The following is a 227050-nucleotide window of genomic DNA, read 5'->3' on the forward strand; positions in this document are numbered from 1 at the left end:
GAGGGCGCGCGTGAGGCCGAGCGTGCCGGCCGCGGCGGGACGGAGGCGGATCAGCGCGTCGTGGAGCCCGACCTCGACCTCGCCCACCCTCCGTCGGACGCGGCGGACGACCTCGCCGTCCGTCTCGACGCCGTCGAGGTCCCGCCCGATCTCCCCGATCCCCCGGACCGGCCCGCGGTGGAGGTCGTCGGCGACATCCTGCTGGCGGCGGCGGTAGTCCCGAGCCGCGAGGTGCATCACCCCGAGAACGCCGACCAGTCCGAGCCCGGCGAGAAGGAGCAGTGCCACGGCCCGCGCCGGGATCCCCTGCCACCAGGCTGGTTCTACGACGATCGTGAGCCGCGCCGGCTCGTCGTTCCACACGCCGTCGGCGTTGGACCCGAGCACGAGAAGCGTGTACGTCCCCGGTTCGAGGGCCGTGTAGGTCGCCAGCGGCCGCTCCCCCGTCGTCTCCCGCCAGTCGGCGTCGACCCCCAGCAACCGGTAGAGGTAGCGGAGCTGGCGTGGCGCGGTGTAGTCGAGCGCGGCGAACTGGACCGTCAGGAAGTTCTCGTCGTGGGCTACGCGGATCGTGTCGCCGTCGAGCGGGCGCCCGGCGCGTCGCCGGTCGAACACCTCGACGCCCGTGAACGCCACGGGCGGGTGGTACGTCGCGAGCCCGACGCCATCGGGATCGACGCGAACGAGTCCGTTCGGCCCGCCGAACCAGAGCTCGCCGGTCGTCGGGCTCCGGTCGAAGGCCATCAGGTCGAAGGCGTCGTCGCGGAGCCCGTTGCCGGCGTCATAGACCGAGAGGCAGTCCGAGGTCGGGTCGTAGCGCGCGAGGCCGCGGTTCGTGCTCGCCCAGACCTGGCCGGTCTCGTCCGTCAGGACGCCGTACACGAGGTCGCTCGGAAACTCGTCGCCCCCCACCCGGACCGCCCGTCCGGATTCGGGGTCGAACGCGAGCAGGCCGTTGCCCACGGTCCCCACCCACAGCTTGCCCGGCGTTGCGGGGCTCTCCGCGACGGCCCAGACCGGCGCACTCTCGCCGAGGTCGACCGGCTCGAACGTCATCTCCCTCCCGGCTCCCGGGTCGACGACGCGCGCGAGCCCGGCGTCCGTGCCGACCCAGAGCGTGCCGTCCTCCGCCTCGTGGACCCGGTTGACGTTCGGGTGCGGCAGGCTGCCCGCCCCGCTCGCTGGGAAGACGCCGACCCAGCGCCCGTCCGCCTGCCGGAGCGCGAGCCCCTCCCCCGTCGTGCCGACCCAGAGCCGCCCGGCCTCGTCCTCGTAGATGTGGCGCACCCCGAAGCCTCGAGGCGTCGTCCCGTCCGCCTCGGTGAGGCCGAGGGCACGGCTGGCCTCCGCCTCGCGACGGAACCGGCCGGTGCGGCGGTCGAGGCGGAAGAGGCCGGCCCGCTTGCCCCCCACCCACAGCGTCCCGTCGGCGCCTTCGAAGACCTGCCACCACGCGTCGCGGAAGGGGTCGTCGCGGTCGGGCACCCAGGCGGGCGGGCCGGCGCCCTGGACCTCCGGGATCCGGAACGTCTCGAACCGGTCGGTCTCCGGGTCGAGCCGGTTGAGGCCGTCGTTCGTCGCCACCCAGAGCGCGCCGCCCCGCGCCTCGGTCATCCCGTTCACGCGGTCGTCGGAGATCTCGCCGGGTTCGCCCGTGAACCGGCGGTACACGCGGAATGGCTGCGCCGGAGCCCGCCACGCGGCCACGCCGCGGGACGTCCCGACCCACGCCCCGCCCTGGCGGTCCACCAGCAGGGCGCGGACGCGGGGGGCCGGGAGCGACGTCGGGTCGCCGGGACGCGGCCCCAGCCAGCGCCAGTCGCTCGTTTCCAGGCCGACGGCCAGCAGGCCGTCGGTCGCCGTCCCCAGCCAGGCCTCGCGCCCGACGACGACGAGGTCGGCGCTCTCGGTCCACCCCACCTCGGGGAGGTCCCGGACGACCGGGACGAACCGGCCGCGGCTCCAGCGGCGGAGCTCGTGGGGGCCGCCGTCGAGGGGGCGACCGTACGCCAGCAGCCGCCCCTCAGCATCGAGCCCGAGCACGCGTGGGCCGAACCCACTGAGGTCGATCGACCGGCACCGCGCGTCCGGCCCGGGGTCGACGCGGCACGCGTCCTCGGGCCGCGGGCCGAGGACCCACGCGGCGCCGCTGGCGACAGTCTGGACTTCCCAGGCGCGGCCGTCCGCCCCGCCCCACGGGACGCGGATCCGCTGCCGCTCGCCGGACGCGGCGTCGAGGCGGCAGAGGCCGGCGCGGCGCGACCCGTACAGGATCTGGCCGGGGCCCGTCTCCGCGAGCCACGTCGCCGCGCCCCCACAGGTCCCCTCCGCCGGCGTGACACGGGTGAACCGGTCGGTCCGCGGGTCGAGGCGGGCGACCCCGCGTTGGGTCCCGACCCAGAGCCGGCCCGCGCCGTCGACCAGCAGGGCCTCCACGTCGTTCGAGGGGAGCGAACGGGCGTCGCCGACGTCGCGCCGAAGCAGCGTCGGGCCGAGGCCGTCGTAGCGGAGGAGCCCGTCCCGCGTGCCGATCCAGATCAAGCCGTCGGCGTCCTGCGCGAGCGCCTGAACCTCGGGGTGCGGCAGGTCCAGCCCCAGCCGGTCGAACCGGACGTCGGGCGCCGGGTCGGTGGTCTGGGACCGCGCCGCACCCGTGGCGAGGACGGCGAGCAGGAGGACGAGGCGGACGGGCACGGGGAAGACGACGGAGCGCGGAACGTACGCCGGGCTAGGCCCCGCCGGATCCTCCGTCGGCCCGGTCGAGGTCCAGGGCGGCCGAGTTGATGCAGTAGCGAAGCCCCCCGCGCTCGCGCGGCCCGTCGTCGAACAGGTGACCGAGATGACCGCCACACGACGCGCACACGGCCTCGATCCGAACCATCCCGTGTGACCGGTCATCGCGCAAGTGGACGCTCTCGCCGAGGGCCTCCGTGAAGCTCGGCCACCCGCTGCCGCTGTCGAACTTGTCGTCGCTCGCGAAGAGCGGGGCGCCGCAGCCCGCGCAGCGGTAGACGCCCGCCGCGGCCTCGTCGTGGTACGCGCCCGTGAACGCCCGCTCGGTGTGGCCCTCGCGGAGCACGCGGTACTGCATCGGGGTAAGACGGGCCTTCCAGTCCGTAGGCATCAGGGGAGAAGCGGCCGGGTAATGGACGCGTGGGACGCCGGAAGAACGGGCGTGCCGCGGGCGCCGCGCCCACTCACCCGATCTCCCGATCACGCCATCCTCAATAGCGCAGCAGCGCAGCGATCCCGCCCACCTCGGTCAGGGCGTCGAACGGGTCGGCGAAGTCGACCTCGGCGCCGGTGCGGGCGGCCTGCTCCGTGACGGTCTCGACGAGGTCGACGCGAAAGACGTCCTTGGACCCGCATGCGCCACACGTCTGGGGCGTCCCGTGGACGACGTGCTCGCAGGCCCGACACTTCGTCCCGGCCAGGTCGGCCTCACGGTCGACGAGGACGGACTCGGCGCGGGCCGCCCGCAGCGCGTTCCACACCGACGTGGCGCCAAACGCCGCGAGGCCGGGCCCGACGCCCTGCTCGCGGATGGCGTGCCACAGCTCCTGTTCTGACTGGCGCTCGCCCGCTTCCGCGAGGTCGGCCGCGGCCTCCAGCGCGTCGGCGTCCGAGGCGTTCCCGTCGACCGACGTCGTGCCGACGAGCTTGTCCTTGAGGTCCGTCCGCAGCGCCGCCGTCAGGGCCTGGACGGGTTCGTTGGAGCCGACGAGGACGAGGCGCGCGAACGGTCGCTCGGCATGGAGCGCCGCCAGTCCATCTGCGAGCTCCGTCGCGTACGTTTCGATCTGCTTCTCGCGGCGCCGCGCGTACCGCTTCTGGCTCCACCCCCCCTTCTTGACCCGGTTCTTGACGTCGCCTCGCACGCGCCCCTCTTCGTCGACCTCGTCGGCGGAGACGAGATAGATCCGGGCCTTCTCGTTGTCGAGGACGACCACCGCGTACGTCTCGTGCTCGTCGAGGAGCTCGAACGCCGGACGGAGGAACGGGGCGTCGCCCATCCACACCTTCGTGCCGACGGGCTCGGGGAGCGCGTAGGCCAAGCGGAGGTCGGCCGCCCACGACGCGTAGACCGCCAACGCACCGCCCTCTGGCGCGTCATGCGTGTCGATCATCTCGCGGGCCAGGGCGAGGCTCTCCTCGAAGTGCTCCAGTTCCTCGGGCTCGTCGGCCAGGAGCGTGCGGATCCGCGTGAACCGGGCGTCGAGGACGGACGGGTCGTCGGCCGCGTCGAGGTACACCGTGAGGAAGGCCCGCTCGGGACCGGCGAGGTCGGCGAGTTCGCGGAGGGTGGTGGCGTCGAGCATGTGCGGGGTGTGAGGGGTCGCCTCCAACGACGCGCGCCCGGCGCGGCTCCCGGCTCCTCCCACGGCCCTACCGAGGCGGGCGAACAAAAAACGGGCGGCGGCCTCCGAAGAAGCCGCCGCCCGCGGTGTCTCAGCGGAGCGCGGACTACGAGTTGTCGACCTCGTCGTCCACGTCGGCCTCGGCCTTGCCGAGCTCGGTGTCGGCGGACGGGCCGTCGTCCTCGGACCCGAGGGCCTCGTCGACGACCTCGCCGGCCGGCTTCGCCAGGACCTCCGGGACCTCGACGTCGTCGGTCGAGTCGACGCCCGGGCCCTGGTAGTCCGGCTCCGTGGAGCCGGTCGAGGCCGTGGTCGGGGTCTCCTCGCCGATGGCCGTCTCGGTCGCCGAGGCGAGCGAGCCCTCCTCCGCCGGCGTGCCGGACTTGAGGGTGGCCTGCGCGTTCTCGGACGACGGCGTGAGGCCGGTGTCCTCGACGCGCTGCCGAGTCTCCTCGTCGGAGCCGCGCGGGACCTCGTCGGTCTCGACGCGGTTGCCCTCGCCGACCTGGCCTTCGAGGTCCGTCGTGCCCTTGCCCTGCGTCACCGGGGGCTCGTTGGTGTCCTCGTCGGAGGTGGCGTTGGCCTCGGCCTGCGCCATCTGCTGGCGCAGGGCGGCCAGGCCGGAGAGCTCGCCGAGGGTGGCGGGGCCCGACTGGGTGGAGCCGTAGCTCTCGACCTGCCGGCGCTCCTCGCGCTCCTGGTTCCGCTTCTCGCGGTACTCGGCGTCGCGGGAGGCGCGCTCCTCGGCCCGCTGCTTGGCCGTCTCGGACATGACCAGCTCGCGGTCCTCGCGGTCCATCCGGATCACCTGGAGCTCGAGCTCGTCGCCGATCTGGTAGGCATCGGCCGGGCGGCCGCCGCGGAGGAGGTGGCTCGCCGGGACGAACGCCTCGACGTCCATCGCGAGGTCGACGACGACGCCGCCGTCGTTGATCTCGGCGACGGTCCCGGTGGCCTCCGAGCCCTCGGTGTAGACCTCCGAGACCTTCTGCCACGGGTCGGTCGAGACCTGCTTGTGGCCGAGGGAGATCCGCCGCTGGGCGATGTCGATGTCGAGGACGATCACGTCGAGGTCCATCCCCTTCTTGACCACCTCGGACGGGTGCTTCACGCGCCGCGTCCAGGAGAGGTCGGAGACGTGGACGAGCCCGTCGATCCCCTGCTCGATCTCGACGAAGGCGCCGAAGGTCGTGATGTTCCGGACCTTGCCGCGGGTGACCGTGCCGACCGGGAACCGGTCGAGCAGGCCCTCCCACGGGTCGGGCTCGAGCTGCTTCATGCCGAGCGAGATCTTCTTCGTGTCCTCGTCGACCTTGAGCACCTTCACGTTGACCGTCTGGCCCAGCTGGACCTTCTGGGTGGGGTGCTTCACGTGCTCCGTCCACGACATCTCGGAGATGTGGACGAGGCCCTCGATGCCCGGCTCGATCTCGACGAACGCGCCGTAGTCGGTGATCGAGACCACGCGGCCCTCGATCTGCATGCCCTCCACGATCCGCTCCGCGAGGTTCTCCCACGGGTGCTCCTGGAGCTGCTTGTAGCCGAGCGAGATCCGCTGGCGCTCCTTGTCGTAGTCGAGGACGACGACGTTGAGCTTCTGGTCGAGCTCCAGCACCTCGCTCGGGTGGCCGACCCGGCCCCACGAGATGTCGGTGATGTGGAGGAGCCCGTCGACGCCGCCGAGGTCGACGAAGGCGCCGAAGTTGACGATGTTCTTGACCTGGCCCTCGAGGACCTGGCCCACCTCGAGCGAGTCGAGGATGTGCTTCCGCTGCTCCTGGAGGTCCTTCTCGATGAGCGCCTTGTGGGAGATCACGACGTTCCCGTTCTGGGGGTTCGTCTTGACCACCTTGAACTCCATCGTCTTGCCGATGTAGACGTCGAAGTCCCGGACGGGCCGGACGTCGACCTGGGAGCCCGGGAGGAAGGCCTCCGAGCCGAGCAGGTTGACGATCATGCCGCCCTTGATCCGCTTGACGATCTCGCCCTCGATGACGGCGCCCGAGTCGAGCGCGCCCTCGAAGATGTTCCAGCGGAGCTTGTGGTTCGCCTTCGTGTAGCTCAGCGTGAGCTGGCCGCGGCGGTCCTCCAGGCGCTCGACGTACACGTCGATCTCGTCGCCGAGCTCCGGGACCTCGCCGAACTCGTTCTTGGCGACGACGCCGTCGGACTTGAAGCCGATGTCGACGACGACCTCCTTCTCGGTCAGGCCGACGACCTTGCCGGTCACGATCTGGTCCGCCTCGACGGCGGAGAGGGAGCGGCCGTAGAGGTCGGCCATCTCGTCGGGCGCGGCGCCCTCGTCCATGACCGCGGCGTGCGCGCCGATGCCGAGCTTGCCGGCGTTCCGCTCGTCGCGCTCCTCGAGCTCGTCGATGGAGATGGTCCGGCCGAGGTTCTTGCCGGTGTAGCCGAGGTCGGCGGCGCTGTCCGCGCCGTCGCCGGAGACGACGTGGGCCACGGCGCTCGCGGCGGACTTGGCCGCGCTGGCGACCGCGCCAGCGGCGTCGCTCACGGCGTGGGCGACGGTGTCGAGAACACCGCCGTCGCCGGACTCATCGGTGTCGTCCGAGTCGTCGTCGGACCCGTCGCCGGTGGGGTCGGGCGTGGGGCTGCTGTCGCCGTTGCCGCTGGCGTCGCTGGTCTCCTCGTCGTCGCCCTCGCCGGCCTCGGCCTCAGGGGTGTCGTCGGAGGTGGGGGTGTCGGCGGCGGCGGGCGTCGCCTCGTCCGTCGTCTCGGGGGAATCGACCTCGAGGGTCGTCGTCTGAGCGCCCTCCTCGGGCGTCTCGGGGGTCTGCTGGTTGTCAGCCATAGGAAAGTGTCGGGGCCGGCCGCCCGGGTGGGCAGGAGGCATGGCAGGCGCCGAAGGGGTTTAAGCGGTGAAAAGGCGCGTCGCGCGGTGCCTCCGCCGGCCGGGGCCGGGGCGCGCGAAGCGAAACACGAGTGCGCCGGGTGGCGCGGTCAGGGGGTCGAGGGCTCCCGGACGCGGCGGACCGCGTCGAGGACCGACTCGACCTGCTGGTCGATGGTGAGGGCCGTCGTGTCGAGCGTGACGGCGTCGGGGGCCGCCTTCAGAGGGGCGACGTCGCGACTCTCGTCGCGCCGGTCCCGCTCGGCGAGCTCGGCCCGGACCTGATCCAACGCCGCTGCGACAGCGTCGGGTCCATCGGGGCTCGCCGGTCCGACCGCGTCGTCCGCCAGGCGGCGGCGGGCGCGGGCGTCGAGGTCGGCCACGAGAAAGAACTTGACGTCGGCCCCGGGGAACACCACGGTGCCGATGTCGCGCCCCTCCACGACGACGCCTCCGTCGGGGTGCGCCGCCACGTAGTCGTGGGCGGCGCGCCGCTGGAGGGCCACCATGGCCGCACGGACCGGCGCGAGCGCCGACACGCGCGAGGCGTCCCGGGACGCCTCCGGCGTGCGGATCCGGTCGGTCACGTCGTCGCCGTCGAGGGCGACGCGGGTACCGCCCGGTCCGGGCTCGAGGCGGACGTCGAGGCCGGGGACGAGGCCAGACGCGGCCGCCTCGGTCACCGGGAGGCCCTGCTCGCGGAAGGCGAGCCCGACGGCCCGGTACATGGCACCGGTGTCGAGGTAGAGCCACCCGAGTCGCTCGGCGACGCGCCGTGCCGTCGTGCTCTTCCCGGACCCGGCGGGCCCGTCAATCGCGACGATCACTGTGCATGCTCAGGGGAGCCTATGAGTATAGGCCCCCTGCACCCACACGTCGATGCGGGCGGTGTGAGGAAGCGGTGAGGGAATGAGGGGACGGCGGGTCGCTCCGTCCCCTCCTCGCCCTACCGGATCGCCATCAGTTCCATGCCGGCCAGGTGCTCGGCGACGTACTCGGTCAGCATCGTGTAGAGGTGCCGCCGCGTGTTGCCGCCGTAGATCCCGTGGTTCCGGCCCGGGTAGATCATCAGGTCGAACTGCTTGTTCGCCGCCTGGAGCGCGTCGACCATCGCCATCGTGTTCTGGACGTGGACGTTGTCGTCAGCGCCGCCGTGGACGATGAGGAGGTCCTGCTCGTCCGTCAGGTTCCCGGCGTAGGTCGTCGGGCTGCCGAGGTCGTAGCCCTCGGCGTTCTTCTGCGGCGTCGAGAGGTAGCGCTCGGTGTAGATCGTGTCGTACTGGCGCCAGCTCGTCACGGGCGCGACGGCGATCCCGGCCGCGAACGTCTCGGGGCCGTCGCCGTAGGTCATGGCGAGGAGCGTGAGGTAGCCGCCGTAGCTCCAGCCCCAGATCCCCATCCGGTCCTCGTCGACGTAGCCCTGCTCGCCGAACCACTGCGCGGCGGCGATCTGGTCCTCGGCCTCCAGGATGCCGAGCCGGTTCTGCGTCACGGTCTTGAACGCCTTGCCGCGGCCGCCCGTCCCCCGGTTGTCGACGCCGGCCACCAGCACGCCGTAGGTCTCGGCGAGGTAGTGGTGCCAGAGGCGCTCCTGCCCGCCCCAGCTGTTCCGGACCTCCTGGCTGCCCGGGCCGCCGTAGGTGTGGATGAGGAGCGGGTGCGCCCGGTTCGGATCGAAGTCGCGCGGCTTGACGAGGTACGCGTTGAGCGGCGTCCCGTCGGCGCCCGGGACCGTCATGAACTCGGGCGCCGGGAGGTCGTAGCCCGCCAGCCGCTCGATGAGCGCCGCGTTGTCGACAAGCACGCGGATCTCGTCGCCGGACGTCCGGTAGAGCGTCGTCGTGGCCGGCGTCGTGGCCGTCGAGTAGGTGTCGACGAAGTAGTCGAAGTCGCGGCTGAGATCGACGCCGTGCCAGCCGGCGCCGGTCGTGACCTTCTCGGGCGCGCCGCCGTCGAGCGGGACGCGGTAGAGGTGGCGCTCGAGCGGGCTCTCGGCCGTCGTCGTGACGTAGGCCACGCCGGCCTCCTCGTCGACGCCGTGGAAGTCGGTCACGTCCCACTCGCCGGTGGTCACCTGTCGGACAAAGTCGCCGTCGTTCTCGTAGAGGTAGAGGTGGCCGTAGCCGTCGCGGTCGCTCCGCCAGACGAAGTGGTCGCCGTCGCCGAGGTACGTGATCGTGCCCGTCGAGAGGTCCGAGAAGCCGGTCTCGACCTCGATGTAGGAGTCGTTCTCCTCCTCGAGGATCTGCGTGACCGTGCCCGCCTCCGGGTCGCCGTAGAGGAGGTCGGCGTGGTTCTGGTCGCGGTTGAGGCGGAGCATCCAGACGTCCGAGGCGCCGTCCTCCAGGGCCGGCGTCCAGCCCATCGAGGCGATGTACTCGGTCTCGTCGCCGCCCTCGAACCACGTGTCGGTGTCGAAGAACGTCGTGTCGCCCGTCGCCACCTCTATCACGCCGACGCGGACCTCCGAGTTGGCCTCGCCGGCCTTCGGGTAGCGGAACGTCGTGGTCTCGGGGTAGAGCGTCCGGTAGTCGACCATCGAGAAGTCACGGGTGCCCGTCTCGTCGAGCTGGAAGAAGGCGATGTAGCGGCCGTCGGGGCTCCAGCGGAACCCGTCGCGGAGGCCGAACTCCTCCTCATAGACCCAGTCGAACGTCCCGTTGATCACGCCGCCGTCGGCCCCGTTCGTCGTGAGCGCGCGCTCCTGGCCGGTCGCGAGGTCGACCACGAACAGGTTCCGGTCGCGGACGAAGGCGACGTGCTCGGCCGCGGGGTCGAACTTAGCGAACATCTGGAAGCCCGCCGCACGGCTGGCGACCGGTGTGACCCTGCCCGTCTCGTTGTCGAGGACGTAGTAGTAGCCCTTCGTGTTGAGCCGCCAGACCTGCTCGGAGTCGGTGTAGAGCAGCGTCTTGGTGCCGTCCGCGGACGACGCGTAGTCCTCGATCTCGATCAGGCCGTCACCGTCGGGCTTCTCGAGGTCCGACCCGTCAATGATCGTCCGCTCCTGGTTCGTGGTCAGGTCGAGTTCGACGAGGCTGGAGGCCCCGGCGTCGTCGGTGTCGACGTAGAGGAGCTTCGCGCCGGACTCGGCCCAGCGGCCGCCCTGGAACCCGTCGCCGTAGAACTCGGGGCTGGCGAAGAGGGTCTCCAGCGTGAGCCGCTTCGGCCCGTCGGCCGTCTGCGCCTGGGCGAGCGGCGCCAACAGAAGAACGAGGACGAGGAGTGGCGAGAACCGGTGGCGCATGGATGATCGGTGCGGTGGGCAGGCGGAACGGAGGCGGACACGCGGAAAGTACACGCTCGCTGTAGGCTCCCTGCAGGTCCCGCCGTTGGGCCTTTCGGAAGCCTCGGCCGATTTCCCAGCTTGGGATCACCGCCGCCTCCCCCATGCGCACGCTCCTCCTGGCCGCCCTCGTCTCTCTCGCCGCCTGCGACACGAGCGAGTCGCTCTACCCCGGCCCCGGCGACCACCCCGAGGTCGACCTCGTCCAGCTTCTCGCCGCCGACCCCGGGCGCTACAACCTTCGCGCGGCCATCGCCGACGTCCAGCCGTGCCCCGAGGACCAGCTCATCCTGTGCGCGGCCGAGGCGACGCTCGTGCTCGTCGACCCCACCCCTGCCCCCTCCGACCCGGCCCAACGGGCCGCCTTGGTCCCGGTCGACGCGCCCGACCAGTTCCGCCTCGGGAGGCGCGGGACGTTCTCCCTCGAACTCCAGCGCTCGCCGTCCGGCACGGAGCCGACGTTCACGCTCCTGGGCTACGCGCTGGACTGATCGGGAGCGACAGCCGGAACGTCGCGCCCTCGCCGGGCACGCTCTCGACCGCTAGTGTCCCACCGTGTGCCTCCGCAACGGCGCGGGCGATCGCGAGCCCGAGGCCAGTGCCGGTGCCGCGCGTGCGCGGGCCCTCGCCGCGGTAGTACCGCTCGAACACGTGCTCCAGCACGTCGGGCGCGATCCCCTCGCCCGTGTCGGCGACCGCCAGCACGACCCGGCCCGCCTCGGCGCCGGCCCCGAGACGGACGGAGCCACCGGACGGCGTGTGACGCCGCGCGTTGTCGAGGAGGTTCGAGAGGGCGCGGACGAGCCGGGCGCCGTCGGCCTCGACCGTCGGGAGCCCGGCGGGCGCATCGACCTCGAACGAGACGCCGTCGGCCTCGAACGCCCGCGCGTGCTGGCGCCCCACGTCGCGGACGAGCTCGCCGACGGGGACCAGGCCGAGTCGGAGCGCCTGGTCGGGCCGGTCGAGGACCGAGAGCTCGAACAGGTCGGCCACGAGCGCGGCGGCGCCCTCCGCCTGACGACGCGCGGCGGCGACGGCGTCGGCCACGTCGTCCCTCCGGTCCTCGCCGGCGAACCGCTCGGCCTCGTCGAGCGTGACGCGGAGGGCGGCGAGCGGCGTCCGGAGGTCGTGCCCGACGTTGGCGACGAGCTCGCGGCGGAGCCGGTCGGTGTCGCGGAGCGACTGGATCGAGACCTCGACGCGCGCCGCCATCTCGTTGACGGCGCGGGCCAGCCTCCCCAACTCGTCGTCGCCCGCCTCGGGCAGCCGGTCGGCATAGTCGCCTTCGCCGAGCCGCTCGACGCGGCGCGTGACGTCGCGGACGGGCCGGAGCAGGCGGGACGCGAAGAGGGCGCCCAGCAACAGCGCCAGCGCGACGGCCACGAGGACCGTCACGAGCGTGGCCTGCCAGAACGCCCGCATCGTCCCGGCCCGCTCTTCGGCGACGGTTTGGCGGAGCGGCCGAACGAGGAGCGCGCCGGCGGGCAGGCCGTCGGGCGCGAGGATCGGCGCGAGGCCCCACCCGCCGCCGGGCGCGTCGAGGTCGACGGCGACGCGGCCGGCGTCGAGCGCGTCGAGCGCGTCGAGCGGCACGTCGGGTGCCGGCGACTCGCCGAACGTCTCGACGAGCGCGCCGGACTCGTCGAGCAGCGCGAGCGGATCGGGGAAGCGCGTGCCGAGGTCCGACCGCAGCCGGCTGCCGATCTCGACGGATCCGAACGGGCCGATGTCGGCCCGCGTCTCGACCTCCTCGGCCACGGCGTCGAGGCGGAGGCGGAGCGTGCCGGCCAGGAGCTCCGCGCTCCGGTCCTGCGCAAACACGCCGCTCAGCCCGACCGCCAGCAGCGCTGTCGCCACCTGCGCCCCCACGAGCACGCCGGCGACGCGCCAAAAAAGCGTACGGGACGACGGGCCGCGTCCCGCAGGCGACGGGCCAGCCGCGCCCTCGTGTGGTCCCTCCGCAGTCAGTGGTCGTCCCCGCGGAACTTGTACCCCACGCCCCACACGGTCCGGACGTGCTGCGGGTCGCCCGGGTCGGCCTCGATCTTCGCGCGGAGCCGCTGGACGTGGCTGTCGATGGTCCGATCGTACCCCTCGTACGAGATGTCCCAGATCTTCTGGAGCAGCTGGCTCCGTGTGAACGGCCGGTCCGGGTGCTGGGCGAGGAACAGCAGCAGGTCGAACTCGCGGACCGTCAGGTGGACCGGCTCGCCAGCGACGGTCACCTCGCGGCGGACCGGGTCGATGGCGAGGTCGCCGGCCGTGATCGGCTCGTCGGCATCGCTGGAGGGGCCGCTTGCCATCTGCTCGCGGACGGTCCGCACGCGGCGGAGCGCGGCCCGGATGCGGGCGACGACCTCCTGCAGGCTGAACGGCTTCGTGACGTAGTCGTCCGCCCCGACCTCCAGCCCGACGACGCGGTCGAGCTCGTCGGCGCGGGCCGTCAGCATGAGGATGTAGAGGAGCGGGTGGTCGGCGCGGAGGCGTCGGCAGACCTCGATCCCGTCGAGGCCCGGGAGCATCACGTCGAGCACCACGAGGTCGGGGACCGCCTTGGCGACCGCGTCGAGAGCGTCGGGGCCGGTGGCGGCCGTCGCGACCTCGTAGCCGGCGTCGGAGAGGCGACGGGCGAGCGTCTGGCGGAGGTCGTCGTCGTCCTCGACGACGAGGAGGGAAGCGGGAGACATCATGGTCCGGGTGACGCCGGAAGCTAGGCTCGGGTCCCCGACCGCAGGCGGCAGCGCACAAGCGGGACGGAGTCGCCACGGTTCTGTGACACGGCCGGCGGGGCGGGTGCGTTCTTGAGCGTACCTCCCCCCTCCCCATGCGGATCGCCCTCGTCCTGCTCGTCCTCGCTGCGGCCCCCGCCGTCGCCCAGCCCTCCGCGACATCGGTCGTCGAGGCGTGGCGGACCGACTGGCGGCGATCCGCACAGGGCCTGGCCGGAATCGACGTGCGCGAGGAGGCCGAATGGACGATCGACGGGCCGAGGGGCCGGACGGTCGTCGAAGCCGACGGGCGGATCCGCTACTCCCGAGGGATACCCGAGCGCGACCTCGACCGGGTCCTCGTGAATGGGCGCGAGGTGCCGGCGGACCGCGGCCGCGGCCAGGGGCAGCGCTGGCAACGCGCGTTCGGTCCCGCCGGGCGCGAGGTCCACGCCCCACCGCTCCTCCCCCTCGCCCTGCTCGGCACGGCGGAGCCCGACCGGATCGAGGCCGACCGCGAGGCCGGCGTCGCCGCGTGGCGCGTCGGGTTCGACTCGCCGGCCGGCCGCGCCGAGGCGTGGTTCACGCGGTCCGGCGCCCCCCACCTGCTCCGTGTTCGGACGGAGGGCGAGCGTCCCCGTGGCGGGCGGTTCATGCGCGACGTGCGGTACGCCCGCGTCCGCGGTCTCGACCTACCCGTTCGAGCCGAGGCCACGTTCACCGTCCGCCAGCGGCGCCGGCTCCGGGACTACCTCGTGACCCTCCGCGCCGACGCGACCTACACCGGCCACACCCTCCGCTAGCCCATGCGCCGCGCGCCCGCCCCGCTTCCGTACGCCGAGGCCGGCCTCCCCGACGAGGCCGCCGCCGCGCACGCGCTGAACCGGCTCGCGTTCGGACCGCGGCCCGGTGAGGCCGCCGAGGTCGCCCGCCGCGGCGTCGGGGCGTGGATCGACGAGCAGTTGACCCCGCCCGCCTCGGATCCCGACTCGGACCCGCGGCTCGCCGACCTCGACCAGCTCGGGTGGACGACCGAGGAGATCACGTCGCGCTACCTCACGCCGGCGTTCGCGCTCCGCCAGGCCGTCGCCGAGGGCGCCGTCCCGGACGGCTTCGGCCCGCGCGACCCCGAGATCCGCGACCGGCTGCAGGGGTGGATGGAGCGGAACGACATCCGGAGCGTCGCCGACCTTCGGCGCGACCTGCTCCGGGCCAAGCTCACGCGCGCCGTCCACGCGCGCGCGCAGCTCCGTGAGGTCCTCACCGACTTCTGGTACAACCACTTCAACGTCGACGGCCGGGGCGGGCAGATCCTCTACGTCCCGACCTACGAGCGCGACGCGATCCGGGCGCACGTCTTCGGCCGGTTCCGCGAGCTCCTCGGGGCCACGGCCCGCCACCCGGCGATGCTGACGTACCTCGACAACTGGCAGTCGCGCGCGCCGTCGGGTACGGCCGTCACGTTCGGCCGACCGCCCGGGCGGGGCGGGATCAACGAGAACTACGGCCGCGAACTCCTCGAGCTCCACACCCTGGGCGTCGACGGCGGCTACTCGCAGGACGACGTGATCGCCACGGCGCGCGCGTTCACGGGGTGGTCCGTCGTCCCGAATCGCAACGAGGCCTCGACCGAGCGAGTGGAGGCCGGGCTCGACCGGCTCGCGTCACGCGGGGCGCCGGTCGTCCGCGACGGCCTGTTCGTGTTCCGGCCGAACTGGCACGACGCCGAGCCCAAGACGGTCCTCGGGCGGTCCCTCCCGGGCGGGCGTGGGATCGAGGACGGCGAGGACGTGCTCGACCTGCTCGCGGCGCACGAGGCGACCGCCCGGCACGTCGCCCGCAAGCTGGCCATCCGGTTCGTCGACGACGACCCCGACGAGGGGCTCGTCGGCCGGCTGGCGGCGGTCTTCCGCCGGACCGACGGCGACCTCACTGCCGTCTTGCGGGCGCTGGTAGAAGACCGCGCCTTCTGGGACGCCGCGCGCTCCGGCCCCGACGGCGCGCCGTCGAAGGTCAAGACGCCGTTCGAGTTCGTCGCCAGCGCCGCGCGGGCAACGGCTACGCCGATCGAGGACGTCCGCGGGGTCCTCGGCCCGCTTCGCGACATGGGCGAGCCGCCCTACCACGCCGAGCCGCCGACCGGTTTCCCGGACCACGCCGCCGCGTGGGTCAACGCCGGCCTGCTCCTGACCCGGATGAACCTCGGCCTCCGACTCGCCGACGGCCGCGTCCGCGGGGCCCGACCTGACCTGGCCGTGCTGACGGCCGGCCGCGAGCCCGAGTCCATCGACGCCGCGCTCCAGACCTACGTCGGCGCCCTCCTCCCCGGGCGCGACCCGACCCCGACGGTCACGCTGCTCCAGCCGATCGTCCGCGAACCTGCCTTCGCCCGGCGCGTCGCCGAGGCGGCCACCCAGGCCGAGGCCGAGACGCCGGTCGCCCTTGACGACGACGGCGTGTTCGGCGAGACCCCCGAGCCACCGTTCGACCCCGACGACACGGCGGCCTTCGTCGTCGGGGTCGTCCTCGGCTCGCCCGCCTTCCAGCGGCAGTAGCCCCACCACCCCGTCGCCATGACCTCCCGTCGCGCCTTCCTCTCCTCGGGCGGCCTCGCCCTGCTCGCTGCCGGCGTCGGCGGCGTCCCCTCGTTCCTGACCCGGGCCGCCTCGGCGACGCCGTCCGGGTCCTTCCGCCGACGGAAGGTGCTGGTGACCGTCTTCCAGCGCGGGGCGATGGACGGCCTCGCGGCGGTCCAGCCGCTGTCGGACCCGATGCTGGCCCGGCTCCGCCCGACGCTGGCCCTCGACGCCCGCCGCCAGCTCGTCGACCTCGACGGCCGGTTCGGCCTTCACCCCTCGCTGAGACCGTTCGGAGACTATTTCCGGGAGGGGACGCTCGGCATCGTCCACGGCGTCGGCTCGCCGGTCGCGACGCGGTCGCACTTTGATGCGCAGGACTTTATGGAGACCGGCCGCCCCGGCGACAAGCGTGCCGACTCCGGCTGGCTCAACCGCGCGACGGGCCTTCTCGGCCATGAGCCGTCGACGCCGTTCCAGGCCGTCGCCCTGACGCCCGCGCTCCCGCTCTCCCTGCGGGGCGAGGCGCCGGCGCTTGCGATCGCCAACCTCGAGGACTTTGGGGTGATGGCGCCCGGCGCGATGGCGGCGACGGGCGAGAGCCTGGAGGCGCTCTACGCCCAAACCGCCGGCGACCTGCTTAGCAGCGCGGGACGAGAAGGACTCGAGGCCGCGAACGTGCTCGACCAGGCCCGGCTCGACCAATACCGCCCCGAGAACGGCGCCGACTACCCCCGCTCGGAGCTCGGCGAGAGCCTCCGCCAGATCGCCCAGCTCATCAAGGCCGACGTCGGGCTCCAGGTCGCGTTCGCCGAGGCCGGCGGGTGGGACACGCACGCGCGCCAGGGCGCCGCGGACGGCTCGTTCGCTCGCCGCGCCGCCGACCTCGCCCAGAGCGTCGCCGCCTTCTGGACCGACCTCGAACGCTACCAGGACGACGTCGTGGTCCTGACGATGACCGAGTTCGGCCGGACCGTCGCCGAGAACGGGACGGGCGGGACCGACCACGGCCGGGCCTCCGCCATGTTCGTCCTCGGCAACGCCGTCCGTGGCGGCGAGGTGCACGGCGCGCCCCTCGTGCTCGATCCCGACGCTCTAGAGGACGGCCGCGACCTGCCCGTCACGACCGACTTCCGGGCGCTCTTCGCCGGCGTCGCCGGCCCGCACCTCGGGATCGCGACCGGCGACGGGCTGTTCCCGGGCTGGGCCGGCCGGCCGCTCGACGTCCTGCGCAGCTAGGCGCGCCTCGGCGCCGAGGCGGGACCGGACGGCTCCCTCTGGAGGGCGCCGGCTACTTGTAGACCGAGTCGGCGTCGAAGACCGGCTCGCCGACCGTTTCGAGCTCGCCGTCCTCGACCTTCCGGTAGAAGCAGCTCCGGTGGCCCGTGTGGCACGCCGCCCCGCCGACCTGCTCGATCCGGAACAGGAGCGCGTCGCCGTCGCAATCCACGTAGGCCGACTTGACGCGCTGGACGTTCCCGCTCGTCTCGCCCTTGACCCAGACCTTCTGGCGCGACCGGCTCCAGTACGTCATGACGCCGGTCTCGAGCGTCTGCTGAAGCGTCTCGCGGTTCATGTAGGCGAGCATGAGCACGTCGCCGGTGGCGTCGTCCTGGGCGATGGCGGCGACGAGGCCGTCGTCGTTGAAGGTGGCGGCGTCGAGGAGCGGCTGGAGGTCCATCGGAAGAGAGCGGGAGCGAATGGTGGACCCGAAGGTGCGCCGTGCGCGCCCGTTCCGGGGAGGAAAACGCGGGAAGGTCCCGTCTGGCGGCGTTCTTTCCGGGCGCCCCTGAGCTCTCCCCCACCCCATGCGCGCTTCGTTCGTCTCGCTTCTCCTCGCCCTCACGGCCTGCCAATCGGACCCCGAGGTCGAGGCGCTGCCGTCCACCCCCGAGATCCCGGCCTACGCGGGCGACCTCTCTCCGATCGACGAAGGGACCGCCGTCCCGGGCTTCGCTGCGTTCCGCGACACGCTCCGCGGAGTCGTCGCCCGCCGTGACACGGCCGCGCTGCTCGGCCTCGTCGCGACCGACGCTCGGCTCTCGTTCGGCGACGGTGCGGGCGGCCCCGACGAGTTCGACCAGACGTGGTTCGCGTCGACTCCGGAGGAGCCCGTGTGGTCGGTCCTCGAGCACGTCCTCGACCACGGGAGCGTCGAGGAGGACGGCGCGGTCGTCGTCCCCTACGTCGCGGGGTTCTGGCCGGACACGCTCGACCCCTACACCACCGTCGTCGTCCCCGGCCGCGACGTCCCGGCCTACGACCGGCCCGACGGCACGGAGGTCGCCCGGCTCACGGAGATCGCCCTCCCGACGATGGCGCCCGACGACGACGGCTGGCGGCCCGTCACCCTGCCCGACGGGACCGGCGCGGTCGTCGAGGCGGACGCGGCCCTCAGCCCGGTCGGCTACCGCGCCACGTTCTGGGACGACGGCGACGGCTGGCGACTCCGCTCGTTCCTCGCTGGCGACTGACCCCGGCCGCCTCGACGCCGAGGCGGGCACGGCGGCATGGGGTCGGAGGCCTGTGGGCCCGGCCGCTCCGACGAGCGCGACGACCCGCTCGAGACCTAGACTTCCGCCTCGACCGTGTCACCCATCGTCCCGGTCTGGAGTGTTATCACTCGTCCCGGCCGCTACACGACGACAACGGGTGCGGCGGCTGCGGCCGTGCCCGTCTCTCTGTCGATGTCGTGCCCGAGCCGGCGGAGGTCGTCGAACACCCGTTCGATGTCTTCCAGCCTCGTTCGGTGGGAGCAGATGGAGAGTCGAAGGACGGTGCGGCCGCGGAGCTGCGAGGTCATCACGAAGGCCAACCCGCTGGCCCGGATCGCGTCGGTGATCGCCTGGTTGAGGCGGTCGAGGTACTCGCTGTGCGCGTCGACGTCGTCGCGGAGCCGGGCCGGGACGAACCGGAAGCAGTAGAGGTTGAGGACCGGCGCGTGGAGCGGCTCGAAGTCGGGGTCGGCGCGGACGAGGGCGTCGAGGTGCTCGGCGCAGCGGACGTTCTGACGGAGGAGCGCCCGGTACCCCTCGGCCCCGTAGTGCTTCAGCGTCATCCACACCTTGAGCGCCCGGAACCCCCGCGACATCTGGGGGCCGAGCTCGTAGAAGTCGTGCCCGTGGTAGCCGTCGGGGAGGATCCCCTGGAGGTACGACGCCTCCATCGTGAACGCGCGCCGCTGCGTCACGGGGTCGCGGAAGAGGACGCACCCGCACTCGTACGGGACGTAGAGCCATTTATGCGGGTCGAGCGAGACGGAGTCCGCCCGATCCAGCCCGGCGTAGAGCAGCCGTTTCTCGGGGAGCATGGCCCCGACGGCCCCGCAGGCCCCGTCGCCGTGTAACCACAGCCCGTACTCCCGGCACACGTCGGCGATCTCGTCGAGGGGGTCGATGGCGCCGACGTTGACGGAGCCGACCTGGGCGACGACGCAGAACGGGAGGTCGCCACGAGCACGGTCCTCCTCGATCATCCCTCGGAGCGCGCCCACATCCATCGTAAAGTCGCCCCGGCTGGGGACGCGGCGGAGCGCCTCACGGCCGAGGTTCAGCATGTCCACGGCCCGGACGAGCGAGACGTGGCCCTCGTGGTCGGAGGCGTAAACGAGGAAGCGGCCGGTGCGGGCCTCGTCCTGGAGCCCGCGCGGGGTGGTGTCGTAGGGGGCCGCGTTACGGAGGGCCGTGTGGAGCGCGGTGACGTTGGCCATCGTGCCGCCGCTGACGAGGACGCCGCCGCACGCGGGGTCGAACCCGATCAACTCAGCGAGCCACGCGAGCGTGCGCCGCTCGACCTCGGTGGCGGACGGGGCCGGCTTCCAGCCCCCGGCGTTCATGTTGACCGACGCCGCGAGGGCCTCGGCGAGGATGCCCATCGGGGTTCCGGACCCCATGACGTACCCGAAGTAGCGCGGGGAGGTGTTGTGGGTGGCGTTCGGGAGGACCTTCTCGTCCCAGTCGTCGAGGATGCGCGCGGGTTCCTGGCCGTGTTTGGGAAGAGGTTCGTCGAAGGTGCGCGCTACTTCTTCCGGTGTTCGTCCCGCGAAGACAGGCAGGTCAGGGACGTCGCGGAGGTGGTTGGCGATGGCGTCGATGACTCGGTAACCGAGCGCGCGGAAGTCTTCGGGGGCGAGGTCGCCGTCGAACCACGCTTCGGCGACGGGCTCATCTAAGGGAGGAGGCTCAGGCATGTTCATGGAAGCAACAGAGAGCTTGGCCGCCTAGACGCTTGGCGATTCAGCCGCCGCGAGTGATGGCACGACGGTCAGACGAAGCTATGACGGCTGTGCCGCACGGACGAGCCGAGGACGCTGGCACTCGCGGTCGGCCTGCAAACGCTAGTTATGTGGCCCCCTCAATCGGAGGGCCGCGACCGTACGCGGTCGTTCATCGAGTCGAAGTGGGAGTCCACACCGACGGCGAGTAGGCTGTCGTTGCGGAGCCAGAAGGCGATCCGCCCCCCTCCGGTCGTGTCGTCGACGAACACCTCCGTGTCGTACGGCAGGTAGGAGAGGTTGGCCGCGAGCGGCCAGTTCCGGCACCGCCACGACTCCGGGAAGGCCCGCTCGACTTTGGAAGCCGGGTCCCCGGCCTCGAACACCTGAGGACCGGCCGCCAGCGGCCCGAGGCGGAGCGGGTACCAACCGGGGTAGGCGAGCGAGTCGCGGACCGTGGTGAACCCGAGCGTGTCGGCCTCGACGGCGAAGACCATGACGCCGAACACGTCGGTCCAGACCAACTCTTGATACGACGTGTCCGGCGCTCCAAACTGAGCCCGGAGCTGCTCCGGAGTAGACCAGAGCGGCAAGTCGCCGACCGTCCACCCGTCGGTCTCCACAACGCTGTAGAAGTCCCCTCCGCTGTCGTAGACATCAGAGCAGGCGGCTCGGCGCTCGGCTTCCGACATCCCGCCGCAGCCCACGATGAGGAGGAATGGGAGGGTCAGAAGCTGCCTCATCGCAGGGGACACATAACGATTTGCGATTCAGCCGCCGCACGCGGCGCGGCGACGGGACGGAGCGGAGGATACGTCGACGCTCACGCGAGGCGAGAGCGCTGGCGCGTGGGGTCGGCCTGCAAGCGCTGGTTAGCTGCCCGTGCTGTATGGACCGGGACGAGTGGTAACAGAATAGACCGGGACGATGGGTGACAGATCCGTTCACCCCGGCATGGCCCTCCCCGCGCTCTCGCGCTCACGCCGTGCCCTGGACCGTCACCGCCCCCATGCTCCAACGAGCCCACCTCGTCGCCCTCCACGCCGAGGGCCTCCACTCCGTCGCCGACCTCGCCGCCCGGTTCGGCGTCTCCCGCAAGACGGCCTACAAGTGGATCGACCGGCACGCCGAGGGCGGCACCGACGCGCTGGGAGACCGGTCCACGTCGCACGGGGCCACCCGCACACGACCCCGCCAGAGGTCGAGGCCCTCGTCGTGGCGGCGCGGGAGAAGCACCCGACGTGGGGGGCGCGGAAGCTCATCCCCTGGATCGCTAAACGACACCCGGACGCGCCTTTGCCTGCGGCCTCGACGGTCGGCACCATCCTCAAGCGACACGGGCTCGTCGAGCCGCGACGCCGTCGGCGCGTGGCGGCCCACCCGGGGAGCCGCCCGCTCGTCGCCGACGCGCCATGTGACGTGTGGACGGCCGACTACAAGGGGCAGTTCAGGACCGGCGACGGCGAGGTGTGCTACCCGCTCACCGTCTGCGACGCGCACAGCCGGGCCATCCTCTGCTGCGAAGGCCACTCCTCCGTCGAGCAGTACGGGGCGCTCCGGGCGTTCGACCGCCTCTTCCGCGAGCACGGGCTGCCGACGGCGATCCGGACCGACAACGGGACCCCGTTCGCGACGCAGGCGATCTGTGGCCTGTCACGACTCAGCGTGTGGTGGATCAAGCTCGGGATCACGCCCGACCGGATCGAGCCCGGGCGCCCCCAGCAGAACGGACAACACGAGCGGATGCACCGGACCCTGAAAGCGGAGACGGCACGCCCACCGGAGGCCGACATGGCCGCGCAGCAACGACGCTTCGACGCGTGGCGGGCCGAGTTCAACGACGAGCGGCCCCACGACGGCCTCGGCGGTGAGACCCCCGCCTCCCGCTACGCCCCGTCGCCGCGCCCGATGCCCGAGCGTCCGCCCGAGCCGGAGTACCCGGGGCACTTCGAGGTCCGGCGCGTCTCGCGGTGTGGGACGTTCAAGATGAAGGGCCGCCAGCGTTTCCTGAGCCAGGCCCTGTCCGACGAGACGATCGGGTTCGAGGAAGTGGCCGACGGGGTCTGGGCCGTGCTCTTCTACGAGACCGAGCTCGGCCGCTTCGACGAGCGGGACTACCAGCTCAAGACCTAGACTGCGACCTCGACCGGGTCACCCATCGTCCCGGTCTAAAGTGTTACCCATCGTCCCGGCCGCTACATGCTAGGGTCCGAGTCCTCGAACCACACGTTCCGCAGGCGCCGGGTGTACACCTCCGGCTCGTCCTCGAACAGATGCTCGCGGCCCTCGTCCGCCAACACTCCTGTCTCGAGGAGGGACTCGACGACGACGTCGGTCATGTCCGTGTATGTCGCCAACTCGTCCCGCGACCCCGAGGGGAACGGCCAGTCGTCGTACGTGTCGCTGACGAACGCGACGGCGTCGCCCGCGTGGTCCTGGAGGTAGCGCGTCGTGATCGCCGCGGCGACCGGGTTGCCGGCCAACTCGTTCCGGGTCCCAGCGCCGATGTGGGCGAACGAGACGACCTCGCGCTTCGAGTGGTTGACGAGTCGGTAGAGGGCGCCCATGGGTAGGCACGGAGGGCAGCTAACCAGGAGTTATGAGGCCGGGAAGATGCGGCCGTCGGCCGGATAGTACGCAGACGTGAGGAGACACGACCGGGCCGTAACCCCCTCCTTCAACGCGTTCCGCCCGACAACGAAGACCACACCTCATCGCAAATGCGGCGGCCCTTCGCATAGTACCAGTCCGAGCGCCCCGCTCAGGCCGGCGCCGCGACGTGCGACAGGGTCCGGTGCAGCAGGTCCGTCCGAGAGCATATCGAGGGGGCCACCACCACGATCCTGGCCCCGGACGCCTTGTTCTGCAAGAGCGCCGCGCAGGGATACCGCTCCCGCCTCGGGCCCCTCACGAGTTGGTGCTCGCGCTCGGTGAACGCCAGCGGCGTGAACGTCCACGGCTTCCGGACCGTCCAGTCGGTGTAGACGACCTCGACGCGCTGGTCGGGGTCCACGACGCCGCCGTCGACGTCGAACACGCCGCGGCAGTCGGTCTCGAACCCGAACAGGCCGAGGCCGTGCTCCCACGCGGCGAATAGCGGGCCGTCGCCCCAGTAGACGGTCCCCTCGGGCTCCGGGTGGTCGAGGAGGTCGCCGTCACGGGGGTCGTAGTCACGCCAGTGACCGTCGGACCACACCTTCCACCAGAACAGGCCCGCGTGGCCGCCCATCTGCGCGCCGCCATGGTAGTGGTTCTCGTAGTCGATCCGGGGGAAGCGCGGGCCGAGGAGCAGCAACGAGCCGCAGTGGTCGAGGTAGTCCTCGATCATGTCCGTCACCGACCTCCCCGGCTTCGTCCGGTACGGCAGCTCATTGCCGACGATCACGAGGAGGTCGCCCTCCCCGTCGAGGTCGCCGATCTCGCGGGCCGCCACGTGGCGGAGCCGGCCGAAGTAGCTCTCGGCTGAGCGGGCGACGCTCTGGAGGCTGTCGGCGAACAGCCGCGGCTCGTCCAGGAGGAGCGGACGAGCGACGCGGGCCGGCGGCGGAAGCGGCGGCATCGCCAACTCGCCGCTCAACACCCGCTGCGGCGCGTAGGCCACTTCCAACACGTGGCGCTTGCCCGGTGTCAGGCGGATGCGGAGGGTTGCGCTCGCGCCGTCCTCCTCCGCCTCGGGCTCGATCTCGGCCCCGTCGAGCGTCACCATCTCAACTGCCTCGCGCGGCGGCACCCGGAGCTCCAGCACCTCGACGGCACACCGGTCGAGCACGATCCGGACGCCGTCGGCCGTCTCCGCAAAACGGAGTCGGCCCGCGGCGAGATCGAGGTCGACGGACCACGTGTCCCACGAGCGCGGGACGGCCGGGGCCAGTCGGATCCGCCGCTCGCCGGGCTCGCGGATGCTGAGGCCTACCAACCCGTACTGGACCGCGTCGAGGAGCGCGCCGGAGCCGGTGATGAACGCGTGCCCGGCCACGTCGTCCTGGGCACCGTCCTCCGGTTCGAGATACTCCTCACAGAGCCCGGGGAGCGTCGGCCGGTGGAACGTGTCGACGATCTTCGAGAGGACGTGGAGGCCGCCGTCGGCGTCGAAATTCAGGAACCGGGCCTTCGCCTCGTGAGCCATCCACCACGGCCAGACACGCCCGTTGTGGTCGTTGTCGGCCGGGACGTACCTCATCGGAAGGTCGGTGGTCACCGTCCCGAAGGGCCGCCAGGACCGCTCGCGGATCGTATCGAGGGTCCGGAACCGCTCGTTCCGGCCCGCCACCCGCTCGACGACGGCGATCGCGTTGTCGGCCAGCATGAGCGTCGTGTCGGGGACGCCCCACTGGACGGCGTTGTTGAAGTACCCGGCGTCGTTCCAGAACGCGTCGTGGATCGACCGGCGAGACCGCGCGGCGAGATCGCGGTATCGCCCCGCGTCGTCGTCGCGGCCCAAGGCCTCGCAGATGAACGCCATGCGCCGGAGGGCGGCGAAGTACAGGACGTTCGAGTACAGCGTCCGCTGGCCCTCGACGAGGCGGAGGAACCGGCTGTGGTCCATCCACTCCGTCACGTCGACGATGAGCCCGTCTTCGTCGGCGTCGCGGGCCACCCAGACCTCGATCCACGGCTCGAAGGCGGCCACCATCCGTTCGAGCCAGTCACGGTCGCCGGTGTGCTCGTAGACGCGCCAGACCAGCGTGAGGAGCCAGCCGAGCCCCTCCGCGGAGCCTCCCTGACTCGTGTCGTCGGAGACCTTCAGGCCCGTCGGGTCGTGGGCCGTGTGGCGCGCCGCCTCGTAGTCGAGCGTGGCGAGGACGGCGTCGAGGAGGCCCGCCGCGACGCCACCGGGGCCGAAGCCGGACCCGAAGTCGCGGCTCCAGACGTCTCGCCAGCGGAAGATGTCGCAGACCATTTTCGAGCCGTCGCCGCCGGGCCGGCCGGCGCCGTCGGGCTCCCAGGCGTAGCCGAGCCGGAGGTGCGCCTTGGCGAACTCGACGGCGCGGTCGAGCTCGGGGTACGGGGTCCGAAGGCGGAGACCACGCTCGGCCGTTTCGTCCGCCCACGCCTCGACCGCCTCGAACGGGTCATCGAGACGGGCCGCCGCGGCCCCGTCGCCGAGGAGGAACGCCGCGCGCGCGTCGGCCGCCAGCGACACGCGGAGCGTCCCCCGCGCCGCGCCCTCGTCGTCCGACGAGACGGGCTGTGGCTCAGGGGTCCAGACGGAGGCCTCCCCCCTGCTGAGGTCGACCTCGTCCGCCTCGACGTCACCGTCAGGGTCGGCGTCGGCGAATTCGAGGGCCCACTCGGCGTCTGCTTCGGACTCGACGAGCAGGACCATGAGGGCGGCATCGGGCTGGGCGGCAGCCGTGAGCGCGCCCCGCCCCGCGACCTCATAGCGCACGCGCCTGGGGAGCACGACCGTCCGCACCTCACCGTCCGAGAGGGGCCGGCCGTCGATGAGGACGCGGTAGCCGGCCGCCGGGCCGGCGAACACGAACTCGGCAGACCCGGCGCGGACGCGGGCGATCAGCCGGCCGTTGCCGACGACGGTTTCGACGTCGTGGTCGAAGACGAGGGGGGCCATGCGAGGGGATCCGTCGAGAGGGGCCAAAAAGCTACGCGCCCCGACCGGCGGCGGCCGGTCGGGGCGCGGGCCCACACGTGGGCGACTCCCTCCACCTCGGCGCCGAGGCGGAGGGGGCGGGGCTAGCCCATCTGTGCCTTGGCCTCGCGGTACCGGCGGTCCACCTCGTCCCAGTTGACGACGTTCCACCACGCCTCGACGTAGTCGGGCCGCTTGTTCTGGTACTTGAGGTAGTAGGCGTGCTCCCAGACGTCGACGCCGAGGAGGCCGACGTGGCCGTGCATCGCCGGGCTGTCCTGGTTCGGGAGCGCGTGGATGTGGAGGCCCTGCTCGGGGCCGAAGCCGAGCCACGCCCAGCCGGAGCCGAACTGCGTCTTGGCGGCTTCGCTGAACTGCTCCTTGAAGCTCTCGAAGGAGCCGAACGCCTCGTCGATCGCGCTCGCCAGCTCGCCGGTCGGCTCGCCGCCACCGCTCGGGCTCATGACGGTCCAGAAGATGCCGTGGTTGAGGAAGCCGCCGCCGTTGTTCCGCACGGCCGTCCGCTTGTCCTCGGGCAGCGCGTCGAGGTCGGCGAGCGTCTCCTCGATCGGCTGGTCTTCCCACTGCGTGCCCTCGAGGGCCGCGTTGAGCTTGGTGGTGTAGCCGGCGTGGTGCTTGCCGTGGTGGATCCGCATCGTCTGCTCGTCGATGTGCGGCTCCAGGGCGTCGTAGTCGTAGGGGAGCGGGGGAAGCTCGAAGGCCATGGGGATGGGGGTTGGGAGAGAAGGTGCCTGTTCAACCCGTCGCCGCGGGCGCCGTTTCGAGGTCCACGCGCGATTCGTACCGGCGCCCCTCCCCTGCCGCCGTTACCCGTCGCCGAGCGCGTCGAGCATTCGCTGGCGGTCGGCCTCGGCGAGCCGGCCGAGCGCGACGAGCCGGTCGAGCGCCTCTGCCACAGCGAGGTGATCCGTGCCACCGTCCGCCGTCGGATCCGGCGCCGGGGCCTCGGGCCGTACACCCACCGCCAACACCTGCTGGAGGAACCTTTCGACGTACTCGGCCGCGCCCGGCTGGCCCGAGAAGTCGAGCGTCTCCGTGACCGTCGCCCGCGCCCGGTTCAGGTCGATCTGGACCTCCCGCCCGCCGAGCAGCTTCCGCTTCGCCCGCACGCCCACGATGTCCTCGTAGCGGATCGTCCGGGCCGGCTGGAGGTCGTTGTTTTGGAAGACGAGCCGGTCGTCGAGAAACACGGCGCCGTCCTTGGCCGAGCCGAGGCGGGTCGCGTCGTAGAGCGCGACGACCGCGTCCGGGTCCACCTCGGGCGCGTAGTCGGCGAGGGCGGCGCGGAGCTTCGCCGCCGGGAGGTCGGGCGCGACGTAGAGCCCGAGGTCGGGGGCCGTCGGGAGGTACTCGCGGAGGAGGTCGGTCATGCGCGTGGGACGAGCGACGCCCCCCGCCGGGTCCCCGAGGCGGGCCGGGCTAGGGCGCGACCGTCGCGACCGCGTCGACGCCGAACGCCGCCGCGGTCACGTCGATGACGCCGGCCGGGAGGACGCCGAGGGCGAGGAGCGCGACGGCGCAGACGGTCACGACGACGGCCGTCGCGCGGGCGACCGGGAACTCGAGCCGGGCGTTGTCCGGCGCCTCGTCCGGCGACGTCATCCACATCACGACGAGCACGCGGAGGTAGTAGTAGCCCGAGACGACCGAGGCGAGGACGCCCAGGATGGCCAGCCACACGAGCCCGGCGTCGACGGCGGCGGCGAACACGAGGTACTTCCCGATAAAGCCGGCGAGGGGCGGGAAGCCCGTGAGCGCGAACATGAACACGCCCATCGCCACGCCGAGGAACGGCTTGCGGTAGCCGATGCCCGCGAGGCTGTCGAGGTCCTGGCCCGCCCCCTGCTCGTCGTCCCACTCGAGCGCGCCCATCACGCCGAAGGCGCCGACGTTCATGAGCGTGTACGCAAGGAGGTAGAACAGCGCGGCGCCGTAGCCCCCGGCCGTCCCCGCGGCGAGGCCCGCGAGGATGTAGCCCGCGTGGGCCACCGACGAGTAGGCCAGCATCCGCTTCACGTTCGACTGCACGAGCGCGACGACGTTGCCGACGACCATCGTGATCGCGGCCACGGCGGCGAGCGTGAGCTGGACCGTCCCGTCGACGAGGTCCGGCGGGAGGGCGCGCGCGAGGACGACGGCGAGCGCGGCGAACGTGGCCGCCTTCGAGGCCGTCGACATGAACGCCGTCAGCGAGGTCGGGGCGCCCTGGTACACGTCGGGCGTCCACATGTGGAACGGGACGGCGGACACCTTGAAGAAAAACCCGACGAGGAGGAGGCCGACGCCGGCGAGGAACAGGCCGGTACGCCCGGTCGCCTCCACGCCGGCCGCGAGCTCGGCGAGCTGCATCGTGCCGGTCGCGCCGTAGAGGAGCGCGAGGCCGTAGAGGAAGAAGCCCGTCGAGAACGCGCCCAGGAGGAAGTACTTCAGCGCGCTCTCGTTCGCCGTCGACTCCTCGCGGACAAGGCCCGTCAGGACGTAGAGGCACACCGACATCGTCTCGAGGCCGACGAAGAGCGTCACGAGGCTGCCCGCCGACGCGAGCGTCATCATGCCGGCCGTGGCGAAGAGGATCAGCCCGTGGACCTCGCCGTAGTTCCGCCCGATCCGCGAGAGGTACGGGACCGTCAGGGCCACGCTCAGGATCGCGCCGATGAGCACGATGATGTTCGCCAGCGCCGCGGCGCCGCCGACGTAGACCTGCCCCTCGAAGGCCGTCCCGACGTGGTCGACCCCGAACGCCTGCCACACGGCCGCCAGCGCCATGCCGACGCCCGCGATCCACGGGATGGACGCGTCGTCGTTCCGGAACGCGTCGAGGACGACGACGAGCACGCCGAGGCCGGCCACCAGGAGGATCGGGCCGGTCGAGGCGAGGTCAGCGAGGAAGAAGTCGTACATCAGAGGGGATAGCGGCGGGCGGGCCCGACGGGAAGCGGGGTTACGCGGCGTCGGCGCCCGGCAGCGCGTCGACTCGGGCGGCGAAGGCGAGGTCGGTCTCGGTCACGCGGTTCCCGGCGTCGTGGGTCGAGAGACCGAGCGAGACGCGGTCGTAGACGTTCGAGATCTCGGGGTGGTGGTCCATGTCCTCCGCCACGAACGCGACGCGCACGAGGAAGGCGAAGGCCTCCTGGAAGTCGGCGAAGGCGAAGTCGCGGGCGATCCAGGTGCCGTCGTCGTCCGCCTCGGCGCGCCACCCGTCGAGGTCGGCGAGGGCGGCGGCGATCTGGTCGTCGGAGAGGGGGTCGCGGGCAGGCATGGGCTAGAAGCGGAGCAGGAGGCCGGGCGTCCGGACCAATGCCTCGGCCGCGGCCGCGGCCGTCTCGGCGTCGGGCGGGTGCGGGAGGACGTAGCCGCTGAAGAACACGAACCAGACCACGATGTAGATCGGGATCAGGATCGGGAGCGAGTACTTGACCATGTAGGCCACGAACGACGGCGTCTGGACGCCCGAGCTCTCGGCGATGGCCTTGACCATGAAGTTCGGCCCGTTCCCGATGTACGTCAGCGCGCCGAAGAACACGGCCGCCACCGAGATCGCCTGGAGGTAGAACGTCGTCGCGAGGGGCGTCCCGGCACCGACCACGGCGAAGTCGCTCACCATCGACGGCACGTTGACGTCCATCCCGAACTTGCCCATCGCGGCCGAGAGGAAGGACACGTACGTCGGGGCGTTGTCGAGCACGCCCGAGAGCATGCCGGTGCCGAAGTAGAACGTCGTCACGCCGATGGAGTCGGCGTTGACCTGGGCCCACTGGCCGATGAGCGTGAGCGCCGGCTGCATCGTGAGGAAGATCCCGATGAACAAGAAGCCGACCTCCTTGATGGGCTCGAAGTTGAAGTCGTTGCCCCGGAGCGCGGCGGGCTTGGCCGTCTTGTAGGCCGCCACGCACACGCCGAACATGATGATCTCCCGGATCCCGAACGGGACGTGGGCGATCTCGTGGAGGTCGGGCACCCATGAGAACACGTTCGGGTCGAGGAACACGCTCGCGATCACGACGCCGAGCCAGAGGAACCCGGCCTTCCCTTCGATCTCGAACTCGCGCTTGACCGGGGCCCGGTTCGGGTGGGCCACGGCGGGGTCCGCCGCGTGGTGGTCCGAGACGTCCTCGACGCCCGGCGCCTCCGGCACGACCGGCCCGCCCGGGACCTCGCCCGGCTCGAGGTCCACCCCGTGCTCTTCGGCGTCCTCGCGGAGGCTCTCGGCCTTGTTCCGCTTGTCGATGACGTAGAAGACGGCCGTGATCGCGAGGATCGTCGGGAGCCAGATGTACCAGATGTGGGTGACCGTCCAGAAGAACGGGACGCCGCGAAGGAAACCGAGGAACAGCGGCGGGTCGCCGATGGGCGTGAGCGCGCCGCCGACGTTCGAGACGATGAAGATGAAGAAGACGATGTGGTACGCCTTCAGCCGCCCCGCGTTGAGCCGCATGAACGGCCGGATGAGGAGCATCGAGGCGCCGGTCGTCCCGATGAAGTTGCTCAGGACGGCCCCGCCGAGCAGGAGGACCGAGTTGTTCTTCGGGGTCCCCGGGTAGTCGGTCTTGATCAGGATCGTCCCGGAGCAGACGAAGAGCGCGCCGAGGAGCGCGATAAAGGCGAAGTACTCCTCGGCCGCATGCATGATGGGCAGCGTGTCGTGGAGCCCCAGCCAGTAGTACAGCGCGAACGCAGCGCCGAGCGCGATGGCGACGTGCGGGTAGTAGTGGTGCCAGAAGTGGGGGTAGAACAGCGGCCCCGTCGCGATCATCAGCAGCAAGACCACGAACGGGATCGTGAGCCACACCGGCGGGGGCGGGTGCTCGGCGCCGTGGCCCTCGTCGCCGGCGTGCTCCGTCGGCTCGCCGTGGACGCCCTGGCCCTCGTCGAGGGCGACCTCCCCGCTCTTGAGCGCCGTCTCCCCCTCGGGTCCGTCGCCAGGCATGGTCTCGGTCGCCTCCGGTTGCTGGATCGGGACGGCGTTCGTCTCGACCGCGTAGCCGACGGCAGGGCCATCGGCAGGGTCCGCGTCCTGACCGCTGGCGGGCAGCGCCAGCAAGACGAGAGCGAACGCGAGAAGCGAGGCGAGCCGGGACATGGGCGGGAGGGCTGGGGGGATCACCGAGGCGGGCTTAGTGCGCGGGCGCGGCGGGGGCAGGCGGCGGCGTCAGCGCCACGTCGTCGGGCCACGCGACGGGCACCACGACGACTTCGTCGGGAGCGGCGTCGGCCACGGCAGCGGCCTTGAGCTCCGACGTCTCGAGGAGCGACCGGACGGCCCGCTCGCTCTGGGCGAGGAACGGCGACGGCCAGAACCCGAGGATCAGCATGAGCGCGGCGAGCGGCACGAGGAGCCCGATCTCGCGGCCGTTGAGGTCCTTCATCGTCGTGTTGGCCTCGTTCGTGACCTCCCCGAAGAACGTCCGGTACACCATCCACAGGAGGTAGACGGCGGCGAAGATGACGCCCGTCGTCGCCACGGCGATGAGGACGGGGTTCCCGACCGTCGGCGAGTTCCACGACCCGAGGAGGATCATGAACTCGCCCACGAACCCGTTGAGGCCCGGCAGGCCGGCCGAGGCGAACACGCTGAACAGCATGAAGAAGGTCAGGATCGGGACGGTCTGGGCGATCCCGCCGTAGTCGGCCATGGCCCGCGTGTGCCGCCGCTCGTACATCATGCCGATGATGAGGAACAGCGCGCCCGTCGAGATGCCGTGGTTGACCATCTGGATGAGCGAGCCCTGCACGGCGATCGTGTCGAAGGCGAACACGCCGAGGACCACGAATCCGAGGTGGCTCACCGACGAGTAGGCCACCAGCTTCTTGACGTCGGTCTGGGCGAACGCGACGAGCGCGCCGTACACGATGCCGATGACGGCGAGGATCGCGATCGGCATCGCCATGCGTTCGGAGGCGTTCGGGAAGAACGGGATGACGAACCGGAGCAGGCCGTACGTCCCCATCTTCAGGAGCACGCCGGCGAGCGCCACGGAGCCGCCCGTCGGGGCCTGCGTGTGCGCGTCGGGCAGCCAGGTGTGGAGCGGGAACAGCGGGACCTTGATCGCGAACGCCAGCGCGAACAGGCCGAACATGGCGTACTGCAGGCCCAGCGGCATCCCGAACTGAACCAGCTTGTACCAGTCGGTCGTGAACACGCCGCCGTTGACGGCGTCACCGGCCTCGAACCCGATCCACAGCACGCCCACGAGCATCAGCAACGAGCCCACCAGCGTGTAGATGACGAACTTGATGGCCGCGTAGACCCGCTCCTCCCCGCCCCAGATCCCGATGATGAACACCATCGGGATCAGGGTGATCTCGAAGAAGATGTAGAACAGGAAGACGTCGAAGGCCGCGAACACGCCGAGCACGCCGGTCTCGAGAAGCAGCATGAGCGCGTAGTACCCCTTGTGCGCCTTGCCGATGTAGGTCCACGACGAGAGGACGATGATCGGCCCGAGGAGCGTCGTGAGCAGGATCAGCAGCAGGTTCAGCCCGTCGATCCCCACGAAGTACGAGATGTCGACGGTGCCGAACCACGGGAGCCGCGTCGCGAGTTGAGGCGCTTCGGCGGTCGAGACGGCCGGGTCGAAGCCGAGCCACAGCCCGAGCGACAGGACGAACGTGACGCCGGTCGTCGCGAGGGCCGCCCACCGGATCGACGACACCGACGGCAGCGCCAGGAGCGCCAGCGCGCCGAGCGCGGGCAGGAAGATGACGAGCGAGAGGAGCCCGGGGATGTCAGCCATGGAGTCGAGAGGGTCGGCCTCGGCGCCGAGATGCGGGGAGCGGGCTTAGACGAACAGGACGAGCGCGACGACGGCCACCACGCCCACCACGATGGCGAGCGCGTAGGTCTGGACCACACCGGTCTGCACGCCGCGGAGCCGCCCGGCCGCATCGCGCACGAGCCCGGCGAGCCCCATCACGCCGCCGTCGACGACGTTCTTGTCGAACGGCGCGAGCACCTTCCGGGCGCCCTCCACGGTGCCCTTGACGAACGTCGCGTTGTAGAACTGGTCCCAGCCCCAGACGTGGCTGGCGGGCGTGTAGAACAGGCCGAACACCTTCCGCGCCTTCCGGTCCGCCTCGGGACCCCGCGTGCCGAAGCGGAAGAAGTACACGGCCGCGCCGATGCCGAGGAGGGAGATGGCGGCGCCAAGCCCCAGGAGCGCCCACTCGACCGCGTGGGACGGCTTGTGCAGCTCGTACGGCGAGACGCCCGCCCAGAGCGGGTCGAGGCTGTCCGCGACCGGCCCGAGGTGGTCGCCGTGACCGACGAGCCAACCGTGGATCCAGCTGCCCGGCAGGCCGATGTCCTCGAACACGGGCGGCAGCCCGAGGAAGCCGCCGACGACCGCGAGGGCCGCGAGCACGACGAGCGGGACGGTCATCGTCCACGGGCTCTCGTGCGGGTGCGTGTCCATCGAATCCGGCCAGCGCGGCGTGCCCTCGAACGTGAGGAGGTAGGCCCGCATCATGTAGATCGCGGTCAGCACCGCCGTCACGAGGCCCACGATCCAGAGGACCCCGTAGCCGATGTGGGCTGACTGGCCGAACTCGAACGCCCGGAAGAGGATCTCGTCCTTCGAGAAGAAGCCGGCCAGCGGGGGGAGCCCGGCGATGGCGAGCGTCGAGATGAGAAACGTCCAGCGCGTGAGCGGCATGAACCGCTTGAGGCCGCCCATCGTCCGCATGTCCTGCGCATCGAACGGGCCGTCGTACGGCAGCGGGCTGTGGCGGAGCGGGTCCTGCGTCGCCTCCGAGTCGAGCGGCGTGTCGTGGCTGCCCGGACCGTGGTGGCTCGGGATCAGCCCCTTGTGCTCCAGCTCGTGCTCGACGTGGTGCATCGAGTGGATGACCGAGCCGGACCCGAGGAACAGGCACGCCTTGAAGAAGGCGTGGGTCATCACGTGGAAGATGGCCACGAAGAACGCCCCGACGCCGGCCGCCAGGAACATGTAGCCCAGTTGGCTCACCGTCGAGTAGGCCAGCACCTTCTTGATGTCGTTCTGCGTGATGGCGACCGTCGCCGCCATGATGGCCGTCACGGCGCCGACGGTCGCGATGATCCAGAGCGCGCCCGAGGTGAGGACGAGCGGCGAGAGCCGGGCCAAGAGGTACAGGCCCGACGTCACCATCGTCGCAGCATGGATAAGCGCCGAGACCGGCGTCGGGCCAGCCATGGCGTCGGGGAGCCACACGAAGAGCGGGATCTGCGCGCTCTTACCGGTCGCCCCGATCAGCAGGAGGACCGTCACCCAGAACCCGGTGCCGCCGGCGAAGAGCGCGAGCGTCTCGGGCTGGAGCAGCGTCGCGAAGTCGAGCCCGAACGGCCCCTGCGTCGCGTCCGTGACCGTCTTGAAGATGATGAACATCGCCAGGAGGAAGGCGAAGTCGCCCACGCGGTTGACGATGAACGCCTTGTTGGCCGCCGCCGAGTTCTTGAGGTCGGTGTACCAGAACCCGATGAGGAGGTAGCTGCACAGCCCGACGCCCTCCCACCCGAGGAACAGGACCGGCAGGCTCTCCGCGAGCACCAGGTTGAGCATCGCGAAGATGAACAGGTTCAGGTACGCGAAGAACCGCCAGTACCCGGAGTCCCCGTGCATGTACCCGATCGAGTACAGGTGGATGAGCGAGCCGACCCCCGTGACGATCATCGTCATGAGCAGCGAGAGCTCGTCGATCCGGTAGGCGAAGTCGACCCGGAGGTCGCCGGCCGTCATCCACGTGAAGTAGCGGACGACCTCGGCCCCCTCGAAGCCGAAGAACAGCATGCAGGTCACCGCGAACGGGACGGCGACGGCGGCCAGCGCCAGCCCGCCGAGCAGCCACTCCTGCTTCCGGTAGGCGGGCGAGAACAGGCCCATCATCCCGTTGAACGCCGCCACCAGGATCGGCGGGAGGAGGATGAGCCGGACGAGGAGTTCCATCGGAGGGACGCGGGACTGGGGACTAGGGACTGGTGGGGATGCGGCGGCCGGGGTCCCTAGTCCCCAGCCGCCAGTCCCGGGGCGCTAGCCCCTAAACAGTCGGAGCTCGTCGACGTTGATCGTGAGCTTGTTGCGGAACATGGCGATCACGATGGCGAGGCCGACGGCGGCCTCGGCCGCGGCGACACTCATCACGAAGAAGACCAGGATCTGGCCGTCGACGTCGCCGAACGCCTGGCTGAAGGCGACGAGCGTGAGGTTCACCGCGTTCAGCATGAGCTCGATGCTCAGGAACACGACGATCACGTTCCGCCGGAGGAGCACGCCGAGCACGCCGATCGTGAAGAGCACGGCGCTCAGCGAGAGGTACCAGGTGAGATCCATGGGGAGCGGTCGGGGTGGCCAACGACCGCCCGAGGCGGCCGGGGCAGCGCGTCAGACGAAGCGCTTCTTGGCGAGGAGGACGGCGCCGATGGTCGCCGCCAGCAGGAGGGCACCGACGATCTCGAGCGTGAAGGCGTGCCGCGTCAGGAGCGCGACGCCGATCTGCTCGACCGACGTCGGGTCGAGGGGCACGACGGCGACCTCGCCCTCGTCGATCACGGCGGCGTCGCCCTCCGGCCCGACGACGACGGCCTCATCCACGGGGTCGACGACGGCCACGGGCACGTCGGTGGGCGTCGGGAAGACGTCGATCTGCTCGGCGACGGCCGTCAGCAGGAGGGCCAGGACGGCGACGCCCCCCACAAACGCCACGGCCCGCTGCCACGTGAAGGCGCTCAGCCGCGGCGTCTCCTCCAGGTTGAGGAGCATGATCACGAACAGGAACAGGACCATGATGGCCCCGGCGTAGACCAGGATCTGGACGACCCCGATGAACGTCGCGTTCAGCGTGAGGTAGAGGCACGCGATGGCGAGCATCGTCTGGACCATCCAGAGCGCGCTGGCGACCGGGCTCCGCGAGATGAGCATGCCGAGCGAGCCGGCCACCGCGAACACGGCGAACACGAAGAAGAGGAACGTCTCCACGGGTCGGGGTGAGAGGGAGCCTGGGTCCGGGCAGAGGGCGCCCGGTGAGGGGCCGCCAAGATACCGGCCCTCCTCCGACGCGGACAACCGAGCGGCGATCCCCGCGGGATCTCTCGGTGAAGAGCCGCGCCGGCCGGCCCACGCCCCCCCTTGAGGCCGCCCCGGGCGCGCCGACGCAACCGGACGCGCCTCCGCCCCGTCTATCTTCGCCACGCATGGACGCCCCGGCTCCCCCCTCCTCTCCGACTCGCGGGCGGCGCGTCCGCAAGCGCGACCTCGTGATCCCGGTCGCGCTGAGCCTCACGGCCGTCGGCATCATCCTGTGGGCCACGTGGGAGCCCGGGGCCTTCGCGCTCGTCCGGTCCTCGTTCAACCCGTGGATCTTCCTGGGCGCGATCGGCGCGCTCGGCCTGCAGATCACGGCGGGCGGGCTCCGGCTCCGGCACGTCTCTCGCGGGGCCCTCACGGTGAAGGGCGGGCTCCGGGCCCAGCTCACGTGGGACTTCATGTCGGCCGTGACGCCGTCGGCGATGGGGGGCGCCCCGTTCGCGGCGTTCTTCATCGCCAAGGAGAACGGCGCGGCCTACGGCCAGGTCACGGCGCTCATGCTGTTCACGATGCTCATGGACCAGCTCTGGTTCGCGACGCTCATCGTGATCCTGTACGTGTCGGCGATCTGGCTGCCGGTCTTCCCGACGGCCCTCGGCGCGGCCGGCATCGGGACCGTGGCGGCCTACCTCGGCGGGATGCTCATCTACATCGCGTTCTTCGCCTACGCCACGCTCGTCAAGCCCGAGATCCTGGAGCGGTTTGCCAACTGGGTCGTCAGGTTCAAGTGGCTCCGGCGCTTCGAGCCGACCGTCCGGCGCGAGACGAAGAAGCTCCGCCACCAGGCGAGGGTCCTCCGCGGGCAGCCCCTGTCGTTCTACCTCAAGGGCGCCGGCTACACGCTGATGTACTGGCTCGGGCGATACGGCATCGTGTTCCTGGTCGCCCTCAGCTTCTGGCGCGAGTTCCGGCACGTGCTGTTCGTGATGCGGACGGCCGGCCTGTGGCTCGCCGGCCTCGCCATGCCGACGCCCGGAGGCTCGGGTGGAATCGAGGCGCTCTACGTCCTGTACCTCGCCCCCCTCCTCCCGCCCGGGTACGGCGGACCGGCGCTGCTGGCGTGGCGGGCGGTCGCCTACTACGGGGTCCTCGCCATCGGCCTCGTCGTCGCGGGCAGTGCCGTCCGCGCCCTGCTCGCCGGCGAGACGCCGCCCGAGCAGCCGGTGCCCGACCTCGGGGAGGCCTCGGACGCGCCGCCCCGGCCCACCTCGGTGACCGCGTGAGCGTCCCCCGCCCCGTTCCCGACCGCCGCGCCGAGGCCGACCGGTTCGACCTCCGCAAGGTCCACCCGGTCCTCCGGTTCGGCTCCGCCTCGGACCGCTACGCGGCGTGGATCGACCAGGTCTACCCTCGCGACGTGTGGGCCGGCGAGGTCACGACGCGCAAGAAGTCGGTCGGCGGGCAGGCCTTCGAAGAGCGGCTCCTGCCCGTGGCGTCGGTCGAGGACTACTTCCTGCACTTCGGCGTCCTCGAGATCGACTTCACGTACTACCGGCCGCTGGTCGAGGCGACCGGCAAGCCGTCGCCCCAGCTCTTCACGCTGGAGCACTACTCGGACGCCGCGCCGCCCAACGCGCGGTTCTTGCTGAAGGCGCCGCAGCAATACGTCGCCCGCCGGCTCCGGCGGAAGGTCGACGGGCGCTGGGCCTACGTGGAGAATCCCGACTACCTCGATCCGAAGGGGTTCACGGACCAGTTCCTCGTGCCGGCGCAGAAGAAGCTGGGCGTGAAGCTCGCCGGTGTCATCCTCGAACAATCCTACGAGCGGGCGGCCGAGAGCCCGGACCCCGACGAGTTCGTGGCGGAGTGGGACCGCTTTATCGCCGAGGTGCCCAACGACGCGGCGTACCACCTCGAGGTCCGCTCGTCGCACCTCCTGTCGCCCGCCTACCTCGAGTGGCTCGCGAACCGCGACCTCGGGTTCTGCTTCTCACACTGGCAGTGGCTCCCTCCGATCATCGACCAGTGGCGGCTCGTGAATGAGCGGTTCACCTCAGGCTCGGGCGAGGCCGTGCTCCGGCTCGTCCAGCCGCGCGACATGGACTACGCCGAGTCCTGGCGGCGGGCCTACCCGTTCGACGGTCCGGCCGCTGGTCTCAGCGATACGCGCGACGCGAACCGGATGATCGACGAGGCGACGGCGCTGATGTACCAGGCCGTCGAGGCCGGCGTCGTGCTCAACGTCGTCGGCAACAACCGGGCGTGGGGCAACACGCCCGACCTCTGCCGGACGCTCGCCCACCGGTTCCTGGACTTCGCAGAGCGGAAGGGGGCGTAGGGCTCGCCTGCGGTTCGCGGGGGCGACGAGGGGGAATATGGAACGGGCAGCGAGTGCCCGACAGATACCGGTCCGGCCGCCTCGGGCGCGGGGGCGCCGAGGCAGGCGGAGTCGGGACCCGGGGTCCGACCGCTAGGCGGCGGCGGGCGGGAAGAGCGAGTAGATCGTCGCGACGGGCCGCTCCTCAGGCGCGTCCGGCGTCGGCTCCGCGGCCTCGGCCTGCGCCTCCGTGGCCTGCTCGGCGGCGACCTCGGCGCGGCGCTGGACGGCGGCGAGCTGAGCGACCTGCCGACGGAGCCGGCGCGCACGGCGGCGGGCCGAGCGGTTCAGGATCGAGTTGAGCTGGAGCCGGATGGCCTCGGTCGTCCGTGGGCCGATGCCCTCCAGGTCTTGGAGACGGCCATCGTGGGCTGCCCGCTCAAGTTCGGCGAGCGACTCGATACCGAGCTCATCGACGAGCCGCCGCGCGAGCCGCTCGCTCACGCCCGGAAGCGTGGCGAGGAGCGTGGCCGGGTCGTCGGCACGGAGGAGGCGGTCACGGAGGCCGATCCGTCCGGTCTCGACGTACTGGGCGATGTGGTGGGCAAGGCTCACGCCGATGCCGGGCAGCGACATGAGCGCGTCACGCCCGCCCTCGCCGTACAACCGCGCGACGGGCTCCTCGAGGTCGCGCACCATGGCCGCGGCCTGGAGGTAGGCCTGCACGCGGTACGGGTTCGGCTCGCCCTGGCGGACGAGGACCTCGGCCATCTGGTCGAGCGCCTCGGCGAGTTCGATGTTGGTCGGTCCGATCGGAGACATGGCTCTGGAGTCAATGTGGTCCAAGATCGGGAGCCCGAGTGCCACCGGTTTGTCACACGATTGACCCCGTGCGAGTGGGGCGATCCCTGGGGTCCCCGAGGTCGATCCGACCGCCATCGGAGCGCACCCGGCGGGGCCCCGCGGACGGCTCGGCGGAGCGCGAGTCGACCTCGCCCGCCTCGGCGCCGAGGCGAGACGGGTACACCACTCGATGTCCGGTTCACGCGGTTGGGGAAAGCGGGCGGGGCGGCATGGGACGCCGACGCCGGCGGTCCACCGTCGTCCCAGCGGCCTACTCGAACTGCTCGCGGAACGAGTCCATCTCAGCGCGCAGACGCTCGACTTCGGCTTCCAGCACCTCGACACGCTCTGCCAACGTCAGCCCGCCCGCGACCGGAACCGCCTCCTCTTCGGCCTCAGTGCTCGTGGCCGCGGCCTCGACCTCACCGGAGAGCGTGTGCGCGTAGCGATCCGTCGACTGGCCCGGCTCCCGCGGCAGACGCACGACGAGCGGGTCGTCGCGGTCGGACAGCATCCACAGCGCCTCTTCGGCGTCCTCCACGCTGGCGAAGTCGACGAGGCGGCTCGTCCGCGTGCGGATCTCGCCGGACGTCTGCGGCCCGCGGAGCATCAGCACGGCCAGAGCCGCCAGTTCGCGGCGCGACAAGTCGAGCGAGCGGTCGAGGTTGTGCCGGAACTTCGCGACCCGGTGCCCCGCCCCAGCCGACGTTCCCGCCAACCCGCGGCGCATGAGCCGCTCGGCGGCCTCCTTCACCTCGCGCTCCCCGTAGTCCGTCACCGGCTCACGCGACGATCTCTGGTTGCACGCGGCGACGAGCGCGTTCAGCGTGAGCGGGTACGCGTCAGGCGTGGCGAGGGCCTTCTCGACGAGCGCGCCGGCCACGCGCGTTTCGATCGGGTCGAGGGTGGGACGGGACATGCAGGGGTACGGGGTACGGGGTACGGGGTACGGGGTACGGAAAGTGCTCCTCCCCATCGCGGGATGCAACCGAGGCGCCAGACCGAGCGCGGCGTCCCGGTCGGCCCCGCTCAGGGCTCGGCGGACCCGGCCGTCTCGGCCACGGCGTCGGGGAACAGGCCGGCCCACGCCTCTGGCGGAGGGGCGACGACCGTGACGGGCTCCCGCTTCGTCGGGTGCTCGACGACCAGCCGGTAGGCGTGGAGCGCGACACCGCGGCCGTCAGCGAACGGAGTCTGGTTGCCATAACGGAAATCACCGAGAATCGGAGCGCCCAGCTCCGCCAGTTGGGCGCGGATCTGGTGCTTCCGGCCGGTGAGGAGCTCCACCTCGACGAGGCTCCGAGCGGAGTCGCGGGCGAGCGTTCGGTATCGGAGCGCCGCGCGCTGGCCCTCCCCCACCGGCACCACGTCGACGCTCCCCCCGCCGCCCTTGTCGATCGCGTCGACCCGCTCGGTCCACGCCCCGCCGTCGCCAGGGTCCCCCTCGACCACGGCGAGGTACCGCTTTTGCGGGACGCGGCGGCGGAACTGGTCGCTGAGGCGCGACGCCGCCTTCGACGTCCGCGCGAGCATCATGACGCCGCTCGCCGGCCGATCGAGGCGGTGGACGAGGCCGACGAACACGTTGCCGGGCTTGTCGAACCGCTCCTTGAGGTACGCCTTGGCGAGCGAGACGAGGTCCGGGTCGCCGGTCCGGTCGGCCTGCGTGAGGAGGCCGGGCGGCTTCGAGACGGCGAGGAGGTGATTGTCGAGGTAGAGCGGGTTCACGCCCCGGCGACGGCGCCCCACGCCGTGCGGTTCCGCTAGCTCCTGCGCCACTGGCGCATGCCGAGCACGGCCAACCCGACGACGCCCGTCACGACGCACGCGAGGTGGAGCAGGTCGAGGTCGACCGCTCCGAGCAGCGGGTTCGCCGCCGACACGGGCAGGAACGGCCGGAGATCCGAGTGCATGATCGCGTCGAGCCCGGTCTGCCCGAGCCCGCCGAGCACGCCCCCCACCAGTGCCGGCCCTGCCCGCCACTCCGCCGAGGCGGCCCCCCTCCTCCTCCCCACCCAGGCCACGAGCGCTCCGCACGCCGCGCCCGCGATCGTCGCCCCCGCCAGCGTGTGAAACGTCGCGTGGACCGGCGACCGGCCGGCGAGCAGGTTCACGACCGACTCCGCGTCGATCACGACGTTGGCCAGCACGAACGCCGCCAGCGACACCCGGCTCGGGGCGAGGCCCTTCAGCAACAGCCCCGGACCGAAGTGGAACGGCGTGACGGGCACTACGCCTCGTCTACCTCGACCTCCTCAGTGTGCCCCGGGATGGGCTTGCCGAAGAACCAGAGGACCGCCAGCAGGACGCCCGCCCCGAGCAGGAGTGAGAGCCACCACGGGAAGCCGAAGCCCGTCGGGATCGTCCCCAGCCCGATCGCCACGAGGCCCACGAGGAGCGCGTACGGCAACTGGGTCCGGACGTGCTCGATGTGGTCGCAGCCCGAGGCCATCGACGACAGAATCGTCGTGTCCGAGATCGGCGAGCAGTGGTCGCCCCAGACGGCGCCGGCGAGAACGCACGACACGGCCGAGTAGAGGAGGTAGAAGTGCTCCGGATCGGCGAGGCCGTTGGCGTCCATGACGCCCCACATTAGCTGGACCACGAGCGGCATGAGGATGCCCATGGTGCCCCACGACGTGCCGGTCGCGAACGCCGTGAGCGCGGCGAGGACGAAGATGAGGGCCGGGACGATGCCGGGCGGCAGCGCCGCGCTCAACGCCGTGCCGAGGTAGTCGCCCGTGTGGAGCACGTCGGTCGTCGCCGAGAGCGACCACGCGAGGACGAGGATGATCATGGCGAAGAGCATCGACTTGAGCCCTTCGTACCAGGAGTCGAGCGTCTCGTCGAGCGTCAGGATCCGCTGCCCGACCGACAGGAGCACGGCCGTGAGCACGCCTGCCAGCGACGACCACATCAGCGCCTTGTACGAGTCGGCGCTCCCGATGACCTCGCGGATTGTGTCGCCCTCCCCTGTGACCCACAGCCCGACGATCACCCCGAACACGAGGACGAGGACGGGCAGGATCGCGTTGAACCCGCGGTGCGGCTTGTCGGGCGGCGGCGCGAACAGCTCGCTGTCTTCCGCGGCCGCGTCGACCTTGGCGCCGGGGCCGAGGACGGCGCCGGTCGTCCGCGCGCGGTGCTCGGCGTCGTACATCGGCCCGAACTCACGGTCCGTGAACGCGATGACGAACACGAAGAAGAGGGCCAGGATCGGGTAGAACCGGTAGAGGATCGACTCGAGGAAGATGCCGTAGCCGTCGAGCGTGAGCCCCGGGATGCCGGCCACGGCCTCGTTGATGAGCCCGACCTCGAACCCGATCCACGTCGTCACGAGGGCGAGCGAGGCGACCGGCGCGCTCGTCGAGTCGACGATGTAGGCCAGCTTCTCGCGGCTGATCCGGAGCCGGTCGGTCACCGGCCGCATCGTGTTGCCGATGATGAGCGAGTTGGCGTAGTCGTCGAAGAAGATGGTGAGCCCGAGGAGGCCCGTCGCCGTCTGCCCGCGCTTCGGCGTGCTCGCCCAGCGGACGATGGCGTTCACGACGCCCTGCGTCCCGCCGTTCTTCTGGATGATCCCCACCATCCCGCCGATCATGAGCGTGAAGATGACGATCGAGGCGTGCCCCTCGTCGGCGAGCGCGTCCAGGATGTAGACCTGGATCGTGGCGAAGAGCCCGCCGACGATCCCGCCCGGCGTGACGCCCGCGACGAGGACGGCGCCGCTCCAGATGCCGAGGAACAGGGCGGGGATCACGCGGCGCCACACGAGCGCGACCGCGATCGCGAGGAGCGGCGGGACGATGGAGAGCCAGCCGGGCAGCGTCCGCGGCGTGGCCGTCGCCACCGCCCCGCCGCGCCACAGGACCTCCACGGTCGTCGGGCCCGAGTCGGGCGCGGTGAGGCCCGAGGCGGAAAGGGTCCCGTCGTCGGCCACCTCGACCGGCACGGTCCGCCCGCCGGCCCGCACGAGCGCGCCGTCAGCCGTGTCGAGCCCCGTCAGCGTGACGCCGAACGGGACGCCGCGCAGCACGACGTCCGGGACCGTGACCTGGACGGCCGAGCTCTCGGCCGGCCGCGTCGCGAGGCTGTCGCGCACGAGCGACGGCGCGGTCGGCGTCTGCGCCGCCGTGTCCGCGGGCGGCTCCTGCAGCGTGACCGGCGCCTCGAGCGGGTTGCCGATGGACGCCGTGTCCGCCCCAGGCACCGCGTCGGCCCCCTGGGCCTGCGCCCCCCCAACGGTCGCGAGCACGATCAGCAGCGCGAGCAGCCATCCACCCCGCCGAGCCCGACCGTCTCGGCCCGAGCTCCCCGTTCTCCCGGCCCTGGTCCCCAGTACCGTCATCATGTCGTCCCGAAGATGCGGTCGCCGGCGTCCCCGAGGCCGGGCCGGATGAACGCGTTCTCGTCGAGCTGGCGGTCGAGCGCCGCCGCCACGATGGGGACGTCCGGATGGTAGTCCTCGAGCCGCGCGACGCCCTCCGGCGCCGCCACGAGGCAGACGAACACGAGGTCCTTCGCGCCCCGCCGCTTGAGGTGGTTGATGGCCCCGGCCGCGCTTCCCCCCGTCGCCAGCATCGGGTCGACGACGAACACGCGGGCGTCGCGCACCTGCGGCGGCACGTTCGAGTAGTAGTCGACCGGCTCGTGCGACTGCTCGTCGCGGTACATCCCGAGGTGCCCGACGCGCGCCTCGGGCACGTAGCGGACGAACCCGTCGACGAGCCCGAGGCCGGCGCGGAGCACGGGCACCACGACGACCTCCCGGGCCAGCAGGTAGCCCTCCGTCTCCTCGAGCGGCGTCTGGACCGGGCAGGTCGTGACGGGCAGGTCGCGGAGGGCCTCGTAGGCCAGGATCGACGAGACATCCGACAGCGTCCGCCGGAACTCCCCGTAGGGCGTGGCGGCGTCGCGGAGCGTGGTCAGCGCGCGCTTCAGGAGCGGGTGGTCGACGACGGTCAGCATGGGGGGAGGGATGGGGGAGGCGGGACGGAGGGGTCCGGGTGGAGGACGAACGACGCGGTCATCCCTCCATCCCCGGCCCCTCGCTCATCCCTCTTACCGCTTCAGCCGGCCCTCCTGGACGGCCCGCTTGTGGTCGACCTCGTTCTGCTCCCACGGCCGGCGCTCGAAGTAGCTGTCGGTCAGCTTCTTGAGGACCGGCGACAGCAGGAGGAGCGCCAGGACGTTGGGCAGCGTGACGAGCGACAGGGCCACGTCGCCGAGGTCCCAGATCGTCGTGACCGCGAGGACGGCGCCGACGAAGTGCATGATCACGAAGACCCCCTTGAACGGGAGGATGGCCCTCGGGCCGAACAGGTAGTTCGCGCACCGATCGCCGTAGTAGCTCCACGAGATCGAGGTCGAGACGGCGAACAGGACCACCGAGAGCAGCACGATAAACCGCCCGAGGCCGCCCAACCCGATCTGACCGAGCCCGCGCTCGAAGGCCAGCGTCGTGAGCGGGGCGCTCGTCCGGACCGTGTTGCCGTAGAGCGTCGTGAGCACGGTCCCGTCGGCGTCGAGGACCGTGCGGGTCGCGGGGTCGACGGTGCCGGTGAAGACCTGCGTCTGGGCCTCGTCGACGTAGAGCGTGTCGACGCCCACGCTGAACCGGCCGATGCGCGGGCCGTCGAGGATCTGTGGGATGCCCTCCTCATACGAGATCGGGTCCTGGCCCTGGTAGACGGTGAACCCCGACTCGCGGTCGCCCTCGACGATCGACACGTTGGAGGCGCTGAGGTCGATGGGCGCCGGCGCCGTGGCCTCGAAGGCGCCCGTCGTGACGAGGACGAGGCCGGTCATCGTGCAGATGATGATCGTGTCGATGAACGGCTCGAGGAGCGCGACGACGCCCTCCGAGACGGGCTCGTCGGTCTTGGCCGCCGAGTGAGCGATGGGGGCCGAGCCCTGGCCGGCCTCGTTCGAGAAGAGCCCCCGCTGGACGCCGTAGAGCATCGTCAGGAGGAACACGCCGGCGCCGGTGCCCGCCACGCCCGAGGTCGGGTTGAACGCCTCGCTGAAGATGCGCCCGAACGCCGCCGGGACGTCGCCGATGTTCAGGACGAGGATGGTCAACGCCCCCAGCACGTAGATCGCCGCCATCACCGGCGCGATGATGCTGGTCACCTTCCCGATCCGGCTGATCCCACCCAAGATCACGACGCCGACGATGCTGGCCGTGATGAGCCCCGTGATCCACGGGTCGACGCCGAACGAGTCGAAGACCTGGGTCGCGACCGTGTTGGCCTGGACCGCGTTGCCGGTCATGAACGACGTGATCATGAGGGCGAACGCGAAGAACATGGCCACCGGCTTCCAGTTCTTCCCGAGCCCGCGCTCGATGTAGTACATAGGGCCGCCCGAGACGGAGCCCTCCCAGGCCTTCCCGTCCTCGTCCACGTGGACGTCGCGGTACTGCTGGGCGAGCGTGACCTCGGAGTACTTCGTCGCCATGCCGAGGAGGGCCGTGACCCACATCCAGAACAGCGCGCCGGGCCCGCCGATGTGGATCGCCAGGGCCACGCCCGCGATGTTGCCGACGCCGACCGTCGCCGAGAGAGCCGTCGTGAGCGCTTGGAAGTGCGAGACGTCGCCGGGCTCGTCGGGGTCGTCGTAGCGGCCGGTGGCGACGGCGAACCCGTGCCCGAGGCGGCGGAACTGGACGAACCCGAGCTTGATCGTCAGGAAGAGGCCGGTCCCAAGCAGGCCGATGACCAGGGGCCACCGGAGCACGTTGTTGATGGCATCGATGACGGCGGAGAGGAGCTCCATGTGGCGATGAGCGCGGAGTGGATGGGGAAGCCGCGAAGATAGGGCCGATCCCCAGCCCTGGGAGGTCACCTCCCCCACCCGCCTCGTGCGCGCCCGCGCGTACGGCCGCGCCTGCGCCCCGGAGTTCACGCGGTCGTCCCGGAGTCCTCGCGAGGGCTCACCGAGGCCGCCGGCCTCGACGCGTCAGGGGACCGGGTCTGAATCTCCGTCGAGGTCTGCGAGGAGCGACTCGACCACCGACCGTTGGGCGGAGCTCGGGGGCTCCCGGTCCCGGGCCTCGGCCGAGTCGGCGAGGGCGAGGTACTGGCGGAGATCGCGGCGCGCGGCGACGCTGTCGCCGGCGTAGGAGTGGACGACGCCCCGGTCGAGGACGTGGCGCGGCTCCTCGGGCGCGAGCGCGACGGCCCGGTCCAGGTCTTCGAGGGTCCGCACCCAGCCGTCGTCGAGGGCCTGGGCCACGAACGCCCGGTGGCTGTAGATGTCGGCGAGGGGCGTCCCGCGCGCCTCGCCCCCCCGCTCGACGGCCTCAATGGCCGCCGTGAGGTCGGTGTAGGCAGCGCGGACCTGCTCGGGATCCCCACCGTCGTCGTCCCACCCGGCCCAGCGGCAGAGCCCACGGGCCACGAGCGCGTCCGGCGCCCCGGGCGACGCGGCGAGGACGGAGTCGAGCCGGGCGACGCCGTCGGTCACGTCGCCCGCGAGGCACTGGTCGAACGACGCCTGCACTGCCCCCAGGTCCACCGAGGCGGGCGGACCCGGCGGGGCGACCGGGGCCGGGGTGGGCGCGTCGTCGCCGCACGCGCCGAGCGCGAGCGCGGCCAGGAGGACCGGCAACCGGCGGCGCACTAGAGCGAGGCCGGGTCGACCTCGATGAGCCGCCCGCGCACGAGCGCGAGCGTCCGCGCCGGGAAGGCCTTGACGAGCCGGTAGTCATGCGTCGCCATGAGGAGCGCGGTCCCCTGGCGGTTGACCTTGACCAGCAGCTTCTGGATCTCGTCGGCCACACGCGGGTCGAGGTTGCCCGTCGGCTCGTCGGCCAGGAGCAGGCGGGGGTGGTTGACGAGCGCGCGCGCGATGCACGCCCGCTGCTGCTCGCCGCCCGACAGTTCGCTCGGCCGGGCCTTCGCCCGGTGTCCCAATCCGACCTGAGCGAGCGCGCTGAGTGCCCGCTCCTTTACCTCCTTCCCCCGCACGCCGGTCGCGTAGAGCGCGAACGCCACGTTGTCGTAGGCGCTCCGGTCGGGGAGCAGCTGGAAGTCCTGGAACACGATGCCGAGCATCCGCCGGAGAAGTGGGATGTCCTTCGGCTTCGTCGAGTCCGACTGGTACGGCCCCACACGGACGAGCCCGTACTCGGGCTGGACGTCCATGTAGAGCAGCTTCATGATGGTCGACTTGCCGCTCCCGGTCGGGCCGATGAGGTAGACCATCTCGCCCGGCCGCATGGTCAGGTTGAGGTCCGAGGCGACGTCGACGCGGGCACCCGATGGGTCGACGTAGCTCGCAGCGACGTTGCGGAGCTCGACGAGCGGGCGCTCTCGGGGCGCGCCCGCCGAGGGCGGCGCGGCGTAGTCAGAAACGCGGTCGACGGCGGGGTCCACAGGCGGCATCGGGGGGGTCCCCAAGCTACGCCGGCCGGCCGTGGGGCGTCGCCCGACGCAGGACCCAGTGGACCCGCTCGGAGTCGTCGGTCGCGGGCTCGCCCTCGAACCCGTCGTAGGCCGCGATCGCGACGAGGCCGGCCGCCTCGATGGCCTCGGCGACCTCCTCGCGGGTGTAGGCGCGCTGGACGTGGCGCTCCACGACCGTCCTCCCGTCGGGCAGCGTGAGGTCGAACGTCGTCGTGTGGAGGCGGCGGTCGGGGTCGTACTCGCTCGTGCGGAGGTACGAGAACGCGTCGGTCTCGCCCGCGTCGTCGAACCCGCCGGCCGCGTGCGTCTCCGAGTTCACCGGCGTCGACTGGTCGATGACGGCGATCCCCCCCGGCGCGAGGGCGTCGCGGATCGTGCGGAGGAGGTCGGTGACGGCGCCGAGGTCGAGGAGGTAGTTCAGGCCGTCGTACAGGAGCACAACGACGTCGGCCGGGTCGCCGGGCACGGGCTCGCCGAACGGCAGCACGTCGAACGCGATCGGCCGGCCGGCGCGGCGCGCGGTCTCGCGGGCGACCTCGACCATCGCCTCGGAGCCGTCATAGGCGCGGTACCCGTAGCCCCCGGGCGGCGGGCCGAACGGCTGGAGCGCGACGGCGAACGTGCCGGTCCCACAGCCGAGTTCGACCACCGAACGAGCGCCGGGGCGGTGCTTTCGAATGAGGCCTTGGGCGTAGGCGGCCCACACCGGGTAGTCGACGTGGGCCATCACGGCGTCGTAGCCGGCGGCGAGGGCGGAGTACGGGTCGGTCACGGGCGGGAGGTCACGCACGACGGAAAGGTCGGGCCGCGGGTCCGGGGCCGCCACCCGAAGACGGCGTGATCCTCGGTCGGCGCGATCGACGGGATGGCTCCCTCCACCTCGGCACCGAGGGGACGGAGTCAGCGGGCGCGGCGGGCGGCCATGGCGGCGGCCATCCGGATCGCCGCGCGTATCGACGACGGGTCGGCCACACCCTGCCCCGCCACGTCGAACGCCGTCCCGTGGTCCGGGCTCGTGCGGACGATGGGGAGCCCGAGCGTGACGTTCACGCCGGCCCCCTGCGCGAGCGCCTTGAACGGGGCTAGTCCCTGGTCGTGGTACATCGCGACGACGGCGTCGGCGTGTCGCCATGCGCCGCGCCCGAAAAACGCGTCGGCCGGGTGCGGGCCGGTCACGTCGAGCCCGTCGGCCCGGAGCGCGTCGAGGGCCGGGCGGATCGTGTCGATCTCCTCGGTCCCGATCACGCCGCCGTCGCCCGCGTGCGGGTTGAGGCCGAGGACGGCCAGGCGCGGCGCGTCGATGCCGAGGTCGCGGCGGAGCGCCGCGGCGAGGGTCCGGCACGTGTCGCCGATCCGCTCCTCGGAGATCAGATCCGGCACGGCCGCGACGGGCACGTGGATCGTGACGAGCGCCACGCGGAGCGGCCCGGCGTCGAGGTCGGCCGCGAGGACCATCACGACGGTCGGGGCGCCGCACCGCTGCTGCAAGAACTCGGTGTGGCCGGGGACGGTGTAGCCGGCCTTCTGGATGGCCTCCTTCGAGATCGGCGCCGTGACGATGCCGTCCACGTCGCCCGCCAGCGCGAGGTCGACGGCGCAGGCGACGGCCTCCATCGCCCGCCGCCCGCCGGTGGCGGTCGTCTGTCCCCAGTCGATGTGTGTCTCCGTCCCCGGGTCCGGGTCGAGGACCGCGAGCCCCTCCCCTGCCCGCTCCGCCGCGCCGGCCACCTCGACGACCGGCCCGAGGCCGAGGCGCTCGGCGTGCTGGCGGAGCGCCTCGGCGCTGCCGACGGCGAGGAGGTCGGCCTCGGCCGCGTCGGCGGCCTTCAGCACGACCTCGGGCCCGATCCCGTTCGGGTCGCCGATGGAGACGGCGAGGCGCGGGCGGCTCATTCGGCCTCGGACAGGGTGTCGGCCGGGGCGTCTTGGCCGAGGGACGGCGGGACCTCGGCGGGCGTCGTGACCTCGGGGTTGGAGGTCCCGGCGGCGTCCTCGTCGGTCGCGCACGCGGCGAGCGGGAGCGTCAGCAGGAGCAGCAGGAGGAGTCGCATGGGGCGCCAATCGGGTGGGCGGGTTGTACCTCCACCCCGCCTCCGTGGTCCGCCCCCCTCCGCCTGACTGCGCGACCTCCGGTTCAGCGCCGAGGCGGGCAGGGTCGGCTTATCCGTCGGCGTCCTCCCCCAGCAGGTCGAGCAGCAGACGGACGCCGAACCCGCTCGCCCCCTTCGGCCGGTAGCCGTACGCGCTATCCAAAAATGCCGGACGCGCGAGGTCGACGTGTGCCCACGGGTAGGCCGGCTCCCCGTCGTCGTCGCGCGTGAAGTGCTCCAGGAAGGCGCCGGCCGTGATCGTCCCGGCCATCCGGCCCCCGATGTTGGAGAGGTCGGCGACGTCGCTCTCGAGCTGGTCGGCGTAATGAGGGTAGAGCGGGAGCGGCCAGCAGAGGTCGCCCGTCCGCTCGCCCGCCCGGCGGACGCGCCCGGCGAACGCCTCCTCGTCGGGCCGCGCGATGACGGCCGCGACGCGCTCGCCGAGGGCGATGCCCTGCGCGCCCGTGAGCGTCGCGGCGTCGAGGACCCAGCGGGGGCCGAGGCTTCGGGCATGGCTGAGCGCGTCGGCGAGGAGCAGGCGCCCCTCGGCGTCCGTGTTCATCACCTCGACCGTCGTTCCCGAGTGCATCGTGAGCACGTCGCCCGGGGCGAAGGCCCGGCCGCCGGGCCGGTTGTCCGACATCGGCAGGAGGCCGACCACCCGCACCGGCAGCCCGAGGCGGGCGGCGCCGACGAGGGCCCCGGCCACGGCCGCCCCTCCCGCCATGTCGGCCTTCATCTTGTCCATCGAGTCCTTCGTCGGCTTGAGCGACAGCCCGCCCGTGTCGTACGTGACGGTCTTCCCGACGAGGACCACGGGTGCGTCCGCCTCGGTGCCCTCCGGCGCCCACTCGAGCGTCACGAACCGCGGCGGGTCGAGGCTGCCCCGGTTCACGCCGAGCAGCCCGCCCATCCCCTCCGCCTCGATCCGGCCCTCGTCCCAGACCTCAACGCGGAGCCCGGCGGCCTCGGCCGCCTCGGCGATCCGGTCGGCGAGAGCAGCCGGCATCTTCGCGTCCGGCGGCGTGTTGACGAGGTCCCGGGTCCAGTTCGTCACGTCGGCCCGGACGTCGGCGGCCTCGATGGCACCGCGAAGCGAATCGGTCGCGTCGGGATCGGAAACGAAGAGCCGGATCTCCGCCGCGTCGGCGCCGGATTTGTAGTCGAGGTAGCGGTAGGCGCCGAGGCGGAAGCCCTCGACCAACGCGGCGGCGACCTCGGGCGGGGCCTCCTCGGGGAGACGGAGCGTGGCCTCCTCCGCCTCCAGCGACGCGACCAGGCCGGCAGCGGACGCCGCGGCCCACCGCCAGCGCTCCAGGCCCGGCTCGTCCCCGAGGCGGACGAAGACGATCGGCGACCGCCCGGCGGCCGGGCTGATCACCGGCGCCTTCGTCTTCTCCGCGATGGCGAGTGCCGACGCGGCCTCCGGGACGTCCGGCAGCGGCCCCTCGTCAGCGAGGACCACCACCTCGACGCCGCGCACGTCCGAGTCGAGAAACGACGTGGATGTCATCTAGCGCGAGCCGCCGAATTGGGCGAGGAGGGCGAGGTCGGAGTCCGAGAGCTCGCGGTCGCCGTCCTCCTCGTTCGCCAGCACGTGCGGGTCGACGGCCACGTGCCGCGGCGCGGCGTCGATGACCTGCTTCATCGTCCGCGCGAGTTGACCGTCCTTGACGAAGGCGCCCGACGCGTTCGGGTGGCCTCCGCCGCCAAACTTGGTCGCCCAGCCGTTGATCGGGCAGTCGCCCTTGGAGCGGAACGAGAGCTTGACGCCCGACGGGAGTTCGAGGAAGATGACCGCCGCGAGGACGCCGTCGAGCGCGAGGCCGTAGTTGATCAGGCCCTCCGTCTCGTCGAAGAAGGCGCCGGAGCTCCGGATCATGTCCTGCGTCACGAAGAGCGTCGCCAGTCGGCCGTCGTAGTGCGTCGTGATCGTGCCGAGCGCGGACGACAGCAGCGCGAGCCCCTCGCGGCTCCGGCCGTCGAAGATCGAGACGTGAATCGGCTCCGGCCGGAGGTCGCCGCGGTCCAGGATGTCGGCGACGACGGCGTGCGTGCGCGGCGTCGTGGCGCTGTAGCGGAACGAGCCCGTGTCGGTCATGATGCCGACGTAGAGCGCCGTCGCCACGGCCCGGCCGATGAGCTCGGGGTCGATGCCCGCGATGAGGTCGTAGGCGATCTCCGCCGCCGCCGCCGCGTCGGTCCGCACGCAGGCCGCGTCGAACCACGTCTCGGGGTCGGGGTGGTGGTCGAGCAGGAGGACGGGCTTCCCGGACTTCCGGAACACCCCCCCCACGTCGCCGAGACGGTGCTGGGCGTTGGCGTCGACCACAAGGAGCGCGTCGGCGCGGGCGACGGCCTCGGCCTGGGTGAGGTCGCCGGACTCGTAGACGTGGAGGAACCCGTCGGGCTGCTCCTCGGCCAGCCAGTCCTGGTTGCGCGGGACGCGGTCGGCGTTGAGGATCATCACCGACTTGCCGAGCGCCCTGAGGGCACGCCCGATCGCGATCTCAGTGCCGAGGGCGTCGCCGTCGGGCCGGAGGTGCGTCGTGATCACGACGCGGTCGGCGGCGACGAGGGCGTCGCGGACGGCGGCGAGGTCGGGCGAGTCGCGGACGGGGATCATGGGAGGCGGGCAGGCAGCGGGGCAAGCTACGGGTGACTCGGCGCGGGCTCCGGCCTCTCCGCCTCGGTAGGCTCCTCGGCACAATCGGAGGCGTCGTCGGCCGGGCCCGGCGTGTCGTCGAGGCGGGGGTCGTGGGACCCACCGCCGCGGCCGTGCTCGGTCGGCGCCGTCGCGAGGAGCGGCTGGCGGACACGCTCGCCGCGGTCGGTCGTCAGGATGATCCGCGGGCCGCGGTCGTACGTCACGTAGTTGTAGAGCCAGTTGACGAAGACCGAGATCCGGTTCCGGAAGCCGACGAGCTTGACGAGGTGGACGAGCAGCCAGCCCATCCACGCGAGGAAGCCGGTCAGTTTGAGCCCGCCCGGCGTCTGGAGCACGGCCGCATTCCGCCCGATCGTCGCCATCATCCCGAGGTCGTGGTACACGAAGGGCTCGTCGGCGGTCTGCCCGGAGGTCATCCGTTCGATCAGCCGGGCGGCGTGGCGGCCCTGCTGGATCGCGACCTGGGCCACCTGAGGGTAGAGCTCGCCGTCGGGGTCGCTCGCACCGGACGCGTCGCCGACGACGAACACGCGGTCCTGACCCGGCACCCGAAGCGTGGCGTCGACCACGACGCGCCCGCCCTTCGTCTGCTCCAACCCAAGCGCGTCCGCCAGCGGGTTGGCCTGGACGCCGGCGGCCCAGACGACCGTCGCGGCATCGATCCGGCTCCCGTCGGTCAGTTCCACGCCGTCGGCGTCGACGCGGGCCACGTTCTCGCCGAATCGCAACTCGGCGCCCTTCTTCTCGAGCGCCTCGCGCGTGTACTGGCGGAGGTCGGCGTCGTACCCGGCGAGCGGCTGGCGGAGGCCGTCGACCAGCACGACGCGCGCCCGCTCCACGTCGACCGTCGGGAAGTCCTCGGCGAGCACGTGGAAGAGCTCGCGGAGCGCGCCGGCCATCTCGACGCCCGTCGGCCCGCCCCCGACCACGACCGTCGTCAACGCGCCCTCGTCGATCCGCCCCGGGTCGCGGGCGACGGCCTCGAACTGGCTAAGCACGTGACCCCGGAGGGCGATCGCGTCCGGCACGTTCTTAATCGGGAAGGCGTGCTCGAACGCGCCCTCGACGCCGTAGAACGCCGTCGACGCGCCGGGCGCGAGGACGAGCACGTCGTAGGGGACGGCCTCGCCGGTGTCGAGGTGGAGCGTCCGGGCCTCGAGGTCCGCGCCCGTCACGAGCCCGAGGCGGACGTCGGCGTTCCGCTGGTCGCGGACGATGTGCCGGATCGGCTGCGTGATGTCCGACGTGTCGAGGCCGGCCGTCGCGACCTGGTACAGCAGCGGCTGGAACTTGTGGTAGTTGTTCCGATCCACGAGGAGCACGTCGACGGCCGCCGTCTTGAGGGCGAGGACGCATTCGAGCCCGCCGTGCCCGGCGCCGACGACGACGACGCGGGGGCGGGTGCCCGGGGGGAGGTCGAGGGCCATGGTCGCATCGGGGGTGTCCGGTGCGTACGGTCGGGAGGCGCCGGGGTTGGCCCCCCGGAGTGAAGGCTCGGGGGACATCCCGGTAGCGCTTCGGGCATCGCCGGAACCGCCGAATTGCACTGGCGGAATTCTCTTGGATCCCTCACCTTGCGGTCCTCACACGATTGGTCGCATGTCCCCCCGTTTCTGGATCCCCGCCGCCGTGTCGGCGGCCACCGTCCCCCTCACCCTCGGCGCCCTCCTGTGGCGCGGGCGCGTCCTCGCCCGCCGCTTCCGGACGGCCGACCCGTTCACGCCAGGCCGCTAGGGCTCAGAAGCCCTGCGCGTCGGTGAGCAGCACCCGCCACCGCCCCGCGTCGTCGCGGCGGACGGTCACGACGCTGAGCACCGACATCCCGCCGACTGGGGCCGCCCCACGCAGCACGACGTGCGTGAGTTCGCCATCGTCGACGCGCCCGACGACGGTCCGCTCGGAGTCCGGCGGCCCCCACACGCCGAGCGCGTCGAGGCCCGCGAAGTGGAGCGACGCGAGGTCCGGCGGTGCGAGCCCCTCGAGATCGTCCGGGACACGCCCGAGCACGTCAGCCGCGGTGAACGACGCCTCTTGGATCCCGTCCCGCACCCACACCGTGGGGCCGTCGAGGCGGAGGATCCCGAGGGCGTCCGGCCGGAGGGCGTCGAGCGCGTCAGGGTGCAGCGCCTCGACCGCGGCGCCCCACTGGCGGGCCGCGACGGCGCGGACGAACGCGAGGGCGGCCGCCTGTGCGGTGCCGTCGGCGGAGAGCGGCGTGACGGTCGGTGACGGCACCGCCGGCTCCATCGGCAAGCGCTCCGCGGGGGGCAGGGTCGACGTCCGGCCGCCCCCGGTCCCTGTCTGGATCGGCGGGGACGCGAGGCCGGTGGACTCGCCCCGGAGGTCGGCGGCGAGGCGGGCGGCCTCGGCCGCGGCGAGGCCCGGCAGAAGAATGAGGCCGTTCGCCACGGCGCCTTCCACCCTGGGGACCCCGACCACTCGCCCCTCATGCACCACGGCGAGCGCCTGTCCTCTCGCGTCCTCGGTGGTGCGTGCGAGCTCAAGCGCCGCGACCGGATCGAGCCACACGGACACGACGGCGGTCCCGTCTTCGTCCTCCTCGAGCCCCACCGTCTGGATCGCGTCGAGGGGCACCTCCAGCACGGGCGCCCCGAGATGGACCACCCCGCCGGCGGCGGTCGCCAGCGGAGCACGGTGGACGCCCGTCGTGTCCCCCGACGCGGTCGAAGACACAACGGCGTGGAGGCGGAGACCCGCCTGAGCGTGGAGTGGGAACGCCCACAGAGCGAGGCCGAGAGCGAGGAGCGGACGGGTCATGGGCGAGCAAAGGCCATGCTCCCAACGGCCGCGCCGCTCGCTTCGCACGTCACTCCTCGGGATCCGCCCGCGGCGGTGCGGCGCGCTCGCCCGTGTCCTTCGGCCCCTCGATGGGGTGGTGGCCGTGGTGGTCGCCGTGCTGCTTGACGTAGCGCCGGTTGTACTCGCGCTCGTACTCCTCGTCAACGTCCTTCCCCTCCTGCACGCGGTCGAACGCCGGGTGGTCGGGGTCGAGGCGGACGTCGGCCTCGTCGGGCTCGTTGAAGAGCCGCATGGCCTGAGGCTGCTCGCCGTCAGAGACCTCGGGGTCGCGGTCCTCCTCCGGGTCGAGGGGCGTGTCGGGCTCGGTGCTCATGGGGGTCCGGGAGTGGCGGGCGTCTGCTACGCCCGGCCCCCGCCAACGTTCGCCCGAGGCGGGAGGCCCGGGATCGTCCGCCTCGGCGCGCTATCCGAAGATGCGGACGGCGTCGTTGAAGATCACGAACACCATGAGCGCCAGGATCAGCGCGACACCCAACTGCTGGACCACCATCCGCACCTTCAGCGACGGCTCGCGGCGGACGATGCCCTCGTAGGCGAGGAACACCAGGTGGCCGCCGTCAAGGGCCGGGATCGGGAGGATGTTGAACACGGCGAGTGCGATCGAGAGGTACGCCACGAACCGCCAGAAGGCGCGGAGCCCCAGGTCGGCGGCCTCCTTGGACTGCTTGGCGATCATGATCGGCCCGCCGACGTTGTCGCGGACGCTCTCGCGACCCGTGACCAGCTTGCCGATGAACGCGAACGTGGCCGTCACGTTGCCGACGGTCTGGTCGACGCCCGCCGCCACCGACTCGCCGAGGCCGAGCCGCTCGATCCGCTGGCCCACCGCCGTCTGGTCGACGCCGACCCCGAGCAGGTAGCCGTCGCCGGCCGCCCGGGGCGCGACCTCGGCGCGGTAGATGGCCGCCGCGCCGCGCTGCTCGACGAGCGTGGCGCCCTCGCCGGCCGGGCCGAGCGAGTCGGGGCGGGCCCACGTGATCTCGACGGTCCGGCCCTCGCTCGCCGCGACCTGCTCCGTGAGCCGGTTCCACGACGGCGTCGGCTCGCCGCCGATCGAGAGGACCCGGTCGCCCTTGCGGATGCCCGCGCCGTCGGCCGGGGAGCCCGGGGCGACGGACGCGAGGACGGGGGGGAACCGGGGCCCCGCGCCGAACAGGGCCTCGAACGAGGGCTCCGCGCCCGCCCGCTCCATCTCCGTCGCCCGGCGGGACAGCCGCGAGGCGAGGCCGTCCGGCCCCGTGAGTTCCACCTCGCCCCCCTCACGGCGGACCGTGAGCGAGAACGGGTCGCCCGAGAGGGTCTCCGGCGTGAAGACGGCCTCGAACCGCTCGATCGGCTCGCCGTTGACGCCGACGATCCGGTCGCCCGTCCGCAGGCCCATCTCGGAGGCGATCGTCCCGTCCGTCACCTCGACCGGCACGTTCTCGGCTGGGGTGTACGACTGGCCGTACACGAACGCGAGCGCCCCGAACAGGACCACCGCGAACACGAGGTTGAAGATGACGCCAGCCGAGATCACGATGCTCCGCTGCCAGACCGGCTTCGACCGGAACTCGTCGGGCTGGGGCTCGCTCTCGAGGCCCTCGGCGTCGAGGCTCTCGTCGACCATCCCCGCGATCTTGACGTAGCCGCCGAGCGGGACGGCGCCGACCCGGTACTCCGTGTCGCCCACCTTCTTGTAGAACAGGTTCGGCGGGAAGCCGAGCGAGAACGCGTCGACGCGCATCCCGAAAAGGCGGGCGGCCAGGAAGTGGCCGAGTTCGTGGACGAACACGAGCACCCCCAGGGCCAGCGCGACCCAGAGGAAGTACGAGAACGAGTTGAGCAGGGCCTCCATGAGATCGGGGTGACGGAGGGTCCGTCAGGCGGTGGTGAGCGCGCGGGCGTCGGCGGCGGCGCGGCGGGCGGCAGCGTCAACGGCGAGGAGGCCGTCGAGCGTGCCCGCGGGCCGGGCCGTCGCGAGGCCGACCTCGACGAGGCGGGGGACGTCGGTAAAACGTACGTCGCCGGTCAAGAATCGCGCCACGGCGACCTCGTTGGCGGCGTTGAGCGCGGCCGGGGCAGAGCCCCCCGCACGGAGCGCGTCGTAGGCGAGGCCGAGGCAGGGGAATCGGTCGGCGTCGACGGGTTCAAACGTCAGCGGGCCCGTCCGGGTCCAGTCGAGGCGAGGGTGCGGCGCGGCCCAGCGGTCGGGGAAGGCGAGGGCCACCTGGATCGGGACCCTCATGTCGGGCGGCCCGACCTGCGCCTTGGACGACCCGTCCACGAACTCGACGACCGAGTGGACGACCGATTGGGGGTGGACCACGACCTCGATCTGGTCGGCGTGGACCCCGAACAGCCAGCGGGCCTCGATCACCTCGAGGCCCTTGTTCATCATCGTCGCCGAGTCGACCGAGATCTTGGCGCCCATCGACCAGTTCGGGTGGGCGACGGCCTCCTCCGGCGAGATCGCGTCGAACGTCTCCGCCGGACGCAGGCGGAACGGGCCGCCGGAGGCCGTGAGGATCAGCCGCTCGACCGAGCCGGCCGGCTCGCCGACGAGGCACTGGAAGAGCGCGGAGTGCTCCGAATCGACCGGGACGACCACGGCGCCGGACCGCGCCGCGGCGGCCTCGACGAGCGCGCCGGCCACGACGAGCGACTCCTTGTTGGCGAGCGCGACCGTCTTGCCGGCCTCGACGGCCGCGAGCGTCGGCCGGAGCCCCGCGGCCCCAACGATGGCGGCGACCACGACGTCAACCTCGGCCTCCTCGGCGAGCTCGCGGACGGCGTCGGTGCCGGCGGCGACCTCGACGCCGGTGCCGGCGAGGGCGTCGCGGAGGGCGCCGAGGTGGGCCTCATCGGCGATCACGACGTGATCGGGGCGGACACGGCGGGCCTGCTCGGCGAGCTCCTGCCAGCGCGTCCCAGCCGCGAGTGCGGTGATCCGAAGCCGGTCTGGAAAGAGCGCGGCGACCTCGAGCGTCTGGACGCCGATCGAGCCCGTCGAGCCGAGCACGGCCACGGAGCGGGGGGCGTCCCCGCGTGGCGCGGGCGGTCGGAGGTCGGGGAGCATAGGCGACGCCGCACGAACGGCGCGTCCGGGTCGTTGACGGCGAGCCCCCCAAGATAGCGGCTGCCGTCGCCTACCTTGGCCCTGCCTGCCCCCGCCTGCCCGTGCCACGCCTCCTCCCCGTCCTGCTGGTCTGCCTCGTGGGATCCGCCCCGCTCGCGCAGACGCCGTCGGAACAGGGAGTTCCGCGCATCCAACGCGACACGATCGACGGGCAGGAAGTCCTCCGCATCACCGGACCCGTGCGGATCGGCAGCGGCGGCCAGGTCGTGGTCGAGAGCGAGTCGGGCTCCCAGAGCTACCGGCTCGCCTCGACGCTCCTCGACAACGGCCGGGTCGACGAGGCGACGGCCCTGCTCGAGGACATTGTCGCTGAGGACCCGACGGACCTCGCGGCGTGGATCAAGCTGGAGGAGGCCTACGAGACGGCCCGCCGGTTCGACGACCTCGTGGCGCTCGTCGATCGGCGGATCGCACGCGAGGGGCGGACCGTCGCCCTGCTCGCCAGCCGCGGCGCCGCGCTCTGGCGCGCCGAGCGGCCCGACGAGGCCCGCCGCGCCTGGACCGAGGCCGCCGACCTCGCCCCCGACGACGCGCAGACGTACCGGATCGTCGCCAACGAGATCGGTGCGCTCCGGCTGTTCGACGAGGCCGCCGCCGTGCTCGCCCAGGGCCGCGAGCGCCTCGGCACGGGCATCTCGCCGCTCGAGCTGGCCCACCTTTACGGCCTCTCGCTCGACTATGAGCGGGCCGTTGTCCTCTATCTCGAGGCCCTCGCCGGCGACCCCGCGCTCCTCGGGACGGTCCAGGCCCGGCTCGCGCGGCTCATCGAGGGCCAGGGCGCGCCCGAGACGTTTGCCGCCGCCCTCCAACGAGCGGCCGCGCTCGACCCGCTCGACCGTAGCGTCCGCGAGCTCCAGGGATGGCTGGCGCTGGAACGGGGCGACTTTGACGGGGCGCTCGACGCGGTCCGCGCGCTCGACCGGCTGGAAGGAGAGCGGGGCCAGTCGCTGCTCGCGTTCGCCGAGCGGGCCTGGGCCGCCGGGGCGCCCGAGGCTGCCGCCGCCGCGCTCGACGAGGTCCTCCAGCGCCACGCCGACGGCCCGGCCGCGCCGGCGGCCCGCCTCGGGCGCGCCCGCCTCTGGGACGCCCAGGCCCGCGACGCCCACGAACGCGCCGGCCTCGGCCCGACGCCCGCTGCCGATTCGGCCCGCGCCGGCTATGTCGCCTTCCTCGAGCAGAACCCGACGAGCGACCAGCGCCCCCGAACCACGCTCGCGCTCGCCGACCTGCTCCGCGATGTCTACCGCGACTACGAGGCCTCCGAGGCCCGGCTCCGCGAGGCCGCGAACGGCCGCGACGTGGGGATCGCCTCACGGGCCCGCCTCACGCTGGGCGAGGTCGCCCTCCGCCGCGGTGACCTCGACGCCGCCCGCCAGCGGTTCCAGGACGTCGACGAGTCGATCCGGATCGGGCCGCTCGCCGAGCAGGCCCGCTACGAGCTCGCGCTCATCGACTTCTACGAGGGCTTCATGTACTCGGCCCTCGCCCGCGCCGAAGCGCTCGACGAGAACACGGCCGCCGACGCGGCCAACGACGCCATCGCCCTCCGCGTGACGCTGGGCGACGCGCTCGACCCCGACGTCCTCCCCGGCCCGGATGTGGACCTCACGAACGACCCGCTCCACATCTACGGCCGCGCCGCGCTCCGCCACCGCCGGGGGCTCACCGAGGCGGCCCTGGCCACGCTCGACTCCCTCGACGCCGCCCTCGGCGCCCAGCCGGCCCTGGCCGACGAGTCGCTCTACCTCCGTGCCTCCGTGCTCCTCGATGCGGGCCAGCCGGCCGAGGCCGTTGCCGCGCTCGACGGCCTCATCGAGCGGTTCCCGACGTCGTACTTCGTCGACCGCGCGCTCCGCCTCCAGGCACGGACGTACGAGGGCGAGCTCGACGACCCGGCGTCCGCCGCCGAGCGGTACGACCGTTTGCTGGAGGGATTTCCCGGGTCCCCGCTGGCGCCTGAGGCCCGGCAGGAGCTTCGCCGCCTCCGGACCGTGCTTCAATCTTCCTGACGGCATGTTCGCCTCCCTGTCCCACTGAGCGAGCGTAGCGAGTCGACGGACCTCCGGCGAGAGACGTCGCTCGGTCGAACCCCGCGACGCCGTGCCGTACGGACCTCCTTCGACTCCGCGGCTCCGCGGCTCCACTCAGGATGACATCGCGATGCGCTCTTCCCATCCCCCACGGCTCCTCATGAGACTCCTCCTCGCCCTGCTCACGCTCGCGCTGGCGACGCCCGCCGGCGCGCAGGACCTCCTGATCCCGATGGACGAGTCTCAGAGCGACCACCTCCGGGCCTACGGTGCCGTCTACGTGGCGCTCGACCGAGGGTACGACGTCGACTGGCTCCTCAACGTCCGCGGCGGCTCGTTCGTCGTCCCGTCCGACGCCGACCTCGAGACGGAGCTCCGAGCGCGCGGCGTGTCGTTCGAGCCCACGAACGGTGCCCAGGCCGTCGCCGACGCGGAGTCGCCCGCGGCCAACACGTCGGTCGTCCGGCTGGAGAAGGCGCCGACCATCGCCGTGTACGCCCCGCAGCAAACGCTGCCGTGGGACGACGCCGTCCTCCTCGCGTTGACCTACGCCGAAGTCCCCTACGAGCAGATCTACGACGAGGACGTGCTCGCTGGGCGGCTCTCCGAGTTCGACTGGGTCCACCTCCACCACGAGGACTTCTCGGGCCAGTACGGCAAGTTCTACGCGGCCTACCACGGGCAGGCGTGGTACCAGCAGCAGCAACAAGAGGCCGAGGCCTCAGCCCGGGCCTTCGGCTACAGCAAGGTGAGCGCGCTCAAGCTGGACATCGCCCGGACCATCCGCGAGTACGTCGTCGAGGGCGGATTCCTGTTCGCCATGTGCTCCGGGGCCGACACGTTCGACCTCGCGCTCGCCGCCGGGGCCGCCGGCCTCGACATCGTCCCGGCAGAGATCGACGGCGACGGGCAGACGCCGGGCGCCCGCGACGGGCTCGACTTCGCCGGCACGCTGGCCTTCGAGGACTTCCACCCGGAGCTCAACGTGATGGAGTACGAGCACGCCGACATCGACGCCCCGCCGCCGCCGTCGCTCCGCAACCCGCTCACGGACTACTTCACGCTGTTCGAGTTCTCGGCCCGCTGGGACCCCGTCCCGACGATGCTCACGCAGAACCACGTCGCCAGCGTCCGCGGGTTTATGGGGCAGACGACGGCGTTCCGCGAGGACGCCATCAAGCCAGGTGTCGTGATCCTGGCCAAGAGCCCGACGACGGGATCGGTCCGCTACCTCTACGGCCCGGCCGGGCAGGGCTTCTTCGCGTTCTACGGCGGCCACGACCCCGAGGACTACCAGCACTTCGTGGGCGACCCGCCGACGGACCTCTCGCTCCACCGGAACTCGCCGGGCTACCGGCTGATCCTCAACAACGTCCTGTTCCCGGCGGCCAAGAAGCAGCCGCAGAAGACCTGAGCGCGATGCGTGGCCTCGCGGTTCGACTCCTCGCCGTGTCCGCCTCGGTCGCGTCCGCGCAAGGGCCGTGCGCCGCCGCTGAGATCATGGTCTACGCCACGTCTCCGCTACCGCGGCGTCGCTGACGAGCGGGGCCTCTACCGCGCTCCCACGCCCGACGTCGGGGCGTACGTCGTCCGGGCGGCAGACGCTGCCGGGAAGCAGGCCGAGGCACGGGTTTTCTGCCCCTCGGCAGCGGTCAACCGGATCCACCTTCTGCTGCGCGGTCCCGAGGGGGCCGACGACCTACGCAGCCTCTAGCCGACCCGCCACGGGCGACGGCCCCGCCGAGGCGGGCGAGGTCGCGGCGGCCGGGGCATCGGTGAACTCCCTCCACAACGTCCATGCCCAGGGCTCGGCGCGGATCTGGCGGTCGATCCGGTCGAGGAGCGCCTGCTCGTCATCATCGTGCGGACCGTCGAGGTCGGCCCAGAGCTCGCCGTCGCGGAACGACACGGACAGCGTGTAGAGGGGGACGCGGGCGGCGCGCGCCAGCCGGACGGCGCCGACAGGGAGCGACCGCTCGACGCCCGCGAGCGTCCGCCTCGGCGCCTCGCCCGACAGGTCCGGCACGTCCTGGAGGACGATGAGGCTCTTGCCGCTCCGGAGCGCGCGGAGGTAGGCGATCGGGCGCTCGCTCGGGAGGATCTGGTACGGCCCGATAAGGCGGTGCCGCACCGACGCCTGGTGGGCCTCCCACCGACGCCACGGCTCGGCGACGTCCTCGGGCTCAGGCCCGCCCTCGCCCCCGTAGGGGAGCCGGATCACGCGGTCGTCCCGCTCGCCCGCCAGCTTCGACGCGCCGACGACGCCGAACGCGCTCCACCCGACGATCACGGCCGCCTCGCCGCACGCCTCGAACCGCTCGACGCCCGGCCCTTTGCGGACGGGCGCGTCGGGACGCAGGTAGACGTACTCGCCGCGGATCCGCGCGAGGGCCTTGCGATAGGCGTACCGAAGACGACCCCGGAGTCCGGACGGGTGGCCGAGTTGGCGGAGGTAGGCCTGCGTCTGCCCCGGCGACGTCGCGAGCGCGAACAGGGTGGCGGGGACCGCGGCGAGCCGCGCCAGCCGGTCGAGCGTCCGCGGGCTCACCCGCGCCGCGAGCGGACGGACCCGTTCGTACATGATCCGGTCCGCCCAGCGGGCGATGAGGGGAGGCGGCGCGTCGGTCGACATGCGATGGGGGCGGGATCCGGACCGGAGAGGCCCCGTCCAGAGTCGGTCCGCGACGGACCTCCGCGCGACAAGCGCCTAGCTTGTCGCCCTCCTGTTCCCCCCGCCCCGCCGAATCCCGTGACACCCAAGCCGCCCTCCGCCAGCACCTGCCGCATGAACGAGCTCGTGCTCCCCAACGACACGAACACGCTGGGCAATCTCATGGGCGGGCGGCTCCTCCACTTCATGGACATTTGTGCTGCCATCGCCGCGCAGCGACACTCGCACCGGACCGTCGTGACGGCGAGCGTCGACTCGGTCGACTTCCGGGCGGCCGTCCGCCTGGGCGAGGTCGTCGTGCTGGAGGCGACGGTCACGCGGGCGTTCACGACGTCCATGGAGGTGTGGATCGAGGTGTGGGCCGAGGACAACGCGACGGGCGAGCGGCGCCACTGCAACCGGGCGTACTACACGTTCGTGGCCGTCGACCAGAGCGGCCGGCCGATCCCGGTGCCCCCCCTCGAGCCGGAGACCGAGGCGGAGCGGGAGCGGTTCGAGGCCGCGGCCCGCCGCCGCGAACTCCGCCTCGTCCTCGCCGGCCGGCTCCGGCTGGAGGACGCCGCCGACCTCAGGCAGCACCTCGACGCCCTCGCGCTGGCCCCGCCTCGGGAGGACGGCGGAAGGGGCTGAGGGAGCCCCACGCGTCGCCGCGCGTTGACGCCTCCCCCACCACCCCTCTCCCCCATGCGCCCCCTCTTCTGCGCCCTCCTCGTCCTCGTGTGTGCCGCGCCCGCGTCGGCCCAGTTCGCCATCGGCGGGCAGGTCGGCGACCCGACCGGCCTCTCGCTCAAGTTCGGCGACGGCAGCGGCTCGGCGATCCTCGCCATCGGCTGGGACCTCGACGAGTCGGTCTCGGCGGAGGGCCACTACCTCCTCCGCCAGCGCCGTCTCCAGGGCTCCCGCACCGCCTCGCTGTTCTACGGACCCGGCCTGTTCGTCCGCACCGGCGGCCCGCGCGACGACTTCGGCGTGAGCCTCGGCGTCGGGCTCGAGGCCGACATCGCGCCCGAGATCGAGATCTACGGGCTCGTCTCCCCGCGCCTCCAGATCGTCGAGGAGACCGACTTCGACCTGGGCGCCGGGCTCGGCCTCCGGCTGAAGCTGTAGCTTGGGGCATGCCCGAGACGCTCTCCCGCCCGATCCGCGTGCTCATCGCGAAGGTCGGCCTCGACGGTCACGACCGCGGGGCCAAGGTCGTCGCGGCCGCCCTCCGCGACGCCGGCATGGAGGTCGTCTACACGGGCCTCCGCAAGACGCCCGAGGTGGTCGTCCGCGCCGCCGAGGAGGAGGACGTCGACGTCGTCGGCGTGTCGATCCTCTCGGGCGCGCACGGGACCGTCCTCCCCCGCCTCCGGTCGCTCCTCGACGACGCCGGCCTCGGCGACGTGCTCCTCGTCGCCGGCGGGACGATCCCGGCCGACGACGCCGCCGACCTCCGCGAGCGCGGCGTCGTGAGCCACGTGTTCACGCCCGGCGCCCCGCTCGCCGACATCACCGGCGCGCTCGAAGCGGCCGTCCGGGCCCGGAGGGGCGAATAGGATGCTGCCGCCCCGCATCCTGGTGACGGGGGCGAACGGGCTGGTCGGGCAGGCGCTGACGCGCGCCGCCGCCCGCTGGCCCGGCGCCGACGTCCTCGCGACGGGCCGCGGCCCGGCCGCCGCCCACGACCGCGGCGGCTACGCTCGCCTCGACGTGCTCGACGGGGACGCGGTGGACCGCGCGTTCCAGGACTTCGCGCCCGACGTCGTGCTCCACGCCGCCGGCCTGGCCCAAGTCGAGCCCTGCGAGGCCGACCGCGAGGCCTGCTGGGCCCTCAACGTCGACGCCGTCGGCACGATGGCCAGCGCCTGCCACCGCCACGGCGCCCGCCTCGTCCTGCCGTCGACGGACTTCGTGTTCGACGGCAAGGGCGGGCCGTATGCCGAGGACGACCGCCCCGCGCCGATCAACGCCTACGGCCGGTCGAAGCTGGCGGCCGAGAACGCGATGAAGGCCTCGCGCCTTCTCGACTGGGCCGTCGCCCGGACCACGATGGTGTTCGGCGCGCCGGCCGGCCCCGAGCCCCGGCTCGACTTCGTCCGGTGGCTCGTCCGCGAGCTGTCCGCCGGCCGGCCCGTCCGCGTCCCCGCCGACCAGCTCCGCACGCCGACCTACGACGACGACCTCGCCGACGGCATCCTCCGGATCGTCCGCTTCAAGCGCACGGGCGTGTTCCACGTCTCGGGCCGGGAGCAGCTGTCGGTCCTCGACTTCGCCCGCCGCGTCGCCGAGGCGTTCGACCTCGACATAGGGCTGATCTCGCCCGCGACGACAGAAGACCTCCACCCGGGCGCCCCACGACCGCTCCACGCCGGCCTGCTGATCCTCCGGGCCGAGAGTGAACTCGGCTACCACCCGCGCCCGCTCGACGTGGCGCTGGGCGCCGTCCGCGACCGCCTCGGGCTGGGGGTGAGCGAGGCGTAGGGACTGGTGACGGACTGCGTGCGGAACCGGGCCCACTGACTCTGCCCGCCTCGACGCCGAGTCAGAAAGACCTGCGCAGCGCCTCAGAGTGTCGCCCTGAGCGAGCGAAGCGAGTCGGAGATCTCTGGGGCGACGAGACGCTGGCGCCGGGAGCGTCGGACGGAACGCGGTGCTCGCCAGAGATCCTTCGACTCCGCCGCTACGCAGCTCCGCTCAGGATGACACGAGGAGACGCCCAAACGCTTTCTGCCGACCTCCAGGCTCCCGCCTCCGCCTTCGTCCCTACGGCTCGGCCGGGACGAACAGGATCTGCTCCGCGAGGCTGTCCGGCTCGATGATGAGGTAGGCGCCGTCGCGGCGGAGGGTCGACGTGCCGTCGAGGTGCCGCTCCAGCTCGACCGTGCCGGGCGTGCAGGCACGGCGCGTGCAGGCGAGCGGCCCGTTGATGGTCAGGACGCTGTCGTCGAGCGCGTAGCGGCCGGAGCAGAGGTTGCACGACGCGATCGAGAGCGAGCCCTCGGGGCCGAACGAGACCTGCTCGCCCTGGCCGCGGCGGACCTCGCCGTCATCCAAGACGATCCGTTCGAGGGACCATGTGCTCCCGGGCACGTCGGACTCGACCCCGACGGCAGGAGCCGGCTGGCAGGCGGCGAGGGCGAGGAGGGCGGCGAACGAGGCGAGGGCAGCGCGCACGGCGGACTCTGGGGGGACGCTCCAAGCTACGCGATCCCCCGCCTGCCTCGGCGCTTCCGTGGGGACGGGCGGAAACCGCGCGAAGGACGGCGGGCGGCCCCAGAGGCTGCGCCGGCCGGACTAGCTTCTCCACGCCCCGTGTCACGCCCTCTCCCCTCTCGATGATCGACCTCGACCTGCTCCGCGACGACCCCGACCGCGTCCGCGCCTCGATGGAGGCCAAGCGGATCGGCGACCCGTCCGCCGTCGACCGCGCGCTCGACGCGGACCGGCGGCGTCGCGAGGCCGTGACGGAGCTCAACGGGCTCCAGCAGCGGCAGGGCGAGCTGGGCCGCGAGATCGGCCCGCTCATGAAAGCCGGCAAGCGCGACGAGGCGGCGCCGCTCCTCGACGAGTCGAACCGTGTCAAGGCCCAGGTCAAGGAGCTGGAGGAGTCGGTGCGCGAGCTCGACTCCACCCTGCGCGACGCGATGCTCGCCATCCCCAATCCGATCCACGAGAGCGTGCCGGTCGGCGGCGAGGACGCGAACCAGCTCGACGCCGAGTGGGGCGTGAAGCCTTCTTTCGACTTCGAGCCGCTCCCCCACTGGGAGCTGGCCGAGAAGCACGGCCTCGTCGACTTCGAGCGCGGGGCGAAGGTGACCGGCGCCGGCTTCCCGTTCTACGTTGGGAAGGGCGCGCGCCTCCAGCGGGCGCTCGTCACGCTCTTCCTCGACCTCGCCACCGAGGCGGGCTACACCGAGGTCCAGGCACCGATTCTGGTGAACGAGGACTCGGGCATCGGGACGGGCCAACTCCCCGACAAGGAGGGCCAGATGTACCACGTCGCCGGCGACGACCTCTACCTCGTCCCGACCGCCGAGGTCCCGCTCACCAACTACCTCCGCGACGAGATCCTCGCACCCGACGCCCTCCCGATCCGGTTCTGCGGCTACACGCCGTGCTTCCGCCGCGAGGCCGGGAGCTACGGGAAGGACGTCCGCGGCCTCAACCGGCTCCACCAGTTCGACAAGGTCGAGCTCGTCCGCTTCGTCCGACCAGAGGAGAGCTACGACCACCTCGAGGAGCTCCGCGAGGACGCCGAGCGGGCCGTTCAGGCCCTCGGTCTCCCCTACCGCCGGCTCACGCTGGCCTCGGGCGACCTCGGCGTGACGCAGGCCAAGACGTACGACCTCGAGGTCTGGAGCGCCGGCCAGGGCCGCTGGCTCGAGGTCTCGTCGGTCTCGAACTTCGAGGCGTATCAGGCGCGGCGCGCGAACGTCCGCTACCGGCCGGCGGAGGGCGAGAAGCCGCAGTTCGTCCACACCCTCAACGGGTCGGGGCTGGCGCTCCCGCGGATCGTGTCGGCGCTCCTAGAGAACGGCCAGCAGGCCGACGGGACGGTCGTCCTGCCGGAGCGCCTCGCCGCCGTCGCCGGGTTCGATCGGATCGGATAGAGCGGGATCGAGTCCGCCCGCCTCGACGCCGAGGCGGGCGGGGTTGCGCAGCAGCCCCAGCGCTTCTTCGGCGGCAACGGGGGGTACAAATCGCAGCGGCGCTTGCGTCGGGGCTACACTGGCCGATGCCCTGGCCGACCGCCCCGACCCCGATGGACCGCCGCGCCTTCTTTCGACCGAGCCGCCGCTCCGGCGCGCCTCCCCTTTTCGAGGTCCTCCCCGGCGTGTTCGCCGACGGGTCCCGCGTCCGGTGGGACTACGCCGCCGCGCGACCGGCCCCGTTGGCCTCGGCACGGACCGCGAGCCGGTCGCCCCTCCCTGCCGCGGCCGACCTCTCGCCGTACGCCCCGTCCGACGCCGCGCCGTGGGACGCGCGGCGCGCACGGCACCTCCTCCGGCGCACCGGCGTCGCCGCGATGCCCGTGAGCGTCGAGTGGGCGCTGTCGGGCTCCCCCACTGAGACCGTCGACGCCATCCTCGACGGGGCCCTCGCGCTCGGCCCGACGCCCAGGCCCCTGTGGTACAACCGCGTTCCGCCGCACTGGTCGGAACCCAGCCCCATCCAGGACGCCTTCTGGGACGAGAACTGGCAGTGGCACGACGTGTGGCGCGATGACGTCCTGCGCGACCTCATGGGCGTCGATGACCCGGAGCCGGGGGCCGAGGCCGCGCGGGCGTTCCGCCACCGGCTCACGGTCATGTGGCACAACCACTTCGTCACCCACTTCGAGAGCTACAATCTCGCGCCGTGGCTCGCCCGCTACTGGCGCACGCTTGAGCGCCACGCCCTCGGTGACATCCGGGCGTTCGTCCACGAAGTTGGACTGAGCCCGGCCATGCTCGTCTACCTCAACGGGGCCGACAACCGCGCCGAGGCGCCCAACGAGAACTACGCACGGGAGCTCCTGGAGCTGTTCACGACGGGAATCACGGGCCCCGACGGCGCGCCGAACTACACGCAGGCTGACATCACCGAGATCTCCCGCGCGCTCACCGGCTACGGCGTCGACTTCTACGGCCAGACGCCTACGCCACTCGAAGCCGTCTTCGTCCCGGACTGGCACGACGACGGCGAGAAGACGATCCTCGGCCAGACCGGGCCGTGGGGCTACGACGACGTGGTCCGCATCGTGTTCGAGGAGCGGGCGCCGCAGATCGCCCACCGCGTCGCCGCGCTCCTGTACCGCGAGTTCGTCTACGACGTGCCGCACCCCGAGGTCGTGAGCGCCCTCGCCGGGACGATCCTGGCCGACGACTTCGTGGTCGAGGGGGCCGTCCGCCAGCTGCTCCGGAGCGCCCACTTCTTCGACGCCGCCACGCTCGGCGCACGCGTCCGGAGCCCCCTCGAGCACAACGTGGGCGCCTACCGCGAGGTCGGCGCGCGGCCGTCGCCGGACGACGACTTCCTCGGGGCGGTGTGGTGGATGATGCACCTCGAAGGCCAGTCCCTCTTCAAGCCGCCGACGGTCGCGGGCTGGCCCGGCGGGCGCGACTGGCTCGACACGGGCCGCCTCGCCACGCGCTGGGAGTACACGTCGTGGGTCCAATGGTGGAACGTCGACTACCGCGCCCTCGCCCTCACCATGCCTGAGCCCTGGAACGCCGCCGCGCTCGCGGCGGACCTTGCCGACGCGCTCCTCGGCGTCCCGCTCCCCCAGGACGAGAAAGCGGCGCTCACCGAACTGCTCCTCAACGGGCTGCCGCCCTACGAGTGGAGCCCGATCACGCCGGGCGCCGAGAGCCGGATCCGCGGGCTCGTCGCCCACCTCTTCCGTCTTCCTGAGTTCCAGCTGAGCTAGCGATGTGCCACCACCCGACCGGCCGCGCCATCGCGCTCCAGCACGGCGCCGCGCACGACCACGACCACGCCGCCTGGACCCGGCGCGACTTCCTCGTCCGCTCCGGGCTCGCGGCGGTCGGCAGCGCCGTCGCCGTCGGGGGTGCCCCGGCCCGTGCCCTCGCGCCGACGTCACTGGTGTCCGCGCTCGGACGCGTCGAGACCGACCGGGTGCTCGTCCTGATCCAGCTCCAGGGCGGCAACGACGGGCTCAACACCATCGTGCCGTACCGGAACGACCTCTACGGTGCCGCCCGCCCGACGCTCCGGCTCCGCGCCGCCGACGTGCTCGACCTCGACGGCGACCACGGGCTCCACGCGTCGCTCGCCCCGCTCCGCCGGTTCTGGGACGAGGGCCACCTCGGCATCGTCCGGAGCGTGGGCTACCCCGACCAGGACCTCTCGCACTTCCGAGGGACCGACGTCTGGCTCTCCGGCTCCCCCGCCGACGAGGTCTGGCAGACGGGCTGGGCCGGCCGGACGCTCGCGCCCTCGTTCCCCGACTTCGCCACGGACCCGCCCGAGGCGCCCCCGGCCGTCCAGATCGGGGCGTCGGCGCCGCTGCTGTTCGAGGACGACGGCCTCGGCTACGGGATGGCCATCCGCGACATCGAGGCCTTCCTCCGGCTGGCGGACGGCGGCGAGGCGTACCCGACCGGCGGCCTTCCCGACACCCCGGCCGGTGCCGAGCTCGCCTTCGCCCGCCGGATCGCCAACGACGCGTTCCGCTACCGCGACGCGCTCTACGCCGCCACGCAGGCCGCCGCCAATCAGACCGACTACCCGGACACGACGTTCGCGGCCGAGCTGGCTGCCGTCGCCCAGCTGGTCAAGGGCCGGCTCGGCGCGCGGATGTACCTCGTCTCGCTCGGCGGCTTCGACACGCACGCGGCCCAGTCCGGCGAGCATGCCGCGCTCCTCCGCACGCTCGCCGAGGCGCTCGACGCCTTCTTCCGTGACCTCGCCCTCTCCGGCGACGACCAGCGGACGCTCGCCGTCACGTTCTCCGAGTTCGGCCGGCGCGTCGAGGAGAACGGATCGGCCGGCACCGACCACGGCACCTCGGCCCCGCTGTTCCTCGCCGGTCCGGCTGTCGAGGGCGGATTCTACGGCGCCGCCCCTGACCTCGCCGACCTCGACGCGTCGGGCAACCTCCGCCACGACGTCGACTTCCGGCAGGTCTACGCGACCGTCATGCGGCGCTGGCTCGGCCTCGACGACGCGACGGCGACGGGCGTGCTCGGCGGCGCCTTCGACCCGCTCCCGCTCATTCAGGCCGGCGTAGGCACGGCGATCCCGGCCGGCGCGCCCGACGCGCTCCGGCTCCACCCCCCGGCTCCGAACCCGACCCGCACCCACACGACGCTCCGGTTCGCTCTCGGGGCCCCCGCTCACGTCCGGCTCGCGGTCTACGACGTCCGCGGCCGGCGCGTGGCCGTCCTCGCCGACGGCGTCCGCGCGGCGGGCGAGCACGCGGTCCCGTTCGACGCGAGCGGACTCGCCGCGGGCACGTACGTCGTCCGTCTCGACGCGGGCCGCCAGTCGCAGACGGCGCGCCTGACGGTCACGCGGTAGCGACTTACAGCGGCCGGGACTTCAGCAGGTCGCGGATCTCCGTCAGCAGCTCCTGGTCGGCCGTGAGCGCGGGCTCTGGCGCCGGCTCGTCCGCGACTTCGCCCTCGACCGTCCGCCGGAGGTTGTTCACCCACTTGACGAACAGGAACACGGCGAACGCCACGATCAGGAACGAGATGATCGTGTTGACGAACACGCCCCACTGCAGAACCACCGCTCCCGCCTCGGTCGCCGCCTCGAGCGTGTCGTAGGGCCCGGCCGGCGTGCCCTCGCGGAGCACGCTGAAGATGTTGGTGAAGTCGACCCCGCCCACGAGGAGGCCGATCGCGGGCATCAGGATGCCGTCGACGAACGCGGTCACGATCGTGCCGAACGCCGCGCCGATGATGATGCCGACGGCCATGTCGACCACGTTGCCCTTGACGGCGAACTCCTTGAACTCCTTCCACATGTGACGGGGGGCTGGGTGGGATGCTGAAAGGTCGGGCGAGGGCATTCCCCGAGCAAACGGGCTCGTCGGCCTCATCCCCCGAGGGCCCCGGACAAAACAGACCGCCCGCCTCGGCGCGGTGCCGAGGCGGGCGGTCTCGTCTAGCGACTGGCGGCGGTCGCCGCCAGCGGGGAGCGGGCGCTAGTTGCGCCGGCCACGGCCGCGGCCGCGACCACCGCCGCCGCCATTGCCACCGCCGTTGCTGCTCCGGTTGGAGGACCGCTTGCGCATCTCCTCCTTCTCCTCCTCGGTGGGCTCCGGGAGGAACGGCTTGCGGCTCACGCGGAGCTTTCCGCCGTCGCGGATCTCGATGAGCTGGACCTCCAGCTTGTCGCCGACCTGCATCTCGTCGGCCGGGTCGTCGACGTAGCCGTGCGAGATCTCGGAGACGTGGAGCATGGCCTCCTTGCCCGGCATGATCTCGAGGATCGCGCCGAAGGGCAGCAGGTTCTTGACCGTGCCGGTGTAGTTCTCCCCGACCTCCGGCTGCGTCACGATGCCCCGGATGATGTCGACGGCCGCGTAGGCCGAGTCCATGTTCGGGGCGGCGACCGTCACGTAGCCCTTCCCGTCGCGCTCGTCGATGTCGATCGAGGCGCCGGTGTCGGCCTGGATCCCCTTGATGATCTTGCCGCCGGGCCCGATGATGGCGCCGATGAAGTCCTGGTCGATGACGACCTGGATGAGGCGCGGGGCGTTCGGCGAGATGTCCTCGCGGGGCTCGGAGATCGTCTCGGCCATCCGGTCGAGGATGTGCTCGCGGCCCTGCTTGGCCTGCTCGAGCGCCTCGCGCATCGTCGACATCTGGAGGCCGTCGATCTTGATGTCCATCTGGCAGGCGGTGATGCCGTCCCGCGTGCCGCAGAGCTTGAAGTCCATGTCGCCGAGGTGGTCCTCGGTCCCCAGGATGTCGCTCAGGACCGCGATCCGGTCGCCGTCGGCGATGAGGCCCATCGCGATGCCCGCGACCGGCTTCTCGACCGGGACGCCGGCCGCCATGAGGGCCATCGAGCCGCCGCAGACCGTCGCCATCGACGACGACCCGTTCGACTCGAGGACGTCGGAGATGATGCGGACGGTGTAGGGGAACTCCTGCTCGCCCGGCATCATCTTGGCCAGCGCGCGTTCGGCCAGCATGCCGTGGCCGATCTCCCGCCGCGAGGGGCCGCGGAGGAACCGCGTCTCGCCGACCGAGAACGGCGGGAAGTTGTAGTGGAGGTAGAACCGCTTGTCGACCTGGTCGAAGAGCTGGTCGACCGCCTGGACGTCGCGGCCGGTGCCGAGCGTGACCATGACGAGCGCCTGCGTCTCGCCCCGCGTGAACACGGCCGAGCCGTGGACCTTCGGGAGGTAGTCGACCTCGGTCCAGATGTCGCGGACGTCCTCCTTGCCGCGGCCGTCGAGACGGCGGCCCTCCTCGAGGATCATCTCGCGCATGACCTTGCTCTCGGCGGCCTTGAACGCCTCCTTGACGTCGGAGATGGTGTAGCCGTCGTCGGTCGTCTCGCGGAGCGCGCGCGGGGCGAACTCGCCGCCGCCGGCCTCCGTGTCCTCGACGTCCTCGCCGCCGCCCGACTCGACGTCGTAGCCGAACATCTCGTCGATGAGCTTGTCGCGGACGTCGGCGACGCCGCCGTAGAACGTGGCCTTGTCGTACTCCTCGGCGCGGAGGATCGTGTCGACGTCGCCCTTGATCTTCTCGTAGACCTGGGCGACGAGGTCGTCGGCCGGGGCCACCGTCTTGTACTCGAGCGGCTCGGGCGCCCCGTGGGCGTCGTTCCGCTTGCCGACGAACTCGTTGATCCCGGCGACGATCGTCTTGATGGCGTCGAACCCGAACTCGAGCGCGGCGACCATGTCGTCCTCCGAGACCTCGTCCATCTCGCCCTCGACCATCGCGATCGCGTCGGCCTTGCCGGCGACGATCAGGTCGAAGTCGGACTCGGCGCGCTCGGCGACGGTCGGGAACAGGACGAACTCGCCGTTCACGCGGCCGACGCGGACGTGCGCGGTGGGGCCGTCGAAGGGCGAGCCGGAGAGGCTGAGCGCGGCCGACGAGCCGATGCCCGCGACGACGTCGCCGTCGACCTCCTCGTCGGCGGAGAGGACGTAGTTGAGGACCTGGACCTCGTTCCGGAACCCGTCCGGGAAGAGCGGGCGGATGGTCCGGTCGATGAGGCGGGACGTCAGCGTCTCCTTGTCGGTCGGCCGGCCCTCGCGCTTGAAGAAGCCGCCGGGGAAGGCGCCCTTGGCGGAGAACCGCTCGCGGTAGTCGACGGTCAGCGGGAAGAAGTGCTGGCCGTCCTTGGCCTTCTTGTCGGTGACGGCCGTCGAGAGCGTGACGGTCTCGCCGAGCGTCGTGACGACGGCGCCGTCGGCCTGCTTGGCCAGCTTGCCGGTCTCGAGCGTCAGGGTCTTGCCGCCGACCTCGATGGTCTGGGTGATGGCTTGGGGTGCTGCCATGAGAGGGGGGTGGGTTGTGCGGGCCGGTCTCGTTCGGGCCCTAGTGATGCGATGCGCTCCGGCCCCGGGTCCGGGAATCCGTTCTCGGGGGCGCCGGGCCGGCGGCTCATCAAGAGCCTTGGCGGGCGCCGCGGAGAACCGATTGCCGGGGCGGGCCGTCGCGCGCGAAGCCTCCGCCCGGGTCCGCCCGCGGCGCTGCCGAGGCGGGGGCGAAGAAAAACGGCGGCGCCCCGCGTTGGGACGCCGCCGAGACGGTTAGCGCCGGAGGCCGAGTTCCGCGACGATGGCGCGGTAGCGCTCGATGTCTGTGTCGCGGAGGTAGGCGAGCAGCCGGCGCCGCTTGCCGACCATCTTGAGCAGGCCCAGCCGGGACGCGTGGTCCTTCGTGTGGCTCTTGAGGTGCTCCGTCAGGTCGTTGATGCGGGCGGTGAAGATGGCGATCTGGACCTCCGGCTTGCCGGTGTCCTGGGCGCCGGCACCGTGGGTCTCCACGATGCTCTGCTTCTGGTCTTTCGTGATCATGTCGATCCTCTGCCGATCTGCGATGCGGGAGAAGACCGTCGCCCCGGTCGATCGGGAGTGGGGCGGACAGTCGTGTGAGCGCTCAAACTAGGGGGCTCAGGGGGGATTCGGCCTCTGCGGGAGCTTCACGAGGCCGGCCCATCCAGGCCCGATCCCGCCCCGCCGAGCACGTCTCGCGCGGCCTCGGCGTCCCGCCCGAGTTGGGCCGCCAGCGCGTCGATCCCGTCGAACCGCTGCTCGTCCCGGAGCCGGGCGAGCACGTCGACCGCGAGGCGCTGGCCGTAGAGGTCCAGGTCGGTGTCGAACAGGTGGACCTCGATCGTCCGCGCGCCGTCCGTTTCGAAGGTCGGGCGCCGTCCGACGTTCATCATCCCGCCCGCCTCGGTGCCGTCGGCGAGGGTGGCGCGGACGGCGTAGACGCCGAGGGCCGGGACGAGCTTGCGCGGCTCGGCCGGCTGGACGTTCGCCGTGGGGTACCCGATCTGGCGCCCCCGCTGGTCTCCACGGACGACGGCCCCGACGACCCGGTACGGCCGGCCCAGCAGGTGCGACGCCCGCTCGGCGTCTCCGACCTCCGCTAGCAGGCGCCGGATCTCGGTCGAGGAGACGGTCACGTCGTCCTCGATCTGCTCCGGGATCACGTCGACGGTGAAGCCGAGGTCGTCCGCCAGCCGCTCCAGCAGCGCCCGGTCGCCCCGCGCCTTCCGCCCGAACCGGTGGTCGTAGCCGATCACGATCTCTCGCATCCCGACCCCGTTCACCAGCACGTCGGCGACGTAGTCCTCGGGCTCGAGGAGCGAGAGGTCGCGCGAGAACGGGACCACCACGAACCGCTCCACGCCGAGCGCCTCGAGGGCGTCGGCCCGCTCGTCGAGCGTCGTCAGGAGCGGGATGTGGTGGCCGGTCAGAACCTCGCGGGGGTGCGGGTCGAACGTGACGACCGTAGGCACGCCGCCGACCTCGCGGGCGCGCTGGACGAGGTAGCGGACGATGGCCTGGTGCCCGAGGTGGACCCCGTCGAACGTGCCGGTCGTGACGACCGAGCCGGGGTTCGGCGTGAGCGCGTCGCCGTGCTCGCGCGTCATGCGTCGCGGAGAGCTTCCGGGCCGCGCGCCGCTTCGACGAGGGCGTCGAGGCCGAACGCCTCGCGCGCCTCGAACGGCCCGATCGCCTCGCGCCGGAGCGCCACGAGGTGCCCGCCGACGCCGAGCGCCTGCCCGAGGTCGTGCGCCAGCGAGCGGACGTACGTCCCCTTCGAGCACTCGACGCGGACGTCGAGGTCGTCGCCCCGGCGATCGAGCACGTCGAACGCGTAGACCGTCGTCGGGCGCGGCTCGATCTCGACCTCCTCGCCACGACGGGCCTTTTTGTAGAGCCGCTCGCCGCCCTTCTTGATGGCCGAGTAGATCGGTGGGCGCTGGAGGATGTCGCCCCGGAAGTCGCCGAGCGCCGTCTCGATCTGGCCGTCCGTGACGCGCGACGCGTCGGTCTCAGTCTCCACCTCGGAGTCCGCGTCGTACGTCGCCGTCGTCTGCCCGAGGCGGACGGTCGCGGTGTAGGCCTTGGGCAGGCCCATGAACCGGTCCTGCTGGCGCGTCGCCTCGCGCCCGACGAGGACGATGAGGAGGCCGGTCGCCATCGGGTCGAGCGTGCCCGCGTGGCCCACTTTCTTGACGCCGAGCGCCCAGCGGACCTTCTTGACGACGCCGAACGACGTCAGCCCCTGCGGCTTGTCGACGAGGATCGCGGCCGGCTCGACGGGGTCGCCGAGGCCGGCCGCCTCGGTCACGATGCGGAGGTCGTCCGCCACGCCTAGTACTCGCCGCGGGACGGCGCCTCGTCGTCGGCCCCGGCGGCCTCCGAGCCGGACTCGTCGCGGTCGGCGGCGATCTGGGCGAACAGCTCGTCCATACGCGCGCGGCGCTGCGGGCCGTCGTCGAGGAAGAATCGGAGCTCGGGCATCCGCTTGAGCTGGTGGCGGATCCGGGCCGAGAGCGCGTGGCGGATCTCGGACGACTGGGCGTCGAGCCGGGCGATGGCCGCCTTCCGCTGGCGGTCGTCGGCGCCGAGGACCGAGACGTCGACGTAGGCCGTCCCCAGGTCGTCCGTCATGCGGACGCCGGTCACGGTCACGAGCGACTGGCTGGTCTCGCCGAAGTCCTGCTGGAGGAGGTCGGCCACCTCGCGCTGGATCATGCGGCCGACGCGGTCGGTGCGAATGGACATGGGAAAGGGGGGACTGGGGGACCCGGGACTACGGGGACTGAAGACCCGAGTCCCCCAGTCCCCTCAGCCCACGGCTCCTCTAAACGGCGAGCTTCCGCTTCTCCTCGGTGACGACGAACGTCTCGAACTGGTCGCCGACCTTGATGTCGTTGTAGTTCTTGACCGTGATGCCGCACTCGTAGCCAGCGGCGACCTCCTTGACGTCGTCCTTGAACCGGCGGAGCGTGTCGATCACGCCCTGGTAGATGACCACGCCGTCGCGGACGATCCGGAGCTTGTCGTCCCGCCCGACCTTGCCTTCGACGACGTACGAGCCGGCGATCGTGCCCACCTTCGGGGCCTTGAACGTCTCGCGGACCTCGACGGTCGACGTGACGGTCTCCTTCTCCTCCGGCTCCAAGAGCCCCTCGAGCGCGTCGCGGACGTCCTCGATGGCGTCGTAGATGACGGAGTAGAGCTGGATGTCGATCTCCTCGCGCTCGGCGATGGCGCGGACGCCGGCCACCGGGCGGACCTGGAAGCCGATGATGACGGCGTCGGAGGCGACCGCCAGCATCACGTCGGACTCGGTGATCGCGCCGACGCCCGAGTGGACGATCTGCACGGCGACCTCCTCGTTCGACAGCTTGAGGAGCGCGTCCGAGAGAGCCTCGACCGAACCGCCCACGTCGCCCTTGACGACGATGTTGAGGTTCGTGATGCCCTCCAGCTTGATCTTCCGGCTGAGGTCGGCCAGCGTCACGTGGCGGCGCTGGTGGAGCGTCTGCTCGCGGATGAGCTGCTGGCGCTTCGAGGCGATCTCGCGCGCCTCGCGCTCCTCCTCCATCACGATGAGCCGGTCGCCCACGTCGGGCGCCGAGCTGAGGCCGAGGACCTGGACCGGCGTCGACGGGCCGGCCACCTTCACGCGCTCGTCGCGCTCGTTGAACATCGCCCGGACGCGGCCGGACGTGAGGCCGACGACGTAGGCGTCGCCCTCTTCGAGCGTGCCGTTCTGGACGAGGACGGTCGCGACGACGCCGCGGCCCTTGTCCAGGCGGGACTCGACGACCGTGCCGATGCCGTAGCGGTCGGGGTTGGCCGTGAGCTCGAGGAGGTCGGCTTCGAGCTGGACCTTCTCGAGGAGCGAGTCGACGTTCGTCCCGTTGAGGGCCGAGATCAGCTCGCACTGGACCTTGCCCCCGTACTGCTCGACCTGAACGCCCTGCTCGGCGAGCTGGGCCATGATCTTGTCCGGGTTGGCCGTCGGCCGGTCGATCTTGTTGATCGCGACGACCATCGGCACCTCGGCGGCGCGGCTGTGGTTGATGGCCTCGATCGTCTGCGGCATCACCTCGTCGTCGGCGGCAACGACGACGATGACGAGGTCGGTGACCTGGGCGCCACGGGCGCGCATCGCGGTGAACGCCTCGTGGCCCGGCGTGTCGAGGAACGTGATCTGCTTGTCCTCGTCGGTCGTGATCTGGTAGGCGCCGATGTGCTGCGTGATGCCGCCGGCCTCGCCCGCGACCACGTTGGCCTGCCGGATGTAGTCGAGGAGCGACGTCTTGCCGTGGTCGACGTGGCCCATGATGGTCACGATCGGCGGGCGGGAGACGAGGTCCTCCTCGGCGTCCTCCTCGCCCAGGTCGAGCTCTTCCTCCACGTCCTCCATGAACTCGACCTCGTAGTCGAACTCGTCGGCGAGGAGCGTGATGGAGTCGGCGTCGAGGCGCTGGTTGATGGAGACCATCATGCCGAGCCCGAAGCCCTTCGAGATGACCTCGTTGACGGGCACGTTCATGGCCTCGGCGAGGTCGCCCGTCGAGATGAACTCCATGACCCGGAGGACCTGGGCCTGCTCGAGCAGCTCCTGCTGGCGGGCCTCGCGGATCGCGGCGCGCTCGTCGCGGCGGGCGCGGCGGCGCTTCTGGCGGGTCCGCTTGGAGCCGCCGCCGGACGCCTTCTGGAGCGTCTCCTGGACGTTCTTCTGGACCTCGTCCTGGCTGACGCCCTTGCGCCCCTTCTTGCCCTTCTTGGTGCGCGTCGGCTTGCCGCCGTCCTTGGCGCCCGGCGCCGGAGGGGCGGTCTCGGCCGCGTCGTTGTTCCGCTTGCGCTTGCGCCGGCGGCCGGTCTCGAGGCCGGAGATGTCGATCTTGCCGAGCACCTTGGTGCCCGTCAGGCCGTAGCGGTTGGCGCGGACGACGCCGCCCTGGTCGGCCTCGGGCGAGGGCTCGGAGGCGTCGAGCTCGCCGACTTTCTTCGCCTCGGCGGTCGGCTCGGCCGTCTCGGTGCCCGAGGCGGGCTCCGTCGCCTCGGCCGTCGGCTCGCTGGGCTCAGGCGTCGACGCGTCAACCGTAGCGGCCTCGGCCTTCGGGGCCTCGGCCGCCTTGGTCTCGGCAGACGTCGCCCCCTCGGCCTCGGCGACCGGCTCGGCGGTCTTCGGCGGCTCCGCCTCGGCCTTCGTCGCTGTGGGCTCGGCCTCCGCTTCGGCGGCCGGCTCGGGCGCCGTGGTCTCGGCGACCGGCTCGGGCGCCCGCTCCGGGGCCGGCTCGGGCGCCGGGGCCGTCTCGACGACGGGCTCGGCGGGCGCGACCGGCTCCGGCTTCGGCGGCGGCTGGATGACGGGCTCGGCCGGGGCGACCGGCTCCGGCTTCGCCTCGGCGACCGGCGCGGGCGTCGGCTCCGGCGTCTCGTCGGCTTCCTCCGCCGCGATCTGCTGGCGGCGCTCACGGACGCGGGCCTTGGCGTCGGCGTCGTCGGAGTACGCCTCGATGAGGGCGTCGTGCATCTCCGGGTCGAGCCGGGCGTTCGGGTCGCCGGCCGCCAACTTGTCGTCGAGCTCGAACCCACGGTCCTTCAGCGCCGACACGATGGTGTCGGTCGCGATGTTGAGCTCGCGGGAGGCCTTGAAGAGCTGGACGCGCTTCGGCTGATCGGAACGGCGTCTACGGGCGGGCATTCGGTGGGCGTTGGGGGGGGACGGCAGAGCCGTCGGAAATCTAGGGTGCCCGACGCGAGTCGGGCGGCGCGGTTAGGCGGAGGGGGGGTCGGTGACTGGCTCGTCGGCGTCCTCGGAGGCCTCCGCCTCGGAAGGCTCGTCCTCCTGTCCGTCCGCCTCGGTAAACGTCTCGGCGTCGTCGGCCGCGTCGTCGGGGTCCGCGGCGCTGGACGAGGCATCGCCCTCGGCGACGATCTCGTCGTCGGTCACCTCGTCGGCGTCGGCGCCGAGGTCGTCGGAGGTGGCCTCCAGGTCGGCGTCGACCGTCGCGTCGTCCGTGGCGAGGTCGGCGAGGGTCTCGGCCCGGGCGCCGGCGGCGTCGACCTCCGCCTCGGGGTCGCGCTCGAACTCGGCCTCCATGAGCCAGGTGATCTTCTGGGCCTGCTCCTCGGTGAGCTCGGTCCGGCGCGCGAGCTCCGAGGGCTGGAGCTCGAGCACGGCCTTGGCCGTGTCGCAGCCGATGTCCTTGAGGCGCTGGATGATCTCCGGCGGGATGGCGTCCGAGAACTCGTCGATGTCGACGTCCTCCTCGTCCGACTTGATGTCGCGATAGACGTCGAGCTCGTAGCCGGTGAGCATCGAGGCGAGCCGGATGTTCTGGCCGCCACGGCCGATGGCCATTGAGACCTCGTCGGCCGGGACCGTCACGCGAGCGCGCGGCGGATCGAGGTCGTCGTTGAGCTCCACGGCGATCGGCTTGGCCGGGGCGAGCGAGCGCTTGATGAACTCGATCGTGTCGTTCGTCCACGGCACGACGTCGATGTTCTCGCCGCCCAGCTCGCGCACGACGGCGTGGATGCGGCTGCCCTTGACGCCGACGCAGGCCCCGACGGGGTCGACGCGGTCGTCGTGGGAGATCACGGCCATCTTGGCGCGCTCGCCGGGGAGCCGGACGATCTTCTTGATCTCGATGATGCCGTCGTAGATCTCGGGCACCTCGAGCTCGAAGAGGCGCTCGATGAACACGGGCGCCACGCGGCTGATGATGACCTGCGGCGACGAGCCCGCGTCGCGGTCGACGTCGAGGACGACGGCGCGGAGCATGTCGCCCTTCCGGTAGCGGTCCTTCTGGATCTGCTCCGGCCGGGGCAGCACGAGCTCCGTCTTGTTGTGGAGCACGAGCACCTCGCGGCGGCGCGTCTGGTAGATCTCGCCGACGACGATCTCGTCGATGAGCTCGGAGTACTCGCGGTAGATGTTCTCCTTCTCGATGTCGCGGATCCGCTGGCGGAACGTCTGGAGCGCGGCCTGGACGGCCCGGCGCCCGAAGTCCTCGATCTGGATCTGGACGGCGACCTCGTCCTCGATGTCGTACTCCTCGTCGATCGCGACGGCGTCGGCCCACTCGATCTGGGTGACCGGGTCCTCGAGGTCGTAGTCCTCGACCACCTCGCGGACGTGGAGGATCTGGTAGTCGCCGTTGTCGGGGTTGAAGATGATCTGGAACGCCTCGGGGTCGTCGGCCCCGTAGCGCTTCTTGATCATCGCGCGGAACACGTCCTCGATGATGACCTGGAGCGTGTCGCGGTCGATGTCCTTCTCGCGCGCGATCTCGGCGAAGGAGGAGACGAGGACGGTGCTTTGCATAGGTCGGAGTTGATCGGGAGACGCGGCGCTACCAGGGTAGCGTCACGCGGGCCTCGCGGATGGAGTCGAAGGGGATGGGGGCCGTGTGGCCGTCGAGCTCGAGGGCGTCGGCGTCGACCGAGAGCAGTTCGCCCTGGGCGGTCAGGAGCTGGTCCTCCCCGTCCTCGAACGTGACCGCCAGCGTCCGCCCGACGTGCTTCGCGTACTGGCGACGGTCGGCGAGAGGCCGGTCGGCGCCGGGCGTCGAGACGTCGAGGCGGTACCGGCCCTTGACGAGGTCCTCGGTGTCAAGGAGGAACGACAGCGAGCGGCTCAGCGACGCGAGGTCGTCGGACCCGGCCCCGTCCTCGCTGTCGGCGAAGACCTCGACCACCCGGCTGCCCTGGAAGCCCCGAACCTCGACGCCGACCACGAACAGGTCGGTGTCGGCGGCGGCCTCCTCGGCGAGCGCGCGGACGCGGTCGGCCAGGGCGTCGGTGGCGGGGGGCGGGGCGGGCACGGTCAGGAGCGGAACGGGGGGAGACGGAAAACGCCCGTTCGGCGGAACGGGCGTCGCTCGGGCGGCCGGCCGGGGCTGAGACCCGGGCGAGGCGCCAAAAACAACGGGAGGCAGGAATCCCACCTCCCCTCGCACGCTCCGCGAAGGAGCACCGGAAAGGTACGGCCGGGGCTCGGGCGTCGCAATCCCGTCAACGCCTCCACCCCCCCTCAGATCCGGCGTTTCGTGTGCATAATGCGTTATGTCGCGGCCCGATCGCGCACGACGGCCACCCGCCGGACGCTCCCGCCGGCCGAGACGACGACCACGCCGGAGCCCAGCCGCCGCGCGACGTCGCCCCAGGTCCCACGCGCGAGCGCACCGCCCGAGGTGGAGTAGACGACGACCGACGCGTTTGGTTCGAGCGGGGCCGAGGCCGGCCAGCCGAACGCCTTCTGTGCCGTCCACAACGGCTCGACCTCGCCCGCCTCGACGCGCACGCCGGACGACACGACCGCGGCCAGCTCGGGGTCAAGGCGGACGGCCTCGCGCCACGCGTCTGTGCCCTCCCCCCCGTCGGCCGCCTCCGCGATTCCCAGGAGAAGGTGCGCCTCGGCGTCCCACGGGTCGAGGCGGACGGCTTCGCGGAGGGCCGCCCGGCCCGCCTCGGCGCGGTTCTGGGCCAGCTCGAACCGGCCGAGTTCGCGGTGCGTCTCGGGTCGCCGCGGCTGCGCGTCGACGGCCTGACGAAAGATGGCCTCGGCCTGCTGAGAGCGCCCGGCGTCGGCGAGGGCGCGGGCGAGTGTCTCCAGCCGCTGCGGGCGCGTGGCCGGCGTCGCCGCCTCGGCCGCGGCGCGGAGTGGGCCGACGGCCTCGTCTGCCCGCCCGGCCTGCAACAGCGCGACGCCCAGCAAAAAGCGCGCGTCGGGCCATGCCTCGGCATCGAGTCGGTCGAGGGCGATCCGGATAAACTGCGCGCCAGTGGCGACCGGGTCCTGACGCTGCTGGCGCACGCCGAGCGCGACGGCGGCCATCCCTTCCGTGAGGGCCCCCTCGTCGCCCTCGCGATCCCGGGCCGCCAGCGGCGCCACGACGCCGGAGCGCCCGACCTCCGGCTCGACGCCACGGACCGGCCCGCGGACGACGCGGATCCAGTGATCCGTAAACGACGAGTGAGGCGCGTCGTCGGCCTCGACGCGAGGCATGTGGCAGGTGACACAGCCCATCGTCTTGGCGTGCTCGCGGCGGAGCGCAACCGGGACCGCCTCGGCGAGCCCGTCGGCGTGGCACGTGAGGCAGGCGGCGCTTCGAGAGCCGGCCGGGCGCGACTCGAAGCCTTCGTGCGGATCGTGGCACGTCACGCACTCGAGCGGAGCCGCGGTCGCGATCGACCCCTGGTAGCACGCGCTCGCCTGCATCCGCGCGGCGTGCGACACGACGGCGACCCCCTCCCCGCCTTCGTCGATGCCCGGGACGGCGAACAGCGCCTCGTGCGCCGAGAGAGGCCGGCCGGGGCGGTACGAGAACGCGTCCTCGCCCTGGCGGAGCACGTCGACCGTCGCGTGGAGGTGGCACTGGCTGCAGACGTCGAGCCGGAGGTCGATCGGCAGCCACCTCGGGTTGACGATCGTCGAGTCCGGCCCCTCCGCCGGCCCGTCGCTGGCGAGCCGGGCCTCGACGTGGACCGAGCCCGGCCCATGGCACCGCTCGCACCCGATGCCCTCCGGGATCTCGACGAAGGCGTCCTCGACGCCCTCGACTCGCTCCGGCACGGCGTTGTGGCACGACATGCACCCGTCCGGCATCGTCCGCCCGAAGCGGGGGTTCGACGCGCGGTAGCCCGGCGAGAAGTCCCACCGCCCGCCGTCCTGGGTGTACCACGTGAGGGGGAGCTCGACGAGGCGGTCGCCGCGCCGGGCGAAGTAGGTCCGCGCCGCGTCGCCGGAGCCGACGACCCACTCCATCGGGCGCACGAGGCGGGCGACCTCGGTGCCGTCGCCGGCCACCTGGCGCTCTTCCTGGGCGAGGCCATCGGGCGTTTCGATCACCCGGTACTCGAACCCGGTGTGGGGATCGACGATCGCCGAGTCCAGTGCCGGCTCGACTCGCGTCGCGGCCGTCAACCTGTACATCGAGTTCGCCATCCCGTGCGAGGCGTACGTCGCCGCGATGTCCTCGTGGCACGTCGCGCAGGTCGCCGCGCCGACGTACTCGGCGTCGGCCCCGAGGTTGGCGAAGGCGGGCGCCTCGGCGCCGCCGCCGGCGCACCCGGCGAGGGCGAGCCCCAGCAACGCCCCCCACCGCGCGACCGAGGCCACCGACTCGGGGCGCCCCCTCACGCGGAGACGTCGACCGAGACGGCCGGCGCGTTGACGAGCGTGTCGTGCCGCTGGGCCGGGTCGGTCTCGGGGAAGTCGGCCATCGTGTGGAGCCCGCGGCTCTCGTGCCGGCTCTGGGCGCACGAGATGATGAGGTGCGCGATGGCCGCGAGGTTGCGGAGCTCGCAGAGCTCGGCCGAGATCCGCGTCCGCTGGTAGAAGTCCTCGGTCTCGCGGTAGATCAGGTCGATCCGCCGGGCCGCCCGCGCGAGCCGGTGCTCGCTCCGCACGATGCCGACGTAGCTCTGCATCACGCGCCGGAGCTCCTCGCGGTTGTGCGACACGAGGATCCACTCGCTCGGGTTCTCCGTGTTCGACTCGTCCCAGTCCGGGATCCGGTCCTCGTGCGCGGCCGCCTCGGCGTAGGCGCGGGCCGGGCCGACGGCGCGATGGGCGTAGACGAGCGCCTCGAGGATGGAGTTCGACGCGAGCCGGTTGGCCCCGTGGAGGCCCGAGCACGTGACCTCGCCGCACCCGAAGAGCCCGCCGATCGACGTCCGCCCCTCCTTGTCGACCACGACACCGCCGCACGTGTAGTGCGCGGCCGGGACGACGGGGATCGGGCCGGCCGTCATGTCGAGGCCGTGCTCCAGCAGCGTCTCCTGGATGTTCGGGAAGTGGGCGAGGATCGCGTCCGAGTCCTTGTGCGAGATGTCGAGCCAGACGTGGTCGTCGCCGCGCTTCTTCATCTGGTCGTCGATGGCGCGGGCGACGACGTCGCGGGGCGCGAGCTCCTCGCGCTCGTCGTAGGCCGGCATGAACCGCTCGCCGGCCAGGTTCGTCAGGAGCCCGCCGTCGCCGCGGACGGCCTCGGTGATGAGGAAGCTCCGCCCGTCGAAGTCGGCGCCGGGCAGGTAGAGGCTCGTCGGGTGGAACTGGATGAACTCCATGTTCGCGACGACGGCCCGCGCCCGGTACGCCATCGCGATCCCGTCGCCGGTCGCGACGGTCGGGTTCGTCGTGTGTTGGTAGACCTGCCCCGCCCCGCCGGCCGCCAGGAGCGTCGCCTTCGCCAGGACCGTGTGGACGACGCCCGTCTGGCTGTCGAGCACGTACGCGCCGAAGCAGTGGAGGTCGTCGCCCGGCGCCGTCTCTTCGCCGAGCTGGTGCTCGGTGAGGAGGTTGACGGCGTAGTGGTACTCGAGGACCGTGATGTTCGCGCTCCGACGCACGGCCGTGAGGAGGGCCCGCTCGACCTCGCGGCCCGTCATGTCCTCCGCGTGGACGATCCGATCCGCAGAGTGCCCTCCCTCCCGTCCCAGATGAAGGTCGCCGTCGGGGTCCCGGTCGAACTGGGCACCGAGGTCGATGAGGTCGCGGATCCGCTCCGGCCCTTCTTCGACCACCATCCGCACGACGTCCTCGTGGCAGAGCCCGGCGCCGGCGACGAGCGTGTCCTGGACGTGGTCCTCGACGTCGTCGTCGGGGTCCATGACGGCCGCGATGCCGCCCTGGGCGTAGTTCGTGTTGCTCTCGGCCGACTCCTTCTTCGTCACCACGCACACCGTTCCGTGGGCGGCGGCGCGGAGGGCGAACGAGAGCCCGGCGACGCCGGAGCCGATGACGAGGAAGTCGTAGCGATCCCGCATGGGTCAGGGGGGGGGTACCCCGAGGTTAACCCCAAGCGGTGGACGGCGATCCGGCTATTGATCTGCGACGCACCGGCCGCCCCGAAGCACGGGCTCCGGCGGAATGTAGGCCATGCACGTCGAGGCGTACTCGAACTGGCGGTTCGCCACCTTGTCGAGCTCGACGAGCCGGGCCGCGAGGCGCTCGACCTCGGCCGCGTCGGAGGCCTCGGCCGAGTACACGGCGAACGTCGTCGGCCCGCCGCAGGCCTGCTCGCTCGTCGGCACGACGCGGCACGCCGTGACCTCGGTCGCTTCGGCGTCGCCGATGGCCGCATCGAGGGCGGCTGCGGTCTCGGCCCGCTGGCGCTGGTAGTCGGCCTCGTCCTCGAACTGGTCGGGGACCGGGTCCAGCATCGCGTCCGGCGGGCCGCCCGGCGACCCGGTGGCGCAGCCGGCGCCGAGCGTGGCGAGCGGGGTCAGGAGGAGGGCGAAGAGGAGGACGGCGCGGGACATGGGCGTGGGAGCGGCGGGCTTCGTCCTACGCGAGTGCGACCCGTTCGCTCCGCCGTTTCTCCGCTCTACGCAGATTTGGGTTCGGTCCGGCGGCAGCCCGAGGCGGCCCGCCTCGGCGAGGCTCCGGCCCCTGTCGTGGACCGGCCCGGTGTCGCCTTACCCGCCCACCTCCCGGCCGGTCTCCTGCAGGAGGTACGCCTTGATGAACGCGTCGAGGTCGCCGTCCATGACGCCCTGCACGTCGCCGACCTTGACCTCCGTCCGGTGGTCGTTGACCATCGTGTAGGGCTGGAAGACGTACGAGCGGATCTGGGAGCCCCACTCGATCTTTTTCTTCCCGGCCTCCTCGGCGTCCTTGGCCGCCTCACGGATGGCCTGCTCGAGCGCGTAGATCCGCGACTTCAGCATCTGCATGGCCCGGTCGCGGTTCTGGAGCTGGCTCCGCTGCTCCGTCGACTCGGCGACGACCCGCTCCTCCTGGCCGTTCGAGAGCGTGCCCGTCCAGACGTAGCGGGCGCCGGTCTCGACCTTGTTCACGTTCTGGCCGCCCTTCCCGCCCGAGCGGAACGTCTGGAGCTCGAGGTCGGCCGGGTTGATGTCGACCTCGATGGCGTCGTCGATCTCGGGGTAGACGAAGACCGACGCGAACGACGTCTGCCGCTTGTCGGCCGAGCCGAACGGGCTGATCCGGACGAGGCGGTGGACGCCGCTCTCGGCGCGGAGGTAGCCGTAGGCGAACCGGCCGTCGACGCGGAGCGAGGCGCTCTTGATGCCGGCCTCCTCGCCCTCCTGGTACTCGAGAAGCGTCGGGCTGTAGCCGTGGCGCTCGGCGTAGCGGGTGTACATGCGGAGGAGCATGTCGGCCCAGTCCTGGGCGTCGGTCCCGCCGGCCCCACTGTTGATGGTGAGGATGGCCGTCCGGTGGTCGTCGGGACCGGCGAGCATGCCGCGGAGCTCGAGCGCGTCGAGCGCCTTCTCCAGCGCGGCCTCCTCCCGCTCGATCTCGGCGCCGAGGTCGGCGTCGTCGACCTCGGCCTGCATCTCCTTGAGGGTCTCGACGTCGTCGCGCTTCTCGGCCACGGCGTCGAAGGCGTCGACCCAGTCGGTCTCGGCGGAGATCTCCTGCTCGACGCCGGCGGCGGCCTCGGGGTCGTCCCAGAAGCCGGGCTCGAGGCGGCGGGCCTTGAGCCCGTCGAGCCGCTGGCGGCGGCCGGCGATGTTGAGGAGCCGGCCGAGGGCGTCGACGCGGGCGGAGAGGTCGGGCATGGGTGCGCGTGGGGGGAGCGAAAGCTACCGACGCCTGGCCCCCGGCTCCGCCGCCCTCGGTCGCGCCGCGGAGGCCCCGAGGCGGACCGACTCGCCAGGCGGCAGACGCTACAGGTACACCGAGACGAGGATCCGGGCGTCGCGGACCGTGTGCCACGTCGCCCGCTCCGAGCGCTCCGGGTCCCGGTCCTCCCAACGTTCGACGAGGCGGGCGGACGTCCTCGCCACCCCGACCTCGGACATGACGCCGAGCGTGAGCCCGCCGTAGACCCGGAGCTCGTACCCGAGGAGCGCCGAGAGGCCACCCGTTACGGCCTCCTCCCGCGCCGACGTCGAGAACCCGACGAGCCGGCACGGATCGCCGCTGCAGTCGTAGGCCATGAGGTAGCGCGAGGCATCGCGGCTCTGGAGCCCACCGTAGGCCCGGAGGCCGGCCAACAGCGACACGGGGCGCAGAGGCGTGTCGATGTGGCGCTCGGCCCACAGGCTCGGGCTCTGCGTGAGCGTCGCGGTCATGTACGAGGGGAACCGCTGGGTGTCGGCCTCCGAGTCGCCGACGTCGAGCGTGGCCTCCCCCACCTCGGCGCCCAGGGCGACCCGGTCGGAGGCCCAGTACCGTGCGCCGACGTGGCTGATGCCGCCGCCGCCCGCCCCGAAGACACCGGCCGAGATCGCGACGTCGCCGCGGCGTGCGAAGAACCCGTCGTCTGGGGTCTGGGCCATCGCAGCGCCCGCGAGAACGACGCCGACGGCAGGCAGGAGGAGGCAGCGCATAAGCGTGTGCGATCTGTGTCCCCGTGGAGTCTAGCCACGGCACGTCCCCGCACACAGGGCATCTCGCAAGGGGTCACACACTCCGCACACCTGACGCCGGAGGTGTCAGCCTCCGTGCCGCAGCTTCGGGCCCCGTCTCCCCTCTCCTCCCCATGACCACGACCGCGCCGCTGCCGCTCCTCCCCGGCCCCGACGTCCGGTTCCCCCTCTTCCGCGACGGCTGCGAGGCCGGCTTCCCCTCGCCCGCCTCGGACTACGTCGAGGCCGAGCTGAGCCTGAACGAGCTCGTCGGGGCCGGCCAGCCGCAGACGTACTTCGTGCGAGCGACGGGCCGCTCGGAGGTCGGCGCGGGGATCTGGCCGGGCGACCTCCTCGTGATCGACGCCGCGCGCGAGCCGGCCCCCGGCGACCTCGTCGTGGCGTTCGTCGGGGGCGAGCACACGGTCAAGCGGTTCTGCCGAGACCGCGGGGGTGCCTACCTCGCCCCGGACCCGCTGCCAGACGAGGCCCACGCGTTTCACGAGATCCGGCCCGGAGACGGTGAGGAGTTCGTGGTCTGCGGCGTCGTGACGCACACGGTCCGAAACCTCCTCCGACGCTGGTGAGCGCCCTCCCTCCACCCGGCCCGCCTCGGGATCGAGGCGGAGCGAGTCCCGAGACCCGCCGCCTCGTCGCGTTCGTCGACGCGAGCGCGTTCTACTGCTCGTGCGAGCGGGTCTTCCGACCGGACCTCCGAGACGAGCCCGTCGTCGTCCTCTCGAACAACGACGGGTGCGTGATCGCGCGGAGCGCCGAGGCGAAGGCGCTCGGCGTGCCGATGGGCGCGCCGTACTTCCAGATCCGCGAGCGGCTGGCGGCCCGCGACGTGGCCGTGTTCAGCTCGAACTACGCGCTCTACCACGACCTGTCGGACCGCCTGCTCCGCGTGCTGGAGCGGTTCTCGCCCGACGTCGAGCGGTACTCGATCGACGAGGCCTTCCTCGGCCTCCGCGCCGACCCGAGGGACCCGGACGAGCCCACGCGTCTGGAGGCCCTCGCCCGCGAGATCCGCGACGCCGTGTGGCGGGCGACGCGCATCCCCGTCCGCGTCGCCATCGCCGAGACGAAGACGCTGGCGAAGGTCGGGAGCGAGTTCGCCCGGCACGCGCCGGTCCCGTGCGTCTGCTTCTGGCGGCACCCCGACCGCGACGACGTCCTCGGCGCGCTGCCGGTCGAGGACGTCTGGGGCGTCGGGCGGCGGTGGGCGAAGCGGCTGGCGCTCGGCGGGACGCAGTCGGCGGCCGACCTCGCGGCGATGGACGACGGGGACATTCGTCGGTGCTACAACGTGGTCCTGCTGCGGACGGCGCTCGAGCTCCGGGGCGTCTCGTGCCTCCCGCTCGGCGAGGCGCCACCGCCGCGCCGGTCGCTCGTGCGGAGCCGGATGTTCGGCACGCCGCTCACGGATCCCGGGCTCATTGCGAAGGCCGTGGCGATGCACGCGGCGGCGGCGGCCCGGATGCTCCGACGCGAGGGGCTGGCGGCGTCGGCCGTCGAGACGTTCGTGACGACGGGGCCCCACGCGCGCCCCGTCCATCACGGGCGGGCCATGACCGAGCTGCCGTCGGCGACGAACGACACGCTGGCGATCGTCCGGGCCGCGCGGTCGCTCGTCGGGCCGGCGCTCGCGACCTCCCGCGTGGGCTCCCCGCGGTACAAAAAAGCCGGCGTGATGCTCACAGGGCTCGGCCCAGCGGGCCAGTCGCAGGGCTCGCTGTTCGAGGCGCCCGTCCGCGAGCGGCCCGAGCTGATGGAGGCGATGGACCGGATCGCGCGGCGGTTCGGGCGGGCGGCCGTCGTGCCGGCCGCGCAGGGGACGCCCGACGAGCTCCGCGCCGTCCACGCCGGCCGGAGCCCGGCCTGGGGCATGCGCCGCGACTTCCTCTCGCCGCGCTACACGACGGTGTGGGACGAGATCCCGACCGCCCGCCTCGACGTCATCGACCCCGCCCGCCTCGGCGCCGAGGCCGAGGGGGCCGGAGGTGGACTCGGTCGGCCGTAGGCCTCAGTGCCTCTGCCGGCGGGGTCGGGCGAGGCTCAGCCTCCCGAGGTGGCGTCGAGGAAGTCGTTGACTTCCAGCCAGTACATAAAGGCGTCGAACCACCGGTTGCTCGTCCGGTCCGGGTTCCCGAGGCCGAACCCGTGGCCGCCGTTCTGGTAGAGGTGGAGCTCGACCGGCACGCCCGCGGCGTACCACGACTCGACCACGCCGAACTGTCCGCCGAAGAGGAAGTCGTCGGTGGCGATCGCGGTGAACATCGGCGGCGCGTCCTCGGGCACGTCGACCGGGCCCATGCCGCCGTAGATCGGCCCGATGAACGCCAGGTCCATCGTCTCGGAGTGGAGCGTCGCGTGCATCGTGAGGCCGGCGCCCGCCGAGAAGCCGATCATGCCCACGCGGTCCATGTCGACGCCCCACTCGTCGGCTCGGTCGGCGATCATGGCGTAGGCGGCCTCGGCGTCTTCGAGTTGGTTGGAGAGGTCCCGCTGCGGCGGGCGCGGCGCGGCGCCCTGCGCGGTGTCGGACGGGGCCGGGCGGGGCCGGTTCATCCAGTCGCGGAAGTCGTCGAGCGACTCCGGCGTCGGGTGGAGCCGGTACTTGAGCACGAAGGCGGCGACGCCCTGCTCGGCGAGGGCCTCCGCGACCTCCCACCCCTCGTTGCCCAGCGACAGCCACCGGAACCCGCCGCCGGGCGCCACGATGACGGCCGCGCCGTTCGCCTTGTCCGGGTCGGGCAGGAAGGGCGTGAGGGTGGCCGTCGTGATGTTCCGCGCCATCGGGTCGCCCCACTGGCGAAACCAGGACTCGGACGCGGGCTGGTCCTCGACGCCGCCGGTGCCGAGGAGGATGGCGTTCGGCTCGGCGGGGGCGTCGAGGGGGTAGATCGTCCCGTCTTGGGCGATGGCCGGCGCAGTGAGGGCGAGCGAGAGAGCCAGACTGGCCGTTCTGGTCAGGTTCATGAGTGACTGCGGCAGAGGAGAAAAGCGGGCAAGGACGCTCGGCGTACGGAGGGGATGGCCGCGCGCCCGCCCGACGTGGCGTCTCTCTAGCAGCGCGGCTGTGAGACGAGGGGCCGGGAGCTCTGAATCTAATTGAAACGTTTTACTTGGCAAACAAGCATCCCTCCGATTCCCGTCGTGCCCGACGTCCCGCCCGCTTCCCCCGGATGTATCACACGCGGTCCTCCGCCTACTCTCCGCTCAGGAGGATCCTGCGATGCCAGCTTGCGCGTCCCGCGTCACACGAGCGGCTCGGCCTCGCGAAACGCCGAGCCAGAACCATGACGTACCGAGAGTGGCCGGGAGCGCGAGCAGAGTGGTCCCGACGGCCACGCCCCAGACGGCCCGACACTCCCGATGCCGCATCTGTAGAAGACGATCCGGGACTGAACGGACGGAGACGGCGCCAGATCGAGCGGGTCCCCCCGCCTCGGCGCCGAGGCGGGCCTAGTCAGCCCTCGTTCCGGACCTTGTCAGCGAACCGCGTGATGCGGCGGACGGCCTCCTCGATCTGCGGGAGCGCCGTCGCGTACGAGCACCGGAGGTAGCCCTCCCCGCTCGGCCCGAACGCCGAGCCCGGCACGCACGCCACGTGCTCCTCCTGGAGCAGCCGCTGCGCGACCTCCTCCGACGACAGCCCGAGCGACGTGATGTCGGGGAAGCAGTAGAACGCGCCCTCGGGCTCGAACGTGGGGAGCCCGGCCGCGTTGAGCCCGTCGACGATCGTCCGACGGCGGGCGTCGTAGGCCTGGCGCATCTCCTCGACCGCGCCCTGCGCCTCACGGATGCCGGCCAGCGCGCCGATCTGGGCCATCGTCGGGGCGCTCATCACGACGTACTGGTGCGCCTTGTAGAGTTGGTCCATGATCGGCTTCGGCGCCGCCGCGTAGCCGATCCGCCAGCCCGTCATGGCGTAGCCCTTCGAGAAGCCCCCCACGAGGACCGTCCGCTCCTGCATGCCGGGCAGCGACGGGACCGAGACGTGGCCGCGCTCGAACGCCTCGCCGTAGACGAGCCGGTCGTAGATCTCGTCCGACAGCACGAACAGGTCGTGCTCGACGACGACCTCGGCGATCTCCTCGAGCGTGTCGCGCCGGAGGACGGCGCCGGTCGGGTTGTTGGGGTAGCCCAGGAAGAGCAGCTTCGTCTTGTCGGTGATGCGCGAGCGGATGTCGTCGGCCGTGACCTGGAAGTCGTTCTCGGCGCGCGTCGGGACCCAGACCACCTTCCCGCCGGCGAACTGGGCGAGCGGCCCGTAGCACACGAAGCACGGCTCGGGGATGAGGACCTCGTCGTCGGGGTCGAGCATCGCCAGGAGCGCGATCGTGAGCGCCTCGCTGGCGCCGACGGTCACGATGATCTCGTTCTGCGGGGCGTACTGGAGGTCGTAGAGCCGGTCGAGCTCGCCGGCGATGGCCTCGCGGAGCTCCATGAGCCCGAGGTTGGCCGTGTAGCTCGTCTTGCCCGCCTCAAGCCCGGCCTGCGCCGCCTCGATGATGGGCGCGGGCGAGACGAAGTCGGGCTCGCCGATGCCCAGCGAGATCACGTCGTCCATGGTCGCCGCGATCTCGAAGAAGCGGCGGATGCCGGACGGCGGGACGGAGCGGATCCGCTCGGAGAGGCGGCCGGCGAGGCGCTCGGCGGTGTCGAGGGTCGTGGCTTCCATGGCGACGGGTGGAGGCGAGGGGGCCCGCAAGCTACCGCCGCGGCGCGCTGACTTGGCCGACCTCGGCGCCGAGGCGGAGGGCGACGGCGCGACGTCTGCCGCCTCAGGATCTCCCCCGGGGAAGGCCTCGGTCAAGAAATGACGCCCCGGGCATCCTCGGGGGGCGGCGGTCGTACATCCGCGCTTCCGCCCCCCCGACTGCCGATGTCGGTCGCCCACCGGTTCCCGGCCCGCCGTCTCCTCCGCGCCGCCGCCTGGCTGATCCCGCTCGGCGTCGCCCTCAACGTCGGGGTCGCGCTCCTCACTACGGACGGCGACGCGTTCCGCGAGGTCGGGCCCGTCTCGCCGGCCGCGGTCGTGCTGTGCGTCGGGGTTGCGCTTCTGCCGTGGGCCACGCAGAGCCTGCGGATCGGGATCTGGACGCGGTTCGCGGGGCACCCCATCGGGTTCCTCAGCGGCCTGCGGATCGCGGCCGGCGGCGTGCTCGGCTCGGCCGTGACGCCGACGGCGGTCGGCGGCGGGACGATCCGTTGGGCGCTCGCCACGCGCCGCGGGCTCCCGCCTGGCCACGCCGCGTCGTTCCTGGCCGTCGAGGCCGTCGAGGACCTCGTGTTCTTCGCCATCGCCCTGCCGCTCGCCCTCATGCTCTCGACTGGCGACGAGGCCTCGTCCCTCCGCGCGGCGTTGCGGTCCCCCGCCCCGGCCCTCGACGACCCCGTGTTCACCGCGCTCCTCGGCGCCGCGGCGGTCGGCGGAGCGCTCGCGGTCGGCGCCCGGCTCGCCCTCTCGGGCCATCTCGGCGCCCGCGCGCGTCACCGCGCCCGACGGATCGCCGCCCGCGTCCGGCGCCCGCTCCGGCAGACGGCCCGCGACGTCCGCTACGTCCTCGCGCTCGTCGCCCGCGACGGGAAGCGGTGGTTCGCGCTTTCGCTGTCGCTCACGGCCGTCCAGTGGATCGCGCGGTACTCGATTGCAACGTTCGTCATCGCGCTCCTGGGCGGCCCGCTCCGGCCGTTCCTCTTCTGGATCCTGAGCTGGATGACGTACGCCGTCTCGTCCGCCGTGCCGACCCCGGGCGCCGCGGGCGCGGCTGAGGCCACGTTCTACGTGCTCCACCTCCCGTTCGTGGGCCCCGAGCGGCTCGTCGTGGCGACGGCCGCGTGGCGGCTGCTGATGTTCTACGTGCCGGCGCTCGTGGCGTCGGTGGCCTACCCCGCGCTGGGCCTCGCCGAGCGCGAACCGGCCGAGACGGCGCCTGAGGCAGAGGACGACGAGGCCGCGCCCCCCCTCCCTGCCCACCGCGAGGTGGCGTCGACGCCCTGGCTCCGCGAGCGGTACGCGTAGGCGCGGGCTCGGCGCGGCGCGGCCCGGCCGCTCCGGGATCCCCCGCCTCGGGCGCTGGTCCACCGAGGCGGGCGGGGCCGTCGGTGAACGCCGGGGGGAGAACGCGCGGAGAGGGCCGGGGCCGGAAGGGCTCCCGGTACCTTCGGGCATCCCTCTTCAGCATCCCCTCCGCACGACATGGCCGACGCGCCCTTCCTCAACTTCATCGGCGGCGAGTGGGTCGCCGCCGCCTCCGGCGACACCTTCGAGAGCCGCAACCCCGCCGACACGACCGACGTGATCGGCAGCTTCCCGTCGAGCACCGCCGACGACGTGGCCCGCGCCGTCGAGGCCGCCAAGGAGGCGTTCAAGACGTGGCGTCTGGTCCCGGCGCCCAAGCGCGGCGAGATCCTCAAGCGCGTCGGCGACCTCATGACCGAGCGGAAGTCCGAGATCGCCCGCGCCATGACGCGCGAGATGGGCAAGCCGTTCTTCGAGACCAAGGGCGACGTCCAGGAGGCCATCGACACGGCCTACTATGCCATGACGATGGGCCGCCAGCTCTTCGGCCACACGGTCCCGTCGGAGATGAACAACAAGTTCAACATGACGGTCCGCCGACCGATCGGCGTGTGCGGCCTCATCACGGCCTGGAACTTCCCGGTGGCCGTTCCGACGTGGAAGATGTTCCCCGCCATCCTGAGCGGCAACACGGTCGTGTTCAAGCCCTCCGAGGACGCCCCGCACTCGGGCGCCCTCCTCGTCCAGGTGCTGGAGGACGCCGGCGTGCCCGCGGGCGTCGTCAACCTCGTCCAGGGCGCCGGCGAGACGGGCCAGGCCATCGTCGACCACGAGGACGTCGCGGCCATCTCGTTCACGGGCTCCTCGGAGACCGGCGCGGGGATCGCCTCCAGCGCCGCCAAGCGGCACGCCCGCGTGTCCCTCGAGATGGGCGGAAAGAACCCGGCCATCGTGATGGAGGACGCCGACCTCGACCTCGCCATGGAGGGGATGATCTGGGGCGCCTACGGCACGACGGGCCAGCGCTGCACCGCGACGAGCCGCCTGATCGTCCACGAGGACGTCCACGACGAGCTCGTGGAGCGCGTCAAGGCGAAAGCCTCCGAGCTCCGGCTCGGGTACGGCAACGACGACGACACGGACATGGGCCCGCTCATCAACCAGAAGGCCCTCGACAAGGTCACGAGCTACATGGACGTGGCCCGCGAGGACGGCGCGACGATCGCCATGGGCGGCGAGCGCGCGACCGGCGACGGCCTCGACGACGGCTTCTTCTTCCAGCCGACGCTCTTCACCGGCGTGACGCGCGACATGCGCGTGGCCCGCGAGGAGATCTTCGGGCCGGTCCTCTCGGTCATCAAGGTCACGTCGTTCGACGAGGCCATCGAGGTCGCCAACGACGTGGCCTACGGGCTCTCGTCGGCCGTCTACACGAGCGACATCGCGCGGGCCTTCCGCGCGCTCCGCGACATCGACGCCGGCATCACCTACATCAACGGGCCGACGATCGGGGCCGAGGCGCACATGAGCTTCGGCGGCGTCAAGGCGACGGGCAACGGCCACCGCGAGGGCGGCTGGGAGGTCTACGACTTCTACACGGAGACGAAGACCTGCTACATCGACTTCTCGGGCGGCCTCCAGCGCGCCCAGATCGACAACTACGACGACTAGCCGCCCCGGCTCGTCGGCTCGCCCCGCCCGCCTCGGTGACCGCGCCGAGGCGGGCGGTGTCATATCTAGCAGTTGGTATAGACGGACTAGGTACCGGCGGCCCGGCCGCCCGACGTTCGCCCTCTCCTGCCCGACTGCCATGCCGCGTCTCGCCGCCCTTCTCCTCGTCCTCGCGCATGGGGGCTGCCTGTTCTACCGGGCCGACGTCGACCCCATCGCGCCTGGGCAAGCGCGACTTGTGACGTCACCGCTCCGCGTCCACCTCGACGACGGGGCCGTCGCGCTCTTCCCCGACGGCGCGTCCTTTGGGGCCGACAGCGTCCGCGGGCCGAACGCGCTCCTCGTCACGTTCCCAGACAACACGACGGAGGCGATCCGCGCGGTCGACGCCCGTCGCGTGCTCGGGGCCGAGGTCTACTCGACCGACATCGCCGCCGGGAAGTCGGTCCTCGTGTCGGTCGGCGCGGCGGCGGTCGCGGCGGTCGCGATCCCGGTCGCGGCCGTCGCCATCTTCGGATCGTGCCCGACGGTCTACGTCGACTCGGCCGGGACGGGGACGCCCACGCTCCAGGCGGAGCTGTTCTCGAACTCCATCGCGCCCCTCTTCGAGATGCGCGACCGCGACGTGCTCTCGGATGCCGTGCTCGCGCCCGACGGCACGCTCCGGCTGGAGGTCCGCAACGAGGCCCTCGAGACGCACTACCTCGACGACCTCGCCGTCGAGGCCGTCGCGCACGGGCCGGACGAGCGGGCCGTCCCGGGCGAGGTCGGCACGGCGCTCGTGCTGAGCGACGAGCGCGCGCCCCTCGCGGCGGTCGACCGGACCGGCCGCGACGTCCTCGCGACGCTCCGCGCATCCGACGCCGAGGCCTACGAGACGGCCGACGCCGTGACCGAGGCGGTCACGGAGGACGACCTCACCGACACGGTCACGCTGGTCTTCCCCCGCCCCGCCGCCGACTCGGTCGCCGTCGCGCTCCGGTTTCGGAGCAGCCTCCTCACGACGGTCCTCCTCTACGAGCACATGCTCGGCGGCCAGGGCGCGCGCGCGCTCGACTGGATCGGGCAGGACATGGCGTCGATCGGGGCCGTGGCCGAGTTCGGCGACTACTACCTCCGCCGCCTCGGGCTCCGCGTCGAGGTGGAGGAGGCCGAAGGGTTCCGCGAGGTCGGCCGCGTGGCCGAGGCGGGCCCCGTCGCGTGGGCCGAGCGGGCCATCGTGGTGCCGGTCCCCGAGGGCGACGGCCCCTTCCGCGTGCGGCTCCGGTTCGTCGCTGGGGGCTGGCGGCTCGACCGCGCCTCGCTGGCCGACGTCCGCACCGCCACGCCGACGCGGGTCCCGCTCGACTCCGTGACGGACGACGCCGGGCAGGACTGGCCGGAGGTCACCGCGCCGCTCGCAGCGACCGACCTCGACTACGCGACCCGCGGGCCGGGCTCCGTGTTCCACGCCATGTTCCGCCCGCCCGCCGCGGCGCCGGGACGGGGCCAGACGTTCTTCGTCTCGTCCCAGGGCCACTACATCGAGTGGATGCGACCCGACTGGCTCCGCCGGCCCGACCGCGGCCGGTTCGTCCCCAACGACTCGACGCTCGTCGCCGCGATTGGCACGTGGCGCCGCCTCCGCCACGACTACGAGGCCCGATTCGAGTCGTCCAAGCTCCCGGTCCGATGAGACGCCTCCCCGTTGTCGGCCTGCTCTTGCTCGCCGGCTGCACCTTCGGCCGGTCGAGCACGGTCGAGCACTACCAGGCGGAGGGCGTCACGCTCGTCCTCGCCGTTCAGTCGAGCGAGGCGTCGGGAATCATCGCGGGCGAGCTCCTCACGGTCGAGCCCGACGCGTACCTCCTCGACGCCGTGAACCAGATCGGCGACCCCGTCCGCGTCGTCCGGGTGCCGATGCGCGACATAACGCGAGGGGCTGCCTACTCCGGCCGTTCGCCCCGGGGCGAGGTCCGGAGCGTGGTCGACACGCCGCCGGGGATGCGACGGGTTGCGCGGTTGGGCGAGGCCGGCCGGGCGCGGGGGATGGATCTCCAACGCCTCAGTCGGTTTCCCTTTGGCATCCCCGACGCGGCCCTGAGTCGGCTCCTCGACGCCCGCGTGCAGACCGAGGTGGCCGGCCTCGGCTTCGCCCCGATCCGATCCACCTACTGATGCGCACCGCCCTCCTCCTGCTCCTCGCCGCGCCCCTCGCCGCTCAGCACACGCACGACCACGGGCATCCCCCGACGGCGCTCGACTCGGCGCAGGTCGCGTTCCTGGACACCGCCGAGCGCGCCCTCGACGCCTTCGCCGAGCCGGCCGACGCGCTCGCCGCCGGGTTCCGCCCGCTCGGCCCCGACATGCCGCACATGGGCCAGCACTGGGTCCACCCCGGCCGCGCCGTCAGCCGCACGTTCGCCCCCGCCGAGCCGTCGATGCTGACCTACCTCCCGGTTGACGGCAAGCCCATGTTGACCGGCGCGGCCTGGACGATCCCCGTCGGGCCGGGCGAGGCGCCGCCGGACTTCCCGTGGCCCGGCGCGTGGCACGCCCACGCGGGCCGGCTCATGGACGAGGCGTTCGGGCTCGTGCCCCACGGCGTCCGCGACGCCGACCGGCCGCGGCTGGCGATGCTCCACGCCTGGACCGGCGTCCCGAACCCCGAGGGCCCATTCACGGCCGACAACTGGGCGCTCCCGTTCGTCCGTGCCGGCGTGCCCGTCCCGCACCACGTCCCGCCCGACGCCGGCCGGGCCGTCGCCCTGGCGGCGGGCTACGCACCGTTCTTCCGCGAGGCCGTCGTCCGCACCGCCGTGCCGCCGCCCGAGACGCTGACCCGAATCGAGGCCGCGCTCGACGCCTGTGCCGCCGCCGTCCGCACGCTCCTCGCCGAACGGCCGGCCGAGGCGTCCGACGTCGCCGCGCTCGAGGCCGAGTGGGCCCGCCTCGGGGACGCGATCCGGGAGGCCGCGCCAGACCTCTGGCCCCGTCTGACGTCGATCTTCAGTGAGGACGTGCACACCGGAACGCACGCGATCGCGTCCGACGACTGAGCGGGTCCACTGCGGCACCGAGGCGACGTAGGTGACCCTCGGGCGACGCCGAGGAACTCCGCGGCGTCCGCATCCTGCGGGCGATCTACGCGGCGGCCGACACCGGGCGGGCCGTACGCCTGTCAGCGAGAGCCATCATTCCCAACGTTAGGGACGGCCCGCCGCCCGCCTCGGGGGCGCCGTTCGACAGCCGGTGAGGGCACGGCCGGATTCACCGCAGGCATGCGCCGCGGGATTGGACCCGGGGGTCTACCCTGAACGTCGTCTCCATCCCTGGCCGCCATGCCCGTCTCCATCGAGAAGGCCGTCGGTGCCGGTGCCCCCAACCGGAGCGCCGACGTCGAGGCCGTCCAGCGCGCGCTCCAGCGCGCCTCCGACCTCACGCTCGACCCGCGCGTCCACCCCGGCCCGGCCGACGGGCTCTGCGGCGACGGGACCGAGGGCGCCCTCGAGCGCTTCCAGCGCCGCCTCGGCTTCGGCCGGCCCGACGCCAGGATCGACCCCGGGGGCGTGACGCTGGCCCACCTCAACGCGCTCCTCGCCATCGGCGAGGTCGAGATGTCGTTCCCCTTCACTCGCCCCTCGACGCACCCGTTCGAGGGCCCCGGCGCGGGGATGCGCGCGTTCGGGGCGCGGCGGTCGAGCGGCACCCGCGCCCACGCCGGCGTCGACCTCTATTTCCCCGACTTCACCGAGGTCCTCGCGATCGCCGACGGCGTCGTGACGCGCGGGCCGGAGGACTTCTACCTCCGGACGTTCGCCATCGAGGTCGACCACGGCCCGTTCGTCGCCCGCTACGGCGAGCTCGCGCCGGACGCCACGCCACCCGTCAAGAAAGGGGACGAGATCACGCGTGGGCAAGTCGTCGGCCGGGTCGGTATCCTCAAGCACGCCAACGGCAAGCGGCTCAACGTGCCCTCGATGATGCTGCACTTCGAGATGTACGACAAGACGCAGACGGGCGGGCTCACCCAGAACAGCACGTCCCGGTCAGCGCGGTGGACGAATGGGGTCCCGTTTTTCCGCCGAAAGGACCTCATCGACCCGACGGGATTCATGCACCGCGCGCCGCTCCCGGGCTGAGCGGGCCGGGTCCCGGCCCGGGCGTCGGGCGTGCGCGTAGCTTGCCGGCCCTCCTCCCCTGGCCATGGGACTCTTCTCGAAGGACCCCGCGACGCACTTCCCCCTTGTCAAGGGCCGTCGGCTCGACGGCACGGACGTCCAGTTCCCCCAGGACCTCCCGGCCGACGCGACGCTCGTCGTCGTCCTGTTCCAGGACGCGCTCGACCCGCTGGCCGACCAGTGGGCCCGCCTCGGCGACCGGCTCCGCGAGGCTCACGGTGAGCGGTTCGCCGTGATCGAGGCGCCGGTCTCGAGCAAGAAGATGAAGTTGCTCGGCGACCTCGGCACGCTCGGCATCCGCGGGCAGATCGAGTCCGAGGAGGAGCGCGCGCGGACGGTCCCGCTCTACGCCGACGTCAAGAAGCTCCGCAAGCGGCTCAAGCTCAAGTCCGGCGACGTCTACGCCTTCCTCCTCCGCCGCGACGGCGGCATCGCGTGGCGCGGCGAGGGCGACATCGACATGGACGAGGTCCAGGACCTGGAGGCCGCCGTCGCGGAGGTGCTGTCTCGCCCCGTGCCGGACCCGACCGACCACCCGGACCTGGAATCGGACGGAGAGCCAGAAGTTGAGGGCTCGGCGGATGACGAACCGGGGGAGCCGAGCGCCGACTCCGTCGACGCGGTCGCCGAGGCGGAGGAGGCCGACGCCCCCGAGCGACCGTCAGCGGCACAGTGACCGGCCCCGGTCCTCAGTAGGCTCCGGAGCCCTGGGCCACGACGCGGACGGTCCGCACGAGGATCACGGCGTCGAGCCACGGCGACCAGTTCCGGACGTAGTACGGGTCCCACCGCTCCATCCCGAGGTTGCCGGCGTCGCTCCGGCCGGACACCTGCCACAGGCCGGTGATCCCGGGCCGGACGCGCTCGCGGAGCGACCGGACACGCTCGCTCAGTTCCTCGTGGTGGTATCGCGGGAGGGGCCGGGGCCCGACGAGGCTCATCTCACCGCGGAGCACGTTGACGATCTGCGGAATCTCGTCGAGGCTCGTCCGGCGGAGGAACCGGCCGGGCGCGGTGATGCGCGGGTCCCGCTCCAGCTTGAAGTGCTCCTCCCACTCGGCGCGGAGCACGGGGTCGGCGTCGAGGGCGTCTCGAAGGACTCGTTCGGCGTTCGGGACCATCGTGCGGAGCTTCCAGGCTTTAAAGAGGGCGCCGTCGGCACCGACACGCTCCTGGGCATAGAACGGGTTGTGGCGGTCGGCGAGCCACACCCACAGGGCGAGGAGGCCGACGAGCGGAGCCCACAGCGGCGCGAGGCCGATGGCCACCAGGAGGTCGGCCGTTCGCTTGACGAAGCGGGGCGCGGTCCGCGTGAGCGTCGAGGTCAGTTCGAGGCCGAGGACGCCGGCGATGTCGCGGGGCGTGACCCAGAGGCTCGGCGCCTCGAACAGGTCGGGCACGACGACGACGGTGGCGTAGCACGAGAGCGGCCCTTCGAGGAGGTCGATCTGGTGGTCGCGGTCGGCTTCGGGGAGCGCGAGGAAGGCGACGGCCGCCTCGGGCGCCACCTGCGACGTGTCGCCCACGATCGGGATGGCGTCGAGGAATCCGCCCCAGGCGTCGATGTCGTCGGAGAACACGGCGACGGGCGTGTACCCGATGCCGCGCTCCTCCTGAAGCTGGCGCACGACGCGGGCGCCCGCGAGGCCCGCCCCATAGACGACGGCCGGCACGCCCCACGCGTCGCGCCGCACGAGCGCCGACTTCACGCTCCACCGCGCGAGCGGCACGAGCCCGAGCGCCAGAACGCCGGCCGCGCCGATCGCCAGCCGGCTCGACGCGTCGCCGCCCGGGCCGTTCACGTTCGCCAGCCACAGACCGACGACGGTCGTGGCGAACACGCCCCCGATCACCATCACGACGCGCCGGAGCTCCTCAGCTGCGCCCAGCCCCCAGCCCGGCAGCAGGCCGGACATCAGGGACACGCCGAGGTAGAGCGGCACCACGCCCCATCCCCAGCCGATCTGGGACCCGGCCTCCCCCATGAGAAGCTGGCGGACGAACCCGGCCACGAACAGCGCGACGGCCAGGGCCACCCCCTCGGCCGCCGCCACCGACGACGCGTTGCCGAGCCGCCGCTTCGTGTGGCACGCCGTGTGGGACCGGGCGAGCTCGCGGCGGCGTGAGAACGAGCGGTCCGGCGAGAGGAGAACGGTTTCCATCAGACTCGGGAGGGGCGAGCCGGGTCGTCCAAGCTTCGAGCCGTCGCGGGGCCTCCCCGCTTTTGATCGGCCCGGAACCGATTCCTGCGTTCCATCTGACGGACCTCAACGCGGCCAAACGGGCCGGGGCGGCGCGCCCCGCCAGTCGCCGCCGGCGCGAACACGGGCCGGATCGGCCCCGGCCCATGCGTAGGGCGTCACGGCCGTGCCGGGTGCCCCCGCATCGACCGAGGCGGGCGAAGCCACACGGAGCCGTTCGCCCGGCGCGACCAGCCGTGCCTCGCGGTCACCGCCGACGAGCCGCTGCCACGTCGCGAGGTCGTCGCCGCGGAAGCCGGCCTCCGACGGCGGGGCCGGGTAGGCGTAGAACGTTGAGCGGAACAGGTCGCGGCCGAGGCGGCCGTAGGCGTTCCCCTCGAACCGCGTCGTCCGGACGTCGGCGGGGCTGAGGCCCTCGACCGACATCTCGCGGGCCTCCTCGCCGGCCGTCGCGTTGCCCACGACCCAGTTGCCGAAGACGGCGTTGTGGCCGTCGGGCGCGCGCCGGTCGGGGTCGAGACGGAGCCAGATCCCGCTCCCGCCATTCTCGACGACCGTGTTGTGGACGAGCGCGTTGCGGCTCGCGGCCTGCGAGAGGATCCCCGTCCCGCTCCAGTCGCGCCACTGGGTCTCCGCGATCACGTTGTGTTGCGCGAGCGTCTCGGTCGTGTGGAGCTCCAGCATCAGCCCCGCCATGTCGTTGCCGACCAGCAGGCTGCCCTCGACCGTGTTGCGGTGGTTGTCGCCGTCGAGCCAGATGCCGGGCCCGCCGTTGTGGGCGGCGTAGTGGCGCCGGATGACCGTGTCCGTGGTGCGGACCCACTTCCCGCCGCCGGCCTCCCAGAACGGGTCGTGTCCCTTCCAGTTGTTGCCGACGGCCGCGCTCTCCTCGATGAGGCAGCCGCGGCAGCCGCCGCCCCACCCCATCTGCCCGTTGAGGTCGGCCCGGGAGCGGCGGAACGTGTGCCGCGCGCCCGAGACGTCGACCCCGAGCCCGTTCGTCCACTCGACGCGGACGTCCTCGACGAGCCCGCCGACGCTGCCTGCGCAGAGCGCGCCCCACTGCGCCCGGTTCGTCGCGTGGCGGAAGGTGATCCCCACGACGCGAATCCATCCTGGCGTCCCCACGCTCCCGCACTCGGCGTACGGGTCGGCGCCGAGCGGCGCGAACAGCACGGTCCGGGTCCCGACCTCGACGGGTCCGGCCGCCTCGGGCGACCGGTCGCCGGGGAAGCGGGCGACGAGCGCGCGCGGTGCCTCGTCCGAGCCCTCGCGCCAGAACCGGCCCGGCATCAACTCCGCGCGGCTCCCGACGGGACGGAGGACGACGCCTCCGGCGACAAGCACCTCGCGACGGAACGTCGGGTCGTCGGTGTAGGTGAGGAGCGCGTCGCCCGTCCACGGCCGGCGCCAGCTGCCGTCGCTCTGACGGACCCAGCCGTCGTCCGCACGGTCGGCGCCGGTGACGACGACGCGCTCGCCGGGCACGGCTGCGTAGGTCACGCGGGCGTCGGGGCCGGTGCCGCCGGACTGCGGGCGGATCGACTCGCGGTACACGCCGCCGCGGATGAGGACGACGTCGCCCGGACGGAGCGCGCCGGCGCGGGCCGCGCGCGAGATCGTCCGCCACGGTCTCTCGGCCGTACCCGGGTTGCGGTCGTCGGCGTGCGAGTTGGAGCCGTCGACGTGGTACGTCGTGCCGCCCGGCGCTGCGAACGCCGTCTCGGCGGGCTGGCAGCCCCCCTCGACCGGCCACTCGCCGGCGTCGCATGTGGCCGCCCGGACGTCGTCCCAGTCGGCCCGGACGGCGGCCGAGGCGGGCTCGGGCTCGCAGCCGGCGACGGCCAGCGCGAGCCACGACGCGCCCATGACGAGGACGGAGACCGCGAGCGCGGCCCCCGAGGCGGCAAGGGCGGCCGAGGCGCCGGGGTCGTCGGCCGTCACCAGACGAGCTTGGCGCAGTGGAACGCCTCGGCGTACCGCACGCCGGCCTCAACGCCCCGGATGCGCGCGAGCCCCTGGAACGTCTCGGCGTCGTACCAGCCCTTCGCCTGCTGGCTCGGAAAATGCTGTTCGAGGATCGACAGCTTCCGCATCATCACGTCGTCGTCGAGGGCGACGTAGGCGTTGGGCCGGTCGAGGTCGCCGTCCCACTTCGGGATCTCGTACTGGGCGATGGCGGCTCCGCGGAACGTCTGCCACGCGAGGTCCGCGATCACGCGGTGGTCCTGGTGCGCGTCGTCGCGGCGGTGCGTAAGCACGAGGTGCGGGCGGACGCCTTCGAGCGTCGCCTGAGCGAACCCCTTGATGTCAGCGGCCTCGAACGGGAAGTAGCCGTCCCGATAGGCGAGCACGTGAACGTCGGCGCGGGCGGCGCCGGCCAGGAGCGCGGCGGCCGCGGCGCGGGTCTCGGCGGCGCGGTCCGCACGTCCCGAAAACACGACGTACGTCACCTCGGTCTGCGGCCGCTCATCCAACAGGCGGAGGACGGTCCCCCCCGCCCCGATCTCGACGTCGTCGGCGTGGGCGCCGAGGAGGAGGAGGCGGAGCGGCTCGTCGCGGCCGAGAGCGGGGTCGAGGCCGAACACTAGCGGCCGGCGAGGACCGGCGGCTCGAGCGCGCCGTCGCCGAGGCCGGCGGGGTCCGCCTCGGCGTGGGGCCGGGCCGGGCCGGCGACGCCGTCGCCCGTCGCGCGGCGGTCGCCCCAGACCTCCCAGGGCGCCTGGCCGGCGTTGTAGATGTCCTCGAGGAGCTTCTTCTCCTTGAACGTGTCCATGCACGCCCAGAACCCGTCGTAGTCGTACGAGCCGAGCTGGCCGGCAGCGGCCATCCGGTGCGACGGCGCACCGAGGATGTCCTCGCCCGGCTGGATGTAGTCGAAGAACCGCCGGTTCATGACGAAGAAGCCGCCGTTGATGCGGAGGCCGATCTCCGTCACGTGGCGGACCTCCGTGACGGCGCCCGTCGGGTCGGTCTGGATGACGTGGCTCGTGTAGTTCGGCCGGCAGCCGAGGAACGTCGCCGCACGCCCGCTCTCCTGCGCGAAGTCGATCATCTGGTCGAGCGGCGCGTCGCTCACGCCGTCGGCGTAGTTGGCGAGGAACCACTCGTCGTCGCCAAGGAACTCGCGGACGGCCAGGAGCCGCTCGCCCACGCACGCCGTCAGGCCCGTGTCGACGAACGTGATCCGCCAGTCGTGGATGTCGGACCGCATGAGCTCGACGTTCGTCCCGCCGGTCAGCACGAAGTCATTCGAGACGGTCTCGTCGTAGTCGACGAAGTAGCGCTTGATGTGGTCGGCGCCGTGGCCGAGGCAGAGGATGAAGTCCTTGTGCCCGTAGTGGGCGTAGTACTTCATGAGGTGCCAGAGGATCGGCCGGTAGCCGACGCAGACCATGGGCTTCGGGATCGGGCCCGAGTGCTCCTTGATCCGCATCCCTTCGCCGCCGCAGAACAGGACGACTTTCATCACGCGTGGGGGGTCGTTCGGATCCGGGGCGCTTCAGAAACGGCGCCGTCGCCGCTCGGACGCGAGACAGACGTCCAGACCGTCCCGGCTTTTTTCCGGAAGACGGGCTGAACCGGCCGGCCGAGCAGGAATCCGTCGACCGACCCCGCGTCGAGCGCGCGGCCGTAGACCTCCAGCGCGCCGGCCACCGCCTCGGCCGTCTGGTCGATCACGTCGTCGGTATGGGCCGTCGTGATGACGAACGACGGGGCGAGGACGCCGCGCCGCGTGAGCTCCTGGAGGAACAGCGTCCGGAAGAGCTGCGAGGCGTGCCCGTCGAGGTCGCGGGTGGAAAAGACGAGGTTGCAGTCGCGCCCGGCCGTCCCGACGAACGCCCCGAGGCCGGCCGCCTCGGTGACCTCGCGGACTGCCTCGCGCAGCCGCGCGCCCTGGCGCATGAGTTGGCCGGCCACGTCTTCGTCGCGCGCGATCCGCATCGCCTCAATGGCCGCTGCGAGCGCGTGCGTCTCGGCGCCGTGCGTGGCCGAGAGGAGAAAGAGCCTGTCCCTGTCGGTGTCGAGCCCGCCGGCCTCCAGCAGGTCACGCCGCCCCGCCAGCGCGGAAACGGAGAACCCGTTGGCGAGCGCCTTGCCGAACGTGCTGAGGTCCGGGTCGAGCTCGAACAGCCCCTGCACGCCGCGCTCTGACCAGCGGAAGCCGGTGATCATCTCGTCGAGCACGAACACGACGCCGCGCTCCCGGCACGCCGCGATGCAGGCCCGGATGTACTCGCCAGGGTCGCTCTCGTCGCGGACAGCCTCCATCACGACGCACGCCGGCCGGTGTGTGTCGAGAACCTCCACGAGCGCGCCGAGGTCGCCGTACGGGAAGCCGACCGTCAGCCGCTTGACGGCGTCCGGGATGCCGGCGTCCATCGGCGTCGTGCCGATGAACCAGTCGTCCTGCGACAGGAACGGGTGATCCTCACAGATGGCGACGACGTCGCGCCCGGTCGCCGCGCGCGCCACCTTGACCGCCGCCGTCGTCGCCGACGAGCCGTCCTTGGTGAACTTGACGCAGTCGGCGCCGACGAGGTCGAGAAACGCCTCGGCGGCCTCCAGTTCGACGCGGGCGGGCCGGGTAAAGTTGGCCCCGCGCGCGATCCACTCCGTGGCGGCGCGGTTGACGCGCGGCTCGGCGTGGCCGAGCGTGACGGCCCGGAGCCCCTGCCCGTACTCGATAAAGCGGTTGCCATCGATGTCCCAGACGTGGGAGCCCTTGCCGCGGTCGATCACGACCGGCATCCACTCGGGCATCTGGTCGTCGCCCTTGGCGTAGGTGTGGGCGCCGCCCGGAATCAGGCAGTGCGCGTGCCGCTGGTGGTCGCGGCTCTGGGCGAAGCGGCCGAAGTCGGGGTCCGTCATGGGCTCCGAAAATCCGTGACGAGGTCGTCGGCTGAGAGCGTCGCGCCGTCGCCGACGGGTGCGGTCGGGCGGGGCGTCTCGTCCGTGAGGAGGTCCGCCTCGGCGAGGCGGTCGGCGGCGGCGCGGACGGCGGCGAACGGGAGCCCGCTCCGCTCGGCGACGTCGAGGAGCGAGTGCTGGCCATCCGAAAGATTGAGGACCCAGAGCGCGGCCTGCTGCGCCTCGGGACCGTTGGGGAGCCCGCCGAGGCTGGCGTAGAGCCCGCGCCGGCCGAGCTGCGGCTCGCCGTACGGCTGCGCGTTGCGGTACACGCCGTCGCCGTCGAGCGTCCGGACGATCGTCTCCAGCGCCTCCAGCGACGCCGCCAGCGCCTCGGGACGGACGAGGCTCAGGTCGTCGCCGGACGTGTGGTACTCGGGGTACTCCCCGTGCGGCGTCCGCGTAAGGCGGCCGACGGGCAGGTCGAAGCCCGGGCTCCCGAACTGGCGCTCGTCGTAGCCCGTCGGCGTGAACGGGCGGACCTCGAGGCCGTGGCCGAGGTCGCGGAGGGCGACCTCGACGGCGCGGTCGACCGGCAGCAGCTGGTCCAGCGTCCCGCGCCGCGAGCGCTTGTAGGTGAAGCCGCCGGTGTCGCCGAGGTTCGCGAGGACGAGGCCGTGCCGGATCTGCCCGAGGTGGGCGTGGGCGCGGTCGAGCCACGCGAGCGCTCCGACGGTCCCCGGCGCGAACAGGAAACGAACGGTGTGACGGAGCGTCGGTCCGTCGATCAGGCGCCGCGCGAGGGCCGTCGCGACGGCCAGCGACGACGCGTTGTCGTTGGCGAGGGCCGGGTGGCAGGCGTGCGCCGAGAGCAGGATCTCCTCTTCCGTCTGCCCTGGGACGAGCACCTCGCCGTACGTCAAGCTCCCGTCGACCTGCTCGGCATCGACGACGACCTCGACCTCACCGCCTTCGCCGATCTCCTCCGCGAGCCGGTCGAGCGAGCGTTGCGACAGACAGAAGCCCCACGTCGGCGCGTAGTACGACGTGCGGTACGGGACGAGGTCGGGGTGGTCGGGCAGCGTGTGGAGGTGCGCCCGGAGCGCCCACAGCGGCATCCGATCGCGCGCGGCCACGCTGTACTGGACGAGGTGGAGCGGGCTGTCGGCCCAGTCCACGATGCGCGTCCCGTCCTCCCGGGCGAGGTAGGCCTCGCGGACGCGCCACTCCTTGGGGATCGTCCAGTCGAGGACGCGCGTGCCCGACGGGACCTCGGAGATCCGGAGCGGGACGCGCTGTCCGAGTGCGAGGAGCGTCTGGCGGAGCCCGTCGCCTGTGATGCACCGACGATGGGGCAGGATCTCGGCGACGAGCCCATGCAGTCGAGCACCGAGGGCATCGACCTCGACCGGATCTGGAGACGATGTTTGGGGGGCGACGATGGGCAATCCAACAACCAGTGGTTCTAGGCCGGTATCGGCGGCCGCGAGCCCTCACTGAACCCCCACACCGCCTTCGCTGAGGCCACGCGGAGCCTTTGCCGAGCCTCCGCTGAAGCCTCGGGCCACCCGGCCGCTTCCTCCGTACCCTCCTGGCCATTTGTCCGACAACCAGACCCGAGAGACATGATCAAGGGTACGATCACGCAGTTCGACGCCCGCCGCGGCACCGGCTTCGTCCGGCACCACCGCGGCGACCACGGCATCCCGTTCTCGCTCCGCCACGCGGCCGACCACGACCTCGCCCACGGCGACGCGGTCGAGTTCACCGTCCGCGGCGGCAAGGCCGGCGTGGCCGCCCACGGCGTCCGTCGCGTCCGCGCCACATCATAGACGGCGCCTCACTCCAAGTCGAGAGCGCCCGGGGGATTCGTCCTCCGGGCGCTCTTCACATTTGGGCGCATCCCGCGGGCAGCGGCCCCGTATGGCGGGTCTCCACTCTCACCCCAGACCCATGACCCGCGGCACCGTTCACCAGTACGACCCCGAGCGCGGCACCGGCGTGCTGTGCTGCATCGCCGGGACCCACGTCCCCTTTTCCTCTCGCAACCCGAACCTGCGGCCCGGCGACACGATCTCGGTCAACCTCGTCGGCGGCCTCGCTGGGCTCTACGCGACCGACGTCGCGCCGCCCCGGACGCCTCAGCGCCAGACGGCGACCTCGCTCATGGGCTTCCTCTTCAGGTCGGGCACCCTCGCTCCCTCCGCCGGGTAGCCGACCGGGAACAGGATGAACGGCGCCTCCCCGTCGGGGCGCTCCAGGATCTCGCCCAGGAAGCGCATCGGCGACGGCGTGTGCGTGAGCGTCGCCAGCCCGACGTGGTGGAGCGCGGCGATGAACAGCCCCGCGGCGATGCCGCAGCTCTCCTGCACGTAGTAGTGCTTCCGCTTCGCGCCGTCGGGGCGGCGGCCCCACCGCTGGGCGAACAGGACGACCAGCCACGGCGCCGTCTCGAGGAACGGCTTGCGCCAATCGGTCCCGAGCGGCGCCAGCGCCTCGAGCCACTCGTCCGACATCCGGCCGCCGTAGCTCTCGCGCTCTTCCGCCTCGGCCGCCTCGCGGATGCGGCCCTTCGTCTCGGCGTCGGAGACGGCCACGAAGGTCCACGGCTGCATGTGCGCCCCGCTCGGCGCCGTGCTGGCCGTTGCGATGGCCCGCTCGACGAGCGCGCGCGGGACCGGGCGGTCCGAGAAGTCGCGGACGGAGCGGCGGGCGTCCATCGTGTCGAAGAACGCCTCCGCCCGCTCGATCGACTCCGCCTCGGTGAGCGGCTCGACGGAGTACGGGACGGTCGGGGATGCCCTGTCCACTAGTACGTCGTCCCGCCGCGCTCCACGAACGCATCGAACACGGCGACGGCCTCGTCGCGGAGGTGCGGGCCGTCGACCTCGACCGGCGCGCCGCCGAGGCGCTTCATGTCACGGTTCGAGATCGGCAACTCGCGGAACCCACAGCGGTCGGCGTCGGCGATCGTGGCGCCGTAGACGATCCGGTCAACGTTGGCCCAGTGGATCGCGCTGAAGCACATCGGGCACGGCTCGCACGACGAGTACAGCGTGCACCCGCCGAGGTCGATGGTGCCGAGCGCGCGGCACGCCTCGCGGAGCGCGTGGACCTCCGCGTGCGCCGTGATGTCGGTCGTCTGGAGCACCACGTTGTGGACCGCGACGACGCGCTCGGGCTCCGCCAGCGGCTCGCCGTCGGCGTCGTGCGTCCGGACGATGACGGCGCCGAACGCGCTGCCCCCGGCGTCCACGCCCTTCTGGGCCCACGCGATGGCTTCACGGAGGTAGGCGGCGTCTGTCGAGGAGAGGTCGGCCATGCCCAAGGTTACGGCCGGAGCGCGAAGCGGACGACGACCGTCGCCCGGACCTGGCTCGACCCGGCCGAGTACGCCGCCGGGTTCGCCGCGGCCTCCTCGACCACCACCTCGTCATAGCCGCCCATCCCACGATAGTAGGGCTGCACCATGGGGGCCCCTTGCTCGACGATGGCCTGGACGTCGCCGAGCGTCCGGCCGGCGGCCGTGGCCAGTCGCTGGGCCTTGGTACGGGCCCGCGCCATCGCCTCGTCGAGCGCGCGGTCCTGATACGGCCCGGACTCGCGGATCGTGTAGATCAGTCCGTCGAGCCGGTTCGCGCCGACCTCGACGACCGACGCGACCAGCTCCGGGACGACCGCGAGGCTGTCGGTCTCGACCGCCACGATCCGGAAGGCCTGGTAGCCGTCGGGGCCGTTCGGCCCGTAGTTCTCGCCGAGGTTGAGGCCCTCGATCGTGATCTGTCGGTCCGCGATGCCGAACGAGCGGACCTGCGTGAGCACGCGGGCCATGTCGTCCTCGTGCTGGCGGAGCGCCCCGGCAGCCGTCTCCGCTCGGGTCTGAACGCCGAGGCGGATGACGGCGCGATCGGGCGGCGCCGTCACGGTCGCCGACCCGACGACGGTGACGGTGTTCGCGTCGAGGTCGAACTCGACGGTCTGGGCGGAGGCGGCGGAAGCCGCGAGGAGGACGAGGGCGGCGAAGAGAGCGCGCATGGGAGCGAGAAGTGGGTGCCTCTCAAACGCCCCCCCGCCCCGTCTCGTCTACGGGTGGAGCCGGCCGAGGAGGCGCGGGAACGGCCCGGTCTCGCGGACGTGGGGGAGCCCGCACACGTAGGCGACAGTCCGCTCCAGCCCGAGGCCGAAGCCGGCGTGCGGCACGCTCCCGTACTTCCGGAGGTCGAAGTACCAGTCGAAGGCGCTCTCAGGCAGCCCGTGCGCCTCGACCTGGTCGCGGAGGAACTGGAGGTCCGTCGCCCGCTCGCCGCCGCCGACGATCTCGCCGTAGCCCTCGGGCGCGAGGACGTCCATGCCGAGCGCGAGGCGGTCGTCCTCGGGGTCGCGCTTCATGTAGAACGCCTTGACGGCCGCCGGGTAGCGGTGGACGATGACCGGGGTTTGGAAGTGGCGCGTGAGGACCGTCTCGTCGGAGGCGCCGAAGTCGCTCCCCCACTCGAAGTCGCGGGCGCTGGCCTTCCACGTCGGGATGTTGCGGAGGCCCTCGGCGATCTCGTCGAGGCGGACATTGATCTCGATCTCGCGCGCGTCGATCCGCCGCTTCTCGCCCTTCTTGGCCTGCCCGTAGGCCGCGCGGTTCCGGTCGCGCTCTTCCTCGAGCGCGTGCTTCTCGTCCTCCAGACCCTCCTGCTCCGCGTCGAGCATGGTCTGCGTCGCGTCGCCGGTGAGGAGGTCGACGGCCTCGGAGTAGCTGAGGCGCGGGAACGGCGTCTGCATCGCGGCCTCCAGCTTGCCGACGTCGCGGCCGAGCGTCTCGAGCTCGTCGCGGCAGTCGGCGGTCACGGCCCGGAGGATGGCGACGAGCAGCTCTTCGGCGACCTCCATGTTCATGGCGAGGTCGTAGAACGCCATCTCGGGCTCGATCATCCAGAACTCCGTGAGGTGCCGCCGCGTGCGGGACTTCTCGGCGCGGAACGTCGGCCCGAAGGTGTAGATCTTGCCGTGGGCCATCGCCATGGCCTCGCCGTGGAGCTGGCCCGACTGCGTGAGGTAGGCCGGCTCGCCGAAGTAGTCGAGCTCGAACAGCGTCGACGTGCCCTCGACGGCGTTGCCCGTCAGGATCGGGGCGTCCATCTGGATGAACCCCTCGCCCTGGAAATAGGCGTGGATGGCCGTGATGATCCGGTTGCGGACGCGCATGGCGGCCCACTGGCGCTGGCTGCGGAGCCAGAGGTGCCGACGGTCCATCAGGAACTCGACGCCGTGGTCCTTCGGCGTGATCGGGTACGGCTCGGCGAGCGCGATCACCTCGACGGACGCGGCCTGGACCTCGACGCCGCCCCGCTGGCGGTCGTCGGCCTTCACCTCGCCGACGACGCGGAACGCGCTTTCCTGCGTCAGCGACGACGCGGCCTCGAACGCCTCCGCTCCGACCTGCTCCTCGTTGACGACGACCTGCACGATGCCAGACCCGTCGCGGAGCTCGAGGAACCGCAGCCCCTTCGAGCCGCGCGCGTTGTACAGCCACCCGTTGACGGTGACGGTCTCCCCGACGTGGTCGGGCAGGGCTTCGACGCGGACGAACGGCTCGGTCATGAGGGCAAGGCGGGGGTTCCGGGGAGAGAAACGGGAAGCTACGGGCGGCGCCCGACGGGAACTGGGAACGGGGAGATGGGGAATGGCAGATCTCCACCCCTTCCCGCCTCGGTGGGTGTGTGGCCGAGGCCGACAGAGGGGCTCCCTGCACCTGGCGAGGGCGCTCCGGCTGGAGCGCCCTCTCCCCGTTGCCCTGTTCCTCGTCCCCTTCTCCCTACCGGATCAGCTGCGCCTCCCAGTTGGGGATCGACACCTCGCCGGTCACGTCCGAGTGGATGAGCTCGTAGCGGTCCGACGAGTAGCGGTCGACGAACACGAAGAAGGCCTGCCCCTCTCCCGGAATGTTGTCGTAGCGCCAGATCTCGTGCTGGAGCATGCCTGCTTCGAACGGCCGACGGTCGATCTCCGTCGGCGGGCCGTACGTGAGGAAGATCCGTCCGCGGTCGGTCTGGTACGGCTCCTGCCCGAACTCGCTGAACCGCTGGGTCACGACCCGGAGGCGGTTGTAGAAGTTCTGGCGGGCCTCGTTGACGGACGGGACGCCGTCCTCGTCGCGCGTGGCCCAGAAGGCGGCGAGGAAGGCGCGGCGCTCCTCGTCCGTCGTGAGCGCGGCCATCTGCGCCTCCTCCCGCCCGGTCGCGATCACGCGGGCGTGGGCGAGGTTCTGAAGGAGCTCCTCCTCCCCCATCGCCCCGTACAGGGTCTCCTCGAACGACATCGCGTCGCCCGTCGCGACCGGCGCCACGTCCGGGTTGATGACGAAGAACCGCTTGCTCTGCTCGGCGACCGCCTCGTTGGCCTCGTTCAACGCCACGAGGCGCAGGTAGTAGATCCCGCTCGGCAGCGTGCTCACGTCGATCTGCCCCGCGATGACGTCGACCGGCTTGACGGACCGGTCGAGCCGATCCTCGTGGTCGGGCAGCGCAGCGCCCGTCGCGCTCTCGGCGACGAACGAGACGAGCGTGTAGTCCTCGGTCGCGTCCGGCGGCCCGTAGACCTCGGCGTAGTAGCGGACGGCCGCGCCGTCGCCGCCATAGAAGGCGTCGGGGTTGGGGCGGATCGAGAGGCCGCTTTTGGAGAGCGGATCGGTGGGGTCGGTGGTCGGCCGGATCCGCGTCGCCAGCTGCACGGCCGAGATCGCGGTCCCCCGGGCCTCAGCGTAATTGGGGACGGTGAGGTTGAGGAGCGCGCGGACCTCCTGCTCGCCCTCCGGCATCAGCGTCACGTCGACCTCGTACTCGCCCGGAGCCACCGCGAGGCGGACCTGCTCGACGAACACCTGGGTCGACGTCAGCGCCGTCGTATCGTCGACGGCGTACGCGAACGGGAGGGTCCGGTCGTACGCCGGCGCGGCCTCGGCGCCCGACGGCGCCGCCTGCGCGACGGGCCGCACGACGATGTGGGTCGGGACGACGGCCTCGAAGCCGGACGCCGCTGGCTCAAACGGGAGCGTCGCCGCGCGGAACGACAGGTAGAGTTCGACGAGCGACTGGTCCTCCGAATACTGGAACGTCGCGGCGTCGGGGCGGAACACGATGGGCTCCTGCGCAGACGGCGCGACAGCAGACAGAGCGAGCGCAGTGAGCGCCAGGGCGCGTAGAGATCGGGTCATTCGGAGCAAAAAAAGCGGTGTGTGGACCCGTAACGGGCAGGGCGAAGATAACGTGCGTTGCCCCCGGTCCCCGGACCGCCGCCGGGAGTGGGACCGTAGGTTTGTGCCTCTCGCCTCATTTCGTCCTCCATTCTCGGAAGCGCTTCCAGCGCGCCGCCCCCTCCGTATGAACGCCCCGGAACCGGTCCTCCGCCATCTCGCCGAGCTCGGTCTCGACCGCACGCAGACCGTCTACTACAACCTCCCCCCCGCCCGCCTCGTCGAGCTCTCCGTCCGCCGGGGCGAGGGCCGGCTGACGGCCGGCGGCCCGCTCGCGACGCGGACGGACCCGCACACCGGCCGCTCCCCCAACGACCGGTTCATCGTCCGCGAGGAGACCAGTGAGGACGCCGTCGCCTGGGGCGCGACCAACCGGCCGATCTCCGAGGACGCCTTCGACCGGCTCCACGGCGCGATGAAGCGCTACGCGACCGGCCGCGACCTCTTCGTCCGCGACTGCTACGCCGGCGCCGACCCGCGCTACCGCGTCAGGGTCCGCGTGATCACGGAGAAGGCGTGGCACTCGATCTTTGCCCACAACATGTTCCTCCGACCGGCCACCGAGGAGGAGTTGGAGGAGTTCGAGCCGGACTACACCGTCCTTGACCTCTGCGACTTCAAGGCGACCGAGAAGGTCAACGCGGAGCTCAACTCGTCGACGTTCGTCCTCCTCCACCTCGGGCGCGGGCTCGTCCTCATCGGCGGGACGAACTACGCCGGCGAGATCAAGAAGTCGATCTTCTCGGCGCTCAACTTCGTGCTCCCGGACAAGGGCGTCCTCCCCATGCACTGCTCGGCCAGCGAGGCCGTCGGCGGGGGCAACACGGCCGTGTTCTTCGGGCTCAGCGGCACGGGCAAGACGACCCTCTCGGCCGACGCCCGCCGCGTCCTCATCGGCGACGACGAGCACGGGTGGAGCGAGGAGGGCGTGTTCAACTTCGAGGGCGGGTGCTACGCCAAGGCGATTCGCCTGAGCCCCGAGGGCGAGCCCGAGATCTACGACACGACGCGCGAGTTCGGCACGCTCGCCGAGAACGTCGCGCTCCTCCCCGACCGGTCGATCGACTTCGACGACGCGACGATCACGGAGAACACGCGCCTCTCGTACCCGATCTCCTTCATCCCGAACGCCAGCGAAGACGGGATGGGCGGCGTCCCCGAGACCGTCCTCTTCCTCACGGCCGACGCGTTCGGCGTGCTCCCGCCGATCGCGAAGCTCACGCCGGAGCAGGCGCAGTACCACTTCCTCAGCGGCTACACGGCCAAGGTGGCCGGGACCGAGCGGGGCGTGACCGAGCCCAAGGCGACGTTCTCGGCCTGCTTCGGCGAGCCGTTCATGGTCCTCCCGCCGAGCCGCTACGCCGAGATGCTCGGCGAGCGGATCGAACGAACGGGCGCCCGCGTGTTCCTCGTCAACACGGGGTGGACCGGCGGGCCGTACGGGACGGGCGAGCGGATGAAGCTGGCCTGGACGCGCCGGATGGTCGACGCCGCGCTGGCGGGCGAACTCGACAGCGTCGAGACGGAGACGGAGCCCGTCTTCGGCCTTGAGGTGCCCGTCGCCATCGACGGCGTCCCGGATTCGGTCCTCCACCCCCGCCAGACGTGGGCCGACACCGACGCCTACGACGCGAAGGCCAGCCAGCTCGCGGAGATGTTCGCGGACAACTTCGAGAAGTACCGCGAGAACGTGTCGGAGGAGGTCCGGCAGGCCGGCCCGGCCCGCGCGATGGCATGAGAGAAGTGGGACGTGGAGGCGCCCCGAGTGACGGTCCGTCTGGCGGATTCTCGTCTCCCGGGGTGACCCTCCACGTTCCCCCATGCCCACGCTCCCCGCCCTCCGCCTGCTCCTCGCCGGGCTCCTCCTCGTCGGCCTCGCCGGCTGCGACGCCTTCGGCGGCGGCGATCCCTCGCTCGCCGACGTCCTCACCGCTGTGACGGTCGGGACCACCGAGGCCGACCTCGTCTCGGACGACGTTCCAACTGACGGGTCCGGCACCGCTCCCGCACTAGACGGCGGCGGCCAGATCGTCCGCGGCGGCTCCGCGATCTTCAGCCTCACCCCGAACGGCGCCGACCGGATCTACGTCGGCGTCGAGGGCGAGGATGGGCGCTACGAGGCCCCCATCACGGGCGCCGGCGCGACGACGCTCGTCATCACGACGAACGGCGAGGATACGGCCACGAGCTACGTCCTCCTCGTCGCGACCGAGGCCGACGGCACCGTGAGTGCGGTCGTGCGCCGGACGCTGACCGTCAACGCAGAGGCCAACGCCTCCGGGCAGATCCAGGTCAGCCTGAACTGGAACGCCCCGGTCGATCTCGACCTCCACCTCGAGACGCCCGAGGAGGAGGATATCTACTACGGCAACGACGTCGGCAGCACCGGAGGCGAGCTCGACCTCGATTCGAACGCCGGGTGCGGCCTCGACCGCGTCGACAACGAGAACATCGCGTGGCCCGAGGGCACCACGCCCTCGTCCGGCACGTACGTCGTTCGCGTCGACTACTGGTCGGCCTGCTCCGTGACGACCCCGGTCCCGTTCGTCGTGACGGTCAACGTCCGCGGGTCCGTCCGCACGTTCCAAGGGGTCTTCCAGCCCGGCGACGCTGACCGTGGCGGCGCCTTCGACGGCCGGGAGATCCACACGTTCACGTTCTAAGCGACGACCGCGGCGGGCCCGTCGGACGGTCCTCGGCCCCTTCCCCTGCCGTGTCCTCACACGACGCCCCGCGCGCGGTCCTCGACACGAATGTGCTGGTGGCCGCCGGCTTCCGCCCGCGCTCCGCGTCGGGCCGGCTGGCGGCCGCCGTGCGCGACGGGCGTCTCCTCGCCCTCTGGACCGAGGCGACGCGCGCCGAAGCCGTCTCCGTCCTCGGCCGGATCCCTCCGCTGCGGCCCGCCGACCTCGGCGCCCTCTTCCCCGAGGCGGGGCAGGTCCAGCTCCTGCTCGACTCAGACCGCTTCGACCGCGTGCCGGGCCCCGCCGATCGCACGTTCGCGGCGCTGGCGAGCGCCGCCGGTGCCCCGCTCGTCACGGCCGACGCACCGTTGGCCGAGGGCGCCCGCGCCCACGGCGTCGACGTCCGGGCACCCAGCGAGGCCGCCCGGTCGCTCCTCTAGCTGCTGAGTGCCGCGGCGAGCACGATGACGCCGACCAGTCCCCAGAACAGGACGATCGAATAGGCCCACCCGAGCACGAGCGCTTTCGCGACCGTCTTGGTCCAGCCCTGCCCGTAGACTCGCTTCTGCGCGAGAAGGAAGTAGAGCGGGATCCCACCCCAGAACAGGACGAGGGACAGCGTGCGAGCCCACTCGGCCGTCGTGATCGCCAGCAGGCAGGCAATGACGGTGAACACGAGGAACGCGAAGGCGTGGGTGTGGAGTCCGAAGACGAGGTGCTCGGCGTAATACCAGTCTCGGCGGACGTAGAGAACCTTGAGGAGGAGAGCGAAGACGGGCAGGATGAGGAACAGCGCCGTGGGCACCCGCCCGATGGCCTCGCGCGCGAACGCCGCGCCCGCCTCGGCGATCTCCCCCCGGCTCCGGGCCGCGTTGATCCGACGGATCGCCCCGGACCGAGCCAGGCCCTCGGGAAGGTTGATGTTCGCGTTCGTCTCGGGGTAGATCCGCGCCCGCGCCTCGTGGATGTCGGCCAAGCGGACGGTGCTGTCTGGTGGCAGCGCGCTGAGAAGGGCTGCCTCCAGGCGCCACCTTCGAAGCCGGTCGGCGGCGTCGCCCCGCGTGTCGTCGAGGGTGTCCTGAACGTCTTCCAGATCGTCGAGGAGGTCGTCGTCCGCGTCGGAGGCGATTCCGGCCGAGTCGGCTTGGACAGCCGCCGAGTCAGCGGCGGGCACCTGGAGCCGGTCGACGATGGCCTGCAACGAGTCGACTTCGGCCCGCTCCTCGGCCGCCTCAATCGGTGCGGCGGCGATGTTGGCCTCGACCTCCGCGAGATGGTCGGCGACGACCACGGTCGAATCGGGGTCGGCGCCCCCCGTCGAGATCGTCTCGCGGAGTCGCTCGGCCGGGTCTAGCAGTGTGAGGAGGACGAAGAAGAGGAGCGTCGACGTCAGGTACACCCGGAGCGGCCGGAGGTACCGCCGCCGCCGCCCCTCGACGTAGGCGACCGTCAGCGCGCCGGGCCGGAACAGCAGGTCGCGGAGCGTGACCCACACGCGCCCATCGACTCCGAAGAACTCCGACGCCGACCGGGCGAGGAACCGGTGGACGGGCTGGCGGAGCGGCTGGTCGCGCTGTCCGCACGCGGCGCAGTAGGCCCCAGCGATCGGTTCTCCGCAGTTCGCACACGTCCCCCGACCGGAGGGCGGCGCGGGGTCGCCGGGGTGCGGCTCCTCCTCGTCGGCGAGCGCGGAATAGAGGGTCGGGTCGATGTCGGACACGGCAGGGAGCGCGGACGCTCCAACCTACGCGGAGCGCCTTCGTGAACGTGTCGCAAACTGCACGCCCTCCGCTCCACGGCCCTCCGCCGGACCCGAATCCGAACGCATGGGTGAGCCCCTCCCCCTGTCCATGCGGCGTGTCCTCCTCGCCTGGGCCCTCCTCCCCGCCTCCGCTCACGCGCAGCGCTCGGTCGAGTAATGGTCCGGGACCGACCTCGGCAGTGGCCGGATCGTCGACAGCCCCCGCGTCAGCCACCCACGGTTGAACTCGCTCGACGTCGAGATCGTCACGCACAGACGCGGTGCGGATCCGGTGATCGTCGCGAGCGACAGGTACGTGCTCGTCGCCACCGTGGCCGACGACGAGACGCTGGCAGACTGCACCGCGCCCCGCGTGGGATGCGCCAACGTCGAGGCCGGCCCGGGTGGGCGCGGGATCCTCATCGGCGACGGATCAGGCCGGCGCGTCGGAGCGCGCGAACGTGGTCGTCCGCGCCGTGTCGAAGAGCCCGGAGTCGGGATCGAACTGGCGCTCGCAGACCGAGAACTCGCCGGGCCCGATCTCGACCCAGTTGTAGAAGTTGACGCCGCGGTCCGTGCCACGCCCCCGGTTCGAAGTCGCCGTGCCGGCGCTCGCGATCACGAGGCGGTGGCCCGCGTCGGCGTCGCCGGCCGGCGCCAGCTCGACCGGCGCGACGTGGCTGGTGTGGAGGTGGCCGCACAGCACGAGGTCGACGCGGGCGCGGCGGGCGGCCTCGAGCGCGAGCCGGGCGCCGTGCGAGATGTCGTGGTTGCCGAGCCCGTCGAGCAGGAGGAGGTGGTGATGGACCGTCAGCACGCGGAAGACGTCGGCGGGTTGGCGATCGAAGAACGCCTCCATCTCGTCGACATGCTCCGGACGGATCCGCCCGCCCTTGATCGTCCAGCCGTGGGCCGAGTTGAGCCCGAACGCGGCCAGGCCCTCCACCGCGAACTGGGGCGTCACGTCCTCCGCGATGTACTTCCGGTAGCGCTTGGACGAGCGCCAGAGCCGGTCGAACGGGTTGTGCCACCACGCGCGCACGTCGTGGTTGCCCGGGACGACGATCACGGGCGCCTCGAACGAATCGAGCATGGCCCGCGCGGCCTTGAACTCCTTGGTCCGCGCCCGCTGCGTCAGATCGCCCGAGACGACGACCAAGTCGAGGTCGGCGTCGTTGACCTCGGCGACGAGCGCGTCGACGACCCTCTCGTCCGAGATCCGCCCGAAGTGGACGTCGCTGAGATGGGCGAGGGTCAGGTCTGCCGAGGGAGCGGGCGGTTCCATGGTGAGGTCCGTACTCGCTCCCTCCGGATCGCGTTCGTCCACCGGCTCAGACGAGCATCAGGGACGGGTTCTCCAGCATGGCCTGGACGTCGCCGAGGAACTGGGCCCCGGTCGCGCCGTCGACGACGCGGTGGTCGCACGAGAGCGTGAGCGTCATCTGCTTGCCCGGGACCACCTCCCCACCGTCAACGACCGGCACGTCGCGGATCGCGCCAATCGCGAGGATGCAGGCGTTCGGCGGGTTGATGATGGCCGTGAACTCGGCGATCCCGAACATGCCGAGGTTCGACGTGGTGAACGTCGAGCCGGCGTACTCGCTCGGGTCGAGCTTGCCGTCGCGCGCGCGGCCCGCCAGTTCGCGCGTCTCGGCGGCGATCTGGGCGAGCCCCTTCCGGTCGGCGTCGCGGACGACCGGCGTGATGAGGCCCTCGGGCATCGCGACGGCGACGGCGACGTGGGCCGCGTCGTGCTGGCGGATGACGCCCTCGTCCTCGAGGTAGCTCGCGTTGACCATCGGGTGCCGGCGGAGCGCCGCGGCGCACGCCTTCGTGACGAGGTCGTTGTAGGAAACCTTCGCGAGCCCCTGCTTCTCGGTCAGCCCATTGATCTCCTCGCGGAAGCCGATGGCCGTCCGCATGTCGACGTCGACGGTGAGGTAGAAGTGAGGGGCCGTGAACTTGCTCTGGGCGAGCCGCTTGGCGATCGTCTTCCGCATCTGCGTGATGCGGACGTCCTGGCCGCCGGCCTCGACCGGCGAGGTCGCTGGCTTCGGCGCGGGGGCCGGAGCCTTCGCCGGGGCCGCGGCAGGCGCGGGGGCCTGGGCCGGCGCCCCCTTCCCCATCGCCCCCTCCACGTCGCGCTTGACGACGCGGCCGTCGGGGCCGGAGCCCGGAATCTGGCCGAGGTCGAGCCCGGCCTCCTCGGCCATCCGCCGCGCGAGGGGCGACGCCTTGACCCGGCCCGCCTCGGCGCCCGAGGCGGACGGGGTCACCTCCTGCGTCGCGCCATCGCCGCCGACGGGCTGGACGCTCGGTGCGGGCGTGTCGATGGCGTCGGCCGTCCCGGCCTTGCCCTCGGTCGTGGCCGGGGCCGGCTCGTTTTCCTGTGTGGCCGGCGGCGCGGGCTGGACCTCCGCGTCGTCGGCCGAGCCGCTCGCGCCGTCGCCGGCGTACTTCGAGAGCACGTCGTCCGGGCTCTCGCCCTCCTTGCCGAGCACGGCGATGAGCGCGCCGATCGGGACCGAGTCGCCCTCGCCGACGACGCGCTTGAGGAGGACGCCGTCGTCGTAAACCTCGAGGTCCATCGTGGCCTTGTCGGTCTCGACCTGGGCGATCACGTCGCCGGCCGACACCGACGCGCCCTCTTCGGCGAGCCACGCGACGAGGACACCTTCCTCCATCGTGTCGCTCATCTTGGGCATTTCGACGGCGATAGCCATGGGGACTTGGGATTGGGGGCTGGGGAAACGGAGAGGGGGATCGAGCGACCGATGACCCGGCTGGGATCCCCCAGTCCCGAGTCGCCGGTTGCCAGTCCCTACATGTAGAGCGTCTTCTTGACAGCCGCGATGGTCTCGTCCACTGACGGCATCCAGGCCTCGATGAGGTTCTTGGCGTACGGCGCCGGGACGTCCTCCGCCGTGACCCGCTCGATGGGGGCGTCGAGGTAGTCGAAGCACTCGCGCTGGATCTGGAACCCGACCTCCGAGGCGATGCCGCCGAACGGCTGGCTCTCGTCCACGACCACGAGCCGGTTCGTCTTCTTGACCGACTCGATGACGGCGTCGATGGGGTACGGGCGGATCGTGCGCGGGTCGATGACCGTCGCCTCAATGCCCTGCTTGGCCAGCTCCTCGGCGGCCTCCATGGCCAGCCAGTAGCTCTTCGAGTGGGCCACGATCGTCACGTCGTCGCCCTCGCGCGCGACGCGGGCCTCGCCGATCGGGATCGTGTAGTCCTCCGCCTCGGAGACCTCACCGCGGAGGCCGAACATCAGCTCCGACTCGAGGAACAGGACCGGGTTGTCGTCGCGGATGGCGCTCTTGAGGAGGCCCTTGGCGTCGTCGGGGTTCGACGGCGCGATGATCTTGAGGCCCGGGACGTTCGAGTACAGGGCCTCGAACGAGTTCGAGTGGGTCGCGCCGAGCTGGCCGGCCGCGCCGTTGCCGCCGCGGAACACGATCGGGATCGAGGCCTGCCCGCCCGACATGTAGCGGACCTTCGCGGCGTTCGACACGATCTGGTCGAAGGCCACGAACGTGAAGTTCCACGTCATGAACTCGACGATCGGCCTCAGCCCCATCATGGCCGCGCCGATCGAGAGCCCGGCGAAGCCCGACTCCGAGATCGGCGTGTCGATGATCCGCTTGGGCCCGAACTGGTCGAGCATCCCCTGCGACACCTTGTAGGCGCCGTCGTACTCGGCGACTTCCTCGCCGATGAGGTAGACGTTCTCGTCGCGCTCCATCTCCTCCGTCATCGCGGCGCGGAGGGCCTCGCGGAATTGCAGCTCTGCCATTCTAGGGTTCGGTGGGGTCGTCGGCCTCGGGCGACGCGCGGCCGAGGCGGGGTCGGTCGAAGGGGAGCGGTTACTTGACGTGCGGGACGTCGCCGACGAACACGTCCTCGTACATGGTCGAGACGTCGGGGAGCGGGCTGTTCTCGGCGAACTCGACGGAGGCCATCACGTCGGCCTTGACGGCCTCGTCGATCTGGTCGAGCGCCTCGTCGGTCGCGAGGTCGTTCTCGAGGACGTAGAGCCGGGTCCGGACGATGGGGTCCTCGTTCTTCTTGGCCTCCATCTCCTCCTTCGTCCGGTACTTCTGCGGGTCGGACATGGAGTGGCCGCGGTACCGGTACGTCTGGACCTCGACGAAGTACGGCTTCGTCTGGCCGTCCGTCTCGCCCCGGGCGTCGTCGGCGATCTGCTGGAAGGCGCCATAGACCTCGAACAGGTCCATCCCGTCGATCACGGCCGTCTTCATGCCGTACGGGTAGCCCTGCTTGTAGAGCTGGGCGTCGCCGCGCGAGCGCTCGACGGAGGTGCCCATCGCGTACGCGTTGTTCTCGACGATGATGAGCGCCGGGACGTCGTAGAGCGCCGCGAGGTTGGCCGCTTCGTGGAACGCCCCCTGGTTGATGGCGCCGTCTCCGAAGAACGTGAGCGAGCATCCGCCGTCCTCCTTGTACTTCGAGGCGAAGCCCATCCCGACGCCCACCGGGATCTGCCCGCCGACGATGCCGTGGCCGCCGTAGAAGTGGCGCGAGACGTCGAAGAAGTGCATCGAGCCGCCTTTGCCGCGGCTGCACCCGTCGATTTTGCCGAACAGCTCAGCCATGCCCTCGTTGGCCCCCATGCCGCGCGCGAGCGCCAGCCCGTGGTCGCGGTACGCCGTGATGATGGGGTCCGTGTCGCGGATGGCCCAGATGGCGCCCGTGGACACGGCCTCCTGCCCGATGTAGAGGTGGAGGAAGCCGGCGATCTTCTGCCGCCCGTACATCTGCGCGGCCCGCTCCTCGAAGCGGCGCTGCAGCAGCATGTTGCGGTACATGTCGAGGACCGTCTCGGGGCTCAGCCCCAGCGACTCGTGCGTGTGGCCCGACTGGCGGAAGACCTGGACGTCGGGGACGTCGGGCGTGAACGCGGCCTTGCCGTTGGCTTTGGAGGCGGCCCGCTTCCGGGCGGGGGCCTTCTTCGCGGGGGCCTTCTTCTTCGTGGGCGTGCCGGCCATGGGAGGGTGTCGGACAGGGGGGCGAGGACGAACCGGCGGCGGACACGAGGGATCCGCCGCGAGCGAAAAGCTACCGCCGGGAAGGCGCCGGGCGCACGCCGGGGGCACGACCGGTGCCCTCTCCGTCGTCTCTCAACGGAACGCCCGTCCCGCGCAGCTTGCGAGCGTCCTATCCTCCCCCCGTGCCCGACGTCTTCCTCTCCCCTCCCGCGCCCGGCGGCGCCGTCGTCGTCGTCCCGACCTACAACGAGTCCGGGACGGTCGTCGCCATCGTCGAGGCCGTGCTCGGGCTCGACGGCGACTTCGCCATCCTCGTCGTCGACGACGGCTCGCCCGACGGGACCGGCGACCTCGTCGACGGGCTCCGCCAGCAGCACCCCGACCGCGTCGGGCTCCTCCGGCGCACCGGCAAGCTCGGCCTCGGGACGGCCTACCTCGACGGGTTCCGCCACGCGCGCGACGCCGGCTTCGCCTACTTCTGCGAGATGGACGCCGACTTCTCGCACAACCCGGACGACCTCCCGAAGCTCGTCCAGGCCTGCCGCCCCCCCGAGGCGGGCGGCCTCGGGGCCGACGTCGCCATCGGGAGCCGCTATGTCGACGGGCTCCGCGTGCTGAACTGGCCGCTCAGCCGGCTCGTGCTCAGCGTCGGCGCCGGCGTCTACACGCGAGCCATCACGCGGCTGCCGGTCCGCGACGTCACGGCGGGGTTCAAGTGCTTCCGCCGCGAGGTCCTGGAGGCCATCGACTTCGACCGCGTCAAGTCGAACGGCTACTCGTTCCAGATCGAGATGAACTACCGCGCGTGGAAGGCGGGCTTCCGGATCGTCGAGGTGCCGATCGTGTTTACGGAGCGGAGCGAGGGCGAGTCGAAGATGTCGAGCGCCATCGTCCGCGAGGCCATGCGGAAGGTGTGGGAGCTGCGGGCGCGCGCGCTGTTCGGGCGGCTGTGACGGCATAGGCGTGGGGTGGTCCGCCGATCCTCCCCACTCACTCGATCGCCTTCCACTGCTCGGTCTGCCTCGGGAGCACGTCGGCGGGGTCGAGGTCGGGGGCGAGCAGGGCTTCGGAGACGCGCTCCATGCGGGCGCCCTGCGAGCCCTTCACCAGCACGACGTCGTCCGGGCCGAAGTCGAACGGACCGCCGGCCCGGATCGCACCGGCCACGGCGCGGGACGACTCGGCCGTCTCGACCCGGTCCGCCTTGGCGGCGTCGAGCGCCCCGACGGCCCGGCGCATGATGTCGCCGACGGCGATGACGCGATCGGCCCGGTCGAGGGCCGCGCGGAGCACGCGGACGTGCGCCTCGACCTCGCCGGCGCCGAGCTCCAACATGTCACCGAGGATCGCCGTCGTCCGCTCGCCGCCGAGGCCCGCCAGCACGTCGAGCGCCGAGATCGTGGCCTCCGGCGAGGCGTTGTAGGTGTCGTCGATGAGTGTGCTTCCCTCGATCCCGTCGAGGCGACGGAGGCGGCCCTTCTCGGGCTCCATCGCTTCCAAGCCTCGAGTGATGGCGTCGGCGTCCATGCCGAGCGCGCGGCCGACGGCCGTGGCGGCCATCGCCGTGTAGATGGCGTGGTCGCCGAGGATCGGGAGCGTGGCCGTCACGTCGGCCGGCGTCACGTCGCAGCCGTCGGAGGTGCCGAACAACAGCACCTGCCCGTCGGTCACGTCGGCCATCCGCCGCGTCCGCTCGTTGTCGCCGTTGAGCACGGCCGTGCCCGCCTCGGTGAGCGCGCGGACGATCTCAGACTTCTCGCGCTCGATCCCGTCGAGGCTCCCGAACGTCTCGAGGTGAACACCCAGCACGGTCGTCACGACGCCGACGGTCGGCGGGAACGCCTCGCAGAGCTCGCGGATGTCCCCCTTCAGCCGGGCACCCATCTCCAACACGAGGACCGTTTCGGGCGTCAGGTCGGCGTTGAGGAGCGTGAGCGAGAGGCCGAGCGGCGTGTTCTTGTTGCCCTCCGAGCCTTTGACCGTGAAGGCCTGCTCCAGCACGGACACGATCGCCGTCCGCGCCGTCGTCTTGCCGACCGAGCCGGTGATCGCGACCACGTCGCACCCGAGCTTCCGCACGCGCGCCGAGGCGAGCGACACGAGGTGGTCGATGGAGCTCTCCACCACCGTCCGCTCGACGCCGTCGGGCACGGGGATCGGCTCCTCAACGATCACGCCGGCCGCCCCCTTCTCGATCGCCTGCGGCACGAACCGGTGGCCGTCGTGGGTCTCGCCTCGGATCGCGACGTAGACGTCGCCGGGCTGGAGGGTGCGGGTGTCGGTCGAGTACGGCATCGGCAGCGGGGATGGGCCGGACGTACTCCCGATTCGCGCGGAGGTGCCGACCGCCCCGCCTCGGCGCCGAGGCGGGCCGACTCAGCGCGTCGTCTTCCGCTGGCGGTCGCGCTCGTGGCGGGCGAGCGCCAGCCGGATCAGCTCGTCGACGACGTCCGGGAACGGCCGGCCGGTCTGCTCCCACATCACCGGGTACATGCTCCGCGCCGTGAACCCCGGGATCGTGTTGATCTCGTTGACGAGCACGTCGCCGCCGCCCGTCACGAAGAAGTCGACCCGCGACAGGCCCTCGCAGCCGAGCGCGGCGTACGCCTCGACGGCGACCTCGCGGATCCGCTCGGCGACGTCGTCGTGCAGGTCGGCGGGGACCTCCATCCGGCTCGCGTCGGGGTCCTCGTACTTCGAGTCGTAGTCGTAGTACTCGGACGTCAGGACGATCTCGCCCGGGACCGACGCCTCGGGCCGCTCGTTGCCCAGGACCGCGACCTCGATCTCGCGCCCGCTGACGCCCTGCTCCACGAGCACGGTCTTGTCGTAGCGGAACGCCACGTCGAACGCCTCCGACAGCGCGCCGGCCTCCGTCACCCGCGTGATGCCGACCGACGACCCCGAGTTGGCCGGCTTCACGAACAGCGGTGGCGTCAAACGCTGGGTGAGCGTCTCGAACGACGGCCGCTCGCCGTGGGCGTGGACGACGGCGTACGGTGTGCCGGGGATGCCTGCGGCCTCGAGGATCCGCTTGGCGACGACTTTGTCCATGCACGCCGCCGAGGCGAGCACGTCGGGCCCGACGAACGGAATCCCGAGCGTATGCAGGAACCCCTGGATCGTGCCGTCCTCGCCGTTGTGGCCGTGGAGGACGGGAAACACGACGTCGAGCCCGAGCGCGCCGAGGCCGCTCGCCGAGACGGTCGAGGCGCCGCCCTCCGGCGTGAACGTCGCGGCCGTTCCCGCCTCGGTGTCCGCCCCGAGGCGGGCCGAGTCGCCGACGAGCCAGCGGCCGTCGCGCGTGATGTAGATCGCCGTAACGCGGTGCCGGTCGCCGAGCGCGGCGCGGACGTTCTTGGCGGAGAGGATCGAGACGTCGTGCTCGGCCGACTGGCCGCCGTAGAGGAGGCCGACGTGGAGGTCCGGCATGGGCTGAGAGGGGCTGTCCGAGGGGACCCCCAAGCTACGGGGCCGCGCGCCGGGGATCGCTCCGCGCCTGGGTCCGTAGCTTCCCCGCCCTCTCTTCCCGATCCCCGCCCACTGATGGCCGAGTACCAGCACCTGACCACCCCCACCGACGGCGAGTCGATCCAGATGACCGCCGACGGGCTCCACGTCCCCGACCGCCCCATCGTCCCGTTCATCGAGGGCGACGGGATCGGGCCCGACATCTGGGCCGCCGCCTCGCGCGTGCTCGACGCCGCCGTCGAGAAGGCCTACGGCGACGACCGCCAGATCGAGTGGTTTGAGGTCTTCGCCGGCGAGAAGGCGCACGACCAGTTCGGCGAGTGGCTCCCGCAGGACACGCTCGACGCCATCGACGCGCACCTCGTCGCGATCAAGGGCCCGCTCACGACGCCCGTCGGCGGCGGCATCCGGAGCCTCAACGTGGCGCTCCGCCAGAAGCTCGACCTCTACGCCTGCGTCCGCCCCGTCCGGTACTTCACCGGCGTCCCGTCGCCGGTCAAGGAGCCGGAGAAGGTCGACATGGTCATCTTCCGCGAGAACACGGAGGACATCTACGCCGGCATCGAGTTCGAGAACGGGACCGACGCCGCCGAGACGTTCAAGGCGCTTCTGAAGGAGCACTTCCCCGACCGGTTCCAGAACGTCCGCTTCCCCGACACGGCCGGCTTCGGCATCAAGCCCGTCTCCAAGGAGGGCACGGAGCGGCTCGTGAAGGCGGCCATGGACTACGCCATCGCCGACGGCCGCGACTCCGTCACGCTCGTCCACAAGGGGAACATCATGAAGTTCACCGAGGGCGCCTTCCGCGACTGGGGCTACGAGCTCGCCGACCGCGAGTACGGCGCCCAGAAGCTCGACGGCGGCCCGTGGCGGACGTTCGAGCGGGACGGCCGGACGATCACCGTCAAGGACGTCATCGCCGACGCGTTCCTCCAGCAGATCCTCACCCGGCCCGACGAGTACGGCGTGATCGCGACCCTGAACCTCAACGGCGACTACGTGAGCGACGCGCTCGCGGCCGAGGTCGGCGGGATCGGCATCGCGCCGGGCGCCAACATCAACTACCAGACGGGCAAGGCCATCTTCGAGGCCACCCACGGGACGGCGCCGAAGTACGCCGGCCAGGACAAGGTCAACCCGTCGTCGGTGATCCTCTCGGGCGAGATGATGCTCCGCTACATGGGCTGGACCGAGGCCGCCGACAAGATCATCGACGCCATGGAGACGACGATCCAGCAGAAGCGCGTGACGTACGACTTCCACCGCCAGATGGAGGGCGCTACGAAGCTCAAGTGCTCGGAGTTCGGCGATGCCCTGATCGAAAACATGTAGAGAAGGCGCAGCCAACGTGCAGGTTCGTCGGCCTCGACCCTGTCCGCCTCGGCGTCGAGGCGGACCCATCCGCGCCCCGCTTTGGTCTCCCCAGGCGGGGCGATCTTCTCCCCCGCCCCATGGCCGACTTCCAGACCGACCGCGAGCTCGCCGAACTTCACCAGCGCGTCGCCGACCTCGAAGCGCAGATCGGGATCGCCGACCAGCTCGGCATGCACCGCGACGCGCTCCCCGACTCGATGTTGTTCAGCGACAGCTTCCTCAAGCGGGCCTTCGCCGTGCTGGGCCATTACTTCGTGGCCTCGCTCATCATCATGGTGCCAGTCTACGTGTTCCTATTCCTGATCATGGCGCTCGTCGGCGTCGCGGCGTTCTAGCGGCACCCGGGGGCCTCCGCCTCGGCGCTGGGATGGGGCGCCGCCGTTACCTCAAGAGGAGGCGCGGCGTCTACGAGGTGTCTCCCCCCGCGCTCATGCTTCGCCTCACCCTCGCCCTCCTTCTGGCCGCCCCCTTCGCCACGTCCCAGACGACCTCGTCGCTCCACATCGGCGGCGTCGACTTCGACCTCTCGGGGGTCGGTCAGGCGACCGTCATCGACGCTCGGGTCGGGCACGCGCTGAATCGGTATGTCGCCGTGGAGGGCGGCCTCGGCTACTCGGACACGCCCCAGCAGTTCGGCGATGTCCGGTACGTCCTCCCGAGCGCCGAAGTCCAGCTCGGCGTGCCCGTCGGACCCGTCCGCCCATTCGTCGGGTTGGGGCTCGGCGTGTTCGTCCCGCTTGAAGAGGCTGGGGAGCGGACGATCCAACGCGGCGAGACGACCCTCACTGTAGACGTCTATCCCTCGACCTACACGGCAGCGACGGTCGCGCTCGGGGCCGACGTCGCCGTCGTGGGCCCCTGGATCGCGCGGGCAACCGGCCGGCTACGGGCCACCGGCGACGACCCGTTCGAATTTTCGGGGACGTTCGCCGAGCTGACTGGGGGCGTCGGGTATCGATTCTAGCCGACCAGCTTCCGCAGCCCCAGGATCGCGCCGAGGTGAATCCCCTCGTGGTACAGGTTGAACAGGACGGCGTCGTCGACCGACGTCAGCACGACGCCGGGCGTCGTCCGGTACTCGCGGTAGGTCTCGAACCGGCCGGCGCGGTAGTCGGCCTCGGTCCGGTCGGGGAGCGACAAGAGAAGGTCGCGGACCTCGGCCCAGGTCCAGTCGCGGTCCCAGTCGCGCGGTGACGTGCCCTTCCGGAAGCTCGAGACGAACCCGTCCGGCAGGTCGACGGGCAGGCCGGAGAGGCCGTAGATCAGGCCCTGCTCGGTGGCCGCGAGGTGACCGGCGTTCCACAGGACGTGGTTGTTGAACCCGTCCGGGATCGTGGTCCGTGCGGCATCGGGGAGCGCGTCGACGATGGCGACGAGCGACTGGCGGGTCTGGCGGAGTGTGTCGAACGCGGCGAGCGTGTCGGGGCGGAGGTCGCTCATGCCGTCCGCACCCAGGCGTTGTCGACGGACTCGAACCCGAGCCGCTCGTAGAAGCCGGCCGAGAGGTTCGAGTCGCGGAGGACGAGTTCGACGCCGGGCAGCCGGCCCAGGATCTCGTCGACCATCCGCTTGCCGACGCCCGCGCCCTGGACGTCGGGCTCGACGGCGAGGTCGCAGAGGTAGGCCGTCTGGACGCCGTCGGTCAGCACGCGCGCGAGGCCCACGACGCGGTCGCTCTCCCACAACGTGAGAACCAGCGACGACGCCTCGAACGCCTTCCACAGCCGCTCGGGGTTGTCGGTCTTGCGGAGGAGCGGGGCGCGGCGGTAGAGCGTGGCGATCCGCGCGGGCGTGAGGCCGTCGAGCGTGTCGCGGAGGGTGAGCGCGTCGGGGTCGGTCATGGGGTGATGCGTGAGGAGGGAGGCGTGCGGGGCGTCGCGCCCCAGGGCCCACGGATCGGCTCCGAAGATCTACCCGGCGTCTTCGGCGAGGTTCGCGTCGTCCTCGACCCAGCGCCAGCGGGCGGCGCGGAGGGCGAGCGCCTCGGGGACCGGGCAGGCCGGGTCGGTCCAGAGACGGAGGCGGTGGCCGTCGGCCTCGACGTCCCACTCGGCGGTGAGGCCGAGAAACAGGCGGCCGAGCATCCGGGCGGGCACGGCTCGCCCGGCCTCGGCGCCGAGGTCGGAGGAGTCGACCGGCTCGAGGGCCTCGGGGCGGACCGCCAGCGCGCGGCCCGCCGGCATCGGCTCGCCGGCCAGCCGCTCGGCGAGCGCCCGGTCGCGGATCACGTTGGCCCCGCCGAGGAACGACGCGGCGTAGGCCGTCGGCGGCTCGGCGTAGAGCCCCTCCGGCGTGCCCTCGGCCACGATCCGGCCGGCCCGCATGAGCGCGACGCGGTCGCTGAGGGCGAGCGCCTCGGCCTGGTCGTGCGTGACGTAGAGGCTCGTGATGCCGAGGTCGCGCTGGAGCGCCTTGAGCTCCGCCCGCGTCGCCTCCCGGAGCGCCACGTCGAGGTTCGACAGCGGCTCGTCGAACAGGAGCACGTCGGGCTCGACGGCGATGGCCCGCGCGAGGGCCACGCGCTGCTGCTGGCCGCCCGAGAGCGCCGCCACGGGCCGGTCCGCCAGCCCGCCGAGGTCGACCCGGCCGAGGGCGGTCTCGGCCCGCGTCCGCGCCTCGCCCTTGGCCACGCCGCGCGTGCGAAGTCCGTAGGCCACGTTCTCGCCGACCGTCATCGTCGGGAAGAGCGCGTAGCTCTGGAACACCATGGCCGTCGGCCGCTTCTGGGGCGGCCGGCGCGTCACGTCGGCCCCGCCGATGCGGACGGCCCCGGCGTCCGGCGTCTCGAACCCGCCGACGAGCCGGAGCAGCGTCGTCTTTCCGCACCCGGACGGCCCGAGGAGCGACACGAACGCGCCGGCCGGGACGCCGAGCGAGACGCCGCCGACGGCCGTCACGTCGCCGTAGCGCTTCGTGACGGCGTCGACCTGGATGGCGGCGGGCTGGCGGTCCATCTCGAAATGGGTAGGGGCACACCGACGGCGTGCCCCTACGGGTGTGTCCGCCTCGGCGGCTCCCCTGAGCGAAGCCGAAGGGCCGAGGTGGGCGGGGTCGGCTACGCGTTGAGCGCGGCCGTCACCTTGTCGGCGGCCTCCTGGAGCAGGATCGCGCTCTCGATCGGGAGCCCCGAGTTCTTGAGCAGCGCCATGCCCTCCTCAGCGTTCGTGCCCTGGAGCCGGACGATGAGCGGCACCGACAGGTCGATGTTCTGCGCCGCCTCGATCACGCCCTGCGCGACGACGTCGCACCGGACGATCCCGCCGAAGATGTTGACGAGGATCGCCTTCACGTTCGGGTCCGACAGGATTATCCGGAAGCCGGCCTCGACCGTCTCCGCCGACGCCGTCCCGCCGACGTCGAGGAAGTTGGCCGGCTCGCCGCCCGCCAGCTTGATGAGGTCCATCGTCCCCATCGCCAGCCCGGCGCCGTTGACCATGCAGCCGACGTTCCCGTCGAGCTTGATGTAGTTGAGGTGATGCTTGCCGGCCTCGACCTCGAGCGGGTCCTCCTCGGCCTCGTCGCGCATGTCGGCGAGGTCCTTGTGCCGGTAGAGCGCGTTGTCGTCGAGGTTGATCTTGGCGTCGAGCGCGACCACGCGGCCGTCGTCGGTGCGGACGAGCGGGTTGATCTCGGCGATCGTGGCGTCGGCGGCGCGGTACGCCTTGTAGAGCGCGGCGACGAACGTCTTGGCCTCCTTCAGCGCGGAGCCCTCGAACCCGAGCTTCGACGCGATCTCGTTGACCTGGTACGGCCGGAGGCCGATCGACGGGTCGACCCACACCTTGACGATCTTGTCGGGGTTCTCCTCGGCGACCTCCTCGATCTCGACGCCGCCCTCGGTCGAGGCCATGATGACGTCCATCCCCTTGGCGCGGTCGAGCGTCACGCCGACGTAGTACTCGTGGGCGATGTCCTCGGCCGCCGTCACGAGGATCTTCTTGACCTCCTGGCCCTCGGGCCCGGTCTGCGGCGTCTTCAGATGCATGCCGAGGATCTTCTCGGCGTTGCTCCGCACGTCGTCCACGGTCGGCGAGAACTTGACGCCGCCGCCCTTGCCGCGCCCGCCGGCGTGGATCTGGGCCTTGACGACGAATTGGTCGACGCCGTCCTTCGCCATCGTCTCGGCCGCCTCGACGGCCTCCTCGACCGTGTTGGCGACGATGCCGCGCTGGACGGCGACGCCGTGCTCGGCGAGGATTTCTTTCGCTTGGTACTCGTGGACCTTCATCGGGTGAGGTGTGATCGGGTGAGGTCAGATTGGGGAGGCCGCCCGCCGCGCCGCCGCCAGAAGGGCACGCCAAGCTAGCCCCAGCCGTTCCGTGGACATCGGGTGATCTTGCGAAGTCCCGACGGCCCCGGGGGCCCCCCTCGCCCGTCGCCCGATTCCCCGTTCACCCGATCGCACCTCACCCGATCCCTTGACCCGGTTCGACTGGCACGTCCTCCGCCGCTTCCTCTCCGGCACCGCGCTCCTGCTCGTGCTGCTGGTGGCGACGTTCGTCGTCCTCGACCTCGCGGAGCGGATCGACGACTTCCTCGACCGCGGCGCGACGCCCGCCCAGATCTTCGGCGAGTACTACCTCTACTACGCCCCCGACATCCTCCGGCTGACCAGCCCGCTCGCGCTCTTCCTCGCGGCGGTCTACGTGACGGCCCGGCTCGCGCAGTCGATGCAGCTCACGGCGGTCCACATGGCGGGCGTCTCGACGTGGCGGTTCTTGCGGCCGTTCCTGCTCGCGGGGCTCGTGTTCACCGGAGGCATGCTCCTGTTCAACGGGTTCGTGGTGCCGCGGGCGAACGCCGTCGTCCACGCCTTCCAGAACCAGTACTACCGCGACGCCCCGGAGAGCGGCGGCGGATCCGAGATCGTCCGCCAGACGGCGCCCGGCGAGATCCTCACGGCCCGCTACTTCGACCGCGAGCGGGGCCAGGCCTTCCGCGTCAGCGTGGTCTCCCTCGCCGACTCCGCCGCGGGCGGCGTGTCGCGCCGCCTCGACGCCTCGCAGATGACGTGGAACGACTCGCTCGCGATCTGGCAGGCCGCCGACGTCGCCATCCGCACGTTCGCCCCGACCGGGGCGGAGACGTACGCCTACCACGCCGTGCTCGACACGGCCCTCGCCGTGCTCCCGCGCGACCTCGCCCAGTCGGAGCGCGACGCGGAGCGGCTGACGCTTCCGGAAGCTTACGCCTACGTGCGGTCGCTGGAGCGGGCCGGCGTAACGGAGCGCGGTCGGCCACTCGTGGCGTACCACGCCAAGATCGCCTACCCCTTCGCCAACCTCATCCTGGTGCTCCTGGCAGTCCCGCTCGCCGCACGGCGCCGCCGAGGCGGGCAGGCCGCCCAACTCGCCCTCGGCCTCGGCGTGGCGTTCCTCTACCTCGCGCTCCAAAAGACGATCGAGCCGCTCGGGTACGTCCAGACGATCCCGCCCGCCGTCGCGGCGTGGCTCCCGCACGCCGTGTTCGGAGGCGTGGCGCTCCTCCTCCTCGTCCGCGCCAACCGGTAGTCGCAGCGGGCCGCCTGGGACTCGCTCCCCCCGGCGCTAGTGCGCCGCTCCTATCGGAAGGGAGGCGTCGGCGTATACCGTGAAGTCTCACAACGATAAGTCGTCTCCGCAACGGGCTGATTCCGGGCGACTTGGCGTCGAGTCCACCTTTGAGACGCGATTTTCTCATGTTCTCAGACCGCATTCGGAGCTTTCTTAGGGCATCCCCCGGCTGACCTGCTTCATGACGACCCCACCACGTCATTCGGATCGCGTTCTCTCCTACCGCGATCTCGTCCGCATCCGAACGCAGATGGACCTGCCGGGACGGACCTCCGAGTTCACGGGACGGATCCGCGGCGAACGCGAGAACGCGATCGACGGGCTCCACTTCCGTGAAGTGCTGACCGCCGCCGAGCGCGAGGTCGTCGTCCGCGACCACCGTGGCGAGACGCGCCCGATGCTCATGTTCGGGTCGAACAACTACCTCGGGCTCGCCACGCACCCCCGCGTGATCGAAGCCGTCCGGGATGCCGTCGCCCAGTACGGCGTGGGCGCAGGGGGCCCGCCGATCCTCAATGGGCACGGTCCCCTTCACCGGGAACTGGAGGACCGACTCGCGGCGCACGAGGGGCAGGAGGCCGCGCTCGTGTTCTCGAGCGGCTACTCGGCCAACGTCGGGATGATGAGCGCCCTCCCCGGGCCGCGTGACCTCGTCCTCTATGACGACGAGATCCATGCGTCGATGCTCGACGGACTCAAGATGGGCCGGATCGAGGCCCGCCCGTTCCCGCACAACGACCACCGCGCGCTCGACGCGCTCATCACCAAGCACGGTGGGGGGTTCCAGGACCTGTTCGTCGCCGTCGAAGGCGTGTATTCGATGTCGGGCAGCGTCGCCCGCCTCGACCGGATCGGCGAGGTCTGCCGGAAGCACGGGGCCACGCTCATCATCGACGAGGCGCACGGGACGGGCGTGACCGGCCCGAACGGGGCCGGGACCGTCGCCATGTTCGACGCGGCGGACACCGTCGACATCGTCATGGGCACGTTCTCGAAGACGTTCGGCGTGTCGGGCGGCTTCGTCGCCGCCGGCGGCGACGTCATCGACTACCTCCGCTACTTCGCCCGGTCGTACGTCTTCTCGACGGCCCCGTCGACGGCCATCTGCGCGGCCGTCCTCGCCGGCCTCGACGTGCTGGAGGAGGAGCCCGAGATCCACGGGCGGCTCATGGAGAACACGGGGTACCTCGCGCAGGAGCTCAAAAAGCGCGGCTTCGCCGACGCCTCGGGCGTCACGGCGGTGTTCTCGCTCCCGGTCCCGGCCGGCACGGACGTCCGGGCCGCGGCCCACGACTTCCACCAGCGCGGGCTCTTCCTCAACCACATCGAGGCGCCCGCCGTCCCGACGTCGCAGCAGCGGTTCCGCGTCAGCCTCACGTCCGACCACACGCGGGAGGACATCGACCGGCTCCTCGAGGCGGTCGACGCCGTGTGGGCCGTCCACGTCCTCCCCGTCGGCGACGGGACGGTGGGGTCGGAGCCGCGGCTCAGGAAGTAGCCTCGCCCGCTACGCCTCGCCCTCGGGGCCCGTGAACTGGACCTGCGTCTGGGGCGGCATCTCGCCGATCTCCCCGTGCTGCGTCTCGTAGCGCTGGATGTTCTCCGCGAGCGCCGCCAGGAGCCGCTTCGCGTGGCCCGGCGTCACCACGATCCGGCTCTTGACGCGCGCCTTCGGCACGCCCGGCATCACCCGGATAAAGTCGAGGATGAACTCCTCCGGGCTGTGGGCGATCATGACGAGGTTCGAGTAGACGCCCTCCGCGATCTCCTCGGCGAGTTCGATGGAGAGGGATGGGGTCTGCGGGCCGGACGGGGGTTCCATGGGTCGGGAGTCGGAAAGAGGTGGGATCTCGGCAGGCCTGTTCGGTTCCCGCCGCGTGGGGGAGGGCTAGCGGGGGCGGCCGTTGCGCGCGAGCGCGGCGATGAGGTCGCTCCGCGTGAGGATGTCGAACCCGCCCGCCTCGGCGCGGACGAGGACGGCCCCGGCCTCGCCGTCGAGCGTGGCCGTGAGGTCGTCGAGGTGGACCGAGGCGGGGACGACCGGCAGCGGCGCGCCCATCACGGCGCGGACGGGCTCGTCGCGCGCCTCGGGCTCGGCGATCAGCCGGTGGAGCACGCCGCGTTCGTTGAGGCTCCCCACGACCTCGTCGCCGTCGAGAACCGGGACCTGGCTGATTCCGTGCTGGGTCATGGCCTCGATGGCCGAGGCGAGCGTGTCGTCAGGCGCGACGCCGATCACGGCCTCGGCCCGTGGGCGGACCGCAAGCACGTCTTCGAGCGTGAGCGTATCGGGCTCTTCGAGGAACCCGTTCCGGCGCATCCACTCGTCGTCGTAGGTCTTCGAGAGGTAGCGGAAGCCGCTGTCGGGCAACAGGATGACCACGACGTCCTCCTCCGTCAGCTCACCCTCGTGCGCTCGCAGCCAGTCGAGCGCGCCGGCGACGGCCATCCCGCAGCTCTGTCCCACGAACAGGCCCTCCTCGCGCGCGAGCCGCCGCGTCATCCGCATCGACGTCTTGTCGTCGACCTGGACGTAGTCGTCGACGAGCGAGAAGTCCATGTTGCCCGCCAGGATGTCCTCGCCAACGCCCTCGGTGAGGTACGGGTAGATCTCAGACTCCTTGAACTCGCCCGTTCGCCAGTACTCGGCGTACACGCTCCCGTAGGGGTCGACGCCGATCGCCTTGACGCTCGGCTTCTGCTCCTTGAGGTACTTCGTGGTGCCGGAGATCGTGCCGCCCGTTCCGGCCCCGGCGATGAAGTGGGTGATCCGGCCGTCGGTCTGGTCCCAGAGCTCCGGGCCCGTCGTCCGGTAGTGGGCCTCGGTGTTGGCGGGGTGGTCGTACTGGTTCGGGTAGAACGAGTTGGGGATCTCGGTCGAAAGCCGTTTGGCGACGGAGTAGTAGCTCCTGGGGTCGTCCGGCGCCACGTTCGTCGGGCAGACGATGACCTCAGCGCCGAGGGCGCGGAGGACGTCGACCTTCTCGGGGCTCTGCTTGTCGGTCGTCGTGAAGATGCACTGGTAGCCCTTGGCGATGGCGGCGATGGCGAGGCCGGCCCCCGTGTTGCCCGACGTCCCCTCGATGATGGTCCCGCCCGGCTTGAGCTCGCCCTTGGCCTCGGCGTCCTCGATCATCGCCATGCCGATCCGGTCCTTGACCGACCCGCCGGGGTTGAAGAACTCGACCTTCGCGAGGACGGTGCACGGGAGGTCCCGCCCCAGCGTCTGGAGACGGACGAGCGGCGTGTTGCCGATGGTGTCGAGGATTGAGTCGGACCACATGGAGGGCGCGGAGACGGTCGGGCCGAAAGCTACTCGGCCGGGCGTGCGGTCCCCGTGAGGATCGATGCGTCGCGCATGCTGCCGGCCCTCCGCCGGCCCTCCGCCTGCCACGCGCCCGGCTGGTCCCGCCTCGGCGCCGAGGCGGGACCAGCCGGGCGCGGACGGCCACGTCGGGCGCACCTTGGCGTGGGGCGTAGGCCATTCCCCGGCGCCCCGTGAACCCCGCCGCGGCGCGGCCGTTGATGAGGCGGCCTGTCCCCCACCCCATGCCTGCCCCCGTCCCGGGCGACGTCCTCGTCGCCGAGCCTCCAATGGCGGACCCCAACTTCCGCCGGACCGTCGTGCTCCTCTGCGAGCACACCACCGACGGCTCGTTCGGCCTCGTGCTCAATCGGCCGACGGGGCTCGCGCTATCGCAGGCCACCGACGAGGCGTTCTCGTTCGACGCCGAGCTCTGGATGGGGGGGCCCGTCCAATCCGACACGCTCCACTACCTCCACCCCTACGGAGACCTCGACGGCACGCTCCCCGTGCTCGACGACGTGTTCTGGGGCGGCGACTTCGACTCGCTCCGGAGCGCCATCGCCGCCGGCTGGGTCGACCCCGAGCGCGTCCGGTTCTTCGTCGGCTACTCGGGCTGGGGCTCGGGCCAGCTCGACGCCGAGGTCGACGAGAACGCATGGATCGTGCTCCCCGGTTCGGCCGACCTCGTCTTCGCCGACGGCGACGACGCGCTCTGGAGACAGGTCCTCCGCCAGCTCGGCGGCGAGTACGCCCTCCTCTCGACGTTCCCCGACGACCCGCGCCTGAACTGACGTGGCGACGCTGACGCACCGGATCGCGCGACCCGACGACCTCGCGGTGCTCCGGCCCCTCGCCGACGCGGCCATCGCCGAGCTCCAGCGCCCGTTCCTCACGCCCGAGCAGGTCGCCGCGAGCCGTGCGCTCATGGGCATCGACACGCTCCTCATCGACGACGGAACGTATTACGTCGTCGAGGCCGATGGCGAGATCGCGGGGTGCGGTGGGTGGAGCCGACGGGCCACGCTCTACGGCGGCGATGCCTCCCCAGGCCGCGACCCGGCCCTCCTCGACCCCGCCCGTGACGCGGCCCGCGTCCGGGCCATGTACACCCACCCCGACCACGTGCGGAAGGGCGTCGGGCGCCGGATCCTCTCGGTCTGCGAGGCGGCGGCGGCCTCCGAGGGGTTCCGGACGGCCGAGTTGATGGCGACGAAGGCCGGGGAGCCGCTCTATCGGGCCTGCGGATACGAGCCTGTGGAGGACGTCGTCGACGACCGCGGCGGGGCGCCGGTGCCGCTCGTCCTCATGCGCAAGGCGCTGGCCGCACCCGGCCCGTAGGGCGCCCCGCTTACGCCTCGCCCTGGGTCATCTGTCGGAGAACCTCGAGGACACGGTCGATCCCAGCCGACTTGTCGAAAAAGTGGTTCGCCCCGGCCTCGAGGCACGCGCTGCGGTAGACGGCGTCGGCGTGGTTCGTGAGGACGATGACGTGGGACCCTAGGCCGTTCGCGCGGAGGCGCTGGAGCGCCTGCAGGCCGCCCATCACCGGCATCTGGAGGTCGAGCACCACGACGCCCGGCTCGTGGGCACGGACGCCGTCGATGGCCTCCGCACCGTCAGCGGCCTCGGCGACGACCTCGACGCCGTCGACCTCCCGAATCGCATCGCAGAGGAGACGGCGAAGGAGAGACGAGTCGTCGGCGACGAGGACACGGATGGGGCGGGGCATCGAGTGAAGGCGAGTCCGGGGGATGGAGCATCCTACGGATTCGACCGCCCGCACGCCCGGGGCCGGGGCGCCCGAGACGCCGCAGCGACGTGCCGGAGCCCGGCCCGTCGGAGCGTCCGCGTCCGTCCTACTCGACGAGGCCGTTCTCGAGCGCGTAGCGGGTGATCTCCGAGTTGTTCGACATCCCCATCTTCTGGAGGAGCCGGCTCCGGTACGTCGAGACCGTCTTGACGCTCAGCGAGAGATGCTCCGCGATGCCGCCGACGGTCATGCCCGAGGCGATGAGCCGGAGCACCTGGTACTCGCGGTCGGACAGCGCGGCGTGCGGGTCCTCGTCGGGGTCGGCGTCGAGCGCGTCGAGGAGCGAGGCCGCCAGCGTCTGCGTGAGGTAGCGCTTGCCCGAGGCCACACGGCGGACGGCGTCGACGAGGTCGGCCTCGGCGCTCTCCTTGGTGAGGTAGCCCATCGCCCCGGCGCGGACGACGCGGACGGCGTACTGGTCCTCAGGGTGGGCCGAGAGCACGAGGAGGGGGAGCTTCGGGAACTCGGCCTTGATCGACTTGACGAGGTCGAGCCCGCTCGGGCCCGGCATGCTCATGTCCATCACGACGACGTCGACGTGCTCATCGCGGACGAGGCGGAGCAGTTCATCACCCGAGGACGCCTCCCCGACCACGCGGAAGTCGTCCATCTCGCGGAGCAGCTCGGCCAGCCCGCGGCGGACGAGAACGTGGTCGTCGGCGATTACAATCCGGGTCATGACGCTGGGGGAGAGCCGTCAGGCGATGCGTGGTGGTGCGGCAACGTACACTCTACGACGGTCCCCTGGCCACGGACCCCGCGGACGTCGAGCGTCCCGCCCTGAGCCCCCGCCCGCTCGCGCATCCCGACGAGGCCGAGCGACCGGCGCCCGACCCGCTCGGGGTCGAATCCGCGGCCGTCGTCGGCGACGACGAGGCGGACGGTCTCAGCCCCGAGCACGAGCGTGACGGCGACGGAGCCGGCGTGGGCGTGGCGCGCGACGTTCGTGAGGGCCTCCTGCAAGACGCGGAAGGCCGCCGTGGCGACCTCCGTCGGCGGCTCGGTCCCGCCCTGCACGTCGACGCGGCAGCCCGTCCCCGTCCGCTCCTCGAAGCGCTTGCCCTGCCACTCGACGGCGCTGGCGAGCCCGAAGTCGTCGAGGACGCCCGGGCGGAGGTCGGAGGCGATCTCGCGGACGTGGCGGATCGTCTCGTCGATCGTCTCGCGGACGTCGCCGAGGCGGGCCTGGGCGGCCTCGTCCTCCGAGAAGTGCCGCCCGAACCAGCCGATGCCGAGGCGGATGGCCGTGAGTTGCTGGCCGAGCACGTCGTGAACGTCACGCGAGAGCCGCGTCCGTTCCTCTTCTCGCACGTCCTGGAGGTGGGTCGCGAGCGCGCGGAGCTCGGCCTTCGACCGCTCCAGCGCCGCCTCGTTCTCACGGAGCGCCGTCACGTCGCGGAGCATCGAGAGGATCTCGCCGCCCTCGATCGGCGCCATCCGGACCTCCCGGTAGTACGTCCGCCCGCCGAACTGGACATCGTAGTCGTAGGAAACGACTTCGCCTGTCGCTAGAAGCCGGTCCCGCGCGTCGAGGAACTTCGCCGCCAGCGGGTCGGGGATGATGTCCTGCAGCCGCTTCCCAAGCATCTTCTCGGCCGGAAACTCCGTCGCGAACGCCTCGGGCACGTGGAAGTCGAGGACGAGGCCGTCGGCGGCGAGGCGCGAGACGACGTCGGGGAGCGCGCGGACGATCGTGCGGTACCGCGCTCGGGACTCCGTCAGCCGCGCCTCCGTCGCCACCTGGTCCGTCACGTCGCGCGTCGTGATGATGCCGAGGGGGGCGCCGTCGGGGCCCGCGGCCGACCGCCCGCGGCTCTCCATGACGCGCGTCTCGCCCTCGGGCGTCAGGACGCGAAAGCGGAGGCTTTTGGCTTCGCCGGTGCTGAACCCCTCGGCGAGCGTCGCGAGCACGGCGTCACGGTCGTCGGGATGGATCGACGCCAGCGACGGCCCGGACACGAGGTCGTGGGCGGGGCGCCCCACCTGCTGCTGAGCCGACGGGCTCGCGTAGACCGTCTTCCCGCTCGCGTCCGAAACGGTGATCAGGTCCGTCGCGCTCTCGACCATGAGCCGGTACAGCTCGGCGTCCGAGCCGGTGCCCGCGTGCCGGGCCCGGGCGCGGCGGGCCTCGCGGGCGGCCTCCTCCGGCGTCGAGTCGACGGAGACGACGCCCTCGGCACCGGCCCGTAGCGCGGCGTCCTCCTCCGCCTCGGTGGCCGCGACGACGAAGACCGGAGGGCGTTGACGGGGACGCCGGAGCCAGTCGGCGAACCGGTCGGCCCCCTCGACCAGGACGACGAGGTCGGCCGCGGCGTCGTGGGGGTCGTCGGCGTGCTCGACCGAGCCGAGGGCGTCGGCCCAGGGGGCGGGCGGTCCGATCCAGAGCACGCGCATGACTCAGGCGGCGACGGTGTCGAGGCGGGCGACGACGCGGCGAAGCGCCCCCGCGGCGGCCTCGACGTCCGCCTCGGTCGTCGTCCGGCCGAGGGAGAAGCGAACGGTCGCGGCGGCGACGTCGCGGTCGCGGCGGAGGGCCAGGAGGACGTGGCTCGGTTCGAGGGCCCCGCTCGTGCACGCGCTCCCGGCCGAGGCGTGGACGCCCTCCAGGTCGAGCGCCGTCAGGAGCATCTCGCCGTCGAGTGGGCCGCTGGCGGACGGCCGAAGCGACACGTTGAGGACGTGGGGCGCCGCGTCCGCAGGCGTATTGACCACGAGCCGGTCTCCGAAGGCGTCCACGAGTCGAGAGCGGAGCTGGTCGCGAAGGGACCCGATCCGGGTCGCGGCCTCGTCTCGCTCGGCGTCGGCCAGCACCAATGCTTCGGCGAAGCCCACGATGCCAGCGACGTTCTCCGTCCCGCCCCGCCGTTTCCGCTCCTGCGAGCCGCCCGTCTGGACGCCCGCGAACGGCGTCCCCGCCCGCACGAAGAGGGCGCCGACGCCCTTCGGCCCGCCCACTTTGTGGGACGAGAGTGACAGGAGGTCCACGTCGAGCGCGTCGACGTCGAGCGTCAGCAGCCCGGCCGCCTGGACGGCGTCGGTGTGCATCAGCGCGCCGGCTGCATGTGCGGCGTCGGCGATCTCGCGGATCGGGTTGATCGTCCCGATCTCGTTGTTGACGAGCATGGCCGAGACGAGCCCGGTCCCCTCCCCCACCGCATCGCCGAGGCCGGCGGGGTCGAGACGGCCGGCGGCGTCGGGCGGGAGGATCGTGACGGGATGACCGTCGGTGACGAGCGCCTGCGCCGTCTGGAGCACGGCCTCGTGCTCGACGGCCGACGTGACGAGGCCGGGCCGTCCGGTGTCCCGCCGCGTGGCGCCCGTGACGACGCCCCGGAGCGCGGCGTTGTCCGCCTCGGTGCCACCGCTCGTGAAGACGATCTCACCCGGCTCCGCCCCGATCACGGCCGCCACCCGCTCCCGCGCCCGGTCGACCGCCACGCGCGCCCGCCGGCCCGGTCCATGGAGCGACGACGGGTTGCCGTACGTCTCCCGGAGGAACGGGAGCATCGCCGCGAGGGCTTCCTCGCGGAGCGGGGTCGTGGCGGCGTGGTCGAGGTACGGCACAGTGGACGGGGACCGCCGGCCACACGCCGAGGCCCCCAGGATGAGGGGTTCCGAACCTACTCGCACGCCGCGCCCGCGGCTCCCGCTGGCGACGTATGCCGCCAGCGGGACAGGTCGACTCGCGGCCGACGTTCAGGCCGTCTCTTCTGCGGCGGGATCTTCAGGCTCGACGGCCCCGGCCCACGCCGTGGCGCCCGCGTTGACGGTCGCGGCGTCGCCGAAGCCGACGGCGGCCGTGGCCCCGTCGCCCTCGATCGTGACCGCGCCCACCTCGGACGTGTCGGGCGTGACCTGGGCTGGGTCGACGGCGCTCGCGAAGTAGTCCTCGTTGTCGAACGCGTCGACCTGGATGGCGTCGTTGCGGGCGTCCTCGGCGCGCTGGAGGAGCTCGGCCTCCTCGCGCGTGATGACGCCGGCCTCGACGGCCTGCGGGATGAGCGTCGCCGGGTGCTGCTTGGGCAGCTTGCGCCGCTTGATGGCGTCCTTGACCTTGATCACGACGGCCTCGGCCTCGTAGCACAGGCGCATGGCGTGCTCGAACCGGCCGAGCGTGTGGTCCGGGTCGAGCGTCGTGAAGACGGTCGGCGTGATCCGGTCGCGCTGCTCGCCCGGCATCTGGAGCGCCGCCGCCACCTTGTGGCCGGTCCTGTCGGACGGAAGCGCCGCGATCCGGTTGATCCGGCTCCACGCCGCGATCGGGCCGCGGAACAGCCAGGTCGCGCCCGGGACCTGGAGGTTGGCGAAGAGGCCGTCGAAGGCGTCCTGGATCTGGGCGAAGGCGTACTGCATGGACCACTCCATGAACGCGCGGTCCTCCTTCCGCTGGCCCTCGGCCTCGAAGCGCCGGAGGACTGCCGTGCCGAGGTACATCCACGAGAAGATGTCGGCGAACCGGCCCGTCAGCTTTTCCTTCCGCTTGAGGTCGCCGCCGAGCGTGCCCATCGCGACGTCGGCGAGGAAGGCGAACGTGGCGCTCGACCACGCCATCTTCCGCCAGTACGGCGCCGCCGGGCCACTCACGGGCGAGCCGGCGAGGAGCCCTCGCGTGACGCTCAGGCCAACGGCCCGGAACGCGTTGCGGACGACGTGGCCGATGTGGGGCCAGAACGCGGAGTCGAACGCCTTCACGTCGTGGGCCATGAGCGCCTGCATCTCCTTGAGCGCGTACGGGTGGCAGCGGATGGCGCCCTGCCCGAAGATCATCAGCGTCCGCGTGAGGATGTTGGCGCCCTCGACCGTGATCGAGACCGGGAGGCCGATGTAGGCACTCGCGATCGGGTTGCGCGGGCCCCGCGAGATCGCGTTGCCGCCGAGGATGTCCATGGCGTCGTTGACGGCCTTCCGGAACAGCTCGGTCGTGTTGTACTTCATCATGGCCGTGACGACGGCCGGGGCGGCGCCCTGGTCGAGGCCCCCGTTCGTGTAGCGGCGGGCGGCCTCCATGGTGTAGGCCCAGCCGCCGATCCGCGCGAGCGGCTCCTCGATCCCCTCGAACTTGCCGATGCTCAGCCCGAACTGCTTGCGGATCAGCGCGTGCGCGCCGGCGACCCGGGCGGCCTGCTGGACGCCGGCCGTCGCCGAGGCGGGCAGGGAGATGCCGCGGCCGGCGGCGAGGCTCTGCATGAGCATCCGCCAGCCGCGCCCGCACCCGGCCGTCCCGCCGATCACGGCGTCCTCCAGCTTCACGACGACGTCGTGGCCCTCGGTCGGGCAGTTCCAGAACGGGACGCCGAGCGGGTCGTGCCGCTTGCCTAGGACGACGCCCTCGGTGTCGGTGGGGACGAGCGCACAGGTGATGCCGAGGTGCTGGCCCTTGCCCAGCAGCTCGTCGGGGTCCTCCAGCTTGAACGCGAGGCCGAGGACGTCGGAGATCGCGGCGAGCGTGATGTAGCGCTTGCGCCAGTTCAGCTTGAGGTAGAGCTCGCCGTCGCGTTCGAAGACGACGCCGCGCGACGAGATCGCCCCGGCGTCGGAGCCCGCGCCGGGTTCGGTGAGGGCGAACGACGGGATCGCCTCGCCGGTCGCCAGCTTCGGCAGCCAGTGGTCCTTCTGCGCGTCGGTCCCAAAGTGGGCCAGCAGCTCGGCCGGGCCGAGCGAGTTCGGCACCATCACCGTGATGCCGAGCGTGCTCGACACCGACGCGGCCTTGGCGACGACAGCGCTGTTAAGCGACGGGCTGAACCCGTGGCCGCCGTACGCCTTCGGCACGATGAGGCCGAAGAACTTCTCGTCCTTCAGCTTCTGCCAGACGGCCTCGGGGAGGTCACGGCGCTGCCAGACCTCCCAGTCGTCGACCATCTGGCAGAGCTCCTCGACGGGGCCGTCGAGGAAGGCCTGCTCCTCCTCGGTGAGGCCGGCGTAGGGCTGGGCGAGGAGCCGCTTCCCGTCGGGCTTGCCCGAGAACAGCTCGCCCTCGACCCAGACCGTCCCGGCGTCGATGGCCTCCTGCTCGGTCTCGGAGATCACCGGGAGGAACTGGAGCTTCTCCATCAGCGACATGACGCCACCGGAGAGCACGCGCCGGATCGGCTTGACGACGAACACGGCCGAGAGCGCAGCGAACGCGACGACGAGCCAGACGGGCGCGCCGAAGCCGACGAGGGCGACGAGGCCGGCCAGGGCCCACGCCCACGCCGGAGCGCCGGTGAACCCGAGCACGAAGAGGACGAGGAGCACGCCGATCACGGCGGCCCAGGCCGGCGTGCCGGCGAAGACGGAGAGGGCGTCCATGGCAGGAGGCGGTGAGAGACGAACGGGACCGGCGCGGAAGCGCTTCGCTCCGAGGTTAACACTGTAAACCATACGCTGCAACGCGACAGAAGGGTCCCGCGTCGGATCGCCGACGCCCGCCAAGCGTCCAGTGGTCGCCCCTCTCCCCTCCGCCATGTCCGACCTCCTCTCGTGGGCGACCGCCCACGTCCCCGACCAGACCGGCCGCGTCGCCGTCGTCACCGGCGCCAACAGCGGGATCGGGCTGGAGACCGCCCGCGCCCTCGCCCACCGAGGCGCCCGCGTCGTCCTCGCCTGCCGCGACCTCACGAAGGCCGCCCGCGCCCGCGCGGACATCGACGGCACCGTGCCCGGCGCCTCGACCGAGATCCTCCGCCTCGACCTCGCCGACCTCGACTGCGTCCGCCGGTTCTCCGAGGCCTACGCGGCCAAGCACGACCGGCTCGACCTCCTCATCAACAACGCCGGGGTCATGGCCATCCCAAAGCGACGGACGGCCGACGGCTTCGAAATGCAGTTCGGGACGAACGTCCTCGGCCACTTTGCGCTCACGACGTGTCTGCTCCCGCTCGTTCGCGAGACGCCGGGCAGCCGGGTCGTCTGGCTCAGTTCGCTCGCGCATCGGGGCGGTCGGATCGACTTCGACGACCTCATGCACGAGGCGGACTACGGGCCGTGGGCAGTCTACCAACAGAGCAAGCTGGCCGACCTCGCCCTCGCCCTCGAGCTTCAGCGGCGACTCGACGCGGCCGGGTCCGGCACGCTCAGCGTCGCCGCGCATCCGGGGTGGACGGCCACGAACCTCCAGTTCAAGGGGCCCGAGATGATGGGCAGCAAGGTCGGCGAGGTGTTGGCGCGCGGGTTCAACGCCGCGTTCGCCATGGACACGTGGAAGGGCGCGCTCCCGACGCTCGTGGCCGCGACCGCCAGCGGCGTCCGCCCCGGCGACTACGTCGGCCCCGGCGGCCTCGGCGAGGTGTGGGGTCTGCCCGACCGCGCGACGATCTCGGACGAAGCCCGCGACCCGACGACCGGCCGCCGCCTCTGGGAGGCCTGCGAGCGCCTCACCGGCGTCTCCGCCGACGTCCCGTGCATCGCCGTTGATGAGGCGGTCGCCATCTGAGTCCGCCCGCGCGGTCCCGAACGCACGACCGAGGCCGGCTTAGTCGGCCTCGACGGCGGCGCGGAGGGTCGGGAGGAACGGCTTCAGGTTTTCGCCGGGGCAGACCGTCTGGCCGACGGCGCGGTCGCCGTGGCCGGCGATGGCGTCGGCCGGGATGGCCCACGCGTCGGCAAGCGCCACGACGAGGCCGCGGAGCGAGGCCAACTGCTCGGGCGTGGGCTCCGTCTCCTCGAAGTTGCCTTCGACCACCACCTGGACGTGGCCCCTGAGGTCGTAGCTCGTGTTCGTGTCGCCCTCGTAGCGGACGTCGCGGCCCTCGGCCACGACGCCGTCGGTGCCGATGTAGTAGTGGTACGGGACGTCGGCCCAGGCCACCTTGGGGGTGCCGTCGCCGAGCGTGTCGGCGCGCTGCGAAAAGGCCTGGAGCGCCCGAATCTTCTCGGCCGTCGACCGCTCGGGGTTCGCGGGCGTGCCGGTGTGGTGGACCGTGATGACCGTCGGCGTGTGGGGGGTCATCTCAACCACGGGCTCGGCCGCGCCCCACTGGGTGCGCGTGAGGACGGGGAGGTCGGAGGGGAGGCCCCGGAGATTCGCCGAGGCGGACTGGGAGCCCGCGCAGGAGGTGAGCGCGAGAGCAGCCAGGAGGACGGTGGATCGCATGGACGGAGGATACGGGCGTCTCTGGGCTGGCCGCGCGTCTCGAGCCCGCGCTAGACTCCGAGGCCCCCTCCCCCGCTCGCGATGTCTGCCCCCTTCGAAGGCCTCGGCGTTTTCTACCTCGGCCGCGAGGTAGCCGACGGCGCCGTCACCGACGTGCCCGTCCTCTACGACGCCGCCGACCTCACGACCCACGCCTTCATCGTCGGAATGACGGGCTCCGGGAAGACCGGGCTCGGCATCGGGCTGCTCGAGGAGGCCGCGCTCGATGGGATCCCGGTGATCGCCATCGACCCGAAGGGCGACCTCGGCAACCTCGCGCTCCAGTTCCCGAGCCTCGCCGCCGAGGACTTCCGCCCGTGGATCGACGAGTCGGAGGCGACACGCGACGGGATCTCGCCGGACGAGCTGGCGGCGAAGACGGCCGCGACCTGGAGACGCGGCCTCGACGGCTGGGGCCAGCCGGCCGAGCGGATCCAGCGGCTCCGCGACGCCGCCGACGTCCGCATCTACACACCGGGCTCCGACGCCGGCCTCCCGGTCTCCGTCCTCGGCTCCCTCGCCCCGCCCGCCCAGACGGCCGGGAGCGAAGGCTTCCGCGACCGCGTCGACGCGACGGTCGGTGGGCTCCTGACGCTCCTCGAGGTCGACGCCGAGCCGACCTCGGCCGAGCACGTCTTCCTGTCGCGCGTCGTCACCGACGCCTGGACGGCCGGGAAGACGCTCGCGGTCGAGGATCTAATCAAGGCGCTCCTCACACCGCCGTTCGACACGCTCGGCGTGATGTCGGTGGACGACTTCTTCCCGGAGCGCGACCGGAAGGGCCTCGCGATGGCGCTCAACGGGCTCGTCGCCTCGCCAGGCTTCTCCGCGTGGTCGCAGGGCCCGCCGCTCGACGCCGACCGCCTGTTCTTCGGCGACGCCGGCAAGCCGCAGATCTCCGTCCTCTCGATCGCTCACCTCAACGATGCCGAGCGGATGTTCTTCGTGACGCGGCTCCTCGGCGAGGTGGTCGCGTGGACGCGCCAGCAGTCGGGCACGGGCTCGCTGCGGGCGGTCCTCTACATGGACGAGATCTTCGGCTACCTCCCGCCGAGCGCGAACCCGCCCACGAAGGCGCTTCTCCTGACGCTCCTCAAGCAGGCCCGCGCGTTCGGCCTCGGCCTCGTGCTGGCGACCCAGAACCCGGTCGACCTCGACTACAAGGCGCTCGCCAACTGCGGCACGTGGCTCGTCGGGCGGCTCCAGACGGAGCGCGACAAGGAGCGGCTGCTCGACGGGCTGGAGGGCGCCGCGAAGGGCGGGCTCTCGCGGTCCGACCTCGACGCGCTCCTCTCGGGCCTCGGCAAGCGGCGGTTCCTGCTCCACAACGTCCACGAGTCGGCGCCGACGGTGATGGAGACGCGGTGGGCGATGAGCTACCTCGCCGGGCCGCTCACGCGCGAGCAGATCGGCGTGCTCATGACGGACCTCAAGACCGCCGAGGCCGACGACCTGCCCGCTCCGGCCGCCGAGCCGACCACACCCGCCTCGGTGTCTCCGTCGGGGGAGCCGGAGGCCGGCACGCGCCCCGACCTGCCGGGCGTCCCGGAGGTGATCCTCGCGGGCAGTCCGGCAGACGTCTACGTGCCCCGACTCCTCGCCCGCGCCGAGGTCCCCTACGTCCGCGCGCGGCCCGAGGTGGACCACACCGCGCGCCACGCCCTGCTGGCCGAAGTCGCCGACGTACCCGACTGGGCCTCCGCCGAGGCGCTCCCCGACCGTCCGGAGACGACCGCCAGCCCGGCGGATGGCGCTGCGTATGCGCCCGTCCCCTCCGCGCTGGCCGACGCCGCCAACTACGATCGGTGGGGCGACGACCTCAAGCGGCGGCTCCAGACCGAGCGCCCGCTCGTTCTTCTTCAGTCGCCGGAGACCAAGCTGACGAGCCGTCCGGACGAGGACGAGCGCGCCTTCCGCATCCGGATCGGGCAGGTGGCGCGTGAGGCCCGCGACGCACAGAAGGAGACGCTCCGCGAGCGCTACGCCAAAAAGCTCAAGACGCTAGAAGACCGGATGGACCGGGCCGAACAGGCCGTCGACCGAGAAGCTGCGCAGGCGAGCCAGCGGAAGATGGACACCGTCGTCCGCGTCGGGACCACGCTGCTCGGGGCGTTCCTCGGGCGTCGCTCGTCGCGCTCTACGCTGAGCCAGATCGGCGTCACGGCGCGGTCCGCCGGGCGGATGTCGAAGGAGGCGTCGGACGTACAGCGGGCGGAGGAAACGCTCGCCGCGCTCAAGGCCGAGTACGCCGACCTCGACGCCCAACTCCAGCGCGAGATGGACGACATCGACCTCCAAGCGAGCCCGGAGTCGGCAGACCTCGAGACCGTCGAGGTCCAGGCGAGGCAGACCGACATGCACGTCGTCGAGATGGCCCTCGCGTGGGTCCCCTACCGCCGCGGCGCCGACGGCCGCCTCGTCCGGGCGTAGCCTGGGAGCCCCGCCTCAGAGTTCCGCCCCCCCCAGGCCCCACCGAGGCGGAGGGGCCCGAACCCTCCCGGCGTGCGCTCCGTAGGGCAGCGGCCCCCCACCCCTCGCCATGAAGCTCCTCCTCCGCTGGCTGGCCAGCGCCGCCGCCCTCCTCGCCGTCTCGTACCTCGTGCCCGGCGTCGTCGTGACCGGCTTCGTCACGGCGCTGCTCGCCGCGCTCGTCATCGGGCTCGTCAACGCCACGATCGGTGCGGTGGTCAAGTTTTTCACCACGCCGCTGCGGTGGCTCACGCTGGGCCTGCTCACGCTCGTCATCAACGCCATCATGTTCTGGCTGGCGGCCGAGTTTGTCGACGGGTTCGCGACCGAAGGCGTCGGGCCGACGTTCATCGGCGCGCTGCTCTACGGGATCCTTGCGGGGCTCATCGGCGGCCTGCTGGGCGGGCGCAAGAAGTGACCCCCTGCCTCGGTCACGCGATCGCCGAGGCGGCCTGGACCAGAACGACCGACGCCCGCCCCGGGCAGGCCGGGGCGGGCGTCGATGCGAAAGGCCGGGCGTCGGCTAGACGGCGCCGCGGGCGCGGTTGTAGCCGTAGCGGACGGCAGAACGGTCGGCGCCGTAGTCCCGGTCGGGGTAGCGCGCGAGATAGTCGCTCTGGAGGTCGGTCTCCGCGTCGACGTACGCACGGTTGCGGTAGTCGTCGTGGTAAGCCGTCTCGGTGCCGTAGCGGTACGCGTGGACGAGGTCGTCGTCGTAGTCCCGGTCGTGATCGGCGTAGGCCGTCTCGTAGTGGCGCCGGTAGTCCGGATCGTAGTCGACGATGACGTCGTCGGAGTACTCGTGGCCGGAGTGCGGGACGGTCGAGCCGTAGCCGTCGATGTCGCCGGCACGCTGGGCGCCGTCGATGGCGTCGGCCGTCGCGTAGACGACGCCGTCGCCGATCGAGAGGTCGCGGGCCGGATACTCGGTCCCGTCGGTGAAGACGACCGCGTCGACCATCTTCTGGTCGGTGTCGACGATCATGTCCTCGACCCGGAGGCCGGTCTCGGCGTTGTTCTTGTCGAGAACGGGCCAGCCGCGGACGTCCTGGTCTTGAGGGAATTCCAGCTTCCAGTCGCCGGTGTTAGAGAGTGCAATGCGTGACATATGTTTAGAAGGGTACTGTGGAGAAGGGTAGTGGTCGGCAGCGTCAGCCGTTGACCGTCACGTCGTCGCGGGTGTTGACGCGGATGTAGGTGTTCCGCTGGCGGAGCGCCTCGGTGTCGGCGTCGGTGAGCTCGGAGAGCCCCTCGTCGCCGTCGCGGTAGCGGGCGAAGGCGCCGTCGATCGAGACCGTGTCGCCCTCGTCGACGTTGAAGACGCCGTCGGAGCCGCCGGCCCCGGTCTCGGACTCGCCGAGGTTGGAGAGGACGACGAGCGTCCGGCGGTCGTTGCCGGTCCCGATCCAGAACGTGCTGTCGCCCACGACGTTGAGCACGCGGGCGTCCGAGAGGTCGACGCGGGTGCCGGGCTGGTAGCGGGTCACGGTCACGCCGTTCATCATCGCCCGCTCGCCGTCGCGGACCATGTCCGCGCTCGTGACCTCGGCCAGCTCACCGGCGTCGTCGGCACCGCCGGCGCCGTCGGCCAGCTCGGCGTCGGTCTCGAAGAGGCCGTCGTCGTCGGCGTAGGCCGCGTTCGAGACGGTGACGTACTCGTCGACGTCGCCGTCCACCTCGTCGGCGCCGGGCTCGATCTCGAAGTCGTCGATGACGCCGATGTTGTCGTCGGTGCCGGCGATCTCGTCGGCGTCGGGCTCGTTGTCGAACAGCTCGGCGACGAGCCAGATGAGGCCGCCGAGGAGGAGCAGGCCGAGAAGCCAGAGCCACCAAGGCGTACCGGTGTGGGTCTTTTCGACGGGAATGTTGGCCATGGGAATAGAGATGGGCGGGTGAGAAGGGAGCAGGCGTACGTCCTGTGGGACAAACGCCTACATGGTGTACAGGGGCCCGGCTCGCGTGGTCCACCCGAAGCTGTCGCCTAGCCCCAACTGGGGCAAGCCCCCACTCCCGAGTAGGGCCATCGAGGAGGGGCCTCTGCCTGCCCTCGGCACGCGTCATCTGGGGCCATCGGACGGGCTACGACGACGTCGAGGACGCGGTATTCTGGCGTCCTCTGTGAGGACCGCCCTTTCGCTCGCCAATGCTCCGCTCGCTCCACATCGCCCTCGCGGCGTTCGCCCTCACGGCCTCGGTCGCTGCCCAGCCGACTCCGTACATCGCCGGGCTGACCGATCCGTACGCTCTGATCCAGCTCGAAGACGGCCGCGTCCTCGTGTCGGAGTACCTCTCGGGTGAGGTGTCGGTGATCTCGAATGCAAACGGGGTCGCCCTCCCCCAGGCCGATCTGTTCATCGACGGCCTCGTGTTTCCGGCCGGCCTCGTCCAGCTCGCTGACGGGCGCGTCCTCGTCGCCGAGGCCGGAGGGGGCGTCGCCGTCATCTCCGACACGGACGCCCAGCCGCTCGCCGACCCGGTCCCGTTCATCCCCAGCCTGAAAGGGGCGCTCGGCCTGCTCCGGCTCGACGACGACCGCGTCCTCGTCGCGGAGTCGTTCCGCGGCCGGGTCGCCGTGATCTCGGGCGGCGGCGGCGTCCCCCGCGTCAATCCGCGGACGTTCCTGAACCAACTGCAGGACCCGGAGGGGATCGTCCAGCTGGCCGACGGCCGCGTCCTCACGTCCGAGTACAGCGGGGGCAGCGTCAGTGTCCTGTCCGACACCGAGGCGAACCCGCTCAGTGCGCCCGAGCCCTACGTCGGCGGCCTCGACAGCCCGTCCGGCCTGATCCAGCTGGCCGACGGCCGGGTCCTCGTCGCAGACATCGAGGCGGGCCGGGTCGCCGTGCTCTCCGACACCGACGGCGACCCGCTCGACGAGGCCGAGGACTACGTGACCGGCCTCGCGCAGCCGGCCGGGCTCCTCCAACTGGCCGACGGTCGCGTCCTCGTCGCCGAGGGCGACGCCGGACAGGTCACGGTGATTGGCGGAAGCAGCGGAGGAAGCGAGGTCCCGGTCTCGTTCGCCGCAGCCACGCTGTCGGCCGCCGAGGACGCCGGGTCCGTCGACCTCGTCGTCGAGGTCGACGGCCAGCCGGACCTCCCGGGCACCGTCACGGTCACGCTCACGAGCGGCGACAGCGCCGACCTCGACGGGTTCACCGCGGCCTCCGTCTCTGTGAGCAGCGCGGGGTCGTACACCGTCTCGATCCCCATCACCGACGACGCCCTCGCCGAAGACGACGAGTCGTTCCGGTTCGCGCTCTCGGTCTCGAACGCCCCTGGCGCGGAGTCGCCGCTCACCGTGATGTCCCCCTCCAACGCCACGCTCGTCCTGACCGACGACGACCTCGTGACGGCGACCGTCCCCACCGGTGTGGGACCGTTCCTGTTCGCCGCACCGGTGGGCGGGCTCGCCGCCAGCGATGTCACAGCCGAGGTCGGAGGGCCCGTCTACGTGTACGACGCCGCGGCCGACGCCTTCGTCGAGGCCAAGGACGACGCGGTGTTCTCGCGCGGCCAAGCGCTCCTCGTGACGACCGACGGCGACGACCTCACGCTCGCCGGCGGCCCCGGGCCGAGCGTCCTCTCATTCGAGACGGACCCGGACGACGCGGGCCATGTCCTCGCGGTCGTCGGCAACCCGACGGATCACCCCGTCGCGCTGGGCGCCTTCGACGTCGATGGCGGCGCGGTGACGGACATCGTCCTCGTGTTCGACGCGGACGGCGGCGCGTTTCGGCCCGTCTCGCTCGGAGGCCTCGCCGACGACGGGCCCCTCGTGCTCCGCCCCTATGAGGTCGCCGTCCTCCGGGTCGCGCCGGCCGAGGCTCCCGAGACCGTCACCGTCACGCTCGACCCCGAAGTCGGTCCTACCGAGGGGACGCCCCTGGCGGATGCCCCATTCGCCCCGACCGAGGGAGAGACTGCGGTGGTCCTCGCCCTCTCGGGCGGGCCTGGCATCGGAGACACGGCCGCGCTCCGGTTCGGCGTCGACGACCGCGAGCTCGACGCGCTCGACGTCGTCAGCCCGCTCGGGGCGACGCTCGCCTCGGCCCCCCTCCCCGCCGCCCGGTTCGCGGCGGTCTCGCTCGGGAGCCTCTCCTTCGATCCCGTCACGGTTCCGCTCACCGTCACCGTGCCCGAGGCCGGCACGTACGAACTCGTGCTCGCTGCCGACCCTGGCCGCGTCGACGACGCCCCGGTCGTCGTCCTGTTGAGAGACGAATCGTCGGGCTCCGCAACGCGGGGGCTCGGGGTCGACGTTCCCTACGAGTTCGAGGTCGCGGAGGGGGAGGACCTGGCTGGACGGTTCTCCATCGAGGTGGCTCTTGGCGCGACCCCCGCGGTCGAAAGCGAGGTCCCCCCCTCGACGCTCGACGTCTGGCCGAACCCGTCGCCCGGCGGCGTGTCCGCTCGCCTCCTCACGCCCGCGAGCCCGCAGGTCCGCGTGGTGGTGTACGACGCGCTGGGCCGTGAGGTCGCCGTGCTCCACGACGGGCCGACGGCGGGCGACGTCCAGGCCCACGTGCCCGCCGGCCGGCTGTCGCCGGGGGCCTATGTCGTCCGTGCGACGGGGAACGGGGTCGCCCTGACACGCACGCTGACGGTCGTCGGTCGGTAACCCCGCTCGGCCCGCCTCGGCGCCGAGGCGGACGGGGCGGCTAGGGCGCGGTCGGGGCCGACGGCAGGACGTACTCGACGGTGGCCCCCGGCCCGAGCGGGATCTCGAAGGCGACCCACACGCCGACCAGCGCCAGCCCCACGATCAGCAGGCCGAACGAGTACGGGACCATCAGCGCCGCGAGGCTCCCCAGCCCGAACTCCTTCTGCCACCGCTGGCAGAAGATGAGGATGAGCGGGAAGTACACCATCAGCGGCGTGATGATGTTGGTCGCCCCGTCGCCGACGCGGTAGGCCGCCGTCGTCATCTCGGGGCTGATGCCGACGAGCATGAGCATCGGCACGAGGACCGGCGCGAGGAGCGCCCACTTCGCGCTGGCCGAGCCGACGAACAGGTTGATCACGCCCGTAAAGACCACGATCAGCATGAGCAGCAGCGGCGTCGGCAGCGCCATCTGCTCCAGCGCGTTCGCGCCGTGGACCGCCGTGATGAGGCCGAGGTTCGACCACGCGAACATGGCCACGAAGTGGGCCGCGGCGAACGCCAGCACGAGGTAGTAGGCGAGGTCCTCCATCGCCCCCGACATCATCTTGACGATGTCGCGGTGGCTCTCGACGACGCCGACGGCCACGCCGTACGCCCAGCCCGCGGCCAGGAACAGGACGAGGAAGCCGGCCACGAGCGAGCGGTAGAACGGCGAGAGCCGGGCCTCCGGTGAAGCCGCCTCGTCGATGAGCGGCGTCCCCGGCCCGAGCGTGAGGAACGCCCAGACGCCGACGACGGCGAGCGTCGCCAGCCCGGCCCAGCGGAGCCCCTTCCGCTCGTCGGCCGTGATCTCCTGGTCGGCGTCGGGGTCGTCGGCGTGGTCGCCCTCGGGGACGTAGCCGCCCAGGCGCGGCTCGATGACCTTGTCCGTCACGTACCAGATGACCGGGATCGCGACGAAGACCATGGCCGCGATGAAGTACCAGTTGCCGGCGATGTTGGCGTCCCACGTGGGCACGAGCGCCTCGACGGCCTCCTCGGTGATCCCGAAGAGGAGCGCGTCGAGCTGGCCGGGCAACAGGTTGGCCGAGAACCCTCCCGAGACGCCGGCGAACGAGGCCGCGATGCCCGCGATCGGGTGCCGCCCGGCGGCGTAGTAGATCACGGCGGCGAGCGGGATCAGGACCACGTAGGCCGCGTCGGCGGCCAGGTTGCCCATCATGGCCACGAGCGCGACGACCGGCGTCAGCCACGTCGTCGACGCGTTGCGGACGGCGGCGCGCATGGCCGTCGAGAACAGCCCGGTCCGTTCGGCGACGCCCGCCCCGAGCATCACGACGAGCACGTACCCCAGCGGGTGGAAGTGCGTGAACGTCGTCGGCATCTCGACCCAGAGCCGCTGGATGTTCGCGGCCGAGAGCAGGCTCTCCGCCGCGATGACCAGCGGCGCGCCGTCCTCACCCGTCGCCGTCGGGTGGAGCGCCGACCAGTCGAGCCCAGCCGCGATTAGGCTCACAGCGATGAGCCCCCCGATGAGGTAGAAGAACAGGAAGACCGGGTCGGGCAGTTTGTTACCGACGCGTTCGATCCAGCCGAGGAAGCCAGTCTGGGGGTCGGCGGAAACGGCGGGTGTTGAGCTCATCGGGCCGAGGCGAGAAGTCCTGGGGGAACCCCCGAGGATACCAACGCGCGCCGGGCCGCCCCACTCGGCGGCGACCCCGCGCCGACTCGCCCTGCCTCGGCGCCGAGGCGGGGCAGGCGGCCTGAGTGCCGTGCCCCTGCGAAGGCCTCACTCGCCTGATGCCCGTAGTCCCGCCCAGGCCCTGGCCACGGCGCGCGCGTCCGCTCGCCCCCGGGCGCTGGGGGAGGAGTAGAGGGCGACCGCCCGTCGGTAGGCCGGCCCGGCGTCCCGGCGAGCCCCCCGCTGCTGGAGCGCTGCCCCGAACTCGAGGTACGCGTCAGCCAGCCAGAGGGAATCGACCCCCACGGGGGCCGGTCTCAAGGCCGTGCGGGCGGCAGACTCGGCTCCGTCGGAATCCCCCTGGAGATTGCGGACACGGGCCAAGCTCGCGTACTCCCGCACCTGGAGCGGGCTCCCGGGACCGAACCCGGCGATGGACGAGTCGAGGTACGTCTCCGCGTCGCGGTACAGGCCGGCCGACTCGTAGCTCCTCGCCACGAAGCTGTACCCCGACGCCGTCCGGTTGTGGCTCGTGCCGAGACGGCGTCGGTGCCCCTCGACGGACCTCTTGAGCGTCGGGATCGAGGCCTCGTACTCGCCGTTGACCCACTGGAGGTGGCCGAACTGACCGATCGCCGTCGCCGTCCGGACGTGGTCGGCGCCGTAGGTCTTCTCCGCGAGAGCCGTCACCTGCCGCATCGCCGCGAGTCCCTCCTCGGTGCGCCCGGCGGCGGCCAGGGAGCTGGCGAGCTCGTTCAACGCCCGCTCCTTCATCCACGGGACCCCTGCCGCCTCCGCAGCCGCGACGGCGCGCTCCGCCCACACGATCGCCTCATCGATGTAGCGGGGCCTCCCGCCGGTGTAGCCGGCCTCCCGGTAGCACCAGGAGAGGTCGCGCGTCAGGTCGAACAGGACGTCGCGCTCGTTCGGGTTGCCGCTGGCCAGGGCCACGCCGGCCAGGAAGACGGGGATCGCGTCGGCGTACTGCTGGGTGACCCCGTAGAGCCGTCCGAGTTCGTAGTGCGCGAGCATCCGGTCCTGTACGGAGAGGGTCGTCTGGCCGGCCAGGTCCACCGCCATGGTCAGGAGCGAGTCGGCCAGGGAGATGTCCCCGACGTCGCGGTACGTCCGTCCCAGGATGGTCAGGAGGTAGGCCCGCAACGCGGGGGACTCGATGGCCTCCACCCGCTCGAGGCCGAGGTCCAGCACGTCCTGCGCCGACACGACGGTGCCGTTGGTGGACTCGGGGTCCGCCGTGCCGAACAGGCCGGCCAGAAGGTCCGAGGCCTCCCGCGCTCGGACCGAGGCTTCCTCCGCCGCCGCGCGCGCGCGGCGCTCCTTCGTCAGGGCGGAGAGCGACACGCCGAGTCCCGCGACGAGCGCGACGAGCGCGACGGCCACCGCCAACGCCGACGCCCGGTGGCGGCGAACGAACCGGCCGACCACGTAGGCATGGGAATCCCTCCGGGCCTCGACGGGCTGTCCCGCCAGGTGGCGCTCGAGGTCGGCCGCGAGGTCCGCGGCGCTGGCATAGCGACGGGCCGGATCCGGATGGAGAGCTCGAAGGCAAATCGTGTCGAGGTCGCCCCGGAGGGCGCGGGAGGTCCGGGCGGCTCCCGGTAGGGCAGCCCTGCGTCGGGCGGCCGTCGAGGGGGCCCCGACGAGACGCGAGGGCCACGTGGGCTCGGTCGTCGCGGGACCCGGGGTGACAGCGTCGTCGTGGGGCCGGCGGCCCGTCAGCAACTCGTACAGGAGCGCCCCGAGCCCGTACACGTCGGCCGCCGTCGTCACCGTCGCCATCGGCTCGTAGAGCTCGGGCGCTGCGTAGGCCGGCGTGAGGAGGCGGATTCCGGTCCGCGTCAGCGGGAACGCGCCCGAGCCAGGCTCCCCGGCCTCGTCGAGGAGCTTCGCGATCCCGAAGTCGAGGACGACGGGCTGGGGGAGCGGGCTCCCCCCGGGCCCGTCCCGCTCGGCGACGAGGACGTTCGACGGCTTGAGGTCGCGGTGGACGACGAACCGGCGGTGGGCGTGGTCGACGGCCCGGGCCACCTCGGCCATCAGCCCCACCCGCTCCCGGACGCCGAGGTCCTGAGCGTCGGCGTAGGCCGTGATCGGGAGGCCGTCGACGAACTCGGTCACGAGGTACGGGACGCCGTCGTCGGTCTCGCCCCCGTCGACCAGCCGCGCGATGCCGGGGTGGTCGAGCGTGGCGAGGAGGTCGCGTTCCCGTCTCAGACGGGCCATCACGTCTGCGCCCGCGAGTGCCAGCGACTGGCGGACGACTTTGACGGCCACCGTCTTGTCGAACGCGCCGTCGGCCCGGTGGGCCCGGTAGACGCGGCCCATCCCTCCCTCCCCTACGAGCTCCTCGATCCGGTACGGGCCGACGCGGACGCCCTCGGCCACGGCCGGCACGGGATCGGTGGCCACCAGCGACCCGACGACCTCTTCCGGACGATCGAGCAGGGGGAAGTCGCGCGCCGCGTCGCGGAGGAGCGGGTCCAGCGCGTCGCGAACCGCGGGGTTGAGCGTCGCGAGGTAGGCATCCCGCTCCTCTCCGTCGAGGTCGAGGGCTCGGTCGAACGCCGCGTCGACGGCAGTCCAGTCGGGGGAGACCTGCATCCTCAGCAGAGGTCGGCGCGGAGGTAGGCTCGCGCCCGGGCCCAGTGGCGCGTGACCGTCCGCCGCGACACCCCCATCACCTCGGCGACCTCGGTCATCTCAAGCCCCCCGAAAAAGCGGAGCTCGACCAGCTGCGCCAGGCCGGCGTCCCGCTCCGCCAGCCGGTGCAGCGCCCCGTCGAGCGCGAGGACCTGGTCCGCCGCGGTTTCCTCGTCGCCGACGACACCGTCGAGGTCGGGAACGAGCGTGATCGGGCGGTCCGCACCGCCCCGCTTAGCGGCGTTCCGAGCCCGAGCCCGATCGCAGAGGATCTGGCGCATGGCCCGGCTCGCCACGGCCAGGAAGTGGGAGCGATCGGCCCACTCGTCCGAGTCGAGCAGCTTGAGGTAGGCCTCGTGCACGAGGCCCGTCGCCGAGACGGTCACGACCCCGGGCTCGGCGCTGATGCGGGCCTGGGACAGGCGCCGGAGCTCGTCGTAGACGTGCCGGAAGAGGAAGTCGGAGGCCCGATCGTCTCCGCCGCGCGCGGCGGAGATCAGGGCGGTCGTGTCATGCGTCCGCACGGGGACCGAGGGGTGTGAGCTCAATGTCAACATAACGTCTCGTGAGGGCGCCTCCCGGGGCCGAGTTCCAAGTCGTGTGGAGGGGGTGTCTCACCTGGGTCAGGTTTTCCGCTTCCTGGGTGGCTCCCCCTCCAACCCCGTGCAGGTCCCGTCCTCCAGCGCCCCTCCCCCATCGAACGGCCGCCCCCTCGGCCCGGATGCCCTCGACGTCGGTGGCGAGGACTCCACGGAGCGACCGCTCATCCTCATCGTGGGAGAAGACGAAGGCCTTCGAGAGGAACTCCGCTCCCGCATCGCGTGGACTTACCGCGTCGAGGAGGCTCACTGTGGTCCTGCCGGCATCGAGCACGCCCTGTCCGTGCTCCCGGACCTCGTGCTCGTGGACGTGACCATCCCCGACGCCGACGGCATCGCGCTCCTGGCGACCCTCCGCGACGACGGACGGACGCGGCACGTGCCAGTCATCCTCCTCTCCGCCGGCGCACCCCACGACCAGGCTGCCGACGTGCTCGGGCTCGCCGCCGGCGTCGCGGGGCTCGTTACCGACTGGGAGCCGCTTCTGAGTCTCCCCGCCTCGGCGATCGGCCCGCCCCTCCCGCCCCAGGACCAGTCATTTCTCGAGCGGGTCGACGACGCGATCCGCACCCACATGGGATCCCCCAGCTTCGGGGCCCGCGCGCTGGCCGAGGCGGTCTCAGTGAGCCCGCGCCAGCTCCGACGCCGACTCGCCGAGCTCACCGGGGAATCGCCCGCGGGCCACGTTCGCCGCATCCGCCTTGAGCGGGCCGCCGCGCTGCTCCGCGACGGGGCGATGAGCGTCAAGGAGGTCTCCTACGCGGTCGGGTTCGCCAGCACGTCCGGGTTCCGGGCTGCCTTCCGCGAGGCCCACGGCGTCGCGCCCTCGGAGTTCGGTCGCGAGGTCTTCTCGTCATGACCCGAGACCTGTCGACTCATCCGCGCACCGACGTCGTCTGCGTCGGGGTGTCCGATCTGCGGCGGCGTTTGTCCGCTGTGCGGCGGTGGGCGAGCGGCGCGGTGGGTCCCGCCTCGACTAGGCTCCCTGGCCTCCCCCACATGTCACCTTCCGCTGGGTGTCCGCCTTCACGCTCCGCCCAACAGGCCGGTGGTCTCCCTAGTCCCAGAGCCCCTCTATCGCCGCGGTATCCGTGGTCTCGGTGGGTCGCCTTCTGGCTGCCCGCCTCAGAGGGGGGAGCCCTCCCCGGGCTGGGTTGCCCGCCGGCGTGACTCCGACTCCAAGCCCCCTCTCGCACTCACCGGCCGTGCCCCAGCACGGTCTTCATCTACGGCCCTCGTGGCCCTCGACCTCACCCTCATGACGATCTCTGTACGCTCTCTCTCACGGTTAGCGGCCCTCGCGCTGATGGCCCTCGTCGTAGCCCCCGTCGCGCTCGCCCAGAGCGGGACCGTCGCCTCCAACAGCTACGCCCCCCCCTCCGGCCTCAGCGACGTGGCGTCCATCTCTGCGGGGTACTACCACGGGCTCGCACTGAAGACGGACGGGTCCGTCGTCCAGTGGGGGGGCACCTCAAACGGGCAGGGATCGCCCCCCGCCGGCCTCAACGCCGTCGCCGTCGACGCCGGGCACTTCCATAGCCTCGCGCTCCGATCGGATGGGACCGTCGTCGCCTGGGGGAGCAACAGCAACGGGCAGAGCACGGTCCCGAGCGGCCTCTCCGACGTGGTCGCGGTCTCCGGCGGGTCTTATCACAGCCTCGCACTGAAGTCGGACGGCACGGTCGTCGGCTGGGGGGGCCGCACGTTCGGAGAGGCCACGCCGCCGGCTGGCCTCACCGACGTCGTCGCGATCGAGGCGGGAGGCGTCATGAGCCTCGCCCTCAAGGCGGATGGCACGGTCGTCCAGTGGGGGCACAGCGGCTACGGAACGCCCCCCAGCAGCCTCGCCGGCGTGGTCTCCATCGCCGCCGGGGAGTTCCACGGGCTCGCCCTCAAGGCCGACGGGACCATCGTCGGCTGGGGGTACAGCGAGGGCTACGGCGCGGAGACGGCGCCCGCAACCCTCACCGACCCCGTCGCGATCTCGGCCGGACAGAGCTTCAGCATCGGGCTCAACAGCGACGGGACCATCGTCGGGTGGGGGTATCCCGGCGGCTTCAGCGGGATGACGACGCTCTCGGGCGTCCGGAGCCTCTCGGCGGGCCGGGGCTTCACGCTCGCCCTCTATGGCGAGACGCCGCCCCTCCCGACGACTCCCGGCGGCGGTGGCGGCGGCAGCAGTGAGTCGGCCCTCGCCATCGGCTCGTCGGCCTCGGTGTACTGGCCGACGGACACGGCCGAGATCGCCGTCGACGCCGCCGCCGCCGACGGGCTCCTCGCCCTCTCGGCCGTCCTCGGCTACGACCCCGCCCGCCTCGACTACGACACCGGGTCGCTCGAGGCCGGCGCCCTCTTCACCGACGGGTCGCCCCAGGCGTTCGCCCAGGACTTCCCCGAGGCGGGCACCCTCGACTGGACGACGGGCCGCACAGTCGGGACCGCGACCGGCGACGGGTCCGTCGCGACGGTCACGTTCTCGATCGACGACCTCGCCGCCCCCGGCTGGGCCCCGTTCACGCTCGACCGCGTCGACGCCATCGACGACGCCGGTGCCGAGTTCACCTTCGACGAGGTCGGAGGCGGGCAGTTCATGATCGGCGGCGTGTGGCCGGGCGACCTCAACAACGACTGCACGGCCAACTACCTGGACGGCCTCGCCATCCTTGCCGACTATAACGCGACCGGCGCGGCCCGCCCCGGTGATCGCGACATCGCGTGGGGGGCCAAGGCGTTCTCCCCGTGGGGCGGCTCGTCGGCCGCGCCTGAGTTCCTACGGAGCTTCATGGACGGCGACGGGAACGGGACGCTCGACTACCGCGACGCCCTCCCGGTCCTCCTCAACTACAACGAGACCCACGAGGCCGAGACAGGCTGCGTCGCGCCCGCGTCGGCCGCCCGGTTCGCGGGCACGGTCGATCGCACGGCGGGCGCGGCTTCAGTCGCCCTCAACGGGGCGGTCGGATCGACCGTCGCCTTCGACCTGGCGCTCTCCGAGCCGGCCGCCGAGCTCCTCGGCGTCGGCATCCAACTCCGGTTCGGAACGAGCGGCGCGACGGTCACGAGCGTCGAGCCCGGCTCGCTCTTCACGCCGGCCATCAGCATCGTCCACATTGAGGACGGCGTGGCCGAGGCCGCGTTCGGCCAGGCCGGCCCTGACGCCGCGATCTCCGGCGAGGGCACGCTCGTCCGCGTCGTGGCTCGGATTGACGCGCCGGACGCGGCCGTCGAGATCGCCGGCCTCCACCTCTCGACGGTGAGCGGCGGGACGACCGCGCTCGACCCGGCCGCGGGTGGCGTGACGGTCTCCGAGTCCCAGCCGGTGGCCAACGAGGACGCGGCCGGCGGCGCCCTCGACGTGGCCCTCGCCCCGAACCCGGCCCGCGCCGCGGCTCACGTCGCGCTGACCGCGCCGGAGGCCGGGGCGGTCACGGTCCGTGTGTTCGACGCGCTCGGCCGGCAGGTGGCCGCCGTCGACCAGACGGTCCCGGCGGGCTCGACCCGGTTCGAGCTTCCGATCGACGCGCTCGCCCCGGGCGTGTACGTCGTCCGCGTCGCCGGCTTCGGCCAAGCGACCAGCCGGACCCTGACGGTCGCCCGCTAACCCGGTTCGACAGGGACGGTACGCCACGGGCCCGCCCCTCCTCGGAGGGGCGGGCCCGCGCGCCTGAGGCCCTCCGCCTCGACGCCGAGGCGAGGGAAGCCGGGCGAGCGGCGGAGGGTCTCGAAGACGCCCGAGGGACCCACCCCACCGCCCACGCGCACCGTGACGATGCGATAGTGCGAGCCACGACGCCTCGTCTACCGGGCCGGTGACGCTGCGCTCGCGCCGCGCATCCTCCCAATCGCGGATCACGTGACGACGGCGCTCCTCACGGACGACAAAAAAGTTCGGCGGGGCTGGCCGCCCGTCCGGCCCGTTCTCGCTTGTGGACTAGCAGACAGCTGTGCTGCTCCGCCCCGCCCTCTGGTGGAACGGTCTTCTCATCACACCCCAACGATTGATGCTCCGCACCCTCCTTGTTGCCGCTCTCGCCTCCGTTGCCCTGCCCGCTCTCGCACAGTCAGGCGAGTCCTCGGTCGCGCTTCGCTCCGACACCGGCACGTACCTCGCGCGCTGCTACGGCTGCGTCCCCGGAAACGACAACTCCCCGACGAACGTCGCGACCGTCCACGAGGAGGCGGGCGACCCGGCGGCCCTGCCCGCCCACGCCCGGTTCGCCATCGTCCCGCAGCCCGACGGCCGGGTCGCCCTCCGGACCGACTCCGGCAACTACATGGCGCGGTGCGCCGGCTGCACGCCCGAGGTCCGCTACGCGGAGGTGAACGACGTCGCCTTCGTCCACGTGAGGCAGCCCTCGGAGGGGCCGTGGGCGCTGTTCACGATGACCCAGATGCCGAACGGGAAGTACACCTTCCAGTCGGACAACGGCCGGTACCTCGCCCGCTGCAACAACTGTGTCGTAGGCAGCCTCCAGCCCGACGTGGCCATGATGCACGAGACGAACCCCGACTCGCCGTGGGCGCAGTGGGACGTGGTCCAACTAGGTGGGGGCGCCTCCGGCGACGAAAGCGCGGCCGCGGAAGAGAGGATCACGATCGACGGGACGGAGGTCCTGACCGGCGCCGTCCAGGTCACGCTCCAGTGGAACGCCCCCGTCGACCTTGACCTCTTCGTGACCGACCCGAACGGGGACGAGGTCTCGTACATCAACACGAGCGTGCCGTCTGGCGGGGTCCTCGACGTTGACGCCCGTGCGTCGTGCGCGGCGACACCTGAGACGGTCGAGAACATCGTATGGCAGACGAACCCGCCCCAGGGCACATACGGCGTCCGGGTCAACTACTACACCGCGTGCGACGAGGGCCCCGTGCCCTACACCGCGACGCTCCGGCGCGGCGGCCAAGTCGTCGAGACGTGGACCGGCACCCTCAACGTTGGTGAGTCAGCCGATCACACCTTCATGGCCCAGTAGCCCACCCGGCCGGCCGCCTCGCTCTCCGTAGCGGGCATGGAGGGACGACACGCAGCGGGCCCGCTCTTCTCAGGAGGAGCGGGCCCGTCGTTGTTTAGCTCCTCCGCCTCGGCGGCTCCGTGGAGCGACCGAGGCGGCGGGGTTGAATCTACCGGCGGAGGTTCTTGAACAGGGCCGAGGCGCCCATCCCGCCCCCCGATGACGCCATCCTGTCACCGCACGAGCGTATCCTCACGTCCCCTCGTTCACCGTGCCATGTCGCCCCCTCCACCGTCCCTGCTCTTGGAGAAATGGTACCGACGTGCGTGGATCGCCCTGAACGCCCATTTCGACGCCTCCCATTCGCGGTCGACTGCCGATCGGTGGATGGTCGGCCTAGCCGCGTTCCTCTCAGCGATAGTCGCCGCCCTCGTCGGGTCCACTCTCGTCGACACGGGAGCGTTGGACGCCAGCCTGAAGTGGGTGATCGTCATCGCGAGCGCCGGCGCCGCCGGGCTGACGGCGCTCGCGACGCAGCTCCAGTACGGCAAGCAAGCGGCGGCCCACCGGGAAGCCGCCAGCGCCTACCAGAAGATCGCTGGCCGCATCGAGCAACTTGTTCTCAGCGACCGCCCCATCACGGACGAGGACGTCGCCGGGATCCGGGACCAAATCGACGACGTCGAGAGCAGGGCGCCAGCCATTCCCGAGCGGTTCCGCAAGCGGTACCGGGACAAGTACACGCCGCTCGGCGCCTGACGCCCGCGGCGGGGGCGCCCGCCTCGGTCGCTCCGGAGAGCCGCCGAGGCGGACGGAACTGACTCAGCGGCGGAGGTTCTCGAAGACCGCCGAGGCGCCCATCCCGCCCCCGATGCACATCGTCACGATGCCGTAGCGCGACCCGCGGCGCTCCATCTCATGGAGGAGCGTCGCCGTCAGCTTGGCGCCGGTGCAGCCGAGCGGGTGGCCCAGCGCGATGGCCCCGCCGTTGACGTTGACCTTCTCCTGCGGGATGTCGAGCTCGCGGAGGATCGCCAGCGACTGGCTCGCGAACGCCTCGTTGAGCTCGATGAGGTCGATGTCCTTGAGGTCCATCCCGACCTGCTTGAGCACCTTCGGGATCGACTCCATCGGCCCGATCCCCATGATCTCGGGGGCCACGCCGGCGACGGCGAACCCGAGCATCTTGGCCATCGGCTCGGCCTCGAGCTCGTCGACGAGCTTCTTCGAGAGGATGACCGAGGCGGCCGCGCCGTCGTTCATCTGCGACGAGTTGCCGGCCGTCACGCTGCCGCCCTGCTTGAACGCGGGGCGCAGCTGGGCGAGCGCCTCCAACGAGGTCCCCGCGCGCGGGCCCTCGTCGGTGTCGTGCGTGTACGAGATCTCCGTCGCCTCGCGGGCGTCGGCGTCGTAGACGGTCTGCGTGACCTCGACGGGCACGATCTCGGCCTCGAACCGGCCGCTCGCGATCGCGTCGAGCGCCCGCTCGTGGCTCTGGAGCGCGAACGCGTCCTGCGCCTCGCGCTCGACGTTGAACTTCGAGGCCACGTTCTCGGCCGTGATCCCCATCGACGTGTAGAAGTCGGGGTCGTCCTCGGCGAGCTGCGGGTCGGGGGCGAAGTAGAACCCGCCCATCGGGACCGACGACATCGACTCGACGCCGCCGGCGACGACCGCGTCCATCTGGCCCATGGCGACGGAGTTGTAGGCCTGGGCGATGGTCTGGACGCCCGACGAGCAGAACCGGTTGACGGTCACGCCCGGCACGGAGTCCGGCATCTTGGCGATCTGGGCGATGGCCCGCGCCATGTTGTTCCCCTGCGGGCCCTCGGGGTAGGCGCACCCGATGATGACGTCGTCGATCATGGCAGGGTCGAGCCCCCTCACGCGCTCGAGCGCGCCGGTCACGGCCGTCGCGCCGAGGTGCTCGGGGCGGACGTCCTTGAGGGCGCCCTTCTTGGCTTTCCCCACCGGCGTGCGCACGGAGGAGACGATGTAGGCTTCGTTGACTTGCATATCTGTAGAGTCGCGTGCCGCTGGCGGACGCTGCCGCCAGCCGACGGCTTAGTTGCGGAGCGGCTTGTTGGTCGTGAGGATGCTCTGGATGCGGGCCTGCGTCTTCTCCTCGCCGAGGAGCGAGAGGAACACCTCGCGCTCGAGCTCGAGGAGGTAGTCCTCGTGGACGAAGGCCGGCTGCGTGAGGTCACCGCCGGTCATGACCCAGGCGAGCCGCTGGCCGAGGTACTTGTCGTAGTCCGAGACGTAGTCGCCCTCGCGGAACTGGTGGAGCGCGGCGTCGAACTGGGCCCGGCCCGGCGCGCCGAGCACGTGGACGTTCGTCCGCACCGGCGGCGGGAGGTAGCCCTGCTCGCTGAGCCGGACGACCTCCTGCTTGGCCACGTGGAACCGCCGCGCGTCGTTCATCACGATGATGGCGTCGTCGCCGACGAAGTTCATCTCGCGGGCCTGCTGAGCACTCTCGGCGACCTTCGCCATCGCGATCTGCTCGAAGTGCTGGCGCAGGACCGACTGGATCTCGTTGACGTAGTCGGAGCCGGCGAGCTCAGCGGCCTTGGCCGTCATCATCGTCGTGCCGGCGCCGCCTGGGATGAGGCCCACGCCGAGCTCGACGAGACCCATGTACGTCTCGGCCGCCAGGACGGGGTGCGGGCAGGCGATCGTCATCTCGCAGCCGCCGCCGAGCACGCGCTGGTGCGTCGTGACCACGACCGGCTTCTCGGCGTAGCGGATCCGGAGGACGGCCCGCTGGAAGCTCTCGATAAAGGGCTCGAGGTCACTCACCTCCCCCATCGCCATGGCCATCACGACCTCGCCGAGGTTGGCGCCGACGGAGAAGTTGTTCCCCTCGTTGCCGATGATCATGCCGCGGAGGTCGCGGTCGTCCTCCACCTTGGCGATCGCCTCCATGAGCCCGGAGATCACCTCCTGGCCGAGGCTGTTCGACTTGGACCGGAACTCGAAGAGAGCGACGCCATCGCCCACGTCGAGGAGCGCGGCCTCGTCGTTCTGCCAGAGCGTGTTGTTCTCGTCCTCCTTGAGGTAGGTCAGCCCCCACTCGTCCGCCGGGCGCGGGTCGGCCTGGTAGTCGCCTGAAGCGGGCGTCCAGACCTCGGGAATGCCGGCCTCGGTGTCGCGGTAGAACCCCTCGGCAGGCACGTCGGCGACCCAGTCGGGCACCTCGATGCCGTCCTCCTGGAGGGCGTCGCGGACAGCGTCGATGCCGAGCGTGTCCCAGATCTGGTACGGCCCCATCTCCCAGCCGAAGCCCCACTGGAGCGCGCGGTCGATGTTCGAGGGCGAGTCCGAGATCTCGGGCGTCCGGCGGGCCGTGTAGCCGATGAGGTCGAGCGTGGTCGACCGGAAGAACTGGCCGGCCTTCCCGTCGTCGGCCCAGAGCGCCTTCAGACGCTCCGGCAGGTCGCCGGCCTTCTTGAACGGCGACACGTCGAACCCGAGCTCCGCAGGGTCCTCGTACTCCATCGTCTCGGGGTTGAGCGACTTGATCGTCTTCCCCTCCTTCTTGTAGAAGCCCTCCTTCGACTTGGCGCCGAGCCGCTTCAGGTCCACGAGCCGCTGGAGGACGTTCGGGACCTGGAACCGCTCGCGGGACTCGTCCTCCGGAATCGCCTCGTAGAGGTTGGCCGTGACGTGGCGGAGCGTGTCGAGGCCGACCACGTCGGCCGTGCGGAACGTGGCGCTCTTGGCGTGCCCGATGAGCGTGCCCGTGAGCGCGTCGATCTCCTCGATCGAGAAGTCGCCGGTCTCGAACTGCTCGACGGCGCCGAGCATGGCGTACGTCCCGATCCGGTTGCCGATAAAGTTCGGCGTGTCCTTGGCCACCACGATCCCCTTGCCAAGGTGGACGCGGGCGAACGACGACACGCGCGCCATCACCTCCGGATCGGTGTCCTCGGTCGGGATGACCTCGAACAGCTTGAGGTAGCGCGGCGGGTTGAAAAAGTGGGTCCCGAGGAAGCGCCGCTTGAACGCGTCCGAGCGGCCCTCGGCGATCTGACCGATCGGCAGGCCCGACGTGTTGGTCGAGATCACCGCCGTGTCGCTGGCGGCCGCCTCGATCCGCTCCATCACCTGCTGCTTGATGCCCATCCGCTCGACCACGACCTCGATGACCCAGTCGGCCTCGGCGATCTTGTCGAAGTCGTCGTCGAAGTTGCCGAGCGCGATCCGGCTCTGGGCGTCTTCCGACATGAACGGGTCCGGCTTCATCCGGGTCGCGTCCTTGAAGGCGCCCTCGACGAGGTCGTTCTTCTTCCCCTCGCGGCCGATCGACTCGGGCGTGACGTCGAGGAGGAGCACGTCGAGGCCGGCGTTCGCGAGGTGGGCGGCGATCTGGCTGCCCATGACGCCGGCACCGAGGACGGCGGCGGTCTTGAACGGCTTGTGGGCCCAGAACGGCGTCTCGGCCGTGCCAGCGTCGGTGCCGTTGGAGGTGAGGGTCGGGGTTTCCATCGGGTCGGAGGAAGAGATCAGAGGAATCGGAGCGCGGGCGGCGCGGGCCGCCCGCGGAAAGGGCTAGACGAAGGCGCCGAGGCCGGTGACGTGGCGGCCGACGATGAGGGAGTTGATCTCGTTCGTGCCCTCGTAGGAGTAGATGGCCTCCGTGTCGGCGAAGGCGCGGGCGACGTGGTTGTCGATGAGGATGCCATTGCCCCCGTGGAGGTCGCGGGCGAGCGCCACGACGTCGCGGCAGCGGGCGGCGGTGTAGACCTTGGCGAGCGACGCCTGCGCGTCGGTCATCCGGCCGGCGTCTTGGAGCTGGCTCAGCCGGAGGCACATGGTCTGGAGCGCCGTCACGTTGCCGAGCATGTGGACCAGCTTGTCCTGGATGAGCTGGAACTGGGCGATCGGCCGGCCGAACTGGAGGCGCGTCGTGGCGTAGCGCTGGCTCCGCTCGTAGGCCCCCATCGCGCAGCCAACGGCCTGCCACGCCACGCCCGCCCGCGTCAGCTTGAGGACCTCGGCGACATCGGCGAACGAGTCGGCCTTCTGGAGCCGGTCGGAGTCGGGGACGCGGCAGTCGCTCAGCGTGATGAGGCCGTTCTCGACGGCCCGGAGCGCGATCTTGCCGCGGATCTTCTCGACGGAGTAGCCCTCGTGGCACTGGGGCTGGACGAGGAAGCCCTTGACCTGGCCGTCGGCCTCGTCGCGCGCCCAGATCACGACGACGTCGGCGAACGTCGCGTTGCCGATCCACTTTTTCTGGCCGTTCAGGACCCACTCGTCGCCCTCCCGCCGGGCCGTCGTCGTGACGCCCCCGGCGATGGCGCTGCCCACCTCGGGCTCGGTCAGGCCGAAGGCGCCGATCACGTCCCACGCGCGCATCTTGGGCAGCCACTCGGCCTTCTGCTCGTCGCTGCCGCAGACGAGGACCGACTGCATCGCGAGGCCGGAGTGGACGCCGAAGAACGTCGCCGTGCTCACGTCGACGCGCGCGATCTCCATCGTGAGGAGCCCCTCCATCACGGAGCCGTTGGGCTCGCGCGTCTCGAGGTCCTCGCCGTAGATCGCGGTCAGGAGGTCGAGCTTCTGAAAGCCCGGGACGAGCACGTCGAGCGGCGTCCGGTCGCCCAACCACGCCTCGTTGATGACGGGCTCGACCCCCTCCTCCATGAACCGGCGGAGCTCGGCCATCTTGGCCCGCTGCGCCTCTGAGATCAAGCCGTCGATGTCGAAAAAGTCGCCGTCGGGTGCGGGCGGCTCGTAGGCGGCGGGGCCGGCTGCCGCGCGTTCGAGGCCCTTGAGCGAGGCCGCGACGGCCGCCTCGTCCATCTGGCCAAACGCGGCCGCCAGCCGGTCGAGGTCGACGCCCGAGGCGGAGAGGGCCGCAAGCGCTTCCGGGGAGGCGGCGGGCGCGGCGGCCGGGGCCGAGGTGCCGTCCCCCGAGGCGCCGGGGGTGGAGACGGTGGGGTCCATGGCAGGGCGGGCAGGGTGACGAAAGGTTAACACTGTTAAGCCGCCCAGGTTCGCCTGCCGGACCGCCTTTCCGTTGGATGCCGCAGGGCGGCAGCCGTTCCGCGAAGACGAGGATGAGCGTCCCCGTCGGCTCCCCCCCCGGATCCACCCTGCCCGCCGGGGCCCACGTGCGGCCCCGACATCGAACGGGGCGCCGGCGACGTCCGCCGGCGCCCCGAGGTGGAACCGGCCGACGCTAGGCGACGACCGAGGCGCCGCCGTGGCCGCTCGACACCGACGCCTTGTACATGTCGTCGATCGACCCTTCGTACTGCTTGTTGACGGCCCCGCGCTTGACCTTCATGGTCGGCGTTAGGAGTTCGTTCTCGACCGTCATCAGCTCGGGCACGAGGCGGAAGCGCTGGACCTGGCTCCAGTGGTCCATGCCCGCGTTGGCCTCGCTCACGAGCCGCTCGAACTCGGCCTGGACCGTGGGGTCCTTCAGAAGCGCCTCGCCCGACGCCGTCACGCCGTGCTGCCGAGCCCACACCGGCAGCGCCTCCATGTTCGGGAAGATGAGCGCCGTGCAGAACTTCTGGCTGTTCCCCACGACCACGGCCTGCTCGATGAGGGGGCTCTCCGTGAGCGCGTTCTCGATGGGCTGCGGGATGACGTACTTGCCCGTCGACAGCTTGAAGAGGGCCTTCTTGCGGTCCGTGATCTTGAGGAACCCATCGGGCGTGAACTCGCCGATGTCGCCGGTGTGGAACCAGCCGTCGTCGTCGATGACCTCGTCGGTCTTGTCCTGCGCCTTGTAGTAGCCCTGCATGACGTGGGGCCCGCGCGTGAGGATCTCGCCGTCCTCGGCGATGGCCACCTCGACGCCCGCGATCGGCGGCCCGACGGTCCCGGCCTTGTTGAAGCCCGGCCCGTTGGTCGTGATGACCGGGCTCGTCTCGGTGAGGCCGTAGCCCTGGTAGGTCGGGATGCCGAAGGCGTTGAAGGCGTTGGCGAGGTCCTGCCGCAGCGCCGCGCCGCCGACCGAGAGCGCCTTCACGCGCGTGAACCCGAGCCGCTCGCGGAGCTTCGAGTAGACCAGCTTGTCGGCCAGGCCGTGCTGGAGCGCGTCGAGGCCGGCCGGCTCCTTCTGGAGGTCGTAGTGCTGGGCCCGGTCGAAGGCCCACCCGGCGATCTTGGCCTTGAGGCCCTCTGCCTCGGACACGCCGAGGAGGACCTTGTCGAACACCTTCTCGAGCACACGCGGGACCGTCGCCATCATCGTCGGGCGGACGGAGGGGAGGTGCCCGACGAGCTGGTCGGGGTCCGAGTAATAGATCGAGTGGCCCCACGCGACGTTCGCGAACGAGAGCATCCGCGCGTAGATATGGGTCATCGGGAGGAACGTCAGCGCGACCTCCTCCTGGTGGCCCAGCGTCGCGAGTCCCGTGAACGCGGCGTAGCTGTTCGACGAGATATTCTCGTGCGTGAGCATGACGCCCTTCGGCTGGCCCGTCGTGCCGGAGGTGTAGATGAGCGTGGCGAGGTCGCCGGGCTCGATCATGTCGCGGAGCTCGTCGGGCCGGTTCGGGGTCGCCGTCCGGACCCGCTTGCCCTCGGCTCGCAGGTCGTCGAGCGTCATCAGGCGGACGCCCTCGGGCAGCGAGGCGCCACTGCCCGTGCCCTCGGCGAGGATGACCAGCTTGACGTCGGGGACCTGATCGGCCCAGCCGGCGAAGTTGGCCAGCATCTCCTCGTTCGTCACGAACATGGCCTTGGCCTCGCCGTGCGTGGTGACATAGACGAGGTTCTCCGGCGCGTAGGTCGTATAGAGCGGGACGTTGACGATCCCCGCGATGAGCGTCCCGAAGTCGGCCATCGCGAAGTACAGGTCGCTGTCCATGAAGAACGCGACGTGGTCGCCGCGCTCCAGGCCGGAGGCGAGGAGGCCGAGGGCGACCTCGTCGGCCGCGTCGCGGAACGCGCCGTTGGACAGCGTCTGCCAGCCCTCGCCGGCCGGCTGGTTGAACCCGGACGGGTTGGGGTAGCGCTCGACGGCCTCGTCGAGGAGCTCCGGGAGCGTCTTGCCGAGGACGACCCGTCCGTCCGTGTCGGAGGGGGCGGTGTGGATCTGGAGGGCCATGGGGCGAAGTCGGTGAGTCGGAAGGGCTTCCGTTAAACGGGGGAAGATCGTCAGGCGTGTCGGAATGTTCCGATCAGCCGACGGCGAACGGCGCGAGCGACTGACGGACGGCCGCGTCGACGAGGTCGTCGCCGGCGAGGCGAACGTCGACGCGACGCGCGAGGTGGAGCGAGACGAGGCCGTGGAGCGCGGTCCAGAGCACGGCCGAGGCCACGTCGGGCGGGCTCGGCGCCGCGAGCGACCCGTCGGCGATGCCGGCCTCGATGGTCTCGCCGAACAGCTCGACGTTTCGGCGGGCACGGCGGTAGTCCTCGGCCGGGTACCGGGCCATCCGCTCCGGGTGGAGCTGGAACATGACCTCGTAGTATTCCGGGTTGTCGAGCCCGAATCGGACGTAGGCCCGGGAGAGGGCGTCGAGCCGGTCCGGCGGGTCGACGGACTCGTCGGCCGCGTCCGTGAGCGCGTCGTGGAGCCGGTCCATGCCCTCCGAGATGAGTGCGTGCGTGAGCGCGTCCTTGTTCTCGAAATGGAGGTAGATGCTCGTCGCGCTGCACCCGACGGACCCCGCGATCTTTCGCATCGAGAGCGCCTCGTAGCCGTCGGCGACGAGGAGGTGTCTGGCGTGGTCGAGGATGACGCGCCGGAGATCGGCGTCGGTCTCGGCGCGGCGGGCAGGAGCGGTGGCGGGGTCGGGCACGGAATCGGGTGGGGGGGACAAATCTAGCCGCTCCCCGGGTCGATGGAGAAACGATGAGACGTCCGGCGAGGAGCCGCCGCCGCCGGCCCCGCTCGACCGACGGCCCACAGATCGTTCTATCCTCGACCTCCCCTTCTCGATCCGTCATGTCCTCCCCCCTCCCCTGGCGCGACGTCGTGCTCCCGTCCGTCGCCGCGCGGTTCTGCCGCTACGCCGAGGTCTACACGACCTCCGACCCCGCCTCCGACACGTTCCCCTCGACGGAGCGCCAGAAAGATCTCAGTCGGCTCTTGGTCGAGGAGCTGACGGCGCTCGGCCTCGACGCCGAGATGGACGCGTGGGGCTACGTCTTCGCCACGTTGCCCTCTCCCCTGCCTCCTGCCGAGGCGGAGGCCCTGCCCGTCGTCGCCCTCGTCGCCCACGTCGACACGTCGCCGGACGCGCCGGGGGAGAACGTCCGCCCCCAGATCCACCCCGACTACGACGGCGGCCCCGTGACCTTCCCCGCCGCGCCCGACCTCCGGCTCGACGCCGACCGCCAGCCGGCTCTCGCCCGCCACGTCGGCCACGACCTGGTCACGAGCGACGGGACGACGCTCCTCGGCTCCGACGACAAGGCGGGCGTCGCCGCGATCATGCAACTGGTAGAGGACCTCGTACGCGCCGACGAGGACGCCGTCACGATCGGCGAGCGGCCCGCGGCCCGCCCCACGCTCCGGATCCTTTTCACGCCCGACGAGGAGATCGGCAAGGGGACCGACAAGCTGGACCTCGCCCGCCTCGGCGCCGACGTGGCCTACACGCTCGATGGGAGCGGGACCGACGTGCTCAGCGTCGAGACGTTCAACGCGGCCGAGGCCGTGTTCACGGTCGACGGCGTGGGTGTCCATCCGGGCTACGCGAAGGGCGTCATGGTCAACGCCGCGCGCGTCGCCGCCGCGTTCGTCGAGGGCCTGGCCGGCGACCCCGCGCCCGAGACGACGGGCGACCGCGAGGGCTACCTCCACCCGCACACGGTCGACGCCACGACCGAGCGGGCGACGGTCAAGGTCCTCCTCCGCGACCACGACGACGCGGCGATGGACGCCAAGCGCGAGCGCGTCCGCCGGTTGGCCACCGAGATCGGCGAGCGGTTCCCAGGCGCGGGCACGGACCTCACGATCACCGAGAGCTACCGCAACATGCGCTCGTACATCGAGGCCGTCGACCCACGGGCGATCTCCGTCGCCGTCGAGGCCGCGCGGGCGATGGGATTCGAGCCCGAGTTCGAGGCCGTCCGGGGCGGGACCGACGGGGCGCGGCTCTCTGAGAAGGGCCTCCCCTGCCCCAACGTGTTCACGGGCGGCCACGACTTCCACAGCCGGTTCGAGTGGAACACGGTCCAGAACCTCGAGCGGACGCTGGCCTACACTCACGCGCTCGTCCGCCAGTGGGGCGCCGAGGCGAGCGGGGCCGCGGGGTAGCGTCGCCACAGAGGCTTCGCGGATCACGGATCTGCGCGGGCGGTTTCTTTGGGGACCGCTCCGCGCCAATCATGCCGCTCTCCCGCACGCAGACTCGCACGTTCGTCGCCGTCCTCGTCGGCCTCATGCTCGGCCTGTCGGTCCTGGCGACGGTCCTCATCACGCGCGGCTGGGAGAACGAGGCCGTGCAAGAGCAGGTCCGCGAGCAGGAGACGGAGCGGGTGCGGCAGATGCCGAAGTTCTCCGACGACTAGGTCCGCCTCGGGCGGCTCGACGGGCGGCTCGACGGGCAGCCCTCCTCACGCGAGGAGGGGACCTGTCCAGAGACCTCGCGCCCGCTTCCCACCCCTCGCCGAGGCGGGCGGGGTCGCTAGGTCAGCCGTCGGCTGAGGCCGTAGCCGAAGGCCACGAGCGCGATGGCACCGACAGCTGCATAGACCGGCTTCGAGAGCACGGCCTCGCGCCACGACCCGTGCTCGGGCGGGAGTTGGTCGAACGTGTGGACCGTCTCGATCTGCCCCGAGTCGCCGTGGACGACGACGCGGCCGGCGCCGAGCTGGCGGACGTAGCCGGCGGCGCGGTCGACGGCGGCGTCTCGGTCGTCGGTCTCGAACGAGAGCGACGGCGATCCTTCGAGGCGAACGCCCCACCGCTCCTCGCGGGGGACGACGTGGTACACGTTGCGGCTAGGCATGAGGGGCGTGGGGCGGATGGGCTCGGTGTACGCCCGTTTGTACCATCCGGTCCCCCCTGACGGACCCGCACCCATGAAGCGCCTCCTCGCCATCCTGCTCGCCGCCGTCGTGCTGCTCGCCCTCCTCGGCGCCGTCGGCGTGTGGGGCGCGCTGCGCGGCAGCCTGCCCCACCTCGACGGCGAGCACGCCCTCGCCGGCCTGTCGGCGCCCGTGACCGTCGAGCGCGACGCGGCCGGCGTGCCGACGATCACGGCCGCGACCCGGCCCGACGCGGCCCGCGCGCTGGGCTACGTCCACGCGCAAGAGCGGTACTTCCAGATGGACCTCCTCCGGCGGGCGCCCGCCGGCGAGCTCTCGGCGCTCCTCGGCGAGGCCACGTGGCGGACCGACTCGACGCTCGCCGGCCACCGCTTCCGCGAGCGGGCCCTCGCAAGCGTCGCCGCGCTGCCCCCCGACCAGCGGGCCGTCCTCGACGCCTACGTCGACGGCGTCAACGCCGGGCGGGAGGCCCTCGACGCGCGGCCGTTCGAATACCTCGCCCTCCGCCAGGAGCCGGCACCGTGGCGGCCGGAGGACTCGATCCTCGCTGCCTACGCCATGGTCCTCGACCTTCAGTTCGACGGCGGGTTCGGGGTCGAGCTCGAGCGGGAGGCCGTCGCCGCCGCGCTCCCCGAGGCCCTCGCCGACTTCCTCACGCCCCGCGGCGACGACTGGGACGCGCCCATCCAGGGCGACGCGATCGCCCCGCCTCCAATCCCCGCCCCGGACCAGCTCGAGGGCTTCCGCCTCGGCGCCGAGGCGGGCGCGGTCGCCGACCCGCCGACGCCGGGCTCGAACAACTGGGCCGTCGCGGGGGACCTCAGCGAGACCGGTAGCGCCATCGTCGCCGACGACATGCACCTCGGGCTCCGGCTCCCCCACATCTGGTTCCGTGCGTCGCTGGTCTACGGCGGGCGCCGCGTGACGGGCGTGACCCTGCCCGGCGCACCGCTCGTGGTGGTCGGGAGCAACGGCGACGTGGCCTGGGGCTTCACCAACTCGTACGGCGACTTTATCGACTACGTCCGCCTCGTGGACGCCCCAGACCGGCCCGGCCACGTGCTCACCGACTCCGGGAGCGTCGCCGTCGACACGCTACGGATCGACGTGGCTGTGGGCGGGGACGTCCGCCAACTGGTCGTGGTCGACACGCCCTGGGGCCCGGTCACGGCGCGCGACGCCGACGGGACGGCCTACGCCGTGCAGTGGTCGGTCCACCGGCCCGAGGCCACGAACCTCGCGCTCCTCGACGTCGAGACGGCGACGACGCTCGACGACGCGCTCGACGCGGCCAACCGCTCGGGCATCCCGGCGCAGAACTTCACCGCCGGCGACCGGGCCGGGCGGATCGGGTGGACGATTGCGGGGCAGATCCCGCTCCGCGCCGGCCGCGACGGCCGGCGGCCGGTCGACTCGACCGACCCAAACGCACGGTGGGCCGGCTTCCTCCCGCCGAGCGACGTGCCCCGCGTCACCGACCCGGAAGACGGCCGGCTGTGGACGGCCAACGCCCGCGTCGTCTCGGGCGAGGCCCTCGCGGTCATCGGCGACGACAACTACGCCCACGGCGCCCGCGCCCGCCAGATCCGCGACGGCCTCCGCGCCCTCACGCCGCCGATCTCGGAACAGGACCTCCTCGGCATCCAGCTCGACGACCGCGCCGTGCTGATGGGCCGCTGGCGCGACCTCTTCCTCCAGACGCTCGCCGAGGCCGAGCCGACGACGGACCGCGACTCGCTCCGCGTCCTCCTCGACGCCTGGAGCGGGCGCGCCGCGCCCGGCGACGTCGGGTACCGGCTGACGAAGGAGTTCCGCGAGGCCGTGGTCGAGCGCGTGCTCCCCCCGCTGATGGCGCCCGTCCGCGCCCGCGCTCCGCGCGCCGACCTCCCGGCGCGCGACGAGACGCCGGTGTGGGCCCTCGTCACGGAGCGCCCGACCCACCTCCTCCCCTCCGGCCACGCGAGCTGGCAGGCCCTCCTCGAAGACGCGGCCGACGACGTGGCCGACCAGCACGACGTGCTCTCACAGGCGTCGTGGGGCGCGGCGAACACGCTCCGGATGGAGCACCCGATGGCCTCCGCCCTCCCCGGCCTCGGCGACCGGCTCGTTATGCCGGCCGTCCCCCAGTTCGGCGACCAGCGCATGCCGCGCGTCTCGGGCCCCGACTTCGGCGCGTCGCAGCGGATGGTCGTGTCGCCGGGCCACGAGGACCGCGGGATCTTCCAGATGCCCGGCGGCCAGGCCGGCCACTTCCTGTCCCCCTACTGGGGCGCCGGCCACGACGACTGGGTCGAGGGCCGCCCGAGCCCCTTCCTGCCGGGCCCGACGGAGTGGACGCTCACGCTCACGCCCGCGGGCTGACCGAGGCGGGCGGAGCCAGCCCCCTCCGCCTCGGGCGTCATATGGAGGCGGACGCCCTAGAAGCGGACCATCGTCCGGGCCTCGTCCACGCCGTCGATGCGGAGGCGGTAGACGTAGAGGCCGGCCGGGAGGGCCTGGCCGGCGTCATCCTGTCCAGCCCACGTCGCGGTGTGCTCGCCGCTCGCACGGACGCCGTGGACGAGCGTGCGGACGCGCCGGCCCAGCGTGTCGAACACCTCGAGCGTCACGGGGCCGGGCTCGCGGACCACGTAGTCGATCGCCGTCCCGCCGCCGAATGGGTTCGGGCGGTTCGGGCGCAGGCTGGCCGTGTCCGCCTCGGGGCCGTCGCCCGTCGACACGTTCATCGCGAGCTCCGGCGTGGTCCATGGGATCCACTCCGAGAGGTCGGCCTCGTAGGGCGTGGTCGCGACGTCGGTGTCCGCCTCGGTGTCGCCGAGGAGGAACTTGTCGACGAACGCCTCGACCTGCGGCCGCTGGCTGGCCGGGAGCTGGCAGTGGCTGCCCCCGACGATCGAGTACCCGAACCGGTCCGGGACGCCGAGCCCGGTCCAGACCTCCTTCGCGGCCGCGTTCGACACGTCCGCCGACTCGGCCGCGAGCCAGTCGATGCTCGGGTTGTTGAGGACGAGGAGCGCGCGGGGCGCCACCAGCGCCATCAGTTCGTGGTGGTCGTAGGGGAGCGTCTCGGGCTGGCCGCCGAAGAGCGTGATGAACGTCCGGCTGAACCACGACCCATTCGTCCGGTTGAGGCTCTCGACCTCGTAGGGCAGGGCGGCCGAAACGCGCCACGCCGCGGCGCCGCCCCCACCCGGCTCCTGGGCGATCGTCAGGGCGATCCGCTCGTCCTGCGCCCCCGTGAAGAGGGCGATCTTTCCGGCGAACGAGCACCCCGTCACCGCGAGGTGCGACGGGTCGATGTTGAGCTCTGGCGTCCGCTCGATGGCGTCGATGATCCGGCTGATGCCCCACGCCCACGCCGTCATCTTGCCGACGCTGGCGCCGTACGAGTTCCCCTCCGGGTACAGGCCGTAGTACGGCCCGCTTCGGCTCCCGCCGTGCGTGTCGCCCGAGATGTCGCCGACGTTGAACTGGACGGTCGCGACGTCCCGGCCGGTGAAGATGTCGGACGGGAGGCTCCCCGTCGGACCGGCCACGCCGATGACGGCCGGGAACGGCCCGTCGCCAGACGGCACGTTGACTGGCGCCGTCATCGTCAGCGACCGGGTCCCTTCAGTGACGGTGATCGTGAGCTGACCGCCGGCGTAGCTCACGTCGAGGTTCTCATCGCTCGGCGGCGCCGGCTTGTAGCCGGCCTCGTAGTACCCGATCTCTTTCAGGATCTCGGCCCGCCGGCACTGCCAGTCCGAGAAGGCCGTGATCCGGCCGCTCCCGTCGGACCACTCGAACGGGTCCGGAAGACTGGCGATCTCGGGGAGCTGCTGCCAGCCGGGGAGCGGCGGGGGCGGGCAGTTCGCGCCCGTGTGCTCGACGTCGTAGACGAGCGGGACGTCCTGGGCGACGGCGGCGGTGGCGAGGAGCGCGCTTCCTAGGAGCGCTACCAGGGCGAGGCGGGCGGTCATGGTCGGATCTGCGGAGTGGGGTCGGCCGGCGGGGGACCGCAGAATACATCTGATCACTTGTCGACCCCACGCATCCCGTCTGACCTCCTGCGCGTCCAGGAACGCCCTCCGACTGCGCGGCCCCGACGACGGACCGGACCCACCGAGCCATCGACCGAGGCGGAGGCATCGGGCCACTCGGGGACGTCCGTTGCGGAGCCGATGCGAAGCCCTCAGGACGCCGCGGACGGGAGACCCAGACCGGACGGCGCGGCCTCCACGGTAGACTTAGAGCCCCTCCTGCCTGTAGACGATGAGGCTCACCAGGTCCTCCTCGCCGATCTGTCGGAAGCCATGTGAGCTCCCGGTCCGCGTGAGGATCGCCATCCCGGGGCCCACCATGGACGTCGATCCGTTCATCGTCAGCTCGCCAGTGCCGCTCAGGACGTAGCAGATCTCATCGTGGCCCTGCTCGTGGTACCCGATGGCCGCGTTGGAGTGGAGAGCCCGCTTGAGGAAGACCCATTCGAGCCCGGGAGCGTCCGCGAAAAGGGACAGGCCGTCGTATCGCCCCCTCCGTCGTACGGCACGGGCTGGCGCGTCGTGACCTCCTGCGCGGCGGGTGTCGTCAGCATGCCCCCGAACACCGCGAGGCCGACGAGTGAAGGGGATCGTCTCATGAAGACGAGGGGGGTACCCGCGTTCCATGGCACAGCCGCACCCTTCACTCCGGGGCACGCGACGGTGCGAAACGGGGCGATCAGGAGGTCGCTGATGATGGCGGGCCCCTGCCCTCCATCGGCCTCGGGGGAGTGTCGGGTTTGCCTGGAGCCGTCAGTCCTCCCGACACGACGCCCGAGGCTGGTGGAGTCGTCCACGCGAGGCGAACCCTCATGGACAGGACGCGCCGCCCACTGAGTGGCGATTCAGCCGCCACACGCGGCACGGCGGCCGGACGGCGCGGAGGACGCGCCGACGACCGTAGAAGACCGAACGCTGACGCGCCGGGGCGGCCTGCAAGCGCGGGATCGGTCGCCTCGGCTCTCAGTTCGACGGTACGACGTTCGCGTGACGGGCGATCATCCGCCACGTCCCTTCCTCCTTCATCCAGACGTTCGTGAACCGCCGCTGCACCGTCTGTCCCGCCAGGGGGGCGTCACCGGCCGGTACGACCGACTCGGTGCCCATGACGACGACCACGTCCCCGTTCCGACGGACCTCCTCGACCCGCCGCTCGAAAGTGGCGTACCGGATCAGCCCGCGCTTCACCAGATCGAGTACGTCTCCCCGGCTGACGGAGACGCGGCTCTGCGGGTTGTTGACGATGAGGGCCTCCGACCACAACCCCTCCAACGCGGCGGTGTCCCCGGCCAGGACGGCTTGGCGCTCCTCCTCGTCGAGGGCCCGAACGATCGTTTCCTCTGCGGCCCCACCGGGGGCTCCTTGCGCGCAAGAAGCGCTTGAGAGGGAGACCCCAAAGAGGGGGCTTAGCACCAACGCGGCGAAAAGGCGTGCAAGCTGGTTCATTGTATTGCCGGCCGTCCGGGGTTTAGGGGAGAGCAGCCCAACAACTGAGTTGTGCCGCGCGCCAGGTGGCGCCTTCTCGGGCGCAGTGGTAGCCCATTGCCAAGGACTACAGCTGCCCGAATACGAGGCAAAGGCAAAGATCAGGGCAAATCGATCACCGACCCCACACCTGCATACACATAACCGAGGCCAAATACACGTCTGAGTACTGCAAATGCAAGCTCTCCAGTACAGTGGCCTGGCGCAATGCGGCCGATCTTCCACGTCTCACGGAGCGACACGGCGAGCCGTTCAATTTCTCGCTGCGGTGTGGTAACGAGATGCAGCCCCCCGACAATCATCGATATATCCGGACTGTGCCTTTTCACCGAGGCAATAATTTGTTCAATTCCTGGATGAGAACATCCGACTAGCACTACCTGGCCATTTTCGGTGTCGACAACCAGTGACAGCTCTGACGTCTCGCCAAATTGATGAGTATTGGAAACATTCCTAACCAACCAGAAGCCTGGCGCTATCTCTGTACTGTCCGAGACGTGGACAAAGTTCGCTCCAGCCCACGCGCTCCCATGGGGGATCAACCCAGGCAATACGCCGTTGAAGTAGCGCATCTCCGTAGGAAGCGACGAATCAGGTTGCCTGAAGAAGATGGATGGAGTGGGTCCTCCAAACGCCTCATCGTCCGGCACGTAAACCTTGACCGTGGGATTTACGGCTAGTAGGTAGCGAAGCCCGGACGTATGATCGCCGTGACGATGCGAGACTACCACCGCATCCAGGCGACCCAGTTCCACTCCTAGCTGCCGGACGTTCCTCTCGAAACCGGCCGAGTCGTTGCCGGTGTCAAAAAGAATCCTCTTCCCTCCGTACTCGATCAGGGCTGAATAGCCCCAGTCTTGATGCAAGTCTGCGCTCGACCCAAACGCATCAACCAGTACTGTTATACTGCCACGATTACGCAACCCATCTATTGCCGCACTAGCTTGGCGCGCCAAACAAAAACATCCCGAAGCAAGAATTATTATTAGAAAATATTTACGCATTTCATTCACAGTATGTTATTTGGAGATTGACATATACTGAATTATGCCGTGACGCCTAGTCATCGCCGAGTTTGGCGGCCCTCTCTGCATCCGGTGACTGCCGAGCTGAGCCATTCGGTCCAGTAGACCGAGACGTCGAACGGCACCCGCACACAACCGCCCCGCCTTCCACCGTCCGTCCCAGGTGCCGCCGGCCCACTTGACCCGCCGCGCCATGTCCGCCTCCCTTGCACCACGGGGCCGACGACCACCGTGTCCGGCCAGGGGCGTCACTCGCGGTCGTCCATGACCCGTCCCACCGTCGGCGCGGTAGTGGACGCACACGAAGGGGTCGCCGAAGCGGTCCACGAGGTGGCGCGTGCCATGCTTGCCGGGACGGAGGGTCTGCTCGACACACATACGAACCCGCGAAGGCGAACTCCAGCAATGTAGAGCCGACGACCTGACCGCCGATCGTACCGAGGTCGCCTGCCTCGGCGGCACCCCGGGCAGAGTCGCGTGGTCTTGACCGGCGCCCGGGCGCGCGCGGTCGGATCTTCCGGCATGCCGCCCGCCGTCTCCCTCGTCCTCCCCGCCTTCAACGAGGTCGAGAACCTTGAGGACGCCGTCGCCCAGGCTCGCGGACCGCTCCAGGACATCGACCCCGCCTGGGAGCTTGTGATCGTGGACGACGGCTCGGACGACGGGACCGGCGCCCTGGCCGACCGGATCGCCCTGGCCGACCCGCACGTTCGCGTCGTCCACCACGCCGAGAACCGCGGGAAGGGCGTGGCCCTCCGGAGCGGCGTCGCCGCGGCCCGCGCCCCTGTCGTCGCCTACACCGACGCCGACCTCCCGTTCGACATGGAGGCGTTGGGGCGCGCCCACGCCCGCCTCGTCGAGACTGGCGCCGACCTCGTGGCCGGCCTCCGCACCAACCGCGAGCAGTACTCGCTGCGGCGGCGCGTCCTCTCGGGCACCTACAACGCCCTCTTCCGCGCGCTCCTCGGCGTCCCCCTCGACGACGTCGGGTTCGCGCTGAAGGTCATGCGGCGGGAGACGTTCGAGCGGGCGGACCTCCAGAGCGACGGGGGCTTCATCGACGCCGAGTTGATGGCGTGGGCCCACCGCTCCGGCCTCTACATCGAGCGGGTCGGCGTCGAGTTCACGCCGCGCGTCCGGGGCACGTCGACGATGGCCGAGCCCGCGTCCGTGGCCGGCATCCTGCGGGACCTCATGCTGTTCCGGCTGGGCCGCCTCCGCCCGCGCCGCGCCGCGCTTCCCCGCGAGACCCCGGCATGACCGATCGGCTCCGCCGCCTCGGTCCCCCCCTGTTCGTCGTCGTGGGGCTGGCGGCGGCCGTCTACTGGCGCGTCGGCTACGCGTACGGCGTCGGCGACCACGAGGAACTGATCCCCCAGCTGCTCCGGCTCCTGGACCCGTCGCTGTACCCGCGCGACCCGTTCCTCGTCGCCGAGGAGCAGGCGTTCAGCGTCCGGTTCGTATGGCTCTGGACGCTCCGCGCGGCGTGCCTCGTGGTGCCGCCGCCCGTCGCCGTGTTCGGCTTCAGCGCCCTCGCGTGGGCCGCCGTGTGTGGGGCCGCGTTCCGGCTCGTGGCGACGCTCGTCCCGAGCCGCGCCGCCGCCGCGCTCGCCGTGCTCGCGGCGATCGCCACGATCTACTGGACGCCTGGGAGCAACGCGCTGTGGTCGGCCACCTACGCCCCCGAGTCGATCGCGTGGGCGCCCGCGCTCTGGGCCGTCGCCGTGTTTTTTGAGGACCGGTGGACGCTCGCCGCCGTCCTCCTCGGCGTGACAGCCTGGATCCAACCCCTCATGGGCCTCCAGCTCGGGCTGATGCTCGGCCTCGTCGCCCTCTGGCAGATGGCCGACGGCGCCCCCCTCGGCGCGCTCCGCCGGGCCGTCGCGTTCGGCGCCGTCGTGTTCGCCGTCGCCTCCCCGATCCTCGTCCCGACGCTCCTCACCCAGGTCGGCGCCGAGCCGGTCCCCGACGACGGCCTCTCGACGTTCTTCGTGACGGCGTGGCTCCGGCAGGCGCACCACTACCTCTGGACCGCCCAGCCGGTCGGCACGCTCGTCCGGTTCGCCGTGCTGATCGCCGCCGGCGGGGTCGGCCTCGGCGTGCTCCTGCGGGGAGCCGGCCCGGCCCAGGAGTCTCTCGAGGCGGGCGGAGTCGTCGGTGGGCCCCGGCCGCGGCACATCCGAGTCGCGGCGCGGACGCTGGCCGTGATCGCCGCGCTCGTGGCCGTCTACGTCGCCATGACGGAGGGCGCCGAGAGCCTGACGGTCGCCAAGATGCAGTTCTTCCGCCTGACGCTCGTGGCGAAGCTGATCCTGCTCGCGTGGGCGGCGGGCGCGGCCGTGGCGGTCCTCCCTGCTGGTGGGCGGGTCCGGGCTGAGGCGCTGTTCAACAGCGCTGCCCTCGGGTGGAGCGTCTCCTTGGGCCTTCTTGCAATAACGGTTTTCCTTGTCGTCCTCGACGTCGGCCGCCCCGGCGCCCTGTGGGGACCGCGCGCCCACCGCGAGGCCGCTGTTTACCCCGCCGAGCGCTGGATCGCCGAGCACACGCCCCGCGACGCCGTCGTCCTCGTCCCCCCCACCACGACGACGTTCCGCGTCCACGCCCGCCGCGCCGCTGCCGTCAACTTCAAGCCGACGACGTTCCGCGACGCCGCCATGCACCGGTGGCTCGCGCGGATCCTGACGGTCGCCCCGACCGACCTGCCCGCCCGGAGCGGCGGCCTCGACGCGGTCGTCGCGTGGCGCGCGTCCCTCGACTCGGCCTATGCCGCCCACACGCCCGCCGAGTGGTCCGCCCTCGCGGAGACGTTCGACGCCGACTACGCCCTCGTCGACCGCTCCATCACGCCGACGCCGCCCGCCGGCGCTCCCGCGTTCGCCACCGACCGCTGGGCTGTCTACCGGCTGCGTCGGTGAGGCGATCTGCCGAACACAGGGGAGCGAACGCGCCCCACGCCGATACGACACGCGGCAGGGTTGATCGGCCGCCCTACTTCCCTACTGTGTCATCCTGAGCGAGCGCAGCGAGTCGAAGGATCTCTGGTGCGACTGGATCTCAAGCTGACGCCGAGAGCGCGCATCGAAGCCATGCTCGCCAGAGACCCTTTGACTCCGGGCTACGCCCTCCGCTCAGGATGACACGCGGACGGAGCACGGACGACTCAGACGCCTCCGCCCGCCTCGGGCGGCTACCCGAGGCGGACGGCGCGAACGTCTGTGGGCCCCGGCGCTATCCTCCGGGATGGACCTCTCGCTCGACATCCGGACGGCCCAGAACGTCCCCCTGGCGCTTGAGCCGGCGAGCCTCGGCCAGCGCATCCTCGCCACGCTCGCCGACGGCGTGATCGTGATCGCATGGTGGATCCTCGTCCCGGTCGTCCTCGCGGCGCTCGGCGTAGACCCCGGGACGGCCGTGATCGTCGTGGTCTACGTCCTCCCGCCGTTCCTCTACCACCTCGCCTTCGAGGTCCTCCTGGAGGGCCGGACGCCGGGCAAGCTCCTCCTCAAGACGCAGGTCGCCCGCGTCGACGGCGCGCAGCCGACGCTCGGGCAGTACCTCCTCCGGTGGCTCCTCCGGTTCATCGACGTGACCGCGTCGAGCGGCGTCGTGGCCGTGGCGACGGTCGCGCTGACGCAGAAGTCGCAGCGCCTCGGCGACCTCGCGGCCGGGACGACGGTCGTCCGCCGCCGCCGCGTGCGACTGGAGGAGGTGCTCTACCCCCGGGCGCCCGAGGGCCACGTCGTCGAGTTCCCCGAGGCCGAGCGCCTCAGCGACGCCGACGTGCGGACGCTCCGGGCCGTGCTCGTCCGGCTCCGGCTGTCGTCGCGCGACGCGCGGGCCGTCGCCCTCGCCCGCCGCGCGAAGGCCGCCGTCGAGCGCCGCCTCGGGCTGGAGCCGGTGCGGATGCCGCCCGAGGCGTTTTTGAAGGCCGTCGTCCGCGACCACGTCTTCTTGCTGGACCGGCTGGCGGGCGGAGCCGTCGAGGCCCAGGAGCCCGACGACGATCGTGTGGCCTGAGAGCCGCCCGGTCCTTCGCGGAGCCACCCCTCCTCAGGGTGTCTCGTGGACGCACAGGGGGCCCCTACGCCCGCACGTCTCCGACCCCGCGGATGCTCTCCCGCAGCACGTCACCCGAACGCGGGCCGTGGTTCATGACGAGGTCCAGCACGCCGAGGCCGGCGACGAACCCGTCGTGCGTCTGCCGCCGCTCCCGCTCCTCGAACCGGAGCACGCGGACGCGGACGCCCGCCGGCACGGACTGGCGGTCCGACTCGGCCGACTCCGGCAGCGTCAGCAGCGTGTCGACCTCGGCCGCCTCGGCGACGCCGCGGAGAGAGTCGGGCGCGTTCGGTAGCTCGGAGGCGCGGCCGATCTCGACCGGCGCCTTGAGCCACCGGGCCGTGAAGGCGACGGAGGCCGCGGCGACGTCCGCCAGCGAGCCGGGCGTGGCGAGGACCGCCTCCCACTCCGGCGCGACGTGCTCGTAAAACGGCGCGAGCCCGTACGCCGCGCGGAGCGCGTGGGCGTAGCGCCGCCGCCAGCCGTCGTCGACGACCTCGACCTCGGCGAGCGGTTGGCCGAGGCCGGCGTGGCGGCGCGGGACCGTCAGCCACTGGCGGCCCTGGCCCGTCCGGATCCGCGTCCGGTTGTGGCCGCCCTGGCGCGAAAACGGGAACGTGTCGGCCAGGACGAACCGGTCGGCCGCGAGGAGGAGCGCGGCGTACTCCAGGCGGGGAGCGAACTCGGGCGGGCGGATGGCCGTCACGGCGGACTCAGGAGGTTCACGAGCGGAACGCCGACGATCTTAGCGCCGTCCGCGCCTCCCCATCCCCCATCGTGCCCCGCGCATGACTTCGCGCCGCGTCTTCCGCCTCACGTTCGGCCTGTTCGCCGCGACGATCGTGTTCGCCATCCTCGGCACGCTGTCGCTCTACATCGGGCCCGTGCGGGAGTTCTTCCTGCCCTACTACGAGACGCTCGTGGCCGCGCCGACGTGGACGTACATGGCGCTCCTGCCGGTCGTCTCGCTCGCGCTCTACTGGGAGGACCTGGGCGTCCGCCGCTCGCTCCTCTTTTTGCTGGCGGCGAGCGTGATCGGCGCCGCGTCGGAGCTCCTGGGGACCAACTTCGGCATCCCGTTCGGGGAGTACCACTACACCGACCGGCTCGGGGCCAAGATCCTCGGCGACGTCCCGTACTTCATCCCGACGAGCTGGTACGCGCTCGGCGTGCTGAGCTACGACCTCGCGGGGCGCCTCGGCGGCGGGCGGGTCGCGCGCGCGCTCGGCACGGCCTTCTTCATGGTCGTGTGGGACGTGTCGCTGGACCCGGCGATGAACCAGGGCGGCGGGACGTTCGTGTTCTGGGAGTACCCGGGCGGCGGCCCGTTCTACGGGATGCCGTGGGTGAACTGGGTGGGCTGGGCCGTGACCTCCATCGCGATCTCGTTCGCGTTCGACGCGCTCGGCGGGATGACGCCGGCCCCGAGCGCGTTCGTCGCGCGGTGGGCGCCCGTCGTCTACGCCGTCAACGTGCTGTTCCCGATCTCGATCTGCCTCCTCTACGGCCTCCCCACTGCCGGCGTCATCGGCATCGCGACGCTCGCCCTCGCCCTCGCGCTCGTGCGCTGGCGGACGCCGAGCGCTCGGGGTGTCGCCGTGGTCTGATGGAGATCGCCTCGCCCCTGCTCCCGACGCTCGCGCCGGCGACCCGGAAGGGCTTCGCGGCGCCCGAGGCGCCGCCCGAGGGCGCGACGCGGCGCGAGGAGGACCGCTACCTCCGCCGCGCGTTCCGCCACCACAGCCGAACGTTCTCGCTCGCCACGCGGCTCCTCCCCCGCCCCGAGCGCCTGCCCGTCGCCACGCTCTACCTCTACTGCCGGACCGTCGACTCGCTCGCCGACGAGCGGGCCGTCGTGATCGGCCCCGACCGCGCGCTCGCCGAGGTGGACGCCCTCGAGGCCGCGCTCGACCAGACGCTGGCCGGTCGTCCACCGACCGGTCCGCACGCGCTCCTGTGGCGCCGCCTCGCCGAGGTCCACGCCGCCTACGACCTGCCCGCGCTCCCACTCCGCCAACTCCTGGACGGGGCACGCTGGGACCTCCGGGGCCGGACCGTGGAGACGCGCGCCGACCTCCTCGCCTACGCCGACCTCGTAGCCGGCTCCGTCGGCGCCGCGATGCTCCCGTTCCTCGTCCGCGACGACGCCGACCGCGCCCGCCTCGACGCGCCGGCGCGGGCCCTCGGCAACGCGATGCAGCTCACGAACATCCTCCGCGACGTGGGCGAGGACTGCCGCGACCTCGGCCGCTGCTACCTCCCGACCGAGGACCTGGACCGCCACGGGCTCGACCTCGACGCGCTCGTCGACGCCGGCCCGCCCGTCCCCGACGCCTATGCCGCGCTCTGCGAGGGGCTGATGGCCGAGGCCGAGCGGCTCTACGACGAGGGCGGCGCGGCCATCCCCCTGCTCCGCCGCCGCGCCCAGCCCGGCATCCACGGCGCCGCCCGGATGTACCGCGAGTTCCTCAACGGCGTCCGCGCCAACGGCTACGACAACCTCTCACGGCGCGCGGCCGTCCCGCTCCGCCGGAAGCTCCGCGTGCTGCTCTCGAACGACTACGCCGTCCGCCGCGACCGGCTGGCGACGGCGGCCCGGTGAGCGCCCGGCCCGACGGCGCACCCGACGGCCTCGGCGCCCGCCTGGCGCGTCGGTTCGCCGAGCGCGCAATCCGCGGGGAGCTCGACCAGTTGCGCCGCGTCGTCGGCGTCGGCGGCGTCGAGCGCGACCCGGCGCCCGGCCGGCCGCTCGTGGTCTACGCCAACCACCACGTCTACCCCGACAGCTTCTTGCTGTGGCACCTCGTCACGCAGGTCTGGGAGCGCCCGATGATCGTGTGGATGGAGGCGTGGGACCGGGCGCCGCTCTTCGGCCCCGTCGGCGCCCTCCCCTTCCCGGACGGCGACGCCCGCCGCCGCGTCCGCACGATGCGCGAAACGACGCGGCGGATGACGGCCGACCCGCGGACGGCGCTCTACCTCTACCCCGAGGGCTCGATGCGCGTGCCGGAGGATGGCCTCGGCCCGTTCCGCGCCGACCTCGGCCGCCTCGCCCGCGTGCTGCCCCAGGAAGTCGCCTGGGTGCCCGTCGGCGTCCACGCCGGGTGGTGGGGCGAGAGCCGGCCGACGGGTGTCCTCGCCCTCGGGGAGCCTCACGACGCTCCCGACGGCACCGAGCCGGCCCGCCTCGGCGCCGCGCTGGAGGCGGCCCGCGGCGCCCGTCCCGATGACCTCCCCCGTGACGGTGCCGAGGCGGTCGTCCTCCGCGACGGCCGCCCCGGGGCCGACGAGCGGTGGGACCTGTCGCGCCTGGCGCCTCTCTACGAGCGGTGGACGTTCCCGACCTGAGCCGGCGTGAATCGTTCGTGCCCGGAGCTCACGGGAGACGGCCTCCGTCTAGGTTCCCGTTCGTGACGGACGCCCCCCGACTCCCGATGCTCCTCCTGCTCGTGGCCCTCGTCGGCCTCGCCACGCCCGCGGACGCCTCGACCGTCCGCGACTCGCTGACCCACTACTACGTCCGCCAGGACATCGAGGCCGTCGACCGGCTCTACCGCACGAAGGCGCGGACGCGCGAGGACCGGCTCCTCTGCCTCTACCGCCTCTACCCGATGACGCTCGACGAGCGCTACCTCGCCGACATCCCGTCCGAGGACGGCGTGACGTCGGCCCGGGAGCTCGCGCTGATCTCGGCGCTGTGGGCCTACCGCGCGTCCAGCGGTCCGGCGTGGCGGCTCCCGACGTACGGCCGCCGCTCCGAGCGGATTCTGGACCGCGCGCTCGCCCGGGACCCGACGGAGCCGTACGCGCTGCTCGTCCGCGGCCAGGGCCTCTACTACAAGCCCGGCATCTTCGGCGGCGACGTGGCGGCGGCGCAGCGGACGTTCGAACGGCTCCGCCAACGGGTGAGTGGGCGCGGCGTGCCCGGCCTCCACCCGTTCGAGGCCGAGGTCTGGATCTGGATGGCCCTCCGTCGACAGGACGAGGCGGCCGGGGCGCGGCTTCGGCAGCGGCTGCTCGCACAGAACCCGCCGAGCATGTTCCGCCAGTTCCTGGTCGACCCTCCGTGACGCCGTTCGAGGTCCTCCTCGGCACCGTCCTGGCGATCCACGCGGCCGTGGCCGCCGTGCTCGCGATGAACCTCTGGTCGGTCGCCCGCGACCGACGGCGGACGCTCCCGACGGATCTCCCGACCGTGTCAGTCCTCGTCCCGGCGCGGAACGAGGAGGCCAACCTCCGCGCGCTCCTCCCGACGCTCCTCGCCCAGCACGGCGTCGAGGCCGAGTTCGTTGTCGTCGACGACGCCAGCGACGACGGGACCTGGGATGTCCTGAAGGCGCACGCCGACCCGCGCCTCGTCCCCGTGCGGGGCAGCGGACCGCCCGAGGGCTGGGTCGGCAAACCGCACGCGCTGTACCAGGCGGCGAAGCGCGCGACCGGCGACGTGTTCGTTTTCCTCGACGCCGACGCCCAGCTCCGCGACGACGGCGCGCTCGCCCGGCTCGTCGGCCGGTGGGTCGCGAACGGCGGGGCCGGCACGGCGATGACAAGCCTCCCCCGCTACCTCGACCGCGGCCCGGCGGCCCTCCTCACGAGCCTCGTCCCGTTCGCCGTGCTGGCGGCCTTGCCGATCCCGCTCGTCCCCCGCGTCCAGGCCCCGTCGCTGAGCGCGCTCAACGGCCAGATCTGGGTGATGGGCGCCGACGACTACCGCCACCTCGCGCCCCACGAGGCAGTCAAGAACGACGTGCTGGAGGACGTCATGATCGGCCGGTACCTGAAGCGCTCGGGCGTCCGCCTGTACTTCCAGAACCTCAGCGGCGAGGTCGCCGTGTGGATGTACCGGTCGTTTGAGGAGGCGTGGCGCGGCTTCCAGAAGAACGCGGCGCTCCTGGCGGGGGGGAAGCCGGGCCGGCCGGTCACGGTCGAGTTCGTGGCCTTCTTCCTGCTCTACACGCTGTCGTGGGTCGTCCCGAGCGTCTTGTGGGTCGGCGGCACGGCCGGACTGTGGGCGCTGGCGACACTCGTCGGGATCAAGCTGGCGATCGACCGGGCCGGGCGGTTCCCGCTGTGGGTCAGCGCGTTGGCGCCGGTCACGCTCGCCCTCGGCGCCGCGCTCCTGCTCGACTCGGCGCGGGCCCACGCGACGGGCCGCGTCTCATGGAAGGGCCGCGCCGTGAGCTGACCCCGCCCGCCTCGGCGCCGAGGCGACGGGACTCGGATGTGGGGATGGGTGGCGCTCGGGGCCCATCCGCTCCCCCTACTCCGCCTCGGCGACGAGGCCGAGCACGTCGGCGCCGTAGCGCTCCCACTTGGCCGGGCCGACGCCAGAGACCGCCAGCATCTCGTCCTCCGAGGCCGGCCGCGACTGGGCGATCGCGCGGAGCGTCTTGTCGTTGAACACGACGTAGGGCGGGACGCCGTTCTCGCGGGCGAGCTCGGCGCGCCACGCGCGGAGCGACTCGAACAGCACCTCGTCGTCGGCGTCCAGCTCCCCCGACGGCGCGACCGAGGCGGACCGAGACGACGACCGGCTGGTCGACCCGAACGCCGGCACCTCGACGTCGATCGCGTCGCGGTGGTCGAGCGCGTGCTCGCCGAGCGGCGTCATTTCCACGACCGGGTACTCGTCGCCGCCGATCCGCAGGAAACCCTTGAGCAGGAGGTCCTTGTAGATGCCGTCGACGGTCCCCTGCCCGAGCGTCCCCAGCTTGCCGTAGTAGGGGTGGCTCTCGTACTTGTCCATCCCCTTCGCCTTCGAGCCGGCCAGGATCTTCGCCAGCGTCAGCCGGCCGACGGGCCACCGCAGCTTGCGGACGGCGTCGAGCAGGCCGAGCGCGATGCGGGACGCCATCGGGAGTTCGTCCCAGTCCGGGATCTCGCCCGGGGTGCGGTTCTGCAGCTTCGCCCGCTGGCGGCACGCGTCGCAGCAGTCCTCCGGCGACACGAGCGTCTCGGCGTCGTCGCCGAAGTGGTCGAGGATCGTCCGCCGCCGGCACTCCGAGGTCTGCGCGTAGCGGACGATCCCCATGAGGCTCTGGAGCTGGTCGTCGCGGTGCTTGTCGACCGACTGAAGCGCGCGCTTGACGTCGCGGTCGTTCCAGGTCTTGGGCTCCCAGCGAGCCGGGCCGGCGCGGTGGTCGCGTTCCTCGAGCGCGCCGGCGTGCGTGAGGCGGCGGAGCACGTTGGGGAGCTTCGAGGCGTGGACCCCGGTCGCCTCGGCGGTCTCGAGGAGGAAGTCGGCGTCCGAGACGCCCGGCTGGTTCCAGTCGAACGCGTCGCCGAGCGCGGCGGCCTGCTCGTCGAGGCTCGCCGACTGCCGCTTGATGTGGTTCCAGACGCGGCGGAGGTCGTCGGGGCTCGGCGCGCCCTGCTCGATGAACCACTCCTTGAGTTGGCGGTCCTGCGGCGCGTACAGGAGGAGAGCCACGGCGGGGCGCCCGTCGCGGCCCGCGCGTCCGGCTTCCTGGTAGTAGCTCTCCAGTGTCGAGGGGATCGACCAGTGGGCCACGAACCGGACGTCGCCGCGGTCGACGCCCATCCCGAACGCGTTCGTGGCGACGACCGTCTGGAGCCTCCCGCTCACGAACTGCTCCTGGACGTGGGCCCGCTCGGCGTCGGGCAGGCCGGCGTGGTAGGCCTCGCACGGCCGGCCGGCCTCCTCCCGGACGAACCGGGCGAGCGCCTCGCAGTCCTTCCGCGTGGCGACGTAGATCAGCCCGGCGTGGCCCTCGTGGTCGTGGAGGAACCGGCGGAGGACCTGCCGCTTCTGATCGGCCGTCGCCGTGGCCTTGACCTCAAACCGGAGGTTGGGCCGGTTGAAGCCCGTCACGAGGCGGGCCGGGTCGCGGAGGTCGAGCTGCGCGGCGATGTCGCCCTGGACGCGCGGCGTTGCCGTCGCCGTGAGCGCCACGCAGGGCGGGTCGCCCATCCCCTTCCGCGCCGACGCGATGGCGAGGTAATCGGGCCGGAAGTCGTGGCCCCACTGGCTCACGCAGTGGGCCTCGTCGACGGCGAGGAGGGCGACGTTCGTCTCCTTGAGCGTCCGCTGGAAGCTCTTGAGGCGGATCCGCTCGGGCGCGGCGTAGACGAGGCGGAGCCGGCCGGCCCTCAGATCCGCCAGCACCTCGCGCCGCTCGGTCTGGGTCTGCGACGAGTTGACGTAGGCCGCCGCGATGCCGCGGGCCCGGAGCGCGTCGACCTGGTCCTTCATCAGCGCGATGAGCGGCGAGACCACGACGGTCACGCCCTCGGGCTTGAGGAGCGCCGCGAGCTGGTAGACGAGGCTCTTGCCGGCCCCCGTCGGCATCACCACGAGCGCGTCGCGGCCCTCGATCACGGGACGGATGGCGTCCTCCTGGCCGGGCCGCAGGCCCTCGAACCCGAAGTGCTCGCGGAGCGCGGCGCGGAGGGCGTCGGAGGCGACGGTCGGGGCGGTCACGGTCGGGGCGGGAGGCACGGGCACAGGGTACGAACGGGCCCGGAACCGGATCGGCCGAGCCCCGACCAAGAAGCGCGCGGCCCCTGACAGATCGCCTGTCAGCCCGCCGCCTTCACCGAATCGTCCCGCCGGGCCCGCCTCGGCGCGCTAGTCGAGAAAGCGGACCGTCACGCGCACGTCGAAGTCGGCGATCGCGTCGCCGTCGAGGTCGAACCCGTCGAGGCGGACCACGTCGGCCTGGTCGTCGACGATGGCCGGGGCGATGTCGCGGAGCGTGAACACCTCCGACTCGGCCATCGGGTCGTCGCCGGTGGTCGGGTCGTAGTCGAAGAGCGCGACGTAGAGCGGGTCGTCGAGGTCCCGGACGATGTAGCCGGGGTCGACCTCCCAGATCAGCGGGAAGTCGGCGACCTCGACGTTCTCGTACCACGCGCTGCTGGACGACGGCGCGGACACGATGTCCCCGTCGTCGCGCGGGTTGAGCCGGTCGTCGCCGGGGCGGCTCACGTAGTCGACGAAGTCGTCGAACAGGCGGAAGTAGATCTCGGGCCCGTCGCTGAGCGGGTTGTCGCCGTCCCATCCCTGCCCGGCGACGTCCGACAGCGGCGCGTCGTCGACCACGATGCGGAGGATCTCGGCCGAGCGCGGCGGGCCGTCTTCGACGGTATCGCAGCCGGGGGCGATGAGGAGGAGTCCAAGAACGGCGAGCGGAGCGAAGCGCATCGGGGCGGGAGCTCGAAGAGAGGAGGCGGGACGATACGGCCGCGGCGCTCGTCGGATCCGTCACATCGCCCGCCTCGGAGCCGAGGTGGAGGGAGCCGGCGGGGCCGGATCGGGCCTAGCTTCCGGGATGGCCCCGCTCCCCCCCCGCTCCGCCCGCGTCGAGCGCCAGACGGCCGAGACGACCGTCCACCTCACGCTCGACCTCGACGCCGCCGACCCGACCTACCGGAACGCCACCGGCGTCGGGTTCCTCGACCACATGCTCGACCTGTTCGCCCGCCACGGCCGGTTCGGGCTGACCGTCGAGGCCGAGGGCGACCTCCACGTCGACGACCACCACACGGTCGAGGACGTCGGCATCTGCCTCGGCCGCGCGCTCTGGGAGGCGCTCGGGGACAAGGCCTACGTCACGCGCTACGGCGAGGCGACGGTCCCCATGGACGAGGCCCTCGCCCGCGCCGTCGTCGACCTCTCCGGCCGGTCGTACCTGGTCTTCGAGGCCCATTTCGACCGCGAGCGCGTCGGCGACCTCTCGACGGAGCTCGTGGAACACTTCTGGTGGAGCGTCGCCGAGCACGCCCGGCTCACGCTTCACCTCGACGTCCTCCGCGGCCGGAACGACCACCACCGGATCGAGGCGCTGTTCAAGGCCGCCGCCCGCGCGCTCCGCCAGGCGGTCGCCCGCGACGCCGAGGGCGACCGCCTGCCAAGCACGAAGGAGGCGCTGTAGCGGCAGCCGTCAGCGCGGCTCCTCCGCCTTCGCGGCGTCCCACGCCGCGTCCATCTCCTCCAACCCCGCCTCGGCGAGCCGGTCGCCGAGGTCGGCCTCGACGGCGCGGAACCGCCGCGAGAACTTGGCCACGGTCCGGCGGAGCGCAGTCTCGGGGACGACGCCCCGCAGCCGTGCGTAGTTGACGACGGCGAAAAGGAGGTCGCCGACCTCGTCCTCGAGCGCGTCGAGGTCGGCGGCCTCGCGGACCTCCTCGGCCTCCTCACGGACCTTGGCCCACGCGTCCTCGGCCGTCGGGAAGTCGAATCCGACGGCGGCGGCCTTCTCCTGGACCCGCTCGGCGCGGAGGAGCGCGGGGAGCGCGTCGGGCACCCCATCGAGCGCCGACGGCCCGGCCTCCTCCGTCCCCGCTTCGGCCCGCTCGGCGCGCTTGATGGCCTCCCAGTTGCGGAGGACGTCGCCGGTCCCGCCGACGACCTCGTCGCCGAACACGTGCGGGTGGCGGCGGACGAGCTTCGTCATCTCGGCCCGCATGACGTCGGCGAGGTCGAACGTCCCGTCGGTCTCGGCGATGTGGGCGTGGAAGAGGACGTGGAGGAACAGGTCGCCGAGCTCTTTCTTCGTCTCGTCCGGGTCGCCCGCGTCGATGGCGTCGACGAGCTCGTAGGCCTCCTCGATGGTGAGGTGCTTCGTCGAGTCGTGGGTCTGCTGGACGTCCCACGGGCACTCGCGGCGGAGCCGGCGGACGATCGCCACGAAGTCTTCGAACAGGCGCGCGTGGGCGGCGGCTCGGTCGTCGTCGCTCAGCCCGAGGTCGGCGACGTCGTAAGGGAACGGGGTGTGACGCAGGGTTGGCACGGTCTCCGGATATTTTTGGTCTCGCAGGTTACGCCGAGGCTCACGCGTCGGTCTATCCTGCCCGATCCGTCCCCGGACGGATTCCCCGAACGGCCCGCTGGCGCCTCTGCCAGACGGGCGGATTCATGTACCAGAGAGCGTCTCCAACCCCACGCTCTCGCACCCCCCAGCCATCATGGCACGCGGAGTCAACAAAGTCATCCTCATCGGCAACCTCGGCCAGGACCCCGAGCTCCGGTACACCGGCAGCGGCACCGCCGTCTGCAACATGCGCCTCGCCACGACCGAGACGTACAAGGACCGGGACGGCAACCAGGTCGAGACCACCGAGTGGCACAACGTGGTCGCGTGGAGCCGCCTCGCGGAGATCTGCGGCGAGTACCTCAAGAAGGGCTCGCAGGTCTACTTCGAGGGCCAGCTCCAGACCCGCCAGTGGGAGGACCGCGACGGCAACACGCGCTACACGACCGAGGTCAAGGTCCGCGAGATGACCATGCTCGGCGGCCGCGACTCCGGCGGCTCGTCGGGCGGCGGCGACTACGACTTCGACCAGTCGAGCCCGCAGCAGCGGTCGTCGTCCAACGGAGGCGGTGGCGGCGGTCAGCGTCAGCAGCCGGCCCGCCAGTCGGCCCCGGCCCAGAACGACGACTACTCGTTCGAGCCGGACGACGACCTCCCGTTCTGATCGTCGGCCCGCCTCGGCGCCGAGGCGGGCCGGGTTCCGACAGGACGCCCCGTACCGGGCGGCCGCCTTCGGGTGGCCGCCCGGTTCTCGTTTCCCACACCGCGCCCGCGCAGAAGGTCCACGAACGAGGCTAGGCGCCGAAACGTCCGGCCTTTATCTTCGTTGACCGGCCTCCCGCCGGGTTCGCAGGGCTCCGGCCCGTTGTTTCGCCTGGTCCACCCGCCTTGGACCCCGCCTCTAGTCTGGCCCTCGCGGCCCTCCCTCTCGCCGACGTCCTCCCTAGCCCTACGGGCTTGGCGATTCAGATCGGCGCGTTCGTGCTCCTGCTGGCCCTGTCGGCCCTGTTCTCGGGGTCCGAGGTGGCCCTGTTCTCCGTGTCGGCCGGCGACCGCGAGGACCTGGGGGACGACCCCGGCACCGACGCGGCCCGCGTTCGGAAACTGCTCGACCGGCCGCGGCGGCTCCTCGCGGCGATCCTCCTGCTCAACACGATCGTCAACGTCGGCGCGGCGATCCTGTCGACGCAGCTCATGCTCGCGGCGAGCGTGGCGTTCGCGTGGGAGCCGTGGGTGGCCCTCACCGCCAACGTCGTCGGGCTGACGTTCATCCTCCTCGTAACGAGCGAGATCGCGCCGAAGCTGATCGCCAGCCGGCAGCCGGTTCGGTTCGCGCGGACGGTGTCGGGCCCGCTCACGCCGTTCATCCGTTTCGTCACGCCGCTGGCGGACCTCCTGGCCGCGCTCGCCTCGGCGGTCCAGTCGCGGTTCCGGCACGAGGCCGAGCCCCTGTCCTCCGACGACATCAAATCGATGGCCGACGTCGGCGAGGCCGAGGGCTCGATCGGCGAGGAGGAGCGGGCGCTGATTCACTCGATCGTCGAGTTCGGCGAGACGACGGTCCGCGAGGTGATGGTCAGCCGCGTCGACATGCAGGCTCTGGGCGCCGACGCGAGCCTCGACGAGGCGCTCGGGCTCATCCGCGAGAGCGGCCACTCGCGGTTCCCCCTCTTCCGCGAGCACCTCGACAACGTGCTCGGCGTGGTCTACGCCAAGGACCTCCTCCCGTCGCTCGACGGGGAGGGCACGACGCCCGACTGGGAGGCGATCGCCCGCCGCCCGCTCTTCGTGCCCCCGACCAAGACGCTCGACGACATGCTCGCCGACTTCCAGGGCTCGAGCACGCACATGGCGATCGTCGTCGACGAGTACGGCGGGACGGCCGGCCTCGTGACGCTCGAGGACCTGCTGGAGGAGGTCGTCGGTGAGATCCGCGACGAGCTCGACGTCGACGACGACCGGCTGGTGCACGCCGTCGAGCCCGGCGTCTTCCGCGCCGAGGCCCGGATCGACCTCGACGACCTCGCCGAGGCGGTCGGGGTCGAGCTCGACACGGACGACTTCGACTTCGAGACGCTCGGCGGGCTCATCCTCCACCTCGCCGGCGACATCCCGTCGCCGGGCGACGAGGTGCGCCATGAGGGTCTGGTCCTCCGCGTCGAGTCGGTCGAGGACAACCGGATCCTCGACGTCCGGGTGGAGACCGTGCCGGAGCCCGAGACGCCGGAGGCGTAGGGAGGGCCGGGCGCCACGCCGGAGCCCAGGCGGCCCCGGTCGAATCGGGCGAGCGGCCGTAGCTTCGCGCCTTCACACCGTCTCCCCCCACGTGGCTGACAACGACTCGTCCACCGCCGAGCGCGGGGCCTGGAACTCGAAACTCGGGTTCATCCTGGCCGCCAGCGGCTCGGCCATCGGGCTCGGCAACATCGTCTTCTTCGCGTCGAACGCCTACCAGTTCGGCGGCGGCGCGTTCTACCTGCCGTACTTCATCGCCCTCTTCGTGCTCGGCATCCCGGTGATGATCGCCGAGTTCTCGATGGGCACCATGACGGGGCGGAGCTTCCCCATGGCGCTCTCGCGGCTCGTTGGGAAGAAGGGCGAGTTCGTCGGGTGGTGGTCGCTGGGCAGCGCCCTGTTCATCACGATGTACTACGTCGCGATCCTGGGGTGGGCGTTCTGCATGATGGTCGGGGCCATCTTCGGGCTGATGGAGCCCGGCGCGACGGCCCCCTTCGACCCGTTCCTCGAGCCGTCCGCGGCGCCCAACGCCCAGGTCTACTTCTTCGGCCTGCTCGCCTCGTGGTGGCCGATGCTCGCCGTCCTCGCGGTGTGGGGCCTCACCCTCGTCGCCCTCTGGAAGGGGACGGAGACCATCGAGAAAACGGTCCGGGTGGCGGTCCCGTTGATGTGGGTGTTCATGATCATCCTCATCGTCCGCGGCGTGACGCTCCCGGGCGGCACCGACGGCGTGATGTACCTGTTCACGCCCGACCTGGCCGGCATCGCCCAGCCCGACGTGTGGAAGGGCGCCTTCAGCCAGATGTTCTTCTCGCTGTCGCTCGGCCTCGGCACGATGACGGCCTACGCGAGCTACCTCCCGAAGGACTCGGACCAGGTCAACAACTCGTTCATGGTGAGCCTGCTGAACTGTGGGTTCGAGTACATCGCCGGCATCGCCATCTTCTCGATGCTGTTCGCGTTCGCGCTGAACCCGGTCGGCGGGACGCTCTCGCTGTCGTTCTTCGCCATCCCGCAGGGGATCGCGGCGTTCCCGTTCGCGACGAAGGTGTTCGGGTTCGCCTTCTTCTTCCTCATGGTGATGGCCGGCGTGACGAGCGCGATCTCGCTCGTGGAGGGCATGGCAAGCGCGGTCATCGACAAGACCGGCACGAGCCGCGCGTCGGCGCTCGCGATGGTCGCCGTGCCCGGTGTCATCGGCTCGGTCATCACGACGCTCCCGTTCATCGTGGACCCCGGCCTCGGCGGCAACGGGACGGTCGGGCTCAACTTCCTCGACATCCTCGACCACTGGGCCTTCGGCTACAGCCTCCTCGCGGTGGGCCTCATCGAGTGCGTCCTGCTCGGCTGGGTGTTCGGGGCGGACCGGCTGCGGGCGTTCGTGAACCAGCACTCGAAGCTGAAGCTCGGGGCCTGGTTCGACGTGCTGATCAAGTACTTCATCCCGGCCGTCCTCCTGACGGTGATCGTCTGGAACCTCTACCTCGACCTGTTCGGCGATGGGGGCCTGTACGGCTCGTCATACCCACTCGGGCCCGTGTCGTGGTTCCCCGTCGTCATCCCCATCGTCTGGATCCTCGGCACGCTGGGCCTCGCGGCCTACCTCACGAGCCGTCCCTCGGCCGAGGAGCCCGCCGAGCCCGTCTTCCCCGCCGTCTAGCCATGCGCCTCCTCCCCCTCCTCCTGCTGCTGGCGGCGGCGCCCCTCGCCGCCCAGAGCGTCCTGAGCGTCACGCCCGAGCAGCCGACGCGCGGCGAGCCCGTCACGGTCACGTTCAGCGAGCCCGTCGACTCGGTCACGGTGACGTACCGGCCGGGCGCCATCACGGCCCACGCCGAGACGTTCACGCCCGGGACGGCCGCGTTCGAGTTCACGCCGACGCGGGCCGGCGTCGTGTCGGTGGCCTCGGGCGATGCCGCGCAGAGCCTCTCGGTCCGCTTCGTCGGCACGCCCGTCAGCGGCCTCGTGGTCATGATCCTGGCCGGGCTGATCCTGTTCGGCGGCGCGGCGCTCTCGCTCCGGGCGCTCCTGGCCGACGGCCACGAGATCGACCCGACGATGCGGCCGGACACGTGAGCCGGGCGGCTCTCGCGGCCCTCCTCGCCGTCGCGACGGCCTCGGCCCAGCCGGTCGCGCCGCGCTACGAGTCCGTCCGCCTCGGTGATGCCCTGGACCCAGCCGAGTCGGTCCGCGCCTCCACCGAGGCGGAGTGGCCCGGACCGCCCCCGGACGACTGGCTGGGGCGTGACAAGGCGCTCCACGCCGGCGGCTCGTTCCTCATGACGCTCGCCGGGCAGTACGTCCTCACCGACAAGGGGGCGCTCTCGAACGGCGAGGCGTTGCCGGTGGCCGCGGGCGCCACGCTCGCCCTCGGCCTCGCGAAGGAGGTCCTCGATTCGCAGCGTCCCCGGGACCCGCACTTCTGCTGGCGGGACCTCGCCGCCGACGCGACGGGCGTGGGGCTAGCGGCCCTCGTGGTCGGGCTGTAGGTCGTCGCGCGAAGATTGCGATTCGGGCACCCCGGGGCGGGCCGCCGCCGTTAATCTTCCTCCCCGGCCTCCCCCCGCCCCCGTGGACAAACCGCGCGACCACTGCGGCCTCTTCGGCGTGTACAACCACCCCGACGCGGCCCGGCTGACCTACTTCGGCCTCCACGCCCTCCAGCACCGCGGCCAGGAGTCGGCCGGCATCGTCACGAGCGTCTACGACGAGGCGAAGGGCCGGAAGGTCATGCCCGTCCTGAAAGACTTCGGGCTCGTGCTCGACGTGTTCGACAACAAGGACGAGTTCGACGACACGCTCGTCGGCGACGCGGCCATCGGGCACACGCGGTACTCGACGTCGGGGAGCGCGACGAACCCGGCTAACATCCAGCCGTTCGTCGTCCACGACCGGGAGGGCCACTTCGCCCTCGCCCACAACGGCAACCTCTCGAACGCGCGCGCCATCCGCGATCAGCTCGTCGAGAAGGGGACGCTCTTCAACTCGTCGTCCGACACGGAGCTGATCCTCCACCTCGCGGCGCAGAGCCGGGAGGCCGGGCCGGTCGCCCGGATGGTCGACGCGCTCCACCAGTGCCAGGGCGCGTTCTCGCTCGTCATCCTGACCGACGACGCGCTCATCGCGGCCCGCGACCCCAACGGGTTCCGCCCGCTCGCCCTCGGGAAGCTCCCCCCCGCCGACGGCCGTGAACACCCGGCCTGGGTGGTGGCCTCCGAGACGTGCGCGTTCGACATCGTCGGGGCCGAGTACGTCCGCGACATCGAGCCCGGCGAGATCCTGGTCATCGACCGCGAGGGCATCCAGCGCGTGGGGACCGGCGGCGACTTCAACGGCGTGTGCATGCCGCGCAAGGACGGCGTGAGCCAGTGCGTCTTCGAGTACGTCTACTTCTCGCGGCCCGACTCGAAGATCTTCGGCGCGACCGTCGACAAGGTCCGTCGGAAGATGGGCAAGCGGCTCGCGCACGACGCGCCGGTCCCGCACATCGAGAAGGGGGACGGGAAGCGGCCCATCGTCATGTCCGTCCCGGACTCGTCGAACACGGCCGCCATCGGCTACGTGTCGGAGTCGAACAAGATGGGTCACCGGTGCAAGCTCGACATCGGCCTCATCCGCAACCACTACGTCGGGCGGACCTTCATCTCGCCGGGCCAGTCGACGCGGGAGCAGCGCGTCCGGACAAAGTTCAACCCGATCCGGGGCGTCCTCGAAGGGCGCGTCGTGGTGATGGTGGACGACTCGATCGTGCGCGGGACGACGGCGCGCCAACTCGTCAAGATGGTCCGCGAGGCCGGCGCGGCCGAGGTCCACTTCCGGTCGGCCAGCCCGCCGGTGCGGTGGCCGTGCTTCTACGGGATGGACTTCCCCTCCCGCGAGGAGCTCGCCGCCAACAAGCACGGGGCCGTCGACGCCATCGCCGAGTGGCTCGGCGTCGACTCGCTGGGCTACCTCTCGGTCGAGGGCATGCTGGACGCGGTCGAGGAGGCCCACGAGAGCCGCGATCGGTACTGCCACGCGTGCTTCTCGGGGACGTACCCGGTGCCGGTCGAGACGGGCGTGGTCAAGGAGGAGAACGACTGGTAGCTCCGCCCGCCTCGGCGGTTTTCCTGAGCGGAGCTGAAGGGCCGGAGCGGAGGGGGTCGGAGCCTGTCAGGGATCGCCTGACGGCGGGTAGCTTTCGATCCCCACCTGGCCACCGCATGCTCCGCTCGCTCCTCCTCGCTGCCCTCGCCCTGGGGGCGCCCGCCGTCGCGCAGACGTCGGCCCCGGCCGACGACCTCCCGACCCCGGCGCCGACCGAGCGCGAGATCTGGGCCACGTTCACCGACGAGGCCCCGCGGATCGACGGTCACCTCGACGAGCTCCTGTGGCGACGGGTCGAGCCCGTGCGCCTGTTCACGCAGGTCTGGCCAGACACCGGCGCGCCTGCGACCGAAGAGACCGAGGCCTACGTCGCATACGACCACGACAACCTCTACGTGGCGTTCCGGATGCTCGACAGCGAGCCCCACCTCATCCGCGCCAAGAACCTCGAGCGCGGCGGGCGCAACGACCGCGACGACCACGCCTACATCGGCCTCGACACCTACCGCGACGGCCGCAACGCGTACCTCTTCGAGATGAACGCGCTCGGCACCCAGGACGACGCGACGATCACCGACGAGGGCCTCACGATCGACAGCTTCTCGTGGGACGCCGTGTTCCGCTCCGAGACGGTCATCGACGAGACCGGCTGGACGATGGAGGTCGCCATCCCCTTCCGCCAGCTCCGCTTCCCCGAGGGCGACGACCTCGCGTTCGGCCTCATGCTCTCGCGGACGATCAACCGGAAGAACGAGCGCGTCCTGTGGCCCGAGATCGGACTCGACCGGGGCAGCAGCTTCGCCGCGCTCGCCACGGTCTCGCAGTACGGCGTCCTCCGCGGGCTGAAGGGGATCCGCCGCGGCCGGAACCTCGAGATCAAGCCCTACGGCATCACCGGCGCTCAGCAGACCCGCCCCGACCTCGGCCTCCCGGACACCGAGGCCGAGGTCACCGCCGACGCCGGCGTAGACATCAAGTACGGCATCTCGTCCAACCTGACGATGGATCTCACGGTCAACACCGACTTCGCGCAGGTCGAGGCCGACAACGTCCAGATCAACCTCAGCCGGTTCGGGCTGTTCTTCCCGGAGAAGCGGGAGTTCTTCCTCGAGCGCTCGGGCCTGTTCGAGCACGGCAACGCGCGCTCGACGCAGACCTTCTTCTCGCGCCGGATCGGGCTGACGGAAGACATCCTCGCCGGCGCCCGCGTGACGGGGCAGGTTGGGCCGTTCTCGGGCGGGGTCCTCAACATCGAGACGGGGCCCGGGATGGGCGACCTCTTCGGCACGCAGTCGACCAACAACACGGTCGCGCGGCTCCGGACGGACGTGCTCCCGCGCGCGACGGTCGGCGGGATCGTGACGAACCTCCAGACCAGCGACCGCTTCAACCGCGCCGCCGGCGTCGACGGGCAGGTCCGGTTCGGAGCGAACAGCCTCGTCGACGCGTGGGCGACGCAGGTGTGGGACTCCGACCCGGACCTGAACAGCGCGGCCGGCCACGCGCTCGTCCAGCTGGCGACCGACGAGGTCGGGGCGAACGTGGCGTTCACGAGCGTGGGCTCGACGTACGCCCCCGCGCTCGGGTTCGTCCGCCGGCAGGACATGCGGCGCGTCGCCGGCGGCGCGTTCTACCGCCCGCTCGTGTCGATCCCCGGCCTCCCGATCGTCCGCCGGCTGGCGATCCAAACGGAGGGCGCGTACATCACGGGGCAGGACGGCGAGGTCCAGACGACCGAGCTCGGCGCCGAGGTCCGCGCCGACCTGTACCGCCGCGACGTGGTCGGGCTGAGCGTCAACCGCCAGTTCGAGCGGCTGGAGGTCCCATTCGCCATCCGCGAGGACGAGATCGTCGCGCCGGGCGACTACGCGTTCGTGCAGGCCGGGCTCCAGGGCGAGACCGACTCCAGCCGCCCCCTCTTCGCATCGGGCGGCGTCGCGACCGGCGGGTTCTTTGGCGGCACGCGGACTGACCTCGGTGTCAACGCGGGCTGGCGGCAGTCCCAGCACCTCGTGCTCGAGGGCGGCCTGAATCACTCGGTCATCGACCTCGGCAACGGGTCCTTCTCGGCGACGGTCGCCTCGCTCTCCGCGCTGACAGCCTTCAGCCGGACGCTCTTCGGGCGGACGCTCGTCCAGTACGACAACTTCTCGCAGGAGCTCCAGGCCAACGTCCGCCTCGACTGGATCCACACGCCCGGGAGCGACCTGTTCGTCGTGTTCAACACGGCCTACGGCCTCGAAGACGACGCCGACCCGTTCGACCCGCGCCGGACGCTGTCCTTCCGCGACCGCGTCGCCATCGTCAAGCTGACGTACCTCGTGCTGATCTGACCCTGGCCGCCTCGGCGCCGAGGCGGAGGGGGCCTAGCCCGCTAACGGGGCGTCGGCGGCGACGATTCGTGCATGTGCCGGACGCGTGACAGGACGCACCAGGGAAACCCGTATCGAGAGTCGGAGGGAGTGACGACGGCCCGCGTCACGTCCCGCACTCCAGACCCGACGTCGAAACCTACGCTGCCGGGAGGGCCACTGTGGTGCGTCGCCGTGTCACCCGGGCGCGTCCTCCCTCCGTGATTGTCGCCGCAGCGGGCCAGAGGTCGCCGCGGCGGGCGGACGAACGGTCCGCGCCCCTATCCCCACCTTCCTGGCATCATGACTCTTCATGGACAGACCACGGGCGCCTACGGCAGCCCGTTCCGCACCCAGACGCTCGCCGGCGCAACGCTGGTCTTCTACCCCCACGAGAAAGGCTCGTCCGACACGTCCCGCTGGGGCTGGACGTCTCTCGACGCCCTCCCCGATGGCGAACTCGGCCGAACGACCGTCGCCGACGACGGGTCCTACGAGGTGGACCTCGACCTCGACGGGCGCATCGTCGTGGTCGCGGCCGAAGTGAAGCGGCTGACCTACGCCCCGGACACCGACCGGACGGCCGTCGGACTCCTCGGGACGGGCGTGATCACCGGGTCCGAGGACGGCTCCCGGCTCGCCATCGCCCTCCCGCCTCGGGCGTACTGCGACCTCCTCCGCGCGCTCGACCTGTGGCTCGTCGCCGGCCATGTCATCGACTGCTCAAACGCCCAGACGCCGGCCGCCGGCGCCGACGTGACCGTCTTCGACCGCGACCTCACGCAGGACGACACGCTCGGGACGGACACGACCGACGGGAGCGGCAGCTTCGAGGTCTTCTTCCCACGGGCCACGTTCCGCCAGATCCCAGCGCTTCCGCCGCCGTTCGACTCGATCCTCCCGCACGAGCTCATCGGTGGGCCCGACGTGTACTTCCGTGTCGAGCTCGGCGGCTCCGTCCTTCTGGAGGAGGACCCCGCGATGGGCCGGACGTCGGGTCGAGAGAACCGCCCGAACTGCACCTACGTCGAGCTCTGCGTCGAACCGCCCGACCTCCCGACCGACGCGTTCACGGTCTGGACGAGCATCGGCACCGTCCTCGTCCCCGACTCGGCCGGGCTCAACGACTTCGACGCCGACGGATTCGTCGACAGCGGCAAGCTCGCCTTCACCGGCCTCCTCGACTTCCACGGCGACGTGGCCCAGACGACGAGCGGCAACCCCACGCGCTATCGGTTCCAGGCGGCCGAGTGGGCCGACCTGGGGACGGCTCCGGCGTACCCTGCCGACTACGCACCGCTCACGTCGGCCGAGATCACGAGCAAGCCCTACGGCGCCCTCTTCGTCTCCACCGGCCCCGGCCCGTTCGACTTCACGACGACGCCCCTCGCGCCCAACCCGGACGCGAACGGGTGGATCGACGTCAGCCAGGACCCCAACTTTTTCCGGCCGAGCACCTACCCGATGGTCCAGGTCGACACGCGGGTGCTCGTCCCGGCCATCGACACGTCGGGGGGCGAGACCGTCGGCGCGGGGGGCCCGGTGCCGGCACCCCAACAAGACCGGCCTCGGAAATGGTCGTTCGTCCTCGAGATGATCGACGGCGGGAGTGTGGTGAACCAGGCACCGGTCACGGTCCACCTCAACAACTCGGCGGCCTACGCACGGCTCAACCTCCAGGAGCTCCTGAGCAACGACTGCACGCCGATCACGAGGGCGGGCACGGACGTCACGGTCCACCCGATGTTCAGCATCGGGCACCCGTACCTCCGGACGTACCGGATCTGGATGCAGCGCCAGGGCGGCGCCATCGAGGACATCACACAGGACGACCACACCGCCCACACCCCCGTTTGGACCGACCCCGATGGCGAGAGCGGCACGCTGACGCACACCTACGGCGACGCGGCCCAGTGCTCGTACCGCGTGTGGCTCTCCTTCGGCCGACGCCTCACGAACGGCTACGGCGGCCCGGGCGACGGATCGCTCCTGCGAACGTTCTGCACGCCGTAGCCGACGGCCCCCTCCGCCTCGGCGCCGAGGCGGAGGGAGTGGGACGGCGCGTGCACCGTACGTTGCCGCCCCGTCCTCATCCTCCCATGCCGGCACTCACGCTCACGCCCTCCGTGTACCACGGCACCCGTCGGCAGGGGGACTTCTCCTGGATGCTCGGCCAGGACGCGTGGTCCCGCTCGCTCTTCGTCTACAACGACAACGAGTCGCAGTCGGGGGTCTATCTGGACCAGGTCGACGCGGGCACCGTCGACCCCGCGTCGAGTGCGTGCCAGGCGGGGGCCGGCAACGGCGCCATCCGGCCGTACCAGTGTCTCACGCCACCCAGGGCGGCCGGCGTCCCGACGGGCCCTGGATGGGCCGACCTCGACGACGGGAAGGCGGCGATCGACCGCGCGCTGGCCCACGTCCGCACGCTCTTGGAGACCGGCGACTACGACGAGGTGATCTACAGCGCCAAGAGTGCGTCGGAGCCGGGCGTCCTCGGATCGGGGACGTTCTCGCCTCCCAAGGACGTGCTGACGTACATCCCGAACGAGTTGAAGCGGATCGTGGACGAGGTAAACGCCATCCGAGACCGCTCCTCTCTCGGCTAGGCCTCTGGGGTCTCCCCCGCCTCGGAGTGGCTGCGGACGGCGGCGTCCTCGTCCGCCTCGGCGGCCGGCTCGGCGCTCCCCTCGATCTCGTCCTCCGACGGTGCCAGCACGCCGAGGAGGTCCGACGTCGTGGCGAGGATGAGGGCGGCGCCTTCGCGCCGGAGTTCCTCCTCCGTCCCGAACCCGCAGAGCACGCCGACGGCCTGGGCGCCCCCGGCCCGAGCCGTCCGCATGTCGACGGTCGTGTCGCCGATGACGAGACACCGCTCGGGCGCGACGCCCATGGCCTCGGCGCAATAGAGAAGCGGGTCGGGGTACGGCTTCATGCGCGGCGTCGTCTGCGCCCCGGCCACTGCGGAGAAGTGCTCCAGGACGCCGTGGTGTTCCAGGAACGCCCGAATCCGAGACTCGCCACCGGTCGACATCGCGCTGATCGGGTACCGCTCGGCGAGGGCGTGGAGCATCTCCTCGACGTCCGGGACCATGTCGTGCGGGACCTCGTCGGCGGCCCCCGCGGGCCGTTCGGCGCGGCGCTGGCGCTGCTCGCGGGCGCGCTCGACGAGGTCTTTGGTCCTCCCCTTGACGCGGGAGAACTCGTCGTCGAGGCCGAGCTTGTCGAGCATCCCGTACGCCGCGTTTACCGGCGTTTCGGCGCCCATCACGAGCTGCCGGGCGAGCTTTGTCGCCCGCCGTCCGCTCACGAACGGGACGGCGTCGAGGACGCTCGCGATCTGGTCCACGAGGTGGTCATCGGTGTCGGCCAGCGTTCCGTCGATGTCGAAGACGAGGGCATCGATGCGGTCGAAGTCGAGAGACATGGAAGGTGAGAGATGGAAGCTGGCAGACGACGCCCTGCGCCTCTTTCCCGTTTCCCGATGCCCTAGTTCCCTCAATACCCCCTCGCGTCGTCGTCGTCGCGGCGGGGGTCGGCGCCGCCTTCGAGGGCGCGCGTGCCGTCGGGTCCGTAGCGGACGACGACGATGTTGGCGGCGCCGAAACGCGTGAGCTGGTCGAGACTCCAGCCGCGCTGGCGGAGGCCGTCGAGCGTGGCGTCGGGGAAGCCGCTCTCGTGCTCGAGTTCGTCCGGGAGCCACTGGTGATGGAAGCGGGGGCGCGAGACGGCCTGCTGCGCGTCGAGGCCGAAGTCGATCACGTTCGTCACCACCTCGAACACGGTTGAGATGATGCGCGCGCCGCCGGGCGAACCGGCCACCATGAACAGCCGGCCCTCCGGGTCCTCCAGAATCACCGGCGTCATCGACGAGACCATTCGCTTCCCGGGGGCGACGGCGTTCCGCTCGCCCTGGACGAGGCCCCACCCGTTCGGCCGGCCCGGCGCGCTCGTAAAGTCGTCCATCTCGTCGTTGAGGAAGAACCCCGCGCCGCCGACGACGACCTTCGATCCGAAGTAGTCGTTCAGCGTCACCGTGAGCGCGACGGCGTTACCCTCGGCGTCGACGACGGACAGGTGGGTCGTCTCGGTCCCCTCTCGTGGGACCGGCGGCGGCGTACCGTGGGTCACGTCGAGGCTTCGCGAGGCCCGGCCCGGGTCGAAGGTCGCCATCCGCGAGGCCACGTAGCGTGGTTGGATGAGCGCCTCGGCCGGGACGTCGACGAAGTCGGGGTCGCCGAGCCAGTGGGCGCGGTCGGCGAACGCGCGGCGGAGGGCCTCGCCCGCGAGGTGGACCACCTCGGGCGACTGGAAGCCGAGGCGGCCGAGGTCGACGGGCTCGACCGCGCGGAGGGCCTGCGCGAGCGCGATCCCGCCCGAGGCCGGCGGCCCCATCGCCAGGACCCGGTGCCCGCGGTACGACGACTCGAGGGCGGGCCGCTCGACCGCGCGGTACGACGCGAGGTCGTCGTGCGTGATGAGGCCGTCGCCGCGCTCCATCTCGGCCACGATGAGGTCGGCCGTCTGACCGCGGTAGAACCCGTCGCGGCCGTCGTCCCGGATCCGGCGGAGGGTGGCCGCGAGATCCGCCTGGACGAACCGCTCGCCGGGCGAGAAGAGCTCGCCGCCGGGCTTGGTGAAATACCGCGCCGTCGATTCGAACGCCGCGAAGTCGTCGCAGTAGCGATTGAAGAGGATGGCGTTGCGGCCGGAGAGGTACTGGCCCTCCGCGAGGCTGATGGCCGGCGCCATCACGTCCGCGAGCGGGAGCTTGCCCTCGGCAGCGTGGGCCGCCAGCAGCCCCGCGACCGTCCCTGGCACGCCGACGGCGCGGTGCCCGCGCTGCGACGAGTTGCCCTCGACGTACATCTCACGCCACGCCCGCTGCGGGGCCGTCTCGCGGAAGTCCCACGACGTCGCGCTCCCGTCGGCCCGGCGGATCACCATGAACCCGCCGCCGCCGAGGTTGCCCGCGTCGGGGCTCACGACGGACAGGGCGAACCCGATGGCGACGGCCGCGTCGACGGCGTTCCCTCCCTGGCGGAGCACGCGGAGGCCGGCCCGGCTGGCCTCGGGGTGCCCCGTCGAAACCATCGCCGAGGCGGACCGGGCGGGCTCCACCGAGTCCGCGACGGCCACCGGCGGCGCGACAGACGGGCCCTCCGCGGCGGGTGACGGAGCGGTCGGGCAGACGGCTCCGAGGAGCGCGGCGAGGACGGGAAGGACGACGGCGCGGGCGAGGGACATTCGCGGAGCGAGTCGAAGACCGGGTTCGGGTGGACAACCCCTCAGATGGCGTGAAGTTGTCACTCCCCTAGACATTTCGGGCACAACAGGTTGCACTCCGCGCTTCATGCTCGCTACATTCGAGGGAGGTCAAGTTCCCGCTGTGGATAACTTTCTAGAGTGGGGACCTGCCCGGGACGCCCTCTCCCATCCACCACCACCCCCGAACGGATGAACCGCCTCATCCCCACCATGACCGCAGCGGCCGCCCTTGTCGGCCTCGGTGTGCTTCTGGTCTTTCAGTTCTAGTCGGCTCTGCCGTCTGGCTTGCGAGCGCCGCCCGGGACCTCCCCGGCGGCGCTCGCTCGCGTTTGGGGGCAAGGGGGCAAGATGCAAGGTTGGTGGTGGTGAGGAAGTCCAGAGCTGGAAGTGCGACGTTTGGTGCCGCCGTCAGCACCCTCACGCTGTCATCCCGAGCAGCGCGAAGGATCGCGGTGGACGCGGCCGGACCGCCCAAGTCAACCGAGGCGACAGTGGGCACGAGACCTTTCCCCCCGCCGCTGCGCGGCTTCATTCGAGAGGACACTGGTGGAGGCAGCGCCGAGCCCGCAGCGGCCCCGCCCGTAGCGGTGCCGAGGTGGAGGGGCTCGATCGGATGGGAGCTCCGTCATGGCGGACGCCGGGCCGGAACCCGCCTGCCTGCACCCCTCCCCCCGCGCTAGCTTCTGGCGTCCCCCCTCTCCGCCATGAGCCCGCTCGACTGGGTCATCGTCGTCCTCGTCCTGGGCCTCACGCTGGGGCTCGCCGCCCGGTTCGCCCGGCGCGCCTCGCGCTCGACCGACGAGTTCTTCGCCTCCGGCCGGTCGATGCCGTGGTGGCTGGCCGGCACGAGCATGGTCGCGACGACGTTCGCCGCCGACACGCCGCTCGCCGTCGCCGAGCTTGTGGCCCAGTCCGGCGTGGCCGGCAACTGGCTGTGGTGGTACGCGGCCCTCGGCGGGATGCTGACCGTGTTCTTCTTCGCCCGGCTGTGGCAGCGGAGCGGCGTCCTCACCGACGTCGAGTTCGTCGAGCTCCGGTACGCCGGTCCGCCGGCCGCGTGGCTCCGCGGGGTGAAGGCCGTCTACTTCGGGCTGTTCGCGAACGCCATCGTCATCGGGTGGGTCGTGCTCGCCATGTCGACCGTCTTCCGGGTCCTCTTCCCCGGCATGACCGTGTTCGGCCAGAGCGAGATTGCCGGCCTCGACGCGCCGACGGTGGCGGTCGGCGGGCTGATGCTGCTCGTCGGCGTGTACTCGCTGCTGTCGGGGCTGTGGGGGATCGCCGTGACCGACGCGTTCCAGTTCACGCTCGCCATGGTCGGGTCGATCGCGCTCGCGTGGTACGCCCTCGACCTCCCCGAGGTGGGCGGGGTCGCCGGGCTCCGGGCCGCGCTCCCGGCCGACGCGTTCCGCTTCACGCCCCGCCTCGGCAACCCGGTCGAGGGGGCTGCGACGCTCGCCCTCAGCGGCGTCGCGTTCGCGGCCTACATGGGCGTCCAGTGGTGGGCCAGTTGGTACCCCGGCGCCGAGCCCGGCGGCGGCGGCTACGTCGCCCAGCGGATGCTGGCCGCCCGGAGCGAGACCGACTCCGTCCTCGCCGTCCTCTGGTTCGCCATCGCCCACTACTGCCTCCGGCCGTGGCCGTGGATCCTCGTCGGGCTGGTCGCGCTCGTGCTCTACCCCGGCCTCGAGAACCCCGGCGAGGGCTACGTCATGGTCATGCGTGATGCGCTCCCGTCGGGCCTGCTCGGTCTGCTCTTCGCCGCGTTCCTAGCCGCGTTCATGTCGACGATCTCGACGCAGCTCAACTGGGGCACGAGCTACCTCGTGAACGATCTGTACCGGCGGTTCATGGCGCGGGGGAAGAGCGAGCGCCACTACGTCGCGGTCTCCCGCGTCCTCACCTTCCTCCTCGCGATCGGCGGGTTCGGGATCGCGACGCAGCTCGACTCGGTGTCCGGCGCGTGGGGACTCCTGCTGAGCGCCTCGGCCGGGATCGGGCTCGTGCTCATCCTCCGCTGGTACTGGTGGCGCGTCAACGCGTGGAGCGAGCTGACGGCGACGGTCGTCCCGCTGCTCCTCGTGGCGCTCCAGCTCGTCGGGCTCGACGTCCCGTTCCTGACCGACCCGTTCCCGACGAACCTGTTCGGGATCGCGGCGATCACGACGGTCGCGTGGCTGATCGTCACGTTCTTCACGCGGCCGACGCCCGAGCCGACGCTCGACGCGTTCTACCAGCGCGTCCGGCCCGGCGGACCCGGCTGGCGACCCGTCGCTGCGCGGAACCCCGGGGTCGAGGTCGACACGGGACTGGGCCAGCTCGCGCTCCAGTGGCTGCTGGGGAGCGCCGCCGTCTACGCCGCCCTGTTCGGCGTCGGGTGGATCGTCCTCGGCGAGACGCTCCAGGGAGTCGTCACGCTCGGCGCCGCGATCGCCGCGATCGCGTTCCTCGTCCGATCGCTGCGGGCGGCCGGCACGCCCGCGCTCGTCAGCGCAGGATGACGACGCGGCCGACGACCGCCTCCGCCTCGGTGCGCGCGCGGACGACGTAGAGGCCGGGCGCGGCCGTCGACGCGTCCCAGCGGAGGTCGGGGTAGCCGACGGCCAGCGGCGCCCGGTCGGCCAGGACCGCGACGACGCGGCCCCGTACGTCGAGGACCTCGACCGTCACCTCGAGGTCGTCGGGGAGTTGGAGCGGGACGGTGACGAGCCCACGGCTCGGATTCGGGTAGATCGGCCCGATCGCGAGAGCCTCCGGTCGAAGGAGCACGTCGAACGTGAGCGCCAGCGAGACCTCAGGCCGGAACGGGTCGTTCGTCTCGATGACGATGGGCTGCTGGTAGGTCGTCGGCGTGAGGGCACCGGGCTCGAAGGAGAGCACGATCTCGGCCGTCGTGCCGGCCAGGATCGCCCCCGACGACGGCTCCGCCGAGGCGACCCAGCTCGGCAACCCGGTCAGCTCGAACAGGAGCGTGCCGCCGCCCTCGTTCGAGAGCGTTACGGTCCGCTCGACCGCATCTGCCCCCTCGATCACCCGCGCCACGAGCGCCGGCGCCCCGAGGCGGGCCGTCGGGGGGACGACGGCCTCGCCCTCGAGGGCGAACAGCTCCGGCGTCACGTCCTGCTCGGTCTCGACCTGGATGGCGACCGCGCCCGGCCGCGACGGGAGGATCTCGAGGTCCAGGAGGACGGCCTCGCCCGGCGCCACCGTCCGCGGCCCGCCGACGACGACGACGTCCGCCCCGCTCGCCGTCGCGCCCGTGACCGTGATCGGCGCCCTGCTCGCGTTCGTGACGCGGAGCGGGGCCGTCGTGGTCACGCCGACGAACAGGCCGTCGAGGATCCGCCGCGGGACGGTCGCGAGGGCGTAGCCGCCGGCGACGAGCGTCGGGCGGTAGGTCGCCACCATCGCGTCGGCGCGGGTGCGCTGACCGCCGGTGAACTCGGTCATGCAGGCGTCGTCCGAGTAGTCCATGTAGTTGTGGATCGGATCGAGGCCGGGGTCGGTGGGGCACGAGTCGGGCGGCGGCGACGGGCAGCCGGACGTCCCGCGGAGCTGCTGCGGCGTGTCCTCGACGCCGTCGTTCGAGGCCGTGCACCCGCCCGAGAACGTGTGGTAGAGCCCGAGCCAGTGGCCGACCTCGTGGGTCCCCGTGTGGCCCAGGTTGTAGGGCGCCGCGTCTCCGCCCGGCAGCGACTGGTCGAGCAAGACCACGCCCTGGTAGGGCTCGGCCTCGTCGTAGAGCTCCGGCAGCGTGGCCCACCCGAGGTAGTCGAGCCCGAGCGACGCCGTGTAGAGGTTGAGCACGCGCGCCGGGTCCAGCCCGAGCGCGTCCTTCATCCGGATCTCCGCGAACGAGCCGAGCACGAGGTCCTCGTACCACTCGGCGTTGTCGACCCGATTCACGAGCGCGAGGGCGAAGCGGACGCCGAACCCGGCGAACGCCGAGTTCAGCGTGTCGATCTGCGCCTCGACCCACGCATCGGGGACGTTCCCCTCCTCCACCGTGAGCCCCGACCGGAGCACGTGGACGGCGACCGGCACCGTCACCGACTCCAACGCCCGCCGCTCGAACGCGCCCTCGGCCCGGTACGCGCTGACGACCCGTTGCGTCGCGAGGGCCTGCGAGATCGTCGGCTCGGGCGTGGCGCACTGCCGCGGACCCATCGTGAGCGTCTGCGCCGCGGCGCCGAGGCTCACGGCGAGGAGGAGAACGAAGGCGAGCGCGAGGCGCACGGGCGACGTGGGAGGCACAGATCAAGCTACGCCCCACCCTCGTCGGTTCGTGCCCGCGCAGACTCGGCGAAGCCGGAACCCAGGGCCCGCCCGGCCCATCCCTCCCACTCACACTCCCGAGAAGATCCCATGCCCGCCCAGCCCGGAGACCAGGTCTCCGTCCACTACGCCGGCCGCCTCGACGACGGCACCCCGTTCGACTCGTCGGAGGGCCGCGAGCCGCTCCAGTTCACGCTCGGCTCCGGCCAAGTCGTCGCCGGCTTCGACGAGGCCGTGACCGGCATGGAGGTCGGCGAGGACAAGACGGTCCGGCTCGATCCCGAAGCCGCCTACGGCGAGCGCCGCGACGACCTCGTCCTCGAGGTCCCCAAATCGGCGTTCCCGGACGACGCCACGCCGTCGGTGGGCCAGGGCGTCCGCCTCGGGCTCCAGGGTGGCGGGGCCGTCGAGGCCCGCGTGGTCGAGGTCGAGGACCAGTCGGTCACGCTCGACGCCAACCACCCGCTCGCCGGCCAGGCCCTCACGTTCGACCTGACGCTGGTCGACGTCGCCGACTAACCTCGGGCTTCCCCCCTGCTCCGCCGCGCCTGGGCCTCGTCGCCCGGCGCGGCGGCGACCTGTCGGCCCGCCTCGGCGTCCCTCCGGACCTACCCGTGCGGCGGGAGCGCCGGACGGACGGCGCGACGCCCTGGAGTCGGCGTCGGCCCATCAGCCTCGGGCTCGCGCCGACGGCGGAAGCCCCAGAGGCTCACGACGGCCGGGACGGTCAGCGCGAGCCACGAGAGCGCGTCGCCCCACCCGTCGGCCACGAGCGCGGCGACGAGTCCGACGAGGCTCAGCACGCCGAGCACGACGGGGCCCCCCCAGATCTGCGAAGGCGAGAGAACGCGGCTCATGACCGGGCGGGCTGGACGACCGAGGCGGACGACGTGACGGTCTGGGGCACGTCGCCGGCCGCCCCGTCGCCCCGCGCGTTCCGGAGCCAGTCGTCGAACGTGACGTTTCGCTTTTTCAGCCAGAGGTAGACGCCGCTGCCCAGCACGACGATCGCGAGGACGTCGAAGAGCGCCCACAGGACTTTGAGCGGCAGCCCGCCATAGTTGCCGAAGTGGAGCGGCTGCGAGACGAACAGGACCTGGGCGTACCACGGCATCGACGACACCTCCAGCACCTCGCCCGTCGCGGCGTCGACGAGGACAGCCGTGAACAGCCGCGCCGTCCGCGCCTCCTCGCCGACCATGAACGCCGTGAAGTGGTGCGGGCTGGCGAACTCGTTCCCCGGGAAGGCGAGGAAGCTCAGGATCTTGCCCGGCGTCTCGGCCGACGCGTTCTCGAGGACCGTGTCGACCGAGACGAGGTCGGTCACCGGCGGCTCGTCGGGCGCCGCGTGCTTGGAGGTCATCTCCGCCAGTTCCGTCGCCTGCCACGTCTGGAAGATGGGGATCGCGAGCGCGTTGATCGTCCCCGTGAACCCGACCACGAGGAGCCACACGAGCGTGGCGACGCCGAGCAGGTTGTGGAGGTCGAGCCACCGCAGCCGCGGCGTCTTCTCGCGGACCGTCCCGAACCGGAGCTTCCGCATCACGCGGCCATAGAGCACGACGCCCGAGATCAGCGACAGCACGAGGAAGATCCCCATCGAGCCGAGGAACAGCGTCCCCTTGAGCCCGGCGTAGAGGTCGACGTGGAGCCGCTCCATGACCGTCATGAAGCCGCCCTTCTCGAGGGGGTACACGTTGAGGTGCTCGCCCGTCCGCGCGTCGTACGTGTCGAACACGTTGATCGTCGAGCCCTCGGGCGACTCGCCCATCCGGATGAACACGACGTTCGGGTCGTCGGGGTCGCCCACGACGAACTGCATGTGCTCGTCCGGGTAGCGCGCCTGGGCGTCGGCGATCATGCCGTCGATCGAGGCCCGCTCGGCCGGGACCTGGGCCAGCTCCGGCGGGTCGACGCTGTTGCCGAGCGCGTGGTCGATCTCGTGCGCGAAGATGAGCGGGAGCCCCGTCACGCACAGGAGGAGCAGGAAGAGCGTGCTCACGAGGCTCGTCCACTTGTGGACGAGGAACCAAGCGCGGAGGGCGTTGGGGCTCAGCATGGTCGAAGTCTGGATACGGGCGTGGGGGCGCCCCCGCGAGTCGCCCCCCTACGAGGGCGCCCGCTAGAAGCGGACCGAGAGGCCGGCGCTCACCTGGCGGCCCGCGCCGAACGTCACGAGCGTCGAGTTCCGCGCGAACGCCGAGGCCACGTAGGCGTCGTCGAACACGTTCTGGACGTTGACCGCGAGGCGGACGGGCGCGAACTCGTAGTACACCGCGGCGTCGGCGAGGGTCGTGGCGGGCGCCTCGATCGTGTTGGCCGCGTCGCCGTAGCTGGACCCGACGTGCCGGACGCCGGCACCGAAGCCGAGGCCGGCGAGGGGGCCGCGCGGGAGCGCGTAGTCAGCCCAGAGCGAGGCGGTGAGTGAGGGGATCTGCGTCGGCCGCATCCCGAGCTCCGCGGCGTTGCTCGTCTCCGTGATCTCGACGTCGAGAAGCGTGAGCCCCGCCGTCACGTCGAAGCCATTCACGAGGCTCGCCACGCCCTCGACCTCGACGCCCTGCGAGCGGACCTCGCCGGTCTGGACCTGGAGGAACGTGGTCGGGTCGTACTGGAGGAAGTCCTCGCGCGTGAGGTCGAACAGGGCGACGGTAAAGAACCCGTTCCACGTCGGCGGCTGGACCTTGACGCCGGCCTCGAGCTGGCGGCCGCGCTCGGGCGAGAACGGCTGGCCCTCGGCGTCGAGGCCGATCTGCGGGAGGAAGGACTCGGCGTAGCTCGCGTACGGCGCGACGCCGTAGGGCAGCTTCACGATGAGCCCCGCGCGGCCGGTGAACGCCGCGTCGTCCTGCTCCGTCACGGCGCCGTCGGCGAGGAGGTTCGTCGTCTCCGTCCGCGCCCAGTCGTAGCGGCCGTTGAGCGACAGGATGAGCCGCTCGGCCACGTCGAACTGGCCCTGGAGGTAGACGCCCGTCTGCGCCTGCTGCGTCTCGGAGTCGGCGAAGACCGGCGCGTCGTCCACCGTCTGGTCGTAGTCGGGCGCGAACAGGTCGAGCGACGGCGCCCCGCCGAACGTCTGCTGAAGCCCGACGTCGAGGAGCTGGACGTCGAGGCCGGCGAGGACCGTGGCGTCGACCGCCCCCACCTCAGTCTGGGCGCGGACCGAGTTGTCGAGCGCGAGCCCGTCGAGCGAGCCGAACGTCCCGAACAGCGACCGCGTGAGGGTCCGGCCGTCGTCCATGAGGCCCGTCGAGTAGACCGTCACGTCGTCGAGCTCGGACGAGTAGGCGCGCGTGTTCTGGCGGAGCGTCCAGGTCTCGCCGACGCGGTGCTCGAAGAGCGAGCTGGCCGACCACTCGTTCCGGTCGTACCGGTCGACGCCCGGCGCGCCGGTGTAGAACTCCGTCGGGACCTCCCCGAGCGCGTTGTCCTCGAGCGTGCCCTCGATGGGGAGGGCCTGCGAGGCGCCCGTGTCGTCGAACTGGGCGTGGCCCAGGACCGTCCAGTTCGTCGCCGAGGTGGGCCGCCACGACAGGGCGGGCGCCACGAACAGCCGGTCGTTGTCGACGAACTCGACCTGCGTGCCGCTCTGGCGGGCGAGGCCGGTGAGGCGGTACGTGAACCGGCCGGCGGCGTCGATGGGACCGGACACGTCGGCCTGGGCCTGGAGCCGGCCGAAGGAGCCGGCCTCGACGGTCGCCTCGCGCTGGTCGACGAGCGTCGGCCGCTTCGACGAGAAGGCGACCACGCCGCCCGGGCTCCCGGCGCCGTACAGCACCGAGGCCGGCCCGCGGAGCACCTCGATCCGCTCCATCCCGTACGGCTCGACGTTGTAGCCGACGGCGTAGTTCACGTTGCGGAGCTGGAGGCCGTCGCGGTAGAGGCCCGTCTGGGTCGCGTCGAACCCGCGGATCTTGAGCCACGTGAACCGGGGCTCGAAGCCCCACGCCTCGCCCTGGATGCCGGGCGTGTAGCGGAGCGCCTCGGCGAGCGTCGTCGCGTCCTGGACCTCGAGCTGGTCCTGCGTGATCACCGAGACCGACTGCGGCGTCTCGAGCGGCGCCGCCCCGATCTTGCTCGCCGACGACAGCGCGGTCGGCACGAACCCGCCGCGACGGCTCACGACCGTGATGGCGCCGAGGCTCTCGGTCTGCTCCGAGAGCGCCACGTCGAGCACCACGCGCTCGCCCTCGAGCACCTCGACGGTCCGCGAGACGGGCTCATAGCCGACGAGGCTCACGCGGACCGTGTGCGTGTCGACGGGGACTTCCAGGATGGTGAACGCCCCGGCCGGACCGGACGACGTGCCGGTCGTGGTGCCGGCGAGGACGATGGTCGCGCCCGGCAACGGCTGCTGCGTGTCGGCGTCGAGGACGCGGCCGGCGAGGGTGCCGGTCTGGGCGAACGCGGCGAGGGGAGCGGCGGCGAGCGCCAACAGGACGAGGAGACGGGGTCGGAGCATGAGGAGGGCCGGTGCCGCCGGCGTTATCTGGACGGGATCCAAACCTAGATCCGGTCCAGATAAGCTAGCGACCGCATCTCGCCGCTCCGCCGAATCTTGGCATTGGGCCCGTGGGGCTCGGCCTCCAGACAGACGGGGCCGGGCGCCCGTAGGGAGACACCTGGGCTCGCGGGCGTCCCGGATCCACACGTTCCGCTCGCCGTGAACGGCCGCCATCCCCCCTCCCCGTGCTGCGTTCCCTTCTCCTCGGCCTGGCCGGACTGATGCCACTCGCCGGCTGCGAGGTCCCCGTCAGCGGCGAGCCGTCCCGCATCGAAGCTCCCGCCGACTCGTCCGGCATCGCGTTCTCGCTGGAGGGACCAGGCGGTGCGGCCATCGTCGTGCCCGTCTCGATCAACGGCGGCCCCGAGCGGCCGTTCGTGCTCGACACCGGCGCGACGCTCACCTGCCTCGACGCCGCGGTCGCCGACTCCCTCGACCTTCCGAGCCGCCCGGGCGTCCGCGGGACCGGCGCGGGCATCGGCGGTGTGGGGAGCGTCGGCATCGTCCAGGCCGACTCGTTCCGCGTGGGCGACGTGACGGCCTACGACCTCACGATCTGCACGCTCGACCTCTCGGCCATCGAGGGCGTCGGGCTGGAGGCGGACGGGCTGGTGGGGCTCAACTTCCTGACGTCGTTCCGCGTCGGGCTCGACTTCGAGACGCAGACGCTCACGCTCGCCCCCTGAGCCGTCCGGCCTCGGTCAGTGGCCGGACGGGCTGAGCAGCCGGAGCCCCGCGACCCCGGCGAGGATGAGCCCGAGGCAGACGAGGCGCCCTGCCGTCCGCGGCTCGCCCAGGACGAGGATCCCGTAGACGACGGCCCCGAGGGCGCCGACGCCGGTCCACACGGCGTAGGCCGTGCCGACGGGCAGGACGCGCGTGGCGAGGGAGAGCCCATAGACGCTGACGACCATCGCGGCGACCACGCCCACGCTCGGTCCGAGGCGGGTGAACCCGTCGGTCCGGGGCAGTCCCACGGCCCAGACGGTCTCGAACAGTGCGCTCACGAGGAGCACGGCCCACGCCATCGACGCGCTGCCGGGAAACGCGCTCACGCCTCGGCCTCCACGAACTGGCCGTTGTTCACGACGGCCCAGGCCCGACCGACCATCGGGGCGCCGATGAACGGCGTGTTGTGGGACTTCGACCGGACGTGCCGTCGCTCGAAGGTCCACTCCGTCGTCGCGTCGAAGAGGGTCAGATTGGCTTCGGCGCCCTCGTCGAGCGTCGGGACGTCGAGGCCGAGGATCTCGCGCGGCGCGACCGCGAGCTTGCGGACGGCGTCCTCGACCGACAGCACGCCCGGCGCGATGAGATCGCGGCCCGTGAGCCCCCAGCACGTCTCCAGGCCGAGGATCCCGAACGGCGCCTCGATGAACTCGACCTCCTTCTCGAACCCGGCGTGCGGCGCGTGGTCGGTCGCGATGGCGTCGATGGTCCCGTCGGCCAGCCCGTCCTTGATGGCCTGCACATCGGCGGCGGTGCGGAGCGGCGGGTGCATCTTCGTGTGCGTGTCGTAGGCCGAGGCCTCGACCGCCGCGTCGGTGAGGGCCCAGTGGTGCGGGCACGCCTCGGCGGTGATCTGGACGCCGCGGGCCTTCGCGCGGCGGACGATGTCGACGGCGGTGGCCGTCGAGATGTGGCAGACGTGGAACCGGGCGCCGGTGAACTCCGCCAGGAGCGCGTCCCGGGCGATCATGGCCTCCTCGGCGAGCCCGGGGATGCCGGGCAACCCGAGCCGCGTGGCGACGGCGCCCTCATTCATGTGGCCGTGCGGGTTGAGGGTCAGGTCCTCCTCGTGGCCGAGGATCGGCTTGCCGAGCGTTCGCGCGTATTCCAGGGCGCGGCGCATGAGGCCGCCGTGCTGGACCGGCGAGCCGTCGTCGGAAAAGCCGACGGCGCCGCCGGCCGCCATGTCGGCCATCTCGGCGAGTTCCTCGCCCTTCCGGCCCTTCGAGACGGTCCCGATCGGGTGCACGTCGACGACGAGCCCCTCGGCCCGCTTCGTGACGAACTCGACCACGTCGCGCGTGGCGATCGGCGGCTCGGTGTTGGGCATGCAGGCGACGGCCGTAAACCCGCCGAAGGCCGCCGCACGCGCGCCCGTCTCGATCGTCTCCTTGTGCTCCTGGCCGGGCTCGCGGAAGTGGACGTGCATGTCCATCCAGCCCTGCGAGATCGTCTTGCCCGACGCGTCGTAGACGAGGACGCCGTCGGCCTCGGCGGCCTCGCGGAGAGACTCGCCGAGGCGGGCGATCCGGCCGTCGCGGATCAGGACGTCGGCGCGGCGGGAGGTGCCGGTGCGGGCGTCGAGGACGGTGCCGTCGGCGAGGAGAAGGTCGAGGGGCATCGGGCGCGTAGGAGGACGCCGGAAGCTACCCCGCCCTCCCCTCCTCGCGGGACTGCCGTGCGCGGCCAGCGTAACCAGACCATGCTCGTTTTCTCCCGACTCGTGACCCTCGGCGCCCTCACCCTCACCTTCGCCGGCTGCCTCCCCGCCCTCCCGACTGTCGAGCCCGATCCCGAACCGGCCTTCGACCCCATCGCGTTTTTCGAGGGCCGCACCGAGGGGCTGGGCGTCCTCTCCATCCGGGCCCGGACGCCGGTGGTGGTCCGCGTCGAGAGCGTCGGGACGCCGATCGACGACGGGCTCGAGCTCCGCCAGACCATTCGCCTCGGCGACGACCCGGCAACGACACGGACCTGGGTCCTCAAACGGACTGGGCCGAAGACGTTCACCGGCTCCCTCACGGATGCGGAGGGGCCGGTCGAGGCCACGGCCAAGGGGAACACGCTTCGCATCCGCTATCGGATGGGACGCGTGACGACGGTCGCCCAGGACCTCACACTCCAGCCCGGCGGAGGCCTCGCGCTCAACCTCATGACGGTCCGAGTGCTTGGGGTCCCGGTGGCCCGACTGACGGAGCAGATCCGCCGCGTCGCGTCCGACGCATCGGACCCCTAGCGAGGTGGCGCGGGGGATCGTGGGGGACTTCCCGAAGCCGACGTCGAGGCACCGACCCGCGAGACCTCTGGAGGCGCTGCGGCGTTGCACGAGTGTCTTCCCCAATCCCACCACTCAATCCCACCATGTCACACTTCCGACCGCTCCGTTTCGCGCTCCTCGTCGCGATCGCCGCCCTCGTCGCCGGGGCGTTGCCCGTGTAGGTGACGCGGGGGCGGTGCCGGATCACCGCTGCCCCGAACTCCCGACGAAGGCCGAACCCTGGCGGTCGTCGCCGGTGCCAACTCTCCTTTCTCTCCACGCCCCCTCGTATGCCCACCCCTCTCACCGACACCGCCATCGCGATCCTCGCCACCGACGGGTTCGAACAGGTTGAGCTGACGAAGCCGAAGGCCGCGCTTGAGGAGGCCGGCGCGACGGTCCACGTCGTCTCGCCCGAGTCCGGCTCCATCAAGGGCTGGGACCAGGACCACTGGGGCGACTCGGTCGACGTCGACAAGACGCTCTCCGAGGCCGACGCCTCCGCCTACGACGCGCTCGTGCTCCCCGGCGGCCAGATCAACCCCGACAAGCTCCGAATCGACGGCGACGCGCTCGCCTTCGTCAAGGCGTTTGCCGCGGCCGGCAAGCCCATCGCGGCCATCTGCCACGCGCCCTGGCTCCTCGTCGAGGCCGGCCTCATCGAGGGCCGTAAGGCGACGTCGTACACGTCCATCCGCACCGACCTCAAGAACGCCGGGGCCGACGTGCAGAACCAGTCCGTCGTGAAGGACGAGGACGGCCCGTTTGTCCTCATCACGAGCCGCAACCCGGACGACATCCCGGCCTTCAATCAGGCCATCATCGAGACCGTCGGCGCTGCGATGCCCGCGTAGGTCACGGCCCCTCCCGCCTCGGCACCGAGGCGGACCGAGTCGCGCCCCGTTGGCTTCGGCCGGCGGGGCGCATTTCGTGAGGCCGCCACTTGAGATTACCATTCTGTAAGACTCCGGAAAGGCGCGGGCAAGGCCCGCCCCGTAGGTCGAGGTCTTACTCCACGTCCTCCCCGTGCGCACTCCCCTCTTCGGCCTTCTCCTCGTCATCGGCCCCGTCGCGGCCCAGGACGCCGCGCCCGACTGGACCTCCTCCGATGGAACGGTGACGGTCTCCGTTGGCGGCAAGCTCCACGCGGATGCGAGGGTCGTGGATGGGGACGCGGCGAGCCCGTTCCTCGTCCGCAGGGCACGGGCGGGGGTCGAGGTCGAGGTCGCGGAGCGGTTTCGAGCGACGTTCGAGCCCGGGTTCGGAGAGGGCGACGCCGAGCTCCTCGCCGGGTGGGTCGAGGCCGACCTCGCGGGCGGGCTCCGGCTCCGCGCCGGCAAGTTCAAGTCGCCGTTCGGACTCGAGTCGCTCCGATCGTCGACCGACCTCCGCTTCGCAGAGCGGGCGCTCGCGACGGCGCTGTCGCCGCGCCGCGACGTGGGCGTGATGGCACACGTGGAGGCCCCGCGGCTCGAAGCCGCCCTCGGCCTGTTCAACGGCGTGCCGGACGGAGCGAGCGAGGACCGCGAGCCGAGCGACGCCAAGGACGTGGTCGCGCGGGTGCTGGCGTCGCCGGTTGAGGGCGTGTCTGTCGGCCTGGCGCTCGCCACCGGCGCCGAGCGGGGGACGTCGGAGGTCCCTGCGCTGGCGGACTACGAGACGAGCGCCGACCACGCGTTTCTCGCGTTCCGTCCCGGCGTCGTCGCCGACGGCGCCCGTCAGCGGGTCGGGCCGCAGGCGACGCTCGCTCGCGGCCGTCTCCAAGCCGACGCCGAGTGGACGTGGGCGCGCCACCGCGTCCGCGGGCCGGACGGACCCGCCGATCTGGAGCACGAGGCGTGGCAGGTCGCGGCGTCAGTCGTCCTTTCGGGCACGCCGCGGGGCCGCAAGCGACCGCTCCCGAGCCGGCCCGCGCCGGACGGCGGGATCGGCGCCGTCGAAGTCTCGGCCCGCGTCCACGGCTTCGCCGCCGATCCCGCGACCGCGCCGCTGGCGACGGCCGGGAGCGCACGGCGGGCCCTCGCGTGGGCCCTCGCCGCGCACTGGACGCCCATCGTCCCCGTCCGCCTCGGCGCGACCGTGGAGCGGACGACGTTCGACGGGTTTGAGGGGGAGGCCGACCCGCGGGCCGAGACGGCCCTCTTCGTCCGCGCCGCGTTCGAATTGTAGCGAATCCGCACTGCGTCGCACCGGTTGACGCCTCCCCTCTCCCGCCGTCATGCGCCTGCTCGTCGTCGAGGACGACCCCCACATCGCCGAGTTCGTCCAGACTGGGCTTCGCGAGGCCGGCTACGCCGTCGACCGGGCCGTCGACGGCCACGAAGCGTTCGCGCTGGCGACGAACGAGCCCTACGACGCGGCCGTGGTCGACCTCATGCTGCCACGACTCGACGGGCTCGGCCTGATCGAGCAGCTCCGCCAGCGCGGCGTGGCGACGCCCGTCCTGATCCTCAGCGCCAAGCGGTCCGTCGACGACCGCGTGCGCGGCCTGGAGGCCGGGGGCGACGACTACCTCACCAAGCCGTTCGCCTTCGCGGAACTGCTGGCTCGCGTGCAGGCGCTCATCCGGCGGAGCACGGGCGCCGCCGAGGCCACCCGCCTCACGGCCGGCCCGGTCGCCATCGACCTCATCGGGCGGACCGTCACGCGTGCGGGCGACGAGATCGACCTCCAGCCCCGCGAGTTCTCCCTCCTCGAGTACCTCGTTCGCCACGCCGGTCGCGTCGTGTCGAAAACGGCCATCCACCAGCACGTCTGGGACTTCGACTTCACGCCGCAGACGAACGTAGTCGAGGTCCTCGTCCACCGGCTCCGGCAGAAGGTCGAACGCGACGACGCCCCCCCGCTGATCCACACCGTCCGCGGCGCGGGCTATGTCTTCCGCACGCCCTGACCGGGCCGAGGGCTGGCGGGCCACGCGTCCCGGAGTCCGGCTCGCGCTGGGCTACGCCGTCGTGTTCGCGCTGAGCGCGACAGCTCTCTTCGCCCTGACCTACGCCGCGCTCGGGTTCTTCCTCCACCGCCAGGACAGCGCCTTCCTGCGGTCCCAGCTCGACGCCGCGGAGGCCACGTACGCGCGCGATGGGTTGGCCGGCGTCCGCCGCCTCGCCGCCCGCCTCCAGGGCGACGACCGCGGCGAGGAGGTGTTGATCCGGATCGCCGACGCCGACAACGCGACCCGCCTGCTCGCCCTCCCGGACGCCTGGCTCCCCGGCGACTTCGCCCGCCTCGGCACCGAGGCGCCCCGGGTCGGCGGGCCCGTGGAGTTGTGGAACGAGCGGGAGGGCCAGTCGCTCGACTACTACACGCGGCGGCTCCCGGGCGGCGACGTGCTCCAGGTCGGGCTCAACTCCGACGAGCGGGACGACGTGCTGGAGGCGTTCCCGCGCGTCGTCGGCGTCGTGGCCGTCCCGCTCCTCCTGCTGGCCGTCTTTGGCGGGTGGCTGATGGCCGTCCGCGCGCTGCGGCCGGTCCGCCAGCTGATCGGCACGCTGGAGGCCATCGCCGACACCGGCGACGTCCGCGAGCGGGCGCCGGCGCCGGAGGCCCGCGGGGAATTCGCCGACCTGTTCGCGCTGTTCAACCGGATGCTCGACCGGATCGAGGGGCTCGTCGGCCGCCTCCGCGGGACGCTCGACGACGTGGCCCACGACCTCCGGACGCCGCTGACGGCGCTCCGCGGGACGGCCGAGCTCGCGCTCCAGCAGGAGCGAGACGCCGAGGGCTATCGCCGCGCGCTCGGCCGGATCGTCGAGTCGGCCGAGGCGGCCGAGGCCACGCTCGCGACCGTCATGGAGGTGGCCGAGGCCGAGGCCGGCGCGCTCCGCCTCGACCGCACCCCCGTCGACCTCGACGCCGTCGTGGCCGACGTCGCGGACCTCTTCGGGCTCGTGGCCGAGGAGAAGGGCGTGGCGCTCACCGTCGGCCCCGGCCGCGCGGGGACCGTCGACGGCGACCGCCAGCGGCTGCGGCGCGCGCTCGCCAACCTCGTCGACAACGCGGTCAAGTACACGCCGCCGGGAGAGCGGGTGGACATCGAGGCCGGCGGGGCCCCCGGCGCGGCGTTGGTGACCGTCCGCGACACGGGCGTCGGGATCGCCCCGGACGAGCTCCCGCTCGTTTGGGACCGGCTCTACCGGAGCGAGCGGACGCGCCACGAGCGCGGACTCGGACTCGGGCTCAGCCTCGCCCGTGCCATCGCCGAGGCGCACGGGGGACGACTCGACGCCGAGAGCACGCTTGGCGGGGGATCGGCCTTCACGCTGCGCCTCCCGGTCGGCGCGGCCTCCCTGTCTAAAGTGTAAGGCGAGCGCAAGGGGCCGGTAAGGGGCGGGCTGGTAGGACCGATCCACCCCCCTTCAGTCCCATGAAGACGCTCCTCTTCCTCTCGCTCGCCGGCATCGCCATCGTGGCCGTCGCGACGCCGGCCTTCCTCTCGTCCCCAGACACCGGGGAGGCCCACGTCGCGCCGGACACCCAGCCCGTGACGACCGTCGCCGGCCCGGCCTTCCTGACGGACCCCGATGACTGCCGGGTCGAGGGTACGATCCCGATCGTGGAGGACGCGGCCGTGACTCCCAGCCTAGCCCGAATCACCCCCGGCGAGGCCGAGGCCGCCGCCCTCGCGGCCGTCCCTGGCGGATCCGTTACCGGAACAGAGCTGGACGAGGAGGACGGCTTTCTCGTCTACGAGATCGACCTCCTCCAGAACGGCGCCGAGGTGGACGTAACCGTCGACGTGGGCAGCGGCGAGGTCGTCTGCACCGACCGCGACTGAGCCCGATGCCCGCCCACCCCGTCGACCGCAGACCGACCATGTCGCCCCTCCCGTCCCTCGTCGCCGCGCTCGCACTCACGCTCGCCGCGTGCGACCCCGCCCCCGCCGCGCAGGCCCCCGCGGCGCCAGCCCGTCCCGTCTCCTCGGCACCCGCTGCGGAACCGACGACCGGTCCCTATCGGTTCGATCAACCCGTGGCCACCTTCCGTCTTCCCCCCGACCTCCGCGAGATCTCCGGCCTCACCGTCCTGGACGACGCCCACCTCGGCGCCGTCCAGGACGAGGACGGCGACCTCTACGTCATCGAGCAGTCGACCGGGCGCGTGACGACGGTCGTCCCGTTCGGCCCGCCCGGCGATTACGAGGGCGTGGAGCGCGTCGGCGACCAGCTGTTCGTCCTGCGTGCCGACGGCGCCCTTCTCGAACTCGAAGGCTGGGGCGGCGGCGAGGCTCGGACCACGACCGTGGAGACCGGCCTCGGCGCCGGCGACTGCGACGCTGAGGGGCTGGGCAGCGACGGCGTCCGGCTCCTCATCGCGTGCAAAGAGGAGGGCGATGGCCCGTATGACGACCGAAACGTGGTCTACGCCTACCACCTGGAGGCAAGCGCGCTCGCCTCGGAGCCGGTCCTCGTGATCGACCCAGACGCCATCCCGGGCGACCGGAAGCTGCGCCCCTCGGCGCTCGCGGTCCACCCGCTCGACGGCCGCGTCGTGCTGCTGTCGTCGCGCCGCGAGTCGCTCGTCGCGCTCGACGCCGACGGATCGGCCGCCGGGGTCTGGGACCTCCGCCCGGCGGCCTTCGAACAGCCCGAGGGCCTCGCGTTCCTCGCCAACGGCGACGCGTTCGTGGCGAGCGAGGGAGACGACGGCCCGGCCGTCCTGCTCCGCTTCGCCTACGCGCCATGAGCCGCCAGTGCGCCGCGGTCCCCTTCCGGCTCGGCCCCGATGGGCCCGAGGTCCTGCTCGTCACGAGCCGGACGCGCGGCCGGTGGATCGTCCCGAAGGGGAACGTCGAGTCGGCCGGAGCCCGCGAGACGGCGGCGCTGGAGGCGTTCGAAGAGGCCGGCGTGACCGGGTGCGTCGGGCCGCGCCCGTTCGGATGCTACCACCACGACGGGGACGGCCTCGTCGACGTGTTCCTGCTGGCGGTCGAGGTCGAGCACGCGGTGTGGCCCGAGCGCGGGATCCGCGAACGGCGGT

At 71.9% G+C, this 227050-nt stretch carries 196 protein-coding genes and 2 pseudogenes (2 of these 198 running past the window's edge); 81 read left to right on the plus strand and 117 right to left on the minus strand.

Annotation, left to right across the window (positions count from 1 at the left end; all coding sequences use genetic code 11):
• The 6 genes from BSZ37_RS14745 to BSZ37_RS14770 all read right to left on the minus strand — a co-directional run.
• A protein-coding gene (locus BSZ37_RS14745) for a two-component regulator propeller domain-containing protein (RefSeq protein WP_179299663.1) crosses the window boundary here: on the minus strand, positions 1-2694 show its 5' portion. Its footprint begins 378 nt before the window's first position; the window shows 2694 of its 3072 coding nt (coding positions 1-2694); the start codon lies at positions 2692-2694; its stop codon lies beyond the left edge, outside the window.
• Positions 2695-2728: 34 nt separating this feature from the next.
• A complete protein-coding gene (msrB, locus tag BSZ37_RS14750; RefSeq protein WP_095511291.1) occupies positions 2729-3124 on the minus strand; it encodes a peptide-methionine (R)-S-oxide reductase MsrB in 396 nt (131 codons plus the stop codon).
• A gap of 100 nt (positions 3125-3224) precedes the next feature.
• Positions 3225-4319 (minus strand): baeRF10 domain-containing protein, encoded by a 1095-nt coding sequence (locus BSZ37_RS14755; RefSeq protein WP_095511292.1) that lies wholly within the window; start codon positions 4317-4319, stop codon positions 3225-3227.
• Positions 4320-4464: 145 nt separating this feature from the next.
• Positions 4465-7170, minus strand: coding sequence for a 30S ribosomal protein S1 (rpsA, locus tag BSZ37_RS14760; RefSeq protein WP_179299664.1), 2706 nt, complete (start codon positions 7168-7170; stop codon positions 4465-4467).
• Between the two features lie 149 nt (positions 7171-7319).
• Positions 7320-8036, minus strand: a complete 717-nt coding sequence (gene cmk / locus BSZ37_RS14765; protein ID WP_095511294.1) for a (d)CMP kinase — start codon at positions 8034-8036, stop codon at positions 7320-7322.
• 119 nt (positions 8037-8155) lie between these two features.
• Positions 8156-10456 (minus strand): S9 family peptidase, encoded by a 2301-nt coding sequence (locus BSZ37_RS14770; protein WP_095511295.1) that lies wholly within the window; start codon positions 10454-10456, stop codon positions 8156-8158.
• A gap of 143 nt (positions 10457-10599) precedes the next feature.
• On the opposite strand from BSZ37_RS14770, the gene BSZ37_RS14775 reads away from it, so the two are divergent.
• Positions 10600-10986, plus strand: coding sequence for a hypothetical protein (locus BSZ37_RS14775; protein WP_095511296.1), 387 nt, complete (start codon positions 10600-10602; stop codon positions 10984-10986).
• On the opposite strand, the gene BSZ37_RS14780 is transcribed toward BSZ37_RS14775, so the two are convergent.
• Positions 10958-12370, minus strand: coding sequence for a sensor histidine kinase (locus BSZ37_RS14780; protein WP_218830514.1), 1413 nt, complete (start codon positions 12368-12370; stop codon positions 10958-10960). The two genes, BSZ37_RS14775 and BSZ37_RS14780, sit on opposite strands and share 29 nt — an antisense overlap.
• An 89-nt stretch (positions 12371-12459) precedes the next feature.
• Positions 12460-13182 carry a response regulator transcription factor gene (locus BSZ37_RS14785; protein ID WP_095512407.1) on the minus strand — a complete coding sequence of 241 codons (723 nt, stop codon included), beginning with the start codon at positions 13180-13182 and terminating at the stop codon, positions 12460-12462.
• A gap of 137 nt (positions 13183-13319) precedes the next feature.
• Between BSZ37_RS14785 and BSZ37_RS14790 the strand changes: the two genes are divergently transcribed.
• From BSZ37_RS14790 to BSZ37_RS14800, 3 genes are read left to right on the plus strand one after another with little or no spacing between them, the layout of a single operon-like run.
• The gene (locus tag BSZ37_RS14790) at positions 13320-14006 is read left to right on the plus strand and encodes a hypothetical protein (protein ID WP_095511297.1); all 687 of its coding nucleotides are present in this window, start codon (positions 13320-13322) and stop codon (positions 14004-14006) included.
• Positions 14007-14009: 3 nt separating this feature from the next.
• Positions 14010-15758, plus strand: coding sequence for a DUF1800 domain-containing protein (locus tag BSZ37_RS14795; RefSeq protein ID WP_095511298.1), 1749 nt, complete (start codon positions 14010-14012; stop codon positions 15756-15758).
• Between the two features lie 18 nt (positions 15759-15776).
• On the plus strand, positions 15777-17018 hold the full coding sequence (locus BSZ37_RS14800) for a DUF1501 domain-containing protein (RefSeq protein WP_095511299.1): 1242 nt from the start codon (positions 15777-15779) through the stop codon (positions 17016-17018).
• 52 nt (positions 17019-17070) lie between these two features.
• On the opposite strand, the gene hisI is transcribed toward BSZ37_RS14800, so the two are convergent.
• The gene (gene hisI, locus BSZ37_RS14805; protein WP_095511300.1) at positions 17071-17460 is read right to left on the minus strand and encodes a phosphoribosyl-AMP cyclohydrolase; all 390 of its coding nucleotides are present in this window, start codon (positions 17458-17460) and stop codon (positions 17071-17073) included.
• Positions 17461-17587: 127 nt separating this feature from the next.
• On the opposite strand from hisI, the gene BSZ37_RS14810 reads away from it, so the two are divergent.
• A complete protein-coding gene (locus BSZ37_RS14810) occupies positions 17588-18253 on the plus strand; it encodes a hypothetical protein (protein WP_095511301.1) in 666 nt (221 codons plus the stop codon).
• 161 nt (positions 18254-18414) lie between these two features.
• On the opposite strand, the gene BSZ37_RS14815 is transcribed toward BSZ37_RS14810, so the two are convergent.
• Both BSZ37_RS14815 and BSZ37_RS14820 read right to left on the minus strand, forming a co-directional pair.
• Positions 18415-19968 carry a pyridoxal phosphate-dependent decarboxylase family protein gene (locus tag BSZ37_RS14815; protein ID WP_095512408.1) on the minus strand — a complete coding sequence of 518 codons (1554 nt, stop codon included), beginning with the start codon at positions 19966-19968 and terminating at the stop codon, positions 18415-18417.
• 164 nt (positions 19969-20132) lie between these two features.
• The gene (locus BSZ37_RS14820; RefSeq protein WP_095511302.1) at positions 20133-20735 is read right to left on the minus strand and encodes a hypothetical protein; all 603 of its coding nucleotides are present in this window, start codon (positions 20733-20735) and stop codon (positions 20133-20135) included.
• A gap of 266 nt (positions 20736-21001) precedes the next feature.
• Here BSZ37_RS14820 and BSZ37_RS22865 point away from each other — a divergent pair.
• Positions 21002-21181: pseudogene (locus BSZ37_RS22865) on the plus strand (helix-turn-helix domain-containing protein); the annotation flags it as partial.
• Positions 21182-21288: 107 nt separating this feature from the next.
• The gene (locus BSZ37_RS14830) at positions 21289-22125 is read left to right on the plus strand and encodes an integrase core domain-containing protein (protein WP_179299665.1); all 837 of its coding nucleotides are present in this window, start codon (positions 21289-21291) and stop codon (positions 22123-22125) included.
• A gap of 62 nt (positions 22126-22187) precedes the next feature.
• Here BSZ37_RS14830 and BSZ37_RS14835 read toward each other — a convergent pair whose 3' ends face one another.
• From BSZ37_RS14835 to BSZ37_RS14885, 11 genes are all read right to left on the minus strand, one after another.
• Complete coding sequence (locus BSZ37_RS14835) at positions 22188-22559, minus strand: hypothetical protein (RefSeq protein WP_095511304.1); 372 nt, start codon at positions 22557-22559, stop codon at positions 22188-22190.
• A gap of 194 nt (positions 22560-22753) precedes the next feature.
• Complete coding sequence (locus BSZ37_RS14840) at positions 22754-25564, minus strand: alpha-L-rhamnosidase-related protein (RefSeq protein WP_095511305.1); 2811 nt, start codon at positions 25562-25564, stop codon at positions 22754-22756.
• A gap of 122 nt (positions 25565-25686) precedes the next feature.
• The gene (locus BSZ37_RS14845; protein ID WP_095511306.1) at positions 25687-26307 is read right to left on the minus strand and encodes a superoxide dismutase; all 621 of its coding nucleotides are present in this window, start codon (positions 26305-26307) and stop codon (positions 25687-25689) included.
• 102 nt (positions 26308-26409) lie between these two features.
• Positions 26410-26973 (minus strand): hypothetical protein, encoded by a 564-nt coding sequence (locus BSZ37_RS14850; protein WP_095511307.1) that lies wholly within the window; start codon positions 26971-26973, stop codon positions 26410-26412.
• Between the two features lie 49 nt (positions 26974-27022).
• A complete protein-coding gene (locus tag BSZ37_RS14855; protein ID WP_095511308.1) occupies positions 27023-28504 on the minus strand; it encodes an NADH-quinone oxidoreductase subunit N in 1482 nt (493 codons plus the stop codon).
• A gap of 40 nt (positions 28505-28544) precedes the next feature.
• On the minus strand, positions 28545-28862 hold the full coding sequence (locus tag BSZ37_RS14860) for a 4a-hydroxytetrahydrobiopterin dehydratase (protein ID WP_095511309.1): 318 nt from the start codon (positions 28860-28862) through the stop codon (positions 28545-28547).
• Between the two features lie 3 nt (positions 28863-28865).
• The gene (locus BSZ37_RS22395) at positions 28866-30683 is read right to left on the minus strand and encodes a sodium:proton antiporter (protein WP_218830516.1); all 1818 of its coding nucleotides are present in this window, start codon (positions 30681-30683) and stop codon (positions 28866-28868) included.
• A 34-nt stretch (positions 30684-30717) separates the two neighbouring features.
• Positions 30718-32337 (minus strand): complex I subunit 4 family protein, encoded by a 1620-nt coding sequence (locus tag BSZ37_RS14870; protein ID WP_095511310.1) that lies wholly within the window; start codon positions 32335-32337, stop codon positions 30718-30720.
• A gap of 45 nt (positions 32338-32382) precedes the next feature.
• Positions 32383-34524: an NADH-quinone oxidoreductase subunit L gene (locus BSZ37_RS14875; RefSeq protein ID WP_095511311.1), complete on the minus strand. Its 2142-nt coding sequence runs from the start codon at positions 34522-34524 to the stop codon at positions 32383-32385.
• 84 nt (positions 34525-34608) lie between these two features.
• On the minus strand, positions 34609-34908 hold the full coding sequence (gene nuoK, locus BSZ37_RS14880) for an NADH-quinone oxidoreductase subunit NuoK (protein ID WP_095511312.1): 300 nt from the start codon (positions 34906-34908) through the stop codon (positions 34609-34611).
• Between the two features lie 51 nt (positions 34909-34959).
• On the minus strand, positions 34960-35553 hold the full coding sequence (locus BSZ37_RS14885) for an NADH-quinone oxidoreductase subunit J family protein (RefSeq protein WP_218830517.1): 594 nt from the start codon (positions 35551-35553) through the stop codon (positions 34960-34962).
• A 215-nt stretch (positions 35554-35768) separates the two neighbouring features.
• On the opposite strand from BSZ37_RS14885, the gene BSZ37_RS14890 reads away from it, so the two are divergent.
• Both BSZ37_RS14890 and BSZ37_RS14895 read left to right on the plus strand, forming a co-directional pair.
• Entirely contained in the window at positions 35769-36884 is a 1116-nt protein-coding gene (locus BSZ37_RS14890; protein ID WP_095511313.1) for a lysylphosphatidylglycerol synthase transmembrane domain-containing protein, read from the plus strand.
• Positions 36881-37939: a DUF72 domain-containing protein gene (locus BSZ37_RS14895; RefSeq protein ID WP_095511314.1), complete on the plus strand. Its 1059-nt coding sequence runs from the start codon at positions 36881-36883 to the stop codon at positions 37937-37939. The genes BSZ37_RS14890 and BSZ37_RS14895 overlap by 4 nt, the downstream gene beginning before the upstream one ends.
• A gap of 132 nt (positions 37940-38071) precedes the next feature.
• On the opposite strand, the gene BSZ37_RS14900 is transcribed toward BSZ37_RS14895, so the two are convergent.
• The 15 genes from BSZ37_RS14900 to BSZ37_RS14965 all read right to left on the minus strand — a co-directional run bounded on the left by BSZ37_RS14900 (position 38072) and on the right by BSZ37_RS14965 (position 53354).
• Positions 38072-38740 (minus strand): helix-hairpin-helix domain-containing protein, encoded by a 669-nt coding sequence (locus BSZ37_RS14900; RefSeq protein WP_179299666.1) that lies wholly within the window; start codon positions 38738-38740, stop codon positions 38072-38074.
• A gap of 292 nt (positions 38741-39032) precedes the next feature.
• On the minus strand, positions 39033-39680 hold the full coding sequence (locus BSZ37_RS14905) for a YceH family protein (protein ID WP_095511316.1): 648 nt from the start codon (positions 39678-39680) through the stop codon (positions 39033-39035).
• 110 nt (positions 39681-39790) lie between these two features.
• Positions 39791-40489: an RluA family pseudouridine synthase gene (locus tag BSZ37_RS14910; RefSeq protein ID WP_095511317.1), complete on the minus strand. Its 699-nt coding sequence runs from the start codon at positions 40487-40489 to the stop codon at positions 39791-39793.
• 35 nt (positions 40490-40524) lie between these two features.
• On the minus strand, positions 40525-40992 hold the full coding sequence (locus tag BSZ37_RS14915; protein ID WP_095511318.1) for a hypothetical protein: 468 nt from the start codon (positions 40990-40992) through the stop codon (positions 40525-40527).
• Positions 40992-43016 (minus strand): Na+/H+ antiporter NhaC family protein, encoded by a 2025-nt coding sequence (locus BSZ37_RS14920; protein ID WP_218830518.1) that lies wholly within the window; start codon positions 43014-43016, stop codon positions 40992-40994. Before BSZ37_RS14920 ends, BSZ37_RS14915 begins: the two co-directional genes overlap by 1 nt.
• Positions 43017-43108: 92 nt before the next feature.
• Positions 43109-43729: a uracil phosphoribosyltransferase gene (upp, locus tag BSZ37_RS14925; RefSeq protein WP_095511319.1), complete on the minus strand. Its 621-nt coding sequence runs from the start codon at positions 43727-43729 to the stop codon at positions 43109-43111.
• Between the two features lie 93 nt (positions 43730-43822).
• Positions 43823-45538: an alanine/glycine:cation symporter family protein gene (locus BSZ37_RS14930; RefSeq protein WP_095511320.1), complete on the minus strand. Its 1716-nt coding sequence runs from the start codon at positions 45536-45538 to the stop codon at positions 43823-43825.
• Positions 45539-45721: 183 nt separating this feature from the next.
• Positions 45722-46384 carry a tetratricopeptide repeat protein gene (locus BSZ37_RS14935; protein WP_095511321.1) on the minus strand — a complete coding sequence of 221 codons (663 nt, stop codon included), beginning with the start codon at positions 46382-46384 and terminating at the stop codon, positions 45722-45724.
• The gene (locus BSZ37_RS14940; protein WP_218830519.1) at positions 46384-47139 is read right to left on the minus strand and encodes a cell division ATP-binding protein FtsE; all 756 of its coding nucleotides are present in this window, start codon (positions 47137-47139) and stop codon (positions 46384-46386) included. Before BSZ37_RS14940 ends, BSZ37_RS14935 begins: the two co-directional genes overlap by 1 nt.
• A gap of 25 nt (positions 47140-47164) precedes the next feature.
• Positions 47165-47959, minus strand: coding sequence for a class I SAM-dependent DNA methyltransferase (locus BSZ37_RS14945; RefSeq protein ID WP_218830520.1), 795 nt, complete (start codon positions 47957-47959; stop codon positions 47165-47167).
• A 110-nt stretch (positions 47960-48069) separates the two neighbouring features.
• Positions 48070-49062 carry a 4-hydroxythreonine-4-phosphate dehydrogenase PdxA gene (gene pdxA / locus BSZ37_RS14950; RefSeq protein WP_095511323.1) on the minus strand — a complete coding sequence of 331 codons (993 nt, stop codon included), beginning with the start codon at positions 49060-49062 and terminating at the stop codon, positions 48070-48072.
• On the minus strand, positions 49059-49220 hold the full coding sequence (locus BSZ37_RS22130; RefSeq protein WP_179299667.1) for a hypothetical protein: 162 nt from the start codon (positions 49218-49220) through the stop codon (positions 49059-49061). The genes pdxA and BSZ37_RS22130 overlap by 4 nt, the downstream gene beginning before the upstream one ends.
• A gap of 109 nt (positions 49221-49329) precedes the next feature.
• Positions 49330-50772, minus strand: a complete 1443-nt coding sequence (locus tag BSZ37_RS14955; RefSeq protein WP_095511324.1) for a leucyl aminopeptidase family protein — start codon at positions 50770-50772, stop codon at positions 49330-49332.
• Complete coding sequence (locus tag BSZ37_RS14960; RefSeq protein ID WP_095511325.1) at positions 50773-51885, minus strand: DHH family phosphoesterase; 1113 nt, start codon at positions 51883-51885, stop codon at positions 50773-50775. It abuts the gene before it with no gap.
• Positions 51886-51911: 26 nt separating this feature from the next.
• The gene (locus BSZ37_RS14965) at positions 51912-53354 is read right to left on the minus strand and encodes an NAD(P)/FAD-dependent oxidoreductase (RefSeq protein ID WP_179299668.1); all 1443 of its coding nucleotides are present in this window, start codon (positions 53352-53354) and stop codon (positions 51912-51914) included.
• A gap of 172 nt (positions 53355-53526) precedes the next feature.
• Here BSZ37_RS14965 and BSZ37_RS22690 point away from each other — a divergent pair, with 172 nt between their 5' ends.
• Positions 53527-53661, plus strand: coding sequence for a hypothetical protein (locus BSZ37_RS22690; RefSeq protein WP_281253037.1), 135 nt, complete (start codon positions 53527-53529; stop codon positions 53659-53661).
• Positions 53662-53664: 3 nt separating this feature from the next.
• Here BSZ37_RS22690 and BSZ37_RS14970 read toward each other — a convergent pair whose 3' ends face one another.
• The 4 genes from BSZ37_RS14970 to BSZ37_RS14985 all read right to left on the minus strand — a co-directional run bounded on the left by BSZ37_RS14970 (position 53665) and on the right by BSZ37_RS14985 (position 57805).
• Positions 53665-54705: a SecDF P1 head subdomain-containing protein gene (locus BSZ37_RS14970; protein ID WP_095511327.1), complete on the minus strand. Its 1041-nt coding sequence runs from the start codon at positions 54703-54705 to the stop codon at positions 53665-53667.
• A 49-nt stretch (positions 54706-54754) separates the two neighbouring features.
• Entirely contained in the window at positions 54755-55060 is a 306-nt protein-coding gene (locus BSZ37_RS14975; RefSeq protein ID WP_095511328.1) for a hypothetical protein, read from the minus strand.
• Between the two features lie 90 nt (positions 55061-55150).
• Positions 55151-56584: an RIP metalloprotease RseP gene (rseP, locus tag BSZ37_RS14980; protein ID WP_095511329.1), complete on the minus strand. Its 1434-nt coding sequence runs from the start codon at positions 56582-56584 to the stop codon at positions 55151-55153.
• A gap of 24 nt (positions 56585-56608) precedes the next feature.
• Positions 56609-57805: a 1-deoxy-D-xylulose-5-phosphate reductoisomerase gene (locus BSZ37_RS14985; RefSeq protein WP_095511330.1), complete on the minus strand. Its 1197-nt coding sequence runs from the start codon at positions 57803-57805 to the stop codon at positions 56609-56611.
• Positions 57806-57906: 101 nt separating this feature from the next.
• Between BSZ37_RS14985 and BSZ37_RS14990 the strand changes: the two genes are divergently transcribed.
• Together BSZ37_RS14990 and BSZ37_RS14995 are read left to right on the plus strand one after the other, a co-directional pair.
• Positions 57907-59874 carry a tetratricopeptide repeat protein gene (locus BSZ37_RS14990; RefSeq protein WP_095511331.1) on the plus strand — a complete coding sequence of 656 codons (1968 nt, stop codon included), beginning with the start codon at positions 57907-57909 and terminating at the stop codon, positions 59872-59874.
• Between the two features lie 181 nt (positions 59875-60055).
• Positions 60056-61309: an asparagine synthetase B gene (locus BSZ37_RS14995; protein ID WP_095511332.1), complete on the plus strand. Its 1254-nt coding sequence runs from the start codon at positions 60056-60058 to the stop codon at positions 61307-61309.
• Between the two features lie 285 nt (positions 61310-61594).
• On the opposite strand, the gene BSZ37_RS15000 is transcribed toward BSZ37_RS14995, so the two are convergent.
• Complete coding sequence (locus tag BSZ37_RS15000) at positions 61595-62527, minus strand: hypothetical protein (protein WP_095511333.1); 933 nt, start codon at positions 62525-62527, stop codon at positions 61595-61597.
• Positions 62528-62680: 153 nt separating this feature from the next.
• On the opposite strand from BSZ37_RS15000, the gene BSZ37_RS15005 reads away from it, so the two are divergent.
• From BSZ37_RS15005 to BSZ37_RS15020, 4 genes are read left to right on the plus strand one after another with little or no spacing between them, the layout of a single operon-like run.
• Positions 62681-63196 (plus strand): acyl-CoA thioesterase, encoded by a 516-nt coding sequence (locus tag BSZ37_RS15005; RefSeq protein ID WP_095511334.1) that lies wholly within the window; start codon positions 62681-62683, stop codon positions 63194-63196.
• A 54-nt stretch (positions 63197-63250) separates the two neighbouring features.
• Positions 63251-63673, plus strand: a complete 423-nt coding sequence (locus BSZ37_RS15010) for a hypothetical protein (protein WP_095511335.1) — start codon at positions 63251-63253, stop codon at positions 63671-63673.
• Positions 63674-63681: 8 nt separating this feature from the next.
• Positions 63682-64104: a cobalamin B12-binding domain-containing protein gene (locus BSZ37_RS15015; protein WP_095511336.1), complete on the plus strand. Its 423-nt coding sequence runs from the start codon at positions 63682-63684 to the stop codon at positions 64102-64104.
• 1 nt (position 64105) lies between these two features.
• Positions 64106-65029, plus strand: coding sequence for an SDR family oxidoreductase (locus BSZ37_RS15020; RefSeq protein ID WP_095511337.1), 924 nt, complete (start codon positions 64106-64108; stop codon positions 65027-65029).
• A gap of 282 nt (positions 65030-65311) precedes the next feature.
• Here the strand turns inward: BSZ37_RS15020 and BSZ37_RS15025 are convergent, their stop codons facing one another.
• Positions 65312-65722: an META domain-containing protein gene (locus tag BSZ37_RS15025; protein WP_095511338.1), complete on the minus strand. Its 411-nt coding sequence runs from the start codon at positions 65720-65722 to the stop codon at positions 65312-65314.
• 161 nt (positions 65723-65883) lie between these two features.
• On the opposite strand from BSZ37_RS15025, the gene serS reads away from it, so the two are divergent.
• From serS to BSZ37_RS15040, 3 genes are all read left to right on the plus strand, one after another.
• Positions 65884-67158 carry a serine--tRNA ligase gene (gene serS, locus BSZ37_RS15030; protein WP_095511339.1) on the plus strand — a complete coding sequence of 425 codons (1275 nt, stop codon included), beginning with the start codon at positions 65884-65886 and terminating at the stop codon, positions 67156-67158.
• A 152-nt stretch (positions 67159-67310) separates the two neighbouring features.
• Positions 67311-68957: a DUF1800 domain-containing protein gene (locus tag BSZ37_RS15035; protein ID WP_218830521.1), complete on the plus strand. Its 1647-nt coding sequence runs from the start codon at positions 67311-67313 to the stop codon at positions 68955-68957.
• Positions 68958-68959: 2 nt separating this feature from the next.
• On the plus strand, positions 68960-70570 hold the full coding sequence (locus tag BSZ37_RS15040) for a DUF1501 domain-containing protein (RefSeq protein ID WP_095511341.1): 1611 nt from the start codon (positions 68960-68962) through the stop codon (positions 70568-70570).
• A gap of 4 nt (positions 70571-70574) precedes the next feature.
• Here the strand turns inward: BSZ37_RS15040 and mscL are convergent, their stop codons facing one another.
• The 14 genes from mscL to BSZ37_RS15110 all read right to left on the minus strand — a co-directional run bounded on the left by mscL (position 70575) and on the right by BSZ37_RS15110 (position 87818).
• Positions 70575-71021, minus strand: coding sequence for a large-conductance mechanosensitive channel protein MscL (gene mscL / locus BSZ37_RS15045; RefSeq protein WP_095511342.1), 447 nt, complete (start codon positions 71019-71021; stop codon positions 70575-70577).
• A gap of 180 nt (positions 71022-71201) precedes the next feature.
• Entirely contained in the window at positions 71202-73523 is a 2322-nt protein-coding gene (locus tag BSZ37_RS15050; protein WP_095511343.1) for a polyribonucleotide nucleotidyltransferase, read from the minus strand.
• A 255-nt stretch (positions 73524-73778) separates the two neighbouring features.
• Complete coding sequence (gene rpsO / locus BSZ37_RS15055; RefSeq protein WP_095511344.1) at positions 73779-74045, minus strand: 30S ribosomal protein S15; 267 nt, start codon at positions 74043-74045, stop codon at positions 73779-73781.
• 125 nt (positions 74046-74170) lie between these two features.
• A complete protein-coding gene (locus BSZ37_RS15060; protein ID WP_095511345.1) occupies positions 74171-75130 on the minus strand; it encodes a bifunctional riboflavin kinase/FAD synthetase in 960 nt (319 codons plus the stop codon).
• On the minus strand, positions 75127-75855 hold the full coding sequence (gene truB / locus BSZ37_RS15065; RefSeq protein WP_143537677.1) for a tRNA pseudouridine(55) synthase TruB: 729 nt from the start codon (positions 75853-75855) through the stop codon (positions 75127-75129). Before truB ends, BSZ37_RS15060 begins: the two co-directional genes overlap by 4 nt.
• Before the next feature lie 2 nt (positions 75856-75857).
• The gene (gene rbfA, locus BSZ37_RS15070) at positions 75858-76271 is read right to left on the minus strand and encodes a 30S ribosome-binding factor RbfA (RefSeq protein ID WP_095511347.1); all 414 of its coding nucleotides are present in this window, start codon (positions 76269-76271) and stop codon (positions 75858-75860) included.
• Positions 76272-76350: 79 nt separating this feature from the next.
• On the minus strand, positions 76351-79212 hold the full coding sequence (gene infB, locus BSZ37_RS22695) for a translation initiation factor IF-2 (protein ID WP_095511348.1): 2862 nt from the start codon (positions 79210-79212) through the stop codon (positions 76351-76353).
• A 72-nt stretch (positions 79213-79284) separates the two neighbouring features.
• On the minus strand, positions 79285-80838 hold the full coding sequence (gene nusA / locus BSZ37_RS15080) for a transcription termination factor NusA (RefSeq protein WP_179299669.1): 1554 nt from the start codon (positions 80836-80838) through the stop codon (positions 79285-79287).
• 28 nt (positions 80839-80866) lie between these two features.
• Positions 80867-81337 carry a ribosome maturation factor RimP gene (locus BSZ37_RS15085; protein WP_218830522.1) on the minus strand — a complete coding sequence of 157 codons (471 nt, stop codon included), beginning with the start codon at positions 81335-81337 and terminating at the stop codon, positions 80867-80869.
• A 239-nt stretch (positions 81338-81576) separates the two neighbouring features.
• Positions 81577-83655: a cytochrome c3 family protein gene (locus BSZ37_RS15090; RefSeq protein WP_143537678.1), complete on the minus strand. Its 2079-nt coding sequence runs from the start codon at positions 83653-83655 to the stop codon at positions 81577-81579.
• Positions 83652-85283 carry an L-aspartate oxidase gene (gene nadB / locus BSZ37_RS15095; RefSeq protein ID WP_095511350.1) on the minus strand — a complete coding sequence of 544 codons (1632 nt, stop codon included), beginning with the start codon at positions 85281-85283 and terminating at the stop codon, positions 83652-83654. Before nadB ends, BSZ37_RS15090 begins: the two co-directional genes overlap by 4 nt.
• 54 nt (positions 85284-85337) lie before the next feature.
• Positions 85338-85778: a hypothetical protein gene (locus BSZ37_RS15100; RefSeq protein ID WP_095511351.1), complete on the minus strand. Its 441-nt coding sequence runs from the start codon at positions 85776-85778 to the stop codon at positions 85338-85340.
• A gap of 156 nt (positions 85779-85934) precedes the next feature.
• Positions 85935-87044 (minus strand): peptide chain release factor 2, encoded by a 1110-nt coding sequence (gene prfB, locus BSZ37_RS15105; protein ID WP_095511352.1) that lies wholly within the window; start codon positions 87042-87044, stop codon positions 85935-85937.
• Between the two features lie 108 nt (positions 87045-87152).
• Positions 87153-87818, minus strand: a complete 666-nt coding sequence (locus tag BSZ37_RS15110) for a hypothetical protein (protein ID WP_095511353.1) — start codon at positions 87816-87818, stop codon at positions 87153-87155.
• Between the two features lie 152 nt (positions 87819-87970).
• Between BSZ37_RS15110 and BSZ37_RS15115 the strand changes: the two genes are divergently transcribed.
• Both BSZ37_RS15115 and BSZ37_RS15120 read left to right on the plus strand, forming a co-directional pair.
• Positions 87971-88423: a LexA family protein gene (locus tag BSZ37_RS15115; protein ID WP_095511354.1), complete on the plus strand. Its 453-nt coding sequence runs from the start codon at positions 87971-87973 to the stop codon at positions 88421-88423.
• A complete protein-coding gene (locus BSZ37_RS15120; protein WP_095511355.1) occupies positions 88420-89859 on the plus strand; it encodes a Y-family DNA polymerase in 1440 nt (479 codons plus the stop codon). The genes BSZ37_RS15115 and BSZ37_RS15120 overlap by 4 nt, the downstream gene beginning before the upstream one ends.
• 35 nt (positions 89860-89894) lie before the next feature.
• Here BSZ37_RS15120 and BSZ37_RS15125 read toward each other — a convergent pair whose 3' ends face one another.
• Together BSZ37_RS15125 and BSZ37_RS15130 are read right to left on the minus strand one after the other, a co-directional pair.
• Positions 89895-90818, minus strand: coding sequence for an alpha/beta hydrolase (locus BSZ37_RS15125; protein WP_095511356.1), 924 nt, complete (start codon positions 90816-90818; stop codon positions 89895-89897).
• A gap of 490 nt (positions 90819-91308) precedes the next feature.
• A complete protein-coding gene (locus BSZ37_RS15130) occupies positions 91309-92523 on the minus strand; it encodes a pyridoxal phosphate-dependent aminotransferase (protein WP_095511357.1) in 1215 nt (404 codons plus the stop codon).
• Between the two features lie 204 nt (positions 92524-92727).
• Between BSZ37_RS15130 and BSZ37_RS15135 the strand changes: the two genes are divergently transcribed.
• From BSZ37_RS15135 to BSZ37_RS15165, 7 genes are all read left to right on the plus strand, one after another.
• Positions 92728-93867 (plus strand): lysylphosphatidylglycerol synthase transmembrane domain-containing protein, encoded by a 1140-nt coding sequence (locus BSZ37_RS15135; protein ID WP_179299670.1) that lies wholly within the window; start codon positions 92728-92730, stop codon positions 93865-93867.
• A gap of 177 nt (positions 93868-94044) precedes the next feature.
• Entirely contained in the window at positions 94045-95538 is a 1494-nt protein-coding gene (locus tag BSZ37_RS15140) for an aldehyde dehydrogenase family protein (RefSeq protein ID WP_095511359.1), read from the plus strand.
• A 139-nt stretch (positions 95539-95677) separates the two neighbouring features.
• Entirely contained in the window at positions 95678-97213 is a 1536-nt protein-coding gene (locus BSZ37_RS15145) for a hypothetical protein (RefSeq protein ID WP_095511360.1), read from the plus strand.
• Positions 97210-97695, plus strand: a complete 486-nt coding sequence (locus tag BSZ37_RS15150) for a hypothetical protein (protein WP_143537679.1) — start codon at positions 97210-97212, stop codon at positions 97693-97695. The genes BSZ37_RS15145 and BSZ37_RS15150 overlap by 4 nt, the downstream gene beginning before the upstream one ends.
• A complete protein-coding gene (locus BSZ37_RS15155) occupies positions 97695-98576 on the plus strand; it encodes a hypothetical protein (protein WP_095511362.1) in 882 nt (293 codons plus the stop codon). Before BSZ37_RS15150 ends, BSZ37_RS15155 begins: the two co-directional genes overlap by 1 nt.
• A 282-nt stretch (positions 98577-98858) precedes the next feature.
• Positions 98859-99659 carry a peptidoglycan DD-metalloendopeptidase family protein gene (locus BSZ37_RS15160; RefSeq protein WP_095511363.1) on the plus strand — a complete coding sequence of 267 codons (801 nt, stop codon included), beginning with the start codon at positions 98859-98861 and terminating at the stop codon, positions 99657-99659.
• Positions 99660-99723: 64 nt separating this feature from the next.
• Entirely contained in the window at positions 99724-100374 is a 651-nt protein-coding gene (locus BSZ37_RS15165) for a hypothetical protein (RefSeq protein WP_095511364.1), read from the plus strand.
• Positions 100375-100387: 13 nt separating this feature from the next.
• On the opposite strand, the gene BSZ37_RS15170 is transcribed toward BSZ37_RS15165, so the two are convergent.
• From BSZ37_RS15170 to BSZ37_RS15195, 6 genes are all read right to left on the minus strand, one after another.
• On the minus strand, positions 100388-101860 hold the full coding sequence (locus BSZ37_RS15170; protein WP_095511365.1) for an exopolysaccharide biosynthesis polyprenyl glycosylphosphotransferase: 1473 nt from the start codon (positions 101858-101860) through the stop codon (positions 100388-100390).
• Between the two features lie 105 nt (positions 101861-101965).
• Positions 101966-103843, minus strand: a complete 1878-nt coding sequence (locus BSZ37_RS15175; RefSeq protein ID WP_095511366.1) for a right-handed parallel beta-helix repeat-containing protein — start codon at positions 103841-103843, stop codon at positions 101966-101968.
• The gene (locus BSZ37_RS15180) at positions 103840-104487 is read right to left on the minus strand and encodes a PIG-L deacetylase family protein (protein WP_095511367.1); all 648 of its coding nucleotides are present in this window, start codon (positions 104485-104487) and stop codon (positions 103840-103842) included. The genes BSZ37_RS15175 and BSZ37_RS15180 overlap by 4 nt, the downstream gene beginning before the upstream one ends.
• The gene (locus BSZ37_RS15185; protein WP_179299671.1) at positions 104487-105368 is read right to left on the minus strand and encodes a glycosyltransferase family protein; all 882 of its coding nucleotides are present in this window, start codon (positions 105366-105368) and stop codon (positions 104487-104489) included. Before BSZ37_RS15185 ends, BSZ37_RS15180 begins: the two co-directional genes overlap by 1 nt.
• Positions 105368-106771 carry a glutamate-1-semialdehyde 2,1-aminomutase gene (locus BSZ37_RS15190; protein ID WP_095511368.1) on the minus strand — a complete coding sequence of 468 codons (1404 nt, stop codon included), beginning with the start codon at positions 106769-106771 and terminating at the stop codon, positions 105368-105370. Before BSZ37_RS15190 ends, BSZ37_RS15185 begins: the two co-directional genes overlap by 1 nt.
• Positions 106768-108198 carry a DUF4910 domain-containing protein gene (locus BSZ37_RS15195; RefSeq protein ID WP_218830523.1) on the minus strand — a complete coding sequence of 477 codons (1431 nt, stop codon included), beginning with the start codon at positions 108196-108198 and terminating at the stop codon, positions 106768-106770. The genes BSZ37_RS15190 and BSZ37_RS15195 overlap by 4 nt, the downstream gene beginning before the upstream one ends.
• Positions 108199-108375: 177 nt before the next feature.
• Here BSZ37_RS15195 and BSZ37_RS15200 point away from each other — a divergent pair, with 177 nt between their 5' ends.
• Together BSZ37_RS15200 and BSZ37_RS15205 are read left to right on the plus strand one after the other, a co-directional pair.
• Positions 108376-108582, plus strand: a complete 207-nt coding sequence (locus BSZ37_RS15200; protein WP_095511369.1) for a cold shock domain-containing protein — start codon at positions 108376-108378, stop codon at positions 108580-108582.
• 121 nt (positions 108583-108703) lie between these two features.
• Positions 108704-108964: a hypothetical protein gene (locus BSZ37_RS15205; RefSeq protein ID WP_095511370.1), complete on the plus strand. Its 261-nt coding sequence runs from the start codon at positions 108704-108706 to the stop codon at positions 108962-108964.
• Here the strand turns inward: BSZ37_RS15205 and BSZ37_RS15210 are convergent.
• From BSZ37_RS15210 to BSZ37_RS15230, 5 genes are all read right to left on the minus strand, one after another.
• Positions 108892-109560 (minus strand): nitroreductase family protein, encoded by a 669-nt coding sequence (locus tag BSZ37_RS15210; RefSeq protein ID WP_218830524.1) that lies wholly within the window; start codon positions 109558-109560, stop codon positions 108892-108894. The genes BSZ37_RS15205 and BSZ37_RS15210 overlap by 73 nt on opposite strands.
• Positions 109560-110072: a nucleoside deaminase gene (locus BSZ37_RS15215; protein WP_095511371.1), complete on the minus strand. Its 513-nt coding sequence runs from the start codon at positions 110070-110072 to the stop codon at positions 109560-109562. The genes BSZ37_RS15210 and BSZ37_RS15215 overlap by 1 nt, the downstream gene beginning before the upstream one ends.
• An 8-nt stretch (positions 110073-110080) precedes the next feature.
• On the minus strand, positions 110081-110785 hold the full coding sequence (locus BSZ37_RS15220) for an SIMPL domain-containing protein (protein WP_095511372.1): 705 nt from the start codon (positions 110783-110785) through the stop codon (positions 110081-110083).
• A 48-nt stretch (positions 110786-110833) separates the two neighbouring features.
• A complete protein-coding gene (locus BSZ37_RS15225; protein ID WP_095511373.1) occupies positions 110834-112342 on the minus strand; it encodes an asparagine--tRNA ligase in 1509 nt (502 codons plus the stop codon).
• 214 nt (positions 112343-112556) lie between these two features.
• Positions 112557-113954: a GWxTD domain-containing protein gene (locus BSZ37_RS15230; protein WP_095511374.1), complete on the minus strand. Its 1398-nt coding sequence runs from the start codon at positions 113952-113954 to the stop codon at positions 112557-112559.
• Between the two features lie 166 nt (positions 113955-114120).
• On the opposite strand from BSZ37_RS15230, the gene pckA reads away from it, so the two are divergent.
• The 3 genes from pckA to BSZ37_RS15245 all read left to right on the plus strand — a co-directional run bounded on the left by pckA (position 114121) and on the right by BSZ37_RS15245 (position 117117).
• A complete protein-coding gene (pckA, locus tag BSZ37_RS15235; RefSeq protein WP_095511375.1) occupies positions 114121-115731 on the plus strand; it encodes a phosphoenolpyruvate carboxykinase (ATP) in 1611 nt (536 codons plus the stop codon).
• Between the two features lie 82 nt (positions 115732-115813).
• Positions 115814-116656 carry a YfaP family protein gene (locus BSZ37_RS15240; protein WP_095511376.1) on the plus strand — a complete coding sequence of 281 codons (843 nt, stop codon included), beginning with the start codon at positions 115814-115816 and terminating at the stop codon, positions 116654-116656.
• Positions 116657-116706: 50 nt separating this feature from the next.
• Entirely contained in the window at positions 116707-117117 is a 411-nt protein-coding gene (locus BSZ37_RS15245; RefSeq protein ID WP_095511377.1) for a PIN domain-containing protein, read from the plus strand.
• On the opposite strand, the gene BSZ37_RS15250 is transcribed toward BSZ37_RS15245, so the two are convergent.
• The 6 genes and pseudogenes from BSZ37_RS15250 to pdhA all read right to left on the minus strand — a co-directional run bounded on the left by BSZ37_RS15250 (position 117114) and on the right by pdhA (position 123433).
• Entirely contained in the window at positions 117114-118397 is a 1284-nt protein-coding gene (locus BSZ37_RS15250; protein ID WP_095511378.1) for a DUF3667 domain-containing protein, read from the minus strand. The two genes, BSZ37_RS15245 and BSZ37_RS15250, sit on opposite strands and share 4 nt — an antisense overlap.
• 174 nt (positions 118398-118571) lie before the next feature.
• Positions 118572-118781 (minus strand): hypothetical protein, encoded by a 210-nt coding sequence (locus BSZ37_RS15255; protein ID WP_095511379.1) that lies wholly within the window; start codon positions 118779-118781, stop codon positions 118572-118574.
• 70 nt (positions 118782-118851) lie between these two features.
• Entirely contained in the window at positions 118852-119703 is an 852-nt protein-coding gene (locus tag BSZ37_RS15260) for a metallophosphoesterase family protein (RefSeq protein ID WP_218830525.1), read from the minus strand.
• 46 nt (positions 119704-119749) lie between these two features.
• Positions 119750-121141 carry a pyruvate dehydrogenase complex dihydrolipoamide acetyltransferase gene (locus BSZ37_RS15265; protein ID WP_095511380.1) on the minus strand — a complete coding sequence of 464 codons (1392 nt, stop codon included), beginning with the start codon at positions 121139-121141 and terminating at the stop codon, positions 119750-119752.
• A 98-nt stretch (positions 121142-121239) separates the two neighbouring features.
• A pseudogene (locus tag BSZ37_RS15270) lies at positions 121240-122259 on the minus strand (pyruvate dehydrogenase complex E1 component subunit beta); the annotation flags it as partial.
• Positions 122260-122290: 31 nt separating this feature from the next.
• Complete coding sequence (gene pdhA / locus BSZ37_RS15275; RefSeq protein ID WP_095511382.1) at positions 122291-123433, minus strand: pyruvate dehydrogenase (acetyl-transferring) E1 component subunit alpha; 1143 nt, start codon at positions 123431-123433, stop codon at positions 122291-122293.
• 182 nt (positions 123434-123615) lie between these two features.
• Between pdhA and BSZ37_RS15280 the strand changes: the two genes are divergently transcribed.
• Positions 123616-124386, plus strand: a complete 771-nt coding sequence (locus BSZ37_RS15280; RefSeq protein WP_179299672.1) for a polyprenol monophosphomannose synthase — start codon at positions 123616-123618, stop codon at positions 124384-124386.
• 37 nt (positions 124387-124423) lie between these two features.
• On the opposite strand, the gene BSZ37_RS15285 is transcribed toward BSZ37_RS15280, so the two are convergent.
• Both BSZ37_RS15285 and BSZ37_RS15290 read right to left on the minus strand, forming a co-directional pair.
• A complete protein-coding gene (locus BSZ37_RS15285) occupies positions 124424-125728 on the minus strand; it encodes a UDP-N-acetylmuramoyl-tripeptide--D-alanyl-D-alanine ligase (RefSeq protein ID WP_095511384.1) in 1305 nt (434 codons plus the stop codon).
• 81 nt (positions 125729-125809) lie between these two features.
• Positions 125810-126865, minus strand: a complete 1056-nt coding sequence (locus BSZ37_RS15290; protein ID WP_095511385.1) for a D-alanine--D-alanine ligase family protein — start codon at positions 126863-126865, stop codon at positions 125810-125812.
• A gap of 165 nt (positions 126866-127030) precedes the next feature.
• Here BSZ37_RS15290 and icd point away from each other — a divergent pair, with 165 nt between their 5' ends.
• The 3 genes from icd to BSZ37_RS15305 all read left to right on the plus strand — a co-directional run bounded on the left by icd (position 127031) and on the right by BSZ37_RS15305 (position 129242).
• A complete protein-coding gene (gene icd, locus BSZ37_RS15295; RefSeq protein WP_425442618.1) occupies positions 127031-128236 on the plus strand; it encodes an NADP-dependent isocitrate dehydrogenase in 1206 nt (401 codons plus the stop codon).
• A gap of 119 nt (positions 128237-128355) precedes the next feature.
• The gene (locus BSZ37_RS15300) at positions 128356-128613 is read left to right on the plus strand and encodes a hypothetical protein (RefSeq protein WP_095511387.1); all 258 of its coding nucleotides are present in this window, start codon (positions 128356-128358) and stop codon (positions 128611-128613) included.
• A gap of 95 nt (positions 128614-128708) precedes the next feature.
• A complete protein-coding gene (locus BSZ37_RS15305) occupies positions 128709-129242 on the plus strand; it encodes an outer membrane beta-barrel protein (protein ID WP_179299673.1) in 534 nt (177 codons plus the stop codon).
• On the opposite strand, the gene BSZ37_RS15310 is transcribed toward BSZ37_RS15305, so the two are convergent.
• The 4 genes from BSZ37_RS15310 to sucC all read right to left on the minus strand — a co-directional run bounded on the left by BSZ37_RS15310 (position 129239) and on the right by sucC (position 132506).
• The gene (locus BSZ37_RS15310; RefSeq protein WP_095511389.1) at positions 129239-129718 is read right to left on the minus strand and encodes a DinB family protein; all 480 of its coding nucleotides are present in this window, start codon (positions 129716-129718) and stop codon (positions 129239-129241) included. The two genes, BSZ37_RS15305 and BSZ37_RS15310, sit on opposite strands and share 4 nt — an antisense overlap.
• The gene (locus tag BSZ37_RS15315) at positions 129715-130119 is read right to left on the minus strand and encodes a GNAT family N-acetyltransferase (RefSeq protein WP_095511390.1); all 405 of its coding nucleotides are present in this window, start codon (positions 130117-130119) and stop codon (positions 129715-129717) included. Before BSZ37_RS15315 ends, BSZ37_RS15310 begins: the two co-directional genes overlap by 4 nt.
• Positions 130120-130188: 69 nt before the next feature.
• Positions 130189-131232, minus strand: a complete 1044-nt coding sequence (locus BSZ37_RS15320) for an ABC transporter ATP-binding protein (RefSeq protein ID WP_095511391.1) — start codon at positions 131230-131232, stop codon at positions 130189-130191.
• Between the two features lie 101 nt (positions 131233-131333).
• Positions 131334-132506, minus strand: a complete 1173-nt coding sequence (sucC, locus tag BSZ37_RS15325; RefSeq protein WP_095511392.1) for an ADP-forming succinate--CoA ligase subunit beta — start codon at positions 132504-132506, stop codon at positions 131334-131336.
• Between the two features lie 190 nt (positions 132507-132696).
• Here sucC and BSZ37_RS15330 point away from each other — a divergent pair, with 190 nt between their 5' ends.
• Positions 132697-133788, plus strand: coding sequence for an LptF/LptG family permease (locus tag BSZ37_RS15330; RefSeq protein WP_179299674.1), 1092 nt, complete (start codon positions 132697-132699; stop codon positions 133786-133788).
• A 223-nt stretch (positions 133789-134011) separates the two neighbouring features.
• A complete protein-coding gene (locus BSZ37_RS15335) occupies positions 134012-135328 on the plus strand; it encodes an aminotransferase class I/II-fold pyridoxal phosphate-dependent enzyme (protein WP_095511394.1) in 1317 nt (438 codons plus the stop codon).
• Between the two features lie 9 nt (positions 135329-135337).
• Here the strand turns inward: BSZ37_RS15335 and BSZ37_RS15340 are convergent, their stop codons facing one another.
• Both BSZ37_RS15340 and BSZ37_RS15345 read right to left on the minus strand, forming a co-directional pair.
• Positions 135338-135652: a DUF3467 domain-containing protein gene (locus BSZ37_RS15340; RefSeq protein WP_095511395.1), complete on the minus strand. Its 315-nt coding sequence runs from the start codon at positions 135650-135652 to the stop codon at positions 135338-135340.
• Positions 135653-135718: 66 nt separating this feature from the next.
• Positions 135719-137113, minus strand: a complete 1395-nt coding sequence (locus tag BSZ37_RS15345; RefSeq protein ID WP_095511396.1) for a cystathionine beta-synthase — start codon at positions 137111-137113, stop codon at positions 135719-135721.
• Positions 137114-137379: 266 nt separating this feature from the next.
• On the opposite strand from BSZ37_RS15345, the gene BSZ37_RS15350 reads away from it, so the two are divergent.
• Together BSZ37_RS15350 and BSZ37_RS15355 are read left to right on the plus strand one after the other, a co-directional pair.
• Complete coding sequence (locus tag BSZ37_RS15350; RefSeq protein ID WP_095511397.1) at positions 137380-137928, plus strand: YqgE/AlgH family protein; 549 nt, start codon at positions 137380-137382, stop codon at positions 137926-137928.
• Position 137929: 1 nt separating this feature from the next.
• Positions 137930-138475 (plus strand): GNAT family N-acetyltransferase, encoded by a 546-nt coding sequence (locus BSZ37_RS15355; RefSeq protein ID WP_095511398.1) that lies wholly within the window; start codon positions 137930-137932, stop codon positions 138473-138475.
• Positions 138476-138485: 10 nt separating this feature from the next.
• On the opposite strand, the gene BSZ37_RS15360 is transcribed toward BSZ37_RS15355, so the two are convergent.
• From BSZ37_RS15360 to BSZ37_RS15380, 5 genes are all read right to left on the minus strand, one after another.
• Positions 138486-138866 (minus strand): response regulator, encoded by a 381-nt coding sequence (locus tag BSZ37_RS15360; protein WP_095511399.1) that lies wholly within the window; start codon positions 138864-138866, stop codon positions 138486-138488.
• A gap of 127 nt (positions 138867-138993) precedes the next feature.
• Positions 138994-139626 (minus strand): response regulator, encoded by a 633-nt coding sequence (locus tag BSZ37_RS15365; RefSeq protein WP_095511400.1) that lies wholly within the window; start codon positions 139624-139626, stop codon positions 138994-138996.
• A complete protein-coding gene (locus tag BSZ37_RS15370; RefSeq protein WP_095511401.1) occupies positions 139623-141341 on the minus strand; it encodes a PAS domain-containing sensor histidine kinase in 1719 nt (572 codons plus the stop codon). The genes BSZ37_RS15365 and BSZ37_RS15370 overlap by 4 nt, the downstream gene beginning before the upstream one ends.
• Positions 141342-141344: 3 nt before the next feature.
• A complete protein-coding gene (locus BSZ37_RS15375) occupies positions 141345-142511 on the minus strand; it encodes a cysteine desulfurase family protein (RefSeq protein WP_095511402.1) in 1167 nt (388 codons plus the stop codon).
• Positions 142512-142643: 132 nt separating this feature from the next.
• Complete coding sequence (locus tag BSZ37_RS15380) at positions 142644-145241, minus strand: acyl-CoA dehydrogenase (protein ID WP_095511403.1); 2598 nt, start codon at positions 145239-145241, stop codon at positions 142644-142646.
• Positions 145242-145395: 154 nt separating this feature from the next.
• Between BSZ37_RS15380 and BSZ37_RS15385 the strand changes: the two genes are divergently transcribed.
• Positions 145396-146364 carry an oxidoreductase gene (locus BSZ37_RS15385; RefSeq protein ID WP_095511404.1) on the plus strand — a complete coding sequence of 323 codons (969 nt, stop codon included), beginning with the start codon at positions 145396-145398 and terminating at the stop codon, positions 146362-146364.
• A gap of 39 nt (positions 146365-146403) precedes the next feature.
• Here the strand turns inward: BSZ37_RS15385 and BSZ37_RS15390 are convergent, their stop codons facing one another.
• A complete protein-coding gene (locus tag BSZ37_RS15390) occupies positions 146404-147024 on the minus strand; it encodes a peptidoglycan recognition protein family protein (protein WP_095511405.1) in 621 nt (206 codons plus the stop codon).
• A gap of 81 nt (positions 147025-147105) precedes the next feature.
• Here BSZ37_RS15390 and BSZ37_RS15395 point away from each other — a divergent pair, with 81 nt between their 5' ends.
• On the plus strand, positions 147106-149493 hold the full coding sequence (locus tag BSZ37_RS15395; protein WP_095511406.1) for a helicase HerA domain-containing protein: 2388 nt from the start codon (positions 147106-147108) through the stop codon (positions 149491-149493).
• Between the two features lie 109 nt (positions 149494-149602).
• Positions 149603-149950 carry a phage holin family protein gene (locus BSZ37_RS15400; RefSeq protein WP_095511407.1) on the plus strand — a complete coding sequence of 116 codons (348 nt, stop codon included), beginning with the start codon at positions 149603-149605 and terminating at the stop codon, positions 149948-149950.
• Between the two features lie 105 nt (positions 149951-150055).
• Here the strand turns inward: BSZ37_RS15400 and BSZ37_RS15405 are convergent, their stop codons facing one another.
• Both BSZ37_RS15405 and BSZ37_RS15410 read right to left on the minus strand, forming a co-directional pair.
• Positions 150056-150640 (minus strand): hypothetical protein, encoded by a 585-nt coding sequence (locus tag BSZ37_RS15405; protein ID WP_095511408.1) that lies wholly within the window; start codon positions 150638-150640, stop codon positions 150056-150058.
• Between the two features lie 43 nt (positions 150641-150683).
• The gene (locus BSZ37_RS15410; protein WP_095511409.1) at positions 150684-151406 is read right to left on the minus strand and encodes a hypothetical protein; all 723 of its coding nucleotides are present in this window, start codon (positions 151404-151406) and stop codon (positions 150684-150686) included.
• A gap of 269 nt (positions 151407-151675) precedes the next feature.
• Between BSZ37_RS15410 and BSZ37_RS15415 the strand changes: the two genes are divergently transcribed.
• Positions 151676-154153 carry a Calx-beta domain-containing protein gene (locus BSZ37_RS15415; protein ID WP_095511410.1) on the plus strand — a complete coding sequence of 826 codons (2478 nt, stop codon included), beginning with the start codon at positions 151676-151678 and terminating at the stop codon, positions 154151-154153.
• Between the two features lie 40 nt (positions 154154-154193).
• Here the strand turns inward: BSZ37_RS15415 and BSZ37_RS15420 are convergent, their stop codons facing one another.
• The 3 genes from BSZ37_RS15420 to BSZ37_RS15430 form a co-directional block, all read right to left on the minus strand.
• The gene (locus BSZ37_RS15420) at positions 154194-155780 is read right to left on the minus strand and encodes an AbgT family transporter (protein WP_095511411.1); all 1587 of its coding nucleotides are present in this window, start codon (positions 155778-155780) and stop codon (positions 154194-154196) included.
• A 147-nt stretch (positions 155781-155927) separates the two neighbouring features.
• Positions 155928-158441, minus strand: coding sequence for a serine/threonine-protein kinase (locus BSZ37_RS15425; RefSeq protein ID WP_095511412.1), 2514 nt, complete (start codon positions 158439-158441; stop codon positions 155928-155930).
• A 2-nt stretch (positions 158442-158443) separates the two neighbouring features.
• Complete coding sequence (locus BSZ37_RS15430) at positions 158444-159004, minus strand: ECF-type sigma factor (RefSeq protein WP_179299675.1); 561 nt, start codon at positions 159002-159004, stop codon at positions 158444-158446.
• 250 nt (positions 159005-159254) lie between these two features.
• Between BSZ37_RS15430 and BSZ37_RS21610 the strand changes: the two genes are divergently transcribed.
• From BSZ37_RS21610 to BSZ37_RS15455, 4 genes are all read left to right on the plus strand, one after another.
• On the plus strand, positions 159255-159938 hold the full coding sequence (locus BSZ37_RS21610) for a helix-turn-helix transcriptional regulator (RefSeq protein WP_218830526.1): 684 nt from the start codon (positions 159255-159257) through the stop codon (positions 159936-159938).
• Positions 159939-160385: 447 nt separating this feature from the next.
• On the plus strand, positions 160386-162680 hold the full coding sequence (locus BSZ37_RS15445) for a cohesin domain-containing protein (RefSeq protein WP_179299677.1): 2295 nt from the start codon (positions 160386-160388) through the stop codon (positions 162678-162680).
• A 400-nt stretch (positions 162681-163080) separates the two neighbouring features.
• On the plus strand, positions 163081-164052 hold the full coding sequence (locus BSZ37_RS15450) for a hypothetical protein (RefSeq protein WP_095511415.1): 972 nt from the start codon (positions 163081-163083) through the stop codon (positions 164050-164052).
• 255 nt (positions 164053-164307) lie between these two features.
• Positions 164308-164790 carry an SLATT domain-containing protein gene (locus BSZ37_RS15455; RefSeq protein WP_095511416.1) on the plus strand — a complete coding sequence of 161 codons (483 nt, stop codon included), beginning with the start codon at positions 164308-164310 and terminating at the stop codon, positions 164788-164790.
• Between the two features lie 63 nt (positions 164791-164853).
• Here BSZ37_RS15455 and BSZ37_RS15460 read toward each other — a convergent pair whose 3' ends face one another.
• From BSZ37_RS15460 to BSZ37_RS15480, 5 genes are all read right to left on the minus strand, one after another.
• Positions 164854-166047, minus strand: a complete 1194-nt coding sequence (locus BSZ37_RS15460) for a thiolase family protein (RefSeq protein WP_095511417.1) — start codon at positions 166045-166047, stop codon at positions 164854-164856.
• Between the two features lie 48 nt (positions 166048-166095).
• Positions 166096-168522 carry a 3-hydroxyacyl-CoA dehydrogenase/enoyl-CoA hydratase family protein gene (locus BSZ37_RS15465; RefSeq protein ID WP_095511418.1) on the minus strand — a complete coding sequence of 809 codons (2427 nt, stop codon included), beginning with the start codon at positions 168520-168522 and terminating at the stop codon, positions 166096-166098.
• Between the two features lie 63 nt (positions 168523-168585).
• The gene (locus tag BSZ37_RS15470) at positions 168586-169986 is read right to left on the minus strand and encodes an acyl-CoA dehydrogenase family protein (protein WP_095511419.1); all 1401 of its coding nucleotides are present in this window, start codon (positions 169984-169986) and stop codon (positions 168586-168588) included.
• Positions 169987-170221: 235 nt separating this feature from the next.
• Positions 170222-172105 (minus strand): AMP-dependent synthetase/ligase, encoded by a 1884-nt coding sequence (locus tag BSZ37_RS15475; RefSeq protein ID WP_095511420.1) that lies wholly within the window; start codon positions 172103-172105, stop codon positions 170222-170224.
• A 73-nt stretch (positions 172106-172178) separates the two neighbouring features.
• Positions 172179-172802: a TetR/AcrR family transcriptional regulator gene (locus BSZ37_RS15480; RefSeq protein ID WP_218830527.1), complete on the minus strand. Its 624-nt coding sequence runs from the start codon at positions 172800-172802 to the stop codon at positions 172179-172181.
• Positions 172803-172948: 146 nt separating this feature from the next.
• On the opposite strand from BSZ37_RS15480, the gene pepT reads away from it, so the two are divergent.
• Both pepT and BSZ37_RS15490 read left to right on the plus strand, forming a co-directional pair.
• Positions 172949-174265 carry a peptidase T gene (pepT, locus tag BSZ37_RS15485; RefSeq protein ID WP_179299678.1) on the plus strand — a complete coding sequence of 439 codons (1317 nt, stop codon included), beginning with the start codon at positions 172949-172951 and terminating at the stop codon, positions 174263-174265.
• Positions 174266-174336: 71 nt separating this feature from the next.
• Positions 174337-174519, plus strand: coding sequence for a hypothetical protein (locus tag BSZ37_RS15490; RefSeq protein ID WP_095511422.1), 183 nt, complete (start codon positions 174337-174339; stop codon positions 174517-174519).
• A 116-nt stretch (positions 174520-174635) separates the two neighbouring features.
• Here the strand turns inward: BSZ37_RS15490 and BSZ37_RS15495 are convergent, their stop codons facing one another.
• Positions 174636-174959, minus strand: a complete 324-nt coding sequence (locus BSZ37_RS15495; protein ID WP_179299679.1) for a DUF2188 domain-containing protein — start codon at positions 174957-174959, stop codon at positions 174636-174638.
• Positions 174960-175032: 73 nt separating this feature from the next.
• Here BSZ37_RS15495 and BSZ37_RS15500 point away from each other — a divergent pair, with 73 nt between their 5' ends.
• Positions 175033-177360, plus strand: coding sequence for a penicillin acylase family protein (locus tag BSZ37_RS15500; RefSeq protein ID WP_095511424.1), 2328 nt, complete (start codon positions 175033-175035; stop codon positions 177358-177360).
• Between the two features lie 56 nt (positions 177361-177416).
• Here BSZ37_RS15500 and BSZ37_RS15505 read toward each other — a convergent pair whose 3' ends face one another.
• The 4 genes from BSZ37_RS15505 to BSZ37_RS15520 all read right to left on the minus strand — a co-directional run bounded on the left by BSZ37_RS15505 (position 177417) and on the right by BSZ37_RS15520 (position 181372).
• Positions 177417-178961, minus strand: a complete 1545-nt coding sequence (locus BSZ37_RS15505) for a glucuronyl esterase domain-containing protein (protein WP_095511425.1) — start codon at positions 178959-178961, stop codon at positions 177417-177419.
• 267 nt (positions 178962-179228) lie between these two features.
• Positions 179229-179648: a cupin domain-containing protein gene (locus BSZ37_RS22870; protein ID WP_095511426.1), complete on the minus strand. Its 420-nt coding sequence runs from the start codon at positions 179646-179648 to the stop codon at positions 179229-179231.
• A 336-nt stretch (positions 179649-179984) separates the two neighbouring features.
• A complete protein-coding gene (locus tag BSZ37_RS15515) occupies positions 179985-180467 on the minus strand; it encodes a nuclear transport factor 2 family protein (RefSeq protein ID WP_095511427.1) in 483 nt (160 codons plus the stop codon).
• A gap of 140 nt (positions 180468-180607) precedes the next feature.
• Complete coding sequence (locus BSZ37_RS15520) at positions 180608-181372, minus strand: MBL fold metallo-hydrolase (protein ID WP_179299680.1); 765 nt, start codon at positions 181370-181372, stop codon at positions 180608-180610.
• Positions 181373-182053: 681 nt separating this feature from the next.
• On the opposite strand from BSZ37_RS15520, the gene BSZ37_RS15525 reads away from it, so the two are divergent.
• From BSZ37_RS15525 to BSZ37_RS15535, 3 genes are all read left to right on the plus strand, one after another.
• Complete coding sequence (locus tag BSZ37_RS15525) at positions 182054-182791, plus strand: glycosyltransferase family 2 protein (RefSeq protein WP_095511429.1); 738 nt, start codon at positions 182054-182056, stop codon at positions 182789-182791.
• Positions 182788-184446: a DUF6798 domain-containing protein gene (locus BSZ37_RS15530; protein WP_095511430.1), complete on the plus strand. Its 1659-nt coding sequence runs from the start codon at positions 182788-182790 to the stop codon at positions 184444-184446. Before BSZ37_RS15525 ends, BSZ37_RS15530 begins: the two co-directional genes overlap by 4 nt.
• 325 nt (positions 184447-184771) lie before the next feature.
• On the plus strand, positions 184772-185548 hold the full coding sequence (locus BSZ37_RS15535) for an RDD family protein (protein ID WP_095511431.1): 777 nt from the start codon (positions 184772-184774) through the stop codon (positions 185546-185548).
• Between the two features lie 64 nt (positions 185549-185612).
• Here BSZ37_RS15535 and BSZ37_RS15540 read toward each other — a convergent pair whose 3' ends face one another.
• Positions 185613-186296, minus strand: a complete 684-nt coding sequence (locus BSZ37_RS15540) for a WbqC family protein (RefSeq protein WP_095511432.1) — start codon at positions 186294-186296, stop codon at positions 185613-185615.
• 82 nt (positions 186297-186378) lie between these two features.
• Here BSZ37_RS15540 and cruF point away from each other — a divergent pair, with 82 nt between their 5' ends.
• From cruF to BSZ37_RS15565, 5 genes are all read left to right on the plus strand, one after another.
• Complete coding sequence (gene cruF / locus BSZ37_RS15545) at positions 186379-187197, plus strand: bisanhydrobacterioruberin hydratase CruF (protein WP_095511433.1); 819 nt, start codon at positions 186379-186381, stop codon at positions 187195-187197.
• Complete coding sequence (locus BSZ37_RS15550) at positions 187197-188192, plus strand: phytoene/squalene synthase family protein (RefSeq protein ID WP_095511434.1); 996 nt, start codon at positions 187197-187199, stop codon at positions 188190-188192. The genes cruF and BSZ37_RS15550 overlap by 1 nt, the downstream gene beginning before the upstream one ends.
• Complete coding sequence (locus BSZ37_RS15555; protein WP_095511435.1) at positions 188189-188938, plus strand: 1-acyl-sn-glycerol-3-phosphate acyltransferase; 750 nt, start codon at positions 188189-188191, stop codon at positions 188936-188938. The genes BSZ37_RS15550 and BSZ37_RS15555 overlap by 4 nt, the downstream gene beginning before the upstream one ends.
• Before the next feature lie 86 nt (positions 188939-189024).
• A complete protein-coding gene (locus tag BSZ37_RS15560; protein ID WP_095511436.1) occupies positions 189025-189660 on the plus strand; it encodes a tetratricopeptide repeat protein in 636 nt (211 codons plus the stop codon).
• Positions 189657-190775, plus strand: coding sequence for a glycosyltransferase family 2 protein (locus BSZ37_RS15565; protein ID WP_095511437.1), 1119 nt, complete (start codon positions 189657-189659; stop codon positions 190773-190775). The genes BSZ37_RS15560 and BSZ37_RS15565 overlap by 4 nt, the downstream gene beginning before the upstream one ends.
• Positions 190776-190850: 75 nt before the next feature.
• On the opposite strand, the gene BSZ37_RS15570 is transcribed toward BSZ37_RS15565, so the two are convergent.
• Both BSZ37_RS15570 and BSZ37_RS15575 read right to left on the minus strand, forming a co-directional pair.
• On the minus strand, positions 190851-193031 hold the full coding sequence (locus tag BSZ37_RS15570; protein ID WP_143537683.1) for a RecQ family ATP-dependent DNA helicase: 2181 nt from the start codon (positions 193029-193031) through the stop codon (positions 190851-190853).
• A 147-nt stretch (positions 193032-193178) separates the two neighbouring features.
• Positions 193179-193754 carry a C2 domain-containing protein gene (locus tag BSZ37_RS15575; protein WP_095511439.1) on the minus strand — a complete coding sequence of 192 codons (576 nt, stop codon included), beginning with the start codon at positions 193752-193754 and terminating at the stop codon, positions 193179-193181.
• Between the two features lie 127 nt (positions 193755-193881).
• Between BSZ37_RS15575 and hisB the strand changes: the two genes are divergently transcribed.
• Complete coding sequence (hisB, locus tag BSZ37_RS15580; RefSeq protein ID WP_095511440.1) at positions 193882-194484, plus strand: imidazoleglycerol-phosphate dehydratase HisB; 603 nt, start codon at positions 193882-193884, stop codon at positions 194482-194484.
• A gap of 9 nt (positions 194485-194493) precedes the next feature.
• Here the strand turns inward: hisB and mazG are convergent, their stop codons facing one another.
• Positions 194494-195342: a nucleoside triphosphate pyrophosphohydrolase gene (mazG, locus tag BSZ37_RS15585; protein ID WP_218830528.1), complete on the minus strand. Its 849-nt coding sequence runs from the start codon at positions 195340-195342 to the stop codon at positions 194494-194496.
• A gap of 175 nt (positions 195343-195517) precedes the next feature.
• Between mazG and BSZ37_RS15590 the strand changes: the two genes are divergently transcribed.
• The 9 genes from BSZ37_RS15590 (at position 195518) to BSZ37_RS15630 (ending at position 206647) form a co-directional block, all read left to right on the plus strand.
• Complete coding sequence (locus BSZ37_RS15590) at positions 195518-196027, plus strand: single-stranded DNA-binding protein (RefSeq protein WP_095511441.1); 510 nt, start codon at positions 195518-195520, stop codon at positions 196025-196027.
• Positions 196028-196320: 293 nt separating this feature from the next.
• Positions 196321-197598 (plus strand): hemolysin family protein, encoded by a 1278-nt coding sequence (locus BSZ37_RS15595; RefSeq protein WP_143537684.1) that lies wholly within the window; start codon positions 196321-196323, stop codon positions 197596-197598.
• A 91-nt stretch (positions 197599-197689) separates the two neighbouring features.
• Entirely contained in the window at positions 197690-199261 is a 1572-nt protein-coding gene (locus BSZ37_RS15600) for an SLC5/6 family protein (RefSeq protein WP_179299681.1), read from the plus strand.
• 2 nt (positions 199262-199263) lie between these two features.
• The gene (locus tag BSZ37_RS15605; RefSeq protein ID WP_095511444.1) at positions 199264-199677 is read left to right on the plus strand and encodes a hypothetical protein; all 414 of its coding nucleotides are present in this window, start codon (positions 199264-199266) and stop codon (positions 199675-199677) included.
• On the plus strand, positions 199674-200090 hold the full coding sequence (locus BSZ37_RS15610) for a YfiM family lipoprotein (protein ID WP_095511445.1): 417 nt from the start codon (positions 199674-199676) through the stop codon (positions 200088-200090). Before BSZ37_RS15605 ends, BSZ37_RS15610 begins: the two co-directional genes overlap by 4 nt.
• 82 nt (positions 200091-200172) lie before the next feature.
• Positions 200173-201687 (plus strand): amidophosphoribosyltransferase, encoded by a 1515-nt coding sequence (purF, locus tag BSZ37_RS15615; protein WP_095511446.1) that lies wholly within the window; start codon positions 200173-200175, stop codon positions 201685-201687.
• Positions 201688-201803: 116 nt separating this feature from the next.
• Positions 201804-204020: a carbohydrate binding family 9 domain-containing protein gene (locus BSZ37_RS15620; protein WP_095511447.1), complete on the plus strand. Its 2217-nt coding sequence runs from the start codon at positions 201804-201806 to the stop codon at positions 204018-204020.
• 321 nt (positions 204021-204341) lie between these two features.
• Positions 204342-206051: a hypothetical protein gene (locus BSZ37_RS15625; RefSeq protein WP_095511448.1), complete on the plus strand. Its 1710-nt coding sequence runs from the start codon at positions 204342-204344 to the stop codon at positions 206049-206051.
• A gap of 86 nt (positions 206052-206137) precedes the next feature.
• Positions 206138-206647 carry a hypothetical protein gene (locus BSZ37_RS15630; RefSeq protein ID WP_095511449.1) on the plus strand — a complete coding sequence of 170 codons (510 nt, stop codon included), beginning with the start codon at positions 206138-206140 and terminating at the stop codon, positions 206645-206647.
• On the opposite strand, the gene BSZ37_RS15635 is transcribed toward BSZ37_RS15630, so the two are convergent.
• Both BSZ37_RS15635 and ggt read right to left on the minus strand, forming a co-directional pair.
• The gene (locus BSZ37_RS15635; protein ID WP_095511450.1) at positions 206644-207465 is read right to left on the minus strand and encodes an HAD family hydrolase; all 822 of its coding nucleotides are present in this window, start codon (positions 207463-207465) and stop codon (positions 206644-206646) included. The genes BSZ37_RS15630 and BSZ37_RS15635 overlap by 4 nt on opposite strands.
• 71 nt (positions 207466-207536) lie before the next feature.
• Positions 207537-209285, minus strand: coding sequence for a gamma-glutamyltransferase (gene ggt, locus BSZ37_RS15640; protein ID WP_095511451.1), 1749 nt, complete (start codon positions 209283-209285; stop codon positions 207537-207539).
• A 725-nt stretch (positions 209286-210010) separates the two neighbouring features.
• Between ggt and BSZ37_RS15645 the strand changes: the two genes are divergently transcribed.
• On the plus strand, positions 210011-211807 hold the full coding sequence (locus BSZ37_RS15645) for a sodium:solute symporter family protein (protein ID WP_095511452.1): 1797 nt from the start codon (positions 210011-210013) through the stop codon (positions 211805-211807).
• On the opposite strand, the gene BSZ37_RS15650 is transcribed toward BSZ37_RS15645, so the two are convergent.
• The gene (locus BSZ37_RS15650) at positions 211794-213542 is read right to left on the minus strand and encodes a M43 family zinc metalloprotease (RefSeq protein ID WP_095511453.1); all 1749 of its coding nucleotides are present in this window, start codon (positions 213540-213542) and stop codon (positions 211794-211796) included. The two genes, BSZ37_RS15645 and BSZ37_RS15650, sit on opposite strands and share 14 nt — an antisense overlap.
• 129 nt (positions 213543-213671) lie before the next feature.
• On the opposite strand from BSZ37_RS15650, the gene BSZ37_RS15655 reads away from it, so the two are divergent.
• Positions 213672-214100, plus strand: coding sequence for an FKBP-type peptidyl-prolyl cis-trans isomerase (locus BSZ37_RS15655; RefSeq protein WP_095511454.1), 429 nt, complete (start codon positions 213672-213674; stop codon positions 214098-214100).
• A gap of 89 nt (positions 214101-214189) precedes the next feature.
• Here BSZ37_RS15655 and BSZ37_RS15660 read toward each other — a convergent pair whose 3' ends face one another.
• The 3 genes from BSZ37_RS15660 to BSZ37_RS15670 all read right to left on the minus strand — a co-directional run bounded on the left by BSZ37_RS15660 (position 214190) and on the right by BSZ37_RS15670 (position 218043).
• Positions 214190-214438, minus strand: coding sequence for a hypothetical protein (locus tag BSZ37_RS15660; protein ID WP_095511455.1), 249 nt, complete (start codon positions 214436-214438; stop codon positions 214190-214192).
• Complete coding sequence (locus BSZ37_RS15665; protein WP_095511456.1) at positions 214435-215640, minus strand: PepSY-associated TM helix domain-containing protein; 1206 nt, start codon at positions 215638-215640, stop codon at positions 214435-214437. Before BSZ37_RS15665 ends, BSZ37_RS15660 begins: the two co-directional genes overlap by 4 nt.
• A 63-nt stretch (positions 215641-215703) precedes the next feature.
• Positions 215704-218043 (minus strand): TonB-dependent siderophore receptor, encoded by a 2340-nt coding sequence (locus BSZ37_RS15670; protein ID WP_179299682.1) that lies wholly within the window; start codon positions 218041-218043, stop codon positions 215704-215706.
• 227 nt (positions 218044-218270) lie between these two features.
• On the opposite strand from BSZ37_RS15670, the gene BSZ37_RS15675 reads away from it, so the two are divergent.
• Positions 218271-218771 (plus strand): retropepsin-like aspartic protease, encoded by a 501-nt coding sequence (locus tag BSZ37_RS15675; protein ID WP_143537685.1) that lies wholly within the window; start codon positions 218271-218273, stop codon positions 218769-218771.
• 15 nt (positions 218772-218786) lie between these two features.
• On the opposite strand, the gene BSZ37_RS15680 is transcribed toward BSZ37_RS15675, so the two are convergent.
• Positions 218787-219113 carry a DMT family transporter gene (locus tag BSZ37_RS15680; protein ID WP_095511459.1) on the minus strand — a complete coding sequence of 109 codons (327 nt, stop codon included), beginning with the start codon at positions 219111-219113 and terminating at the stop codon, positions 218787-218789.
• Between the two features lie 23 nt (positions 219114-219136).
• Complete coding sequence (locus tag BSZ37_RS15685) at positions 219137-220435, minus strand: dihydroorotase (RefSeq protein ID WP_095511460.1); 1299 nt, start codon at positions 220433-220435, stop codon at positions 219137-219139.
• 81 nt (positions 220436-220516) lie between these two features.
• Between BSZ37_RS15685 and BSZ37_RS15690 the strand changes: the two genes are divergently transcribed.
• From BSZ37_RS15690 to BSZ37_RS15725, 8 genes are all read left to right on the plus strand, one after another.
• The gene (locus tag BSZ37_RS15690) at positions 220517-221050 is read left to right on the plus strand and encodes a DUF3833 family protein (protein WP_143537686.1); all 534 of its coding nucleotides are present in this window, start codon (positions 220517-220519) and stop codon (positions 221048-221050) included.
• Positions 221051-221361: 311 nt separating this feature from the next.
• Positions 221362-221925, plus strand: a complete 564-nt coding sequence (locus tag BSZ37_RS15695) for a type 1 glutamine amidotransferase domain-containing protein (protein ID WP_095511462.1) — start codon at positions 221362-221364, stop codon at positions 221923-221925.
• A 172-nt stretch (positions 221926-222097) separates the two neighbouring features.
• Positions 222098-223240 (plus strand): porin, encoded by a 1143-nt coding sequence (locus BSZ37_RS15700; protein WP_095511463.1) that lies wholly within the window; start codon positions 222098-222100, stop codon positions 223238-223240.
• 49 nt (positions 223241-223289) lie between these two features.
• On the plus strand, positions 223290-223964 hold the full coding sequence (locus tag BSZ37_RS15705; RefSeq protein ID WP_095511464.1) for a response regulator transcription factor: 675 nt from the start codon (positions 223290-223292) through the stop codon (positions 223962-223964).
• A complete protein-coding gene (locus BSZ37_RS15710; RefSeq protein WP_095511465.1) occupies positions 223945-225375 on the plus strand; it encodes a sensor histidine kinase in 1431 nt (476 codons plus the stop codon). The genes BSZ37_RS15705 and BSZ37_RS15710 overlap by 20 nt, the downstream gene beginning before the upstream one ends.
• 62 nt (positions 225376-225437) lie before the next feature.
• Positions 225438-225848 (plus strand): PepSY domain-containing protein, encoded by a 411-nt coding sequence (locus tag BSZ37_RS15715; RefSeq protein WP_095511466.1) that lies wholly within the window; start codon positions 225438-225440, stop codon positions 225846-225848.
• A 194-nt stretch (positions 225849-226042) separates the two neighbouring features.
• Positions 226043-226756 carry a hypothetical protein gene (locus BSZ37_RS15720; protein WP_179299683.1) on the plus strand — a complete coding sequence of 238 codons (714 nt, stop codon included), beginning with the start codon at positions 226043-226045 and terminating at the stop codon, positions 226754-226756.
• Positions 226753-227050: the 5' portion of an NUDIX hydrolase gene (locus BSZ37_RS15725; protein WP_095511468.1), read on the plus strand. It continues 101 nt past the right edge of the window; only the first 298 of its 399 coding nucleotides appear in the window; the start codon lies at positions 226753-226755; the stop codon falls past the right edge of the window. Before BSZ37_RS15720 ends, BSZ37_RS15725 begins: the two co-directional genes overlap by 4 nt.

Origin of the sequence: Rubrivirga marina (assembly GCF_002283365.1) — a bacterium.
GTDB classification, from domain to species: Bacteria; Bacteroidota; Rhodothermia; order Rhodothermales; family Rubricoccaceae; genus Rubrivirga; species Rubrivirga marina.

What these genes read in the sequence shown, in the direction of transcription:
- msrB (WP_095511291.1), bottom strand. Translation starts at nt 3,124, where the DNA reads ATGCCTACGGACTGGAAGGCCCGTCTTACCCCGATGCAGTACCGCGTG.
- BSZ37_RS14755 (WP_095511292.1), bottom strand. Translation starts at nt 4,319, where the DNA reads ATGCTCGACGCCACCACCCTCCGCGAACTCGCCGACCTCGCCGGTCCC.
- rpsA (WP_179299664.1), bottom strand. Translation starts at nt 7,170, where the DNA reads ATGGCTGACAACCAGCAGACCCCCGAGACGCCCGAGGAGGGCGCTCAG.
- BSZ37_RS14770 (WP_095511295.1), bottom strand. Translation starts at nt 10,456, where the DNA reads ATGCGCCACCGGTTCTCGCCACTCCTCGTCCTCGTTCTTCTGTTGGCG.
- BSZ37_RS14775 (WP_095511296.1), top strand. Translation starts at nt 10,600, where the DNA reads ATGCGCACGCTCCTCCTGGCCGCCCTCGTCTCTCTCGCCGCCTGCGAC.
- BSZ37_RS14785 (WP_095512407.1), bottom strand. Translation starts at nt 13,182, where the DNA reads ATGTCTCCCGCTTCCCTCCTCGTCGTCGAGGACGACGACGACCTCCGC.
- BSZ37_RS14790 (WP_095511297.1), top strand. Translation starts at nt 13,320, where the DNA reads ATGCGGATCGCCCTCGTCCTGCTCGTCCTCGCTGCGGCCCCCGCCGTC.
- BSZ37_RS14795 (WP_095511298.1), top strand. Translation starts at nt 14,010, where the DNA reads ATGCGCCGCGCGCCCGCCCCGCTTCCGTACGCCGAGGCCGGCCTCCCC.
- BSZ37_RS14800 (WP_095511299.1), top strand. Translation starts at nt 15,777, where the DNA reads ATGACCTCCCGTCGCGCCTTCCTCTCCTCGGGCGGCCTCGCCCTGCTC.
- hisI (WP_095511300.1), bottom strand. Translation starts at nt 17,460, where the DNA reads ATGGACCTCCAGCCGCTCCTCGACGCCGCCACCTTCAACGACGACGGC.
- BSZ37_RS14810 (WP_095511301.1), top strand. Translation starts at nt 17,588, where the DNA reads ATGCGCGCTTCGTTCGTCTCGCTTCTCCTCGCCCTCACGGCCTGCCAA.
- BSZ37_RS14815 (WP_095512408.1), bottom strand. Translation starts at nt 19,968, where the DNA reads ATGCCTGAGCCTCCTCCCTTAGATGAGCCCGTCGCCGAAGCGTGGTTC.
- BSZ37_RS14820 (WP_095511302.1), bottom strand. Translation starts at nt 20,735, where the DNA reads ATGAGGCAGCTTCTGACCCTCCCATTCCTCCTCATCGTGGGCTGCGGC.
- BSZ37_RS14835 (WP_095511304.1), bottom strand. Translation starts at nt 22,559, where the DNA reads ATGGGCGCCCTCTACCGACTCGTCAACCACTCGAAGCGCGAGGTCGTC.
- BSZ37_RS14840 (WP_095511305.1), bottom strand. Translation starts at nt 25,564, where the DNA reads ATGGCCCCCCTCGTCTTCGACCACGACGTCGAAACCGTCGTCGGCAAC.
- BSZ37_RS14845 (WP_095511306.1), bottom strand. Translation starts at nt 26,307, where the DNA reads ATGGCCTTCGAGCTTCCCCCGCTCCCCTACGACTACGACGCCCTGGAG.
- BSZ37_RS14850 (WP_095511307.1), bottom strand. Translation starts at nt 26,973, where the DNA reads ATGACCGACCTCCTCCGCGAGTACCTCCCGACGGCCCCCGACCTCGGG.
- BSZ37_RS14855 (WP_095511308.1), bottom strand. Translation starts at nt 28,504, where the DNA reads ATGTACGACTTCTTCCTCGCTGACCTCGCCTCGACCGGCCCGATCCTC.
- BSZ37_RS14860 (WP_095511309.1), bottom strand. Translation starts at nt 28,862, where the DNA reads ATGCCTGCCCGCGACCCCCTCTCCGACGACCAGATCGCCGCCGCCCTC.
- BSZ37_RS22395 (WP_218830516.1), bottom strand. Translation starts at nt 30,683, where the DNA reads ATGTCCCGGCTCGCCTCGCTTCTCGCGTTCGCTCTCGTCTTGCTGGCG.
- BSZ37_RS14870 (WP_095511310.1), bottom strand. Translation starts at nt 32,337, where the DNA reads ATGGCTGACATCCCCGGGCTCCTCTCGCTCGTCATCTTCCTGCCCGCG.
- BSZ37_RS14875 (WP_095511311.1), bottom strand. Translation starts at nt 34,524, where the DNA reads ATGGAACTCCTCGTCCGGCTCATCCTCCTCCCGCCGATCCTGGTGGCG.
- nuoK (WP_095511312.1), bottom strand. Translation starts at nt 34,908, where the DNA reads ATGGATCTCACCTGGTACCTCTCGCTGAGCGCCGTGCTCTTCACGATC.
- BSZ37_RS14890 (WP_095511313.1), top strand. Translation starts at nt 35,769, where the DNA reads ATGGACGCCCCGGCTCCCCCCTCCTCTCCGACTCGCGGGCGGCGCGTC.
- BSZ37_RS14900 (WP_179299666.1), bottom strand. Translation starts at nt 38,740, where the DNA reads ATGTCTCCGATCGGACCGACCAACATCGAACTCGCCGAGGCGCTCGAC.
- BSZ37_RS14905 (WP_095511316.1), bottom strand. Translation starts at nt 39,680, where the DNA reads ATGTCCCGTCCCACCCTCGACCCGATCGAAACGCGCGTGGCCGGCGCG.
- upp (WP_095511319.1), bottom strand. Translation starts at nt 43,729, where the DNA reads ATGCTGACCGTCGTCGACCACCCGCTCCTGAAGCGCGCGCTGACCACG.
- BSZ37_RS14930 (WP_095511320.1), bottom strand. Translation starts at nt 45,538, where the DNA reads ATGGAGCTCCTCTCCGCCGTCATCGATGCCATCAACAACGTGCTCCGG.
- pdxA (WP_095511323.1), bottom strand. Translation starts at nt 49,062, where the DNA reads ATGAGCCGCCCGCGCCTCGCCGTCTCCATCGGCGACCCGAACGGGATC.
- BSZ37_RS22130 (WP_179299667.1), bottom strand. Translation starts at nt 49,220, where the DNA reads ATGCGACTCCTCCTGCTGCTCCTGCTGACGCTCCCGCTCGCCGCGTGC.
- BSZ37_RS14955 (WP_095511324.1), bottom strand. Translation starts at nt 50,772, where the DNA reads ATGACATCCACGTCGTTTCTCGACTCGGACGTGCGCGGCGTCGAGGTG.
- BSZ37_RS14960 (WP_095511325.1), bottom strand. Translation starts at nt 51,885, where the DNA reads ATGATCCCCGTCCGCGACTCGCCCGACCTCGCCGCCGTCCGCGACGCC.
- BSZ37_RS14965 (WP_179299668.1), bottom strand. Translation starts at nt 53,354, where the DNA reads ATGGCCCTCGACCTCCCCCCGGGCACCCGCCCCCGCGTCGTCGTCGTC.
- BSZ37_RS22690 (WP_281253037.1), top strand. Translation starts at nt 53,527, where the DNA reads ATGTCCCCCCGTTTCTGGATCCCCGCCGCCGTGTCGGCGGCCACCGTC.
- BSZ37_RS14970 (WP_095511327.1), bottom strand. Translation starts at nt 54,705, where the DNA reads ATGACCCGTCCGCTCCTCGCTCTCGGCCTCGCTCTGTGGGCGTTCCCA.
- BSZ37_RS14975 (WP_095511328.1), bottom strand. Translation starts at nt 55,060, where the DNA reads ATGAGCACCGAGCCCGACACGCCCCTCGACCCGGAGGAGGACCGCGAC.
- rseP (WP_095511329.1), bottom strand. Translation starts at nt 56,584, where the DNA reads ATGGAGGCCCTGCTCAACTCGTTCTCGTACTTCCTCTGGGTCGCGCTG.
- BSZ37_RS14985 (WP_095511330.1), bottom strand. Translation starts at nt 57,805, where the DNA reads ATGCTCCCCGACCTCCGACCGCCCGCGCCACGCGGGGACGCCCCCCGC.
- BSZ37_RS14995 (WP_095511332.1), top strand. Translation starts at nt 60,056, where the DNA reads ATGAGACTCCTCCTCGCCCTGCTCACGCTCGCGCTGGCGACGCCCGCC.
- BSZ37_RS15000 (WP_095511333.1), bottom strand. Translation starts at nt 62,527, where the DNA reads ATGTCGACCGACGCGCCGCCTCCCCTCATCGCCCGCTGGGCGGACCGG.
- BSZ37_RS15005 (WP_095511334.1), top strand. Translation starts at nt 62,681, where the DNA reads ATGAACGAGCTCGTGCTCCCCAACGACACGAACACGCTGGGCAATCTC.
- BSZ37_RS15010 (WP_095511335.1), top strand. Translation starts at nt 63,251, where the DNA reads ATGCGCCCCCTCTTCTGCGCCCTCCTCGTCCTCGTGTGTGCCGCGCCC.
- BSZ37_RS15015 (WP_095511336.1), top strand. Translation starts at nt 63,682, where the DNA reads ATGCCCGAGACGCTCTCCCGCCCGATCCGCGTGCTCATCGCGAAGGTC.
- BSZ37_RS15020 (WP_095511337.1), top strand. Translation starts at nt 64,106, where the DNA reads ATGCTGCCGCCCCGCATCCTGGTGACGGGGGCGAACGGGCTGGTCGGG.
- serS (WP_095511339.1), top strand. Translation starts at nt 65,884, where the DNA reads ATGATCGACCTCGACCTGCTCCGCGACGACCCCGACCGCGTCCGCGCC.
- BSZ37_RS15035 (WP_218830521.1), top strand. Translation starts at nt 67,311, where the DNA reads ATGGACCGCCGCGCCTTCTTTCGACCGAGCCGCCGCTCCGGCGCGCCT.
- BSZ37_RS15040 (WP_095511341.1), top strand. Translation starts at nt 68,960, where the DNA reads ATGTGCCACCACCCGACCGGCCGCGCCATCGCGCTCCAGCACGGCGCC.
- mscL (WP_095511342.1), bottom strand. Translation starts at nt 71,021, where the DNA reads ATGTGGAAGGAGTTCAAGGAGTTCGCCGTCAAGGGCAACGTGGTCGAC.
- BSZ37_RS15050 (WP_095511343.1), bottom strand. Translation starts at nt 73,523, where the DNA reads ATGGCAGCACCCCAAGCCATCACCCAGACCATCGAGGTCGGCGGCAAG.
- rpsO (WP_095511344.1), bottom strand. Translation starts at nt 74,045, where the DNA reads ATGATCACGAAAGACCAGAAGCAGAGCATCGTGGAGACCCACGGTGCC.
- BSZ37_RS15060 (WP_095511345.1), bottom strand. Translation starts at nt 75,130, where the DNA reads ATGACGCGCGAGCACGGCGACGCGCTCACGCCGAACCCCGGCTCGGTC.
- rbfA (WP_095511347.1), bottom strand. Translation starts at nt 76,271, where the DNA reads ATGTCCATTCGCACCGACCGCGTCGGCCGCATGATCCAGCGCGAGGTG.
- infB (WP_095511348.1), bottom strand. Translation starts at nt 79,212, where the DNA reads ATGCCCGCCCGTAGACGCCGTTCCGATCAGCCGAAGCGCGTCCAGCTC.
- nusA (WP_179299669.1), bottom strand. Translation starts at nt 80,838, where the DNA reads ATGCAAAGCACCGTCCTCGTCTCCTCCTTCGCCGAGATCGCGCGCGAG.
- nadB (WP_095511350.1), bottom strand. Translation starts at nt 85,283, where the DNA reads ATGCGGGATCGCTACGACTTCCTCGTCATCGGCTCCGGCGTCGCCGGG.
- BSZ37_RS15100 (WP_095511351.1), bottom strand. Translation starts at nt 85,778, where the DNA reads ATGTCCCGCGCCGTCCTCCTCTTCGCCCTCCTCCTGACCCCGCTCGCC.
- prfB (WP_095511352.1), bottom strand. Translation starts at nt 87,044, where the DNA reads ATGCCCGACCTCTCCGCCCGCGTCGACGCCCTCGGCCGGCTCCTCAAC.
- BSZ37_RS15110 (WP_095511353.1), bottom strand. Translation starts at nt 87,818, where the DNA reads ATGCGCTGCCTCCTCCTGCCTGCCGTCGGCGTCGTTCTCGCGGGCGCT.
- BSZ37_RS15115 (WP_095511354.1), top strand. Translation starts at nt 87,971, where the DNA reads ATGACCACGACCGCGCCGCTGCCGCTCCTCCCCGGCCCCGACGTCCGG.
- BSZ37_RS15125 (WP_095511356.1), bottom strand. Translation starts at nt 90,818, where the DNA reads ATGAACCTGACCAGAACGGCCAGTCTGGCTCTCTCGCTCGCCCTCACT.
- BSZ37_RS15130 (WP_095511357.1), bottom strand. Translation starts at nt 92,523, where the DNA reads ATGGAAGCCACGACCCTCGACACCGCCGAGCGCCTCGCCGGCCGCCTC.
- BSZ37_RS15135 (WP_179299670.1), top strand. Translation starts at nt 92,728, where the DNA reads ATGTCGGTCGCCCACCGGTTCCCGGCCCGCCGTCTCCTCCGCGCCGCC.
- BSZ37_RS15140 (WP_095511359.1), top strand. Translation starts at nt 94,045, where the DNA reads ATGGCCGACGCGCCCTTCCTCAACTTCATCGGCGGCGAGTGGGTCGCC.
- BSZ37_RS15145 (WP_095511360.1), top strand. Translation starts at nt 95,678, where the DNA reads ATGCCGCGTCTCGCCGCCCTTCTCCTCGTCCTCGCGCATGGGGGCTGC.
- BSZ37_RS15150 (WP_143537679.1), top strand. Translation starts at nt 97,210, where the DNA reads ATGAGACGCCTCCCCGTTGTCGGCCTGCTCTTGCTCGCCGGCTGCACC.
- BSZ37_RS15155 (WP_095511362.1), top strand. Translation starts at nt 97,695, where the DNA reads ATGCGCACCGCCCTCCTCCTGCTCCTCGCCGCGCCCCTCGCCGCTCAG.
- BSZ37_RS15160 (WP_095511363.1), top strand. Translation starts at nt 98,859, where the DNA reads ATGCCCGTCTCCATCGAGAAGGCCGTCGGTGCCGGTGCCCCCAACCGG.
- BSZ37_RS15165 (WP_095511364.1), top strand. Translation starts at nt 99,724, where the DNA reads ATGGGACTCTTCTCGAAGGACCCCGCGACGCACTTCCCCCTTGTCAAG.
- BSZ37_RS15170 (WP_095511365.1), bottom strand. Translation starts at nt 101,860, where the DNA reads ATGGAAACCGTTCTCCTCTCGCCGGACCGCTCGTTCTCACGCCGCCGC.
- BSZ37_RS15185 (WP_179299671.1), bottom strand. Translation starts at nt 105,368, where the DNA reads ATGAAAGTCGTCCTGTTCTGCGGCGGCGAAGGGATGCGGATCAAGGAG.
- BSZ37_RS15190 (WP_095511368.1), bottom strand. Translation starts at nt 106,771, where the DNA reads ATGACGGACCCCGACTTCGGCCGCTTCGCCCAGAGCCGCGACCACCAG.
- BSZ37_RS15200 (WP_095511369.1), top strand. Translation starts at nt 108,376, where the DNA reads ATGATCAAGGGTACGATCACGCAGTTCGACGCCCGCCGCGGCACCGGC.
- BSZ37_RS15205 (WP_095511370.1), top strand. Translation starts at nt 108,704, where the DNA reads ATGACCCGCGGCACCGTTCACCAGTACGACCCCGAGCGCGGCACCGGC.
- BSZ37_RS15215 (WP_095511371.1), bottom strand. Translation starts at nt 110,072, where the DNA reads ATGGCCGACCTCTCCTCGACAGACGCCGCCTACCTCCGTGAAGCCATC.
- BSZ37_RS15220 (WP_095511372.1), bottom strand. Translation starts at nt 110,785, where the DNA reads ATGCGCGCTCTCTTCGCCGCCCTCGTCCTCCTCGCGGCTTCCGCCGCC.
- BSZ37_RS15225 (WP_095511373.1), bottom strand. Translation starts at nt 112,342, where the DNA reads ATGACCGAGCCGTTCGTCCGCGTCGAAGCCCTGCCCGACCACGTCGGG.
- BSZ37_RS15230 (WP_095511374.1), bottom strand. Translation starts at nt 113,954, where the DNA reads ATGACCCGATCTCTACGCGCCCTGGCGCTCACTGCGCTCGCTCTGTCT.
- pckA (WP_095511375.1), top strand. Translation starts at nt 114,121, where the DNA reads ATGAACGCCCCGGAACCGGTCCTCCGCCATCTCGCCGAGCTCGGTCTC.
- BSZ37_RS15240 (WP_095511376.1), top strand. Translation starts at nt 115,814, where the DNA reads ATGCCCACGCTCCCCGCCCTCCGCCTGCTCCTCGCCGGGCTCCTCCTC.
- BSZ37_RS15260 (WP_218830525.1), bottom strand. Translation starts at nt 119,703, where the DNA reads ATGGAACCGCCCGCTCCCTCGGCAGACCTGACCCTCGCCCATCTCAGC.
- BSZ37_RS15265 (WP_095511380.1), bottom strand. Translation starts at nt 121,141, where the DNA reads ATGGCTATCGCCGTCGAAATGCCCAAGATGAGCGACACGATGGAGGAA.
- pdhA (WP_095511382.1), bottom strand. Translation starts at nt 123,433, where the DNA reads ATGGCCGGCACGCCCACGAAGAAGAAGGCCCCCGCGAAGAAGGCCCCC.
- BSZ37_RS15285 (WP_095511384.1), bottom strand. Translation starts at nt 125,728, where the DNA reads ATGCCGTACTCGACCGACACCCGCACCCTCCAGCCCGGCGACGTCTAC.
- BSZ37_RS15290 (WP_095511385.1), bottom strand. Translation starts at nt 126,865, where the DNA reads ATGCCGGACCTCCACGTCGGCCTCCTCTACGGCGGCCAGTCGGCCGAG.
- icd (WP_425442618.1), top strand. Translation starts at nt 127,031, where the DNA reads ATGACCGCCGACGGGCTCCACGTCCCCGACCGCCCCATCGTCCCGTTC.
- BSZ37_RS15300 (WP_095511387.1), top strand. Translation starts at nt 128,356, where the DNA reads ATGGCCGACTTCCAGACCGACCGCGAGCTCGCCGAACTTCACCAGCGC.
- BSZ37_RS15305 (WP_179299673.1), top strand. Translation starts at nt 128,709, where the DNA reads ATGCTTCGCCTCACCCTCGCCCTCCTTCTGGCCGCCCCCTTCGCCACG.
- BSZ37_RS15310 (WP_095511389.1), bottom strand. Translation starts at nt 129,718, where the DNA reads ATGAGCGACCTCCGCCCCGACACGCTCGCCGCGTTCGACACACTCCGC.
- BSZ37_RS15315 (WP_095511390.1), bottom strand. Translation starts at nt 130,119, where the DNA reads ATGACCGACCCCGACGCGCTCACCCTCCGCGACACGCTCGACGGCCTC.
- BSZ37_RS15320 (WP_095511391.1), bottom strand. Translation starts at nt 131,232, where the DNA reads ATGGACCGCCAGCCCGCCGCCATCCAGGTCGACGCCGTCACGAAGCGC.
- sucC (WP_095511392.1), bottom strand. Translation starts at nt 132,506, where the DNA reads ATGAAGGTCCACGAGTACCAAGCGAAAGAAATCCTCGCCGAGCACGGC.
- BSZ37_RS15335 (WP_095511394.1), top strand. Translation starts at nt 134,012, where the DNA reads ATGACGACCCCACCACGTCATTCGGATCGCGTTCTCTCCTACCGCGAT.
- BSZ37_RS15340 (WP_095511395.1), bottom strand. Translation starts at nt 135,652, where the DNA reads ATGGAACCCCCGTCCGGCCCGCAGACCCCATCCCTCTCCATCGAACTC.
- BSZ37_RS15345 (WP_095511396.1), bottom strand. Translation starts at nt 137,113, where the DNA reads ATGTGGTCCGACTCAATCCTCGACACCATCGGCAACACGCCGCTCGTC.
- BSZ37_RS15350 (WP_095511397.1), top strand. Translation starts at nt 137,380, where the DNA reads ATGCCTGCCCCCGTCCCGGGCGACGTCCTCGTCGCCGAGCCTCCAATG.
- BSZ37_RS15360 (WP_095511399.1), bottom strand. Translation starts at nt 138,866, where the DNA reads ATGCCCCGCCCCATCCGTGTCCTCGTCGCCGACGACTCGTCTCTCCTT.
- BSZ37_RS15365 (WP_095511400.1), bottom strand. Translation starts at nt 139,626, where the DNA reads ATGACCCGGATTGTAATCGCCGACGACCACGTTCTCGTCCGCCGCGGG.
- BSZ37_RS15370 (WP_095511401.1), bottom strand. Translation starts at nt 141,341, where the DNA reads ATGCGCGTGCTCTGGATCGGACCGCCCGCCCCCTGGGCCGACGCCCTC.
- BSZ37_RS15380 (WP_095511403.1), bottom strand. Translation starts at nt 145,241, where the DNA reads ATGGACGCCCTCTCCGTCTTCGCCGGCACGCCGGCCTGGGCCGCCGTG.
- BSZ37_RS15385 (WP_095511404.1), top strand. Translation starts at nt 145,396, where the DNA reads ATGTCCGACCTCCTCTCGTGGGCGACCGCCCACGTCCCCGACCAGACC.
- BSZ37_RS15390 (WP_095511405.1), bottom strand. Translation starts at nt 147,024, where the DNA reads ATGCGATCCACCGTCCTCCTGGCTGCTCTCGCGCTCACCTCCTGCGCG.
- BSZ37_RS15395 (WP_095511406.1), top strand. Translation starts at nt 147,106, where the DNA reads ATGTCTGCCCCCTTCGAAGGCCTCGGCGTTTTCTACCTCGGCCGCGAG.
- BSZ37_RS15400 (WP_095511407.1), top strand. Translation starts at nt 149,603, where the DNA reads ATGAAGCTCCTCCTCCGCTGGCTGGCCAGCGCCGCCGCCCTCCTCGCC.
- BSZ37_RS15405 (WP_095511408.1), bottom strand. Translation starts at nt 150,640, where the DNA reads ATGTCACGCATTGCACTCTCTAACACCGGCGACTGGAAGCTGGAATTC.
- BSZ37_RS15410 (WP_095511409.1), bottom strand. Translation starts at nt 151,406, where the DNA reads ATGGCCAACATTCCCGTCGAAAAGACCCACACCGGTACGCCTTGGTGG.
- BSZ37_RS15415 (WP_095511410.1), top strand. Translation starts at nt 151,676, where the DNA reads ATGCTCCGCTCGCTCCACATCGCCCTCGCGGCGTTCGCCCTCACGGCC.
- BSZ37_RS15420 (WP_095511411.1), bottom strand. Translation starts at nt 155,780, where the DNA reads ATGAGCTCAACACCCGCCGTTTCCGCCGACCCCCAGACTGGCTTCCTC.
- BSZ37_RS15425 (WP_095511412.1), bottom strand. Translation starts at nt 158,441, where the DNA reads ATGCAGGTCTCCCCCGACTGGACTGCCGTCGACGCGGCGTTCGACCGA.
- BSZ37_RS15445 (WP_179299677.1), top strand. Translation starts at nt 160,386, where the DNA reads ATGGCCCTCGTCGTAGCCCCCGTCGCGCTCGCCCAGAGCGGGACCGTC.
- BSZ37_RS15450 (WP_095511415.1), top strand. Translation starts at nt 163,081, where the DNA reads ATGCTCCGCACCCTCCTTGTTGCCGCTCTCGCCTCCGTTGCCCTGCCC.
- BSZ37_RS15455 (WP_095511416.1), top strand. Translation starts at nt 164,308, where the DNA reads ATGTCGCCCCCTCCACCGTCCCTGCTCTTGGAGAAATGGTACCGACGT.
- BSZ37_RS15460 (WP_095511417.1), bottom strand. Translation starts at nt 166,047, where the DNA reads ATGCAAGTCAACGAAGCCTACATCGTCTCCTCCGTGCGCACGCCGGTG.
- BSZ37_RS15465 (WP_095511418.1), bottom strand. Translation starts at nt 168,522, where the DNA reads ATGGAAACCCCGACCCTCACCTCCAACGGCACCGACGCTGGCACGGCC.
- BSZ37_RS15470 (WP_095511419.1), bottom strand. Translation starts at nt 169,986, where the DNA reads ATGGACCCCACCGTCTCCACCCCCGGCGCCTCGGGGGACGGCACCTCG.
- BSZ37_RS15475 (WP_095511420.1), bottom strand. Translation starts at nt 172,105, where the DNA reads ATGGCCCTCCAGATCCACACCGCCCCCTCCGACACGGACGGACGGGTC.
- pepT (WP_179299678.1), top strand. Translation starts at nt 172,949, where the DNA reads ATGTCCTCCCCCCTCCCCTGGCGCGACGTCGTGCTCCCGTCCGTCGCC.
- BSZ37_RS15490 (WP_095511422.1), top strand. Translation starts at nt 174,337, where the DNA reads ATGCCGCTCTCCCGCACGCAGACTCGCACGTTCGTCGCCGTCCTCGTC.
- BSZ37_RS15495 (WP_179299679.1), bottom strand. Translation starts at nt 174,959, where the DNA reads ATGCCTAGCCGCAACGTGTACCACGTCGTCCCCCGCGAGGAGCGGTGG.
- BSZ37_RS15500 (WP_095511424.1), top strand. Translation starts at nt 175,033, where the DNA reads ATGAAGCGCCTCCTCGCCATCCTGCTCGCCGCCGTCGTGCTGCTCGCC.
- BSZ37_RS15505 (WP_095511425.1), bottom strand. Translation starts at nt 178,961, where the DNA reads ATGACCGCCCGCCTCGCCCTGGTAGCGCTCCTAGGAAGCGCGCTCCTC.
- BSZ37_RS22870 (WP_095511426.1), bottom strand. Translation starts at nt 179,648, where the DNA reads ATGGAACGCGGGTACCCCCCTCGTCTTCATGAGACGATCCCCTTCACT.
- BSZ37_RS15515 (WP_095511427.1), bottom strand. Translation starts at nt 180,467, where the DNA reads ATGAACCAGCTTGCACGCCTTTTCGCCGCGTTGGTGCTAAGCCCCCTC.
- BSZ37_RS15525 (WP_095511429.1), top strand. Translation starts at nt 182,054, where the DNA reads ATGCCGCCCGCCGTCTCCCTCGTCCTCCCCGCCTTCAACGAGGTCGAG.
- BSZ37_RS15530 (WP_095511430.1), top strand. Translation starts at nt 182,788, where the DNA reads ATGACCGATCGGCTCCGCCGCCTCGGTCCCCCCCTGTTCGTCGTCGTG.
- BSZ37_RS15535 (WP_095511431.1), top strand. Translation starts at nt 184,772, where the DNA reads ATGGACCTCTCGCTCGACATCCGGACGGCCCAGAACGTCCCCCTGGCG.
- cruF (WP_095511433.1), top strand. Translation starts at nt 186,379, where the DNA reads ATGACTTCGCGCCGCGTCTTCCGCCTCACGTTCGGCCTGTTCGCCGCG.
- BSZ37_RS15550 (WP_095511434.1), top strand. Translation starts at nt 187,197, where the DNA reads ATGGAGATCGCCTCGCCCCTGCTCCCGACGCTCGCGCCGGCGACCCGG.
- BSZ37_RS15560 (WP_095511436.1), top strand. Translation starts at nt 189,025, where the DNA reads ATGCTCCTCCTGCTCGTGGCCCTCGTCGGCCTCGCCACGCCCGCGGAC.
- BSZ37_RS15575 (WP_095511439.1), bottom strand. Translation starts at nt 193,754, where the DNA reads ATGCGCTTCGCTCCGCTCGCCGTTCTTGGACTCCTCCTCATCGCCCCC.
- hisB (WP_095511440.1), top strand. Translation starts at nt 193,882, where the DNA reads ATGGCCCCGCTCCCCCCCCGCTCCGCCCGCGTCGAGCGCCAGACGGCC.
- BSZ37_RS15590 (WP_095511441.1), top strand. Translation starts at nt 195,518, where the DNA reads ATGGCACGCGGAGTCAACAAAGTCATCCTCATCGGCAACCTCGGCCAG.
- BSZ37_RS15605 (WP_095511444.1), top strand. Translation starts at nt 199,264, where the DNA reads ATGCGCCTCCTCCCCCTCCTCCTGCTGCTGGCGGCGGCGCCCCTCGCC.
- BSZ37_RS15620 (WP_095511447.1), top strand. Translation starts at nt 201,804, where the DNA reads ATGCTCCGCTCGCTCCTCCTCGCTGCCCTCGCCCTGGGGGCGCCCGCC.
- BSZ37_RS15625 (WP_095511448.1), top strand. Translation starts at nt 204,342, where the DNA reads ATGACTCTTCATGGACAGACCACGGGCGCCTACGGCAGCCCGTTCCGC.
- BSZ37_RS15630 (WP_095511449.1), top strand. Translation starts at nt 206,138, where the DNA reads ATGCCGGCACTCACGCTCACGCCCTCCGTGTACCACGGCACCCGTCGG.
- BSZ37_RS15635 (WP_095511450.1), bottom strand. Translation starts at nt 207,465, where the DNA reads ATGTCTCTCGACTTCGACCGCATCGATGCCCTCGTCTTCGACATCGAC.
- ggt (WP_095511451.1), bottom strand. Translation starts at nt 209,285, where the DNA reads ATGTCCCTCGCCCGCGCCGTCGTCCTTCCCGTCCTCGCCGCGCTCCTC.
- BSZ37_RS15645 (WP_095511452.1), top strand. Translation starts at nt 210,011, where the DNA reads ATGAGCCCGCTCGACTGGGTCATCGTCGTCCTCGTCCTGGGCCTCACG.
- BSZ37_RS15655 (WP_095511454.1), top strand. Translation starts at nt 213,672, where the DNA reads ATGCCCGCCCAGCCCGGAGACCAGGTCTCCGTCCACTACGCCGGCCGC.
- BSZ37_RS15660 (WP_095511455.1), bottom strand. Translation starts at nt 214,438, where the DNA reads ATGAGCCGCGTTCTCTCGCCTTCGCAGATCTGGGGGGGCCCCGTCGTG.
- BSZ37_RS15665 (WP_095511456.1), bottom strand. Translation starts at nt 215,640, where the DNA reads ATGCTGAGCCCCAACGCCCTCCGCGCTTGGTTCCTCGTCCACAAGTGG.
- BSZ37_RS15670 (WP_179299682.1), bottom strand. Translation starts at nt 218,043, where the DNA reads ATGCTCCGACCCCGTCTCCTCGTCCTGTTGGCGCTCGCCGCCGCTCCC.
- BSZ37_RS15680 (WP_095511459.1), bottom strand. Translation starts at nt 219,113, where the DNA reads ATGGCGTGGGCCGTGCTCCTCGTGAGCGCACTGTTCGAGACCGTCTGG.
- BSZ37_RS15685 (WP_095511460.1), bottom strand. Translation starts at nt 220,435, where the DNA reads ATGCCCCTCGACCTTCTCCTCGCCGACGGCACCGTCCTCGACGCCCGC.
- BSZ37_RS15690 (WP_143537686.1), top strand. Translation starts at nt 220,517, where the DNA reads ATGCTCGTTTTCTCCCGACTCGTGACCCTCGGCGCCCTCACCCTCACC.
- BSZ37_RS15695 (WP_095511462.1), top strand. Translation starts at nt 221,362, where the DNA reads ATGCCCACCCCTCTCACCGACACCGCCATCGCGATCCTCGCCACCGAC.
- BSZ37_RS15705 (WP_095511464.1), top strand. Translation starts at nt 223,290, where the DNA reads ATGCGCCTGCTCGTCGTCGAGGACGACCCCCACATCGCCGAGTTCGTC.
- BSZ37_RS15710 (WP_095511465.1), top strand. Translation starts at nt 223,945, where the DNA reads ATGTCTTCCGCACGCCCTGACCGGGCCGAGGGCTGGCGGGCCACGCGT.
- BSZ37_RS15715 (WP_095511466.1), top strand. Translation starts at nt 225,438, where the DNA reads ATGAAGACGCTCCTCTTCCTCTCGCTCGCCGGCATCGCCATCGTGGCC.